This is a genomic window from Pseudoalteromonas sp. MM17-2 (assembly GCF_022347945.1).
Classification (GTDB): Bacteria; Pseudomonadota; Gammaproteobacteria; order Enterobacterales; family Alteromonadaceae; genus Pseudoalteromonas; species Pseudoalteromonas ruthenica.
Map to the genome: position 1 here is coordinate 1 of NZ_JAKRFV010000004.1, position 230,686 is coordinate 230,686.

The 230,686-nt window shown below is 46.9% G+C and carries 202 protein-coding genes, 1 tRNA gene and 2 pseudogenes (1 of these 205 cut by a window edge); 84 read left to right on the forward strand and 121 right to left on the reverse strand.

What is annotated here, in order from left to right:
* A pseudogene (locus MHM93_RS04745) lies at positions 1-519 on the reverse strand (signal recognition particle-docking protein FtsY); the annotation flags it as partial.
* Positions 520-657: 138 nt separating this feature from the next.
* Between MHM93_RS04745 and rsmD the strand changes: the two are divergent.
* Positions 658-1,260 (forward strand): 16S rRNA (guanine(966)-N(2))-methyltransferase RsmD, encoded by a 603-nt coding sequence (rsmD, locus tag MHM93_RS04750; RefSeq protein WP_239448210.1) that lies wholly within the window; start codon positions 658-660, stop codon positions 1,258-1,260.
* Positions 1,261-1,274: 14 nt separating this feature from the next.
* Here rsmD and MHM93_RS04755 read toward each other — a convergent pair whose 3' ends face one another.
* From MHM93_RS04755 to MHM93_RS04765, 3 genes are read right to left on the reverse strand one after another with little or no spacing between them, the layout of a single operon-like run.
* Positions 1,275-1,865: a YjaG family protein gene (locus tag MHM93_RS04755; protein ID WP_239448211.1), complete on the reverse strand. Its 591-nt coding sequence runs from the start codon at positions 1,863-1,865 to the stop codon at positions 1,275-1,277.
* Complete coding sequence (locus tag MHM93_RS04760; RefSeq protein ID WP_022946475.1) at positions 1,849-2,178, reverse strand: DUF2007 domain-containing protein; 330 nt, start codon at positions 2,176-2,178, stop codon at positions 1,849-1,851. The genes MHM93_RS04755 and MHM93_RS04760 overlap by 17 nt, the downstream gene beginning before the upstream one ends.
* Positions 2,178-3,614, reverse strand: a complete 1,437-nt coding sequence (locus MHM93_RS04765) for a hypothetical protein (RefSeq protein WP_022946476.1) — start codon at positions 3,612-3,614, stop codon at positions 2,178-2,180. Before MHM93_RS04765 ends, MHM93_RS04760 begins: the two co-directional genes overlap by 1 nt.
* A 203-nt stretch (positions 3,615-3,817) precedes the next feature.
* Here MHM93_RS04765 and MHM93_RS04770 point away from each other — a divergent pair, with 203 nt between their 5' ends.
* From MHM93_RS04770 to MHM93_RS04785, 4 genes are all read left to right on the forward strand, one after another.
* Positions 3,818-4,222, forward strand: coding sequence for a DUF2721 domain-containing protein (locus MHM93_RS04770; RefSeq protein WP_022946477.1), 405 nt, complete (start codon positions 3,818-3,820; stop codon positions 4,220-4,222).
* Positions 4,223-4,270: 48 nt separating this feature from the next.
* On the forward strand, positions 4,271-5,797 hold the full coding sequence (locus tag MHM93_RS04775) for a DUF3369 domain-containing protein (protein WP_239448212.1): 1,527 nt from the start codon (positions 4,271-4,273) through the stop codon (positions 5,795-5,797).
* Positions 5,798-5,938: 141 nt separating this feature from the next.
* A complete protein-coding gene (locus MHM93_RS04780) occupies positions 5,939-6,826 on the forward strand; it encodes a LysR family transcriptional regulator (RefSeq protein WP_022946479.1) in 888 nt (295 codons plus the stop codon).
* Between the two features lie 212 nt (positions 6,827-7,038).
* Positions 7,039-7,659 (forward strand): 2OG-Fe(II) oxygenase, encoded by a 621-nt coding sequence (locus tag MHM93_RS04785; RefSeq protein ID WP_045979631.1) that lies wholly within the window; start codon positions 7,039-7,041, stop codon positions 7,657-7,659.
* On the opposite strand, the gene ubiA is transcribed toward MHM93_RS04785, so the two are convergent.
* Positions 7,656-8,525 (reverse strand): 4-hydroxybenzoate octaprenyltransferase, encoded by an 870-nt coding sequence (gene ubiA, locus MHM93_RS04790; RefSeq protein WP_152440303.1) that lies wholly within the window; start codon positions 8,523-8,525, stop codon positions 7,656-7,658. The two genes, MHM93_RS04785 and ubiA, sit on opposite strands and share 4 nt — an antisense overlap.
* A complete protein-coding gene (locus MHM93_RS04795; protein ID WP_138588915.1) occupies positions 8,522-9,064 on the reverse strand; it encodes a chorismate lyase in 543 nt (180 codons plus the stop codon). Before MHM93_RS04795 ends, ubiA begins: the two co-directional genes overlap by 4 nt.
* A gap of 212 nt (positions 9,065-9,276) precedes the next feature.
* Between MHM93_RS04795 and MHM93_RS04800 the strand changes: the two genes are divergently transcribed.
* Positions 9,277-9,627: a flagellar basal body-associated protein FliL gene (locus tag MHM93_RS04800; protein ID WP_231658170.1), complete on the forward strand. Its 351-nt coding sequence runs from the start codon at positions 9,277-9,279 to the stop codon at positions 9,625-9,627.
* A gap of 24 nt (positions 9,628-9,651) precedes the next feature.
* Here the strand turns inward: MHM93_RS04800 and glpG are convergent, their stop codons facing one another.
* From glpG to MHM93_RS04830, 6 genes are all read right to left on the reverse strand, one after another.
* Positions 9,652-10,473, reverse strand: coding sequence for a rhomboid family intramembrane serine protease GlpG (gene glpG / locus MHM93_RS04805; RefSeq protein ID WP_022946484.1), 822 nt, complete (start codon positions 10,471-10,473; stop codon positions 9,652-9,654).
* Complete coding sequence (gene glpE, locus MHM93_RS04810) at positions 10,470-10,787, reverse strand: thiosulfate sulfurtransferase GlpE (protein WP_239448213.1); 318 nt, start codon at positions 10,785-10,787, stop codon at positions 10,470-10,472. Before glpE ends, glpG begins: the two co-directional genes overlap by 4 nt.
* A 56-nt stretch (positions 10,788-10,843) precedes the next feature.
* The gene (gene tdh / locus MHM93_RS04815) at positions 10,844-11,869 is read right to left on the reverse strand and encodes an L-threonine 3-dehydrogenase (protein WP_022946486.1); all 1,026 of its coding nucleotides are present in this window, start codon (positions 11,867-11,869) and stop codon (positions 10,844-10,846) included.
* A 10-nt stretch (positions 11,870-11,879) separates the two neighbouring features.
* Complete coding sequence (locus MHM93_RS04820; protein WP_022946487.1) at positions 11,880-13,076, reverse strand: glycine C-acetyltransferase; 1,197 nt, start codon at positions 13,074-13,076, stop codon at positions 11,880-11,882.
* Positions 13,077-13,249: 173 nt separating this feature from the next.
* On the reverse strand, positions 13,250-13,795 hold the full coding sequence (gene gmhB / locus MHM93_RS04825; protein WP_239448214.1) for a D-glycero-beta-D-manno-heptose 1,7-bisphosphate 7-phosphatase: 546 nt from the start codon (positions 13,793-13,795) through the stop codon (positions 13,250-13,252).
* Positions 13,792-14,823 carry a glycosyltransferase family 9 protein gene (locus MHM93_RS04830; protein WP_239448349.1) on the reverse strand — a complete coding sequence of 344 codons (1,032 nt, stop codon included), beginning with the start codon at positions 14,821-14,823 and terminating at the stop codon, positions 13,792-13,794. The genes gmhB and MHM93_RS04830 overlap by 4 nt, the downstream gene beginning before the upstream one ends.
* Before the next feature lie 148 nt (positions 14,824-14,971).
* Between MHM93_RS04830 and MHM93_RS04835 the strand changes: the two genes are divergently transcribed.
* The gene (locus tag MHM93_RS04835) at positions 14,972-15,697 is read left to right on the forward strand and encodes a 3-deoxy-D-manno-octulosonic acid kinase (RefSeq protein WP_239448215.1); all 726 of its coding nucleotides are present in this window, start codon (positions 14,972-14,974) and stop codon (positions 15,695-15,697) included.
* Here the strand turns inward: MHM93_RS04835 and MHM93_RS04840 are convergent.
* Positions 15,692-16,801, reverse strand: coding sequence for a glycosyltransferase family 1 protein (locus tag MHM93_RS04840; RefSeq protein WP_239448216.1), 1,110 nt, complete (start codon positions 16,799-16,801; stop codon positions 15,692-15,694). The genes MHM93_RS04835 and MHM93_RS04840 overlap by 6 nt on opposite strands.
* 179 nt (positions 16,802-16,980) lie before the next feature.
* On the opposite strand from MHM93_RS04840, the gene MHM93_RS04845 reads away from it, so the two are divergent.
* On the forward strand, positions 16,981-18,540 hold the full coding sequence (locus MHM93_RS04845) for a capsule assembly Wzi family protein (protein WP_239448217.1): 1,560 nt from the start codon (positions 16,981-16,983) through the stop codon (positions 18,538-18,540).
* 36 nt (positions 18,541-18,576) lie between these two features.
* On the opposite strand, the gene hldE is transcribed toward MHM93_RS04845, so the two are convergent.
* Together hldE and MHM93_RS04855 are read right to left on the reverse strand one after the other, a co-directional pair.
* The gene (gene hldE / locus MHM93_RS04850) at positions 18,577-20,022 is read right to left on the reverse strand and encodes a bifunctional D-glycero-beta-D-manno-heptose-7-phosphate kinase/D-glycero-beta-D-manno-heptose 1-phosphate adenylyltransferase HldE (protein ID WP_022946493.1); all 1,446 of its coding nucleotides are present in this window, start codon (positions 20,020-20,022) and stop codon (positions 18,577-18,579) included.
* A gap of 5 nt (positions 20,023-20,027) precedes the next feature.
* Positions 20,028-20,612, reverse strand: a complete 585-nt coding sequence (locus MHM93_RS04855; protein ID WP_239448218.1) for an SIS domain-containing protein — start codon at positions 20,610-20,612, stop codon at positions 20,028-20,030.
* A gap of 134 nt (positions 20,613-20,746) precedes the next feature.
* On the opposite strand from MHM93_RS04855, the gene waaA reads away from it, so the two are divergent.
* Together waaA and MHM93_RS04865 are read left to right on the forward strand one after the other, a co-directional pair.
* Positions 20,747-22,009 carry a lipid IV(A) 3-deoxy-D-manno-octulosonic acid transferase gene (waaA, locus tag MHM93_RS04860; RefSeq protein ID WP_239448350.1) on the forward strand — a complete coding sequence of 421 codons (1,263 nt, stop codon included), beginning with the start codon at positions 20,747-20,749 and terminating at the stop codon, positions 22,007-22,009.
* Positions 22,002-22,550, forward strand: coding sequence for a DUF1415 domain-containing protein (locus MHM93_RS04865; RefSeq protein ID WP_239448219.1), 549 nt, complete (start codon positions 22,002-22,004; stop codon positions 22,548-22,550). Before waaA ends, MHM93_RS04865 begins: the two co-directional genes overlap by 8 nt.
* On the opposite strand, the gene MHM93_RS04870 is transcribed toward MHM93_RS04865, so the two are convergent.
* The 6 genes from MHM93_RS04870 to proB (MHM93_RS04895) form a co-directional block, all read right to left on the reverse strand.
* Positions 22,531-23,301 carry a MipA/OmpV family protein gene (locus tag MHM93_RS04870; protein ID WP_239448220.1) on the reverse strand — a complete coding sequence of 257 codons (771 nt, stop codon included), beginning with the start codon at positions 23,299-23,301 and terminating at the stop codon, positions 22,531-22,533. The genes MHM93_RS04865 and MHM93_RS04870 overlap by 20 nt on opposite strands.
* 131 nt (positions 23,302-23,432) lie before the next feature.
* On the reverse strand, positions 23,433-24,131 hold the full coding sequence (locus MHM93_RS04875) for a DUF3581 family protein (RefSeq protein WP_022946498.1): 699 nt from the start codon (positions 24,129-24,131) through the stop codon (positions 23,433-23,435).
* A 140-nt stretch (positions 24,132-24,271) separates the two neighbouring features.
* On the reverse strand, positions 24,272-25,762 hold the full coding sequence (gene gltX, locus MHM93_RS04880; protein ID WP_239448221.1) for a glutamate--tRNA ligase: 1,491 nt from the start codon (positions 25,760-25,762) through the stop codon (positions 24,272-24,274).
* 116 nt (positions 25,763-25,878) lie between these two features.
* Positions 25,879-26,238, reverse strand: a complete 360-nt coding sequence (locus MHM93_RS04885) for a glutaredoxin (RefSeq protein WP_022946500.1) — start codon at positions 26,236-26,238, stop codon at positions 25,879-25,881.
* 54 nt (positions 26,239-26,292) lie between these two features.
* Positions 26,293-27,282 (reverse strand): GGDEF domain-containing protein, encoded by a 990-nt coding sequence (locus MHM93_RS04890; protein ID WP_239448222.1) that lies wholly within the window; start codon positions 27,280-27,282, stop codon positions 26,293-26,295.
* An 84-nt stretch (positions 27,283-27,366) separates the two neighbouring features.
* Positions 27,367-28,473 carry a glutamate 5-kinase gene (gene proB, locus MHM93_RS04895; RefSeq protein ID WP_239448223.1) on the reverse strand — a complete coding sequence of 369 codons (1,107 nt, stop codon included), beginning with the start codon at positions 28,471-28,473 and terminating at the stop codon, positions 27,367-27,369.
* Positions 28,474-28,595: 122 nt separating this feature from the next.
* Between proB (MHM93_RS04895) and MHM93_RS04900 the strand changes: the two genes are divergently transcribed.
* Positions 28,596-29,540 carry a DMT family transporter gene (locus tag MHM93_RS04900; protein WP_045979711.1) on the forward strand — a complete coding sequence of 315 codons (945 nt, stop codon included), beginning with the start codon at positions 28,596-28,598 and terminating at the stop codon, positions 29,538-29,540.
* On the opposite strand, the gene MHM93_RS04905 is transcribed toward MHM93_RS04900, so the two are convergent.
* The 6 genes from MHM93_RS04905 to MHM93_RS04930 all read right to left on the reverse strand — a co-directional run bounded on the left by MHM93_RS04905 (position 29,444) and on the right by MHM93_RS04930 (position 37,179).
* Positions 29,444-30,037, reverse strand: a complete 594-nt coding sequence (locus MHM93_RS04905; protein WP_239448224.1) for a class GN sortase — start codon at positions 30,035-30,037, stop codon at positions 29,444-29,446. The two genes, MHM93_RS04900 and MHM93_RS04905, sit on opposite strands and share 97 nt — an antisense overlap.
* Positions 30,030-32,105 (reverse strand): marine proteobacterial sortase target protein, encoded by a 2,076-nt coding sequence (locus MHM93_RS04910; protein ID WP_239448225.1) that lies wholly within the window; start codon positions 32,103-32,105, stop codon positions 30,030-30,032. Before MHM93_RS04910 ends, MHM93_RS04905 begins: the two co-directional genes overlap by 8 nt.
* A gap of 28 nt (positions 32,106-32,133) precedes the next feature.
* A complete protein-coding gene (pdsO, locus tag MHM93_RS04915) occupies positions 32,134-32,850 on the reverse strand; it encodes a sortase-associated OmpA-like protein PdsO (RefSeq protein WP_239448226.1) in 717 nt (238 codons plus the stop codon).
* 175 nt (positions 32,851-33,025) lie between these two features.
* Positions 33,026-33,883 carry a glutamate racemase gene (gene murI, locus MHM93_RS04920; protein ID WP_239448227.1) on the reverse strand — a complete coding sequence of 286 codons (858 nt, stop codon included), beginning with the start codon at positions 33,881-33,883 and terminating at the stop codon, positions 33,026-33,028.
* Between the two features lie 33 nt (positions 33,884-33,916).
* Complete coding sequence (locus MHM93_RS04925) at positions 33,917-34,195, reverse strand: hypothetical protein (protein WP_239448228.1); 279 nt, start codon at positions 34,193-34,195, stop codon at positions 33,917-33,919.
* Between the two features lie 107 nt (positions 34,196-34,302).
* Positions 34,303-37,179 carry a M14 family metallopeptidase gene (locus MHM93_RS04930; RefSeq protein ID WP_239448229.1) on the reverse strand — a complete coding sequence of 959 codons (2,877 nt, stop codon included), beginning with the start codon at positions 37,177-37,179 and terminating at the stop codon, positions 34,303-34,305.
* A gap of 256 nt (positions 37,180-37,435) precedes the next feature.
* Here MHM93_RS04930 and MHM93_RS04935 point away from each other — a divergent pair, with 256 nt between their 5' ends.
* On the forward strand, positions 37,436-38,989 hold the full coding sequence (locus tag MHM93_RS04935) for a BCCT family transporter (protein WP_343224153.1): 1,554 nt from the start codon (positions 37,436-37,438) through the stop codon (positions 38,987-38,989).
* Positions 38,990-39,151: 162 nt separating this feature from the next.
* Here MHM93_RS04935 and MHM93_RS04940 read toward each other — a convergent pair whose 3' ends face one another.
* From MHM93_RS04940 to MHM93_RS04960, 5 genes are read right to left on the reverse strand one after another with little or no spacing between them, the layout of a single operon-like run.
* Complete coding sequence (locus MHM93_RS04940) at positions 39,152-40,741, reverse strand: TnsD family Tn7-like transposition protein (RefSeq protein ID WP_239448230.1); 1,590 nt, start codon at positions 40,739-40,741, stop codon at positions 39,152-39,154.
* Complete coding sequence (locus MHM93_RS04945; protein WP_239448231.1) at positions 40,738-41,637, reverse strand: TniQ family protein; 900 nt, start codon at positions 41,635-41,637, stop codon at positions 40,738-40,740. The genes MHM93_RS04940 and MHM93_RS04945 overlap by 4 nt, the downstream gene beginning before the upstream one ends.
* Positions 41,634-43,121, reverse strand: a complete 1,488-nt coding sequence (locus MHM93_RS04950) for an ATP-binding protein (protein WP_239448232.1) — start codon at positions 43,119-43,121, stop codon at positions 41,634-41,636. Before MHM93_RS04950 ends, MHM93_RS04945 begins: the two co-directional genes overlap by 4 nt.
* Positions 43,108-45,339, reverse strand: coding sequence for a hypothetical protein (locus tag MHM93_RS04955; protein ID WP_239448233.1), 2,232 nt, complete (start codon positions 45,337-45,339; stop codon positions 43,108-43,110). The genes MHM93_RS04950 and MHM93_RS04955 overlap by 14 nt, the downstream gene beginning before the upstream one ends.
* On the reverse strand, positions 45,332-46,144 hold the full coding sequence (locus tag MHM93_RS04960; RefSeq protein WP_239448234.1) for a TnsA endonuclease N-terminal domain-containing protein: 813 nt from the start codon (positions 46,142-46,144) through the stop codon (positions 45,332-45,334). Before MHM93_RS04960 ends, MHM93_RS04955 begins: the two co-directional genes overlap by 8 nt.
* A gap of 197 nt (positions 46,145-46,341) precedes the next feature.
* On the opposite strand from MHM93_RS04960, the gene MHM93_RS04965 reads away from it, so the two are divergent.
* Both MHM93_RS04965 and MHM93_RS04970 read left to right on the forward strand, forming a co-directional pair.
* A complete protein-coding gene (locus MHM93_RS04965) occupies positions 46,342-46,926 on the forward strand; it encodes a restriction endonuclease subunit S (RefSeq protein ID WP_239448235.1) in 585 nt (194 codons plus the stop codon).
* The gene (locus MHM93_RS04970; RefSeq protein ID WP_239448236.1) at positions 46,923-48,272 is read left to right on the forward strand and encodes an N-6 DNA methylase; all 1,350 of its coding nucleotides are present in this window, start codon (positions 46,923-46,925) and stop codon (positions 48,270-48,272) included. Before MHM93_RS04965 ends, MHM93_RS04970 begins: the two co-directional genes overlap by 4 nt.
* 266 nt (positions 48,273-48,538) lie before the next feature.
* Here the strand turns inward: MHM93_RS04970 and MHM93_RS04975 are convergent, their stop codons facing one another.
* A complete protein-coding gene (locus MHM93_RS04975; RefSeq protein ID WP_239448237.1) occupies positions 48,539-49,195 on the reverse strand; it encodes a hypothetical protein in 657 nt (218 codons plus the stop codon).
* A 51-nt stretch (positions 49,196-49,246) separates the two neighbouring features.
* Positions 49,247-49,378: a hypothetical protein gene (locus MHM93_RS19360; RefSeq protein WP_275444119.1), complete on the reverse strand. Its 132-nt coding sequence runs from the start codon at positions 49,376-49,378 to the stop codon at positions 49,247-49,249.
* 189 nt (positions 49,379-49,567) lie between these two features.
* Between MHM93_RS19360 and MHM93_RS04980 the strand changes: the two genes are divergently transcribed.
* The 9 genes from MHM93_RS04980 (at position 49,568) to MHM93_RS05020 (ending at position 62,752) form a co-directional block, all read left to right on the forward strand.
* Complete coding sequence (locus tag MHM93_RS04980; protein ID WP_239448238.1) at positions 49,568-49,738, forward strand: helix-turn-helix domain-containing protein; 171 nt, start codon at positions 49,568-49,570, stop codon at positions 49,736-49,738.
* A gap of 9 nt (positions 49,739-49,747) precedes the next feature.
* Positions 49,748-50,668, forward strand: coding sequence for a restriction endonuclease (locus tag MHM93_RS04985; protein WP_239448239.1), 921 nt, complete (start codon positions 49,748-49,750; stop codon positions 50,666-50,668).
* Between the two features lie 70 nt (positions 50,669-50,738).
* A complete protein-coding gene (locus tag MHM93_RS04990) occupies positions 50,739-53,318 on the forward strand; it encodes a class I SAM-dependent DNA methyltransferase (protein WP_239448240.1) in 2,580 nt (859 codons plus the stop codon).
* Positions 53,308-54,582, forward strand: a complete 1,275-nt coding sequence (locus MHM93_RS04995; RefSeq protein WP_239448241.1) for a restriction endonuclease subunit S — start codon at positions 53,308-53,310, stop codon at positions 54,580-54,582. Before MHM93_RS04990 ends, MHM93_RS04995 begins: the two co-directional genes overlap by 11 nt.
* Positions 54,582-55,487 (forward strand): SIR2 family protein, encoded by a 906-nt coding sequence (locus tag MHM93_RS05000; RefSeq protein ID WP_239448242.1) that lies wholly within the window; start codon positions 54,582-54,584, stop codon positions 55,485-55,487. The genes MHM93_RS04995 and MHM93_RS05000 overlap by 1 nt, the downstream gene beginning before the upstream one ends.
* The gene (locus tag MHM93_RS05005; RefSeq protein ID WP_239448243.1) at positions 55,480-58,296 is read left to right on the forward strand and encodes a hypothetical protein; all 2,817 of its coding nucleotides are present in this window, start codon (positions 55,480-55,482) and stop codon (positions 58,294-58,296) included. Before MHM93_RS05000 ends, MHM93_RS05005 begins: the two co-directional genes overlap by 8 nt.
* Positions 58,297-58,298: 2 nt before the next feature.
* Entirely contained in the window at positions 58,299-61,607 is a 3,309-nt protein-coding gene (locus MHM93_RS05010) for an HsdR family type I site-specific deoxyribonuclease (protein WP_239448244.1), read from the forward strand.
* Positions 61,607-62,308, forward strand: coding sequence for a SprT family zinc-dependent metalloprotease (locus MHM93_RS05015; protein WP_239448245.1), 702 nt, complete (start codon positions 61,607-61,609; stop codon positions 62,306-62,308). The genes MHM93_RS05010 and MHM93_RS05015 overlap by 1 nt, the downstream gene beginning before the upstream one ends.
* Before the next feature lie 132 nt (positions 62,309-62,440).
* A complete protein-coding gene (locus MHM93_RS05020; protein WP_239448246.1) occupies positions 62,441-62,752 on the forward strand; it encodes a hypothetical protein in 312 nt (103 codons plus the stop codon).
* A gap of 175 nt (positions 62,753-62,927) precedes the next feature.
* Here the strand turns inward: MHM93_RS05020 and MHM93_RS05025 are convergent, their stop codons facing one another.
* Positions 62,928-64,112: an NAD(P)/FAD-dependent oxidoreductase gene (locus tag MHM93_RS05025; protein ID WP_239448247.1), complete on the reverse strand. Its 1,185-nt coding sequence runs from the start codon at positions 64,110-64,112 to the stop codon at positions 62,928-62,930.
* Positions 64,113-64,318: 206 nt separating this feature from the next.
* Between MHM93_RS05025 and MHM93_RS05030 the strand changes: the two genes are divergently transcribed.
* Positions 64,319-66,460: a S8 family peptidase gene (locus MHM93_RS05030; RefSeq protein ID WP_053911468.1), complete on the forward strand. Its 2,142-nt coding sequence runs from the start codon at positions 64,319-64,321 to the stop codon at positions 66,458-66,460.
* A gap of 63 nt (positions 66,461-66,523) precedes the next feature.
* Here MHM93_RS05030 and MHM93_RS05035 read toward each other — a convergent pair whose 3' ends face one another.
* The 5 genes from MHM93_RS05035 to prlC all read right to left on the reverse strand — a co-directional run bounded on the left by MHM93_RS05035 (position 66,524) and on the right by prlC (position 73,111).
* A complete protein-coding gene (locus MHM93_RS05035) occupies positions 66,524-66,997 on the reverse strand; it encodes a peroxiredoxin (RefSeq protein ID WP_239448248.1) in 474 nt (157 codons plus the stop codon).
* 25 nt (positions 66,998-67,022) lie between these two features.
* Positions 67,023-68,966, reverse strand: a complete 1,944-nt coding sequence (locus MHM93_RS05040) for a methyl-accepting chemotaxis protein (RefSeq protein WP_239448249.1) — start codon at positions 68,964-68,966, stop codon at positions 67,023-67,025.
* 100 nt (positions 68,967-69,066) lie between these two features.
* Complete coding sequence (locus tag MHM93_RS05045) at positions 69,067-69,825, reverse strand: class I SAM-dependent methyltransferase (protein ID WP_239448250.1); 759 nt, start codon at positions 69,823-69,825, stop codon at positions 69,067-69,069.
* A gap of 72 nt (positions 69,826-69,897) precedes the next feature.
* Positions 69,898-70,944 (reverse strand): response regulator, encoded by a 1,047-nt coding sequence (locus MHM93_RS05050; RefSeq protein ID WP_239448251.1) that lies wholly within the window; start codon positions 70,942-70,944, stop codon positions 69,898-69,900.
* Positions 70,945-71,071: 127 nt separating this feature from the next.
* On the reverse strand, positions 71,072-73,111 hold the full coding sequence (gene prlC, locus MHM93_RS05055; protein WP_138548501.1) for an oligopeptidase A: 2,040 nt from the start codon (positions 73,109-73,111) through the stop codon (positions 71,072-71,074).
* A 137-nt stretch (positions 73,112-73,248) separates the two neighbouring features.
* On the opposite strand from prlC, the gene gorA reads away from it, so the two are divergent.
* The 3 genes from gorA (at position 73,249) to MHM93_RS05070 (ending at position 76,356) form a co-directional block, all read left to right on the forward strand.
* Positions 73,249-74,607 carry a glutathione-disulfide reductase gene (gorA, locus tag MHM93_RS05060; protein ID WP_022944254.1) on the forward strand — a complete coding sequence of 453 codons (1,359 nt, stop codon included), beginning with the start codon at positions 73,249-73,251 and terminating at the stop codon, positions 74,605-74,607.
* A 254-nt stretch (positions 74,608-74,861) separates the two neighbouring features.
* On the forward strand, positions 74,862-75,299 hold the full coding sequence (locus tag MHM93_RS05065; RefSeq protein ID WP_022944255.1) for a thioesterase family protein: 438 nt from the start codon (positions 74,862-74,864) through the stop codon (positions 75,297-75,299).
* Positions 75,300-75,303: 4 nt separating this feature from the next.
* Entirely contained in the window at positions 75,304-76,356 is a 1,053-nt protein-coding gene (locus MHM93_RS05070) for an aldo/keto reductase (RefSeq protein ID WP_239448252.1), read from the forward strand.
* Positions 76,357-76,378: 22 nt separating this feature from the next.
* Here MHM93_RS05070 and MHM93_RS19430 read toward each other — a convergent pair whose 3' ends face one another.
* Complete coding sequence (locus MHM93_RS19430; RefSeq protein WP_239448253.1) at positions 76,379-79,468, reverse strand: ATP-binding protein; 3,090 nt, start codon at positions 79,466-79,468, stop codon at positions 76,379-76,381.
* A 172-nt stretch (positions 79,469-79,640) separates the two neighbouring features.
* On the opposite strand from MHM93_RS19430, the gene MHM93_RS05080 reads away from it, so the two are divergent.
* A complete protein-coding gene (locus MHM93_RS05080; protein WP_239448254.1) occupies positions 79,641-80,543 on the forward strand; it encodes an ABC transporter substrate-binding protein in 903 nt (300 codons plus the stop codon).
* Here MHM93_RS05080 and MHM93_RS05085 read toward each other — a convergent pair.
* The 4 genes from MHM93_RS05085 to MHM93_RS05100 form a co-directional block, all read right to left on the reverse strand.
* Positions 80,500-81,117 carry a LysE family translocator gene (locus MHM93_RS05085; RefSeq protein WP_239448255.1) on the reverse strand — a complete coding sequence of 206 codons (618 nt, stop codon included), beginning with the start codon at positions 81,115-81,117 and terminating at the stop codon, positions 80,500-80,502. The two genes, MHM93_RS05080 and MHM93_RS05085, sit on opposite strands and share 44 nt — an antisense overlap.
* Positions 81,118-81,119: 2 nt before the next feature.
* Complete coding sequence (locus MHM93_RS05090; RefSeq protein ID WP_239448256.1) at positions 81,120-83,258, reverse strand: exonuclease domain-containing protein; 2,139 nt, start codon at positions 83,256-83,258, stop codon at positions 81,120-81,122.
* A gap of 46 nt (positions 83,259-83,304) precedes the next feature.
* A complete protein-coding gene (locus tag MHM93_RS05095) occupies positions 83,305-83,910 on the reverse strand; it encodes a fumarylacetoacetate hydrolase family protein (RefSeq protein ID WP_239448257.1) in 606 nt (201 codons plus the stop codon).
* Positions 83,911-83,973: 63 nt separating this feature from the next.
* The gene (locus tag MHM93_RS05100; RefSeq protein ID WP_239448258.1) at positions 83,974-84,711 is read right to left on the reverse strand and encodes a hypothetical protein; all 738 of its coding nucleotides are present in this window, start codon (positions 84,709-84,711) and stop codon (positions 83,974-83,976) included.
* A gap of 151 nt (positions 84,712-84,862) precedes the next feature.
* Between MHM93_RS05100 and MHM93_RS05105 the strand changes: the two genes are divergently transcribed.
* Both MHM93_RS05105 and MHM93_RS05110 read left to right on the forward strand, forming a co-directional pair.
* Complete coding sequence (locus MHM93_RS05105; protein WP_239448259.1) at positions 84,863-85,996, forward strand: histidine kinase; 1,134 nt, start codon at positions 84,863-84,865, stop codon at positions 85,994-85,996.
* On the forward strand, positions 85,977-86,642 hold the full coding sequence (locus tag MHM93_RS05110; protein WP_239448260.1) for a response regulator transcription factor: 666 nt from the start codon (positions 85,977-85,979) through the stop codon (positions 86,640-86,642). Before MHM93_RS05105 ends, MHM93_RS05110 begins: the two co-directional genes overlap by 20 nt.
* On the opposite strand, the gene MHM93_RS05115 is transcribed toward MHM93_RS05110, so the two are convergent.
* A complete protein-coding gene (locus tag MHM93_RS05115) occupies positions 86,632-88,050 on the reverse strand; it encodes a diguanylate cyclase (RefSeq protein ID WP_239448261.1) in 1,419 nt (472 codons plus the stop codon). The two genes, MHM93_RS05110 and MHM93_RS05115, sit on opposite strands and share 11 nt — an antisense overlap.
* A 128-nt stretch (positions 88,051-88,178) precedes the next feature.
* On the opposite strand from MHM93_RS05115, the gene MHM93_RS05120 reads away from it, so the two are divergent.
* Entirely contained in the window at positions 88,179-88,412 is a 234-nt protein-coding gene (locus MHM93_RS05120) for a hypothetical protein (RefSeq protein WP_022944263.1), read from the forward strand.
* Between the two features lie 57 nt (positions 88,413-88,469).
* Here the strand turns inward: MHM93_RS05120 and pepB are convergent, their stop codons facing one another.
* Positions 88,470-89,765 carry an aminopeptidase PepB gene (gene pepB, locus MHM93_RS05125; protein ID WP_239448262.1) on the reverse strand — a complete coding sequence of 432 codons (1,296 nt, stop codon included), beginning with the start codon at positions 89,763-89,765 and terminating at the stop codon, positions 88,470-88,472.
* Positions 89,766-89,843: 78 nt separating this feature from the next.
* Between pepB and sfsA the strand changes: the two genes are divergently transcribed.
* Positions 89,844-90,551, forward strand: a complete 708-nt coding sequence (sfsA, locus tag MHM93_RS05130; RefSeq protein WP_239448263.1) for a DNA/RNA nuclease SfsA — start codon at positions 89,844-89,846, stop codon at positions 90,549-90,551.
* Here sfsA and MHM93_RS05135 read toward each other — a convergent pair.
* Positions 90,523-93,081 carry a penicillin acylase family protein gene (locus MHM93_RS05135; RefSeq protein WP_239448264.1) on the reverse strand — a complete coding sequence of 853 codons (2,559 nt, stop codon included), beginning with the start codon at positions 93,079-93,081 and terminating at the stop codon, positions 90,523-90,525. The two genes, sfsA and MHM93_RS05135, sit on opposite strands and share 29 nt — an antisense overlap.
* 151 nt (positions 93,082-93,232) lie before the next feature.
* Here MHM93_RS05135 and MHM93_RS05140 point away from each other — a divergent pair, with 151 nt between their 5' ends.
* The 8 genes from MHM93_RS05140 (at position 93,233) to MHM93_RS05175 (ending at position 99,743) form a co-directional block, all read left to right on the forward strand.
* Complete coding sequence (locus MHM93_RS05140) at positions 93,233-94,240, forward strand: AraC family transcriptional regulator (protein WP_239448265.1); 1,008 nt, start codon at positions 93,233-93,235, stop codon at positions 94,238-94,240.
* A 193-nt stretch (positions 94,241-94,433) separates the two neighbouring features.
* The gene (gene dksA / locus MHM93_RS05145; protein WP_022944268.1) at positions 94,434-94,877 is read left to right on the forward strand and encodes an RNA polymerase-binding protein DksA; all 444 of its coding nucleotides are present in this window, start codon (positions 94,434-94,436) and stop codon (positions 94,875-94,877) included.
* A gap of 6 nt (positions 94,878-94,883) precedes the next feature.
* Entirely contained in the window at positions 94,884-95,828 is a 945-nt protein-coding gene (gene gluQRS / locus MHM93_RS05150) for a tRNA glutamyl-Q(34) synthetase GluQRS (RefSeq protein WP_239448266.1), read from the forward strand.
* Between the two features lie 77 nt (positions 95,829-95,905).
* Complete coding sequence (gene pcnB, locus MHM93_RS05155) at positions 95,906-97,336, forward strand: polynucleotide adenylyltransferase PcnB (RefSeq protein WP_082079329.1); 1,431 nt, start codon at positions 95,906-95,908, stop codon at positions 97,334-97,336.
* Positions 97,336-97,815: a 2-amino-4-hydroxy-6-hydroxymethyldihydropteridine diphosphokinase gene (gene folK / locus MHM93_RS05160; RefSeq protein ID WP_239448267.1), complete on the forward strand. Its 480-nt coding sequence runs from the start codon at positions 97,336-97,338 to the stop codon at positions 97,813-97,815. Before pcnB ends, folK begins: the two co-directional genes overlap by 1 nt.
* Positions 97,816-97,827: 12 nt before the next feature.
* On the forward strand, positions 97,828-98,622 hold the full coding sequence (gene panB, locus MHM93_RS05165; protein ID WP_045979688.1) for a 3-methyl-2-oxobutanoate hydroxymethyltransferase: 795 nt from the start codon (positions 97,828-97,830) through the stop codon (positions 98,620-98,622).
* Positions 98,623-98,634: 12 nt separating this feature from the next.
* The gene (panC, locus tag MHM93_RS05170) at positions 98,635-99,486 is read left to right on the forward strand and encodes a pantoate--beta-alanine ligase (RefSeq protein WP_239448268.1); all 852 of its coding nucleotides are present in this window, start codon (positions 98,635-98,637) and stop codon (positions 99,484-99,486) included.
* Between the two features lie 20 nt (positions 99,487-99,506).
* On the forward strand, positions 99,507-99,743 hold the full coding sequence (locus tag MHM93_RS05175) for a hypothetical protein (protein ID WP_026111017.1): 237 nt from the start codon (positions 99,507-99,509) through the stop codon (positions 99,741-99,743).
* 27 nt (positions 99,744-99,770) lie between these two features.
* Here the strand turns inward: MHM93_RS05175 and MHM93_RS05180 are convergent, their stop codons facing one another.
* From MHM93_RS05180 to ndk, 10 genes are all read right to left on the reverse strand, one after another.
* Positions 99,771-100,154 (reverse strand): VOC family protein, encoded by a 384-nt coding sequence (locus MHM93_RS05180; RefSeq protein ID WP_239448352.1) that lies wholly within the window; start codon positions 100,152-100,154, stop codon positions 99,771-99,773.
* A gap of 92 nt (positions 100,155-100,246) precedes the next feature.
* On the reverse strand, positions 100,247-101,707 hold the full coding sequence (der, locus tag MHM93_RS05185; protein ID WP_239448269.1) for a ribosome biogenesis GTPase Der: 1,461 nt from the start codon (positions 101,705-101,707) through the stop codon (positions 100,247-100,249).
* 90 nt (positions 101,708-101,797) lie between these two features.
* A complete protein-coding gene (gene bamB, locus MHM93_RS05190; RefSeq protein WP_239448270.1) occupies positions 101,798-102,970 on the reverse strand; it encodes an outer membrane protein assembly factor BamB in 1,173 nt (390 codons plus the stop codon).
* Between the two features lie 12 nt (positions 102,971-102,982).
* Positions 102,983-103,618, reverse strand: a complete 636-nt coding sequence (locus tag MHM93_RS05195) for a tetratricopeptide repeat protein (RefSeq protein ID WP_239448271.1) — start codon at positions 103,616-103,618, stop codon at positions 102,983-102,985.
* 21 nt (positions 103,619-103,639) lie between these two features.
* Positions 103,640-104,914 (reverse strand): histidine--tRNA ligase, encoded by a 1,275-nt coding sequence (hisS, locus tag MHM93_RS05200; RefSeq protein WP_239448272.1) that lies wholly within the window; start codon positions 104,912-104,914, stop codon positions 103,640-103,642.
* Positions 104,915-105,027: 113 nt separating this feature from the next.
* Positions 105,028-106,146, reverse strand: coding sequence for a flavodoxin-dependent (E)-4-hydroxy-3-methylbut-2-enyl-diphosphate synthase (ispG, locus tag MHM93_RS05205; protein ID WP_239448273.1), 1,119 nt, complete (start codon positions 106,144-106,146; stop codon positions 105,028-105,030).
* 5 nt (positions 106,147-106,151) lie between these two features.
* Positions 106,152-107,081: a RodZ domain-containing protein gene (locus MHM93_RS05210; RefSeq protein WP_239448274.1), complete on the reverse strand. Its 930-nt coding sequence runs from the start codon at positions 107,079-107,081 to the stop codon at positions 106,152-106,154.
* Positions 107,082-107,083: 2 nt separating this feature from the next.
* Complete coding sequence (pilW, locus tag MHM93_RS05215) at positions 107,084-109,150, reverse strand: type IV pilus biogenesis/stability protein PilW (RefSeq protein WP_239448275.1); 2,067 nt, start codon at positions 109,148-109,150, stop codon at positions 107,084-107,086.
* A 91-nt stretch (positions 109,151-109,241) separates the two neighbouring features.
* On the reverse strand, positions 109,242-110,372 hold the full coding sequence (locus MHM93_RS05220; RefSeq protein WP_022943790.1) for a bifunctional tRNA (adenosine(37)-C2)-methyltransferase TrmG/ribosomal RNA large subunit methyltransferase RlmN: 1,131 nt from the start codon (positions 110,370-110,372) through the stop codon (positions 109,242-109,244).
* Between the two features lie 169 nt (positions 110,373-110,541).
* Positions 110,542-110,973 carry a nucleoside-diphosphate kinase gene (ndk, locus tag MHM93_RS05225; protein WP_053910025.1) on the reverse strand — a complete coding sequence of 144 codons (432 nt, stop codon included), beginning with the start codon at positions 110,971-110,973 and terminating at the stop codon, positions 110,542-110,544.
* Positions 110,974-111,260: 287 nt separating this feature from the next.
* On the opposite strand from ndk, the gene yegQ reads away from it, so the two are divergent.
* Positions 111,261-112,616, forward strand: coding sequence for a tRNA 5-hydroxyuridine modification protein YegQ (yegQ, locus tag MHM93_RS05230; RefSeq protein WP_045979696.1), 1,356 nt, complete (start codon positions 111,261-111,263; stop codon positions 112,614-112,616).
* On the opposite strand, the gene MHM93_RS05235 is transcribed toward yegQ, so the two are convergent.
* From MHM93_RS05235 to MHM93_RS05245, 3 genes are read right to left on the reverse strand one after another with little or no spacing between them, the layout of a single operon-like run.
* Positions 112,597-114,375, reverse strand: coding sequence for a sugar phosphorylase (locus MHM93_RS05235; protein WP_239448276.1), 1,779 nt, complete (start codon positions 114,373-114,375; stop codon positions 112,597-112,599). The genes yegQ and MHM93_RS05235 overlap by 20 nt on opposite strands.
* 1 nt (position 114,376) lies before the next feature.
* The gene (locus tag MHM93_RS05240; RefSeq protein ID WP_138509406.1) at positions 114,377-115,618 is read right to left on the reverse strand and encodes a glycosyl transferase; all 1,242 of its coding nucleotides are present in this window, start codon (positions 115,616-115,618) and stop codon (positions 114,377-114,379) included.
* Positions 115,611-117,338 carry an HAD-IIB family hydrolase gene (locus MHM93_RS05245; protein WP_239448277.1) on the reverse strand — a complete coding sequence of 576 codons (1,728 nt, stop codon included), beginning with the start codon at positions 117,336-117,338 and terminating at the stop codon, positions 115,611-115,613. The genes MHM93_RS05240 and MHM93_RS05245 overlap by 8 nt, the downstream gene beginning before the upstream one ends.
* 258 nt (positions 117,339-117,596) lie before the next feature.
* On the opposite strand from MHM93_RS05245, the gene MHM93_RS05250 reads away from it, so the two are divergent.
* Complete coding sequence (locus tag MHM93_RS05250) at positions 117,597-117,866, forward strand: YfhL family 4Fe-4S dicluster ferredoxin (protein ID WP_239385063.1); 270 nt, start codon at positions 117,597-117,599, stop codon at positions 117,864-117,866.
* Position 117,867: 1 nt separating this feature from the next.
* Here MHM93_RS05250 and MHM93_RS05255 read toward each other — a convergent pair whose 3' ends face one another.
* The 13 genes from MHM93_RS05255 to trmJ all read right to left on the reverse strand — a co-directional run bounded on the left by MHM93_RS05255 (position 117,868) and on the right by trmJ (position 129,778).
* Positions 117,868-118,110, reverse strand: a complete 243-nt coding sequence (locus MHM93_RS05255) for a hypothetical protein (RefSeq protein WP_045979701.1) — start codon at positions 118,108-118,110, stop codon at positions 117,868-117,870.
* A gap of 279 nt (positions 118,111-118,389) precedes the next feature.
* A complete protein-coding gene (locus MHM93_RS05260) occupies positions 118,390-119,766 on the reverse strand; it encodes a Gfo/Idh/MocA family oxidoreductase (RefSeq protein WP_239448278.1) in 1,377 nt (458 codons plus the stop codon).
* A gap of 129 nt (positions 119,767-119,895) precedes the next feature.
* A complete protein-coding gene (locus MHM93_RS05265) occupies positions 119,896-120,969 on the reverse strand; it encodes an aminoglycoside phosphotransferase family protein (protein WP_239448353.1) in 1,074 nt (357 codons plus the stop codon).
* A gap of 4 nt (positions 120,970-120,973) precedes the next feature.
* Positions 120,974-121,879, reverse strand: coding sequence for a sugar phosphate nucleotidyltransferase (locus MHM93_RS05270; RefSeq protein ID WP_239448279.1), 906 nt, complete (start codon positions 121,877-121,879; stop codon positions 120,974-120,976).
* Positions 121,880-121,993: 114 nt separating this feature from the next.
* Positions 121,994-123,427: an NAD-dependent succinate-semialdehyde dehydrogenase gene (locus tag MHM93_RS05275; RefSeq protein WP_239448280.1), complete on the reverse strand. Its 1,434-nt coding sequence runs from the start codon at positions 123,425-123,427 to the stop codon at positions 121,994-121,996.
* Positions 123,428-123,502: 75 nt separating this feature from the next.
* Complete coding sequence (gene fdx / locus MHM93_RS05280) at positions 123,503-123,841, reverse strand: ISC system 2Fe-2S type ferredoxin (RefSeq protein WP_022943778.1); 339 nt, start codon at positions 123,839-123,841, stop codon at positions 123,503-123,505.
* Positions 123,842-123,844: 3 nt separating this feature from the next.
* On the reverse strand, positions 123,845-125,707 hold the full coding sequence (hscA, locus tag MHM93_RS05285) for a Fe-S protein assembly chaperone HscA (RefSeq protein ID WP_239448281.1): 1,863 nt from the start codon (positions 125,705-125,707) through the stop codon (positions 123,845-123,847).
* Positions 125,708-125,737: 30 nt separating this feature from the next.
* Positions 125,738-126,262: a co-chaperone HscB gene (hscB, locus tag MHM93_RS05290; RefSeq protein WP_022943776.1), complete on the reverse strand. Its 525-nt coding sequence runs from the start codon at positions 126,260-126,262 to the stop codon at positions 125,738-125,740.
* A gap of 88 nt (positions 126,263-126,350) precedes the next feature.
* Positions 126,351-126,674 (reverse strand): iron-sulfur cluster assembly protein IscA, encoded by a 324-nt coding sequence (gene iscA, locus MHM93_RS05295; RefSeq protein WP_239448282.1) that lies wholly within the window; start codon positions 126,672-126,674, stop codon positions 126,351-126,353.
* Between the two features lie 11 nt (positions 126,675-126,685).
* Positions 126,686-127,069: a Fe-S cluster assembly scaffold IscU gene (iscU, locus tag MHM93_RS05300; RefSeq protein ID WP_022943774.1), complete on the reverse strand. Its 384-nt coding sequence runs from the start codon at positions 127,067-127,069 to the stop codon at positions 126,686-126,688.
* Between the two features lie 35 nt (positions 127,070-127,104).
* The gene (locus MHM93_RS05305; protein ID WP_045980587.1) at positions 127,105-128,322 is read right to left on the reverse strand and encodes an IscS subfamily cysteine desulfurase; all 1,218 of its coding nucleotides are present in this window, start codon (positions 128,320-128,322) and stop codon (positions 127,105-127,107) included.
* A gap of 30 nt (positions 128,323-128,352) precedes the next feature.
* A complete protein-coding gene (iscR, locus tag MHM93_RS05310; RefSeq protein ID WP_022945495.1) occupies positions 128,353-128,844 on the reverse strand; it encodes a Fe-S cluster assembly transcriptional regulator IscR in 492 nt (163 codons plus the stop codon).
* Positions 128,845-129,046: 202 nt separating this feature from the next.
* Positions 129,047-129,778 (reverse strand): tRNA (cytosine(32)/uridine(32)-2'-O)-methyltransferase TrmJ, encoded by a 732-nt coding sequence (gene trmJ / locus MHM93_RS05315; protein ID WP_022945496.1) that lies wholly within the window; start codon positions 129,776-129,778, stop codon positions 129,047-129,049.
* Between the two features lie 206 nt (positions 129,779-129,984).
* Between trmJ and suhB the strand changes: the two genes are divergently transcribed.
* On the forward strand, positions 129,985-130,788 hold the full coding sequence (gene suhB, locus MHM93_RS05320; protein ID WP_022945497.1) for an inositol-1-monophosphatase: 804 nt from the start codon (positions 129,985-129,987) through the stop codon (positions 130,786-130,788).
* A gap of 74 nt (positions 130,789-130,862) precedes the next feature.
* On the opposite strand, the gene MHM93_RS05325 is transcribed toward suhB, so the two are convergent.
* Both MHM93_RS05325 and MHM93_RS05330 read right to left on the reverse strand, forming a co-directional pair.
* Positions 130,863-132,956 carry a TonB-dependent receptor gene (locus tag MHM93_RS05325; protein ID WP_239448283.1) on the reverse strand — a complete coding sequence of 698 codons (2,094 nt, stop codon included), beginning with the start codon at positions 132,954-132,956 and terminating at the stop codon, positions 130,863-130,865.
* 82 nt (positions 132,957-133,038) lie between these two features.
* A complete protein-coding gene (locus tag MHM93_RS05330; RefSeq protein WP_343224151.1) occupies positions 133,039-133,704 on the reverse strand; it encodes a tRNA-uridine aminocarboxypropyltransferase in 666 nt (221 codons plus the stop codon).
* A 57-nt stretch (positions 133,705-133,761) separates the two neighbouring features.
* On the opposite strand from MHM93_RS05330, the gene MHM93_RS05335 reads away from it, so the two are divergent.
* The 5 genes from MHM93_RS05335 (at position 133,762) to MHM93_RS05355 (ending at position 139,181) form a co-directional block, all read left to right on the forward strand.
* Positions 133,762-134,304, forward strand: a complete 543-nt coding sequence (locus tag MHM93_RS05335; RefSeq protein WP_239448285.1) for a GNAT family N-acetyltransferase — start codon at positions 133,762-133,764, stop codon at positions 134,302-134,304.
* A gap of 108 nt (positions 134,305-134,412) precedes the next feature.
* Positions 134,413-135,708, forward strand: coding sequence for a hypothetical protein (locus tag MHM93_RS05340; protein WP_239448286.1), 1,296 nt, complete (start codon positions 134,413-134,415; stop codon positions 135,706-135,708).
* The gene (locus tag MHM93_RS05345; RefSeq protein WP_045980583.1) at positions 135,708-136,202 is read left to right on the forward strand and encodes a hypothetical protein; all 495 of its coding nucleotides are present in this window, start codon (positions 135,708-135,710) and stop codon (positions 136,200-136,202) included. The genes MHM93_RS05340 and MHM93_RS05345 overlap by 1 nt, the downstream gene beginning before the upstream one ends.
* Positions 136,203-136,210: 8 nt before the next feature.
* Positions 136,211-138,214: a GMC family oxidoreductase gene (locus MHM93_RS05350; RefSeq protein WP_239448287.1), complete on the forward strand. Its 2,004-nt coding sequence runs from the start codon at positions 136,211-136,213 to the stop codon at positions 138,212-138,214.
* Between the two features lie 4 nt (positions 138,215-138,218).
* Positions 138,219-139,181, forward strand: a complete 963-nt coding sequence (locus MHM93_RS05355; RefSeq protein ID WP_239448288.1) for a DUF2608 domain-containing protein — start codon at positions 138,219-138,221, stop codon at positions 139,179-139,181.
* Between the two features lie 95 nt (positions 139,182-139,276).
* Here MHM93_RS05355 and lpdA read toward each other — a convergent pair whose 3' ends face one another.
* From lpdA to mdh, 5 genes are all read right to left on the reverse strand, one after another.
* Positions 139,277-140,704 (reverse strand): dihydrolipoyl dehydrogenase, encoded by a 1,428-nt coding sequence (gene lpdA, locus MHM93_RS05360; RefSeq protein ID WP_045980580.1) that lies wholly within the window; start codon positions 140,702-140,704, stop codon positions 139,277-139,279.
* A gap of 155 nt (positions 140,705-140,859) precedes the next feature.
* Positions 140,860-142,767 carry a pyruvate dehydrogenase complex dihydrolipoyllysine-residue acetyltransferase gene (aceF, locus tag MHM93_RS05365; RefSeq protein ID WP_239448289.1) on the reverse strand — a complete coding sequence of 636 codons (1,908 nt, stop codon included), beginning with the start codon at positions 142,765-142,767 and terminating at the stop codon, positions 140,860-140,862.
* 11 nt (positions 142,768-142,778) lie between these two features.
* A complete protein-coding gene (gene aceE, locus MHM93_RS05370; protein ID WP_239448290.1) occupies positions 142,779-145,451 on the reverse strand; it encodes a pyruvate dehydrogenase (acetyl-transferring), homodimeric type in 2,673 nt (890 codons plus the stop codon).
* A gap of 89 nt (positions 145,452-145,540) precedes the next feature.
* Positions 145,541-146,290: a pyruvate dehydrogenase complex transcriptional repressor PdhR gene (pdhR, locus tag MHM93_RS05375; RefSeq protein WP_239448291.1), complete on the reverse strand. Its 750-nt coding sequence runs from the start codon at positions 146,288-146,290 to the stop codon at positions 145,541-145,543.
* Between the two features lie 284 nt (positions 146,291-146,574).
* The gene (gene mdh, locus MHM93_RS05380) at positions 146,575-147,510 is read right to left on the reverse strand and encodes a malate dehydrogenase (RefSeq protein ID WP_239448292.1); all 936 of its coding nucleotides are present in this window, start codon (positions 147,508-147,510) and stop codon (positions 146,575-146,577) included.
* Positions 147,511-147,739: 229 nt separating this feature from the next.
* On the opposite strand from mdh, the gene argR reads away from it, so the two are divergent.
* Positions 147,740-148,207, forward strand: a complete 468-nt coding sequence (gene argR, locus MHM93_RS05385) for a transcriptional regulator ArgR (protein ID WP_022945358.1) — start codon at positions 147,740-147,742, stop codon at positions 148,205-148,207.
* Here argR and MHM93_RS05390 read toward each other — a convergent pair.
* From MHM93_RS05390 to MHM93_RS05415, 6 genes are all read right to left on the reverse strand, one after another.
* Positions 148,167-149,105: a Dyp-type peroxidase gene (locus tag MHM93_RS05390; protein ID WP_239448293.1), complete on the reverse strand. Its 939-nt coding sequence runs from the start codon at positions 149,103-149,105 to the stop codon at positions 148,167-148,169. The two genes, argR and MHM93_RS05390, sit on opposite strands and share 41 nt — an antisense overlap.
* 92 nt (positions 149,106-149,197) lie before the next feature.
* Positions 149,198-150,232, reverse strand: a complete 1,035-nt coding sequence (locus MHM93_RS05395) for an ABC transporter ATP-binding protein (RefSeq protein ID WP_239448294.1) — start codon at positions 150,230-150,232, stop codon at positions 149,198-149,200.
* Positions 150,229-151,863, reverse strand: coding sequence for an iron ABC transporter permease (locus MHM93_RS05400; RefSeq protein WP_239448295.1), 1,635 nt, complete (start codon positions 151,861-151,863; stop codon positions 150,229-150,231). The genes MHM93_RS05395 and MHM93_RS05400 overlap by 4 nt, the downstream gene beginning before the upstream one ends.
* Positions 151,864-151,876: 13 nt before the next feature.
* On the reverse strand, positions 151,877-152,893 hold the full coding sequence (locus tag MHM93_RS05405) for a Fe(3+) ABC transporter substrate-binding protein (protein ID WP_022945354.1): 1,017 nt from the start codon (positions 152,891-152,893) through the stop codon (positions 151,877-151,879).
* Between the two features lie 1,078 nt (positions 152,894-153,971).
* Positions 153,972-154,487 (reverse strand): hypothetical protein, encoded by a 516-nt coding sequence (locus MHM93_RS05410; protein ID WP_239448296.1) that lies wholly within the window; start codon positions 154,485-154,487, stop codon positions 153,972-153,974.
* A 294-nt stretch (positions 154,488-154,781) separates the two neighbouring features.
* The gene (locus MHM93_RS05415) at positions 154,782-155,228 is read right to left on the reverse strand and encodes a Spy/CpxP family protein refolding chaperone (protein WP_239448297.1); all 447 of its coding nucleotides are present in this window, start codon (positions 155,226-155,228) and stop codon (positions 154,782-154,784) included.
* A 165-nt stretch (positions 155,229-155,393) separates the two neighbouring features.
* Between MHM93_RS05415 and MHM93_RS05420 the strand changes: the two genes are divergently transcribed.
* The 3 genes from MHM93_RS05420 to MHM93_RS05430 are packed head-to-tail and all read left to right on the forward strand — an operon-like array spanning position 155,394 to position 158,393.
* Positions 155,394-156,077 (forward strand): response regulator transcription factor, encoded by a 684-nt coding sequence (locus MHM93_RS05420; RefSeq protein ID WP_239448298.1) that lies wholly within the window; start codon positions 155,394-155,396, stop codon positions 156,075-156,077.
* Positions 156,078-157,445, forward strand: coding sequence for an ATP-binding protein (locus MHM93_RS05425; protein WP_239448299.1), 1,368 nt, complete (start codon positions 156,078-156,080; stop codon positions 157,443-157,445).
* A gap of 6 nt (positions 157,446-157,451) precedes the next feature.
* Positions 157,452-158,393 (forward strand): alpha/beta fold hydrolase, encoded by a 942-nt coding sequence (locus MHM93_RS05430; protein WP_239448300.1) that lies wholly within the window; start codon positions 157,452-157,454, stop codon positions 158,391-158,393.
* Between the two features lie 12 nt (positions 158,394-158,405).
* Here the strand turns inward: MHM93_RS05430 and panP are convergent, their stop codons facing one another.
* Both panP and tsaD read right to left on the reverse strand, forming a co-directional pair.
* On the reverse strand, positions 158,406-160,031 hold the full coding sequence (gene panP / locus MHM93_RS05435) for a pyridoxal-dependent aspartate 1-decarboxylase PanP (protein ID WP_239448301.1): 1,626 nt from the start codon (positions 160,029-160,031) through the stop codon (positions 158,406-158,408).
* A gap of 241 nt (positions 160,032-160,272) precedes the next feature.
* The gene (gene tsaD / locus MHM93_RS05440) at positions 160,273-161,289 is read right to left on the reverse strand and encodes a tRNA (adenosine(37)-N6)-threonylcarbamoyltransferase complex transferase subunit TsaD (protein WP_239448302.1); all 1,017 of its coding nucleotides are present in this window, start codon (positions 161,287-161,289) and stop codon (positions 160,273-160,275) included.
* Between the two features lie 199 nt (positions 161,290-161,488).
* Here tsaD and rpsU point away from each other — a divergent pair, with 199 nt between their 5' ends.
* From rpsU to MHM93_RS05510, 14 genes are all read left to right on the forward strand, one after another.
* Positions 161,489-161,704, forward strand: coding sequence for a 30S ribosomal protein S21 (rpsU, locus tag MHM93_RS05445; RefSeq protein WP_022945346.1), 216 nt, complete (start codon positions 161,489-161,491; stop codon positions 161,702-161,704).
* Positions 161,705-161,725: 21 nt separating this feature from the next.
* The gene (locus tag MHM93_RS05450; RefSeq protein ID WP_022945345.1) at positions 161,726-162,172 is read left to right on the forward strand and encodes a GatB/YqeY domain-containing protein; all 447 of its coding nucleotides are present in this window, start codon (positions 161,726-161,728) and stop codon (positions 162,170-162,172) included.
* A 148-nt stretch (positions 162,173-162,320) separates the two neighbouring features.
* Complete coding sequence (gene dnaG / locus MHM93_RS05455; RefSeq protein ID WP_239448303.1) at positions 162,321-164,090, forward strand: DNA primase; 1,770 nt, start codon at positions 162,321-162,323, stop codon at positions 164,088-164,090.
* A gap of 124 nt (positions 164,091-164,214) precedes the next feature.
* On the forward strand, positions 164,215-166,056 hold the full coding sequence (gene rpoD / locus MHM93_RS05460) for an RNA polymerase sigma factor RpoD (RefSeq protein ID WP_022945343.1): 1,842 nt from the start codon (positions 164,215-164,217) through the stop codon (positions 166,054-166,056).
* 62 nt (positions 166,057-166,118) lie between these two features.
* Positions 166,119-166,997: a 50S ribosomal protein L11 methyltransferase gene (gene prmA / locus MHM93_RS05465; protein WP_239448304.1), complete on the forward strand. Its 879-nt coding sequence runs from the start codon at positions 166,119-166,121 to the stop codon at positions 166,995-166,997.
* Positions 166,998-167,260: 263 nt separating this feature from the next.
* Positions 167,261-168,226, forward strand: a complete 966-nt coding sequence (gene dusB, locus MHM93_RS05470) for a tRNA dihydrouridine synthase DusB (RefSeq protein WP_045980568.1) — start codon at positions 167,261-167,263, stop codon at positions 168,224-168,226.
* Between the two features lie 26 nt (positions 168,227-168,252).
* The gene (fis, locus tag MHM93_RS05475) at positions 168,253-168,543 is read left to right on the forward strand and encodes a DNA-binding transcriptional regulator Fis (protein WP_010374122.1); all 291 of its coding nucleotides are present in this window, start codon (positions 168,253-168,255) and stop codon (positions 168,541-168,543) included.
* A gap of 211 nt (positions 168,544-168,754) precedes the next feature.
* Positions 168,755-170,341, forward strand: coding sequence for a bifunctional phosphoribosylaminoimidazolecarboxamide formyltransferase/IMP cyclohydrolase (gene purH / locus MHM93_RS05480; RefSeq protein ID WP_022945340.1), 1,587 nt, complete (start codon positions 168,755-168,757; stop codon positions 170,339-170,341).
* Between the two features lie 110 nt (positions 170,342-170,451).
* A complete protein-coding gene (locus MHM93_RS05485) occupies positions 170,452-171,273 on the forward strand; it encodes a class I SAM-dependent methyltransferase (RefSeq protein ID WP_045980566.1) in 822 nt (273 codons plus the stop codon).
* Between the two features lie 12 nt (positions 171,274-171,285).
* Positions 171,286-172,572 (forward strand): phosphoribosylamine--glycine ligase, encoded by a 1,287-nt coding sequence (gene purD / locus MHM93_RS05490; RefSeq protein WP_152440230.1) that lies wholly within the window; start codon positions 171,286-171,288, stop codon positions 172,570-172,572.
* 510 nt (positions 172,573-173,082) lie between these two features.
* The gene (locus MHM93_RS05495) at positions 173,083-173,412 is read left to right on the forward strand and encodes a hypothetical protein (RefSeq protein ID WP_239448305.1); all 330 of its coding nucleotides are present in this window, start codon (positions 173,083-173,085) and stop codon (positions 173,410-173,412) included.
* Positions 173,409-173,900, forward strand: coding sequence for a hypothetical protein (locus MHM93_RS05500; protein WP_239448306.1), 492 nt, complete (start codon positions 173,409-173,411; stop codon positions 173,898-173,900). The genes MHM93_RS05495 and MHM93_RS05500 overlap by 4 nt, the downstream gene beginning before the upstream one ends.
* A 341-nt stretch (positions 173,901-174,241) precedes the next feature.
* Positions 174,242-176,764, forward strand: a complete 2,523-nt coding sequence (locus MHM93_RS05505) for an EAL domain-containing protein (RefSeq protein ID WP_239448307.1) — start codon at positions 174,242-174,244, stop codon at positions 176,762-176,764.
* A gap of 42 nt (positions 176,765-176,806) precedes the next feature.
* Entirely contained in the window at positions 176,807-177,628 is an 822-nt protein-coding gene (locus tag MHM93_RS05510) for a DUF2797 domain-containing protein (RefSeq protein WP_022946777.1), read from the forward strand.
* On the opposite strand, the gene MHM93_RS05515 is transcribed toward MHM93_RS05510, so the two are convergent.
* Positions 177,601-180,117, reverse strand: coding sequence for an EAL domain-containing protein (locus tag MHM93_RS05515; protein ID WP_239448308.1), 2,517 nt, complete (start codon positions 180,115-180,117; stop codon positions 177,601-177,603). The genes MHM93_RS05510 and MHM93_RS05515 overlap by 28 nt on opposite strands.
* Before the next feature lie 22 nt (positions 180,118-180,139).
* Here MHM93_RS05515 and MHM93_RS05520 point away from each other — a divergent pair, with 22 nt between their 5' ends.
* Positions 180,140-180,466 carry a hypothetical protein gene (locus MHM93_RS05520; RefSeq protein WP_239448309.1) on the forward strand — a complete coding sequence of 109 codons (327 nt, stop codon included), beginning with the start codon at positions 180,140-180,142 and terminating at the stop codon, positions 180,464-180,466.
* Here the strand turns inward: MHM93_RS05520 and MHM93_RS05525 are convergent.
* From MHM93_RS05525 to MHM93_RS05545, 5 genes are all read right to left on the reverse strand, one after another.
* Entirely contained in the window at positions 180,463-181,380 is a 918-nt protein-coding gene (locus MHM93_RS05525) for a histone deacetylase family protein (protein WP_239448310.1), read from the reverse strand. The two genes, MHM93_RS05520 and MHM93_RS05525, sit on opposite strands and share 4 nt — an antisense overlap.
* A gap of 115 nt (positions 181,381-181,495) precedes the next feature.
* Positions 181,496-183,052: a serine hydrolase gene (locus MHM93_RS05530; RefSeq protein ID WP_239448311.1), complete on the reverse strand. Its 1,557-nt coding sequence runs from the start codon at positions 183,050-183,052 to the stop codon at positions 181,496-181,498.
* Entirely contained in the window at positions 183,049-183,549 is a 501-nt protein-coding gene (locus MHM93_RS05535; RefSeq protein WP_239448312.1) for a gamma-glutamylcyclotransferase family protein, read from the reverse strand. Before MHM93_RS05535 ends, MHM93_RS05530 begins: the two co-directional genes overlap by 4 nt.
* The gene (locus MHM93_RS05540) at positions 183,546-184,172 is read right to left on the reverse strand and encodes a LysE family transporter (protein WP_239448313.1); all 627 of its coding nucleotides are present in this window, start codon (positions 184,170-184,172) and stop codon (positions 183,546-183,548) included. Before MHM93_RS05540 ends, MHM93_RS05535 begins: the two co-directional genes overlap by 4 nt.
* On the reverse strand, positions 184,169-184,948 hold the full coding sequence (locus MHM93_RS05545) for a hypothetical protein (RefSeq protein ID WP_022945894.1): 780 nt from the start codon (positions 184,946-184,948) through the stop codon (positions 184,169-184,171). Before MHM93_RS05545 ends, MHM93_RS05540 begins: the two co-directional genes overlap by 4 nt.
* A 120-nt stretch (positions 184,949-185,068) precedes the next feature.
* Here MHM93_RS05545 and MHM93_RS05550 point away from each other — a divergent pair, with 120 nt between their 5' ends.
* Positions 185,069-185,656, forward strand: coding sequence for an outer membrane beta-barrel protein (locus tag MHM93_RS05550; protein ID WP_022945895.1), 588 nt, complete (start codon positions 185,069-185,071; stop codon positions 185,654-185,656).
* An 11-nt stretch (positions 185,657-185,667) separates the two neighbouring features.
* The gene (locus MHM93_RS05555; protein WP_239448314.1) at positions 185,668-185,997 is read left to right on the forward strand and encodes a 5-carboxymethyl-2-hydroxymuconate Delta-isomerase; all 330 of its coding nucleotides are present in this window, start codon (positions 185,668-185,670) and stop codon (positions 185,995-185,997) included.
* A gap of 53 nt (positions 185,998-186,050) precedes the next feature.
* On the opposite strand, the gene MHM93_RS05560 is transcribed toward MHM93_RS05555, so the two are convergent.
* On the reverse strand, positions 186,051-188,093 hold the full coding sequence (locus tag MHM93_RS05560) for a winged helix-turn-helix domain-containing protein (protein WP_343224154.1): 2,043 nt from the start codon (positions 188,091-188,093) through the stop codon (positions 186,051-186,053).
* Between the two features lie 340 nt (positions 188,094-188,433).
* On the opposite strand from MHM93_RS05560, the gene MHM93_RS05565 reads away from it, so the two are divergent.
* Positions 188,434-191,472, forward strand: coding sequence for a TonB-dependent receptor (locus MHM93_RS05565; protein WP_239448316.1), 3,039 nt, complete (start codon positions 188,434-188,436; stop codon positions 191,470-191,472).
* 61 nt (positions 191,473-191,533) lie between these two features.
* Here MHM93_RS05565 and MHM93_RS05570 read toward each other — a convergent pair whose 3' ends face one another.
* Positions 191,534-192,370 (reverse strand): amidohydrolase family protein, encoded by an 837-nt coding sequence (locus tag MHM93_RS05570; protein ID WP_239448317.1) that lies wholly within the window; start codon positions 192,368-192,370, stop codon positions 191,534-191,536.
* Positions 192,371-193,099: an SDR family NAD(P)-dependent oxidoreductase gene (locus MHM93_RS05575; protein WP_045980555.1), complete on the reverse strand. Its 729-nt coding sequence runs from the start codon at positions 193,097-193,099 to the stop codon at positions 192,371-192,373.
* Positions 193,100-193,173: 74 nt separating this feature from the next.
* Between MHM93_RS05575 and MHM93_RS05580 the strand changes: the two genes are divergently transcribed.
* A complete protein-coding gene (locus tag MHM93_RS05580) occupies positions 193,174-193,563 on the forward strand; it encodes an acyl-CoA thioesterase (protein WP_022945901.1) in 390 nt (129 codons plus the stop codon).
* Here the strand turns inward: MHM93_RS05580 and MHM93_RS05585 are convergent.
* Positions 193,560-193,964, reverse strand: coding sequence for an META domain-containing protein (locus tag MHM93_RS05585; protein WP_239408574.1), 405 nt, complete (start codon positions 193,962-193,964; stop codon positions 193,560-193,562). The genes MHM93_RS05580 and MHM93_RS05585 overlap by 4 nt on opposite strands.
* 197 nt (positions 193,965-194,161) lie before the next feature.
* On the opposite strand from MHM93_RS05585, the gene MHM93_RS05590 reads away from it, so the two are divergent.
* Entirely contained in the window at positions 194,162-195,736 is a 1,575-nt protein-coding gene (locus MHM93_RS05590; protein WP_239448318.1) for a S41 family peptidase, read from the forward strand.
* Between the two features lie 5 nt (positions 195,737-195,741).
* A complete protein-coding gene (locus MHM93_RS05595) occupies positions 195,742-196,110 on the forward strand; it encodes a hypothetical protein (RefSeq protein ID WP_045980552.1) in 369 nt (122 codons plus the stop codon).
* A 49-nt stretch (positions 196,111-196,159) separates the two neighbouring features.
* On the opposite strand, the gene MHM93_RS05600 is transcribed toward MHM93_RS05595, so the two are convergent.
* From MHM93_RS05600 to MHM93_RS05615, 4 genes are all read right to left on the reverse strand, one after another.
* Complete coding sequence (locus MHM93_RS05600) at positions 196,160-197,335, reverse strand: mandelate racemase/muconate lactonizing enzyme family protein (protein WP_239448319.1); 1,176 nt, start codon at positions 197,333-197,335, stop codon at positions 196,160-196,162.
* A 12-nt stretch (positions 197,336-197,347) separates the two neighbouring features.
* Complete coding sequence (locus MHM93_RS05605) at positions 197,348-198,115, reverse strand: class II aldolase/adducin family protein (protein WP_130148805.1); 768 nt, start codon at positions 198,113-198,115, stop codon at positions 197,348-197,350.
* A gap of 120 nt (positions 198,116-198,235) precedes the next feature.
* Positions 198,236-198,559, reverse strand: a complete 324-nt coding sequence (locus tag MHM93_RS05610) for a cytochrome c (protein ID WP_045980550.1) — start codon at positions 198,557-198,559, stop codon at positions 198,236-198,238.
* A 131-nt stretch (positions 198,560-198,690) separates the two neighbouring features.
* Positions 198,691-199,233 carry a DUF2058 domain-containing protein gene (locus MHM93_RS05615; protein WP_151173235.1) on the reverse strand — a complete coding sequence of 181 codons (543 nt, stop codon included), beginning with the start codon at positions 199,231-199,233 and terminating at the stop codon, positions 198,691-198,693.
* Positions 199,234-199,402: 169 nt separating this feature from the next.
* On the opposite strand from MHM93_RS05615, the gene MHM93_RS05620 reads away from it, so the two are divergent.
* Positions 199,403-200,545, forward strand: coding sequence for an MFS transporter (locus tag MHM93_RS05620; RefSeq protein ID WP_239448320.1), 1,143 nt, complete (start codon positions 199,403-199,405; stop codon positions 200,543-200,545).
* Here the strand turns inward: MHM93_RS05620 and MHM93_RS05625 are convergent.
* Together MHM93_RS05625 and MHM93_RS05630 are read right to left on the reverse strand one after the other, a co-directional pair.
* Positions 200,491-201,024 carry a prolyl-tRNA synthetase associated domain-containing protein gene (locus MHM93_RS05625; protein ID WP_239448321.1) on the reverse strand — a complete coding sequence of 178 codons (534 nt, stop codon included), beginning with the start codon at positions 201,022-201,024 and terminating at the stop codon, positions 200,491-200,493. The two genes, MHM93_RS05620 and MHM93_RS05625, sit on opposite strands and share 55 nt — an antisense overlap.
* Positions 201,024-201,416, reverse strand: coding sequence for a hypothetical protein (locus tag MHM93_RS05630; RefSeq protein ID WP_053910070.1), 393 nt, complete (start codon positions 201,414-201,416; stop codon positions 201,024-201,026). The genes MHM93_RS05625 and MHM93_RS05630 overlap by 1 nt, the downstream gene beginning before the upstream one ends.
* Before the next feature lie 213 nt (positions 201,417-201,629).
* On the opposite strand from MHM93_RS05630, the gene MHM93_RS05635 reads away from it, so the two are divergent.
* Positions 201,630-201,705, forward strand: a tRNA-Ala gene (locus tag MHM93_RS05635).
* A gap of 326 nt (positions 201,706-202,031) precedes the next feature.
* Here the strand turns inward: MHM93_RS05635 and MHM93_RS05640 are convergent.
* From MHM93_RS05640 to MHM93_RS05655, 4 genes are all read right to left on the reverse strand, one after another.
* Complete coding sequence (locus MHM93_RS05640; protein ID WP_239448322.1) at positions 202,032-203,942, reverse strand: acyltransferase family protein; 1,911 nt, start codon at positions 203,940-203,942, stop codon at positions 202,032-202,034.
* 231 nt (positions 203,943-204,173) lie between these two features.
* Entirely contained in the window at positions 204,174-204,770 is a 597-nt protein-coding gene (locus MHM93_RS05645; RefSeq protein WP_239448323.1) for a response regulator transcription factor, read from the reverse strand.
* A gap of 10 nt (positions 204,771-204,780) precedes the next feature.
* Complete coding sequence (locus tag MHM93_RS05650; protein WP_239448324.1) at positions 204,781-205,860, reverse strand: sensor histidine kinase; 1,080 nt, start codon at positions 205,858-205,860, stop codon at positions 204,781-204,783.
* A gap of 117 nt (positions 205,861-205,977) precedes the next feature.
* Positions 205,978-206,676, reverse strand: a complete 699-nt coding sequence (locus MHM93_RS05655; RefSeq protein WP_239448325.1) for a tetratricopeptide repeat protein — start codon at positions 206,674-206,676, stop codon at positions 205,978-205,980.
* Between the two features lie 153 nt (positions 206,677-206,829).
* Between MHM93_RS05655 and MHM93_RS05660 the strand changes: the two genes are divergently transcribed.
* The 3 genes from MHM93_RS05660 to MHM93_RS05670 all read left to right on the forward strand — a co-directional run bounded on the left by MHM93_RS05660 (position 206,830) and on the right by MHM93_RS05670 (position 209,782).
* Positions 206,830-207,693, forward strand: a complete 864-nt coding sequence (locus MHM93_RS05660) for a DMT family transporter (protein ID WP_239448326.1) — start codon at positions 206,830-206,832, stop codon at positions 207,691-207,693.
* 67 nt (positions 207,694-207,760) lie between these two features.
* Positions 207,761-208,459 carry a glycerophosphodiester phosphodiesterase family protein gene (locus MHM93_RS05665; protein WP_022946042.1) on the forward strand — a complete coding sequence of 233 codons (699 nt, stop codon included), beginning with the start codon at positions 207,761-207,763 and terminating at the stop codon, positions 208,457-208,459.
* 102 nt (positions 208,460-208,561) lie between these two features.
* A complete protein-coding gene (locus MHM93_RS05670; protein ID WP_239448327.1) occupies positions 208,562-209,782 on the forward strand; it encodes a methyl-accepting chemotaxis protein in 1,221 nt (406 codons plus the stop codon).
* A 57-nt stretch (positions 209,783-209,839) separates the two neighbouring features.
* Here MHM93_RS05670 and MHM93_RS05675 read toward each other — a convergent pair whose 3' ends face one another.
* From MHM93_RS05675 to putP, 3 genes are read right to left on the reverse strand one after another with little or no spacing between them, the layout of a single operon-like run.
* On the reverse strand, positions 209,840-211,087 hold the full coding sequence (locus tag MHM93_RS05675; protein ID WP_022946040.1) for a glutamate-5-semialdehyde dehydrogenase: 1,248 nt from the start codon (positions 211,085-211,087) through the stop codon (positions 209,840-209,842).
* Positions 211,084-212,190 (reverse strand): glutamate 5-kinase, encoded by a 1,107-nt coding sequence (proB, locus tag MHM93_RS05680; RefSeq protein WP_022946039.1) that lies wholly within the window; start codon positions 212,188-212,190, stop codon positions 211,084-211,086. Before proB (MHM93_RS05680) ends, MHM93_RS05675 begins: the two co-directional genes overlap by 4 nt.
* Positions 212,191-212,213: 23 nt before the next feature.
* On the reverse strand, positions 212,214-213,710 hold the full coding sequence (gene putP / locus MHM93_RS05685; RefSeq protein WP_045980355.1) for a sodium/proline symporter PutP: 1,497 nt from the start codon (positions 213,708-213,710) through the stop codon (positions 212,214-212,216).
* Positions 213,711-214,281: 571 nt separating this feature from the next.
* On the opposite strand from putP, the gene MHM93_RS05690 reads away from it, so the two are divergent.
* Positions 214,282-216,135 carry a sodium:proton antiporter gene (locus MHM93_RS05690; RefSeq protein ID WP_022946037.1) on the forward strand — a complete coding sequence of 618 codons (1,854 nt, stop codon included), beginning with the start codon at positions 214,282-214,284 and terminating at the stop codon, positions 216,133-216,135.
* Positions 216,136-216,176: 41 nt separating this feature from the next.
* Here MHM93_RS05690 and rpmG read toward each other — a convergent pair whose 3' ends face one another.
* The 3 genes and pseudogenes from rpmG to radC form a co-directional block, all read right to left on the reverse strand.
* A complete protein-coding gene (rpmG, locus tag MHM93_RS05695; RefSeq protein ID WP_022946036.1) occupies positions 216,177-216,332 on the reverse strand; it encodes a 50S ribosomal protein L33 in 156 nt (51 codons plus the stop codon).
* Between the two features lie 12 nt (positions 216,333-216,344).
* The gene (rpmB, locus tag MHM93_RS05700; RefSeq protein ID WP_022946035.1) at positions 216,345-216,581 is read right to left on the reverse strand and encodes a 50S ribosomal protein L28; all 237 of its coding nucleotides are present in this window, start codon (positions 216,579-216,581) and stop codon (positions 216,345-216,347) included.
* Between the two features lie 223 nt (positions 216,582-216,804).
* Positions 216,805-217,478 (reverse strand): annotated as a pseudogene (gene radC / locus MHM93_RS05705) (DNA repair protein RadC).
* A gap of 105 nt (positions 217,479-217,583) precedes the next feature.
* Here radC and coaBC point away from each other — a divergent pair.
* Together coaBC and slmA are read left to right on the forward strand one after the other, a co-directional pair.
* Positions 217,584-218,771 carry a bifunctional phosphopantothenoylcysteine decarboxylase/phosphopantothenate--cysteine ligase CoaBC gene (gene coaBC, locus MHM93_RS05710; RefSeq protein WP_239448328.1) on the forward strand — a complete coding sequence of 396 codons (1,188 nt, stop codon included), beginning with the start codon at positions 217,584-217,586 and terminating at the stop codon, positions 218,769-218,771.
* A gap of 94 nt (positions 218,772-218,865) precedes the next feature.
* A complete protein-coding gene (gene slmA, locus MHM93_RS05715; RefSeq protein WP_022946032.1) occupies positions 218,866-219,453 on the forward strand; it encodes a nucleoid occlusion factor SlmA in 588 nt (195 codons plus the stop codon).
* A 621-nt stretch (positions 219,454-220,074) separates the two neighbouring features.
* Here the strand turns inward: slmA and zapE are convergent.
* Positions 220,075-221,193: a cell division protein ZapE gene (gene zapE / locus MHM93_RS05720; RefSeq protein ID WP_239448329.1), complete on the reverse strand. Its 1,119-nt coding sequence runs from the start codon at positions 221,191-221,193 to the stop codon at positions 220,075-220,077.
* 69 nt (positions 221,194-221,262) lie between these two features.
* Between zapE and rsuA the strand changes: the two genes are divergently transcribed.
* The 3 genes from rsuA (at position 221,263) to MHM93_RS05735 (ending at position 225,178) form a co-directional block, all read left to right on the forward strand.
* On the forward strand, positions 221,263-221,964 hold the full coding sequence (rsuA, locus tag MHM93_RS05725) for a 16S rRNA pseudouridine(516) synthase RsuA (protein WP_239448330.1): 702 nt from the start codon (positions 221,263-221,265) through the stop codon (positions 221,962-221,964).
* Positions 221,965-222,091: 127 nt separating this feature from the next.
* Positions 222,092-223,723, forward strand: coding sequence for a methyl-accepting chemotaxis protein (locus MHM93_RS05730; protein ID WP_239448331.1), 1,632 nt, complete (start codon positions 222,092-222,094; stop codon positions 223,721-223,723).
* A 96-nt stretch (positions 223,724-223,819) separates the two neighbouring features.
* A complete protein-coding gene (locus MHM93_RS05735; protein ID WP_239448354.1) occupies positions 223,820-225,178 on the forward strand; it encodes an MBL fold metallo-hydrolase in 1,359 nt (452 codons plus the stop codon).
* Positions 225,179-225,884: 706 nt separating this feature from the next.
* On the opposite strand, the gene galE is transcribed toward MHM93_RS05735, so the two are convergent.
* The 5 genes in view from galE to MHM93_RS05760 are tightly spaced (at most 15 nt apart) and all read right to left on the reverse strand, a layout consistent with a single transcriptional unit that may run on beyond the window.
* Positions 225,885-226,901: a UDP-glucose 4-epimerase GalE gene (galE, locus tag MHM93_RS05740; protein WP_239448332.1), complete on the reverse strand. Its 1,017-nt coding sequence runs from the start codon at positions 226,899-226,901 to the stop codon at positions 225,885-225,887.
* 15 nt (positions 226,902-226,916) lie between these two features.
* The gene (gene galU / locus MHM93_RS05745; protein ID WP_239448333.1) at positions 226,917-227,792 is read right to left on the reverse strand and encodes a UTP--glucose-1-phosphate uridylyltransferase GalU; all 876 of its coding nucleotides are present in this window, start codon (positions 227,790-227,792) and stop codon (positions 226,917-226,919) included.
* Between the two features lie 12 nt (positions 227,793-227,804).
* The gene (locus tag MHM93_RS05750; protein ID WP_239448334.1) at positions 227,805-228,809 is read right to left on the reverse strand and encodes an NAD-dependent epimerase; all 1,005 of its coding nucleotides are present in this window, start codon (positions 228,807-228,809) and stop codon (positions 227,805-227,807) included.
* A gap of 12 nt (positions 228,810-228,821) precedes the next feature.
* On the reverse strand, positions 228,822-229,988 hold the full coding sequence (locus MHM93_RS05755; protein WP_138548568.1) for a nucleotide sugar dehydrogenase: 1,167 nt from the start codon (positions 229,986-229,988) through the stop codon (positions 228,822-228,824).
* Positions 229,989-229,991: 3 nt separating this feature from the next.
* Positions 229,992-230,686: the 3' portion of a hypothetical protein gene (locus tag MHM93_RS05760; protein ID WP_138548569.1), read on the reverse strand. It continues 586 nt past the right edge of the window; only the last 695 of its 1,281 coding nucleotides appear in the window; its start codon lies off the right edge, out of view; it ends in the stop codon at positions 229,992-229,994.

The following is a 230,686-nucleotide window of genomic DNA, read 5'->3' on the forward strand; positions in this document are numbered from 1 at the left end:
TTTAGCTAAACGTTCCTGCTCTTCACGCTCTGCCTGTTCTTTCGCTAAGCGCTCCTGCTGCTCGCGCTCGGCTTGTTCTTTCGCTAAACGTTCCTGCTGCTCGCGCTCGGCTTGTTCTTTAGCTAAACGCTCCTGCTCTTCACGCTCGGCTTGTTCTTTCGCTAAGCGCTCTTGCTCTTCACGCTCTGCCTGTTCTTTAGCTAAGCGCTCTTGCTCTTCACGTTCAGCTTGTTCTTTAGCTAAACGTTCCTGCTGTTCACGTTCTGCTTGTTCTTTAGCTAAGCGCTCCTGCTCTTCACGCTCGGCTTGTTCTTTAGCTAGGCGCTCTTGCTCTTCACGTTCAGCTTGTTCTTTAGCTAAGCGCTCCTGCTCTTCACGCTCTGCCTGTTCTTTAGCTAAGCGCTCCTGCTGTTCACGCTCAGCCTGCTCTTTTGCAAGACGTTCCTGTTCTTCTTGTTTTGCTTGCTCTTCTTTTTTACCTAATCCAAACCAGGACAGAAACTTACTTTTTTTAGCCATTGTATGAAACCATATTTCCAGTCATGGCGATGCACTCGCCTTTTAAAGCAGCTGTCGTTAGCCACAAATATTATTTATAATTGCGCGTTATATTACCATTTTCCCAGCCTGTGGAAAAAGCATATAGTGAGTAAATGCATGTCCATCAATAGAAAAGCCACAAAACCCGCGCATAAACGCACAACAAAAACAGGGCAAATACGCATTATTGGTGGTCAACATAGAGGCAGAAAGTTACCAGTACATGATATTGAAGGCCTAAGACCAACCACAGATCGCGTAAAAGAAACCGTTTTTAATTGGCTCATGATGGATATTCGTGGTGCCCAGGTATTAGACTGCTTTGCAGGTGCCGGCAGCCTAGGGTTTGAAGCCCAATCACGATTTGCCAAACAAGTGACTCTGATTGAGTTGGAGCCTAAAGCAGCACAGCAACTACGCGACAACGCAGCACTCCTTAACATGCTAAACGTGGGTGTACAACAAGGGGATGCGTTAACTCTGTTAACTCAACCAAGCAGTGCGGCTTATGATATTGCGTTTATTGACCCACCTTTTCATAAGGGACTCGCGAGTAAATGTGCCCAAGCCTTGGAAGAAAATGGTTGGCTAGCTGACGATGCTTTAGTGTATGTGGAAGTGGAGGCGAATAACGCCGACTTCACTGCTCCTGATAACTGGCAGTTGCGAAAGGAAAAACGCGCTGGGCAAGCTTGGGGACGCTTATACCAGCGCATGTGATATGTGGCGTTGGGCTAAATTTCTACACCAATGTTAGTGTGCCCATCCTCTACAGCAAGATGGCGCAAGGCTTTAACATTGTCTTTATCAATGCGATTCAAGGCCGAGACAAAGTCAATTAACTCACTTAGCACCCCAACCTCGTATTCCATTAATGGGTGTTGGTTTACATCTTTGGCTTGATAAGCTTGCTCGTCCAGCTCAAACTGATACTCAATCAATCGTGCTACTGTACCTTGAGCAATCTTGCATACGTTGACGTACTCTTGCTCATCCTTGCTTTGAATCCCATGCAAAAGCGTTAGCAGCGCGGTTGCCGCATCAATAGCTGGATATACACCAAAGACATCGAAATCAGACACTTCTGGCACATTTGGCTCAACTTTCTCGACTAACTTCTCGATACTAATCTTACTTTTTGGTAAAAGAATTTTTTCCCAACATAAAGCGAGTGCATTTTTGAGTACTGCGGGATCTCCAAATTCAAGTGCATCACTGAATAGCGAGTAGTTAGGAAGCATACGTTCCATTAAGGCTGCCGCTAACGCAGCCTTTTGCACCGTATTCAACTCACGAATACGCTGAAAGTTATTGGGCTTGTTCATGTTTTTCTTTCATGCAGGACCAACACAGATCAAAGCTTGCAGGGTTCCACTGCTGACAATGGTGGCATTGCCACTTCTGCGCGGATGTTTTCGATTGTCGATATTCTAACAAGATTTGTTGGGCGGCGGACAGTTTTATATCGTACACCCACACACCAACGCCAGCCTCAATGAAAGGGATCTCTCCCAAGGCCCCTTGCAGAGCCTCGCCGGTCAAACGACTTTCTATACCAGCATGTTGTAGGCGACCTTTAATGATATTGGCCTCGACGCCGTGCTCAGCGTCGAAGACCTTAACCCACTTGAAATCCACTACGAATCGCTTTGCAGCTGCTTCTGGGCGTAGTCAAATTTCAGTTTGTATTCCATCATTTTCTCTTGTGCTTGCTCTAGCTCATCTTTGAGTTCGATGTGCTCAGAACGTAAGCTATCAAAAGCTTGGCGAGCTTGTCGTGAATCATTATCAATACGTGAACGCAAGCTCTCATTACGCTCTCGCTCATCGCGATGGCGGTTGGTCAGCTCTTGAATTTGCTTCTTCAGCTCTTCAATTTCTTGCTCTTCTTGCTCACAACGTACTTTATGTTGCTCAAGCTCTTCAGCAAGCGATTGCTTCTGTTGATCCAGTTCTTCGGTTTGCGATTGCTTCTCAGCTAAGCCCTGCTCTAATTCCTCTAACCGCGCTTGCCACTGTTGCTGCTGCTGTTCAAATTGAGCTTGTTGCTGTTGCGCTTGTTCTTGCAGAGCTTGCTCATGCTGCTCGCTTTGCGCTTGCATTTGCTGCTTCAACTCATCAATGGTGCCCAGCTGTGCCGTAAGTTGCTCGATTTTCTGCTGCGACTGCTCAATTTGCTGAGCCATATCGCCGCTACTCGCATCTTGGCGCTCTAAACGCTCAATGAGTTGCTGATTTTCTTCCTTATGTTGAGCAACCGCAGCTTGTTCCTCGCTGAGCTGTTCACGTAGCTGCTCACCTAGTTGCTGTAAGCGCTCAACAGTAAGCTGGTGATTTTCACCTTGCTGCTCTGTTTCATTAAGCTTTTCAGACAACTCCGAGAGTTGCTGATTCTGACGGCTAACAAGCTGTTCGTAGTGAGCCAGTTGCTCTGCAACAGCTTCATTTTCTTTTTGCAGTTCAGTGAGCTGCTGTTCGAGCTGCTCGTTACCTTGCTGTTGCGAAGACACTTCTTGCAGTTTTTCTTGCCACGCCATATTGCTTTGACGTTGGCTCTCAAGCGCCTGCTTCAACGATTGGTTGTCTTGCTCCAACCGTGTTTTTTCCTCTCGCAACGCTGTTACGGCATCCAGTAACTCTTGGCGCTCACTTTGCGAATTGTAATTATCGCTCTCAAGCTCCGTTAAACGATGCTTCAATGCCGCCAGTTCATGTTGTTTTTGCTTAAGCTGAACATGCTCATCGGCATACTGCGCATTTTCCTGCTGCGCTTCTAGTAACTGACGATTCTGTTTGGCATAGCGCTCTTTAATAGCACTAAGCTCATTACGCAATTCGTCTAGCTCTGCGCTATCTCCACCACGACCCAGCTGCGCTGCAACGAGAGCAATGCTCAGCTGCTGACTTAATTGCGCGGCAAGTTGATTTACTTGTTGATCACTGGATGAAGCCGCCAAGGCTTGATTTAACTGCTCTGGCTCAACATTGAACAAATCAGCACAACGTTGTGCGAAGTCACTTGCTAATTTATCCGTTACTTCATTGTGATGGTATTCACCACTGTTGATAGCCATCTCTCCCCCTTTGCATCAACGTGCGGCACCGTATCACCGACACGAGCCCTCTACGCATACGCATATTCTTGATTAATCTTGTCTTTTGCCTTAGCTTTTGAATTGGCGAGCGGCAAATTGTTAACATTAAGCCCGTTATTTGTAAAAATGTCTAGCCCATAGTTAACATTCCCTAATTATACACATAAAAATTGGAAAAAATGATGACATTAACCACCCCTGCACTGCTTTTTCCAGCGATTTCTCTTCTCCTGTTAGCCTACACCAATCGTTTTCTCGTACTGGCACAACTGATCCGCGAACTTAATGCCCGCGAAGGCGAGCAAATCAGGCCCTTCGTGATTGAGCAAATATTAAACTTAAAGAAGCGAATTCGACTTATCCGCAGTATGCAATTTTGGGGGGTGGCGTCGTTTTTACTGTGTACCCTAGCGATGTTTGCGTTATTTGTTGAGTTTACCCCTCTAGGCACGGCCTTGTTTGGCATAAGCTTAGTGGCACTCATGGTCTCTTTGCTCACCTCTCTTTACGAAATACATATTTCCTGTGATGCGATTGCCATTGAATTAGAAAGCATAGGAAAACATTCTCACTCACCAGAGAAATAAATCTCACCTATACTCAGGTTACATTGACCTGAAATGGTGGAACCCAGTGTGAGTGAGTATCTTTTTTCCGAAGTCGATGATGCAGAAACACAAACAACAGAAACTAATTTACCGCCTTGGCGTGTACTTGTTGTTGATGACGACCAAGATATTCACCATGTCACTCGGTTAGTGCTCTCTAACTTTGAGTTCGAACATCGCTATGTAGAATTAACACACGTCTATTCAGCACAAGAAGCTATCGAATTGCTGGAGCAAGATAGCACTTTCGCTGTCGCGCTAGTCGATGTAGTTATGGAAACCAATCACGCCGGATTGATGCTTATAAAGCATATTCGCGAGCAAATTGATAACCATGATATCCGTCTTATTTTACGCACTGGGCAACCAGGAGAAGCTCCCGAAGAGTCGATTATCCGCGACTACGACATTAACGACTACAAAAATAAAACTGAGCTTACCGCTATAAAACTCAAAACGTTGGTTTATTCGGCGCTGCGCGGATATCGCGATATTCAATTAATTAACCGGCAGAAACAAGGGTTAGAACGCATCATCAACGCCTCTACGGTGTTTCTCAAGTGTGACAGCATCCACCAATTTGCGTCCGTGGTGCTCAATAACATTTCCCATATACTGGGCCTAGAAGATGCCGAGCTATACTGTGCTGCGGTGACCTACAGCAGCAACCAAGAAAATACTGAATTTAAATTGCTCGCGGCTTCAGGACACCCTCCCGAGTCAGACATTAGTAAACTGCCACACAATGTGCGCCAAGATTTTCACAATGCTCACCAGCGCAAACGTTCAATAAAAAATGGTAGTAACTATGTCGGTTACTTCCCAGGTCAAAATGGCATGGAGACCATGCTATATGTAGATCGCGGCACCCACTTGAATACTCATGAACACCAATTACTAGAGTTTTTCGCCAATAACGTGGCGCTGGCTTACAACAACTTAAAATTACGGGAAACGGTAAGAGAGTCGCAAAAAGAGCTGTCGTATATTCTCGGTGAAGCCGTGGAAAAACGCTCGAAAGAGACCGGTTCTCATGTAAAAAGGGTGGCTAATTACAGTTATCTATTGGCAACACTTTATGGCTTAAGTGATTATCAAGCTGAAGTACTTAAACTAGCATCGCCGTTACATGATATTGGCAAAATAAGTATCCCGGATCATATTTTAAATAAGCCCGGAAAGCTCAATGATCAAGAATGGGAAATAATGCAACAACATGCACAAGTGGGTTACGAAATACTCCACAGATCCAGTAACGAAATTTTACAATGTGGTGCAATAATCGCCGGCCAACACCATGAAAAATGGGATGGCTCTGGATACCCTAAAGGCCTTGCTAAAGAGGCCATTCACATTGTCGGCAGAATTACGGCTCTGGCAGACGTATTTGACGCACTAGGGAGCGAACGCTGTTATAAAAAGGCTTGGCCTATGGAGGATATAATAGACCTTATAGAACAACAAAAAGGGCATCATTTCGACCCGACTTTAGTCGAATTAATGATCAAAAATATTGATGAATTCATTGCTATAAAAAACCGCTACCCTGACTAATGATTATTATCAATTAACCCCACGATGAACTTGAAAAATTTGTTACAAAAGACATCTTTTTATTTCAGGTACAATGTACTAGTATTGAGGAGGATTAACCCCAATCCATACACCTAATAACTTACTTAAAAGGAATTAAAAGTGAGATTCGAACAACTTAAACAATTCCTCGCCCTTGGCTCTTTGCGCCATTTTCGCCAAGCGGCAGAAAAAACCAACATTAGTACCTCCGCATTAACACGAAGCATTCAAACTTTGGAAGAGGAAGTTGGTCATCAACTAGTATCACGCTCTACACGCTCAGTCATATTAACGAAGGAAGGCGAAGTTTTTTTACGTTTTTGCCAAAATACCCTAGATGAATATGCACGTACCAAACAATTACTCGACAAACTCAGTGGCAAAAGTGAAAACCGTGTTGTAATTGGCTATACCAGCTCAGCGAGCTCCATTGTGCCCATGTCTTGCGGTCAGTTTATGGCACAGCACCCTGAAGTGAAAATCGAGATGCAGCTACAAGATCAGCAAGAGCTACATTCTCGTCTGAAACGAGGCGAAATTGATATTTTTGTCAGTGAAGAAAACGCCTGCCTCGGCGGGAGCGATATCCATTTACCGGATCAGCTCGTACTCTTTGCAAGCCGCAACCACCCTTTAGCACATAAAGCCAGCGTCACCTTACATGACCTTGATGCCTACCCGCTGTTTGGTTGTTTTTCGCAAAGCCAGCATGTGCAAAGCATGATAAAAGAGGCTGCCGACGTTCTGCGCAAGGGCAATGGCCTGCGTTTAGGTAGCCTAGAAGAGGTGATAAACGCGGTGACCAACGGGCAAAGCATTGCCATTGGCGGTATTGAACATACAAATGCCATCAACAACCACGATGACCTTATATGCCTACAAGCCAGTGATGAAGCGCACTCGCGTTTAATCGTCAAAACCCAAGAGCAATTGGAGCAGCAACAGCACATTATTCAATTATTGGATGTGATTGAACAAGTTGCCAGCGCTCGGCACTTGAGTGCTTAACTCTTTGCAGCTTCAAAATAAACACCTACCTACTCGCTCAAACTTGGGCGAGTATTACTACTACTTTTTAAGTGGCAAGCCATTAAAAAATAGCAGCTAAGACTAGGCGGTCGAGGCTTATCTATCAATGTGCCCACATTTACACCAATAAACAGTAGTGCTTTGTCATTTCGAAGGTATACTAAGCCACCTTTTAATTTGAATTTCCTCATGTGAATCAAGAAGCATTATTTGCACAGATCATCGATGATGTGCATCAGCACGGTTATGCTGTGATTGAGCAAGCATTACCGAGCTCTTTAACCAGCCAGCTCCTGAATACAGCGCAACAACAATACGATGCCTTTTCACCAGCTGGAATTGGCCGCCGCCAAGAGTTTCAACATAACGAGCAAATAAGAAAAGACAAAACTTTGTGGTTTAGCGGACACTCACAAGCAGAGCAAGACTACATAGCTTTAATGGAAGCATTGCGCCTGCACATTAACCGACATTTTTTCCTTGGCCTGTTCGATTATGAATGCCACTTTGCCCACTATCAGCCTGGGGACTTCTACAAAAAGCATTACGATGCTTTTAAGGGGCGCTCGAACCGTGTATTTACTACGGTTTGCTACCTAAACACCCCTGATGAGGGAGGCGAGTTAGTGATCTATCAACCGCGCTCCAAATTAGTGGCCCGGCGCGTAGCCCCTCGCTGTGGCACACTGGTTGTGTTTGAAAGTGAACTATTTATGCATGAGGTATTGCCAGCAAAGCAGTCGCGCTTCTCTATCGCTGGCTGGTTTCGCAAGAATAATTCTGTCGCCGGCTTTGTTGACCCACCGAATTAAAGCAAGCTAACGGCAATACCAATAAAAATGGCTAGGCCGACATAGTGGTTATTCAAAAATGCATTGAAACACGCGGCTCGCTCTCGGTGGCGACACAAGTAAAGCTGTCGCACCAACAACATAGTCGCAATGCTGAGACCAAGCCAAAATGGCCAAAAAAGTTGCATATCCAAACCGATATAGGCCAACAGTGCAATAAAGGTGGCATCCAATAAAGCCACCGCCAGAAGGTCGTAACGACCAAATAAAATAGCGGTGGATTTGATACCTATTTTAACATCATCATCCCTATCCACCATCGCATACAAGGTGTCATACGCTACAGTCCACACTACATTGGCGAAAAACAGTAACCATGCATATATCGGCAGCGCTTCGATAGTGGCCATGTAAGCCATTGGAATTGCCCAGCTAAACGCAGCTCCTAACACCACTTGGGGTAAATGGGTATAACGTTTCATAAAGGGATAACACGCAGCCAAGGCAAGCGCCCCAAATGACAGTAATATCGTCTGCCAGTTAAGTAATAACACGAGCGCAAAAGCCATAACCACCAGCAAAGCGAATAAGCTCAGCGCCTCACCGGCACTCACGGTTCCTGCTGCCAGAGGGCGCTGTTGAGTACGCTGCACCGCACCATCAACATTACGATCGGCAAAGTCATTGATCACGCACCCTGCGCTACGCATAACGAACACCCCCAAGGCAAAAATTACCGCGAGGCTCACCGGCGGCCAATCTGCACCAGCAAGCCACAAAGCCCAAAAAGTAGGCCACAGCAGTAGCAAGGTGCCGATAGGCTTATCAATACGCATCAATTGCTTATAGTAAGGCCAATGCATCGCCTTAAGTGGTGCTAGTTTCATAGGTAAGGATAGGCTCCGGGTAAAAATATCTCGCACACCATTATTTGTTGGTTCGTTAAATTGAAGCAACTACGGCGTCCCCATAGCGGCCCACCAGGCAGCTTTAACGAGTGTGTAAGCTCAGCCAGACTCTGATTGTGAGCGAAATCAGCCACCTCCATACCTACTCGTTGGATTTGCGGGTCTTGGAAAATCACTTCGCCCAATGGATTATTGCCCAAATGGGCTAAATCAACCCCTTGCTGCGACTGCTGTTCAGGAAGCCAAGTTTGCGCATAGACCATAGGTTCGTTATCGCAAAACAGCAACACTTCACGCACACGCACATTCGTACTGGGGGGGTTGAAAACAGCGTGGTCGCAAAAGCGACTGGCTACCACTTTTTCGCTTAGAACTTCCACCGCAAATTGTTGGCACTGTGACTTTAAACGCTTCGTTAGCGAGCCAGACTCCAGTAGCCAATCGGCTAGTGTGTCAGTCACCTTAGCGTGCTCGATGCTTATCCACTGCGCGCGAAGAGGTATAGGGTGTGCAGGCAAAACATACTACCTTGATTCGACTATTGCTTCGATCATACCACTGCTACACTAATGGCAAAAGCTCTCACAGAGCACAGTAACCCCTTTACTAATAAATCTGGACGATAAATCGCTAAGCGCGCTAAAATATGGATAACTTGATGAAAACTAGCACACTAATTATTATGCCTCGAGCGCTCAAACTATTACTTGTCAGTGCCTTTACTCTGCTCATGTTCAGCCCCGCAAAGGCGGCGGGAGATGTTGGTTATTATGGCTTTGAGCCTGATATCGTTGCGAACTACATTAGCCAATCAAGTAAGAAGCTCGGCTATGTGCGAGTGACTGTCGATCTGATGTTAGAAGATGTTGGCAATATTTCAGTGGTTGAACATCACATGCCACTGCTGCGTGACGCCATTGTTGAAATCTTATCGCAAGAGCCAGAGGATAAAATTAAAAGTTTAACGGGCCGCGAAGAGATAAGACAGAAATGCATCGAACGGCTTAAAACCTTACTGAAGCAGGAAACCGGTAAAGATATTATTCGCGATGTACTGTTTACCAAATACCTTTATCACTAACATCACGAGTAATAAAAAAGCGGCTTAAGCCGCTTTTTTATTACTTCCAAAGGCCATCACCAGCGCTAACACGATACCACTGACTAAACCGCCTAAATGCGCCCAGTTGGCCATAGGCATAAAGAAAGTATCGGTAAAACCAAAAACTAGCCACAGTAGCAGAAAACCAATCATCGCCTTGGTCATCATCGGTTTAGTTTTCGCTAGCAAAGGATAAATCCAACAAAACCCTACCTGCGCATACACAACACCTGAGAGACCACCGAAATTAGGGCCGACCATAGTATATTGCGCCCACGCGCTGGCCAAAGAGCCAAGTAAAAACACACTCAATAAAGTGAGTTTCGATGTCTGGCGTTCGATAGCAGGCCCTAACGTCAACCACCACAGCACATTAAATATCAAATGAATTGCAGAGAAATGAACGACTGCTGGCGTTATCCAAGAGAGCGGCTGCGATGCTTTAAACTGTAACAGTGGGAATATATGGCTAAACTGGCCCAATAAAAACAGCGCATAGATAATCACACTGATAATACTGACGCTTTTAACCAATAAACTGAGCCCGTTGAAGCGTTGCCACAAATTAAGCTTATTGCCGCTGTAAACCAAGCCTGAATCGGTACGCCCGCTTTGCCATGCGGCATCACTGTATCGCGGATGATTCGGCTCTGTTTTAAACTCATTCCATAACGGCTGAACAGCATGAAAATGCTCCGGATCAACAGCAATAATCACATGCCCCTGCTGTGCAGGTTTGAGCTCGCCATGCAGCCCTTGAGTACTCAAGTAATCAATAAACCCTTGAGCAGCACGCACGTTATTGGTGCTCCCTAGTTCAATCATTTTTCAACCGATTGTGGAAATTGTTTCGCCCAGGCGTCAAAGCCGCCATCCATACTGTATACGTCATCAAACCCTTGCTCAGCTAAGTAACCAGCAGCGCCTTGCGAGCTAATACCGTGGTAACACACAACAATAATAGGTTGCTCATACTCCTTATGCAGCATGAACTCGCTGATATTACTATTACTTAAATGCTCGGAACCAGGAATATGGCCGCCTGCGAAACTGTTCGGGTCACGTATATCAGCAATAACGACATTATCGTCGTTTAGTAATTCATGTGTCTGCGACACCGAGATATGTTTAAAAGCCATGGGACTCCAAATTTACTAAACACTGAAAAGGCGGCTTAGCCGCCTTCATAGGCTACTTACTGCCAATCGAGAATAACTTTACCTGACTGCCCCGACAACATCGTGTCGAAACCTTGCTGAAAGTCATCGATATTGAATTGATGGGTGATCACAGGGGAAATATCAAGACCTGACTGAATCAAGCTGGCCATTTTGTACCAGGTTTCAAACATCTCACGGCCATAAATACCCTTGATTACCAAGCCTTTAAAAATAACTTGGTTCCAGTCTACAGCCATATCTGAAGGCGGAATACCCAGCATAGCTATCTTGCCGCCATGGTTCATGTTATCGAGCATAGAGTTAAATGCCACCGGCACCCCTGACATCTCTAAGCCAACATCAAAGCCCTCTGTCATCCCCAGCTCTGTCATCACGTCTTCGAGCTTTTCTTCACTGACGTTAACAGCCCGTGTAGCGCCCATCTTACGGGCCAAATCAAGGCGGTACTCGTTGATGTCGGTGATCACCACATTGCGTGCACCAACGTGCTTAGCTACAGCTGCAGCCATAATACCAATCGGGCCTGCGCCGGTGATCAATACATCTTCACCTACCAAGTCGAACGACAAAGCAGTGTGTACAGCGTTGCCAAACGGGTCAAAAATAGAGGCCAGCTCATCGGAGATATTATCGGGGATCTTAAAAGCATTGAACGCTGGAATAACCAAGTATTCCGCAAAGCTACCTTCACGGTTAACGCCCACACCTGTGGTATTACGACACAAATGTACACGCCCGGCGCGACAATTACGGCAATGACCACAGGTAATATGACCTTCACCAGAAACCCGGTCACCCACTTCAAAGCCACGCACTTCCTGGCCCATATCGACAACCTCACCGACGTACTCATGACCTACCACCATAGGCACTGGAATGGTATTTTGCGCCCACTCATCCCAGTTGTAGATATGCACATCGGTGCCGCAAATAGCGGTTTTACGAATTTTAATCAATAAATCGTTATGGCCCACTTCCGGTTTTGGCGCATCAGTCATCCAAATCCCGGTTTCAGCCTTTAATTTTGATAATGCTTTCATCTCTGCGCTCCTAAATTACGCCCAACTCTTTGCCGATACGAATAAAGGCATCAATGGCTTTGTCGAGTTGCGCTTTGCTGTGTGCAGCAGAGATTTGGGTACGAATACGCGCCTGCCCTTTTGGCACCACTGGGAATGAGAACCCAGTGACATAAATGCCTTCAGCCAGTAGTTTATCGGCCATTTGCCCAGCGAGCTTGGCATCTCCTAACATCACCGGAATAATGGCATGATCTTTACCAGCACAAGTGAAACCCGCCGCTTCCATTTGCTCACGGAAGTAAGCCGCATTGGACCATAAAGTATCGCGCAACTCTTTGCCATCAGCCAGCATATCCAGCACTTTTATTGACGCAGTCACAATGGATGGTGCCAGCGAGTTCGAGAATAGATAAGGACGTGAGCGTTGGCGTAGCCACTCAACGATTTCTTTCTTACCTGAGGTATAACCGCCTGATGCACCGCCTAAGGCCTTACCTAAGGTGCCAGTGATAATATCGACACGGTCTAACACGCCACAGTACTCAGGCGTACCACGACCATTTTCACCAACAAAGCCTACAGCATGAGAGTCATCGACCATAACGAGGGCATCGTACTTATCAGCTAAATCACACAGCGCTTCGAGGTTACAAATTACGCCATCCATCGAGAACACGCCGTCAGTGGCGATCAGCTTGGTTTTAGCGCCAGCTTCATCAGCGGCAATCAGTTGCTGCTCAAGGTCGGCCATATCATTATTGGCATAGCGGAAACGCTTTGCTTTACATAGACGCACACCGTCGATAATTGAGGCATGGTTTAGGGCATCGGAAATAATGGCATCTTCAGGGCCAAGAATGGTCTCAAAAAGACCCGCATTAGCGTCAAAACAAGAAGAGTAAAGAATGGTGTCTTCGGTTTGTAAAAAGTCACTAATTTTGCTTTCAAGGGTTTTGTGAATGTCTTGCGTACCACAGATAAAACGCACGGAAGCAACACCGAAACCATGATCGTTCAAGCCTTGTTGCGCTGCTTTAATAAGCTCTGGATGATTCGCTAAACCAAGGTAGTTATTGGCACAAAAGTTAATCACTTTATCGCCGCTGGCAACGTCAATTTCAGCCTGTTGCTGCGAGGTAATAATGCGCTCGCTTTTGTATAGGCCATCGGCTTTGACTTGCTCGATTTGCGCTTGCAGTTGAGTATAAAACGCAGAGGCTCTCATAGATTTCTCCAATACTTGAACGGGGGACCCATGCTACGTCAAAGACGTGGGTAGGTTCGCTTGTTAAACAAAGTTAGGGGTATTGTAAAAGGTTACACGTACAATTGCATTGTTTGTACACGCGGTTGGACCACAGCACAGCGTGGTAACCCATCCCGGATGTAAAGATTCCCTCACAGCAGTGCAGGCACATCAGCGAGCGTGTCGCAGGTGTAATCGGCATCACTTTGCGCCTTTTGGTCAAACTTTTGGCCGCTACGCACCAACACTTTAGTGCCAATGCCACAGCGCTGTGCAGCTTGGATATCGCCATGTTTGTCACCGACCATGACACAGTGTTCGGGGTCGAGGTTAAACACAGCAATGCCGCGTTGCAACATGCCCGGTTCAGGCTTGCGACAGGCACACTGCTGGCGGTAGTCGCCTATCCCCTTAGTGGGGTGATGAGGACAGTAATACACCTCATCAATGCGCACATCGTGCTGTAAAAACTGCTCTTTCATCCAGGTAGTAAGTTCAGCAAATTGTTGTTCACTGTAATAGCCACGGGCAATACCCGATTGATTCGTGACAATAATCAGTCGATAGCCACGCTGTTGAAAACTGCGACAAGCAGCAAACACGCCCGCAATAAACTCAAAATCTTCGGGCTTGTGGACATAGGCATGGTCAACATTAATAACGCCATCGCGGTCTAAAAAAACGGCTTTATTGCTCATAATCGGTGCTCGTGTACAACTTTATCAAACATCGCGGTCACAGCTTCAACACTAATGCGATGCATTAGCTCACCTTTAACCCGCGTGCCCCAAGGTAACTGCTCAGCAGGCTTACCATGCTGCTCTTTAACCGCGTCAAAATAGCTTTCCACTACGTACTGCTGCGATAGGTAGGGCCCGGTGCGCTTCGGGTTTGAGTGCGCATATAAGCCAATAACAGGTGTGCCTTGAGTCGTTGCCATATGCGCCGGACCGGTATCGGGAGCCAGTACCACAGTGGCCAAAGCCAACACGCAGGTCAGCTCTTTAAGCGAGGTTTGGCCCACCAAATTATTCACCTCAAAATCGCACTGACTGATAATATCAGCGGCTAAAGCGCGCTCCATGTCGGTCGGGCCGCCAGTGAGTGCCACCTTGAAACCTTTACTCGCCGCATACTTGGCAACAGCAGCATAACGCTCGGGTAGCCAATTACGCTCTGCTTTACTTGCCGCAGGGCTTATCACCAATAACGGATCGCCATTGTCGCCCACCAGCTCAACGGCTTTGGCTTTATCTGCCCCGCTCAAGGGCAACTGCCACTGCGGGGTAAAATCTTGCACCCCTAATTGCTCGGCAAATTGCATAAAGCCTTCGAGCACATGAGGTTCACTCTTAGCGTCGATGCGTTTATTAATGAATAAGCTGTGCAGTTCTTTTGAGCGTGCTTTATCGAAGCCGATTTTCACCTTAGCTGGAATGCAACGGCTAACCAAGCCCGCTCTAAAAGCCACTTGCATGTTCAATAACACGTCAAAGCGCAGGCCTTTGAAGCGTTGCTTTAAGGCTTTAAAAGCTGCCCTTCCCTGCTTTTTATCAAACACCACAAGCTCTACCCCCGGCAATCCTTGCAACAGCATGGCCTCAACCTTGCCAATCACCCAGGTAATCTTGGCATTAGGGTGCACTTTTTGAATAGCTTGTACGGCACTGACGGCATGACACACATCGCCAATCGCAGACAAACGAAGGATACAAATGGATTGCATAGACTCTAGTGGCACGCGGTATTTCCTAATAGCAATTAATCTTCGCAAATGGTAAAGCAACCCCAGCGCAATGCAAGCGTGAAGCGGTTTAACCTGACTCCAAAAGCAGCTACACTAGCGCCATTATTTTGTTTGCCTTGTAACACTCATGCATACTCGTCCACTTTCTTTCAAGCACACGCTATTAACGTACAAATACCCAGCGCAATCTGTGCAGGAAAATTGGTTCGAGCCGACGTTTTGGTTAAAGCAAAATAAGGTCTATGCACAAAAAAGCGGCCGAGCAACCACCTATTTTTTCGAACATCAGGATTTACGGGCAGTGCTTCGCCACTACTGGCGCGGCGGATTAATCGGTAAGGTACTGAGCGATCAGTATTTTTATACTGGTTTAGCCAACACCCGAGTATACAAAGAGTTCACCCTCACCTGCCAACTTCATGAACAAGGCCTGCCTGTAGTTGAACCCATAGCTGCCATGATTCGCCGCAACGGCTTAATTTACCGAGGCGACATTATCACCCGGGCACTACCAGGGGCGCAAAGTTTGTGTGAAAAGCTAGTTGCCGCGCCCCTAGAAGATACGCTGATAAGCCATATCGGCACCACCCTTGCGCGATTCCATCAAGCCGGGGTGTATCATGCCGATTTAAATATTAATAATATTTTGTTTGGCGCTGACAACCAGGCCCATGTTATCGATTTTGATCGTGGCGAGCTGCGCATTCCCAAGCAACAATGGCAGCAGCAGAATATCGCCCGCTTGCAACGTAGTTTCGCTAAAGAAGCCGCTCGACAGCCCACTTTTCACTGGCAAGAACACCATTGGCAACGCTTAGAGCAAGCTTACCTCGATACCCTAAACGCTCTATAACGCCAATAACTCTTGAAATTGCTTGGCAATGAAATCTTGGCTATGCAATTGCGCACGCCCCTGCAAAGCGTTTTGTATGCTTGCCCACTGCTGTTCATCATTGAGCAGTGCTACAGCTTGTGCAGTCAGCGTGTTACGGTTTAACGGCGCAGCATGCACTAACCCCTGTGCAGAGCACATTGCTAGGCGCTTAGGCTGATCTTTAGAAACGGGCGCGGCAACACAAGGGAGCTGCAAAGCAATCGCTTGTAATAAAGCATCGCCGGCACTCAGCAGACCCATTTTGGCATTAGCCAGTAAAGCAATAAACTCAGCATTACTCAAGCCACCGACAACATGCACCAAGGGTTCGCTCGATACTGGCAAAGCGTCAGGGTAATTAGCCCCAAATACGACCACCGTTGGGATATTTAAGCGCTCACTTAACTCTTGTGCAGCCTTATAAAACACGTCGGCACAGACTCCTTGCTCACTCAAGTGCCCGCCTGAGCCGGCGTTAACAACAACGTATTGACCCGCTTGAACCCCTCTATCGGCCATTGCTTGTCGCGTTGATTGAGCATCAGGGAGCGCAAAGTAAGGACCGATGTTGATTGGCTCAACTAAGTTGAAACAACGAATTTTCAGGCGTTCCAACCAACTTAGTGGTTCGATGCAAAAGTCTGGCTGCACCACCCAGTGCTTATCAATACAATCAACGCGATTGAGCTTGAGCCCTTTGGCGCGCTTTTTAGCGTGCTGAGAAATAAACACAACCTGGGCTCCCGCTGCTCGGGCACTGCGCATCTGCGATGCTCTTCCAGCACAATCAAAAATCACGACATCGGGTTTATAATCTTGGATTAACGCACACACACGCGTATTTTCTTTTGTCGGCGACTGCGCCAGTAAGGTGGTATTGAAGGGACAGGTACTGGCGTACTTGGTGTGCTGATTAAGAGCAAAATGCACATCAATAGCATCCGCGTAGCGCTGCTTTAAACTCAGGGCTAGGGTTAGAGAACGTATATATTCGCCGATACCTTCAGTGGATGAGACCGGAATGAATAGCAGCCGTTTTACACTTGTTGGTGCTATTGGGCTAATGCGCTCGGAATGTTCCATTTACTCCACATTCTGGCTTGCGTTAATCGCCTCATTATATAGGGGGTTGATGTAGTTTTCGATACCCTCACGGTCGCTGTATTGAATATTTAATAAATTATCAAAGCGTATTTCAACTGCTGCAAACTCACTATTAGCTTGGTAGACTACCCGCTCGTTTTGTATTAGGGACTAATAACGTGCGCTTCTCTACTTCTTCATTATGCACTTTTTTGTGTTTAGTTAGTTCTTCAGTTTTTGCTGAGCCTTGGGTTAAGCCCGATGATTATGGTCTTCGTGCAGATATCCAACGCCTTGCCGATGCCGGTGTAATCTCAGCCCCGGTAACCACATTTCCACTTATGTGGAATAGCTTTATCGACGAGTTGCGCGCGGCACCGGTTGCGTCATTAAGTGCTGAGCTTCAAGATGCGGCACTGCGTGTGCGTCACCGCTTTGAATCCGAAAATGGCCAACCTCACAACTTTCAAGTGCATAGCTTTAAAGCCACCGATCCCCGTGCAGTCACCAGTTTTGGGATGAGCCACTCTCAGCAAACAGAAATGCTTGCAAGTTACAGCTACTTGGGAGAGAACTTTGCGGCAAAACTAGCCGTTAATCACCGCGAAGACGGACGTAATTGTTATGTCAAAGATAAAGGCCAAGCGGATATCGTGACCAATGAGCAAGCGCTCGAGCAATGTGATGACACGACTTTGGATCACAGTTATATCGCTTATCGTTTAGGAAACTGGATATTTCGTGCCGGTGCGGTTGAACAGTTTTGGGGGCCGGGTATTGATAACAGCTTGATTATGTCCACCAACGCCAAGCCGCTACCAGCGATTAGTGTGAGCCGTGAAAAGGCCACCGCATTTGAGACGCCGTGGCTAAGTTGGATTGGTCCTTGGTCATTTACCGCACAGATGGCGCAACTTGAGTCAACACGGGTCGAGCCTGATGCGATGCTATGGAGCACCCGCGTTAATTTCCGCCCGCTACAACAACTTGAAGTCGCTTTATCGTGGTCAGCGCAATGGGCAGGTGAAGGCCAGCCAAGCTCCTTAGGAGACTTTGTTGATATGATCTTAGGTAAAACCGAATGTGCAAATGGCGCTGACAGCTGTACCTCTGAGCAGGAGACCAAACTCGGTAACCAACTTGCCGGGCTCGATGTGCGTTGGTCGGACACGCTTTTTTCTCAGCCTTATGCTTTATATGTAAGCACAATTGGCGAAGATGCGAGCAGTTACTTTAAACCGGCAGACAGAGCCTATGTCTTTGGCGCCCAAACCAGCGCATATGCATTCGCGCAAAACCTGACTTTTAACCTGGAATATATCGATACTGGCGTCAGCTGTGCCGCCGAAGCACCGGATATTGAGAACTGCTATTATGAGCACTCTATTTATCTATCCGGCTATCGTTATCAGGGACGGACTATTGGCTCGGCTTACGATAACGACACGCAATCTTGGGTATTTACTGTTTTAGGCCAACAAAGTAATGGTCATGACTGGCAAGTCAAGTTGCGCCAAATCGACTTTAACAGTGACAACAGCGATCGTTACCCCAACAACCCTGACCTTGGTCATAACATTACCAAAACACCGATTGATAGCCAGCAGCTGGAAGCTCGCTATCGCTTTTTAGCGATGAAAGGACGTTTCACTGTGGGTGGCGTTATTGCTAACAATGATACCGTTGAGGGCTCAGAAACAGACACCAGCGCATACCTAAAGTTTGAATACAACTTTTAAACCTTACTCATCAAAAAAGGAGCCGTAGCTCCTTTTTTACTGTCCTTTTTTAATTCGCTCTATCACATTGGAAGTTGAGCAACCATCGAGGAACTCCAGCACTTCAACATGGCCGCCATGGCGCAGCACATGTTCGGCCCCTGCAATTTCTTCTACTTTGTAGTCTCCGCCCTTGACTAAGATATCCGGGCTGATTTGCTCAATCAGTTTTGCTGGCGTGTCGCCCTCATGCTCTTTGCCGAAAGGGATCACCCAGTCCACAGAGTTCAGTGCACTCAATACCATGGCCCGCTCAGCTAAAGGATTGATAGGACGTTCAGGCCCTTTCAGCCGAGCAATGGAGTCATCGGTATTTAAGCCAACAACGAGCCTGTCTCCCATCGCTTTCGCTTGTGCCAAATAGCGCACATGACCGGCGTGGAGGATATCGAAGCAACCATTGGTGAATACAATTTTCTCACCATTTTGTTTCGCAAACTCAATATGCTGGATTACGGATTCAAAAGGCGTTTGGTAATGCTCGCCATTCGCACGCAGGTACTGACCTAGTTTTGCACTGAGTTCCTCAGGCGACACGGTAGCCGCACCTAGCTTACTCACAGCAATACCCGCTGCTAAATTGGCCAGCTCTACCGCATCAGAATCTGGCATTCCTGCCCCGAGCATCACCGCTAAAGTTGCGATTACGGTATCGCCAGCGCCTGTGACATCACTCACTTCTTGCACTTGTGCGGGATAGTCGTGTTTAGCGCTAGCACTAATCAGCGACATACCTTGTTCTGAGCGAGTCAGCAACATCGCGCCAATTCCCGCCTCTTTTATTAATGCCCGCGCCGTATCAGTCAATGCCTGCTCGCTGCTGGCATCGCCACCGGCGAGCTTAAACTCATTTAAATTAGGCGTGATGTAGTCGGCACCACGGTATAAACCTAACTGCGGCGACTTAGGGTCCACCAATACGGTTTTTCCCGCGTCTTTGGCCACCCGGATCATGGCCTCAATGAGCGTCAATGAGCCTTTGTTGTAATCTGAGAAAACAATGAAATCATAGTCACCCACCACACGCTCTAAACGATTCAACAATAACTGCGAATGCTCTTTAGAAAACTGTTCTTCCTGGTCTAGGCGCACCACTTGTTGGTGTCGACTAATCACCCTGAGCTTGGCTATCGTCGGCAATTCCACGGCATGGACTAACTGTGAGTCAATGTGTTCATCAGCAAGAATGCGCTCTAGAATTTGACCACTTTCATCCTCACCAATAAGCCCTAGCAGGCCTACCTGACCATCAAGGCGCGCGATATTCTTGGCAACATTGGCAGCGCCACCGGCTTTGTCTTCAAGCTGGTTCACCTTGACCACCGGTACCGGCGCTTCAGGGGAAATACGCCCGGAGTCACCATGCCAGTATCGGTCAAGCATGACATCCCCAACCACCAAGACCTTGGCATTGTGCAGCTGTTTTAACAGACCTAAATCCATGTTGCTTACTCCGCCACTAGCATATCTAGGGCTTCACACAACCAGTGGCCGATAAACATATGGGCTTCTTGGGTACGCGCTGTCTCATCATTGCTGATGATAATGGGAAGTTTAGCAATATCTTTAACGGTGCCGCCTTCACGGCCAGTCAAAGCCACGGTATAAGCACCGATGTCGTTGGCCGCTTGGAGCGCAAGATTGATGTTGGCGCTGGTTCCCGAAGTCGTCAGGCCAATCACTAAATCCTGTGGTTTACACAACGCCTGAACTTGACGCTCAAATACAGTATCAAAATGATAGTCGTTAGAGTGCGCGGTTAAAATGGAAGTATCCGTTGTCAGGGCAATGGATGCCAGTGGCCCGCGCTCTTTTTTATAGCGCACCACAAACTCTGCAGCAAGATGCTGTGCATCTGCGGCGCTGCCACCATTACCGAACCAGATCACCTTACCACCAGCAGCTAGTGCCTGATGACAGGCGCTCAACAATTGCGATACTTGCGGTTGGTATTGTTCCATGGTGTCGAATAGTGCGCGGTGGCGCGCAAGGCTATCGAGGTAAGTGTTGGCGGCGTTGTCAATATTAGCCATAAAGCGTCCTCATTCACGGGTTTATCGGCATTATTCCAAAGAGTACTGATAAATGCACGTTTTTGTCAGCCAAGCTTTGGCTTGCCCTATTGCCTGCGGTACACTTTAGTCGAATTTCACAATTAGGCTTTATCGTGTTTGCCCGTTTTCTTTATTCGCTTGTTTTAGTACTACTGATCCCCATAGCCTGGGTATACCTATATTATTTGCGTGGTCGTAAAAACCCTGGTTATCGCCAACACTTTGGCGAGCGCTTTGGCTACGCTCAGGCCACTGGCGATATTATTTTGCATTGCGCCTCAGTCGGTGAAGTGCTTGCCAGCGCACCACTGATAAAAGCCTTGCTCGGTGCCAAGTACCGCTTAATCATTACTTGCAATACCCCCACCGGGCGTGAGCAAATCACTACTTTATTCGCCGACGCCATAAACAAAGAGCGATTAAGCTGCTGCTACTTACCGTTCGATTTGCCTTGGTGTCAACGGCGCTTTATCCGTCGTACACAAGCAAAAGTACTGTCTATAATAGAAACCGAACTGTGGCCGAACTTATTAAAGCAGGCGAAACAAGCAGGTTTAGCAACCGTGATTATTAACGCGCGGCTGTCGGCGAAATCCGCCAACGGATATGCCAAAGTGGCCCCCCTCACTCGGGACATAATGCGCCATATTGATGTGCTTGCCTGCCACCATCATGATGACGCCGAGCGATTTGTTAAGCTGGGTCTAGCCCAGCATAAAGTGCATGTTACCGGCTCCATCAAGTTCGATATCACCGTCAGCGAAAAGCACCAACAACAAGCTCAGCAATTGCGTCACAAGTTCAATAAACCCTTTGTTTGGATTGCCGGCTCCACTCACCCTTGCGAGCCGGAATTACTCCTTCAAGCACACCAGGAATTACTGAAGCAGCAGCCCTCGGCTTTACTGATCATTGCCCCGCGTCATCCGGAGCAATTTGACAATGTTGCCACCGTGCTTAAACAGCAGAATTATGATTTTTGTCGTCGTAGTCACAACGACTACCAAGGGCAGAGCGTCATGCTCGCAGATACCCTAGGAGAGCTGACCATGCTGTATGGCTGCGCTGACCTCGCTTTTATCGGCGGCAGTCTTATCGCGCGCGGCGGACACAATCCATTAGAAGCTTGCGCCCACGCCATTCCAGTTTTAACTGGCCCCCATACTTTCAACTTTGCCCACGTTTACCCAGAGCTCATCAAGCAAGGCGGTGCGCAGCAAGTGCAAGCCGATAACTTAGCAGCACAACTGATTGCACTCAGCGAAGACCCTCATAAGCGCCAACAAATGGGCGCGATAGGTCTTAATGTAGTGAAGAAAAACCAAGGGGCGATAGCGAAAACATTGGCGATTATAGAGGAATACACTGATGTCTAACTGTGTTGCAGCCATGCGTGAATGGGTCAGTGCGGTCATTGTTAAATACAACTTTTGCCCGTTTGCTCGCAAAGAAGTCGAAAGCCAACGCATTCATTATCATCCCAGTGATGCCGTTAGCGTTGATGAGGCGGTGCTTGACACCCTAGAGCAGTGTCGTGTGCTTGATAACGATAGCGACATTGAAACCACCTTGGTGATTTTTGCTAAGGGTTTTAACGACTTTGATGATTTTCTCGAGCTGATAGATTTAGCCAATGCCTTATTAGTCGCACAGGGATTTGAGGGCACCTATCAATTAGCCCACTTTCATCCTCACTATGTGTTTGCTGACGCCGAGCCTGAGGATGCCGCAAATTACACTAATCGCGCGCCCTACCCGGCCTTACATATTATTCGCGAACACAGTATGGAGCAGGCACTCGCACAGTACGATGACCCTGAAAGTATTCCCGAAAACAACATTCGTTTGGCTCGGCGTAAAGGTAGCCGTTTTTGGCAGCAACTGTTGCAACACTGCACTAACGCAACCGATAAGTAAAAAAGACCATTAACTGGTGCGTATAATGTCTCGATACTAAGGGGCTGTGATAAATTTCATCGTCCCAGAATTCGCTTCGGTAAGCGGCTACTGCCTGCCATTGCGGTGCGAATTGATAACTCAGGGCAATACGTGCAAAAGGGTTGATAGCGCCTTGGGAGTGATACTGCGTGCGACCATACTGTGGGGCAGCTTGCACCTTACTTACACCATAAAAGTGTTGGGTATAATCTTCACTGAGCAACCGAACTCCGAATCTTGTGTGTACCCGGAGCTTGTCACTCAACTCCCAAGGAGACAGCGTGCAGGAAACGTTTGCCGCCAGCGAACTGGATTCATTGCTAATATCTTGGGCAAAACGGGCCGAGAAGCCATGATAGTTGAGCGCCATGGTTGCGACCAGCTCGCCACTAGGGTCGTCATAAGAGGTGAATACAGGGTCGTCAGAAAGGTCGCTTTTATATAACAAAACACTGTCGTAGCTGGGATCGCGAAAGTTAAGACCCATATCAATACCGACTTGACTATCCAACACGCGGTAGCTCACCAACCCTTGGTCAACACCAAAGCGCCAACGTCCATATTGAGCACTTACAAACGGCAGTGACTGATGTTGTGTTGCCATTCCAGCCCAAGGGGTTGTGATAATGGCTCCGCCAGCACCGAGGGTGACCTGCCATTGAGTAGACTGCTCAGCCTGGGCCTGCACGGCGACTAACAAGAACCATGCAACGTTCAATACTTTTTTCATTGTTCGTATCCTGTGATGTGATTGAAATGTCACTGTAAAGAGCAACATCCCATTCGACCTGTGCCAAATGTCACTGGATGCGAAAAAAGACAAAAAAAAGCGCCTTCAGGCGCTTTTCTATCTGTGCTTTATTACGGTTTCAATGCCGCTTTGCGTTCGTTATAGCCGCGTATCAGTTCATCCACCGTGTCCTGACAATATTCTCGAATCCCCGAGACCAGCATATGCTTTTCTCCACGACCCACGACTTCACCCTGAGCCAGTAAATCAAAGCGCAAAATAATCTTGCCGCGCTTACCTTCGTAGGTAAATACATGCTCGGCTTCGCGCAGTTCAGGAGCTGTTACTGCTAGAGTGTCCATATGAATACTCATTGATTCATAAATGATCATTGGCCGCGCAGGGTTAATCATTACACCTTGCTTTGCCATCAGTGGCACAACCACATGGGGAAAGGCCTTTCCCGAGAATTCAACATAGTTTTTAATCAGCGCATTGGTCAGGGTTTTACATTGGCTGTTTTCGCCCTCACGCTGCACGCTTAGATAGCATTTGTCGCCGTCTTTAATATCGAACTGTGCTTCTCCTTGCGGCATGCTTAGCTTTACACCCTCATCGACCATATTGGCGAAGGTGAAGTGCATTTGCTCATTAATTCCATATTTATCGAGTACCACCGAGAACAGTAAATCCCCAGGCACGCAAAATTTCTTCGCCTCGACATCATGTAACGGGTTGAAGTCATCGGCGACCGCTTTGGCAAATCGACTGCCTTGCTCACGAGAAATGCACACATGGGTACCAAAGTCTTGATAAAACTGCTCTAACATACCTGCTCTGCTTTAGTTCAAAAAAACTGCGGCAGTGTAACAAAATTTACGCATAGAGAGGTCGAATCTGTTGCAATTTATGGAAAAAAGGCACAAAAAAGCCGCAGCATAACAGGCTGCGGCTGTCTTCTCGCCAATGCTTAGTTAAAATCGCGGTAGGCTTTTTCTAGTTTCTTCGCTTGCTTCTTAGATACACCAATGTGCCCTAGCGCTACACGCAACCGTGCTCGCGACATATCAGAGCCAAGAATTTCCATCGCATCGATGACCGATGTAGATGACTTCTTACCCGTAATAGCAACAAAAATAGGCTCTAAAAAGTCTTTGATCTTCAATTCATGGAAGGTCGCCACTTTTTTCGCAATAGCAAAGATCGCTGACTTTTCCCAGGTGCGCAATGTTTCCAACTCCCAAATAAAGAACTGCAGTGCTTGGCGCACCACATCTTCTGGCGCTTTACCATCGGTTAATAGCGCAGGGTCATATTCAGGCATCCCGGCGACAAAATGCCCGGCCAAGTCGACTAAGTCAGAGAGTGTATCAATACGGGTTTTCGCCTCAGGTAATATGCGCTTTAGCGTATTAGCGTTATATTTCCAGTCGACAAAACGCGTAATCAGTTGCTCATCGCTAAACTCTTCACGCAACCAAGTGCCATTCAGCCACTTTAGTTTTTCCACATCGAATACCGGACCACCGAGAGAAACACGTTTCATATCAAAGTGTTCAATCATATCAGCGAGGGTAAACTTTTCTCGCTCATCAGGCATCGACCAACCCATACGACCCAAGTAATTTAGCACCGCCTCAGGAAGGAAGCCCATTTCCTTGTAGTAATTAATAGACGTTGGGTTTTTGCGCTTTGAAAGCTTTGACTTATCAGGGTTACGCAGCAAAGGTAAATGCCCCAATACCGGCGCTTGCCAACCAAAATCTTCATACAGTTTCAGCAGTTTGGGTGCCGAGTTAATCCACTCTTCACCACGGAAAATATGGCTAATCTGCATGTGGTGGTCGTCCACCACGTTAGCTAAGAAGTAAGTAGGGAAACCATCTTGCTTCAATAACACCTGCATATCGACATTTTCCCATGGGATTTCAATCTCACCACGCAAATAGTCATTGAAAGTAAAAGTGCCTTGCTCCGGTATTTTCATGCGGATCACATAAGGCTTACCGGCATCCAGGTTGGCTTGAATTTCTTCTTCGCTCAAAAGTAACCCACGTCCATCGTATTTAGGACGCAAGCCTTCGGCCATTTGCTGCTCACGCATTTGCTCAAGCTCTTCGGCGCTGGCAAAACAATAAAAAGCTTTGCCCTGCTCCACGAGCTGGTGCGCATACTTTTTATAAAGCTCTGAGCGCTCTGACTGACGGTATGGGCCAAACTCACCACCGACATCCGGTCCATGATCCCATTGCAGGCCTAGCCATTGTAGGCTGTCCATGATCGCCTGTTCTGATTCTGCGGTACTGCGCACTTGGTCAGTGTCTTCGATACGCAATACGAATTCACCGCCTTGCTGCTTGGCAAAACAGTAGTTAAACAGGGCAATATAGGCAGTGCCTAGGTGCGGGTCACCCGTAGGTGAAGGGGCAACACGGGTGCGAACACAGGTGTGGTCAGTCATGCTAGCTTCTCTTTCAATTAGCAACAAAAATTTGCTGCAAATGCTAGCACAAAGGGGCAAAACTTCGTAGTGGAAAACGCCGCAATTGCGGCGTTAACGATAAATAGAATGGTTGCTTAAGCGGCTAAATCATCAAGGTAGGCAACAATGTCGGATGATTCATACAACCAGCGCACCTGCTGGTCTTGCTCAATACGTAAACATGGCACTTTTACTTTACCCCCTTGCTCAGCAAGCTCTTGGCGGTAAGTGTCATTGTTTTTAGCGTCCCGCGTTTGTATTTTTAGGCCGTTACGCTTAATCGCGCGGCGTACTTTTACACAAAAAGGACAGGCGTGAAACTGATACAACGCCATATTCGCGGTTTGCGCATCTAACTGCTGCTGCGCTTCAGCAGGACGTTTTTTACTGCGCGGAGTAAAGACAAAATTAAAGAACAAAATAATACGGCCTAGCAACCAACGTACAAACTTCATAAGCACTCTCAAACAGAAAAATTCGGCGCAGAGTTTAGCACGCTCTGAAAGTGGTTAAAATAGCTCCAACATATCGTCGTCTAGATCATCGTCGCCTGCACCCTTGGTGTTATCAGGAATATTTAAGCTATGGAAATCGACCACTTGATTGCGGCCATTATTTTTCGCATTATAAAGGGCTAAGTCGGCTTTATGCACCAGCTCAGGGACCATTGAGGTATCATCAAAAGCACAAAAACCAGTGCTAATAGTCAACCTTTTCACCTGCGGGAAGGTAAAATCTGCCACAGTTGCGCGCAGTCGCTCTAACACTTGCATCGCTTGGTTTTTATTATCGCACAGCAATAGCACGGCGAACTCTTCGCCTCCATAGCGAAACACATAATCCTCACTGCGAAAGCTCTGTTTTAAAATTCGCGCTACGAGAATAATAACCTCATCACCAATCACATGGCCGTAGGTATCATTAACGCGTTTAAAGTGGTCGATATCGAACATGGCAAGATACCATTGGCGCTCAAGTTCATTGTCACGATGATCAGCAAAGCCGTCGCCATTGATGATGTCCATCACCTGTGAGTCAAAAGTTTGCCGGTTAAGCAGTTCAGTGAGTGGGTCTAATCGCGAGCGATACAGTAAATACAGCTGGTTGGCGTAAATATTAAGAATATTAGTGATCACGAAGGGTGAATCATGCGTCAGCGCGAAGTCACTGCTGCTTTGCACAAAACCTATCACTGCACCAAGATGGTAGATAGGAAAGTACACATATTGTCCTTGGCTACCACTAATGCGCATGCGCTCAGCATCAATTTTTGCCACTAACTGCTGCGCTTGTTCATCATTGAGTATTGCTGCTGAGCACCCTGAATAGCTGCATCGTATGCGGCCCTGCGAAGTAAATTGTTTATTCATGTACAGAGCAAAATTGTTATCGGCAAACACCTGACTGAGTATATCAATAAGCGCTGCATCCAACGCACGTTCACTTTGTTGCTGCGTTAGACGAATGATCCATTGATGACCACAGGAGTTACTTTGCATAGGCGCTTGTTTTGCTGCTTGATTCTCCTAAGTGTAGACGAACAAAAAGGGTTATGTGCCCAGTGCAAAATGACAGTGTGCAGGCTAAACACTGTCAGTGAAATTGGTAAAATCATCACGATGCACCAGCATAGCGCCATTACTGTAGCCCAAGGTTTCGACGATAGTTTGCTCTTTATGAGCCAGCAATTGGGCCACAGCCACACTGTCATATCTCGCCACGCCTTTGCCTAAGTTAAGCCCTTGCTCGTCACACAAAGTGATGACATCACCACGACTAAACGGCCCCCTTAATTGCGTTATACCAACCAAAAGCACACTGGCGCCACCTTTTGCTATCGCTGCTGCCGCACCGCTATCGAGCACCACCTTGGCTTTGCTCACCGGCCCTGCTAGCAACCACAGCTTGCGACTGCGCCGAGGTGCTTTTAAGCTCAATACCCGGGTGCCTGTTTGCTGCTGCAAACAATTTATGATGACATTCTGGCCATGTCCTGCACTGATCACCACATCCACGCCACCGTGACGGGCAATACTCGCAGCTTCCAGCTTAGTAGCCATCCCTCCTGTGCCCACGGTGCTGCCTGAGCCTCCTGCTAACGCCTTTACCTGATCATCAATATGGCGGATTTCCGCAATCAGCTCGGCATCGGGGTGGCTGCGCGGATCGGCGGTGAATAATCCAGGCTGATCAGTTAGCAATAACAAGGTATCAGCGCGAGCCAATATGGCTACCTTAGCAGAGAGGTTATCATTATCGCCCACTTTAATTTGTGTGGTTGCGACGGCATCGTTCTCATTGATGATGGGCACCGCTCCCTCTTGCAATATAGCTAGCAACGCATCACGAGCATTGAGGTAGCGCTCACGATTTTCTAAATCTGCTTGTGTCAGTAACATTTGCCCCACGGCAATTGAATAAAGCGCAAATAAGCTTTGCCAGGTATGCAGCAGCTGGCTTTGCCCTATCGCAGCTAACATCTGCTTTTGTGCCAAGGTCTCAGTACCAGGCTGGCGGCCCAATAATTCTCGCCCCGCTGCAATCGCCCCGCTGGTGACGATAATTATACGATGGCCTTGTTGCTTCAATTGCGCGCACTGGCGCACTAAGTCAACCATGTGCGCTTTATCTAGGCCTCGGCCATGATTGGTCAGCACGCTGGTGCCCAACTTAACGACAATAGTTTGCACTTAATTGCTTCACTTTGTGGAAATGATGACTAATTATTACCCTAGGACTAGGCGCACAAACAAGTTAAATTAATTCAAGTGTGCTAGCATCGCCGCAATTTTGCTTAACCCCACGTTTGTTTATGCCTGCAAGCTTATGTTTAATTATTGCCACCTTCTTATGGGGCAGTTCTTTTATCTCGCTAAAGTATGCCATTGGCGTGTACGACCCAGCCGTGGTTATTTTCTTGCGTATGCTCACCACGCTAGCCGTAAGCCTATGCCTGTGGCGTTTTATCACGCGTTTTGATTATCGCCAGGGTGACTGGAAGTACCTAGTGTCGATGAGTTTAGCCGAGCCTTGCCTGTACTTTCTATTCGAAGGCCACGCTATGGAGCACACTTCGGCATCACAAGCAGGGGTGATTGTGTCGTGTTTACCGCTGATTGTCGCTGTACTGGCATTTTTTATGCTCAAGGAGCGTATCAGCCGCGCCATTATTGTCGGCTTTACGCTATGTATCGGTGGCAGTATTTTGCTCACTATGCTCTCTCCAGCCTCTGAGCATGCACCCAACCCCATTGTTGGCAATACCTTGGAGCTACTGGCGATGCTCTGTGCCGCTTATTACACTGTGAGCGTAAAACATCTCGCGGCGCGCTACTCACCGCTGAGCTTAATTGCCTTGCAAGGGCTGGCAGGCTCGCTATTCTTTGCGCCATTTTTGCTTTTTGTAGAAGTGCCGCAGAACCATGACCCCATTGCCTTTGCTCATATCCTTTATTTAGGCACCTTTGTAACCCTGGGCGGCTATGGCATGTATAACTATGCCATCAGTAAAGTATCGGTGCTCACTGCCGCCGCCTACTCAAACTTGATCCCTATCTTTACCCTGCTGCTCTCTGCCATTGTGCTCAGCGAGGTACTGACCCTAGGACAATGGTTAAGCATTGCCGTGGTGTTCGCTGGGGTGATGATAAGCCAACGACATCAGGCAATTGTCGTTGACTTGGAAGAGGAAGAAATCAATGAGGCAGAAACTAACAAGCGCAAATCCGTGCCAGAGGCGGGCGAATTAAAAGGGTAGCACGTCACCAGATGTAAGCCGGGAGCACTGGCCGCTGCGGTCTGCTCCTGGTGCACCACTTGTTTTTGCTCGATGCGATAACTTAATTGACGACCATCAGCGAGCGTTAACACCAGTGTGTCACCCACCTGCACATGGCGTAAAAAAGCAAAGTGGGTATCATTATGCGCAGCAATCACGCTGCTACCATCACTGCCTAATGGGCTCGAGGCCAAAGCATGAGCGGGGCCGAACGCCAAATTTCGGCCGCTGGCTCCAGCCAACACATAGCGCTCAAGCGCTAAGTCCGGCACACTGAGCTTTGCCACTACATGGGTATCAGCGTAATACCAGGGCGCGACAGCGGCGCCTTGGCGTATCAAGCTTTGCTGCCAAGCCCGCTCAATAAGGTGCTGAGCCAACCATGCCTTGGCTTGTACATAGCCCCCTTGAGTAAAGAGCAACAACCCCAGTGCAAACACCCCATATAGGGCGTAACGCCCTCTCTGTTTACCCATGTTGACCTCGCACTTTAAGCCAAGCGGATGCAATCACCATCAGCACCATGCCCAGTAGTACATGCCACAATGACTGACCATCAGTTTGCGCAAAGCGCATAAGACGCTGCCCCTGGGCCACAGGGTTAGGTACTTGCTCATCATGCATTGCTGGGCTTTTAGCTGGCGTTTCATCAACCGCAATAAAGGCGGTGAATGGGCTTAACAGCTGATGCTTTAGCGCTAATTCCAAGACTTGCTCACGCACCGCTTGCTGTTCATTATAAAGTAACAGTGAAGCTATTTGTTGACGCGCCCAGACTCTCGCAATGGCTTCGCTACGCTCATAATTACGCGCACTCTCATGCATTGGCATACTCAGACGTAATGGACCATGTTGCGACGTGGCGTTAATGTGAATATCTTGCTGCTGACTGTCGAGCTTAATTGCAACCATTAACGGCTCGCCAAAATAAAGATCCGGTAACGGTTTTGGCCAGTAGTCTAATTCACCACTGCGCGCCCCAGCGAGATGCAAGTCTCTCAGTGCAGGGTTGGCAAGGCGTGTTATCAATGCCTGCATTTGCGCTTGCACCTCAGAGCCATCACTAATAAAGGTGTAGCTACCACGACCCACTTGCGCAGCGCGGCGCATAAAGTAGCTATTGGGCGCACTGCCGATGCCCACCGTAAATAAACGGCTATCGCCTAATCGCGCTTTGATCAAATCAAACAGCGCTTGCTCATTACTCACGCTACCGTCGGTCAAAAACACCACCTGACGAACAAACCCCGGGTGTTGCTTAGCGTCTAGCGCGTGATGCAGCGCACCGGCTATTTCAGTGCCGCCATCGGCGTCGAGGTTATAAACAAATCGCTCAGCCTCATTGCGGTTAAACTCATTAGCCGCCACGGCACTGGGTCGGAATAAACGCGCCGTAGAGTCAAAGTCGATGATATTGAAGCTGTCATTTTCATTCATGTTGTCCAGCGCATAAAACAGTGCCTGTTTTGCCGCCTGCATGGAGCTGCCATGCATTGAGCCGGAACTGTCAATCACGAAAATGAGCTCTCGCGCTAAACGCTGCTGAGCGCTAAATTCGTCGCTCGGTGGGAGCAGCATTAACAGCCCATAATCACCACTTTGCGCTGTCTGCCTAAAGAAAGCGGCACGTGCTTTGTCGCTTTGCTCCACTTTGGCGCGCAGTACAAAATCGCGGTTCATACTTTCGTCACTCACTAAAAGCTGGTAACGACCAAAGCTAGGATTGCGAATATCCGCCTTATAATGAGGGGTGCGAATGCTGTGCAGTGCGAGGCCAAAATCGATATCTACTTGCAGCTGCAATTTCGGCTGTGTATTGGTTATTGGCTGCTGACCGGTGGCTTGTTGAACAAAGCGCGGGCTCATCCAGCCTGACGCTAACTCTGCTGCCTTACTTGCAGTCGCCCCTGCAGTCGTTTCTAGTTCAGGGCTGCTAAGCGTTGCAACCTTATCAGCCCCATCAAGACGATACTGCCTTGGGTGATAACGCGGTGTGAAGGTCATCGGCAAACGCACGCTGAGCTGGGCATCGCGTAAAGACACCATTTCTTGATACTGCAAGGTAATGCGCACTTGCTCACCGGGGCCAAGATTGGCCAGTCGCGAGGTAAACATATTGGCACGTTGCTGGTTAACTAGAGCCGCACGCTTACCGGCACGTTTAGCCGCTTGATACTGACGCTCCGCCGCTTGTTTCTCAGCAATTTTACCGACAATTTTGCGCTCTCCCACGGTCATAACCATGGCGTGTACCGCACTCTCACTGGGCAACGGAAACACATACTGAGCATTGACCGCAAACGGGTGACGATTGATAAAAGTTTGCGTTACCTCAACATGGTTAATTAACCCAGTAATACGCATTTTTGCTTGGGTATTCAGTAACACTCCGGGCGCTACATGGGCGCCATGGGCATCACTTAAGCGCAGCTGCGCTTTATTGTTTGCATGACTATCATTACTGGCTAAAGCTGGCGAACATAGAAGTAGAGAAAAAAGGCCCACAGCGAGAGCTGTGAGCACTTTGCTAGGACTACTCAACATAATCGGGTCCTCGTGATGATTGGCAAACTTAGTTTTTAGCCATTTGGCTTTGCGTCGCACCACGGGCCGTTAATGTTACGCGACGATCGAAGAAGTTAGTTTCATATTCATTGCCGTTATCGACTAGTTTCTGCTCACCATAGCCTTGAGCATAGAGTTGTTCGCCACTCACGCCTTGGTCAACAAGGTAAGCCTGCACTGCATCAGCACGACGCTGCGATAAACTCAGGTTTGCGCTTTCATCGCCCTGAACATCGGCATAGCCGTTCAAGTTCAGACTCAATTCTGGCTTACGCTTAAGGATTAAAGCGAGCTGGTCGAGCTGTTCGGCGAAATGTGGCTCGATACGCGACGAACCCGAGCGAAATTGCACCGTCATTGCCAGTAAGTTATCAATGCGCGCTTGTTCTAAGCGGTTTTGTTCATTTTCTAATGCGTCGATTTGCGCCGTCAGTGAACGGTTACGGTCTAAGGTGCTACGCAGTTGTTGGTCTGTGTCTTTATATTGACTGAGCATCACTTGTTGTGATTCAACGGTGTTCTCTGCAGCTTCTTTCTCGCCGATGATGCCGCCGATAAATGCGCCTGCGAAAGCGCCAATCGGGCCACCGACTACGGCACCAAGGGTTGCGCCCGTGCCAAGTCCCCATGCAGTTTCTGAGGCCATTTCTTTTTTCTCTTTCGCCATCGCTGGTGCAGCCATTAGGGTCGAAATAAGTGCAGTTGCAAGTAGTTGTTTTTTCATCGTCTTCATCCTTCAATACTTAATTTGGTTGGTGTATTGCAAGCAACAAAGTGGTTGGTGACTGTGCTGTCTTGCTTAGGAGTTATTAAAACAAGACACAGTGGCAACAAAGGGGAGCAAAAAAGGAAAAATGAAGGGCAATTATGGCAATAAAATGGCAAGTCTGAGCGCCAGCTTAAAATGGCAGTGAAATCACCTCTGTAGAGACGTTTTGCGGCCATAAACACCGCAGCTGATGATGAAAATAGTCGGGGCAAGCGGAAGTTGCGAAGCGTGTTTTCCCCACTTCAGAGGCCGGATTGATTGCTTGGCTAGGTAAGCACCGTTGCAGTTGCAGAGCCACCGCTTGCTCGGTGGTCAGCACATCGATGTGTGGGCCATATAGCTTTCGCAAGACAGGAGCAATAAAGGCATAGTGTGTGCAACCCATCACCAAAACATCAGCTCCTTGGTCAATCAAGGGCTGCGCATAGCTGTGCAGCAGTTGCTCCACCTTTTTGCCACTCAGTTGCAATTGCTCTATGGTGCCTGCCAGCTCAGGGCAAGGTTGGAAAATAATACGCCCCGAGCCCGTGCCTTGGCGTTGACACAATTGAATGAATCGTGGCGAAGCCACGGTATTGGGTGTTGCTAACACCCCAACCACCTTGGTTTTACTCAATGATAATGCCGGTTTCACGCCGGGCTCAACACCCACAATAGGCAGCGTGAATTGTGCTCGCAAAGTATCAATGGCTGCCATCGTCGCAGTATTGCAAGCCAAAACAATCGCACTGGCCCCATGCTCGCATAAGTAAGAAGTAATACGCGAGCACCTTGATATCACTTGCTCGGGGCTTTTGTCGCCATAGGGCATAAAGCCACTGTCCGCGACATAGTGAATATCATACTGGGGCAGCAATTGTCGCACCTGTTGGGCAATGGCAAGACCACCCACGCCAGAGTCGAAAATACCGATAGAAGAGTGGATCAAAATAGCGCGCTCAGGGTTACTAAGGCGGCCAAGTGTAGAGCCTTTATGACACAAAGCCAAGCAACAAAAACCGCTTAGTCAGGTATTTAAAGGTTACAGTTGCTTGTCTATAAAGTACTCTTCGACATCATCTTTAATATCGAGGTAATCGTCATTTTCGAGGTCGAGCACGGCTAAGGCCGACACCTCAAAGTACTGCCAATCCTGAGACGGTGAAAACCGCCGCTGTAAATGCACGAAGTTTTCCGCCATTTTCAACGTTGCCATAGTCATACGCAAAGTTTCATCTTGGCAGCTACTAAAAAAGTGGTGATCATGGTGGCGTAAAATAAGCAGGCTGGTGTCTTTTGGTAAGTTCCAGGCACTGGCCAAGTAATAGGAATATACAATAATGGTTACCCAGCACTCACCATCTGGTCCTAGTTGCAGGGCACAAAAAAGCCGAGCATGGTGCTCGGCTTCGTTAAAAACATCCCAGTTTAAAGTTGAATTACCGCATCAGTGCCTAACCCTGGGCCGTAGACAATGGCATTGAGCAGTAACCGTGCGGTGCCTTTGGTGGCGCCACGGAAGTTAGGCATATTGGCAAACATAATCACTTGGCCATTGCCCTTTTTCTCGCGCGTAAGATAGGCGGCATTACTCATTCGCTGCGCCGCTTCAGGCCACAACAAACCACTCATACGCACGTACAAGTCTTGCCCTTGCGGAATGGTCGCCCAGCCAATCATGCGCTGCTCGGCCTTACTATTTTCTTGCAGCACACCGTAGCGCACTACCGCATCAACGCCTTGCTTGGCCATAAACAAAGGCACATCACCGGCCAATACCGGCAACTGCTGATTAACCCCGTAGCTGAGCCAATGTTTTTGATCTGTGCGCCCAGCGACTATCGCCCCAGAAGGCATAAATGCAGCGCTCCAATCATGCCAGCGCTCAAGCTGCTCCTTGTTCAAAGGCTTCACATCGTCGCTTTTATCCCAAGGGAAACGCAATTGTGCAGAAACCTTGTGAGCAGTAATCAAATCAGCATTGGCGATACGCTGTTGCTTGGCTTGCCACTCGCGCATCAGCGCCAGGTCATACTCATCGGCCTTATCAAAACTCTGCTTCAGCAGCGCCACTTTCGAGAAGTCTTCTGCTGTGGCTAATTGCGCAGCCGAGTTGCCATTAACGATTAAGGTGCCGCCCTGCGCGACCCATTTGTCCAAAGCGCTAATGTGGCTTTTCGATAACTCACCATACCAACGACTAGGGACAATGATGACATTGTAGCCACGAAGATCGCTGTAAGAGAGCATCTCTTGGCTTAAATGGCTATGACGAATACCAAGCTCGGTATCAAGCATATGCCACATCGAGCCAATATCACCCGGAGCAATGCCATTTTGGCTAATAAAGGCTATTTTGGGTGCTTTCAATAACTTAAAGTTTTCGCCGCCAATATCGGGTAAGTCTCCTTTACCCAAACCTTGGTCTATGGCGATGGCAGACACGCCGACTTCCTTTGCCACCTTATCCAATAAGGCGCTCAGCTCACCGCTCTCTAGGGTGTTATCATAATTATTGACCACCACTGAGCCTCGGTTGAAGCGGGTGTTGTTAAACATGCCCGGCTTAGCCAATACGCGCACTTTTACGCCCTGCTCAAGTAAGCGCGCGGCAAAGGCCACAGAAGCATCGCTGGCACCATCAACAACATAAGCTATGGCATTATCACGTGATTGCACACCGGCTTCGCTGGGGCGCTGGTACGTGGTGAGATCATCATCAAGGTGCTCAGGTACTTCCAATGCCGGCAGGCCAAACATCATCGATACATTCCACGCGGTGGTGTCATACATAATCGAGCTGCCATCACGCAGGGTCTTTTGTCGCTCCTCCAATAGCACCGCATCATTTAACTCTGCGTCAAACTCCATGATGGTTGCCAGTAACGGCGCATCATACTGGCGATTGGGGATGACAATAGCGCCCTTAGGGATAGTCGCATCAAGCACCTGCCCGAGGTGGTTTTTTGCCTTGCGCACCTTCAGCTCTTCAGTGGTTGCATAATAATCGATGCCTTGCAAATCAAGGATATCCAACAGCTTGTGCAAGCGCGCGGTATTATCCGTCGGAAGAATAACAAAGCTGCGCTCACCATATTTTCCGTCGGGGTCAATATGCCCCAAGCGATTACTGACAAAGTCACGATACATGGCCTTGCTGTGCTGTTGCAGGGTCTTAAGGTTAGCCAAAGAGCTAATATATTGATGGTCAACAGACTCTTTGTAACTACGCACATTGCCATTTTTTAAGCGCACGCCATCTTCTGCGGTACGTGCTTGTTCATATAGAATATGTACCGTTCCTTTGTACTCGGCATAGTTGGAATAACCCGGGTAGAGGTTTTCAAACCACTCGCCGGTGTAATAAGGCCAGTTTTTATCGTCAAAAGCGCTGGCGTGATCGCCGGCAAATACCTTGCTCCATTTACGCGTACTGGTGGGAATATTCACGTTCAGCGGCTCACGCGGCGGGCCCATTAAAAAGGTATCTAAGGCACCCATTTCATGGCCATCGATCATCAGTTGCGGAAACCATTCATTGATGGCTTGTATACGGCCCTTTGATTCTGGATTTACGGCAAAGTAAAAATCGCGATTGAGGTCGAAGTAATAATGGTTAGTCCGTCCAAATGGCCATGAACCGCTGTGCAGCAGTGATTGCGTGTCAAAGTTAGGCGCGGCACTGCGACTTTCTTGCAGGCGTTTAGTAAAACGGGCGCGACCATCGGGGTTCATTAATGGGTCGACCAGTATCACCAAATCGTTTAGGAGCGATTCTATCTCTGAGTCTTGTGAGGCAAGTAATTGGTAAATAAGCGCTAAAGATGCATCGGCACCAGAAGATTCATTGCCATGGATACTGTAGGCCATCCATGCCGTACCTGGAGTCGAATCAATGAGAGTATCTATTTGTGATGATGAGAGCGCGTCCGGTTCACTGAGTTTACTAATATTCGCTTTAATTTCATCAATATTGGCCAGATTCTTTGCTGAGCTAATCATTAAATAATGCAACGGACGCCCTTCATAACTGCGGGCGTATTCAACGACTTTTGCTTTATCACTTTGCTCGGCCCACTTATTTACCAGCTCAGTAATTTGCGCTGGCGTGGCGGTGCGCTGACCCACGTCAAAGCCAAGCACTTCTTTAGCCGGGGTGATATTTTCCGCATATTGCCCTTGATGTAACGCGGGATAGTCGCCACCGGGCACCGACGTGGGTTGCATTAGCACATTGGCATGGGCACTGACCGCAAACACTGCACAGCCCCATGCAGCACTTGCTAATATCCTGTTTATCTTCATAAATTTACCTTTTTATTATGGTTTTACGTCGCTTTCACTATAGCAGCTGCAATCTAAGCCGAGCATTATTTGAGCTAAATAGCATTATGCTGCGATAACCATAAAGCGAGACAGCGCAACAGCAATTGCAGCAAACATTGGCATGATGTTTCTGTGCCACGTTATAATAAGGGCTATACACCATTGGTTTTTGTTACCCACCTAAGCGTGACAAAGGGCAATGAACCTTTGCTAAACGCGTAATTGGGGAAGCACAATCAATTTAACCAGCACTAAATTCAACCGCCTCGGTGTCGACGCACCTCTATTTTTACTCAGCGCCGGATTCATCATCTGCTTTTGCCTTTTTGCCCTGTTCGACCTCAAGACCCTATCGCAGTGGGTTGATGCCAGCTTTGCTTGGTCGGCTAAGTATTTTGGCTTGTACTGGCAGTTGTTGTTATTAGCCACCTTTATCATTGCCATCGCCACTGCCCTGGTGCCCGCAGCCAAACAGCGTATTGGCAACTTAGCGGCCCCGGAGTTTTCGTTATTCCAATGGGGAGCCATGATTATGTGTACCCTGCTCGCGGGCGGTGGTGTATTTTGGGCTGCTGGAGAGCCCATGGCTCACTTCTTATCCATGCCGCCCCAATTTGACCACGTCGCGGCGGCAACCCCAGAGGCGGTGCCCTATGCTTTGGCCCAGTCATACTTGCATTGGGGCTTTCTGGCTTGGGCCATACTCGGTAGTTTAACCACCATTATGCTGATGCATTATCACTATGATAAAGGCTTGCCTTTAGCACCACGTACTTTGCTCTACCCAGTATTTAAAGAAAAAGCCCTGAGTGGGCCCATTGCCGTTATTGCTGATGCCGTGTGTATTGTGGCTGTGGTGGCCGGTACCGTGGGGCCAATCGGCTTTTTAGGCTTACAGGTAAGCTATGGCTTGAATGCGTTATTTGCCATTCCCGATACTACGCTCACCCAAGTCAGCGTGATTGGCGTGCTCACTTTTATTTTCGTGATGTCGGCCGTCTCTGGGGTTACCAAAGGCATTCAGATACTCAGTCGTTTGAACATGTTACTTGCGCTGGTGTTACTGGCATTTATATTGGTTGCGGGAGCCACCTCATTTATTTTCACGAGCTTTTTTAGCGGCCTTATCACCCATTTTAGCCACTTTTTTGATATGGCCTTGTACCGGGGCGAGGCAGGATTATTTAATGATGCCGGCTGGCTTGGTTGGTGGACAGTGTTCTTTTGGGGTTGGTTTTTAGGATACGGCCCGATGATGGCCATTTTTATCGCACGCATTAGTCGTGGCCGCTCTATTCGCGCCATTATTATCATGCTATGTATCGTGGCTCCACTTATTACCATGTTCTGGTTTACCATCGTCGGTGGCACCGGGTTAAGCCTCGAACTAGAACAAGCCGATACTATTTCCAAAGCGTTCGCTGGGTTTAACCTTCCCGCAGCATTAATTGCCATCACTCAGGCCTTGCCGCTAGGCGGGTTAGTGTCTTTACTGTTTTTAATTCTAACCCTGACCTTTGTTGCCACTACGGGGGATTCGATGACCTATGTATTATCGGTATCGACCTCACGTTCAGAGCACCCCGCCGTGCCCATTCGAGTATTTTGGGGTATAGCCATGGGCTTGATGGGCAGTATTTTAATCATCATAGGCTCTGGCGGTATCGACAAACTGCAAGCGTTTATAGTGGTCACCGCCGTGCCAGTCTCTATTATCTTACTGCCCTCGCTATGGGATGCGCCGCGCATTGTATTTGCTCGGGCAAAAAATCCGCCACCCCATACGTAAGGGCCAGTTCAAGGTTGGGGTGTAGCAGTGAGGCGTGAATGACAGTTATCATAGTTTTGACGAACGTAAACAAAGAAAAAACACCTAATGGATCGCCTAGAAATTGGTTGTAAAAAACTAAAAAAATACGATTGTAAACAGAGATTTTTAACGCTATGAATTTTAAAGGTTTTTTACACCTTGCTCAATAAGGTATTTTTTCGTTTTTGGTAGTTCATCTAGATAACGCTTCAAGTAACTTTTGTCATCAGCCAATCGACCTATCTGCGCTAATGACATACCTTTGATATTGCCAATATTTTTAATTTTGTCTAGCAGATTTATATCTTCGGAACCCCAGTCCTTTTGTGGCGGTTTAGGCTTTAAAGCGTCAGGTAATAAACTATTTAACAAAGTTTTGTCGTTGTTATATAGGCGAAAGTATGAGGCTTCTTCAGCATTGCGGATTTGCTTTCTAGTCCAGTCAGGATGATTGGTGATAACTCCTTTCAGTTTATCAAAAGCTTCCTTAACTCGAATACGCTTGAGTAATGTTCTGCGCCACTCAGACAACCCTTTAGTGTTACTAATAATTTGTTCGACAGTACCAATACTAATATCAAAGGAGTCAGCTATGAACTGACGATGTAAACCCATCATAGCTTTTCTAATGATTGATCGTCTGACCTCAAAAGGTAAGGCTAATGAGTTACTTGTATGTTCTATATTATTGGTTTCAACTATGCGCTTGATGTAACACCGACTTTTTCCAGTCAATTTACTAATTTCGTTCAAGCTATAGTGTTGATTTGCAAACTCCGTGATTTGGTTATCTATTAAGCAGCTACTTTCATGAAGTTTTAACTCCGGTTTGTGTGCTTGCATTAAACGCTCTGGTTCGCACTGTGTGAGCCACCCTGCAAATAAAATATGTTTACAAGGGTGTTGAGCAAAGTGCGTTTTATTTCGAAGTAGCGGCCCAAGGAATTCATAGCTTGCCAGTTCAGAAGGTAACCCAAGTGAAGTGCCAAAATTAATATCAGACCAATAATTTGATATTTCTTGTTGTATACCGTTAAGGCAAAGTTGCCCACTTTTGCGCTTTAAGCCTTTTTCTGTAAGGATTTGTGCATAAATCGTCTGGTAATCAACTAAGTGCGTTTTTAATAGGGTTAGTAGCTCTACCGAAAATGTTGAAAGGCGCTGCTCCATTTCATTTCCAAATCTGCAATCAGATGTTATGTGAGTTTCTGGGTACATTAGGCTTCGATCTTTGTAACCATCTCCCATCGGCACTCCAATAAGGTAACATCCATGCTTATGACAAACTTCTATACCGGGAATTTGGTGATCTATATGCCAATAAGTAAAACCGCGCTGCTCTAAATCATCATTCATACATATAGGACAATGCTTTAAGCCATAAAAGGTAGAAATTTTCGAATGGGCTAAGACTGTTTTGACAAAAAAGGAACTGTCATTCTGGCTCAACATTGTGGCTTTCAAATCAATTGCACGTTCTGGCTGGCAGAACTTTAATAGTGGAAACATGGTTTGGTTTGTTATTACGTCATCTTGGCTTAAGCCAAAGAATTCCGAGAAAAGAGTGATATTGGCGGGAACAAACGGATGTATTCGTTTTCTCTTATTGCCGTATATTTTGTAATACAGCTTGGGTAATTTAACGGCAGACAACAAGGAATATCGCACTACCGTACTATAGGGCACCTCATCTCTAGGCAGGTCGAGGTGAAAAGGTGCCCGTTTGCTCATTTTAAAGCCACCCAGTCAATTTCATTTTTCAGCCAATAAAGTATCACCAACCAGTAAACCGGATGTTTACCTTTAGCATAGGTTTTATAGCCTAATGTACTTCCTAAAACAGTCGGTGGGTGTTTATAAACCTGACTATAGAATTTAAAAAGATATTGCAAAATACTGATTGATACTTCCGTATCAAATCTCTTTTGATGCTCCATCAAAGCTTTTTTATCTGCAAGGCTTTTGGATTCAGGCAGATCAAGTATTTTATCAACTTGTAGCTTAAGCTTGTCTGCAACACTTGGATCTGAGTTAAGCATTGAAAAAATACTTAAGACGAAATCATTCCAGTCCAACATCCAATCTGAATATTTTAGCTCACTCTGATATGCGTAAGCATGTGGTAAAGTTGCAACCCCCAATACTTGCAATACTTTGCGATCTGTTATTAATGGCGTGCGATGTTTTCCACAAAGAATAACACCCGGTATCTGATGTTCTGAGTGCCAAAAACTAAATCCGAAGTTATCTCTATCTTCTTCTTGGCAAATCGGGCAATAAGACCATGAAGCAGGTACAGCTAACTTATTTGGCTCAAAACACGCTCTGAGCTGTAATTGGTTATCTTTTTTCCACGCGCTAAAATATTCCGAACCATGTGAAAATGCCCACAATGCCAGCGGAGAATGATCTGTTACGCAAAAGTTCTTATCAAAATTTTCTTTGTAAAACTCTGATACCGCCAAGAATGTCTCATTAAAGTCATAACTTTTTAGCCTCCCACGTGCTACACCGATGGAGGCGAGACTAACTTTTATTTTTTGCCTACCAGATAGAATATGGTATCTCATAAACCAGCTAAGTAAATGTTCTCCCTCTATTAAGGGGCAATGAAAAGGTAATCTCATTTCATCGCACCTTTTTGGTTAATAGACTGCTGAGTCTTTTCTTGGCTCTTTAGTGCCTTTAGTAAATTTTTGGCGTTTTTAATGATAAGTTCATCATGTTCAGTCAGAGCATATCCGCCCAAACGTTCCAATATTTTAGTAACGACTTTTGCTGACGAGTTATTTAGCTTTTTGCCTTGTACTAACGACTTTAATTCAGATATCAGTTTTACTTTTTCTTGCGAGTCAACCTTTTGGGCGGTTTTTAAAAGGTCTCGATAGGAATTCACATCTCCAGATTTAATCGACTCTATAGCGGCTTTAATTAGCTGAGATCCTTCATTAAAGGCTTTACGAAATGCTGAAATTCCCAGAGTTTCTCTACCCGTCTCTTTATGTGGCTTTTCCATAGCCATAATTTGAGCCTGAACAAACAAAAAATTGAGAACGAATAAGTTACCTTGAGTTTTGTCATGAATTTCATCAAACAATTTCTCATCTACAATTTCTGTTTTTCCATCCTTAACTTCGAATAATTTTGTAGGGGAATTCACAAATTGATATTTCCACAAACTGCGAACTAACAACTTCCAAGTGGTGCTGTTTTTTTCAAAGCGAGTTAAATACCTGTCACCTGCTGAAGTTAACCGTCTGGATGCGGTGAATGTAGCGCTTAAGAATTCAGTGCTTTCTGGGGTGCCGACCAACACTAGACCAACCCCTATATCATCCGTTAAATTACTAAAGAAATTTAATAGAATGTCATCTCCACCAGATCTCGCAACACTAAGGTTTTGAAGTTCATCAATGACAAGCAGGCCCAACTTGTAAGTTTCAATGATTGTCTTAAAGGCATCCATATAATCTTTAACTTGCCCTCCCTTGGTATCTGCTTCAAAGGTAGTTCCAAGATATTTATCAACCTCACATAAAAAACTGTCGGCTAAGCTTTTTCGAGACGCATCGTGTGGGATTTTTAGCTTAATCCAAAGTATCTGAGCTTGTTCAAAGTTTTGTCCTTTAAACTCACTATGCATAAAACCTTGCGGGAAACAGTCTAAAATGCGATTAATCATCGTAGTTTTACCAAAACCAGAATCAGCCGTAAGGGTAAAGCTTTCACCTGAAGTTCTTTTCCATCGTTTATCAATTTTCGCCTTATGCAAAGCGATATCGTAATGTCTTCTCACTTCCTTTGGTTCAAATGAACTACGATTAACATAAGCATTAAACATCATTCGCTCTAAAATCTTATAGATATCGTAAAAATGCTTTGTTGGTGTAACTAGGTCGAATACTTCACAGACTTTTTTACACCTGTCGGGTGTTGACATTTCACGGTAACTTGAATGAAATTCAGGACGATATGTCACCATCATTTGAAAATCTTTTTGATCAAGCACTGGCGGCAAAGCCAAGATAAACGGATTATTATGGTAAGATTCATCGATATCCCAATTATACGCAGCATCATAAAATGTCAGGTTGGGATTAATCTTCATCATTGAGCATCTCCTCTAATAGTGCGCTGTATTCATCATCCTCGTCCTCTATACAGTCGGTTTCATAAGTTAATGCTATTGTCGGTTCAACGTCCGCTATTGGCTGTTCTTCAATCACACTATTAAGCCTATCTGTTTCAAAAGCATCAGCACTTAAAGCGAGTACTTCAGAGGCTTCAGCTCTAGTATCAAGTTCAGGAGTCAATTCACCATTTTTAATATCTTCGGCCTTGGCAAGTTTTGAGTTATTAACAACCCCTTGTATAGCCTGTGAGGAGTTACTCACTTCCTCTGACACTTCAATATTGTGAAGTTGCTCCAAAGCAAGCCAGTGGTTTTTTGCATCTTTAATTTCGTCCAAGCTCATATTTTCGAAACCACGATGATCTGAGTGTAGCTTTCCTACTACTAGCTCCCCTTTAAATTCAATAAGAATGCGGCTCATATTTCCACGAAAGTAACGGCATTTTAAAGTTTTATGAATTTGACCTTTGAGAGTAGGTTTGTCTTGGAAGCCTGATTTACTGATCACTTCGCAGCGATAGTTGACCCCTTTGTCTTGAAGGTGAAGATGTGTCTTATGAACAGTTAAAACTCCAACCTCTAACAAATTCAGATAGATTTCTCTTTCGCTATGGTCACGCATAAAATAACCGCGATTTTCTTCTCCCCATAACCAATAGTCTCGACAAACTGATTTAACTCCTTCAAAGCGGGCCTGTTGCTCCATTGGGTAGTCCTTTTTCCAAGTTGCGTTGTTGTGTTTTATGGCAAATATAATAAGGATCTTTTTTAATTCATAAGGTGTTAAACTAGCCGTTTGTTGAGGAATATTTCGGTTTCGACCTTTTAGATTTTTGTATTTAAATCCCGGAATTTTTTCATTGCGAGCCATTGCATGGATCATATGAAATGACGATTCAACTAATCCTTTATCATCACCTTGATAAGCACGCGCATATAGCACATTAATTCCCATATGAGCGGTAACAGATTCACTTAGTTTGTTTTGAAATTCTTCGTTATCGACTAACAAAAACATTGGGCTACCTGACTCTACCCAATCATCCTCTTCGATTGTTAGACCGCACTCTTTTGCGTAAGCCACTTTATTGCGAATAGCATGAAATAGAGCAAGTCGAGCTTCTGACCATGATGCGGGACCAATACCTACGTGAATACCACAAATCGATCGAGTATAAACATCACGTATCACGTAAAGTGTTGCTACTTTGATTAGCACTCGTCTGTCATAAGGCGCAACCAACTCTATATCAATTGGGGTGCTATCTAGTTGCCACACGTGATTCGGTCCAAGCGTGTTCGGAGCTGCATCACCTTTGCGCCCAGCAAAGTTTGATTTGTGCTCTGAATGTCCTCTACGAATGGCTTGTATTTGTTTTCTCGTTAAACCAAGTACCAACGGCATCCAGTCTCTAAATTGCCACTCGCTGATAATATCGTTTGGGTCCTTATGCTTCTCGATTTTATATGTACCGTCAGGTAATAAGTATCTCTCCTCGTAATAAAAATCGTCTTTTAAATGCACGTAACATTTAGCAAGAGATAGTCGTTCTTTAGATAAATAGTATTTTTTAGCTATTCGTTTGATGAAAATTTTATCTTGTTCATCGACAGATTTGCCGTTTATCCCATGCTTTGCTGAAGCTCGTTTTCGACCAACTTTTCTCCCCCCACTTTTACTGGCACTTGAATGTCGTCCCCTCCTTGAAATCAGGGCATTCTTATTCCTACCGCCTCTAAAGAATTCATTTAAATAGCGCTGCGCATTGGTTTGTGTTGTGCAGTGTTGCTTAACTATTTTTGCAATTAGGCCCATGCCGTGAGTTGGATAAAATAATTCATCTTCCAAGGCTAATAAATCAAGAACAATGGCATATCTTCTGTCTCTTTCTACAGTTGAGGGGTATGGTTTTCCGTCTTTATCAATTAATTCCTCTTCAGGTATATTTCTAAATGCTTCCAGTTCAATCGAACCGACTTCTATATCACCATCATTAATTTGCTGATTAACTTCGTCAATTTTGTATTTAAATGGCTTTCGATCTGGGTATTTGGTCGCATTTTCACCAATTGTGATATAAGGCAAAACAAAAACATCACCTCGATTGACAAAGATTTCCACAACAACAACCGTTTCTGAGATAATTACAGAGTCACTGTCTGGGTTAGGGATAAGTAAAGAGCTGCGCTTAAACATAACACTCCACCCCTAACTGGTAAGGTGTAAGTTCAGGCAATAACGGAGTTTCAGGATCTGAAATTAAATGTTTAACCCAAAAGCCATGCTGCATCAAAGTAAAAGACTCTCGGAAGTTTATATTTAGGTACTCTGCTGCCTGCTTAATTAATTTCGAAAGCGGCTTATGCGGATATTTAGATAATTGACTAGAGAAAAAGCCTAACCATTGTGAATAAATAGCATTAAGTTTTTCATTTAATCTCGCCCCTCGTAATACTCTGATCGTGTTACGAGTTTCCTCAGTCTTAATTTCTGTATCTAATGCAAGGATATATTCATATTTTTCAGATTCTGCTATCGCTTTTTCCAAAATCAACTTTTGTTGAGTTCGATCATCTTCTAAATCATCGGCAGACTTCACACTTACAACTCGATGATTCCCAGATGTTAAAGTGCAGAAAAAATCGAAAGTGATCACTGCATCTAATGATGACCATTTATATTTGGGATGGCGGATATTTAATTTCTTGGCAAAAGACTTTGACTTATCGAGATTTGTATAAGCATATTGCTCTTTAATATCAGTAATATCTGGATCTCGCAGTAAGTCGAGAAGTTTAAAGCTCTCGTTTAAAGATAAACAGTGATAAATTCTTCCCTTGATCTTAGTACATGCAATTCGACCTCTAACCCCCATAGAACTGAAGTCTTGCGTTCTGATATAGGGAACGTAATTTCCCGTGATTAACCCCCTTTCAAATTGTTTAATGTGCTTGTCTCTTAAAGACTCGGTAACACCGATCCTTTTCTTTCCCATACTCATAAATGTATGCCTTCTAATTTTTGTAAATGTTTACTCTTTCATGGACATCTACCTGCTCTTTCACACCTCCCACTCCTGTAGTGGGCTAATGGACAAATTGAATTTTTGATCGAATATTTGAAACTGTCAATATTTTAATCCCACTTTTGTAGTGGGTTATGTTATCTTTGTCAGAATATATATAGGAATTGATATCAATGAAGCTTGGTGAAATTGCAGAAATTAGGAGCGGAAGAACCTTTAAAAATGGGGTTCCAGAGTCAGATGCTCCTACCCATTCAGTTATACAGTTACGCGATTTTGATAAAGATGAAGATCAGAGGCCGATAAAATGGGATCAGCTAAATAAAACAGATCTTTCCAATAGTAAAGTTGATAGCTCTCTAAAGGTTGATGATATTTTAATCGTTGCAAAAGGGCCTATAAAAAAAGCGATATATTTAAGCTCTGTACCTAAAAATATTGTTGCTAACCAGCATTTTTTTATTATTAGTGCCAAAGCTAACAGCACGTTATCGCAGCAATTTTTAGCGTATTATCTTAATAGTTCTGATACGCAGCGTTGGATGTTGGATAATAGTAGTGGCAGCTATCAAAGTACGCTGAGTAAAAAAACATTGTCAGAACTCCCTATTCCTAACGTTAGTGATAGTGAACAGAAACTGATTGTTGAAGCCGCAGACAGCGTTAGAACAGAAATACAACTACATCAATTATTAATAAAAGGCAGGCAGCAAGAAATGGATGCTGTATTTGTCAATCTTTGGAAAAACCTCTCATGATCAAATTAGAAGCTCTAGTTAGAGATATCGTAGAGTCATACAATCATGCAGGGTTCATTAATGATACAGAGCTAGAGCGAAAATTTTTCCTCTCATTTTTAACTATCTGTTTCATTAACCGTGTGCAAAATGGATACTACCAAGAGCAAGTAGAACTGCTATTTAATATTGTTGATAGCAATGATCTAATTGCGGTACTAGAAGTTGAATTTCACAATGAACTTCATGCCTCACTATATGCTGAAGTCGTCAATACGGCACTAGGACTATCAGACTTAACCTCATTGTTTAAGATGACAGATAAGCTAGCGTTTTTACTGGAACCTAAGGCCCTTCATAGTTTCAAGAGATACGAGTTAACCGTTATTTATGACCGTGTTTTACAACGCCTGCAATTGATGAATGCTGAAGATAGGTTGTCAAAAAGTTTTAGTTACCAAGAACCTCCGTTTGATTTTTCAGAGTTAATATCTTTATTGGCAAATATGGATAAGCCGCACCATGCATACGATCCATTTGCTACTACTGGGGAGTCCTCTGTTTCATATGTTGTTAATAATACTAATGTATCAATAACAACAGAATCAGTTTTACAAACAAGTAAATATATTCACGATAAACTTTTAATCGCAGGGGCGGAAAATATAGATGCAAAACATTCATTTGCGCTGTCACCAGTTGCCAACGTGAAACAGGAAAGTTTTGATGTAGCCTATACCTTGTTTCAGCCTACCGAAACAGAAGGTGTTAGAGAGCATGAAATTAAGGAAAGATATAAAAAGGAATTCTTAGATAAACGTGTTGATTCAAATACTATTTTTGATAAGTACCGTGAGCATGGATTTATCCAACACATCATATGGTCGCTAAAAAAAGATGGTATTGGTTTTGTCGTATTGGGAAAGGGACCACTTCATCGTCAAGCAGAAAGTAATGCACGAAATTTGCTACTAGATGGTAATTTCGTAGATGCTGTTATTCAGTTACCTCCAAAGCTAATAACCTCCAGAACAGTTCCCTTATACGTTCTAGTTCTGAGAAAAAATAGGGGGAACAATACTAAAATAAAATTTATTGATGCCAGTTCGTTTTGTGAATTTAATGGCAAATACAATAACCTCAATGACTTAAAGCGTTTAGCTGACATTTACCACTCTGGCACTTCAGAGCCGAATATGTTTACTGAAGTTGATATTAGCAATATTGATCGAAACTCAGCGCAGTTATCAGTTTCAAGATACGTATCAAGTGAGAAAGCTTCTTATGAGCAAATTGATACTGACATAATTCGGCAAGAGTTAGCTAAACAGCAAAAACTAACTGACCACTTACTGTCGAAATTATAAAACAAAAAGCCAGCGGTCAGTGGCTGACGGCTGGCTTTTTACCCACCCTATCCCTTAATTACATGTTATGTTTCGGCTGATCAGCAGTGCCTTTGGCCTAGCTTTTTTCAAAGCAATAACAATGTACTCCTAAAATTGTTTGAATAGCGCTATGGTAGCGAACTGGCTAGCCATAGGGCTTACCCAAGCGGATGCTTCAAACATTGTGGTTTCCCACATATTTTGGCTTTAAGGTGCCAAGCCCTTTCTTTGGGTTCTTTAATACCTTACCAAACGGCAGGATATTCAACAATTCCATCAATGTGAAATCCGTGGTTTAGCAGTGATTGACGCATAATGAAAGGTAACGTGTTTGCATCACTGGGGTATTCCGCTAACGTTTTTTCTGCATATTTATCAATTACAAGAAGTAGTTCTGCAAGCTCGTATTGCTCAGAGACAATTGCGCCCCAAATAGCATCTTCTACCGTTGACTCAAGCTCTTCATTGCTATGTTGAAACACTAATCGACTTTGATAAACAGCCCTGAATTTGTTGTTACCTTGGTGATGAATGGTAAGTTTATGTTGAGGGATTTTCTTTTCTAATTTATGACTAACTCTTCTCGCATCATAGAAGGCTTGGTTCAAAATAACTTTGCCTTCAACCTTGTGGAATATTTTGGTCTTGCTCTCAGAATCAATATTCCAATAAACCTTAAAGGAATTCCGTCTTAGCTTATGACCATATTGTTCTAGCAAAGGCTTAAGTTGCTGCTCTGTTCCTTGATCTATACCTTTGTACCAGTGGCTAACAATAGATTGATGGGTTCGACATGCTTTAGCAATTTCTGTTTGAGTCCATCCATCATTAATTGCCAATCTAACGAGTTGTTTCGTTTGTTTGAATTTTCGCTTTTTCTTTTTACTGTTAGTTGTTTCCATACTTACCCTTAAAAGGTGGCAGGTAATGTCAGCCTGCCACTTTATATCCCATTATTTTTTTTGGTTGGGATTCATTTGCTTACCACGATTACCCTGTACCTTATCATACGCTTGGTTAGTACCTGTAGTGCCTTTGTTACCGTTACCTTGATTTGTTTTATGGTTGTTTTGTTGATTAGACATCATGTTCTCCTGTTTATGTGATTGCCTAAATCAATCTTATGTACCCTTGGGAAAATAAAAATTGATAGTTTGATGATAAAACGTGATATCTCATGATAATTAACAGATTGGGGTAAATTGATAAGCCAATTTCTTGTTATTTCCTCAATTTTCTCATATTGTAACTAAGTTCATTATTGAGATAGTCCAATGACAGACGAAATACTTACTATTCAAGAGGTTGCTACATACCTCAAGTTGAATGAAAAAACGGCTTATCGCCTTGCAAGCGAAGGCAAACTGCCCGGATTTAAAGTGGGTGGCTCATGGCGCTTTAAGCGAGATGATTTAGAGAAGTGGATTGAAGAACAAAAACAATAAGGATATTGCGTGATACCCAATTACCAACAATTTATGCGTCCATTTTTACAAATTGCTAACGATGCAAATGGCAATGAAGTAAAGCTGCGTGATGTTATTAATCAACTAGCAGATCAATTTGACTTAACTGAAGAGGAAAGGTCTGAAACCTTGCCGAGTGGTCGTCAAAGCACTCTAGATAACCGAGTTGGTTGGGCACGTACTTATTTAACAAAAGCGGGTTTATTAGAAGTGACTCGCAGAGCACACTTTGTTATTACCCCTCGTGGTAAAGAAGCTTTATCTGAAAATGTGGATATTAATAACGAATATCTGAAAAAATTTGATGAGTTCATCGCTTTTAAACAAAAAAGCAATGATGAAGCTGGTAAAGAAGTTGAGTCTGGTTTTACGAAGCAAGAAGAGGTTTCAACACCCGATGAAATCTTGAGATCCGCATATAAAAAAGTTAATGAAGCACTTGCTCAAGAAATCCTAGAACGTACCCGTAAAGTAACCCCCGATTTTTTTGAAGACTTACTCATCGAACTACTAATCGCTATGGGGTATGGAGGTGCTGGTGAAGGTGCAGCTCATGCGCTAGGTAAATCAGGAGACAATGGTGTTGATGGTGTTATTGACCAAGATCCATTAGGTGTCGACCAAATATATATTCAAGCTAAGCGTTATGCCGAAGGCAATAACGTTGGTGCAGGTGATATCAGAGACTTTTTTGGAGCACTAAACCTTAAACGTGCGCAAAAAGGTATTTTTATCACAACCTCAGAATTCACATCATCAGCACAAGAAACAGCAAACAATCTAGGCACTCGCATCGTCTTAATTAATGGTAAAGAGCTAGCCAAACTCATGCTGCGCTACAACATTGGTAGTCGAGATGAAGATGTATTGCATATCAAAAAGTTAGATGAAGACTTTTTTGAAATTTAAATAAGCTACAAAGAATTTAAAAGAGTGGTGGTATTCCAGCACAGCTCACTTAAAGAGAATTATTGAAAACATGAAACATAAACTGACATTAACTAGATTAGAAAGCCTGCTATTTAAAGCTTGTGACATATTACGTGGCAAAATGGATGCCTCAGAATACAAAGAATACATTTTTGGTATGTTGTTCTTAAAGCGCATGTCTGATCAATTTGAAGCAGATAAAGCCGCCATCCGCGCCCGTTTAGAGAAAGAAGGAAAGTCAGACGCTGCAATTGAAAAGCTTGTTTCTCTGCCTTCTCAATTTGATTATTTTGTCCCAGAAGCAGCATCATGGTCAACGATTAAGCACGTTAAGAAAAACGTGGGAACTGAGCTAAATAAAGCACTTGCCGCTCTTGAAGATGCCAATATTAAAAAGGGTCTTGAAGATGTACTAAAGCATATTAACTTCAACAAAAAAGTTGGTAAAAAACCAATGGAAGATAAGGTGCTAATTGATTTCATTCAGCACTTTGACCAAAAAGATTTTACGTTAACCAATGAATGCTTCGAGTTTCCTGATTTACTAGGTGCAGCCTACGAATACTTAATTAAGTTCTTTGCCGATAGCGCAGGTAAAAAAGGTGGTGAATTCTATACGCCTTCTGAGGTGGTTCGCTTGTTAGTTGAATTACTCCAGCCCGGTGAGGGAATGGAAATATACGACCCCACGGTGGGTAGTGGCGGTATGCTCATCCAAAGCAAGAAGTACGTTGAAGAAACGGGTGGTGACGTAAACAAGATAGATTTATTCGGTCAAGAAGACAGCGGCACCACATGGTCTATTTGTAAAATGAATATGATTCTGCACGGTGTGGGTGGTGCAAATATTCAAAATGAAGACACTCTTGCCAAACCCCAGCATATTGACGCGAATGGCGAAATCCGCACTTATTCAAGGGTTATCGCGAACCCCCCGTTTTCGCAAAACTACAGTCGTGATGGCATGACACATCAAAGCCGATTCCACACATGGCTTCCTGAGGGTGGTAAAAAAGCTGATTTCATGTTTGTTCAACACATGCTGGCTTCCCTCAAACAAGACGGCAAGATGGCAGTGGTAATGCCACATGGTGTGTTGTTCCGTGGTGGTGAAGAGAAAACATGTCGCCAAAAGTTTATTGAAGAAGGGATCTTAGAGGCGGTTATTGGTTTACCACAAGGTTTATTCTATGGAACGGGTATCCCTGCTTGTGTCCTAGTATTTAACAAGGCTAATGCGGCTAATCGCGAACATGTTGTATTTATCAATGCGGATCGCGAATACAAAGAAGGTAAAAACCAAAACAGCCTTCGTCCAGAAGACATTGAAAAGATCACCCATGTATATGCATCACTTACATCAGATACTGATAACCAAGTTGAAAAGTACGCACGAGCAGTGCCTGTTAGTGAACTTGAACGAGAAGAATTCAATTTAAATATTAGACGTTATGTTGATAACAGCCCAGCACCAGAGCCTCATGATGTAAAAGCACATTTAAACGGTGGTGTACCTGCTGATGAAGTTAACAGCCTTGAATCTCACTGGCAAAATTATGCCAAATTAAAAGAAGCATTGTTTACTTCAGGCCACCCTAAACAAAAAGGTGGCGACTACTACTCTTTTGCTCCGGCTATTGAAAGCAAAGCCGACATTAAAACAACTATAGAAAACCATCCTCAACTTATTGCTAAGCATGATGCTTTTTATGCGCAGCTAGATAATTGGTGGAGTACGCACTTTGTTCCGCAATTCCATAAACTCGGTGATGAAAAATTAGGCTCAAAAGGTGTTTTCGCGTTAAGACGCGAAGCCCTAAACAGCATTGTTGATGCCTTATTGCCTGAAAACTTGCTATCCATTTATCAAGTGCGAGGTGCAATGGCTAATGACTTTAAACAGCATGAAGCGGATCTTAAATCTATTGCCAACTCAGGTTGGAATGCTGAACTTATTCCAGACGAAGAAATTCTTGAATCTCAATTCCCAGAGGTATTAGCAAACCTGAAAAAAGACGCTGCCAGAATTACAGAGTTGGAAGCATTGTTTGCTGCGGTAAATGAGTCTACTGAAGATGACAGTGATGAAACAGAAGGAGAGTATGAATCAGGCGCATTGCCAAAAGCTCAGGTGAAAGCACTTAAAGATGCGAAAAAAGAAAACAATGGGCAACTTCGTGATTTAAAGAAAGAGCTAAAGTTTGCCAAAAAAGAAGACTCTGCGAGTGCCCAAATTCGTAAAGAACAGCTTGAAGCGAGCATTGAAAAGCTAACCTCAGCAAATGCTGAGATAGACGCAAAGTTGGAACGACACACCACACTTGAAAAAGAGCTAAAAGAGCTAAAAGCTGGCATTAAAGAAGCAGAAAAGAAAAAAGAAGATCTTGTTGAAGCTGCACGTGAAAAAATCACGCCAGAAGAAGCTAAGGCTCTTATTGAGGCACGCTTTAAACAGCAGATGGTTGATAGTTATGCACACTACCTTCGCCAACTAAGGACACAACTAATTAAAGCGGTTGAAAACCTTCATAATAAATATGCAATAACAGCTAAGGATATTCTTGCTGAACGTGAACAGCAGACTAACTTACTCAATGAGTTTTTGGTGGAGTTAGGTTATGAAAGCTAATCAGGCTGATGGTTGGACTACTAAAACTTTATCTGATCTTGCGACCATTAACATGGGGCAATCTCCCGACTCTACAACTTATAATGAGTTAGGTATTGGTCTCCCATTTTTACAAGGATGTGGAGACTTTGGCAAGAATCACCCCGAAACGAATAGTTATTGTTCTTCTCCTTCTAAACAGTCTAAGGTTGGGAATATATTAATAAGTGTTCGAGCACCAGTAGGTGACATGAATACTTCTGACAAAGAGTATTGTATAGGTCGAGGGTTGGCTGCAATTGCAGGAACACACGTTGAAAGCTCTTACTTAAGATACTCTATAGAACAACACATAGCTTGGTTAAAACGAAGAGGACAAGGCTCTACATTTGAAGCAATCGGTTCTAGAGATCTTAATGGCTTCCCAGTTCCGATACCTAAATCCAGTGAAGTAAGGAATAAAATAACATCAATATTAACCACGGTTGATAACCTTATTGACCAGACCCAAAACCTAATCGACAAATACACAGCCGTTAAACAAGGCATGATGGCTGATTTATTCTCTCGTGGTATCGATTTGACTGGCACGCCAGAAACCAACAAAAACTATGGTCAATTGCGCCCAAACTATGAAGAAGCGCCAGACCTATATCAAGAAACAGAGTTTGGTTGGATTCCTAAAGATTGGAGTTTGCGCACAGTAGATGAAGTTGCTGATGTCACGAAACTGGCTGGTTTTGAGTTTACTCTTCACTTTAATTACGTTGAACGTGGAGAAATCATAGCTCTAAGAGCATTAAATATAAAAAACGAAAAAATAGACCTTACAAATATTCAAAGAATCTACAAAAGAGTTTCGGACAAACTCCCACGATCAAAGTTATATATAGGGGATATAGTATTTACATATATTGGAGCATACATAGGTGATGCCGTCATAATTGATGAAAATGACAAATATCATCTAGCCCCTAACATTTGCTTAATTAGGCCAAATCAAAAAAAGAGCGCATTTTTCTTATTCAAGCAACTAAGAAATGAGACTTTATACAGGCAAATGATGAGCAAAACGGTAACAACTGCCACACCTAGCTTAACTATGACGCAAATAAGAACCTTAAAATTAGTTTGGCCAGAACTAACAGAGCAAATTGCCATCGAAGCGCGTCTAAAGAGCACGGATAAGCAATTGGATAATTTAAGTATTGAATTAAAAAAGTACCAAAAAATTAAAAAGGGCCTGATGCAAGATTTGCTAACAGGAAAAGTAAAGGTAGATTAATGGCGGCTTTACGACCAGAACCTAAGTTACCAGATGAAATAATCGAGGCTGCGAAAGCGGGTAATTTGGTCTTATTTATAGGCGCAGGTATATCTAGAATGGCTGGTCACCCATCATGGGATGGCTTTGCCGATGCTGTGGTAAATCAGCTTGTTAAAAACGAAGTTATAGATCACCATGAAAAGTCATTAATTAATGCTCTCCCTGACCCAAGGAAACGTTTGTCCATTGCCAAAATTTTAGATGAGGATAATGGCGCAAAAGTTGACTACAAAAAAATATTTGAATTAGCTGAACCTTGGTGTGATGTCTATGACTTTATAAACAAATATGATTGTACCTTTGTAACTACAAACTACGATAAGCTGATTAAGCCAACAATATCTCAAGGTAAACCAGAAACCAGTTGGCGTAGCTTCAAACGTAATGATTTATTAAATGCAAAACTAGATACAAGAGGCGCGGTGATTCACCTGCATGGATGTGTAGATGACCCGTCCAGTATGATTGTAACAACAAAGGATTACTTGGAGCATTATGTCTCCGATGAAGTTCCTAAGTTCCTCACCCATCTTTTTTCTACTAAAGTCGTTTTATTTCTTGGTTATGGATTGGAAGAAACTGAAATACTTGAATATGTATTGAAGTCTAGTAACCAGAAAGAAGAACCTCAGAAGCGACTGTTTATACTACAAGGCTTCTTCAATGCAGAAGAGCCGTTATTTAACAAATTGAAAGCTTACTATGAGCAATCATTTAATGCACAACTGATCGTTTTTCCACGGGATCATGAAGATTATGCACAACAGCAAGCCATTATCAAAAAGTGGTGCGATGAACTTGAGTTTAAAGACTTAGCCCTTGCTGACAAGTTAGCTGCGTTAGAGGCAGATCTGGATGAGTAACGAATTAAGTGCGAAGCAGCGAAGTGCTTTACAGAGGGTAATAGATGACCCGGCTTTACAACCTTGGCTTTTTAAAAAAGTAGATAGCCTAATATGGTTTGATGCATTTAAAGATAGCGGCCTATTTTCACCAGAACTAAACCCTGTGCCATTTAAGACGGCTGATAACACTTTTCAAATTCCTTCATGGCCCATCACTGAATATCTTGTTTCGTCATCTCTTAAATTAAGAGAAGAAAATGATGTCGTAATGGCACGAAAATATTTAAGCCTGCTAAAAGAAGTGACTCAATACGCTATGGCAAACGAGCGTTCTAACTACAGGACATGGTGGCAATTCAGTAAGGTTCTTAGAAATATACCATTAGAGGTTATTAACCTTGACGATCTTGGCTGTGTTAGCGACTGGCTAAATGATAAATTTGACCGCTATCTTGTTAATGAAGAAATTAGTGAATGGATGTTAGAGCTGATTGATATTAATACTGAACAGTCGGTTTCATTCGCCATATTTCTGTTAGACAAGTTATTTGCAATTCACAGCGTTGAAGGAAGATATGCAGACAAAAAACATGAAGCTGTATTGGGCTTTGATGACTATCAAGCAAAAAAGTTTGTCGAAGAGAATGCTTCTGCACTTGGTGAAAAGTTAGGATTACTCGCAGTAAACTTATGTGAGCAAAAGCTCAAAGAAGTTCTCGATATTAATCGAAATGATAAATGGTCGAATGTTTGGCGTAACGCAATACCTGAGCATAAGCAAAACAGCAGACACAATGACGCTGATGATATTGTTCTAAAGCTTTTTAGAGACACTTTGTTAGGTTACGTAAAAAAAGATTCTGATAACAACGCTAGTGAAAAACTCACAGAGTTAATCAATTGTGACTACCAAACGATTAAACGTGTCGCTATTTATGTTGCTAGTGAATGTTTTGAAAAACTTGAACAGCAAGTAGTAACTTTAGTTATTCAGCCAAATCATTTTAACGATAAGTATCGCCATGAGCTTTGGCATTTTATCCACAAGAATTTTTCTTCACTGCAACCAGAGCAGCAACAATCAGTTATTGCAGCGATAGAATCATTAAATGTAACGGATGAAGAAACTGGAGTGCTATTAGACAAACCAACTGCTTACAAGCAGTCAAATTGGTTTGCTGCAATCAAAGATGAAAATGGAGTGACGAAAGCGAAGTATCAAGCTTGTGTTGATATTACAGGTGTGGAGCCAGACCATCCCGACTTTTCATGTTATATGAGCGGTGGTGCTGCGGTAGATGTATCTCCACTCTCTGTTTCTGAACTTGCTGTTATGCTTGAAGACATTGATTCGTTGATAGGTTTCTTAAACGAGTATAAAGAAGTTGGACACTTCAATGAACCGGGCATTGAGGGTTTAGTTAATACTTTTAAAGAGCTAGTTTTACTCGATAGTTGTGAAATCCTTAATAACTTGGATGCATTCATTGAGCTTAAACCACATTATCTAGACAAAATATTCTCTGCTTATTCCAAGTTATGGACAGATAAAGCACAGCGACCGTGGAACGAGCTTTGGCCTAAAATTATTAACTTTGCTGCTAAATTGTTCAATAAAGATACTTTTTGGAATTCTGTTGATAATACCGATTCAGGCCCGTTTATTGGTGACAAACACTGGGTGATCAGTTCATATTGTCGATTAGTTGAGTCAGGATGTGAAAAGGATGAACACGCTTTTAGTCTTGAGTTAACACACGATGTTAAAAATACGCTTGAACTAATTCTAAACAAAACATCTGGTGAAGATTTTAATGATGACTCTGATGCTGTATCTATCGCTATTAATAGTCCAAGGGGTCGCTGCCTAGAGGCTTACGTTAAATTAGCTCTATACCAATGCAGAAATGTTGGTAAAGATTCTGAAGAGCACAAAGAAATATGGGTTGGCTATCAGCCAACTTTCGAAAATGAACTGAATAAGCCAGATATTGCTGGTGAATATGAGTTTATTACGATTCTATTAATGTATGTGCGTAACTTTCTTTATCTTTCTAAAGACTGGACTGTGCAAAATATTGAGCAAATGTTTGGTGAAACAAACTCTCTTCAATGGCGATGCGCTTTACAAGCCTATTCATATGTAGGTTGGTTAATTCCTGAAATTCATACTCATTTTAAAGAAAAAAAATATTATCCGGCACTGCTAGATGATGAAAGCCTGTCAGATACGGTTAAAGGTCGTTATATAGAATATGCATGTATTGCATATCTTCAAAAAAGAGATCAACTGGATGATGAAAGCTTACTGGCACTTCTGTTAGTTAGACAAAAAGAAAGTGAGTTAAGCAAAGTTGTTTGGTTTTTATGGTCTATAAGAGACCAAAATGTAGAAAAGACCAAAGAGTTAGTATTTGCTTTATGGCCTGATTTAGTTGATCTAATAAATCAACAAGATTCTGATAAAAAGCCTTTGGCATCCAAGCTAGCTTTGTGGGCGGAATACATTGAAGAGCTGACAGTTGATACTAAATCTTGGTTGATGGCTGTAGCTCCTTATATTAATGACGACCACAATGGTATGTCGTTTATGCAAGAAATGGCGAGGTTGAGTGAAGGCTATGCCAGTGATGTTGCGGATATTTGGATAGAAACATTGTCAAAGCCATTTTATATGTATGAGCTTGACCCTTTAGAAACAATATTTAAGAATTTAATTTCGTTAGGTCAGGAAGGGCAGGCAATTGCAAAAGAAATTGCTGACATTTATATAAAGAACCATGACGAGCCAGTCGTAGCACTGTATCAAAGGATTATTAGAGGATAGGTATGTCTGAATATCAATTTGTAGAAAAGCCATTATTGAATCAACTGGCTGCTATGGAATGGCTGATTATAGAGCATCCGCAAAATGTTATTCCTACAAATCCTGAAATTAGCCTCCGAGATAACTTTAGAGAAATTGTAATCAAGCAGGAATTCATAAAGGCTATAAGCACGCTCAACACTATTGATGGTCAATGTTGGTTAACTGACGCTCAATTAGATGGCCTTTATGAAGACTTCACTGATTTTGGTGTAAAGAACCTGCTTGAAAACAATCAAGAGTTTATGGAGCGAATCAAAAAATGGCAGGTAGACGAGAACACCGTAACAGGTGAGCAGAACCCTACGGTTAACATTATTGATTTTGATAATTGGAAGGCCAACCGATTTGTTGCAATAAATCAGTTTCGTATTGATACCCCTGCTGGCGTTAAAGAGTGCATCATTCCTGATGTTGTATTGTTTGTTAACGGCCTTCCGCTGGTTGTTATTGAATGTAAAGATGTAAATAGCTTTACATCAGACCCAATGAATCAAGCAATAGAGCAATTAAGGCGATATGCCGATCTAAGGGAGCCTGAAGGCTCTCAACTGATTGAAGGGGAAGAAAAGCTTTTTTATACCAATCAATTAATGGTTGGCACATATGGTGACAACGCCAAGTTCGGTACAGTTACATCAACAGAAGAGTATTATTTTAATTGGAAGACAATTTACCCAGATGATACTCCTTATGTGGACCCTGCAACTGGGAAGCATCGTAAACAAGAAACCCTTGTTCAAGGTATGTTGCACCCAAGAAACCTGATAGACATTACGAATAACTTTACATTATTCATGGATGCAGGAAAGCAACGCATAAAGGTTGTTGCTCGTTATCAACAATATCGTGCTGTTAATAAGATTATTCAACGAATTAGAACTGGCGAGACAAGTGATGAACGCTCTGGTGTCGTTTGGCATACACAAGGTAGCGGCAAGTCTTTAACAATGGTCTTTTTAGTGCGCAAAATGCGAAGCACTGAAGATTTGCATGAATACAAAATTTTGATGGTCAATGACCGTAAAGATTTAGACGAACAACTTGGTAAAACCGCTTCTTTGACTGGTGAAACAGTTTATAGCATTTCAAGCAGTGATGAAGTTAGGACAGAGCTGTGTGATGATCGTTCAACACTTAATATGGTGATGGTGCATAAATTTAGAGAAACAGATAACAGCAATACGCCAGACTATTTAAATGAAGCTTTGGGTAAATCTGTTGCAGAGTATTCTTCTGAAGCTGACAAAGACAATGTTGTGAAGCTATTTGAAAGCTTTGGTGAGGTTAATTCATCAGAGAAAGTGCTTATCATGATTGATGAAGCACACAGAACACAGAAAACAGGGCAAGATAAAGCCAGTTTGTCGGACAATATGTTCGATGCATTCCCTAATGCAACACGCTTGGCTTTTACTGGTACTCCTTTAATTGCCGACCATCATAACGATCCAACTTGGAAGCGCTTTGGCAATAACCCTGATGAACCATATATTGATGAATACAAGCTTCAAGATGCTGTAGATGATGGTGCTACTCTGCAAATATTGTATGAGGGTAAAACAGCCGATTCAGCAATTTATGATAAACATGGTTTTGATACAAAGTTTGAAAACTTGTTTAAAGGCAGAACCGAAGAAGAAATAGCTGCAATACGCAAAAAGTATGGTGCAACTGGCGATATATTAGAAGCAGAAGATCGTATTGAAGAAATATCTAGCGACCTTGTTAAGCACTATATACAAAAAGTGTTGCCTAGTGGTTATAAAGCTCAAGTTGTTTGTTCTTCAAAGCAAGCGGCATTGCACTACCAAACATTTATTAGAAAAGCGCTTAATGACTGGGCCGAAGAGGAAAAGCAAAAACCTACTGAAGAACAGGATAAAGAACTACTCAAACAAGTCGAGTTTTTAGATGCTATGGTTGTCATTTCTTCTGATGGAACGAATGAAAAAGCTTCATTCGTAGCTGCTAGAAACGAGTCTCGTAAACGTAATGCGGTGGAAAACTTTAAGAAGAAATTTGATTACGACAAGCCAGATACAGGCATCGGTTTCTTAATAGTTTGTGACATGCTTCTTACAGGTTTTGATGCGCCTATTGAGCAGGTTATGTACATTGATAAAAAGCTAAAAGAACATAACTTACTGCAAACAATTGCCCGTGTTAATAGAACATATCCCGGAAAAACAGTTGGGTATGTTGTTGATTACATTGGTTTGACGGAGAATCTAAAAGAAGCTCTATCGCTGTATTCAGGCAAAGATCAAAAAGACATATTAGATACGTTTAAATCGGTCGAGTCTGAGATGCCTGTACTTCAAAGCCGTTATAGGCAGTTGATTCAACTCTTCGAAGATAAAGATATCTCACAAATAGAAAGTCTCGTTCAGCAAAAGTTATCTTCAGATATTGAAAGATACAAAGTTACTGAGTCAGTTATTCAAGCGTTAGAGGATGTTAAAACTCGCGATAGCTTTAATGTCTACCTTAAGAAATTCATGCAAAGTATGGATATTATTTTGCCAAACAAGCTGGCACATCCATACAAAATACCTATGTACCAATTTAGTCATCTACAGGCTAAAGCGAGAGAGCGGTATAAAGATGACTCTATCAATATTGCTGGTGCTGGTGAAAAAGTTCGCAAGCTAGTTAGTGAACATCTAATTAGCCTAGGTATTAACCCTAAAGTGCCACCTGTAGAGTTGTTCTCAGATAAATTCATTACCACATTAAAGGAGCATAAAGATGAGCGTGCTGCGGCAAGTGAAATGGAACATGCGATTCGTAAGCATTGTAAAGTGAATGAAGCTGATGACCCTGTTATGTATAAACGCTTCAGTGAAAAGCTGGATGATATTCTTAAGAAGTACAATGAGCAGTGGGATCAGATGCTGCTTCACTTGGAAACATTAAGAGAGGAAATTAATGAAGGTAGAGGTGATGATACATCTGCTGGAGATCCGTTTACTGATTTAATCATTGAGTTGGCATTTGATGGTTCTTGCCAGCCAAGTGAGATGGAAGCCGTTAAGAGTATTGTTGAACAAATACTAGAAATAATGGCTAATAAAATTGAAGGTTTAAACTTCTGGGATCGCCCTAATATGGTTGATGAACTTGAAGGTAAAATCCAAGAAGTATTTATTTTGAGTGACATTCCGGCACTAGAAGAATCATTTGAGCTAGCAACAACAGAGTTATTGAATCTAGCCAAAAGAAGAGAGCTAGATATTTTGTCTAACAGGAAACAACAGGATGGTAATTAGTGGCAGATACTTTAAATGTCAGTACATATAAGGATATCAGCTACCAACTCAAGAAGAGTGATAGGAAGACAACAAGTATTTATATTGAACGTGACGGTACTGTTTTAGTAATAGCGCCATCCCCGTTTGATATTGAGAAAATTGAACAGATCATCGAGTCTAAAAGAAGCTGGATTTATAAGAGCCTAGCCGAGTGGGAGGACCTTAACAGAACTCGAATACACCGAGAGTATGTTAACGGTGAAAGTTTCCTATATTTTGGCCGAAACTACCGTCTCCAACTAGTGAAAGAGCAACTTGAGCCTCTCACTTTTCATTATGGACAATTTAAGTTGTTGGATTCAGAAGTGGCTAATGCCCCTGATCACTTTAAGAACTTTTACAAAACGAAATTACAGCAGCGTTTAAATGAAAGGCTTAAACTCTACCAGCCAAAAATGAAATTGAAGCCTGCCAGTATTCGAGTTATGGAGTTACAAAACCGCTGGGGGTCATGTACTTCGAAAGGAGCAATAAACCTCCATTGGAAGTGCGCCATGTTGCCTTTAAGCGTATTAGACTACGTTATAGTTCATGAACTTGCGCATTTAGAAGACAAAAATCACTCTCCCAAATTTTGGCGCACGATAGAAAAAGTGATGCCAGATTATGATGAAGCCAAAAAGTGGCTGAAGTTTAATGGTGCAGGGATGACACTTTAGCCAATGTAATGTTAGGAAACTTTATTTATTACTTCCTGATAAAAAGTAAATATTAGTTCCATGCTTTCAATATGTTTTTAACCACAAATTTCCTAATATCAAACTTTACTGCAAATAAAGTAGGGGTGACTTATGGATACTATAGTTTGTGATTGGCAAATAGTTACAGTTAAAGAGGACAATCATAATATCGGTAAAGTTTTGTGGGGCATCTGTGTTGAAGATACATCTTTTAGATTCGGCAAAGGTGATTATATTTGCACCTCAAAATTGGTGGAAATAAAGCCAAAGAAGAACCTGATAAAAACAGTAAGCGGCAGTATCTATAAAGTTGTCGGTGAAGGCAAAAAAGCTACCGTTGAACTCTGTGATTTTGAATTACTTCGCAGTGGTTTCAGCCCAGAACAAATAGAAACATTAAAAACTACATCGCATAGGCATTAATGTTTCTATAACTATGAATCAGGTGCGTGTAAATAGTAGCCTGTCAAAGCTTAACAGCAAATATTAGTTATAAAACCACGAGTATGCTGTGCAAATATGGGTAGTAATTCTCTGTTTAATTACAGTTTTCTCTGTTTAATTCCAAAAATCTCTGTTTAGATTCGTCAAAACTATATCAACACGCCTGGCCGCAGGCCCAGCCGCAGCTCCACGCATATTGGAAATTATAGCCGCCGAGCCAGCCGGTGACGTCGGTGACTTCGCCGATAAAGAAAAGCCCTGGGCTTTGCTTTGCTTCGAAGGTTTTCGAGCTAAGTTCGTCGGTGTCCACTCCGCCTAGGGTGACTTCGGCGGTGCGATAACCTTCGGTGCCGTTGGGCTTAATCTGCCAGCGGTGAAGGTAGTTGCCTAACTCGTTTATCTGGCTGTGGCTTAACTGGTTTACATTACAATCAGCAATGGCATTCGTCTCGTGTAACATCTCCACAAATCGCTTCGGTAAGATGGTGGCCAAGGCATTTTTTAGCGACTTCTGCGGGTTATCTTGACGCTGCTGATCTAACCATTGCTCAACACTCAGATCGGGTAAAAGGTTAATAGTCACCGCTTGGCCGGCACGCCAAAACGAGCTTATTTGTAAAATAGCGGGGCCCGACAAACCGCGATGGGTAAAGAGTATATTTTCTCGAAACTGCGTGTTGCACTCACTGCTGACTTCACACTCCACACTAATCCCAGAGAGACCATCAAAGCGGTCTTTATCGTGCTGGTGCAACGTAAAAGGCACTAAGGCCGCCATAGTCGGTAACACCTTTAAGCCGAATTGTTCAGCAATTTTATAGCCTATTGGCGTCGCGCCCAGTTTCGGCATGGTTAGGCCGCCAGATGCTACGACCAGAGATTCACACGCATAGGTTTGCGTACTGGTGGTGACCACATAGCCCTGCTGCGCTTTTTCAACACTGATGACTTCACTGCGCAGCTGCACTTGAACGCCCGCCCACTGACATTCGGTCATAAGGATATCGACAATATCTTGCGCACTGTTATCGCAAAATAACTGCCCCATAGTTTTGTGGTGATATGCCAGGCCATGGCGCTCGACTAAGTCGATAAAATCATGCTGAGTGTAGCGACTGAGACAGGATTTAACGAAGTGGGAATTATTGCATAAATAGTTATGAGCACTGGCATGCTCGTTGGTAAAGTTGCAACGCCCGCCGCCGCTGATAAGAATCTTACGTCCGGGCTTTTTGCCCATGTCGACGACCACCACATTGCGCCCACGATACCCTGCTTGTGCAGCGCACATAAGCCCCGCAGCGCCAGCGCCTATAACCAGTACATCGACTTGTTGCATCACTTAAACCCACATCAACATAAAGCGGCATTATAACAGCTGAATACAACTCAGCGACAGCAACTTTACCCACTTATACGGCTTGATATAACTTTTTGTACCAGTTTTATTTCAAAATATTATTTTAACAATGTTCACAGTATCTTTACGATTGTACCCTCATTTGATCCAGATCAAATGTAAAAATTCAACAAAAGGGATACCTTATGACAACCACAAAAACCCCTCGCTCATTGAGCGTCAAGAAAACCGTTTTAGCCTTGGCAATTCCAATGGCGCTAAGCACCACTTCAGCCTTAGCAAATGATCTTCAAGAAGTTTCTGTACCAGCCCAAGCAACCATGGCGCAAACACAAGCCAAACTGCAAGGCCAATCGTCCCTAGGTACTCAATTCATCATAAAATACAAAAATGTACCTGAATTCGGTGTTAACAGCCCTGCTACAGCGGCAAATGCCAATCTTCGTGCGCAAAAGTTTGTAAACAACTTTAAGAATAAAGGCCTCGCTCGCGCTCAATACGTGCGTGAAATGGCCATGCAAGACCACCACGTTATTCGTACAGACAAAAAGTTAAGCGCCCAAGAAGCTCAGCAGTTTATGCAAAGCATGGCGTCGAGCGGTGAAATCGAATACATCGAAATTGACCAAATGCTACAACCATTTGCTACGCCGAGCGATCCACGCTATAGCGATCAGTGGCATTATTTCGAGCAAACAGCTGGTATTAACTTGCCTAGTGCATGGGATAGCGCAACAGGCGCGGGGGTCACTGTGGCCGTGCTTGATACAGGTTATCGCCCGCATGCCGATTTAGCTGCTAACCTTCTTGCTGGTTATGACATGATCTCCGACACCTTTGTTGCTAACGATGGCGGCGGTCGTGACAATGATGCACGCGATCCAGGTGATGCGATCACCGCCAACGAGTGTGGCTACACTCATGGCGCACAAGGCTCTAGCTGGCACGGTACACACGTAGCAGGAACGGTTGCAGCCGTTGCCAATAATGGTGAAGGTGTAACGGGTGTTGCTTATGACGCCAACATCGTTCCGGTTCGTGTTCTTGGTAAATGTGGTGGTTTAACGTCTGATATTGCTGATGCAATCGTATGGGCGTCTGGTGGCAGTGTATCAGGTGTGCCTGCAAACGCTAACCCCGCTGATGTTATCAACATGAGCTTAGGTGGTTCAGGCTCTTGTAGTTCAACTACGCAAAATGCGATTAACCAAGCACGCGCTAACGGCACGGCTATTGTAGTGGCAGCTGGTAACGATAACGACAACTCTGCCAACTACAACCCAGGTAACTGTAACGGCGTTATCAACGTCGCTGCGGTAGGTCGTGACGGTGGTCGTGCATACTATTCAAACTACGGCAGCAACATCGATGTTGCAGCCCCTGGTGGTGCGCAAAGCTTTGCAAACGACCCTGAAGGGATTCTTTCAACTCTAAACAGTGGTTCAACTTCACCGGGTAGCGACAACTACGCCTACTCTCAAGGCACTTCAATGGCTGCGCCGCATGTTGCCGGTGTTGCTGCCTTGATCAAAGAAGCAAAACCTGCTGCTACGCCAGATGAAATTGAAAATATTCTTAAAGCAACCACCAAGTCTTTTGGTGCAACTTGTAATAACTGCGGTACCGGTATCATCGATGCAGCAGCAGCGGTTGCCGAAGCAGGCGGCACCACGACACCACCACCAAGTGGCGATAATGAGCTTACTCCTGGCCAAGCAGAAACAGGCCTAAGTGGTGCGCAAGGTTCTGAAACCACCTTCACAATGACCGTGCCTTCAGGTGCGTCGAACGTGACCTTCACCACCAGCGGTGGCAGCGGTGACCTCGACATGTATGTGAAAGCAGGTAGCGCCCCAACAACTTCAAGCTATGACTGTCGTCCATACGAAAGTGGTAACAACGAAGTATGTAGCATTGATAACCCAGCAGCAGGCACTTACTACGTGATGCTACGTGGTTATAGCAGCTACAACAATGCCAGCCTACTAGGTGAGCTAACTACCTCAGGTGGCAGCACTGGCGAAGGTGGCGGCGGCAGCGTTACAGACATCTCTGCAAGCTCTGGCCAATGGAAACATTACACCCTAGAAGTCCCTGCAGGTATGAGCACACTAGACATTGATATGTCGGGTGGCACAGGTGATGGTGACCTTTTCGTGCGCTTTGGCTCACAACCAACAAGCAGCAGCTACGATTGCCGTCCTTATAAATCAGGAAACAATGAAAGCTGTAGTTTCAGTAACCCACAAGCAGGTACTTGGCACATTAGCATTAATGCGTACCAGACCTTCTCTGGCGTTACGCTAAACGCACAGTACAACCCGTAAACAAACCCTACGAAAACACCAAGGGCCGCAATTGCGGCCCTTTTTTATGCATTATCACGTGTTTTACAGATTCGCCAGAACCTGCTCTGCGCTTGAAACGCCAAATTGTTTATCTTGCTCAACAAATAACTGCGTCACCACCCCATCGTCAACCACCATGGCATAACGTTTCGAGCGTATGCCACCAAAACCAGCGGTGTCTTTGTCCAAGCCAATGACCTTGGTGAAACTGGCATCACCATCAGCTAGCATGGTGATCCCCTGCGCACCTTGGTGCTCACCCCAGGCTTTCATGACAAAGGCATCATTCACCGATAAACAGATGATGCTGTCTACACCTTTGCTGCTAAACTGCGCTTGATGAGCAATAAAGCCAGGAAGGTGCTTTGCCGAGCAAGTGGGGGTAAACGCGCCTGGCACAGCAAACAGTACAACCTTTTTGCCAGCAAAAAGCTGCTCTGTGCTGGGGTTGGTCATTCCTTGCTCATCAAGGAGGGAAAAAGTGGCAGAAGGGAGCGCTTGGCCTTGGGCTATCATTATTTATTTCCTCTTTTAAAGGGGGTTAAGCCGATTGATTATCAAGCCCCAGGCTAGCACGAATACTTTGCATTTGTTGCTGCAAGCTCAGATGAATATCTTTAACCCGGGTATCCGAGGCGCTAATTTGCGTTTGCATATCGTGCATGGAGCGCTCGAATTCAATCAGCATATCACGCTGGCGATGCGCATAGTCGGTTGCTTGCGCCGCCACTTGGTTAGCATGCTCTGCGCTTTGAGAGATATCTTCGGCGTTACGCTTAAGCTCTTCGGCGTTGTCTGTTTGTGCTTGCGCTTGCGTTGCCAACTCGCCAATGTGTTGTGACACGCGCTGCGAATTAGCACTTAAACTATTGAGTTGGGCGTGAATATCGCCCAAAGAAGCTTGTGTTTGCTGCGCCAGTTTACGCACCTCATCGGCCACTACAGCAAACCCTCGGCCATGCTCACCAGCACGAGCCGACTCGATAGCAGCATTAAGCGCCAGCAAATTTGTTTGCTCGGCAATGGTATTGATCACATCCAACACCTTAGAGACATCCTCAACACCAGCGAGTAACTGATTAAGACTTTGCATGCCTTGCTCAATACGTTGCTCGGTGGTCGACGAAGCCGCTAACATGGCATCGGCGAACCCTAAGCTTTGCGCCATGGTGGTCAGCGTATGCTGGGCGTTATCAGCCACTTGGCTGTTCACCTCATTGACATCATCGCCAATACGTTGCACTTCACCGAGTAAGGTTTGACTGTGCGACGCATGTGCTGAGGTTTGCTCAGCACCACTGCGAATATGCTGCAGGTTATCGCTCATGTCACTCATAAACTCATTGATCACGCGCAGCATCTCTTGGCGCTCACGCACTTCATTGCGTTGGCGCTCAATCAGCTGGTTAAAGTAATCCGCAATTTCGCCTACTTCCGTTTCGCTATTTTTACTTACTATGGGGTTAAGTTCATTGCTTTCTATGAGTGTGGCGAAGCCGTCGCGCAATTGGCGCAGTGGGTTCAGCACTTGCGAGCGCTGCAACCAATATACCGCTGCGGCCAAAATAAATAGCAAACCAATGGCAATGCCAAAGACCACTAAAAGGCGTTGCTTGAGAACATTCTGAGCCGCGCGCAGCTGCTGTTCAGCATCAATAACCACATCAACGACACTGCTTACTTCTGTACGCAGTTGCATTATGCCCTGCTGGTGAATTTGACCTTGTTCAATGGTACTTTGCAAATCGCGCGGATAACGCTTTGGCCAGCTGCGGATCTCCGCTTTGATATCGCCGGCGAGGTCTTCAGGCTCAGCACCAAAAAATAGCTCGTCTTCATCTACCTCACTCATCACCCCGAGGTTTTCGGTATTTTCAATCTCTGCCGCTAACGCATTCAGCTGTTTTACTGCTTGTTCAACCGCTACCTGTTTGTCGGCGCTATAACCTTGGTACAACGCTTGAGTTGCGAGGCTTAAGTCAAGTACGCCTTGGTAATAATCCCCCGCCAACTCAATGTACCTTGAGGCACTGCCGCGCTTATCTTGCGGTGCTTGTTGGGCATAATTAATTAACGAGGTTGCCGAGCCCGCCATTTGCCGAAGTGCGTTATCTAATAATGCGGTTTCATTTCCAGAGAGCTTACCCAAAGCGCGATAATCGCCGTCAATGCCATCGAGCAGTACTTGCAAACGGGTATTGAGCTGCTGCTGCAATTGCGCCGACAGCGAGGGTAAGTATTGATTTTGAATGGTTTCGATACGCTGTTTGGCATCTACCAGATTTTGCGCATCTCCAGTACTTAAGTAGTCTTCGATGTCACCCGATAAGCCGATGATAATGTCATTTTTAAGAGCGCCATAGTGGGTGTTTTGTTGCTCCAAAGAGACTAAGGTTTTAGATGCCCACCAAAGTACAGCAACAAGCACCAAACTGGCTGTTGAGAGCAACAGTGCTACCAAACGAGTAAAAGTAGAAACACGCATAAAAAACCCCACCAATGCAAGTGGGGATAGCATATTACTTATTTATGACAGTTGTATTAAAAAACACATATAGGGGTATTGAAGGCGCCACCGACTTGGTTTATTTCATGGCTGCATTCACATACACATCAAAGCGGTTCTTCTTGGTTTTTATTTGTGTGCTAGGCGTTTTATCTTCTAAAAACGGGGCGTAGTCAGGGCGCTTTACCACAACCCGTTTTGTCGCTAATGAAAGAGCCGGTGCTAATAACGCATCCGCGTCTTGATCATCTCCCACTAAGGTTTGAAATACGCGCATCTCCTTTTTTACCAAAGCCGACTTTTCTCGGTGCGGGAACATAGGATCAAGGTACACGACATCAACAGGCTGCTCACTACTGACAATGGGTAGTAACTGCTGCGACGCGCCATGCTCTAAACGCATACGCTCACGCATCCACGGGCCAATTTCGCTATCCATGTAGGCCCGCTCTAAGCCATCAGCAAGTAATGCAGCAACCACAGGGTGACGTTCAAATAGAGTCACTGTGCATCCAAGCGATGCCAGCACAAAAGCGTCTCTTCCTAGCCCTGCGGTGGCATCAAGAACATGGGGGATTGCGCCTTTGTTTAGCCCCACTGCTTTGGCAATCGCTTGGCCTTTGCCGCCACCGAATTTACGACGGTGCGCAGCGCCACCGCTGACGAAATCAACACGAATAGGCGCGAGTTTTGGCTCATCCCGTTTCACCAAAGATAAGCCGAGTTCATCGTACTGAAGATAAAAAGTGTCGTTGTCGTTATACTCTGCTAGTTGAAAACGTGTTGCTAAGGTATCAACATAGCCTTGTGCCTGCGGAATTCGGCAATAGATTTGCACAGCTCGCTCCAAGAAATCACCAAGGCACCCATAATAACAAAAGTTCGTTATTCGCAGGGACTAAATTCCCGCCTAAAACAGCTCAACATCCGTTTGACTGCTGCACTGTTGTTCTGAAGGGGGTTGGGCGAACTGCTCAATATAATGAATTAGCTCATTGCGAATACTTTGTAACTGCGCTCCTTGAGTGGCGACCAGGCGCAATAACTCTTGTTCACCATGAGCTTCAAGCTTGTTCATTAACTGGCTTTCAAACGCCATAAACGCTTCACCAAATAATGCTGCGCAGCGCAGTGCTTGGTCACTGTTTTCCATATCCTGTAACTTCGCGTTCGTGGCCTCTAATAAATGTGGGAATAAATCTTTATAGCGCCCATACAACGCACTGTCATCAATGGGCATATTTTTTATTAATAATGACACTTTGGGGTAATTGATAATGGTGTTGTCGTCAAAATCAACGAAGCGCTCGCCGTGGCGCTGTTGCAACAGTAGCTCCTGCTCTAGTGGACACTCTGCGCCATGGTTAGCAAAGAACTGATGCTCATCCTCGTGCCAAAACACCACCACAACGTCGAGCCGCATTGGCTCAAAAAAGGCCAAAAAGTTGCGCGATAAGCTCGCTAAGTCATGAGTAGCAAACGACTGACTGACAAAGCGCATAACACGTCCCATATCTCCCGAGTCGGTCATGGCCATTTCAGCGGTACTTTGAGCGCGATTAACTTCGTGTTCTAACTCCTTAGAGCGCTGTTTGTATTGGTACAAGACATCAATACGCGCTGCCAGCTCGTCACTGGCAAAAGGTTTAATGATGTAGTCATCAGCACCGGCATTATAACCGCGAATACGTTCTTCTAAATCTGCACGACCAGATAAAAAGAGTATCGGAATGCCTTGCGTAAGCTCATTATTCTTAAGTTCTTTACATACCGCATAACCATCCATTTTGGGCATTTCAACATCAAGCAAAATGATATCAGGCTGGTGCTTTTGCGCTTGACGTATGCCTTGTTCGCCGTTTTTTGCGTGGATCACCTGAGCAACCCCAGACAACGCCTCTTCCACTAAATGGTGAATCACTTTGTCATCGTCGATGGTCAGCACTATTTTCGCCATTGGCCACTCGCATACCTAGAAAAGTTACTATTAGCATAGTATGAGTGACTGATTTTGCGAGAGAAAGTGAGAGTTTTATAGGGCAGGAAAAGCAAACAGCGCCCGCAGGCGCTGTCAGTTGTATGGCTTAGGCCGCGATGCCACTGTGCCTAAGCAATGCGTCAACGGTTGGCGCACGGCCACGAAAACGCTCAAACAGCACCGCTGGCTCTTCAGAGCCGCCTTTTTCCAAGATATTGGTTAAAAAGGCACGGCCGGTATCGCTATTAAAAATGCCCTCTTCTTCAAATTTAGAAAAGGCATCGGCCGAGAGCACTTCTGCCCACTTATAAGAATAATAACCCGCGCTGTAACCGCCGGCAAAAATATGCGCAAAACCATGCTGGAAGCGGTTGAAACTCGGCGGCTGAATAACGGCTACCTGCTGGCGCACCTTATCGAGTATGATTTGAATTTCACTGCCCGCAGTGGGGTTGTAATCGGCATGAATATGAAAATCAAATAACGAAAACTCGAGCTGGCGAACCATCTGCATAGCGGATTGGTAGTTCTTTGCCGCAAGCAATTTTGATAGCAGCTCTTGCGGTAAGGGCTCGCCACTTTCATAGTGGCCAGAGATAAAAGCAAGTGCTTCTTTCTCATAGCACCAGTTTTCTAAGAATTGACTTGGTAATTCCACCGCATCCCAAGCCACGCCGTTTATACCGGCAACGGCAGCGGCATCCACTTGAGTCAACATATGGTGCAGACCATGGCCAAATTCATGGAACAAGGTAACCACCTCATCGTGGGTAAACAGTGCCGGCTTATCTCCTATTGGGCGATTAAAGTTACACACTAAATAGGCGACCGGGGTTTGCAATTGCCCGCCCAAGCGTACTTTTCGGCCCATGCAGTCGTCCATCCAAGCGCCACCGCGCTTGTGCTCACGGGCATACAAATCGAGGTAAAAACGCCCGCGCAGCGTGTTATTGCCATCATAAATGGCGAAGAAACGCACATCGTCATGATATGTATCGATATCTTGCTGCTCTTCAACACGCACACCAAACAGTTGCTCAACTGTTTTAAATAAACCACTGAGGACTTTATCTTCAGGGAAGTACGGGCGTAATTGCTCGTCGCTGATGGCGTACTTTTCTTGCTTTAGCTTTTCACTGTAGTAGGCATAGTCCCACGCTTCGAGCTGATCAATATCGTGCTTTTCTTTGGCATAGGCACACAGCTCCTCTAGCTCTTTTTGCGCTTGTGGTCTCGACTTTTCCGCTAAATCATTCAAAAAGCCAAATACTTGCTCAGTGGAGTCTGCCATTTTAGTGGCCAACGACATTTGCGCATAGTTTTCAAAACCCAGTAACTGCGCTAATTCATGGCGCAGTGCCAATTCCTCATCCATGATAGCGCTGTTGTCGTATTCACCGGCATTAGGGCCCTGATCGGACGCACGAGTAACGAACGCGGTGTAGGCTTCTTGGCGAAGTTCACGGTTATCGGCGTGGGTCATAATTGGCAGGTAAGAAGGAATATCTAACGTAAACAACCACCCCTCCAACTCTTTGCTCTGCGCTGTTTGCGCCGCCAAAGCCTTTGCTGATTCAGGTAAGCCTGCGAGTTGCTGCTCATCGGTAATATGCTTTTGCCATGCCAGTGTGGCATCCATCACATTATTACCAAACTTAGCGGCAAGCTCACTTAAGCGGCTGGATATTTCGCCATAACGCTTTTTATCACTGGCATTCAACGCAATGCCAGAGAGCTTAAAGTCTCGTAAGGCATTATCAATAACTTTTTGCTGTGCCCTTGACAGCTGCGCGTATTCATCGCTTTGCGCTAAAGCGGTGTAAGCATCAAACAACCCTTGGTGCTGACCCACATAGGTGCTGTATTCACTTAATTTAGGTAATACTTGGTCATACACCTCACGCAGAGCTTGAGAGTTTACCACCGAGTGCATATGCGACACGGGCGAGAACAGTCGGCTTAGCTTGTCGTCCGCTTCCTCCAGCGGCATCACTAACCCTTGCCAAGTAAAGTCTTTGCCAGCAAGCACTTGCTCAATGGTTTTCTTGCACTGCTCAATACCGTGCTCCACTGCTGGCACCACATGCTCGGGTTTGATCTTTGAAAATGGCGGTAAGCCCTCGAGGCCAATCAACGGGTTGGTCATAGTAATCTCTCATTATCATTTAATACCTACATTCTTGGGGCGATGATGGAAAATGCAAGTGCAGATCCAGCGCCTTATTTCTGCTAAGGTATGGCAATATAGTGATGACAACATCAGTTCATAGGAATAAAGAAATTATGGCTCAACATTTTGATTATATTTGTATTGGCGGTGGTAGTGGCGGCATTGGCTCGGCAAATAGAGCGGCCATGCGTGGTGCTAACGTCGCGCTAATTGAAGCGACTCACTTAGGTGGCACTTGTGTGAATGTCGGATGCGTGCCTAAAAAAGCGATGTGGCATGGTGCCCAAGTTGCAGAAGCAATTAAGCTATACGCCCCAGATTATGGTTTTGATGTTGAACTAAAGAGTTTCAGTTGGAGTAAGCTGGTAGAAAGCCGTGAGGCCTATATTGGCCGTATTCACCAAGGCTACAACAAGTACTTAGCCAGCAACGGTGTCACTGTGATTAATGGTTTCGCTAAGTTTGTTGATAGCAATACCGTAGAGGTGAATGGCGAGCACTACAGTGCCGATCATATCCTTATTGCCGTGGGCGGACGCCCTATTATTCCAAATATTCCTGGTGCCGAGTATGGCATTGATTCGAACGGCTTCTTTGAACTCACCGAGCAGCCTAAACGCGTTGCGGTTGTGGGTGCTGGTTACATTGCCGTAGAAATTGCCGGTGTACTTCATGCCCTAGGCACAGAAACGCACCTATTTGTGCGCCGTCATGCGCCGCTGCGCAATTTCGACAACATGCTGGTAGAGACGTTAGTGGAGGTCATGAAAAAAGAAGGGCCAACCCTACATACCGAATGCTCGCCTAAAGAAGTAGTGAAAGAAAGTGATGGCAGCCTCACTATCCACTTTGAAAATGGCCACAGCCAAAATGTCGATGAAGTAATTTGGGCTATTGGCCGTACGCCTACCACCGATGCTATTAACGTTGCTGCTGCCGGTGTAGAGGTGAACGAAAGTGGTTATGTGAAGGTCGATGAGTACCAAAATACCACCGCCAAAAACGTTTATGCCGTTGGCGACATTATCGAAAACGGCATTGAACTCACACCGGTTGCAGTTAAAGCGGGCCGTTTACTCTCTGAGCGCCTTTTCAACCCAGAAATGCCCAATGCGAAAATGGATTATGATCTAGTTCCGACCGTGGTATTTAGCCACCCGCCTATCGGTACGATTGGTCTCACCGAGCAAGAGGCCATCAACCAATATGGCGAAGAAAATATCAAAGTGTACAGCTCTACATTTGCAGCAATGTATACCGCCGTCACCCAACACCGCCAACCATGCGCAATGAAATTAGTATGCGCTGGCAGTGACGAAAAAGTGGTCGGCTTACATGGTATTGGCTTCACCGTTGATGAGATGATCCAAGGTTTTGCGGTAGCTATGAAAATGGGCGCGACCAAAGCCGACTTTGATGCCGTGGTTGCCATTCACCCCACCGGCTCTGAAGAGTTTGTTACTATGCGCTAACACGCAGAGTTATTAGTAACCTCTGGCAGGCTGCTCAAAGTAGCCTGCTGCCCTGTTTATTACCCTTAACTAAGTTCAATCGCTCCTGCAATATATAGCGACCAACCTCTCACCCTTGAGTAGCAAAAGTACTTATTAAGCTTATCAAACTACTCAAACCTCTGTTCTATTACTACGAATAAAACACTTGTCGCTTGTTGTTTGTTTGCACAAACTACCGTGCTAGTCTGAGTAAAAACTCTAAGGATTTACTCATGCCAGATAAACAACAGTTTTTAGAACGCTTTCCGCACGCCTGTGAAATTAAAGTGGCCTGGGGTGATATGGATGCGCTACAACACGTCAATAACAGTATGTATTTTAAGTATTTTGAAATAGCGCGTATTGATTTCTTTGCGCAAGCGGGGCTGTTTGATCGCCTCGAGGCAGAGAAGATAGGCCCCGTACTGGCTGACAACTATTGTAAATACAAGCGCCCGGTTACCTTCCCCGATACCTTACTCATTGGAGTCAGTGTTAGCGAGATTGCCGAAGCAGGGTTTATGACTCACTACACGGTGTTTTCTTGTGCCCAGCAAGCCATTGTTACCGAGGGTCAAGCTCGAGTGGTGATGTTCGATTTCAAGACATCGCAAAAAGCACCATTGAGTGATACCTTACGTACATTCCTGCATGCGAATGAAAAAGGATAACTCAATGCACTATACAAAACTTGGTCACAGTGGTTTAAACGTATCGCGGGTGTGCCTAGGGAGTATGACGTGGGGTAGGCAAAACACTCAGCAAGATGCCGATGAGCAACTCAACTACGCACTGGCTCAAGGCGTTAACTTTATTGATACTGCAGAGATGTATGCAGTTCCCCCGACGCCGGAAACCTATGGTAAAACCGAGGCCATTATTGGTGATTGGCTAAGCCGCCATAGCGACAAGCGCAAGGATGTGGTTATTGCCACCAAAGTGGCTGGGAATGGCCTAGCTTGGGTCCGCGACGGTGGTGATATCACCAAAGAGTCAGTCATCAGTGCCGTTGATGGTTCGTTGCAACGTTTACAGAGCGACCATATCGATCTGTATCAAATTCATTGGCCTAACCGCACCTCGCCACATTTTGGTAAACAGTGGCCAGGCATGGTGGATTTGCAGCAAATAGATAAAAGTGCGCAGCGGGCGCAAATGCACACTATTTTAGACGGTTTAGATGCGTGTGTTCGTGCCGGTAAAATTCGCCACTGCGGGCTTTCAAATGAAACGCCTTGGGGCTTAAATCAGTACCTTGATCTAGCGAAGCAGTATTCGCTTCCGGCCATGGTATCGATGCAAAATGAGTTCAGTTTAGTGCATGCCAAAGATTGGCCTTATCTGCTTGAGCAGTGTCACCATGAGGACATCGCTTATTTGCCTTGGTCACCTTTAGCGGGCGGCATGCTCAGTGGTAAATACTTAGGTGGAGCCCGGCCACAAGGCTCGCGTTGGACCATTGCCCAGCGTAACGGCTTGTTCCGAGACACTCACCTTGCGCAAGAAGCCGTTGCTAAATATCAGGCTATCGCGAAAGAGCACAATATGACGGCGGCACAACTAGCCCTGGCGTGGTGCAACCAAGTGCAAGGGGTTACCTCCACTATCATTGGTGCAACCACAGTGGCGCAACTTGAGGAAAACATTGCTGCATTTGATATTCAGCTTGAGGACGAAGCACTGGCGCAAATCGACTCAGTATTAAAAGCCTATCCCGCTCCCTTTTAATGTGGAAGTAGCCTGTAACGGGCTACTTTTCTGATTTCACATCTATTTGCGTGCGCTTTTTCACATTAGCGACGCTAAGCCAATAGTAGACTTTTTCTAACAATTGGTCGGCATCAACGGGCTTGGTGATATAATCACTCATTCCCGCTTGCAAACAGCGCTCGCGATCCCCTGCCATGGCGTTGGCAGTCATCGCGACAATCGCTATGCCGGTGTAATGCTCACCCGCATCCCCTCGGCGAATCGCTAAACTGGCACTGTAGCCATCCATCACCGGCATTTGGCAATCCATTAAAATGACGTCAAAGTGCGGGTCAGCATTGAGAATATCCAACGCTTGTTTGCCATCCCCACAACTGACTAGGGTAATGGGTAAATCCTTAAAGACACCAGTCACAACCACTTGGTTAATAGCGTTATCGTCTACCACTAGCACTTTTGCACCTGAAACCGAATGAAAGTCGAGTGCGGTGACCGGTGGGCTATCACACAGTGGCTGCTCCGCTCCTTCGGCTGAAAACAAAATATGGGCCAACACCACAGCAGAAATGGGTGGTGAGAGGCACTCAACATTGTCATATTGCTCAGCAAATGCGCTATTCATTTGATACTGACTACAATTGACGATGACTTTAAGTTTTTCACTGTGCTGGGCATGTAATAAGGTATGTAAATGCGCTTGCACCTCTCGGCCTTGTTTCGTAGCGTCGACAAACAATAACAACTGATGAAAATCACCAGAAGCCGCGAGTTGGTCAACATCATGCCAGTCTGCGTCGATTACTTCAGCGCCCCACTGGCGCAAATGATTCGTGAGCACCTGTTTACGTATGGCCACTTCATCGATGATAACTGCGCAAGACCCAGCCAAAGGCTCAGCCATTACTGCACGGTTTTCAGCACTGCGTAACATGATATGGCCGATAAAGCGCGATCCTTTGCCAAGCTCACTCTCAACACGGATCTCGCCCCCCATCAGCTGCACAAGTTGTTTAGTGATAGCTAACCCTAATCCAGTGCCGCCATATTTGCGGGTAATGCTATTATCCGCCTGCGTAAACGAGTTAAAGAGATCTTTTAGCTTACTTGGCTCAATACCCACACCTGAATCTTCTACAACAAAATCAATACGGTACTGACCTTCTTGTAGCCGACTTTGCACCTTGATTAACACATGGCCATTGTCGGTAAATTTAATGGCGTTACCAAGCAGGTTGGTAAAAATTTGTCGAATACGGGTGACGTCTCCCAAAAACGTAGGTTGAGTCAAGCCACTGCTATCTAATAACAGCAGCAGCCCCTTCTCTTTTGGGCGAATGGAATTGGATTGTAGTAACTCACTGAGCACCACCTCTAAATTGACACTTTGTACTTCAAGCTCCATCTTTCCTGCTTCGATTTTAGAGATATCAAGCACACTGTTAATCAGCCCAGTTAGATTCGTAGCACTGGCCTGCGCTAATTGCAGATAATGATTTTGTTGCTCGCTCAACGGCTCTTTTTTGATCAGGTTGAGCATGCCAAATACGCCATTCATGGGGGTGCGCAGCTCGTGGCTCATATTGGCTACAAATAGACTTTTGGCTTCGTTGGCTTGCTCCGCTTCCCTGCGCGTCGCTTCAAGTTGCTCTGTGCGTTCGGCTACCTTAGCCTCGAGAGAGGCATTCATACTCTGCAATTGTCGACGTAAATTAAACTCAGTAGTATGATCATAAAGCAGCAATGCTGCCACCGCAGAAGAGGTTGGCAGCTTCTGCTCGTACACAGGTAGCACGCTAACATTGACTTGTCGTTCTTCACCATCAGCCTTACTGATACCCAATTCCATATCAAGGTGTTCACGCTTATCGATAGCGGCTTGAATTTGCTTGCATTGTCGCTCTTCGAAGCCCAACAATGTAGCAAAGTGCTGATTTTCCGAACCATTTACAGAGTTAAACAGCTGCTCAGCCGCCGGGTTAGCACTGCACACAGCCCCTTTGCTATTTAACAGCAGCACAGGCATTGCGGTGCGTTGAAAAATGGTGTGATATTCACGAATCGTGCGCGACAAGGTCAGCTGACGAATAACAAAATGGTGGTACGTTAGGGCACTGAGTAGCAAAATAACATAGAGAATAATGAGTACCCCCAGCCACACCTGCCAGCGCCTATCTATCGCCATGGCGAGACTTTCTTTACTGAGGTAAAGTGCAAGGCTCAGGGCGATAGGTGTTTGTGGACTGCCAACGGTTATCGACTGCTGTTGCGCATAAACGTGTTGAGCAGAAAGCTTATCTAAGTACACCGGCATTCCCAACTCTTGTTTATTGGTGCGAACAAATTGCTGCTGCGCGGGCACGAAGGTAGCATTGAATTCATTGGCAAATAGCCAGCGTGTATCAGGATGAGCAAAGAACTGCTGTTGAGCGCCGATACCAATTAACTCTAAGCCTTGAGCAAGCCCCTGTGCTATCGAATTAATCAATACATTAGCGTCATAGTTGACGACTAATATGGCCCGGGGTTGGCCCTGCTCGTCATGAATCAGTTGCGTGATGCGATAAGTCGGCTGGTAAGGCTCCTGCACGCGTCCAAACTCGTGATTCAGGTTGATATCAGAGACATAGGTTTGCTGGCTTTGCAGCTGCATACTATGGGATATATAGTCTCTGCCCCCTTTAGCTTGTAATTGGGACTGTGGTGTACGTACTATTTCGTCGTCGACGAGCTCCACCCTGACCAATTCGGAATAATTTTTATCAGCCAAAATATAGCGAATTTGCAGCACATCTCCGTGCTCTTGAATGTAGGAGCGAAATATAGTCGCGAGGCGGTCACGCCATTGACTTAGCGATGTTTTATCTTGTTCATCAAAGCCTTGGTTATCAAGGGCGCGGATAATGCCACGATTAGGAGGAGTATTAGCAAGAAATCGAACTTGGCTGCGCCCGTATTCGAAATGCTGCTGTACGTCGTCAACTCGCATCGCTAGCTGGCTATTGATTGTTTGTTTGGCGTTACTTGCTTCGCTGCTTTGGACCAACACGTATGCGTAATAACCGACCCCCGCAAACAGGGTAGTGAGAACGGCCAGCATGACTATTAACCCATAGCGCTCAAACCATGTCACTGTCATCGTCCCTTTAGTGATTATGCCTCATGGACACCCGTCTTTTTAGTCTAGATGAGTTCCCGCACTTCACAACATGGATCTCCCGCTTAGAGAAACTGGCGAGACTCATGTGAATTTCTATACTCACCTAGAGCACACTTTAAATACCGTTACTGCACAGGGAGAGACTATGCTTAGGCCACGACAATTACTTGTTGGCACTTTGGTTTTATGTACAGCTTGGAGTACCAAGGCACAAACGGTAGAGAAAATCATTTGGCTGCAAAGCAAGACTCCGCCCTTCCATTTACCTCGTACTACAAAGTATCCCTTTGCAGGGCTATGTGATGAGTTGCTTAACCAGCTCATCACCAATATGCCAGGTATTGAACATGAAAAGCTGCTATTGCCGCAAAAGCGTATTCACCGCTATATGAATGAAGGCGAAAAGGTTTGCTTCCCGTGTATGATCCACCGAAATAAAGATACACATACTGCAAAGCTGAGTATCCCCACAGCGGTGTATCCTCCCTTTACACTTATCACTACGGTAGGCAAGCGCGATCAACTCACACAAGTCCATGGTCAGCCTATTAATTTGGCGAGTTTGTTTGCCGATGACTCTTTTACTTACGGCCAAGTGGCTGCGCGACGTTTTAGTGGCGAGCTGCAAACGTTGCTACAACAAACGGCTCACTCCCGCCCTGCGGTATTGAGTTATCGCGCCGATGGCGAAAGCGGTGCAATTGCCGAAATGCTACAACATGACATCATCGACTACACCCTTGATTACCCGTATATGGCTCGCTATTTTGCTAAGAAATACGGCAATATCCGCGCCTTAGAAACCAACCTCACACAAGACTTAGTCAGAGGCGCAGTAGGCTGCTCCGCGAGCGCTGCAGACGGCTTCGCTGAGCAAGCTATTTCGGCCATCAACAAAACGCTCAAACAAGACGTTTTGGAAAATACCAATTACGTGCTGTCTCAGCGTTTTTGGTTAGCCCCCTATTTCACTGACTTTGATGCAGTTTATAAAACTCACGTGCTCAAAGCCACTGACGAGCAACCACCATCAACGCAAGACCCATAAAGGCAACACTGAGTAAGCGATTGATCAACACTTGATTGCGCTCCAATACAGGTAAAAATCGACCATGGCTGCACAACAGTGCCACTAGCACATACCAACTAGCATCAATGACGGTAGGCGTTGCCACCATAACAGCGCCTTGCACGGTATTGACTTGCTCTGCGGGGATGAATTGAGAAAATAACGCGATAAAGAAAATAGCTAATTTAGGATTTAAAAAAGCGATAGCAAAGCCATCTGTGGCGGCTTTTTTATAGCTCCCTTGGGTTGCCTCAATGGTCAGCTTTCCCGCGCTACTGCGCCAACTGTTAATAGCGAGGTATACGAGATAAGCCGCCCCTCCATAAATGAGCGCGGTGTACAACATTGGCCACTGATGAATAAGTGCGCCCAACCCTAACACCGCTATTAAGGCATACACACCCACACCAAAACCATGGCTCAATGCGGTGATAATACCCGCCGTGCGGCCACTGGCTAGACAATGCTTCAGCACTACAGCCAAGCTGGGCCCGGGAGACATCGCCCCCATTAAGCATATTCCTACCAGCGCTAACCACATTGATAATTCCATTGTTATTCTTGCCTTTGTTGTTGTATTAAATTAAAAATTGCCACCGTTGCTTCTGCGTCACTCATGGCGCGGTGATGCCGCGACAATACAATATCTAAATCGGCACTTAAACGTGCTAAAGAGTATGATGCATGTCCGGGCAAGTAACTGCGCCCCAAGCGCACCGTACATAGCTTTGCCATACTTAAGTGGCGCTCAGTACGGGCGAACTCTGCTTTTAAAAAGCCATAATCAAAGTTAACGTTATGGGCGACAAAAATACAGCCTTGCATAAATTGCCACAGCGAGTCTGCTAGCTCTGCGAATATAGGGGCATCGGCCACCATCACATTATCTATGCCGGTAAGCTCGGTAATTGCTCGCGGTATGTGACGCTGTGGGTTAACTAACGAATGCCAACGTGCGACTTCCTTACCAGCCACTACCTTGATAGCGGCGACTTCGGTGATCCGATGGCTTTGATGGCGCCCACCGGTGGTTTCTATATCAACAATCACATAAGGCTGTTCACTGTTCACCTGCCAGCATACGGTTTGCACACTGACATCAAACCCGGCACGCTGCAATTGTTTTAACGCCACCAGCTGATTGCGGCGCAAGCTATCACCCGGCGCTTTTATTTCTTCAAAACGCACTTTGCCAGATGTGATAACCATCAAATCTGGATAACCGTCCTTGGCGCTGCGGAAGTCTTTCGCCATGGTTTCCAGCTGCGTATAAACCGCACTTAGGGGGGCATGATTGATGAGAGCGACCAATGGCGCTAATACTTCTTCGTGCCATCGAATAAATGCGTTAGGCTGATGGTAGTAGCGACTGGCCGCCGCGCTGATGTGAGTGATTAACGCCCCTTTACTGCTATGCTCTGCGAACAGTTCGCGTATTTGCGGCTGATAATAGTGATAAAACTGGCCGTCACGTAAGCTTGCAGGAAAAACATCAAACTCACTCCCCCTGCCAGCCTGCTCGCCATCAAACAGTAAGTGCCAAAAACAGAGCGCAAATAAGTGTTGCCACAACTGATTTTCGCTATGTAGCGCTTGTTCGCCGCGTTGGGTATATAAATCGATCACACCCTGCTCCACTTGATGGCGATACGCCTCATCTATAGCCAACGGTTCTTTCTCAGCCAGCAGGTCGCTCAGTACGCTGGTGCGTTTGCCTTGATATTTTAAAGCGTAAAAATCCTCGGCGAATACAAATACCTCATCGCTAGGCGGATCGTCAATCAATGCGCATAAACGCTGCTCAACCCATTGCCTGTGCCCTTTTTTAAAGCGCTGACGCAACAGCAACTCAATGGCGCGATTATCTTCACTGTGTGCTAGCACTGATAATGCTAAATCTTGATGCGGCGCTTCCGCGAGTAAGGCTTTACCTAAACGATAGAGATACTCATGCGAGTAGCGCTCTGCCAGCGCACCTATAGCGCTTGGTAGCTGCGTTACTTGCTCGCCATGCTGCACCAGCTGCTGCTCGTTCAACTCGCTAACCTGGGCTCTTAATTGCGCATAAGTGAACGCACTTTTAGCCTCTTCTAAGGTGTCAAAGCGCGGGATTACCTTGCCTTGTTGGGTGCGCATGATCCCTAAATCACGCAACGAAAAATGACCCAGTCCAGCTTGTAGGCGACCAAAAAAGATAAAACATAAATAAGCTAAAACCGGGTTATAGGCATGGACTACATAACTAAGAAATACATGGCTGTGGCAAGCTTTGGCAAAGCTCACGTGAGTTTGGCAATAGTCCAACCATTGCTCTTTACGCTTAGACAACGCCACCCCGGGTAGCCCCAGTTCACGACAAAGTGCGACTAGCTCGGCTTTGGTTAATGCCGCCAACCATTGTGCAAACTCCCTCTCGTGTACATGACGCAACCAACCTCGACGCTTGAGCAAGGCGAGCGCCAGTGGCGCTTGCTCTATCTCGTCATAATGCAAGCTGCTTTGTTCAAGAAAATCAGACTTGCGATTAAAGCCGCGCACCAACACACACTGGGCATTTTTTGGCAAGGCTAAAAAGTCATCAATAAAGCGTTGTTCATGGGCATCGCATAAATGCCAGCCTTGGTGCTGGAAAAAATGCAGCAACTCCAAGAAGTGATCATGATAATAGGTTGGGGGTAAAGACTTGTTGTACATAAACTCGGTAATTCCGATTTGGTGACACAAGCCTAATACTGTTTATTTATACAGTCAAGTTATCTCTTGCGCGCCAGCTCTGGCCCAATACCACCTCTTGGGAGAGCAGTAGCTGCGCCGTAAACTCAGCCTCTGCGTGTACTTCACCAACGCCTTTAGGGGTGCCAGTCATCAGCCAATCGCCCGGCTGCAGAGCCATAAATGTGGCCAGTTCTTGCACCGCCATAAGAGGTGGATACATCATATGCTTTACTTCACCATGTTGTACTTGCTTGCCATCAATAAGTAAACGCACACCCAATTGCGAAATCTGTGCTTCGCTAATATCAATGAAGTCGCTCATCACCACGGCACCATCAAAGGCTTTAGCTCGCTCCCAAGGCAGTCCTGCTTGCTTGAGTTGGCTTTGCAGCATGCGCTTAGTTAAATCAAGCCCCACCGCTGCTTGAGTGAGGCCTTGCTCGGTCATACGCAAGCAGATCTCAGCTTCGTAATGCAACCTATCGCCTTGATGCTGAGCATAAAGGTGCTGGCTAAGACTACTGCTAGGCTTATTAAATACCACCATCTGCTCTGGAATAGCATTGCCTAACTCGTGAATATGCTCAACATAATTACGGCCAATACATACAATTTTTCCCGGTAAGCTCATGGGCGTTTTCTCTTTTTTCTTTATTTGCGGCTCAGTGTAACTGCCTTTGTAAAGTGCGCCAAGCTAGACACCATAGCGTCGACGATAGTGCTGTGCGGCGTACATCAAGCCCGCGCTACCTACCAGGGTGGGTAGCAGCCAACCAATTAACTGGGCATCACTTCCTAATACCGCATTGAATAGACGGCGTCCGCCAAAGGCACCAAAAGCGGTATACACACCAATACCGGAGCCTATCATGGCGCTCAGGTGCTCAATAACCCAGCTACGAGGCCGCAGAGAGGGTCGGTAAATATAATGCGCCATAGTGACTGCGATAACCATGGCTAACACCGAAAACGCCAGCAATAAAACTTGTTGCTGTTGCCACCCTAGGTAAAAGGTATAACACGCACATACAGCCAGTGCTGCAATAAGCCCAAGGTGAGCTGGCGTGCGTAATAAGGAACGCTGCTCCTTGGCCACCAACACTCGCCGGCCATGATAAACCGACACCCACACCAACATTGATAACATGCTTAAAAACCATGCCATACGATGGTTAACCTGTAGATAGCGGCGTAACTCTTCTGCCGTGCTCAGGGTATCGATATTACGCGCGCCCAACGGGTCTAATAGCACTAATGCACAGCAAAAAAGGCCACTGCCTGCAATTGCGTACATCACATACGCATAGGCCTTACCACTTTGATTGTGCAGCCGGGAGCCTTTGGCCGCGCACACTGGCAGCCAAAATAACACTAAAGCAATGCATCCTAATACAATATGTATATAAAGCGCCCCTTGATGTAACCAATACATAACTCTTCTCACTGTGTTGCCAATTAACAGTGTTAGAGTACAAACGCCGTGCTGACGCGGTAAGTCACATTCGTCATTTTGGCGCGTGACATCTGTCACAACATGCGTTGCACTGCTGGTGTTAGATGCGTGCTGTGGATATAGTTAAGGAATGAAAAAATACTTTCGTTATCAGTTATCTTGGTTAGTGGTCGTGCTCGTAACTTGGGCCGTTATCGCGATACCGCGCATCATGTTCAACGCTGAGCATGGATTTACTGCATTAGCCACCATAGAAGTGGTGATACACACACTCATGTTGCTTTGCTTACTACTGGTCATAAACGAGCAAGAGCAAAGTTACGGCTACCCGCTGCGCTATGTACTGCTCGTTGTTATTGGTGCGGGCATTATCGGCCTGCAACTGCTCACCAGCGCAACACTGATTCTCATTTACATGGTGATGTTTAGCGCCATTTTGGTTTATTACTTACCGCTGCGTTACTGTTACCTCAGCATTGCTATCAACGCGGTACTCTTTTTACTTCTACAGCGATTTTATTGGCACCACCCATGGCCTGTTTTGAATACGCTTTCTACCAGCGCCTTTTGCTTATTCGCGTTAGTGGTGAGTCAACGCACAATGGCTGAACAGCAAGCCAAAGAAGCACTGCAAATCAGTAATGCCTCCTTGCAAACCACTCAAGCCTTATTAATCCAAGCTGGAGCAAGTGAAGAGCGCTTACACCTTGCGCGTGAACTGCATGATGATGTAGGCCATCAATTAACGAGCCTTATAATGCAACTCGATATTGCTCGGCGTACCGCCTCGGATACGCTTAAACCACAACTTGAACACTGTTATCAGCATGCTCGGCAAACGCTTGCTAGTGTGCGCTCTGTGGTCAGTGATAAACGCAACCACAGCCCGATTGATTTACAGTCTACCTTAATGCAGTTAGCTGAAAACACGCCACGCATTGCGGTGGTTGTACACTACCAAGCTCACCCACTGCTGGCACAACTTAATTATGCCCAATGTGTGCTGCGCTGTGCTCAAGAGGGAATTAGCAATGCTTTAAAGCATTCGCTTGCTACGGAGCTACATATACATTTATATAACCATAACCCACTGCGGTTGACGATCAGTGACAATGGTGGTCACTTACATAATCCAGTGCCTGGCAATGGCCTGTTGGGGTTAAAGGAGCGCGTGGAGACCTTGGGCGGCACGTTTACGTTCACACCTAATAGTAAAGGCATGGTGCTAAATGCGGAGTTTCCCTATGCAAACAACAGCCATTAAAGTTCACCTAGTTGACGACCAACACTTAGTTCGTGCAGGGTTGGCGAGTTTGCTGGCGCTTGATAAGCGCATCCAGGTCAGTGGTGAGTCTGTGGACGGCCAAGCCTTTTTAGAGTGTTATCAACAGGGAAACGTGGATGCGGATGTAATTCTACTGGATGTACGCATGCCACGATTAGACGGCATAGGCGTGCTACAGGCACTTTCGAAGTACCACGCGCCGCCCTGCCTTATCCTAACCACCTTCAACGACAGCGACATTTTGTTTCGGGCTATTGAGCACAACGCCAAAGGGTTCATGCTCAAGGATGCATCACTGGAAGAGTTAGTTGCAGGGATCACAGCACTCTCGCAAGGCGGTAGCGTATTACAACAAGCATTAAAAGAGGCGGTGATGGCTAAGCAGCGCAGTGTAGTAACGCCACAAGTAAAGGGCTTAACAGCGCGCGAACAGCAAATTCTAGAGCTTATTTGTGCAGGCTATGCCAATAAAGAAATCGCCGCTAAATTACACAAAGCACCAGGCACTATTCGCAACGCGGTATCGACGATATTAACTAAACTTGAAGTGCGCGATCGCACCCAAGCCACCATTAAAGCCATCGAATTAGGCCTGTACTGCGCTGCGAATACACCTAGTGATTAATACACACTTGATTACGACCCTGCTGCTTTGCCTTGTAGAGGCTTCCATCCGCACGACTGAGCGCAGAACCGATATTTTCACCTTGATTAACGTGAGTAACGCCGATGCTACACGTCACGCGAAGTTCGGGGTAGTCATCAAAAGTAAGTTCACTAATGGCGATGCGAATTCGCTCGACAATGCCACAGCCTTGCTCAAGGTGGGCACTGAGTAACAATACAAACTCTTCGCCACCAAAACGAGCGGCTAAGTCATGCTCACGTAATTGCTTGGTGAGGCAATAGGCCACGCATTCCAACACTTCATCACCAGCCTGATGACCAAAGCGGTCATTCACCTTCTTAAATAAATCTAAATCGACGACCGCAATGCTGCTACTTTTTCCCCTTAGCCCACCGCAGCGTAAGCTGTGTTCAGCGGCATCCATAAAGGCATTTCGCTGCATTAATTGGGTCAAGTCGTCAAACCGAGCTTGGTGCTGCCAATAGTGTTTCGAATCAGTCTCATTGAGTAATTGCGACTGCAATAGCCGCCCGCCTATAGTCAACATAGAAAGGGTCACAATAAACGATTGCAGCATAAACAATGACTGCATGGGGGTATCTTGAATAAAAGGGCCAAAGTCATGACCAAAAAGCACCACTAGCGCCGCTACAACGGCTAACAATACCGAATAAACAAAGACACTGGCGCAGACAAAGATCATCACCAGTACGCAAGGCAAAACAGCGAAAATAAAGCCACCGAGCCAAAGTTTGGCTGTGAGCATCGCCGCCAAAGCCAGTACAATCGCCGCACATGCCAGTGCCGATTGACGCAGTGGCCATTGCTGTTGCTTCACAGAAGCATCAAAAAATGCGTAGACCAGCAAAGCACCTAAAATGTCGGAAAACAGCAATTGCAGCACATACTGAGCAAAGAGTTCGCTACCAATATACCCACCTAAAATAAGGTTGGCTGTTAGCATCACCACAGACAACGCGATAGGTAGCAGATAAACTCGCACAACCAAGGTGACCAAGTCTTGAAAGCGGCTTAAGCCACTTTGTAAATGGCGTTTAACAAGCCCCGCCATCACCCAAGGCGCAAGTGTATCAATCAAAGCCGCGATACTGGTATGCACTACCCCATGGACCATGTCCGCCACCTGCATACCAGGATAATTAGCAGCGAAACTTGCAATAAAAACCACAATGGCCGATGCCTTGCCCAATCGCAAATACATCACTAGCGCTACACCAACACTGAGCCAAATCAAGGTGATATTAGCAGGCTGGGTTGCCATAAAGGTCATACCGAACTGCGCTAAAGCGTAGTACAACAGGCCGCCAATCAATAGCTTAGGAAACGTATTGAGATGAGGTAAGCGCGCGCTTGCATGAGATTGTGCTTTTACTGTCGGTGTCACAGCGAACCTGTCTAATGATTATTTATTATTTTGGGACGAAATATACCTTGTATGAGGTAGATCAATCCAATAAAAATTTACATTTGCTTAAATAATAGTCGTGAAATGTGACTAAAAGTGATTACCCCATGCAAAAAGCCACCCAACTCACCCTATTAAAATGCATCATAGTATTGGGACTGTTGCTCATTTTGAGTGGTCATAGCCTGCTTGTCGTGGATGGATTCCGCCAGTATTTTGGTATGTACAGCTATATGCTTGGCGCTATGTGTATTGCTATTGGGCTTATTCTCTCGCTCCCCACCAAAATATATCTAACTATTTTATTAATGCGCCATGAGGGCCACGATTCCAAGCTTTAGGTTAATTTTGGGCATAAAAAAAGCGGCACTAGGCCGCTTTCTGTCGAATTGTTAAAGTTACGACTTTTCTTGTAGCGTACGTGCAACCGTGCGCATACCTTGTGTCGTTGCCCCAGCTGCCCACATGCCCGTAGCGGATGTTTGGAACGCTGCGGCTAAATCGATATGCACCCAGCCTTGGCCTTCATCACGAACAAAGCGAGACAGGAATCCAGCGGCGTTTGAGGCGCCGCCAAAACCACCACCTTTTTGTGGACGACTATTAGCAGTGTCGGCATAAGGTGATGGACAGTTGTGCTGGTGGAACTTCTCCAATGGCAACGGCCATGCACCTTCAAATTCTTCTTTAGCGAAGCCTTCAACATCGCGCACCATGTCTTTGTCTAGGCCAAATAGAGCGTTATATTCCTGACCCACAGCCACTAACGCTGCGCCCGTTAAGGTGGCTGCATTAACAATGGTTTTTGCCCCAGACTCACTGGCGGCCATCAAACCATCAGCTAGCACTAGGCGGCCTTCGGCGTCGGTGTTCACAATTTCCACTGTGGTGCCGTTTTTATAGGTCAGGATGTCACCAAGTTTATATGCGTGCCCTGAAATCAGGTTCTCGGCACAACAAAGGTATAATTTAACTCGCTTGTCTAAACCACGACTAATTGCCAGGGCCAAGCCTGCGGTGACAGTTGCTGCACCGCCCATATCGCACTTCATGCCCAGCATCCCTTCGCTCGGCTTGATTGAATAACCGCCAGAATCAAAGGTGATCCCTTTACCAACAAGTGCAGAAGCCACTGCAGCGGCATCATCACCTGTGGGGTTAAAATCAAGCTCTAGTAGCACCGGTGGGCGCTCACTACCGCGACCGACTTCGTAAATACCAATCCACTGCTGCTCTTTTAGTGCTTCGCCTTTGATAATTTGATAGCTGACATGCTCAGGCGCCAGCGACTGAATAAACTCACCCGCCTTTTCCGCCAGGCTCTCTGGGTAAATTTCTTCTGCCGTGCCGTTGATCATCTGGCGCATCCAAGTCGCCGCTTGCTTAAGCGCTTGCAGCTCCTTAATGTCGCTTTGGTCGTTATCAACAAAGCTCACCCCATCGAGTACTTTAGGGCTAACAAAGCCTTGGTAGAATGCCCACTGACTTTCAGTGCACCAAGTATCGCCGCTTAACTGCACCGCTTTTACGCCTTGATTAGCTATGGCGCGGCCCGCCTTTTGTACGTTTTTAAGGGTTTCATCTTCACTTAAGTGCACCGTGGCACCTTGTTCATTGAAAGACACTGATGCATATTCGCCCCAATGACTAGGCGCAGCTTGTTCACTTAGGTGTACTAAAAATTGTTGACTCATGTGGGTCCTCTTGGACTGTGATTACAATTACTAGCAGTTTACACTAGGGCTATGCAGTTCTAAAGCGAAGTGAGATTAATGTTATTTCCTGCCCCATTACAAAGCGCCACCCTGCTAAAGCGCTATAAACGTTTCTTAGTGGATTTGCGCGACGAAGATGGTAATGAGTTTACCGTGCACTGTGCTAACACCGGTAAAATGACCGGCTGTGCCGAGCCTGGCGTGCACGCCTACTACTCCACCAGCGACAACGCCAAACGCAAATACCCGCATAGTTTGGAGCTCAGTAGTAACGCCCAAGGGGATTTAATTTGTGTTAATACCGCCGTAGCGAATAAAGTCGCTATCGAGGCCATCAACAACGATGTGATCGAAGAACTGCAAGGCTATGAACAGCTACACAGTGAAGTAAAATACGGTGCAGAAAATAGCCGTATCGACATACTGTTGCGCGATGCCGACAAGGCAGATTGCTATATCGAAGTAAAATCGGTGACCTTACTTGAGCACTCAGGACAGGGTTATTTCCCCGATGCGCAAACGCTACGTGGGCAGAAACACCTGCGCGAGTTAACCGCCATGCGCCAACAAGGAAAGCGGGCGGTGTTACTGTTTGCTGTGCTACACAGCGGCATCAACCAAGTCAGCGCCGCCGCCCATATTGATCCGATTTACGCCGACCTCCTGCGCCAAGCGCAGCAAGCCGGCGTTGAAGTGTTAGCCTATAAAGCCCGTATCAGTGCCGAAGAGGTCACTCTCACTCAGCGCTTGGCTTTTCAAGACTAATACTCATCTCGGCAATCAAGTTGTTGCTAATGTCGCCCTCAGAAAAATACAGCGGGCGCAAAGCGGCTTGTTGCGAGTAATAACGGCTTTGGTCGTCGAAGTGCGGTGAGTCTGAGTGTGCGCTCTGAGACATGGTCAGCAATCCTTTGGCAACCGGGCCATTCTCGGTAAAGTTCATCACAAACATCCAGCTTGAGCCATAGTTGACGGGGTAACCAGATGCACTGAGATTGGAAGCCAGTGGTGCGCCGCTAAGCGCATCACTGAGCGCGGGGTAGCTAACATAAGGGATCACCGTCGAATCGGAAAGCCCACGGCGGTCAAAGCGAAATACATTAAAGCCGCCTTCGACATGCATAGGGCCAGCCCAGGGGAGTTTTTCTCCTGAGGCCATGCCCCCGGCCAGTGTTTTTTCAACGAACTGCAACTCACCCAAGGTCGCATCCAGGGCAAAACCATTGTCGGTCACATTTAATACTGCATGCGCCAGAGTTCGCAATGCTGAGCCATCGGGGCGCAACGTGTTCGGAGTATTTGCAGCATCGATGCTGGAGAAGTTATCAAACAAGTGCACTGCTGGGTCAAATAAGTGCGCAAACTCACGGATCAGCGCAGCGCCTTTGGTCTGCAAGGTCATCTTGCCGTCAAACTGAGCCAACAGCGCGCAGGCATCACTTAAGTCAACCGCCCGACCATCAAGGTTAATAGGCTCGCTGCCCTGGGCCTGGCATTGGTTTACAAGCTCCGGAAAGACTAAGTCATAAAGGTAAATATCATTGCCAATTAACGCTTGCTCGAGCTCAGCTAATGAGAACTTGCCGTCTTCGCCACCGCCTTCACGCAATAGCTTTAGTCCCATGCGCGTGCGCAGTGATTGCGGGTATTGCACGTCACCATATTGCGCGGCAAATCCTGACAGCGGTTGCTCGGGGTTGGTAAGCCAATAACTGTCATTGGAATTTTGCACATAATCGCTGCGCTCTAACTTCGGTGCCTCAGCATAAGGCACGACACCATCAGCGGCAAATAATGAGGTATCGCCAGGGACTAAATCGAACCCTGTTTGCTCACGTAATGCCACTAATTGTGGCTCTAATCGCAGCGCCAAGTTAGCGGTTTCCCCTACTTTTAGAACGGTGGAGTCATCAATAAAAAAGGCATTGCCGTGCTTGTCCGCTGCCATGGTATTGTTAAAGGATACGCCATCAAACTCGGCAAATGCTGCTTTCATGTCGTCCAAGCTACTGGCGGCATTCATACGCGACCAAAAGCCCACCACATCCATATTAAATTCGTTGGCATCTTTAATGGTAAATGCATGACTGTCACTCCACCCTAATCCTTGCGCGGCTGGGGTCTCGATCATCAAGCCTTGATGTGAGTAATAGTAGTCTTTCGTCAAGGTAATACTCTGCCCTGGTGCAATGGCAACATCGATATTGATGGTTTTGCTGTTAATGGCCATAGGCTCACCATCTAAGGTATAACTTAGGCGGTCATTGTCACTGAGCGCTAACTGGTAAATAATGAAATGCCGAGCCTTGGAGAAGGTATGAGTCCAAGCGACATGCTCATTAAAGCCGATATTGACCACACCCGGCATGCCCTGCAAGCTGCCGCCCATGACATTGAGTGATTCAGGAATGGTCAAATGCGATTGCCAGAACCTGAGGTTACCGCGATGCGGAAAATGTGGGTTCGCTAACAAGCCACCCATGCCATTTTCCATTTTATCTTTACCTAACCCCCAGCCGTTCGAGCCCAAGTGCTCATACTTCTTTTCTAGCTTTAAGGTTTTCGTACGGGCATTCAAATTGGCAGCAAAACTCTGCGCCACCGCCCCGCTTTGGGCCATAACAGGTAGGTATTCATCGCCCTCACCAGGGTTGGCATAAAAGGCTAAATCAAGAAAGTTGGCAGAGCTTGCTAATTGCACTGTGGCCATAGAGTAGGCCAGCATATCTTCCGGGGTGAGCGTGATCACCCAAGGTTGTGAGGCGCACTCTGGGGCGAGATTATCAGCCCCGGTGTCACTGACATACTTATTAAACCCAGCAACAAAGCCTTGATAATGGGCGCGACTTTGCGCATCGAGCTGGTCGTAATTTTCTGCAGCATAGTCATTAACGCCCAAGGCCTTATAGCCAAAGTCTGAAATCAAATGAGCGGAGTCGCCGCTGCCAGGGACTTCATCTGGGCCAAAGTAACGACTACGGTGGCCTCGCACTTTGACGATTTGGTCCATCAACACACAGGCGTTGTCTTTGGCATAGGCGTAGCCACTACCAAATGCCAAGCTCTCAACATTGTCTGCTTTAATATGGGGAACGCCGTAAGTGGTCCAACGTATATCAGCGTTTAACGTACCATCGTCATCAAATAGCACCAGAGGTTTAGGTTCAGGGTCCGGTTGTACTGGGTCCGGGGTTTCGACCACAGGCGAGGTATTGTCATCGGAGTCAGAGCCGCAACCATTTAAGGTGAGTGCGCTGATGACGGCAAGGCACAGCGGCGTAAACGATGTTTTCATAGGGTGTCCTTCTCTATTGTTATTCTACTTGCTCTGCTTCACCTTGCCCTAAGCTCAGGTGTAAATCTTGACCTATAACGCCAAAAATTGACTTTACGCGCCAATTAGCGCAGCGTGGATAAAGAACAATAAAATAATAACAAATAGCACTATGAGTCCCTCTTTTGTCAGCCATCAAGTACTGCGCTCTTTGGTTTTATTTTTAGAAACAAAGGGGCTGAAACGAGCCGACGCCTTGCACCAGCTGCGCTGCGATGAGCAGGCACTACACCAGCCCAGTGAAAGCTTTCACCTTGGCCATTACCACCGTCTAATGCTTTGGGCGCATCAGCAACTCAATTGCGCACATATCGGCTTATACTTTGGCGTGCAGTTGGACCTTGAGCGCTGGGGCGTGCTTGGTCACCTTGCTGCCGTGAGCCCTAATTTACACCGGGTCATTGACTACGGACGTCGGTTTCATCCCTTGGTGCGCCACACCCAAAGCCTTACCTTTCATCAGCGAGCGCAAACGCTAACTTTGGATTTAGGGCCCACGCAGTCGCACTGTTACTACGTAATTGATGAGCTTTTTGCTAGCTGGCTAAGCTTTGCTCGCATGTATGTCTTGAAAGCTGAGCAGCTGACGCCAGTTGCCGTGCACCTAATGCGCTCGCCACCTAATAACACCAAGGAACAGCGTATTTACGAAAACGTGTTTAAATGTCCAGTGTATTTCAATAGCAGCACTAACAGCATGACCATCGCAAGGGTATTGCTTGGCCAACCTCTCAAGCAGCCCGATACCACCCTAGAGCAGCTGTTACTGCATCAAGCTCAGCAACAACTGGATGCGCGCTTTGATTTACGCGAAAAAGTAAAACAGCAACTGGTAGCGCATTTGCCACAGCGGCTCAATGTAGAGCAAGCGGCGCAACTGTGCGCTGTGCCAACACGCACATTGCAGCGTCATCTGGCGCAGCAGCAAACAAGCTTTTCGCTATTATTGGATGAAGCCCGTGCACGTCTGGCTTTACAGCTCTTTGAATCCGGCTACAAAGCCATTGATATTGCAACAAAACTTGGTTTTTCTGAGCAAAGTGCGTTGCAACGAGCTTTCAAGCGTTGGTATGGCAAATCACCAAAACGTTATCTTATTACAAAAAACAACTTGAAATAGTGGCCAAGGACACCATATAAAGCTGAATTAAGAAAAGAATAAACGCCACACTTTATCGTTCCTTTTTACCAGTCATGATGGATTCAGTCGCCATCGGGTTAAGAAAAAAGTGTTTGCTAAGGGGGTGGTATTCTGCTATTTATAGCCGCCGGTTATTTCCGGGGACTGTATATTAAGGATTTAGGAGAGTGTTATGCCAGAGCAGCGTAAACTAGGGTTAATCGCTCAGGCGGGGTTAGAACCGTATCAAGAACAGCCAGGCGAAGAGTATATGAATGAGCAGCAACGTGCTCACTTTCGCAAAATTCTGGAATCATGGCGTAACGAACTGAGAAATGAAGTTGACCGCACCAAGACCCATATGGCGGATGAAGCGGCTAACTTTCCAGACCCAGTCGATCGTGCCGCGCAAGAGGAAGAGTTCTCTTTGGAACTTCGCACTCGTGACCGCGAACGTAAGCTAATTAAAAAGATTGAAAAAACCCTCACACTTATCGATGAAGACGAGTTTGGTTATTGCGAATCTTGTGGTATTGAAATCGGTATTCGCCGCTTAGAAGCGCGACCAACTGCAGATTTGTGTGTGGACTGTAAATCACTCGCTGAGATTAAAGAGAAGCAAGCCGGTCGCGGTTAATCAACCATGACAACTACGGGTTTGGGCACGAGCACACCTGCCGCGCGCCACTACGTTGGCCGTTTTGCCCCTTCCCCATCCGGTCCCCTGCATTTCGGCTCTCTGGTAGCTGCCTTAGGTAGCTACCTAGATGCCCGCTGTCATCATGGCCGCTGGCTCGTTCGCATTGAAGATATTGACACTCCACGCGTCAAAGCTGGCGCTGATACCGACATTCTAAAAACCCTCGAAGCCTATGCTCTGCATTGGCATGGTGACGTCGTTTACCAAAGCCAACGTTTAGAGCGCTATCAAGCAATCACCGATGAACTTTATGACCGAGGTTTAGTTTACCGCTGTCAATGCACCCGCAAACAAATTAAAGCCATGGGCGGCATCTACGACAATCGCTGCCGCAACTTGACGGTGAGCGGTGATGAATATGCCCTCAGATTAGTTCAAAACCACATTATCGAGCGCTTTGAAGACCGCCTTCAAGGCGAGGTAAAAGTGTTGCCGCAACAAGCACGCGAAGACTACATTATTAAGCGCCGGGACGGCTTATTCGCATATCAACTGGTCGTGGTCATCGATGATATTGACCAAGGCATTACTGATGTGGTCCGTGGTGCCGACTTACTCATCCCCAGCGCACGGCAAATCGGCTTATTTACTGAATTAGGGGCCACTCCACCAAGCTATATGCACCTGCCGTTAGCTGTGGCTAGCCCAGGCTTTAAGCTGTCGAAGCAAAATTACGCGCCAGCTATCGAGCGCGCACACCCTCAACCAGCTCTATTGGACGCATTACGCTTTTTAGGTTTTCAACCTGACCCTGAACTGCTCCACGAGCGCGCTGCAACCATTGTTGATTGGGCTGTTAGCCAATACCCTAAAATACAGCTGCGTCAGGCCCTAGAAGTGCAAGTAAGTGAAAATGAAGCAGGCAACACCGAATTAACCACCCTATAAAGCCGTGATTTTTTGCTCCCTCGCTTAATTTTTCCGCCGCGCTGGTATATTATAAGCCACTTCTAAAATCGCCATAAATGCAGCCTAGGAGAGCGATTATCATTTCCAAATTGTTTCATTTTTGCCGACAAGCACTGTCCGCAAAAGAGCACATTGACGCCCACTCAGCAACCGTAGGGACGCTCGACGAGCCGGTGATTATCCCCCGCAGCGAGCACGGGATTTCGCGCAGCCAGTTTAGCCCCAACGCGTTAAAAGTATTATACCGACTCAAGGACGGCGGTTTTGAAGCCTATCTGGTCGGTGGTTGTGTGCGCGATTTGCTACTGGGTCTGCAACCAAAAGACTTTGATGTCGTTACCAATGCAACGCCAGAGCAGGTTAAGAAGCTGTTTCGTAACTGTCGTCTAATTGGTCGTCGCTTTCGTCTCGCGCATATCGTATTTGGCCGCGAGATCATTGAAGTGGCGACCATGCGTGGTCACCACGAGGCGCAAGACTCAAAAAATAACGTCAGTCAGTCATCTGAGCATGGTCAACTGCTGCGCGACAACGTCTACGGTACTATCGACGAAGATGCCGAGCGCCGTGATTTCACTATCAATGCGCTGTACTACTCAATTAAAGATTTCTGCATTTATGATTACGCTAATGGCGTCGCAGCCATTAAAGGCCGCCGCATAGAGCTTATTGGCGATCCAGAGACACGCTACCGCGAAGACCCTGTGCGGATGTTGCGTGCCATTCGCTTTGCCACCAAATTAGACATGAGCATTAGCAGTGCTACGGCAAAACCCATTACTGAATTGGCTGACTTACTTGCGCATATCCCGCCGGCTCGTTTGTTTGAAGAGTGTTTGAAGTTGTTTTTGGGCGGCAAAGCCGAAGCTAATTTCCATGCTTTGCGCCAATATGGGTTATTTAAGTATTTATTTCCCGCATTAGACAAGCTGCTTGATGCCAACCCAGGTGGTCAAGAAGAGCGTTTTATAGCGCAGATGTTTGCCAATACCGATGTGCGCATTAACGGCGACAAGAAAGTCACCCCGGCGTTTATTTTTGCCGCACTGCTGTGGTTCCCGCTGTTAGAGCGTTGTCAGTTGTTGATGCAACGCGATCAATTGCCACATTTTGAAGCCTTGGCTGCGGCCATGAACCAAATTTTATCGGAAAACGCCCAACATGTGGCAGTGCCAAAGCGCTTCACGCTAGGAGCACGAGACATTTGGCATATTCAACACCGCTTTGATAAACGCGGTGGCCAACGTGCCTATCGCCTGAGCCAGCAACCACGCTTTAAAGCCGCTTACGACTTTATGTTGTTACTGGTAGATAGCGGTCAAGAGGACCTAAAAGAGCTGGCTGATTGGTGGAGTGCCTACCTTAATGCCGATGTGAATGGTCAAAAGATGATGGTCAAAGCCCTAGGAGGCAATAACCGCCCTCGTCGGCGTCGTCGTAGCGGCGGCTCACGCAACCGCAACAAACCTAAGGGTGAGTCACAATAATGACTCAGGTGTACTTAGGATTAGGTGCAAACCAAGGCGACCCTATCGCCCAATTACACCATGCCATTACTGAACTCAAGGCTCTGCCGGGCACCACAGCACACCGCTGCTCGGCGCTGTACGCCAGTAAACCTATGGGACCGCAAGATCAGCCCGACTATGTCAATGCGGTGCTCGCAATGCAATGCACCTTAGGCGCACACCAACTGCTCGATGCCACTCAAGCGATTGAACAACGACTCGGTCGAGTGCGCAAGGCCGAGCGCTGGGGGCCACGTACTTTAGATATCGATATCCTCTTATTTGGCGAGCAATGCATTGATGATGCCCGCCTCACAGTGCCACATTACGGTATGAAAGAGCGTGAATTTGTGCTCTACCCACTTTATGAGCTAGCTCCTGATTTACAACTACCAGATGGCAGCTCGCTGCAACGCCTCGTGGCCAATACCCCACGCAATGGCTTAGAACAACTCTAATAAGGACAGCATATGGCGAAGATCTCAGTTTCTACTCTGGCAAAGAAAAAACAAGCAGGTGAAAAAATAACCTCGCTTACAGCCTATGATGCCAGTTTTGCCAAACTTTTTGCCGACAATGGCGTTGATGCCGTATTGGTCGGTGACTCCCTCGGCATGGTGCTGCAAGGCAGTGATGATACACTCGCAGTCAGCATAGAGGATATTGCATATCACACGCGTTGCGTTCGCGCTGGCAGCCGCGATTTGTTTGTCATCGCTGATATGCCATTTATGACTTACAACACTGTTGCTGCAAGCTGCGAGAATGCTGCCAAGCTGATGCGTGCCGGTGCCAACATGGTTAAGGTGGAAGGCGGCGAGTGGCTGCATGACAGTATCAGAGCTCTCACTCAGCAAGGCGTACCGGTCTGTGGACATTTGGGGCTAACGCCGCAATCGGTCCATGTGTTTGGCGGCTTTAAAATTCAAGGCCGTGACCAAGCGCAAGCGCAGAAAATGATTGCCGATGCGCAGGCGTTAGAGCAAGCTGGAGCGCAGCTTTTGGTACTTGAATGCATACCTAGCGCCTTAGCCAAAGCCATCACCGATGCGGTTAGTATTCCCACTATAGGCATTGGCGCAGGCAACCAGACCGATGGACAAATTCTGGTTATGCATGATTTAGTCGGTATTTCCGCAGGGTATATTCCCAAATTCTCGAAAAACTTTCTTGCCGAAACCGGTAACATGCCTGCGGCGGTGCAGAAGTTTTGTGAAGATGTAAAAAGTGGTGCCTTTCCTGGCCCTGATCATGAATTCAATTAGACGAAGATAGCTATGCAGACTACCAGCGAAATTCGCTCACTACGCAGCCAAATTAAGTCTTGGCGCCAAGCGGGGCTGAGCATCGCCTTTGTTCCAACTATGGGCAACTTACATGAGGGGCACTACTCACTTGTTGATAAAGCGAAAACGTTAGCAGATAAGGTGGTCGTCAGTATTTTTGTTAATCCCATGCAATTTGGTGCCAATGAGGATTTAGATGCGTACCCGCGTACCTTAAAAGCTGATCAGCAGGGATTAAGTGAGCGCGGTGCCGATTACTTATTTACTCCCACGGTACAAACCATCTACCCCAATGGCTTAGAAAGTCAAAGCTATGTTGACGTCCCTGGCGTGTCATTGGGTTATTGCGGCGGTGCCCGCCCAGGACACTTTCGCGGTGTTGCCACTGTGGTCACTAAGCTGTTCAATTTAGTACAGCCTGACTTCGCCTGTTTTGGCGAGAAGGACTTTCAACAGCTACAAGTTATAAAAACCATGGTGCGCGACCTGTCCATGCCTATAGAGGTCATCGGTGTGCCAACCCAACGAGATGTGAATGGTTTAGCACTAAGCTCTCGGAATAACTATCTTAATGAAGCGCAAAAGCAGCAAGCGAGCACCTTGTTCACTACCTTGCAGTGGGTCAAAGAACAAATACAGGCCGGTAATAACGACTTTGCCGACTTGGAGCATCAAGCTATCGCCCGCATAGAACAGAAAGGACTGCGTATTGATTACTTTAATGTGGCTGAGCGCAATCGACTGACAGCAGCGACAGCCAAAGACTCTGAGCTGGTGTTATTAGTGGCCGCCTATTTGGATAAAGTGAGACTTATCGATAATTTAACGCTAGACTGCAGCTAAGTAACAGAAAAATAAAAGGGATGAATACCATGAAAGCGATTTTCGCGTTAGCTTTAGTCGCCGCTCTAAGTGGCTGTCAGAATAGTGTAGAAAACCCTGAGCTTAACCAGTGTGCGCAGCAAAATTTTCAGTGTGAAACCAACTGTAGCAACAGTACCGTTGAAGAGAGTATGACCAACACCGTGTGCGTGGCCCAGTGCCAAGAAATCTACAACCGCTGTAAAGAGCAAGCCGAAAAGCTCGGCGAAATTCAATAACCAAACAAGCCGCCTAGAGCGGCTTTTTTATGGCTTATTGCTGAGCACAACTAAAGTCCCCTCCAAGGTGCGCACATAGGCGTAGGTGAGCCCTTGATGAGTTGCCGGAGGCGACAGTGGTTCAGCCCCAGCGGCCACCGCTTTAGCAAAGCTCTGGGCAACATTATCGCAGCATAGACTCAACTCAAAGCCCAGTGCCGGTTGCTTTGGCTGGGTACGGATATATTCTTGGCGAAAGCGTGATTGCGCAAATGGATGGCTAGCAAAGGCGATTTTGGCGACCCCGCAGGCTAGTTCGCCGTAAGTGCCTTGCTCGTCAATGTAGTGTGTCGATAAACCAAAAGCTTGGTAATAAAAATCCAGCACTTCTTCGACATTATCAACGAAGATAGTCGTCCCTACGCACTTCATAGCCACTCGTTTTATTTCTGAACAATAGCTTAAGAATAGCGCTAAGGGCGTATAAAATAAACAAAAACGGCGCTCTAATTGCGCCGCTTTCATTACTTACCTTTAGACTCTTGGCTGATTTTTTTCAGCTTCCGTCGCTGTGATAAGGTCATTTTATTACTGCGTCCTGCATAAGGGTTATCCCCTTCACGGAATTCAATTTTGATCGGCGTCCCCATGATGTCTAGGGCTTTGCGATAATAGTTCATTAAGTAACGCTTATAGCTATCCGGCAACTCATGCACTTGGTTACCATGAATAACGATACGCGGTGGGTTATAGCCACCGGCGTGCGCATACTTTAACTTCACTCGACGACCACGCACCAAAGGTGGTTGGTGATCCGCCTGTGCCATATCCATGATCCGCCGTAACATTGCCGTGCTAATTCGTTTAGTGGCGCTATCAAAGGCTTCTTCCACCGACTCAAATAAATGCCCTACTCCAGTGCCGTGCAGCGCTGAGATAAAGTGAATACGCGCAAAGTCGACAAAGCCAAGACGGCGGTCTAACTCAGACTTAATACGGTCTTTGACATCGGTATCCAGTCCGTCCCATTTATTTACCGCCAATACCAAGGAGCGTCCGGCATTGAGGGCAAAACCAAGCAAGCTTAGGTCTTGATCGGAAATGCCCGTGCGCGCATCAATCACCAACAGCACGACGTTCGCATCTTCTATGGCCTTGAGCGTTTTAATCACCGAAAACTTCTCAACCACATCACTGACTTTCTTGCGCTTTCGAACACCGGCAGTGTCTATCAACACATACTCGCGCTCATTGCGGGTCATAGGAATATAAATGGAGTCTCGTGTGGTACCTGGCATATCATAAACAATCACCCGCTCTTCACCAAGGATACGGTTAGTAAGTGTTGACTTACCAACATTAGGGCGACCAATAATAGCCAACTTTATGGCTTGATTCTCCAGCTCTTGCTGAGCTTCGTCGCTCAGCTCACCGTCGTGATCAAACGCAGCAAAGGCTTCTTCCTCAGTGTCAGCCTCTAATGCGCTGAGCTCCTCGATAACCGGGTGCAATGCTGTATTAAGTAGCCCAGCTATACCACGACCGTGGGCAGCTGCAATCTGGTATACCTCTCCGAGGGCTAACTGATAAAACTCCGCACAGTTAGAATCAGCATCGATGCCGTCGGTTTTATTTGCTACCAAGAACACCTTTTTTTCCTGCTTACGCAGGTGGTGGGCAATGGCCTGATCAGCCACCGTCATGCCAGCTCGAGCATCGACTAAAAACAGCACCACATCGGCTTCATCAATCGCCAACAGCGATTGCTCCGCCATTTCTGTTTCTATGCCCTCTTCAGAGCCATCGATACCACCGGTGTCGACCACAATAAAGTCATAGCCATCATAGCTCGCCTGACCATATTTACGATCACGAGTGAGCCCGGGAAAATCAGCAACGAGCGCATCTCGAGTGCGAGTTAAGCGGTTAAACAATGTCGACTTACCAACATTAGGTCGCCCCACTAAGGCGATCACAGGAAGCATAATATACCTCTTAAACAACAAAAAAGCTCCGCCATGACCAATTGGCCTGAAGGCGAAGCCTATTTTAGGGCAAAGCCCAATTAATCTAACTTACGGCGCTTTAACGGCGCTTACTTCGCCATCGCGCGTGACAATGATCAAGCGATCATCAGCAACCACAGGTTCAACGTAAAACCCTGAGCCATCAAACTCGTGACGAGCGACTAACTCACCGCTGTTGCGGTCTAGCCAGTGCAAGTTACCTTCTTGGTCACCCACAGCGAGGTAATCACCTAGTACCGCAGGGCCAGTGATATACCAGCCACGCAGTGCTGGCTGTGACCAGCGTTCGATCCCCGAACTCTTATCTAAAGCATAGATAACACCATCAGAATCGACCACATAAATCGTAGTACCAACAATACTGAATTCGCGGTAGCTGCTGTATTCACGCTTCCAGACCACGTTACCAGAGCGAATATCAACAGCAGCCAAGTTGCCGTTATAAGCTAAGGTGTACACCATAGAGCCGCTTACTTTAGGTTCAGTGTCAACGTCGACTAAACGCTCGAACTCAGAAGCACCTTTAGGCTGGGCAATATCTGCCTGCCACGCAGCAAATCCACTGTCGGAAATAAGCACAGATAACTTACCCGTCTCTTCACCCACTAAGACTCCGCCATTCGCGACAGTGGGAGCACTTAGGCCACGCAAAGTCAACGGCGGCACTTCTTGCTCATAGCGCCAGCGCTCTTCCCCGCTATCAGGGTGTAACGCCAGTAACTTACCCGAGCCTAAGTTAACGTAAATCAGGCCATCTCCAGCGGCGGGCTTTGATAGCGCTTCACCGGGAACACTTTTACGCCAAATGACCTCACCAGTTTCTCGGTCAAGAGCAACCACTTGGCCATGCTCCGAGCCGATAAATAGCTTGCCATAGGCTTGCAAGATACCACCTGAGAGTTTGGCGCTGTCTGTGCTTTCCCATGGCCAAAACGAGGCGTCTGCGCGCACATCGTTCTCCCACAAGACGTCGCCATCAGTTAATGACAATGCTTGTACTTCACCAAAACGCGAGGCAACAAAGACGCGGTCTTTATAAACAGCGGGCTGTAAACGAGAAAAATAATGCTCTACACCATCTCCCACAGTTTCTTGCCACAATACTTGCGTTTCAAACTGGTTGGCAATCTCTGGTAACACCAACTCATCTTCATCACTGGAAGAGCAACCGGTGAGCGACGCCATACACAGTGCTAAGCCTGCCAGGGTTAACTTTTTCATACTACCCACTCCTTAAGCTGCTGGAGTCTGCTCGGCTAAATCGTCTAACTTCACTTGTAGTAAAGGGTTACTCTCTAAACCGCCATTGTCTGCTGCCGCTTGGTACGACGCCCGCGCTTGTGCTTTATCGCCTTGAGCTAGATAAATATCACCCTTAAGCTCGGCAACATTGGCCTTATAGCTTTCAGGTAACTGCGTATCAAGCGTTGCGAGTGCCGCATCATAGTCTTTCTGAGCTAGTTGAATACGCGCTAAGCGCGTGGTAGCAATCGCTTGCAATTCTGCTTTGCCAGCATTTTTTTGTGCCCACGTTAGCTTCTCAGCAGCCAGAGTTAAGTCGTCATTATCAACCGCTTCTTTCGCTGCAACGAAAGCCGCCAGCACGGCATAGCTTGAGCCATTGTACTGCTCGATAAAGGCATCGCTTTTAGCAACTACATCACTGTCTTGTGACCCAGCACCTTCAATCACCTTGTTAAAGGCATCAGATGCTTGCTCGGCGCTGCTTAACTGGTTTTGGTTATAGGCTTTCCAGCCATATAAACCACCTAGACCGATAACAATACCTAGTCCTAGCGTAATACCGTTTTCTTTGAAAAAGCGTTTAATCGCTTCTGCTTGTTGTTCTTCTGTTGAATAAATTTCCATTATTACCTCGTAGACTCAGGTCTAAATCATCTCAGCCAATAGCTGGGTAATTTCATTCAAGGAGTGGGTTGCTTGTGGTTTTTCTTGACGCAGGTATTTCACTGTCACCACTCCCTGCTCAAGTTCGTCTTCACCGAGGATCAGCGCCACTTCAGCACCGCTCTTATCGGCTCGTTTTAATTGTTTTTTAAAGTTACCGCCACCGGCGTGTACTAGCACTCGTAAACCTGGCACTTGCGCACGTAACTGGGCAGCAATAACGGGGGCTTGAATACTGGCTTTGTCACCCATTGCTGCAACGTATATATCGGCGTCACGGCGAATGTCGCCGACGCTCTCTAATGCTTGCAACAACAACACCAAACGTTCCATACCCATGGCAAAGCCAACAGCAGGCGTCGCTTTACCACCAAGTTGCTCAACTAAGCCATCGTAACGACCGCCCGCACAAACTGTGCCTTGGGCCCCCAAACTATCGGTCACCCACTCAAACACAGTGCGGTTGTAGTAATCAAGACCACGCACGAGTTTTTCGTTAACCTGATATTCGATACCCGCTGCGTCTAAACGTTCACATAAATCTGCAAAATGTGCTTTAGATTCATCATCTAAGTGCTCAGATAACTTAGGTGCGTCGGCCAGAACGGCTTGTACATCAGGGTTTTTACTATCAAGCACTCGCAGTGGGTTGGAGTGCATGCGGCGCTTTGAATCTTCATCGAGCTTGTCTTCGTGCTGCGCTAGGTAAGCAATAAGTGCGTCACGATATTGTGCACGCGCTTCATTGGAGCCTAACGAATTAAGCTCGAGGCGTACATGCTCGCTAATACCAAATTGTTGCCAAAGCTGCGCAGTAAGCATGATCACTTCGGCATCAATATCAGCACTGGCAATACCAAACACTTCCAAACCGAACTGATGAAATTGGCGATAACGACCTTTTTGAGGGCGCTCATGGCGGAACATAGGCCCCATATACCACAGGCGCTGTTCTTGATTATACAGTAAACCATTTTGGTTCCCGGCACGCACACACACCGCTGTGCCCTCAGGACGTAAGGTGAGGCTATCACCGTTACGATCGGCAAAGGTATACATTTCCTTTTCTACGATATCAGTCACTTCGCCAATAGAGCGCTTGAAAAGATCGGTTGATTCAACGATCGGGAAGCGGATTTCTTGATAACCGAAAGAGGCCACACACTGGCGCAAGGTATCTTCCACTTTCTGCCAAACTTGTGTATCACCCGGTAGGATGTCATTCATCCCACGGACTGCTTGAATTTGTTTTGCCACTGATAATCCCAAAAATTCTGTTTAGGCGCTCAAGCGCCGATGTCAAAGCGTCGATAAATTAAACGCGCCATTATAGCCTTTTGCGCCGCTACCACCAAGTAGCAGAGCAAGGCTTAATCAACTAATTTAACGTCAATTAGCGTTTGTTGTTCTTGTTTAGCGAGGTAATCGCGCACTTGCTCTTCAAGTTGATCGACAATGTTATCGTTATCGATACGCAGCTTTTGTCGCTGACCGTTGATATACAAGCCTGATCGGCGATTTGCCCCGGCTAAGCCAATATCACTCACCAAGGCTTCACCCGGGCCATTGACTACGCAGCCGATCACAGAAACGGTCATCGGCTTGACCACGTCTTCGAGGCGCTCTTCAAGCTGGTTCATGGTGGAGACCACATCAAACTCTTGACGCGAACAGCTTGGGCAGGCAATAAAGTTAATACCGCGCGAACGTATGCGCAACGATTTAAGGATATCAAAGCCGACTTTAATTTCTTGCACAGGATCGGCCGCCAACGACACCCGTAAAGTATCACCAATCCCCTCGGCTAGGAGCATGCCTAAACCGACTGCTGACTTCACCGAGCCAGAACGAAAACCACCTGCTTCGGTGATCCCTAAATGCAACGGCTGATCAATTTCTTGTGCTAACAATCGGTATGCGCCGACAGCCAAAAATACATCTGAGGCTTTGACGGACACTTTAAACTGGTCGAAGTTGAGACGCTGTAAAATTTCCACATGACGCATCGCCGATTCAAGCAGAGCTTCAGGCGTTGGCTCGCCGTACTTTTCTTGTAAATCACGCTCTAGTGAGCCGCCATTAACGCCGATACGAATCGGAATATTACGTTCACCAGCGGCATCGACGACTGCTCGAATTCGCTCTTCATTACCGATATTCCCGGGGTTGATACGTAGGCAATCAGCGCCGTACTCAGCCACTTTAAGCGCGATACGATAGTCAAAGTGGATATCCGTAACTAGCGGAATATCCACTTGCTCTTTAATGCTTTTAAACGCCTCTGCCGCCGCCATAGTGGGCACTGAGACACGCACCAAGTCTGCGCCTGCTTGCTTAATAGCTTGAATTTGCTTGACTGTGGCATCGACGTCCATGGTGTCGGTATTGGTCATGGACTGCACCGCAATTGGCGCGCCGTCGCCAATAGGCACATCACCTACATAAATACGCGTCGATTTGCGGCGTTTGATCGGTGACTCTGAAAACATACTACTTACTCTGTTAACGGTAATGAAAATTTAGCGAGGCGGTTTTTCGGAAACTGTGAAATATCAACCGCTTCACCATTTAATTCGATATCAACAACATCGTGTTTGCCAAGCGTGACAGCAAAAGGCGCTTTGCCAATGAGTTCAAGCTCTTGTCCTGCATTTTTTATATCGTAAACTAGGCGCTTACCATCAGCATCTTCTACCGCCACCCAGCACTCACCGCTAAAACGCATATATACACGCTGCTGACCACTTTTTAAGGGCTCGCTTTGCACTGCAGTATTTGCTGTAGGTGCTGCATCAGCAGTCTCTTCACGCTCTTCTGTCGCAGTGTTAGAGATTGGCTCTTGCGCGCTCAGCGTCGTAGCTGATTGCTGTGCTTCGGGAGCAGGTGTTTGTTGACTTTGTTCTTGGATTTCGCCACCTGGTTGCACTGGCTGTTGCTTAGCGCTTTCAGGCCCTTCACTGGATATTGGGCTCGAGCTCACAGTGCTGGACTCTGGGGTAGACAAACTCAGCGGGTCATCACTATTTTGCCACCACCAAATAGCGGAAGAGCCCAAGATGATAGCTAGGATAATATAGCTTACCAGCATCAAGCGGTTGTCATGGGCTTCTTTTTCAGTTCTTCGCGAAAAGCTTTGCATGGCCGCGATTTGTTCACTGTCATCTTGTGGGTCATAACCCTCAAGCAATTCTTTATGATCTAGGCCTACCACTTTGCAGTAAGCCTTCACATAGCCTTTAACAAAGATCGGCGGGCCGAGCTTTTCGAGGCGGTCATGCTCTAAATCATCAAGCTTTTGCACTGTCAGGTTCAGCCTTTTCGCCATTTGTTCTTGGCTTAACCTGTGTTGCTCCCTCGCTTGTACTAAATATTTCCCTATTTCTAATGGAGCACTTTCCTCTGTTATTTCACTATTTTCGCTCATATTTAATAGTTTTGAGGATCAACTAAATACAGTTTCTCGCCGGGTACTAGGCGAGCGCCCTCATCTAGCTGATTCCATTCCATTAGTCGTTGCAGAAGAATGTTATACTGGGTGGAGATACTAAACAGCGTATCTCCTTCTTGCACAGTATGATAAATGTTCGGCTCTTTTAAGTAAATTTTACTACCACTGAGCACGTGATCTGCGCTCTTAAGGTTATTCCATTCACGCAATGTGCTTAAGCGAATATTATAGCGTGCAGAAACACTGAATAAGGTCTCCCCTTTTTTCATTACGTGATAGGGCAGCGCCAGTGGGTCATCACTATCGACCTGTGCGCCTTGAGCGATAAACTCGCTGACTCCTTCACTGAGCTCAGTATTACTTTGCTGTACCACCACATCTTCACTTGCTAAGGCCTGTGTATCGGACGCTTGCATACTATCTACAGGCGTGGTGTCATCGCTCTCACTTTGTGCAGGGACATCACTCACCTGTGCCATTGCTTGTTCATCGGAGGATAAAGATGACGGCTCGGCGCCGTCATTGCTTTCGGCCACTACGTCAGATGCACTGTCAGCCCCTTCGCTTTGGGTCGCTACTTCATCAGCATTTTGTTGCTCAGCAACCGTGTCGACTTCATCGGTGACGGCTGTGGTTGCAGGCTCATCTTGTACAGCGGAGTCATGCTCTGGCAAATCGGCCGGTGACGTTGATTGTTCATCAATTTCGGCGCTTGCTTGCAGCGCTTCAGCAGGCTGTTGCGGTGCACTCTGCTCGCCATCGCTATTATCGTCACTCGGCTGTGCTGCAGGTTGTGCAGCTGACGGCTCTGGATTCGGGGTCGTTGTATCGTCACTGGTATCGGTGGTCGTGACCACCGCAATGTCCTGAGAGTCTGCATTAACCTGCTCGGTAGCACTTTGTTCGGTTTGAGTCGCTTCAGTATCTGAGGTTTGTGCTTTAACAACTTCTGCGGCTGTATCCACCTCAGTATTTGCTGCTTCTACCTTGTCATTTGTGGTTGCTGCATCGTCATTTGCAACTAGTTCGCTATTTTCATGAGCACTGTCGACCATTTCTTGAGTCTGCTCGGCACTGCTGGTTGCAGCCTGTTGCTGCGCTGGTGAAGTGACGACGACCGGCGCTTTAGTAGGCGTTGTCGAAGTGCTCGACTTTTTCTTCATCACCTTGATTTTTGGCTTGGCAACGATGCGGTCATCTTGCATCACCCCTTGCAACTCAGAAAGTTGGTGTTTGCGATACTGCTCTCGCAACTGTTCAAACTCACTGGCGCTATAGCGCTGCTCGCGGACAATACGCGCTTCAATCGAGGACGGGTACGTCAGCTCAATGGTTTCTGCTAATTTACGCGCATCTTCCACATGACCCATACGATCTTGAATCAGATAACCAAGTAACAATGACCGCGATGAAACTCGTCCAGTACGCTCATAACGCTGGAGCACCTGCTGTGCTTTATAAAAATCGCTTTTAGCATAGTGCACTGCGGCTAAATTAATGAGGCTGGATGCACGTAAAGAACTGTGATTCAACGCTTCTTCAAGGTAGGACTCAGCGGCATCAAATTTATCAAATTCGAGTGCGCACAAAGCTAAGTTTTCGTAGCTTTCCGCAACCCGTAAATAGCTTGGAATTTCAATGGCTGACATAAACTTGTCAACCGCGCCTTCATAATCGCCAATATCACATAAAAACACCCCATAATTATTCAAGGTGTTTGGATCATTCGGCTCGAGCTCAATCGCACGTTCGTAAGCATCTTGGGCACGCTGATGCTCACCGACTCGTTGATAGTAGTAAGCCATCGAGTAATGTACTTCAGGAAGCTCTGGTGCAAACTTAGCTGCGCGTTCGAGGTTATATTTAGCTTGTGTGCTGTTGCCCTGCGAGAGATAGTTGAGGGCTAATGAGATGCGCGTACGCGCGGCGTCGACATTATTTATTCGTTTTTCTACTACAGGCCGGTCGCTGCCCACATAGGTGCTTTCGGTTACACACCCGCCTAAGGCGAGTAAACTGACACTGGTCACTAAAAGCTTGCGCATGGCGTCGCCTCGTTAATTCCGTTATTGCACCTATATTACCGAAAAGCCCTTTTGTTTCATCTATTTTTTAACAAAAGGGCGATATTTTCTGTTATTGAGCCACATTTATAGCGATAGCGCTCTTTTCTCGCTCTTTTCTCTTGGCCAAACGTTTGGTTCTATCAACCACATCACCCACCAGCTGTCCACATGCGGCGTCGATATCATCGCCTCGGGTACGACGCACGATGGTGGTAATACCGGCCCCTTGCAGTACCTTCGAGAAGCGGTCGATGCGACTGTTGCTTGAGCGCCCGTAATCATTGCCAGGGAAAGGGTTAAAAGGAATCAAGTTAACCTTCGATGGCGTGCCTTTAAGTACTTTCACTAATTCATGGGCATGATCGGTGCTGTCATTGACTTCTTGCAGCATCACATACTCAATGGTGATGTCTTTATTCGCTTTTGAACCGTCAATATAACGGCGACACGCCGCTAAGAACTCTTCAATAGGGTACTTTTTATTAATCGGCACTAGCTCATCACGCAATTCGTTATTCGGAGCGTGTAAGGAGATTGCTAAGGCCACGTCTATTTGCTCTTTTAACAAATCAAGCGCTGGAACCACACCTGAAGTACTCAATGTAACGCGACGCTTCGATAAACCAAACGCCCAATCATCCATCATCAATTCCATCGCCGGAACCACGTTTTTCAAATTCAGCAGTGGCTCTCCCATGCCCATCATCACCACATTGGTGATAGGACGGCGGGTGCTGTCACCGTGCAGACCGATATCACGGGCTACACGCCATACCTGACCGATGATTTCAGAAACCTTGAGGTTACGGTTAAAGCCCTGTTGTGCGGTCGAGCAGAAAGTACATTCCAATGCACAACCCACTTGCGACGATACGCACAAGGTGGCGCGATCTTTTTCCGGGATCCAAACGGTTTCTACCTCTTGGCCACCATCGAGTAGCAAGGCATATTTGATAGTGCCATCGCTGGATGGCTGCTTTACCGAAATTTCCGGGGCGCGAATCTCACACTCAGCACTCAGTCGCGCTTTGAGTTTTTTATTGAGATTGGTCATGTCGTCGAAATTGTCGATGCCAAAATGGTAAATCCACTTCATCACCTGATCGGCGCGGAACGGCTTTTCACCAATGGATGCGAAATACTCGCGCATTCCTTGGCGATTAAAATCGAGTAAATTGATTTTTTTCTCAGTCGTGGCCATGAACAAACCTCTATCAGGTGACGGATAAAACGAAGGTGGCAAATTGTACACAATTTAACCATTATAGCAATTCCTTAGCACACTGGCTGCAGTGCCAATAAACTAAGGAATTACAAGGACAAGAAAAGGGCCCGAAAGCCCTTCCCGCGACTGTTGTCGTAGCTCGAAATTAACGAGTACGAGGACAGATTTCTTCTTCAGCGAAGAAGTAAGCGATTTCGCGAGCCGCAGACTCTGGCGCGTCAGAACCGTGTACTGCGTTTTCGTCGATGCTGTCTGCGTAGTCAGCACGTAGTGTGCCAGCAGCCGCTTCCGCAGGGTTAGTCGCACCCATGATTTCGCGGTTTTTACGGATTGCATCTTCACCTTCAAGAACTTGCACCATTACTGGGCCAGAAGTCATGAAAGAAACAAGGGCACCGAAGAAAGGACGCTCTTTGTGTTCAGCGTAGAAGCCTTCAGCTTGCTCTTGTGATAGGTGAACCATTTTTGATGCAACGATCTTAAGACCTGCAGTTTCGAAACGGTTGTAGATTGCACCGATGTGGTTTTTAGCTACCGCATCAGGCTTAACGATAGAGAAAGTGCGCTCTAAAGCCATGTTTTGCTCCAAATAACGTTAAATTTTAAGTGTTAAACTTTACCGGGCGCGAATTATACGCGCTTTAGCGTGAAAATCCTACTACATTGTTACGCCCGTGAGCTTAGTGAATAAACAAGTCAGGGCGATGACAACCCCGTTTCGGTGATGATGTGCTCTACCGCCCTACTGTGCTTAGTGCGCTGACGCAATAGCAAAAGCTGATCCATATCAAACCATCCTAGCGCCCTCACCGCTACACTGCCGAGCTATTTTTTCACTGACCTGGACTCAGTTAAGGAATCATTATGTCTGTATTTTCACCAGAGCTGCTCAGCCCTGCGGGTAGTTTAAAAAATATGCGCTACGCCTTTGCCTATGGCGCGGATGCCGTCTATGCGGGACAGCCTCGCTATAGTTTGCGAGTTCGAAACAACGAGTTTAACCTCGCTAACCTCGAGCTTGGTATAAATGAGGCCCACCAACAAAATAAAAAACTTTATGTGGTTTCTAATATTGCGCCGCACAACGCCAAAATAAAAACCTATTTGCGCGATATAGAGCCGGTTATCGCCATGAAGCCCGATGCCCTGATCATGTCTGACCCGGGGCTTATTATGTTGGTGAGAGAAAAATGGCCTGATATGCCCATTCACTTGAGTGTTCAAGCCAACGCCGTGAATTATGCCAGCGTGCTGTTTTGGGCCAAACAGGGGGTTGAGCGGGTGATTCTATCGCGTGAGTTGTCACTGCAAGAGATTGCAGAGATCCGCGAACTGTGTCCTAACACCGAATTAGAAGTGTTTGTCCATGGCGCGTTATGCATGGCGTATTCCGGGCGCTGCTTACTCAGTGGCTACATCAACAAACGCGACCCCAACCAAGGTACTTGCACGAATGCCTGTCGCTGGAGCTACGATGTCCAACCGGCCACCGAAACGCCGACCGGTGATGTGGTGCATAAGGTGGACCCAACACTTGGGTTGGGTGCGCCTACCAATGAGGTATTTATGCTTGAAGAGCAAGGCCGCCCGGGGGAGTATATGCCAGCATTTGAGGATGAACACGGCACCTACATCATGAACTCCAAAGACCTACGCGCCGTGCAGTATGTGGATGCGCTGACGCGTATGGGCGTTCATAGTCTAAAAATAGAGGGCCGTACTAAGTCGTTCTATTACGTTGCACGCACGGCTCAGGTGTACCGCCAAGCCATTGATGACGCCGTCGCTGGCAAGCCATTCGACGCCAACTTACTGCGCAGTCTCGAGCATCTCGCTCACCGAGGCTATACCGAGGGCTTTTTAAAACGCCATGCGCACCAAGAGTATCAAAATTATGACTATGGCCACTCTATTTCTGATTCACAGCAGTTCGTTGGTGAGGTGCTTGGTCGAACCGCAAATGGCTTAGCAGAAATAGACGTTAAAAATAAATTTTGTACCGGCCACTCACTGGAGTTAATGACGCCTAAAGGCAACGTGCATTTTAACTTACAACACATGGAAAACACCAAGGGCGAGCGCATTAGCGATGCAAAAGGCTCTGGCCATCAAGTGCGTATTCCCATCCCCGAAGATATCAACCTTGAACACGCCATTTTGATGCGTAATTTAGAAAGTGGTCAAGATACACGCAACCCGTTTAAGTCGTCGTGTTCGTAAGCCATATAGCTTGATAAGGGCGCATGCTCAGGCATGTGCTCATGTCTTTATAGACAATGTCACTGAGCAAATCGCACCACGGCTGGGTGTTCACCAAGTTTAAATCTTCCAGTGACAAGGTTTGTGGATGATTGCTAATGTTAAACAGACAAAAAATACTTTGTTGGCGGTCGGCGCTTTGTCGCCAAAAGCCGAAAATTTCTTGGCCAAGGTGCAAAGTAAACTGCGTTGCATTGGGGTGAAAGGCTTTTTGCTTCCCGCGTATCTTAAGCAAATTCAACATACCACGATGCACCTTTTGGTGATGGCTATGTGGGTCGGCCAATTTGGCCTCTAAGTCATGCCAGTGCCAACGATGGCGATTAATGGCACGATTATGCTGGGTATTATTAAAACGCTCATAGTCGTTTTCGGTCCCCGTGAGCGAGTGAATATACACACCGGGAATTCCCTCCAGTGCCAACATAATGGCATGAGCACATAGAAATCGCGCCACAGCAAAGTTATCTGGCCCCTGCTGCGCTCCCTGTAAGGCATCAAACAACGCGATGTTGATTTCATAAGGCGCTAACGTACCGTCATTTTGTGTGCGCCAACTCACCTTGGCACCAAAGCGCTGCATACAGGCCACCAGAGCATTAATTTGCACGGTATCTAACAGGCCCTCTGCTGGGCGCAGGCCAATGCCGTCATGGGAGGCTATAAAGTTAAAATAGGCCGTACCATCTTGGGCGGGGGGCATGCGCATCATCCACTTTTTCAGTGCTGTGCAGTCACCGGTAGTCAAGGTGTGTAATAACAAAGGAGGTAAAGAGAAGTTATAAATGCAATGCGCTTCATTGGCATTACCAAAATAGGAGAGGTTTTGCTCATTGGGAATATTGGTTTCAGTAATGATGATGGCCTGTGGCTGCACATGTTCTATCAAAGTGCGAAGCAGACGCACCACTTCATGTGTTTGCGGCAAGTTAATGCAGGAAGTTCCGGGGACTTTCCATAAGAAGGCCACCGCATCGAGGCGAAATATACGCACCCCGTTGTCGAGATAAAAGCGGATAATCGCCACAAACTCTCGCAACACCTGCGGGTTAGCAAAATCAAAGTCCACTTGATCATGACTAAAAGTGCACCACACATGTTGCTCACCCGCTGCAGTGCGCACCTTGTTGAGTAGCTCAGATGTGCGTGGACGCACCACGTCGTCTAGATTGTCACTGACATTGGCCGTTTTAAAGTAGCCCTTTCCGGGGGCAACGTTAGCAATAAAGTTACTAAACCACAGGCTCTTACTGGAACAATGATTGATCACTAAATCGGCCATCAGCCGGTAATCTTTGCTGATATCGTTAATATGCTGCCAACTGCCAAGGGCCTCATTGACTTGCACGTAATTCATCACCGCAAACCCCTCGTCTGACGAGTAAGGGTAAAATGGCAAAATATGCACCGAGTTAATGGCGCCTTCGGTGTAGGTATCGAGAAATTGTTTCAGTGTATACAAAGGCGGTTCAGTGGGCAGCGTATGGGGTTCATGAGCCTGAGTTTTATTCACCGAGTCGCCATAACAAATCAACACCGCATCCCGTTCATCCCAGCGACTTTTATGGGGTGTGGGCTGGCGAACCACATCACCTTTAAGCATCAGTTCAAGCAATTGTGCCGCGAGCTCCTGACATTGCGCATCATCAAGAATACCGGCGTAAATGATCGCTAAATGGTGGGTGACACGTTGCTCAAACTGACGCTGGCGAGAAGTCATACTACCCCGCCTTGCGTATGTGTGCGCTGAACTGCTGATTATCTAGCTCAACCGCTTCACGTAAACGGGCAAACACATCAGGCATCGCCGACACCACGCGGTTCCAGCTGGGTACGAAAGGCGCTTCCATCGGATGCTCTAAAAAATGTTGCCCGGCGTGCATAATATTTTGCGCGAACATTTCCACCGCCTTTTCTTCTTGGTGAATATCAAGGCTTAAACCATTCATAAGCGCATCATTATGATAGGTTTCGACAAAATCCAAGGCAATGCGGTAGTAAGTTGCTTTCAGTGAGCGAATGGTTTCGGTGGTAAAGGTTTCCCCTTGGGTGGCAAGCTTGCGAAATAGCGCTTTGGTAATATCCACCGACATTTTTGATAGTCCAGCGTTTCTATCTTCCAAGGAAAGATCTTGGTGTTTGTGGTCATAGGTTTGGGCAATATCGACTTGACATAAACGGTTATGAGCGTAGTTGCGGTACATCTCCGACAGCACGCCAATCTCTAAACCCCAATCACTGGGGATACGAATATCATTGAGCACATCGCGGCGAAACGAAAATTCCCCCGCTAAGGGGTAGCGAAATGAGTCCATATACTCGAGGTAATCGGTGCTACCTAATACCGTTTTGAATGAGCGCAGCAACGGCGTCACCAATAAACGCGAAACTCGGCCATTGATTTTTCCTGCCGCAGTACGGGCATAAAAGCCCTTACAGAACTCATAGTTAAAGCGTGGGTGGGCCACAGGATAGATAAGCCGAGCCAGCAGTGCACGGTCATAGGTGAGAATGTCGCAATCATGCAAAGCGATAGATTCAACTTTTGATGCAGCAAGGGTATAGCCCATGCAATACCACACATTACGCCCCTTCCCTAACTCCTTAGGGGCCACACCAAGGGCCTGTAGCTCACTATCCAAGGCACGTAAACGCGGGCCATCATTCCATAGTACCCGGTGTTTTTGCGGCAATTTGTCGAAGAATGTCAGCGCATGACGGTACTGTTGCTCGTCCGCTCGGTCCAGGCCTATGATGATTTCATCGAGATAAGGTACTTGCTGCAGGTGATTCACTATGTTTCCCAACGCGGGGCCTTCGAGTTCGGAAAAAAGCGATGGCAGAATAAGACCCATGGGCCGTTCTTGGGCAAATTGCACCAACTCCCCTTCAAGTTCAGCGACCGAACGCTGAGAAATATTGTGGAGTGTTGTGACAATGCCATTTTGATGAAAATCAGCCATGGTTACGCACCTCATCTGCTGCTAGTTGCTCTTTGATCAGCGCTAAACTACTGAGCGTTTCCTGCCAACCTCGCGGCCCGGCATGAACACTGAATAACGCGCTGCGTTTTTTTAAAATCGGGGCTGTGTTTTCGCTGTTCGCAATAACTATCGCAGTGTCTGCCGCCTCTAGCATTGCCACATCATTATGGCTGTCGCCCAGGGCGATGCTGTGCAATGGGCAACTATATTGCGATGCCAGCATTTGCATCACATAGTGCAGCGCTTTGCCCTTGTTCACTCCCAGACTCAGGTGCACAAAGCGCCCACCGCGCAACACTTCACATCCTAATTTCTGCGCCGCCAGCGTGAATTGGTGTAACACCTCGTCACTACCTTGCCAGTAAAGCGGATCGCTGTAATGGCGTGTTTGCGCTTGTGTTAATGCCTCGCCAGTGAGGCCAGTTAAGGCACTTAAGCGCTTAGACGATAGTTGACTAAAAGAACGAAAGCTGTCACCGAATTGTTCTGCCAAAGCAGAAATGCACTGTTGTAAGGTCACTAAAGGCGGGGCAAAGGGCATAATCCAGTAGTTATCGCACTGCTGAGCAGCTTTAGGTGGTGTAATAAAGTGCCCTTTGGGCACGTACAGAGCGGCGCCATTTTCGCAAATAAAAGGCAAGTCTAGGTGTAAAGCCTGGCACAGCGCATGGATTTCCGCCGCTGTTTTGCTGGAGTTAACGATCACTGGCACCTGCGCCTGACTCAAAGCATTGAGTAAGGGCTTCGCCTCATCACACTGATAGCTGTGATGATCTAATAAAGTGCCATCCAAATCGGTAAAGACCACCGGAAATGCCGACCCTTGAGTGGCGAGTTTGTTATCGCATTGGTAAATGTGTCGTGTGTTATCAAGGTGATAAACTACATCACAGTGCGCGGGTAAGTGAGCTAAACAATGGCGGGTTAAGCGCTCAAAATAGCTAATAAAGGATTTTACTCCTTGCTCGTCGAGAGTGTGCTCACTGGCTCCATGGCGGGCAATAAGCTGCTGCTCTTGCTGCCAACGCCACGCTTGCACAGCATCAAAGCTGGGCGCTTTCAACATGATGCGAATATCAGCGGCGTTGAAAACCGCTTGATACTCATTGGCCAAACGGGAATTCACACAACGCCGCCAGCGGCCATCTGGATCTTGGTTCTGCTCTAGACCATTAACCGCGACGTTAAGCTCACACGGGCTTTGTGGCTGCGCACCAACACACCAGCCTTCAAGAATAAACACATCGATGGGGCGCTCAAAATAAGGCCAATTCACTAACGGCTCGCGGTCATCGGTGGCTTTATTGAATCGCGGCACTCGGATACCACGAGCTCCGTCTTGAATTCGTGCGATCACTTTATTGAGCAGTGCAATATCATGGGTGCCCGGCACACCTCGGGTGGCAAAGAGCGGGTGCACTGACTGCGCTAACTGTTCACGTACCGCTCTTGGGAAGTAGAAATCATCTATAGAGCACGCGCAGGTATGCAAAGCAAAGCGCTGTTGTAATGCTTGCGCCAAGAACGCTGCTAAGGTGCTTTTACCCGACCCTTGCGCACCATTTATGGTGATAAACAACGCCTGTCCAGGTTGCTTACTATTTGCTAATTGCTGCGCCAGCGGCATGAAGTGGTGCTGAATTTGCAATTTATAACTCGACTGCAACTGTTGCGCTGATATAAATTTTTCAATATCCATGCCGTGCTCACACAAGGTTCGATTGTAACTATGAAGGTAATTTGCAGGACTTAGGCCAAATTGTAAAAGGCGGCCTTTTCATAAGGTTAGTAAATAAGCGAAGAGTAAGCGCACCAAAAAAGTGCAAAAAGGAGGAATTATGCGCTGCTATCGCACTTTGTTTTAGATCAAGCAAAGTAGTAAAACGATAACTAAAAGGCTGTCCTTGAACCGCGTTTTTTGTACTATCGCGTCCGCGCTGAAACAAGGGGAGTCGTGATGGCTTTATTAATCAACGATAAGTGTATTAACTGCGATATGTGTGAGCCCGAGTGCCCTAATGGCGCTATTTTTATGGGCGAAGAAATCTATCAAATCGAGGCGAGTAAATGCACTGAATGTGTTGGTCACTATGATCAACCAACCTGCGTGCAAGTATGCCCTATTGATTGCATAAAACCAGACCCTGCACACAAAGAGAGTGTGGAGCAGCTTGCCGATAAGTATGTACGCTTAACCGAACAATCTGCCCACTACGGCAACACATAAATTACGACCGAGGCGCAGATGTATTGCTTTTCTCTGCGGTATTCACATCATCATCAAGTGCTTGCTCTAGCAAATTAGAGACACTCGCTCGCAGTGCTTCACGTTGCGCTTGTACAAAGTTTTCAAGTGCTTGCTCAGCCGCTTGTTTAACGGCTAATTCCACCTCTTCGGCTAGACTGGCCGCTTGAGTAGAAAAGCTCAATGTCATTACAGTAGTGATAAGTGCGATACGTGCGAATTTCATAGTTGTATTCCTTTTTCAGTTTAATTAAAGCATCTATTGATGCGCTTACTGTAGGAATATCAAGGTCCGTGCCAAAAATTTAAATACATAATTATCAATAACTTATATATTTAACACGCGTTTTATTCGCAGCAAAGCTGTCCGTCTGTGGACACATATGCGTCCGCAATCGGACACTTTCGTTGTATCAGCTTGCTTATCACCGCAACCAAAAACAGCCATTGCTCGATAGACTCAGCCCAACAGGCTCAGTATCAAGCTATCGAATTTAAAGAGGGGTTAAGCGCCCACAATCCCCAATGGTGTGGCGCTTTTCCAGGCACCACGAGTAAAGTCAGGAATACTCAAGGACTCACTGCGACTAGCCACCGACTGCGTAGACAAGGGAGAGATCACTGACCAAGCGGCGCCATCGTATACATCTTGATCCAATGGCTCACCATTGCGCAGACAGTAGATCATGCGCCAAAACATCAAGAAATCCATACCACCATGGCCACCATTATGCTCTGCTTGTGCACCCATTTTTTGCCATAAGGGATGATCGTATTTGTCATACCATGGCTGCATGTCGTATTCCCACTCATGGAAGCTTTTGTCGCCTCCTTGCTCCAGCGCGATGCGATTAGGGAAGCCGGCAAACACGCCGTTGGTTCCTTGGATAAGATTATGACGACTATAAGGGCGAGGAGTGGTGGTATCGTGCTGAACCATAATACTGCGCCCTTTAACGGTTTTTATCAGCGTGGTATTCATATCGCCAGCTATGAATTCCATTTGATTACGCGAGTGTTCGGGGGGAAATTCGCGCTGTGCATACGCAGCACGTCCTAATGCTGGGGAACTCATGGAGGTGAGGTAATCGAAACGATCGCCACGATTGATATTCATGTATTGCGACACCGGACCTAAACCATGTGTTGGATACAAGTTACCATTACGTTTGGTGTGCCATGCTGTACGCCAAGAGCCGGTCTTATGGGTGATCTCTTTCATTTGCCAACGCAGCTCATGAATGTACGCAGCTTCACCATGGAGTAACTCACCAAATACGCCCTGGCGCACCATATTTAACACCATAAGCTCATCGCGACCGTAATTGACGTTTTCCATCATCATACAGTTCATTTGCGTGCGCTCAGCGGTATCCACCAGCTCCCACATTTCTTCTACAGTCAACGCCAGTGGCACTTCAACAAACGCGTGCTTGCCGCTTGTCATGGTATCGATAGCCATCGGCGCATGCCATTGCCAGGGCGTGGAAATAATAACAATATCAATGTCATCACGTGCGAGCATATCGCGATAAGCATAGTCACTATCGCCGTAGGCAGTGGGCTTGGGTTGACCGTTATTAACAACGAACTCAACGCTGCGCTCCAGCACTTCTTGGTGGGTATCGCAGATAGCTTTGATTTCGGTGCCTGCAATGGCACTCATGCGCTTTACATGGCCGTAGCCTCGTTGACCAACGCCGATAAAGCCGACCCGAACAACCTCCATTTTAGGTGCCACCAAACCGATCACTGAGCTGCCTTGGCGTGCAGGCGTCACTGCTTGTTGTGAACTGGCACAGCCAGCCAAAGAGGCGGTTGCCGCCCCAGCGGCACCCGCGCCTGCGGCCTTAATGAAATCGCGTCGATTAAACTGCTTCATAATCTATTCCTTGGTAAATGCGTCACTAGCACGCTATCGCAAAGCGATTGGCTAGGCAAAAGGAACAGGATGAATAACGCGCTGGTTGGAGCTGTCGCCAGGTGAAGTAATCCGGCGACGGCCTGTAAGCTAAGCGTGATCGATCAGTGGTTTTAGTGTGTCAGTGTTATTGATGAGATCGCGGTACAAGGCAAACTGGTTGTTTGCTCTGTCCAAATTATGCTCGGGGTACTTAGTGGCAAAGTACTTATCGCCATTAATATAATCAGTTAAAAAGCGTACACCAATCATAAATGGCATCACTTGCGCACCGAGCCAAAAACTGCGCTTTTCCTGTACCGTGATCAGCCCTTTTAATGGCTCAATATAACCCTCAACAATAGCGGCAAATATATCTTTACGCACTCGCACGTTACTAAGCTCGGTACTGTCTTCGGGTTCAGGCGAGCAAAAGGTACGGACCATATCACCGAAATCAAATAACCAATAACCTGGCATACAGGTATCAAGGTCAATGACCGCCTTGGCCTGATCGGTTTTGTTGCTAAAGAGCATGTTATTTATCTTGGTGTCGTTATGACATGGGCGCACTGGAACACAGGTCACAAGTTCTGCCAATTGGTGCACAAGATGAGTTTGCTGTTGGCAAAAGGCTAATTGCTCACTCACCTTGGCTACACGCCCTTGGCTATCCGCTTGCACCGCTTGCTCGAGCATGTCCAAGCGCATTGCTAAGTTATGAAAGTCCTGAATCACCGGATAAAGCTGCTCGGCGTCGAAATCCTCAAGCGCTGCGGCAAATTGACCGAACGCATTCGCCGCGACCTTCGCTTGGCTTGGTGAGCGCACCACTTCCTCGCTGTAACTACCACCGATAAACTCCAATGCACGCCATTTCTCACCGTTGATATCGAGTAGGTAGCGCTGATCTGTAGTGGCTACATGTTTAATAATATCAAGCTGGTATTGTTGTTTATGATGCTTTTTAAGTAAGTGCTGTTCGATTTTACGGGCATTCGCGACCAGCTTATCAGGCTTAGGAAACACATCGGTATTGAGGCGCTGTACCACGACCGCGCCGTGAGCATGTTTCAATAACATGGTGGTATTAATGTGACCATTGCCAATGGGATTTAAACTAAGCTGGGTCGGCTCAAAGCCGAACTGGTGCGCCAATAATTGCGCATGAGAGTCTGTATTCATAGGTTCAATCTTGAGTGCCGCTTCGCTCATTGCTTAATCCCTTGAGCTGTTTTATTTTTTTTGCGATTACAGCGAGTTCATCTTTATAAGTCATGCCGAGCCAGGGCTGTGTGGCAGGGTAAACATCAACGGTCGCCAAATGATGGTCAATGCAATATTGTATTTGATCGGGAAGATAATACTCTTTTTTGACACCGTTGTCAGTGCGCGCCAAAAAGCGCTCGAAATTATCCGCTAACACATAAAATAATGCTCGCCCTACACCCCAAAAGGTCATTGACGCGAGCGTTCCTGAATCAATTTGTAACCTTTCATCCTTATCATTATAGCCGACAAGCTCGTCATCAACGTTTTGAATATTAAGCACTTCATCAACACGTTGAAGTTGATTATGGCTGTTAAGCTGACAGATCCCCCGATTCACGCCGCCCTGCTCACTACAGGTACTCGCCACCGGGTAAGCAACACAGGCCCAGTGCTCACTGTGCTCAAAGTGTGCCACCATTTGCTGATAGGCGTGCTTACCATAATAGTCATCGGCGGTGATCACGATGGCTTTATCCCTCACCTTGTCTCTCGCACATAGCAAAGCATGGCCAGTCCCCCAAGGCTTGTTGCGCTCATGTACTAAGTGAGCATAAGCCGCTGGTACATCACTGATATGTTGCTCGACCAAGTCAACACTCATGTCCTTTGGTAATTGCGGTAATATATGCTCGCACAGCGTCGCCCGCACTTGTTGATTTATGACCAATACCACATGGCGCACTCCCGCCTGATAAGCGTCTTCAATACTCAATTGCATTATGGTCTTTTGCAAACCCGGCAATACCGCCACCTGCTTGGCGCCACCAAAACGACTACCTAAGCCGCCAGCAAGAATAACTAAACTTAGCGTTGCTGCACTCATATTCGTCCAATTACTACGACAAAAGGTAGAGTGTACAGATAACTGAGGGAGTTGAGCAAATAGTTGGGAGGGAATCCAGATGAGACGCGTTTGCACGCGCCCCCACTTAAGCTGTTAATCAAGGTTGAGACACAAATACTTCTCTTCGAGGTACTCTTCTAACCCTTGGTGTCCCCCTTCACGGCCAAGGCCAGACTGTTTCACCCCGCCAAAGGGTGCCACTGGATTAGAAATGAGTCCTTCATTGATACCTACCATGCCATATTCAAGCGTCTCTGCGACCCGGTGTATCTGGGCTACATCTTGACTGTAAAAATACGCAGCTAAGCCATAGGGAGTGTCATTGGCCTGCTGCAGTGCCTGTTGCTCATCTTTAAAAGTGGCAACCGTGAGCACTGGGCCAAAAATTTCCTCACGACTGATACGCATCTCACTGGTCACATTACTCAATAACACTGGCGCCACAAAATTTCCTTCAAGGCTTTGGCGCTCGCCCACTAAGGTCGCGCCTTCTTGCAGTGCCGAGTCGATAAGCTCATTCACGTTAGTTTTGGCTTGTGGGTAAATAAGCGGGCCTATATCAACGCCCTCTTCGGTGCCTGGCCCCACCTTTAATTTGGCCACTCGCTGCTGTAACTTGGCAAGTAACTTGTCGGCAATGCGCTCGTCAGCTAAAACCCGGTTAACGCACACGCAGGTCTGCCCAGCATTGCGAAACTTACTGGCAATGATACCATCAGCCGCCTTATCTAAGTCGGCACTGGCGAACACCAGTAAAGGTGCGTTGCCCCCCAGCTCCATAGAAGTGCGCTTAATGGTACTCGCGCATTGTTTTAGCAGCTGGCTGCCGACCTGGGTTGAGCCAGTAAAGGTGAATTTACGTACCACTTCACTGGTGGTGAGTTGCTCTCCTACCGCTTTAGCATCATCACTAAGCAGAACATTAAAGGCGCCCTGGGTGAAACCCGCTTGGTGCGCCAAGTGAGCCAGAGCTAAGGCACACAATGGTGTGTGTTCTGAGGGCTTAAGCACAAAGCTACAGCCCGCCGCATAAGCAGGTGCAACCTTACGAGTGATCATGGCAATGGGAAAGTTCCACGGGGTAATGCCAGCAACTACACCAACGCCTTGCTTAATGACACTAATACGATGCTCAGGCTTGCTAGCTGGAATAATTTCACCGTAGCTACGTTTGGCTTGTTCAGCAAACCATTTTACAAACCCGGCACCATACGCAACCTCACCTTGCGATTCGGCTAACGGCTTACCCTGCTCCAGCGTCATCAGCTCAGCAAGGCTGTGTTGATGCTTCATAATCAACTCATACCAACGGTAGAGTACTTCGCTGCGCTGCTCAGCAGTGGTTGTTTTGAGATCTTTAAAAGCACGTTGTGCACTCGTTATTGCCTGCTTTACCTGAGAAGGGCTCACCCTTGAGGCACGCACTATCTCGCTCCCATCGGCGGGGTTAGTTACGGCAAACTCCCCCTCTCCTTTTAGCCATTGCCCATCAATAAATGAGTGTTGAAATATCCAAGCTGAATCCATAACGCACCTCCAAAACAAAAAAGCCGCTGAAGATAAATTACAGCGGCTTTTTGCATAAATTAAGTTCGAACCAAATTAATGCTCTTCATTAACGATGTTGAGGTTGTATTTGGGAATTTCAACCACTAAGTCTTCGTCATGAATTTTGGCTTGACACCCAAGGCGTGATTCGGCCTCAAGTCCCCAGGCTTTATCAAGCATGTCATCTTCAAGCTCATCACTTTCTTCTAAAGAATCAAACCCTTCGCGGATCACCACGTGACAGGTAGTGCAGGCACAAGATTTTTCGCAAGCATGGGGAATACTGATGCCATTTTTCAGTGCCACATCAAGGACTGTTTCGCCCTCTTTTGCCTCTAAAGCCGCGCCATCGGGGCACAATTCATCATGGGGTAAAAAGATAATTTGTGGCATTGCTTATACCTCGTCTACTGACTGGCCCGTAAGAGCCTTTTTAATGGATGCATCCATACGACGCGCAGCAAACTCGCTGCTGGCCGCATCAACTTTCTCAATTGCTTGTTTAATTTGCTGTGGCTCATCGGCCTGACTGCTAACTTCCGTGAGCTCCGCCATGGCTGCTCGCAGCGCATTCAACTCTTGCTCATCAAGCAAGTGACTGTCGGTTGCCAATGAAGCTTCTAGTGCCTCAACAACCCGAAGCGCCTCTACTTGCTGCTCTTTAAGCATACGCGCTTGCATGTCCTCTTTAGCGTTGCTCATTGACGATGTAAGCATCTCGGCAACCTGATCATCAGATAGACCATAAGAAGGTTTTACCTGAATCTCTGCTTGCACACCGGTGGATTTTTCCATCGCCGTCACACTGAGTAAGCCATCAGCATCAACATTAAAGGTAACCCGAATATGCGCTGCACCGGCGGCCATTGGCGGGATCCCTTTTAAGCTAAATTTCGCCAGAGAACGACAATCGTCAACCAACTCTCGCTCGCCCTGCAAAACATGCAACGACATGGCTGTTTGCCCATCTTTAAAAGTGGTGAACTCTTGCGCCCGTGCAACCGGAATTGTGGTATTGCGGGGAATGATTTTCTCCACCAAGCCACCCATGGTTTCTAATCCTAAAGACAGCGGCAACACATCAAGCAATAACATATCAGAGTCAGGCTTATTACCGACTAAAATATCGGCTTGAATCGCAGCGCCGACGGCAACAACACGATCTGGGTCAATGCTGGTTAATGGCTGTTTGGCAAAAAACTCGGCCACTTGCTCACGTACTATTGGCATTCGAGTCGAGCCACCGACCATCACCACTTCGAGCACTTCTTCGTTGCTGATCTGGGCATCTTTTAACGCCCGGCGACAGCTGCGTAAGGTTTTCTTAACCAGCGGCTGTGCCAGCTCGGCAAACTGTTCACGGGTCACGGTAACGGTGTAAGATTGACCATCAAATTCCAATACCACATTCACTTTGCCATAGCTTGTCAGTGCTTCCTTACAGGCTTTGGCTTTATTGATAAATAACCGTAAGGTATTGGCCGTTAATTGCGTAACGCCGGTTTGCTGCTTAAAGTAATCCACTAGCAAAGAATCAAAGTCATCGCCGCCCAGAGCGGAGTCGCCACCGGTTGCCAGCACTTCAAACACGCCTTTGTTTAAGCGCAAAATAGAGATATCGAAGGTACCGCCACCGAGATCATAAACGGCAATCACCCCTTCTTGGCCCGAATCTAAACCGTATGCCACCGCCGCTGCGGTTGGTTCATTCAGTAAGCGCAACACTTTTAGCCCTGCTAATTGGGCCGCATCTTTGGTGCTTTGGCGCTGGGCATCATCAAAATAGGCAGGCACGGTGATCACCGCCCCGGTGATATCCTCACCGCCGAAGCTTTGCTCGGCGCGGTTTCGTAATGCCTTGAGAATCTCACTGGAAGCTTGTACAGGGCTGATATCGCCTTGACGAGTGTGAATATGCAGGCTGTTATTGGTATCAGTGAACTGATACGGCAGCTGGCCGTAACTGGCTTCGATTTCCGCTTGGGTTTTACCTAAAAAGCGCTTAACCGAGATCAGCGTATTATGAGGGTCATCTGCAGCGTGCTGCTGCGCGTCAGTGCCGACGACCACGTCTTGCTCTAAATAACGCACAACAGAGGGTAAAATAGCCTCACCTTGCTCATTAGCTAAGGTTTTTGCCTCACCGCTTTGCACCGTGGCAACAAGCGAGTTGGTGGTGCCTAAATCAATTCCCACAGCGAGTTTGTGTTCATGTGGTGCCGCGCTTTGCCCCGGCTCAGCGATTTGCAATAATGCCATGTAATCTAAAAAACCTTTTCGTTTAATGCGCTAATCAAATAACTCATCTTCAATGCGTTCTAGTTCGTCTCGTAACTTGTAGACAAACTTCAGTTTGCGCACGTCATCTGCAGCCTTGTGCCATTGTGCTGAATCGTCGCTCGCTAACAGCGTCGCGAGTTCATTGCTGTATTGCTTATCTAAGGCAGCAATGTGCTTTTCAAACTCAGCGATGGCCGCATCCGGATCGCTGGCTGATTGCAATTCTTCAAGCTCTTCACGGAGCTCCATTTGCTGCATTAAGAATTCAGGGTCTTGCAGCGTCTGTTGTTCACCGCGTAGGTCCACCCCAAGCTCAGCCAGCATATACTCTGCGCGCTTTACTGGGTGCTTAAGCGTTTGCAACGCATCATTGATTTCCGCTGTTTTTTGCACGGCGACGAGTTTATCTCGCTCACTGCCACCACTGTGTCTGTCTGGGTGAGCAGCACGTTGCAATTCTAAATAGCGCTCATTAATTAAGGTTAAATCAACCGTAAAGCTGACTGGAATAGAAAATAGTTCAAAATAACGCATTGGTTAAACCCTATAATGAAAAGCCCTACATTGGGTAGGGCTTAAAAACGTGCGATGCACACCGCTTCGGCGTACTCACTGCTGGTTATTAAACAGTGAAGCTCTCGCCGCAGCCACATTCACCACTTTGGTTCGGGTTATTAAACTTAAACCCTTCATTCAACCCTTCTTTGGTGAAGTCCAATTCAGTGCCATCAATATACACCAGGCTTTTTGCATCAATGATCAGGGTTACGCCCTTGTCCTCGAAGGTTTCATCTCCTTCGCTGAGCTCGTCGACAAACTCTAGCACATAGGCAAGCCCCGAACAGCCGGTGGTTTTGATCCCCACGCGCAAACCTATGCCCTTGCCACGGTTTGCGAGGAAGGATTTAACTCGGTCTGCTGCTGAGTCTGTTAAGGTGATTGCCATACACTGCCGCCTTATTTGTCTTGCTTGCTCTTGTAATCTTTGATTGCTGCTTGGATTGCATCTTCCGCTAGGATTGAACAGTGAATTTTCACTGGTGGTAACTCTAGCTCTGCACTGATGTCGGTATTTTTGATAGTTGCCGCTTCATCTAAAGTTTTGCCTTTCACCCATTCGGTGACCAGCGATGATGATGCGATTGCACTACCACAGCCATAGGTTTTGAACTTAGCGTCTTCGATGACACCTGTATCAGATACCTTGATTTGCAGCTTCATAACGTCGCCACACGCAGGTGCGCCGACCATACCGGTTGCAACGCTGGGATCGTTTTTGTCTAGAACGCCCACGTTACGTGGGTTTTCAACATGATCAATTACTTTATCACTGTATGCCATAACTTTTACCTCGCTACCTTGTCATTCGCCAAGGCTTAATGATGTGCCCATTCAACCGATTCTAAATCAATCCCTTCTTGGTGCATCTCCCACAACGGAGACATTTCACGCAAGCGGCCAATGGACTCTTTAATAAGTTTTACGGTGTAATCGATTTCCTCTTCAGTGGTGAAACGACCAATACTGAAGCGAATCGAGCTGTGTGCTAGCTCATCGTTACGACCTAGTGCACGCAGCACGTAAGACGGCTCCAAGCTTGCTGATGTACAGGCTGAGCCAGAAGATACGGCAATGTCTTTCACTGCCATTAACAGCGACTCACCCTCAACAAAGTTGAAGCTAATGTTGGTAATACCAGGAACCGATTGCTCCGGTGCACCATTAAAATACACTTCGTCCATGTCGTTCATAATGCCGTCAATTAAACGCTGACGTAGGGCACTGATGTGTGCATGGTCTTTATCAAAATCCTGTTTGGCATAGCGGAATGCCGCGCCCATGCCAACGATTTGATGCGTTGCCAGCGTGCCCGAGCGCATACCACGCTCATGACCACCACCGTGCATTTGTGCTTCTAAACGCGCACGTGGCTTACGGCGTACATATAACGCACCAATGCCTTTAGGGCCATATACTTTGTGGCCAGAAAATGACATGAAGTCGACTTTCAATTCTTGTAAGTCAATTTTCACCTTACCGGCGCTTTGAGCGGCATCGACATGGAACATAATTTTACGTTCGCGACACATCTCACCGATGGTGGCGATGTCTTGAATGACACCAAGTTCGTTATTTACGTGCATCACGCTCACCAAAATGGTGTCGTCACGCATTGCTGCTTCTAGCTTTTTCAAATCAAGTAGGCCGTTTTCTTCAACGTCCATATACGTCACTTCAAAGCCCTGACGCTCAAGCTCACGACAGGTATCGATCACCGCTTTGTGCTCGGTACGCACGGTAATCACGTGCTTACCTTTTTTCTTATAAAAGTTAGCGGCGCCTTTAATAGCTAAGTTATTCGATTCAGTCGCACCTGAAGTAAATACAATTTCACGGGCATCGGCGTTGATTAAATCGGCAATGTCGTGACGCGCCTGATCGACCGCTTCTTCCGCTTGCCAACCGAAGCGGTGTGAACGCGATGCGGGGTTACCAAAATTACCTTCCATTGTCAGGCATTGCATCATTTCTTCGGCAACGCGCGGGTCCACCGGCGTTGTTGCTGCATAATCTAAATAAATCGGTAACTTCATTACTTTCTCCGCTTACGGCAACCTAGTTGCTTACAGTTGACAGCTGACTTGAATATTTTCTAACTTGCTAATGGCATCATTAAGCTGTTTATCTTGGCGATCGGCCACTTCTTTAATGTCGGACTTGCTGACCAACTCAGATAAACTAATACCATGTAAAAACTCTTCTATGCGCTGACTTAAGTCAGACCACAAAGTGTGGGTCAAACAGCGCATGCCGCTTTGACACCCACCATCAGCGCCATGACAACGAGTGGCGTCCACCGACTCATTAACCGCACTGATAACATCGCCGACCGAAATAGCACCGGCTTCTTTACCTAGTAAATAACCGCCGCCTGGACCACGCACTGAGGTCACTAACCCTTGCTTACGTAGGCGAGCGAATAATTGTTCAAGATAAGATAATGAGATTTCCTGCCGCTGTGAAATATCGGCAAGGGGAACGGGCCCTGCATCGGTGTGCAGCGCAACATCGAGCATCGCGGTAACCGCATATCTGCCTTTGGATGTTAACTTCATATCGCCCCCATACTCTTCAAGAGTGTGAATTTTAATTACCTGAGTATTAGAGTCAAGTATTTACTGGAAGTACTTGAGTAAAATACTCGGGTATTGACTGCCATTGTAATTACCTGAGTAAAATAGTCAAGTATTAACCTGCAGTGTATAGAGGGATCATGAGCGCCCCTTCATAGTGGCGCTCTAGTGACGTTTCTGAGTATCAGTCTTGGTTGTTTTGCTGTTTATCTACTGAAGTCAGCATACCGCGCAGAATATTGAGCTCTTGTTGCTCTGGGCGGGCACGGTTAAACAAACGTTTTAGTTTTGTCATCACCTGACCAGGGTGCTGTTTGATGATAAATCCGGTGTTGCTAAAGGTACTTTGCAAGTGTTCATAGAAGCGCTGCATTTGTTCGTTGGTGGGGTACTCGTTGTCGTCTTGTTCGACCGCTTGCTCTTGAGTATCTAAAAACTGCATGCGCGTCTCATAACACAGAGTTTGTACCGCCATGGCTAGGTTCAATGAGCTGTAATCTGGGTTCGCCGGAATACACACATGGAAATTACATAGCTGTAGCTCCTCATTGGTTAGGCCGCTGTTTTCACGACCAAAAACCAATGCCACAGGGCTGCTCTCGCCCTCTTTAACAAGCTTTTCACCGCATTGACGAGGGTCTACCATCGGCCAGCTCAAAGTGCGAGAACGGGCGCTAGTGCCTATGGCCAATACACAGCCTTCAAGTGCTTGCTCTAGCGTATCGACCACTTGAGCCTGCCCTAAAACATCCGTAGCTCCAGCTGCGAGTGCGCTGGCATGACTATCAATTTCACAGGCCGGGTCAACAAGATAAAGGTTACTGAAACCCATGGTTTTCATTGCTCGAGCCGCCGAGCCAATATTACCTGAATGCGAGGTGTTAACCAAAACGATGCGAATGTTCTCAAGTGCCATAGTACGGTGTTTATTCTTTAGTAAATTACGATACGCCGTAGTTTATCATAACCCTAGGTAGAGAGCCGCTGAAAAATTTTTCTAAGCAAAACAGTACTGCACAAAAAACAACCAGGTTATTTTTGCTCACGTATTTACTTTAGTTGAAAAACCGCTAGAATACGCCGGCTCGAAATATTGTTCTTTTACAACCCAAAGGTAATGCTATGCATCCGATGTTAAACATTGCGATTCGCGCTGCGCGAAACGCAAGCAAGGTGATTTTGCGCGCCTGTGAAGATTTATCAAAAGTAGAAGCCAGCCAAAAAGGCAGCAACGACTTTGTAACCAGCGTTGATAAAGAGGCGGAAGCCGTTATTCGCGAAACCATCTTAAAATCTTACCCTAACCACAGTATTATAGGGGAAGAGTTAGGCCAACATAATGGCACTGATGCTGACTACCTTTGGGTGATCGATCCCCTCGATGGCACCACTAACTTCATTAAAGATATCCCGCACTTCTGCGTCTCTATTGCCTTAAAGGTAAAAGGCCGTATCGAACAGGCCGTTGTTTATGATCCTATCCGTGGTGAGCTTTTCACTGCAAGTCGAGGTCAAGGCGCGCAACTTAACAGCAAGCGTATTCGTGTTAGTAACGCTAAAGAGCTTTCTGGCACAGTGCTAGCCACAGGCTTCCCATTTAAGCAAAAGCATCACATGGATGCATACATGGAAGCGTTTAAATCGCTATTTGTATACACTGCCGATATTCGTCGCGCGGGCTCTGCCGCGTTAGATATGGCGTATGTGGCGGCAGGCCGTGTTGATGGCTTCTTTGAGATTGGTTTGAAGCCTTGGGATACCGCTGCAGGTCAACTATTGGTAAAAGAAGCCGGTGGTTTGGTCATGGATTTTGCTGGCGGGGCTAACCACGAGAAAAGCGGTAATGTGATCTGTGGTTCACCAAAACTCGCGAAAGCTATTGTAAAAGAAATTCGCCCGGTATTAACGGAGTCATTACTGAAGTAATGTCGTGACCGGCGCTTGAACTATCAAGCGTAATAGAAAAAACGCGAGCCTAAGCTCGCGTTTTTTATTACTCTCTAAAAACCATAGTTAAAGCTGACGCCGGCAACTCTTGGCTCGGCATATTGCACATAAGTTTGCGCGATGTAACCATTCACTGGGTTATTGCCGAATTTAAAGCCGCGATTGTAGTAGTCTTTATTTAGGGCATTGCGCACCCAGAAGTTCACTCCCCAATATTCAGCTTGGTAGCCAACACTGGCATTAACAAGGTTGTAGCTCGGCGACTTTGAATTATGGCTATTTGAGTAATAGTATTCGTCTTTGCCTTCTACCCCTAAATTCACGAATAGCGCGTCGGTGATGTCAAAACGGGCATTCAATGCATACTGATAATGGGGCGCTTGCGCTTGATCGCGGTCACTTTGATCAACACCCTCAGCGGTAACAAAACCATCGATTTCACTGTCCAGTGCACCGACACTGCCCGTTAAGGTTAAACGCTTAGAAACAGCATACTCGCCTTCAATTTCAAGGCCGTAGTTTTCGCCGCTGTTGCCGTTATCAAAGTAGCCTGCGAACTGCTGGTCTTCGGTTTTCCAGGCTTTAAGCTGGATATTATCGCGATACATGTAAAACGCGGTGATGCGTAAATTAAGGCGCTTATCGGCTGAGCTGCCCTTCACGCCGAACTCAGCATTCCACAAGTACTCTGGGTCGAAAGTGCGATGGTTTAAGAAAAAGTCAGCATCTTGGCTTAACCCTTCGTCATTGGCCTTGGCGATGGCTTCGGCATTGATACCACCGGCTTTGTAGCCTCGGCTGATACTGGTATAAATCATCGTTCTCGGCACTACTTGATATTCAAGCGCCACTTTTGCACCGACCATGGTGTCGTCCACGTTCTCGACGACCGCAGCTGAGTCACTGTATTGGCCCTCATTGCGCTCTACGCGAAGGCCCGTGACCAATCGCGTTTTGTCGCTGATAGGCGTTTCTATTTGCCCATATAAGGCAATATTTTCACTGTCATAGGTCGATGTGAAATCACCGGCATTCCAGGTGTACTGACGCAATAAGTCAACATCGCGAGATTGGTAATATAGCCCAGAGACCCAATTCCCCGCTTTGCCGCTAAGTTGTAGCTCTGCGGTGTAATCTTGACGGTCACGTTGATAACTATCAGTGGAGCTGTAAGCGTAAGGATGCAAGCCCTCTAAGCACAACGCTGGCTGCTCGGGGTCATTACACACCCAATCTTCATCGTAACTATATAAAAGGTCAGCGTCTAAACCGGTTAAGTTAAATTGCACATCGGCAAAGTTAAAGCCGCTGTAGATGTTGCTCAGCCCCACAGCAACACTCTCTTGAGTATCTTTACCTGGCTCATCGGCCACACTGATACGGGAATTATCTAAGGTGAACGCATCATAGCCGTTATCAATATCCATATAATGAGCAACGAGCTCCGTACGCCAATGCTCAGTAATTTGCGAGTGCAGCTTTATGCGGGCGACTTGTTCATCAATATTTTGACTGTTGCTATCAAGGTACTGGTTATCAACATAGCCGTCTGACTTATTTTGATAGAAGCTCGCGCGCACACTGCTTTTTTCACCAAATCCGGTGCCTGCAGCAATACCGGCATCCCACGCATTGTAGTTACCCGCACCGAGCTTCACCTTAACACTGGACTCCAAGGTTGGCTCAGCGCTTTCCATATGGATCATCCCCGCGAGCGCATCGGCGCCAAAGCGCGTGCCTTGTGGGCCTCGGTAAATCTCTACTTGGTCAACATCAAACAGCATTGCAGCGCCGCCGAGACCGGAGTAATTAATACCATCAATCACCACTCCGACCGATGGATTAACAGGGTCAACAAACTGCGAACGCAAGCCGATACCACGAATTTGCACAAACTTACCGCGCGACGCGCCGGCAGTAAAATTCACATTGGCAGCTTGGTTAAGTAGCTCATCTAAATACTTGGCTTCGCGGGAGGCAATATCAGCCTCAGAGAACAAGCTTGCGCTAGCGCTAAGCTCTTGGATTGATTCGCTTTTAAAGTCACCCGTTACAATGATCTTTTCAATATCACTTTCATCAGCGTGTGCACTGAGACTCAAACTTTGAGCCACGGCACAGGCCAGCAAACATAGACGTGCATTCATGCGCAGCTTGGCATCCCTAGTGGATTAAAAAAGGAACACCGAGTCTAGCAAAATCAGGCCATTAAATGAATATCTGTGGGGGCTAAAGCTTAGAACGTTTACCTTTAAGATAAGCGTTGCGAAAGTCAATAAAATGCTCGGCGAGCTTGGTTGCTGCTTGGTGCTGTTCAGCTAACTCTAACACCATAATAGCCACTTCAGCAGTCCCTAGCTGATGCTCATGTGGGGCAATACGTAAGCGATAGTCCGACACCTGCTCAGGGGCAATAGATAACACCGGAAAATCATCTAAATAAGGAGATTTACGCATCATTTTTTTCGCCTCACGCCAAGTGCCATCAAGGAAAATAAACAAAGGCGTTTTGCCCTCAATACGCTGCACTTCAGTACAGACTCGTTGTGGTTCAACGCCTTGCTCCGGGAACACCACCCAAGGCTGGTAACGACTATCTTCTAATAGCGCTAATAAGGCAGGGTCTGGATCGGTTCTATCCCAGCGAAAAGCAAAGTTCTGCGGCACGATATCGGCTATGAGCCGGCCGGTATTGGAGGGCTTAAAACTCTCGTTGTGATACATCAGCAAGCACACGGCCACATCACAAGGCACCGTTTCAACCCCGGCACAAATACATAATGACTGCGCTAACAAGCAATGTTCACAACGGCTGAGCTTACTGCCTCGGGCTTTGTATTCGCGTTTAGCATCAGCAATTTGCTGCGCACGAAGTTTTAATACAGAATTAGTCACCACATACCTCAGGTCGACGATAGCCGCTTATTGTAAGCGAATTAAGGATGCAAGAACATGGTTAACCTAACCAATAGCGCGCGACTACGCTTTCGCCTTATGGATTTTAGCGACGCCGAGCTATTGTACGAACTAGACCAAGACCCCAAGGTGATGCGCTACATTAATGGCGGAACGCCCACCTCCAGAGCAAGCATCAACGAAGTGTTTGTACCTCGCCTTCGCGCCTACCTTAATCCTGCAAAGGGCTGGGGCATTTGGCAAGTCAACCGTATCGCAGATGATGCCTATCTCGGCTGGATACTCGTGCGCCCTTTTGATTTTTTCAGTGACGCACCCAAATGGCACGATATTGAGCTCGGTTGGCGCTTTAAACAGTCAGCATGGGGCCAAGGCTACGCCACTGAAGCGGCTCATGCGGTGCTCCATGGTCTTGCTGAACAGCAACCAGAAATACGTTACTTCAGCGCCATTGCGATGGCCGAAAATATCGGTTCCATCGCCGTCATGAAGCGCCTAGGCATGCGCTTTCAGCGCCAGTATGTACACCATGATCCACTGGGGGACTGGCCCGTTGTCCATTATCAATTAGCGGTGTAACCCACTGTAATGTGAAGTCCCAGCGTTTGAATCTACATTGGTTAGTACACCTAACAGGCACTAAGTGCGTGTTAACCGTCATTACCCTATTGATTCAAGGAGCTGAATATGAGGCTACCCCTCATTGCTGTTGCCACTGTTGGCGCACTCAGTACGTTTGCTAACGGCCATGCGCAAACAACACCCACACAACAGTTAACCCCCCATTTACCCAAAGACATCAGCGTCACCGAGCCGGTCACGTTGCAATCGTTACAGCATGACTTTGATGTATTCTCTTGGCAGTCCTTTATTGCTCTGAATTGGCCTGCAAACGCGGACGGTCTGCCGGATACCAGCAAAACCATAGGCCAACAAGGCAACGCTGTGGTATGGCAGCACTATAAGGAGAGTCGCGATATATTTTTAGCTAACGGCGCCAAACCGCCCAGCTGGAAAGAGCACAACCCGCCGCCAACCCAGTGCGATGCACCTAATAATGCCTTAGTGCTGTCGCAAGTGGGTAAAACTCCGAATGTGCTTGATGAAAGCGGTGAGCCGTTTCAAACCGGGCCACTGATAGATCAAAATGGCCAGTACACGCGCTTTGAAATTCTCACCAATAAAAAGATGTTCGATTACATCGTTGATAACGAACTCTATAACCAGCAAGGGCAACATAAATTCAAAGGCGACGCTGACTTCCCGTCTACCGATAACAGTAAGGATAAAGACGGCGCAATTATGATAAAGGCCGCTTGGAAAGTGATGGGCCCAGGCGATGATCGCAGCCGTTTTTATACCGTAGATGCTTATGTGTATAACAATCCCGACGAAAACCAGGGAGTTCAGGCTGCGTGCCAATTACAGCGAGTTGGTTTAGTTGGCTTTCATATCGCCACAAAAGTAGAAGGCAATCCACAATGGATTTGGTCTACCTTCGAGCATATTAATAATGCGCCCACGCAAGGCCAGCCGGCAACTAAGCAGAGCTACAACTACTACCGGCCCAACTGCGATGATTGCACTGCGGTGAATACTCCGCCGCCACGCCCTTGGGACCCAAGCACACCCCATACGCAACCCTCGCAAGTTGAACGCGTAATTGCAATTGACGAGGCAACCAACAAGCTGAACCAGAGTTATCATGCCCAACTTAAGCACGCCTTTGCCAAAAGCGTTTGGGTGAACTATGAGCTAGTGAGCACTCAGTGGCCCACAAACGCTAAAAGTAAAACGGATCCAACCGGCGTCCCTGCCCCCAGCTTTCTTGCCAATACCACCTTGGAGACTTACATACAAGGCGAGGTTAAACAAACGTCACCAAGCTGTATTGGCTGTCACAACAATGCCGCCATGACCAATGGCCGCTTTGCTGATTTCACCTACCTACTACAACGTGCACAAGCCAAAGGAGAAAAGTAATGAGTAAAATGGATAATTTCATCGGCTTGAGTGCCGTTTTAACAGGCTTTGCCGAGAGCAAACTCGCGCCGCAAATCGACCCTATTGATATCAAATCAGAGTACCTGCCGCTGTGGCAAGAAAAGGTTGATGAGCAAAGTAACGGCTTAAGCAGCAAAATTCTCGCCACTTACAGCGACCTAAAAAGCGTTCAACCGCCCTTGTCAGATCAAAAAATTGGTGAGGCCATGCTCAGCGAGCGCAACGGCGCTGACTTCACCATGGCCTGCCGGCAACTGATTTACCTTTGGTATATGGGGGCCTGGCCCAGTGTCCCAAAGGACAATAGTCGTACCGACTTCACCATAGTGTCAAGTAAAGCTTACTCTGCAGGGCTAGTGTGGCAGGTCATGCAAGCCCACCCTATGGGCGATTCGAATGAACGTTACGGCTATTGGGCGGAGAAACCCAGCGCCACATTAAGTGACTTTACCGGCCACAGCAGCGAGCAATAAGGAGTAACATGATGAATAGCAAAACCGAATATGATGTGGTGATTGTCGGCGCAGGAATCGCAGGTGCCATTGTTGCCTACGAGCTTGGCAAAGCAGGTAAAAAAGTACTTATTTTAGAGGCTGGGCCTGCAGTGCCGGCTGATCGCTCCAAATATATGGATACTTTTTTTAAAGCTGCCGCGAAAACACCCGAAAGCCCGTATCCACCGGCAACACAGAATGCAGTGGCAAATAGCCCAAACAACCCTCTTGGCTTACCCGATCCCAGTACCGAAAACACACCAAGATACACGGTATTACAAGTGGATGCTTGGCGTAAACCGACACAATGTTACTTTGATTATCCACCGCAAGATGCCAATGTCAGCGGCACGAGTTTAAATGCTAAGTTTGCTTTTGCCAGCTCCTACGAACGCATCGGTGGCGGTACCACATGGCATTGGTTAGGTACCTGCTTGCGCTTGCTACCACAAGATTTTGAGCTTAAAACCTTGTATGGCCAAGGAGTTGATTGGCCCGGTGGTGAGCAGTTTTATCAGGACTTAGTGCCGTTTTATGAAAAAGCGGACCAAGAGATAAACGTCGCTGGCGATAAACAGCGGATGCAGCGCCTGTATGAACAGTTTGGCGTCGACCCAAGCGGCACCTACGGTAATGATTATGACTTCCCCATGCCGGGGATCGTCCCTGCCCTACAAGACAGAGTCTACGAGCATGCCACCTTGGGCATGAAGTATGAGGGCAATGAAGTCTATGTATCGCCAACGCCACAGGGACGAAACTCTCGCCCCGGTGAGCGCCGCCAATGCGCCGGCAACACCAACTGCATACCCATTTGCCCTATTCAGGCTAAATATGATGCCACCGTGACCTTGGCTCGAGCACTGCAAACCGGGAATGTTGAGATCCGCTATCAACATGTAGCAAGCAATATCCAGCTCGATAGCACGACCCAACAGGTATGCGCCATTGATTACATCAGCTATACCCATGCTAACGGCATTGCTACAGGTCAGGGTTCGGTCACTGGCAAACGCTTTGTGCTTGCCGCGCACGCTATTGAAACTCCGAAACTACTGCTTATGTCGAATAAAAACCCTGGCTTCGAAAACGGGGTTGCTAACAGCAGCGATCAGGTGGGCCGCAACCTCATGGACCACATTATGTATTTAGGCTGGGGACTAGCGGAGAAGCCTATTTACCCGTATCGCGGTCCACTTTCCACAGGTGGCATTGAATCGCTGCGCGATGGAGACTTTCGTAAACAGCGCTCAGCTTATCGCATCGAGATTGGTAACGAGGGCTGGCAATGGGCTGCTAATGATCCCGGCACGACGCTCGCTGATTTCATATTTGGGCAGAACAATAGTCAGTTGAACGGCTACTCGGTGAATCAACAAGGACAAGAGCTACGCTTAGATGATAACTTACCAGCGAATAGTAAGTTGTTCGGTCAACAACTGGTGCATACCTTGAATCAGGCTTACACTCGCCAACTGCGTTTAGGTTACCTAATTGAGCAACTCCCCGATGCCAATAACCGAGTCGAGCTATCTTCGACGCTGAAGGACAACCTTGGCTTGCCAAGACCCAAGGTCACCTACCGCTTGGCATCCGATTACGAGCGTAAGGCGTTTGTTTCGGCGAAACAAATTACCACAGAGCTGTTCACCCAATTAGGCGCCACCGAATATACTCAAGACCCCGGCGAGCCCAACCTCAGTAATGCCGAGGATGCCTCGGCGACAAAATTCCAATACCAGGATGACAGTGGCACCTTACATAATTTTAAGTTTTATGGCGCAGGGCATATCGTTGGCACCTATCGCATGGGTGATGACCCAGCGACCTCGGTGCTTAACCACCGCCAACAATCATGGGACCATGCTAACCTGTATATGGTGGGAAGCGGTGTGTTTCCAACCATTGGTACTGGTAACCCCACATTGACGATCGCCGCCTTGGCATTTCAAGGTGCTGGCCACATACTCGACGATTTAGCAGGAGCTTAATGCCATGCGCTTTTTATCTTTGACTTACTATGCCTTACTTACAGGCATCGCCACCATGACTTTGAGCACCTATGTGTATGCTGAGTCAGCAAAAAGCATTTTAACCACCGATTCGTTTGCTACGCTAGAGCAGCAAGTAATGCAGTGGGGGGAGCCAAAAAACACTCTGGTAGTGATGGATAACGACGATACGCTGACGATGATCGCCTGCGCTGATGACCAATCCCCGAGTGAATGCCAGTATCTCGGTGGGGCCGCTTGGTATGCGTGGCAAAGTGAGTTAGTCGCTGCGCAATCAGGTCCGCGTGTCGCCGACACAAGTCTGGAGCTTATTGAAGCCTCTGACCTATTATTTGCGCTTAACACCATGGTTTACACTCGAGATAACGTCCCCGCCACTTTGGCACGGTTAAGCAGTCAAAGGGTGAGGCTAATGGTTGAGACGGCACGCGGTAATCAAACGATTTCTGCTACAGAAGACCAGTTTACCGACTTAACACTACCAGGTGGCGGCGATTTATTGAGCTTTTTTGCCACCCATGCGCCCAAGTTTGCAGGACTTGCTAGTAAAGCCAGCCCCTACTCATCGTGTGATAGTGACAGCCAGCGTCGCATTTCTTATCGCCAAGGAGTGATGTATTTGGCAGGCCAAGATAAAGGCAAAAATCTACTGTGCTTTGTGAACCAGTACAACGACACGCTATCACCCGATAAGCAAATTCGTAATATCGCCTTTATTGATGACACACTGGAGAATGTCGAAAGTATAAACCTCGCATTTGCAACTCAAGCGCAGTTCAACGTTGCCGCCTACCACTACACGGCGCTGGCGGCGCATAAAGCGGCACTGACCCAAGGGCCAATGGCGAAAAAGCACCAAGCAAAAGCCACCGAACGCTGGTGTGGGGTAATAAAAACCATGACCAAGGAGCTGATAAAACCAAGCTACACCCGCGAGTGCCGCTAATGTATAGGTAGTGATGGTAGCAACCGCGCTCTGGTCATATGCAAACATAAAAAAACCCGGCACTAAGCCGGGTTTTTAAATTCAGTTGAAGAAGCTTACTTCTTCTTTTTCGCAGCCTTTTTGTTCGGTAGGTCAGTGATTGACCCTTCGAAAATTTCAGCCGCGAGACCGATTGACTCATTGAGCGTTGGGTGCGCGTGGATGGTTAAAGCGATGTCTTCAGCATCGGCGCCCATTTCCACACCTAGACCAATCTCACCCAGCATTTCGCCAGCGTTGATACCGATCATTGCACCACCGATAAGACGATCTGTGTCTTTATCGAAGATAAGTTTAGTTTGACCTTCGGTGCGTGATGAAGCAATCGCACGACCTGAAGCAGCCCATGGGAATACCGCTGTTTCAATATTCAGCCCCTGCTCTTTTGCTTCTTTCTCAGTGACACCAACCCATGCAATTTCAGGGTCTGTGTAGGCAATTGAAGGAATGCACTTAGGATCAAAATAGTGCTTCTTGCCAGAAATCACTTCAGCGGCAACATGGCCTTCATGAACGGCTTTGTGAGCAAGCATAGGCTGGCCAACGATGTCACCAATGGCATAGATATGCTCAACATTAGTCTTCATTTGCTTATCGGTGTTGATAAAGCCGCGCTCATCAACGTTAACACCGGCTTTGTCGGCATCAACCAACTTACCATTTGGTGTACGACCAACAGCAACTAATACTTTGTCGTAACGCACAGGCTCCGCCGGCGCATTTTTGCCTTCAAAAGTAACGTATAGACCGTCGTCTTTCGCTTCAACACCGGTTACCTTAGTCGATAGCATAACGTTGAACTTGTCTTTAACGTACTTTTGGTAAATCTTGATAACGTCTTTGTCCGCAGCCGGAACTAGCTGATCAGCAAATTCAACAACGTCGATTTGTGAGCCAAGAGCGCGGTATACAGTGCCCATTTCAAGACCGATAATACCACCACCTAGTACCAATAGTTTTTCTGGTACGTCTTTAAGCTCAAGCGCACCAGTCGAGTCAATAACACGCTCATCTTCTGGAATGAAAGGTAGGTTCACCGGCTGTGAACCAGCCGCGATAATAGCATTATCAAAAGTGATGGTGGTTTTGCCGTCATCGCCTTCTACGTCAATGGTGTTGCTGCCAGTGAATTTACCGTAGCCGCTCACGACTTTCACTTTACGCATTTTTGCCATGCCGTCTAGGCCGCCAGTTAGCTGACCAATAACAGAGTCCTTCCAATCGCGGATCTTGTCTAGGTCAATTTCAGGCTTGCCAAAAGAAACACCATGTGACGCCATTTCGCTCGCGTCATCAATCACTTTAGCAACGTGTAGAAGTGCTTTTGAAGGGATACAACCGACATTCAAGCACACACCACCTAGGGTCGCGCGTGACTCAACGAGGGTCACTTCCAAACCTAAATCCGCAGCACGGAATGCCGCAGAGTAACCACCAGGACCACCGCCTAGTACAACGACTTGTGTTTTGATTTCGTTGCTCATGCTATTACCTTATTTTGTCCGAACGGGAAGCAATGACACGGTTTGCTGTCAGCATGCCATCGCTCACAAAAATTGTGCAAAGATTGTATCATTGCAATTTAAAAAAATCCCAGTAAAAACCGATTGCTGGGATTAAAGTTCATTATCTGTATGGCTTACATTACCAAGTGGCGAATATCGCTTAGGTAATTAGCCAGAGTCACAGTAAAGCGTGCTGCCAGCGCACCGTCAATAACACGGTGGTCGTAAGAGCAGCTTAACGGCACCATTAAGCGCGGCTCAAACTCTTTACCATTCCACTTCGGTTTGAAGTCTGACTTAGAGACACCCAAAATAGCCACCTCAGGCGCATTGACGATAGGCGTAAACGCAGTGCCGCCGATGCCACCGAGGCTAGAGATGGTGAAGCAACCGCCCTGCATATCGGCCGAGGTTAGCTTACCATCGCGGGCCTTTTTGGAGATATCCATAAGCTCGCGTGATAACTCCATAATGCCTTTTTTGTTGACATCACGAACCACAGGAACAACAAGACCATTAGGGGTATCAACCGCAATGCCGATGTGTACATACTTTTTCAGAATCAAGCTCTCGCCGTCTTCTGAAAGTGACGAGTTAAAGGTTGGGAACTCTTCCAACGCTTTGGCCGCCGCTTTCATCACAAACACCAATGGGGTGATTTTAACGCCCAGCTTTTTCTTCTCAGCCAGCGCGTTTTGCTCTTTACGGAATGCCTCTAAGCTGGTGATATCGGCTTCATCGTATTGGGTTACATGAGGAATATGTACCCAGTTACGGTGTAAGTTAGCACCAGACAGCTTTTGAATACGCGACAGCTTCTTCTCTTCGACTTCACCAAACTTGCTGAAGTCGACTTTTGGCCATGGGATCAAGTCGACACCTGCACCGCTACCGCCTTTACCTGCGCTACCGGATTCAACTTGCTTCACTAAGTCTTTAACATAGTTTTGCACGTCTTCTTTTAATACCCGGTTTTTACGGCCTGTGCCTTTGACTTTCGCCAGGTTAATACCAAACTCACGGGCCAAACGGCGCACTACCGGTGAAGCATGGGCATAATCAGCATTTTCAACGAAGTCTTCACGCTTCGCCGGCGCTGGGCCACTGGCCTTTTGCTCTTGCAGTTGCGCGTCGCTTGCCGATGTTGATTGTTGCTTAGCCGGAGCCTGTTGCTGTGCAGGGGCACTGCCTTGCACCTCAAAGGTAAAGATTAAGCTGCCCGTTTTCACGGTATCGCCCACGGCAACTTTCACTTCTTTTACTTTGCCGGCAAAAGGAGCAGGCACTTCCATAGAAGCTTTATCGCCTTCAACGTTAAGAATCGACTGCTCTTCATCAACGGTGTCGCCGGCACTGACCATCACTTCGGTCACTTCCACTTCGTCGCCGCCAATATCCGGCACCGTCACTTCTTTAACTTCAACACTGCCGCTGTCTTTGTCTGCTTTCGCTTCTTGCTTGTCGCTATCGCTCGAGCTTGGACTCTCGGCACTGCCACCGCCTGCGGTTTCAAAGATAAATACCAGCGACCCTGTCTTTACGGTGTCGCCGACATTGATTTTGATTTCTTTAACTTTACCGGCTTGTGGCGCAGGCACTTCCATAGAAGCTTTATCGCCTTCAACGTTAAGAATTGATTGTTCTTCTTCAACGCTATCACCAACACTGACCATAATTTCGGTGACTTCAACTTCGTCATCACCAATATCAGGCACAGTAATTTCCACCTCGGCGCCGGCTTCATTGCTAGCACCGCTGTTGTCATCACCGCTGTCTGCCGCCTCGCTTTGCTCGGCATCGGCATTGCCTTGCTCACCTTCGAAAATCATAATCAAAGTGCCGGTAGAGACGGTATCGCCCTCTTTCACTTTGATCTCTTTTACTACGCCCGCTTCGCTGGCAGGTACTTCCATAGAGGCTTTATCGCCTTCTACGGTAATCAAAGATTGCTCAACTTCAACCTTGTCGCCTACCGAGACAAGCACTTCGGTGACTTCAACTTCATCGCCACCAATATCAGGTACGTTAATTTCAATGCTCATTTGCAAACCCCTTAAGCGTGCAGCGGGTTAATCTTGTCGGCATCAATGTCGAACTTCTTGATTGCTTCTGCAATCACAGATTTTTCTACATCGCCACGTTTCGCTAATTCTGTTAGTGCAGCAACCACCACGTAACCTGCATTCACCTCGAAGTGACGGCGCAGATTCTCGCGGCTGTCGGAGCGGCCATAGCCATCGGTACCCAGTACGCGATATGACTCAGCCGGGATGAAAGCACGAATTTGTTCGGCGTAGTTCTTCATGTAGTCGGTAGCCGCAATCGCAGGCTCTTCACCTAATACAGTTTGCAGATACGGCACTTTCGCCTCTGCCTCTGCCTCTGGGTGCAGCATGTTATAGCGGTCGGCTTCTTGACCATCACGGGTGATCTCATTAAACGAGGTTACCGAGAATATATCTGAGCTAACGCCGTAGTCATCACTTAGAATTTGCGCTGCTTTGCGCACTTCGTTCATGATCGTACCCGAGCTTAATAGCTGCACTTTGCCCTTGTTACCTTCGTAGCTTTCAAGCTTATAAATACCCTTACGGATCCCTTCTTCCGCACCTTCCGGCATGGCTGGCTGATGATAGTTTTCGTTCATCAACGTCAGGTAGTAGTAGATATTTTCTTGGTCTTCACCATACATACGGCGAATACCATCTTGAACGATAACCGCCACTTCATAGCCGAAGGTTGGGTCATAAGAAATACAGTTCGGCACGGTGTTCGCAAGAATATGGCTGTGGCCATCTTCGTGCTGCAACCCTTCACCGTTAAGCGTTGTTCGCCCTGCAGTGGCACCGAGCAAGAAACCACGCGCTTGTTGGTCACCGGCCATCCACGCCATATCACCCACACGTTGGAAACCAAACATCGAGTAGTAGATGTAGAACGGGATCATCGGTAGGTCGTTAGTGCTGTATGAGGTCGCTGCAGCAACCCATGAGGACATCGCACCGAGCTCGTTAATACCTTCTTGCAACACCTGACCTTTTTGGTCTTCTTTATAGTAAGCAACGATATCACGATCTTCTGGACTGTAATTTTGGCCCCGTGGATTATAAATACCAATTTGACGGAACAAGCCTTCCATACCGAAAGTACGTGCCTCATCGGCAATAATTGGCACAATGTTTTTGCCAATGCCTTTGTCTTTTAGCAATACATTAAGAGTACGCACAAATGCCATGGTGGTGGAAATATCACGCTTTTGCTCTTCAAGTAATTGCTTGAACGCATCCATCTGCGGCAACTGCAACTGTTCGCTGAAATTAGGCAAACGCGTTGGCGTGTAACCATGCAGCTCTTTACGACGGGCGTGCATATACTCGTACTCTTTTGAGCCTTCTTCTAAGGTCAGGTACGGTAAGTCTTTAAGCTCATCCTCAGAAACAAGATCTTCTAACCCTAGGCGCTTACGTAAGTGAGCCACGTGGGTCATGTCCATTTTCTTCACTTGGTGAGCAATGTTTTTACCTTCGGCGGCATCGCCCATACCATAACCTTTAACGGTTTTCGCTAAGATCACCGTAGGACGGCCCTTGGTATCTTGCGCCGATTTAAAGGCTGCGAATAGCTTCGATGGCTCGTGACCACCGCGCTTTAAGGCAAAGATTTCGTCGTCGGTCATATCGGCAACAAGAGCTGCTGTTTCTGGGTAACGACCGAAGAAGTGCTCGCGCACATAAGCACCGTCTTTTGACTTATAGGTTTGGTAATCGCCGTCAACCGTTTCGTTCATCAGCTGTAGCAATTTACCTGTGGTGTCTTTGGCTAGTAATTTATCCCAGCCACTGCCCCACACGACTTTGATTACGTTCCAACCAGCTCCTTTGAACAGGCCTTCAAGCTCTTGGATAATCTTGCCATTACCCATAACTGGGCCATCAAGGCGCTGCAGGTTACAGTTAATTAGGTAGCATAAGTTGTCTAAGCCTTCACGAGCGGCAAAGGAAATAGCGCCCCGTGATTCTGGTTCATCCATTTCACCATCGCCTAGGAAGGCATAAACGCGTTGGTTGCTGGTGTCTTTCAGGCCACGACCTTCAAGATACTTGAGGAAGCGAGCTTGATAGATTGAAGCGATAGGACCTAGACCCATAGACACGGTTGGGAACTGCCAAAACTCAGGCATCAACTTAGGGTGTGGGTATGAAGGTAACCCTTTTCCATCTACTTCTTGGCGGAAGTTATCAAGCTGCTCTGCGCTCAGGCGCCCTTCGACGAAGGCACGTGCATAAATACCCGGTGAAATGTGACCTTGGTAGTACACCAAATCACCACCGTCTTGCTCATTTGGCGCGCGGAAGAAGTGGTTGAAGCAAACTTCATAAAATGCCGCTGATGATTGGAAAGACGCCATGTGTCCACCCAAGTCAAGATCCTTTTTCGAGGCACGCAGAACAATCATAATCGCATTCCAGCGAATGATAGAGCGGATACGACGCTCAACGTTCACATCACCTGGGTACGCTGGCTCTTGGTCAGCGGGGATGGTATTGACGTAGTTTGTGGTAGTGCCAGTTGGCATATCTACGCCATCAAGACGTGCTTGCTCTAGCACTTGTTCAAGGATGTATTGAGCTCGCTCAACGCCCTCTTCACGCACAACCGACTCAAGGGCTTGTAGCCATTCCTGGGTTTCGAGTGCGTCTACGTCAACGTTATTGACTTCAGACATATGGAGTTTTCCTTATGTTTAAAATACGAATTTAAAATGCCAAAAAGCCCCAGCTTAAGCGCGATGCTCAACTGAGGCTTACAGCGAATTTATTGTGCTCTGGTACGTCGCAAAGAGCGCTCAATACGCGAATGCTCTCTCGTTGCTTCCAGTAAGGCCTCTTCGATAAAGGCTAAGTGCGCATTACTGGCCAAGCGCGCCTCTTCAGGGCGGCCTTCAATGACGGCGTCCATCAACACTTTGCGGTGCTGCGCTAATTGCTGCGACACGGCGGTTTTCTTCATCAATACCTGCAAGTTTTGCAGTACGTTTTGCTCTAGTAAAGCTTGCATGCCACGCACTAAGTGCAGTAACACCACGTTATGAGACGCTTCAGCGATACAAAAGTGAAAAGCGTTAATAGCTTTCGCTTTGGCACTCAGGTCATCACTTACTTGCGCTATTTTTTCAAAGCTATGCTTTACCTTTACAAAGTCATTTTGAGTCCCGCGCAAGGCCGCATAATAGGCGGCGATACCTTCAAGGGCGTGGCGAAACTCCAGTAAATCAAACTGCGACTCTGGGTGCTTACTGATCAACTCAAACAGTGGATCACTTAAGCCCTCTTCCAATTGGTTCTTTACAAAGGTGCCACCACCTTGGCGGCGCGTAACCAACCCTTTGGCTTCGAGTTTTTGAATTGCCTCACGCAGCGATGGGCGTGATACTTCAAACTGCTTAGCCAGCTCACGCTCAGGCGGAAGCTTTTCCCCTGGCGCCAGCGATCCCTCAAGAATCATATTCTCAAGCTGGGCCAAGATCACGTCCGATAATTTCGCTGCTTTTACTTTCAATGACATCGTTGATTTATGCTTTGGGGTAAATTGGTCATACCAAAAAGTGCGGTTAAGGTATCAAATTCACCGCAAGCTGTCAAAATTGACCCAGTTCACATCAATTTTTATTCAGCCAATTATGGTGGATATGCGCGCAAATTAAAGTAATTTACGCTTAGCGACAAATGGTCAGACCAGTTGAGAGAGGGGGGGGGGGGGCACAAAAAAGCCCCTATAGCAGAACTATAGGGGCTTTTAGCATGATATCGCTATTAGCCAATATCATGAAGTAACGGCCATGGTGGCTATTACTTATTCATGAAGTCGATGCCTTCTTGAATATCTTTATTCAAGGTGCCTAGCATGTCTTCTTTGGCTTGTTGTTCAAAGGCGCTTAGTTCACCGTAAGAAAGCAACTCTTCGACACCATTTTTACCAAGACGTACCGGCTGAGCGAAGAACTGTGCGTCTTCACTATTGCCTTCAACGTAGGCGTATTCAACAACATCTTCACCTTGCATGCCTTTGACTAGTGACAAGCAGAAGCGCGCTGCAGCTGCGCCCATAGAAAGTGTAGCGCTACCGCCACCCGCTTTTGCTTCAACAACTTCGGTACCGGCGTTTTGGATACGCTTAGTTAGCGCCGCAACTTCCTCATCAGAGAAGCTCGCACCTTCTACTTGAGACAGTAGAGGTAGAATAGTAGTCCCTGAGTGACCACCAATTACTGGCACTTTCACGTCGTTCACGTTCAGGCCTTTTAGCTCAGCAATGAAAGTTTCTGCACGGATAACATCAAGTGTGGTTACACCAAATACGCGTGCAGGGTCATAAGTGCCCGCTTTTTTGAATACTTCAGCCACAATTGGCACTGTGCCATTGACCGGGTTAGTGATAACACCGACCATGGCTTTCGGGCAGTTTTTAACAATGCCTTCGGCTAGCGTCTGGACAATGCTGGCGTTTACATTAAACAAATCAGCGCGATCCATGCCCGGCTTACGCGGCATACCCGCTGGGATTAAAACAATGTCACAACCGTTTAGTGCTGCGTCTAAGTCTTCTTTACCGAAGCCCTTTACATCAACCGCAGTTGGGATGTGTGATAGGTCAACTGCAACACCAGGAACCACAGGAGCTACGTCGTATAGAGCAAGCTCAGAACCAGCAGGAAGGCTATTTTTTAGTAGCAAAGAGAGCGCTTGACCGATACCACCGGCAGCACCTAAAACGGCAACTTTCATTTTAATTCTCCGTAAAATAACGAGATTGGGTTATCAAGATTTGGGTCATCTGACCTTTTGGTGGCCTTAAAGATAATGAAAAGCGCAGATAAAGACAAATTTATCCGCGTTATTTTGACGATAATCTCGACCATAGTCGTAAACTTCACTGTAAACCTCCGTGCCTTGGATGAAATAACCCCGGTTCTTGGGTAGAATGATAAGACTTTAAGCTACAAAGACCATTATTATGCACGCGCAAGAAAAACAAGAAGCCTTGGTAAAAGCCTTTAAAGCCCTCCTAAAAGAAGAAAATTTCGGCTCACAAGGAGAGATTGTTGATGCCTTAAAAGAACAAGGCTTCGATAACATCAGCCAAAGCAAAGTTTCGCGCATGCTCAGCAAGTTTGGTGCGGTGCGTACACGCAACGCCAAACAAGAAATGGTCTATTGCTTACCCGCAGAATTAGCCGTTCCCACAGCGAAGTCGCCACTGCGCCAATTAGTGCTGGATATTGTTCACAATGAGATGATGATCATCATCACCACCAGCCCGGGTGCAGCACAATTAATCGCGCGCTTGCTCGATTCTCTCGGTAAGGCCGATGGCGTGCTGGGAACCATTGCCGGAGATGACACCATCTTTATTGCTCCCGCCAAAGTCTCAGAAATTGATATTACTCTGGAGCGGGTGCGTAAGCTGTTTGAGAACGTGTAGCTAAGGACTTTAAAAAATCCACCGAGGGGGCAAAAAACGCTGAGCCCATGTCGGCTTGGGTAAAGTCCAGCCAAGCATCATAATGATGATGATCCCCTAACTGACTTTTCAGCATTTGCGTAAACGCGTCGCCACTGGCGGCGCAGGTCACCGACAGCAAGCCTTGCTTGGTCATGGTGCCAAAAGGCATGCCCTGGTGCAGTAACAGCGGTTCGCCTTTTTCATCTTTCAACTCTGAGCGCGCCGCGTGACTGTTGGCATTAATCGGCATTAGTAACTCGGCATCCAGACGAGTACGGCCAATCACCAACTCTTGTTCTTCAATACTGAGCGCTTGCCAGGCATTAAGGTTGTGGGTAAAGCGCTGGGCGTGCACATAACTGCCTTTTACAAAATCATTGCCGGGGTCATTAATGAGCGCCGTGAGATTTTTTTGCCGTCCATGAGGCGTATCTGGAGCGTAAAGAAAGCCATTAAAATCACGCCCGTCTAAAAAGCGATAACAGGTGATCTCCTCAACAAGCTCCACATCACTGCCTAACAGTTTCAATACTCGCTGGCCAAATAGATGATTGACATCTTCGCGGTCCGAGCGAATTTGTATAAACAAATCAAACGGCTGTGCTAGCACGTGGTGGTCACGGTTGGGGATACTCGGAAAGCTCGCTAATTCTGCAGGCATGGCATCGGGATGAAAATGCGGCCAGTACTGCGCACCTATGGCGACAAAGCTGGAAACCATAGCCTCAGAGAAGCGATCATCGTATTCGCTTTGCAGGTCCACTAACTGTGCGAGCTTACTTTTAACTGCGTGATCATGGCCATCAAGGACATTGAGAAACAAGTGCAAGCCGTGCAAATTGGCCTGCGCGCACACACCGGATTGCGCTCTGGGCATTAAGTTACCATTCCTTTCGTTGTTATTGTTAGCAGCGCCTATTACGAGCGCTAAGCCGCCCGCGCGGCTACATATAGGCTATGAATTCGCGCTTAATCAGCGAAGAAATTCACAGAGTGTGGGGTAATTGTAAGCGATAGCTTCTGTCTCGGCAAAAACTCTTGTTCAGCTTTAGCAGGAATTTCAACTTCTTGAGCAAACACGCTGACGCGATAAACGTATTCTGTGCCGACAAAACGCTGTGATAGTAACGTCACTTCACCGTGTTCATCACCAATCAACTGCATATCGTGGGGACGAACATACACTTGCCCCTTCCCCGATGGTGGCAAAGGCTGTAAAGAGCGCACAACACCAAAGGGCGTTTGCACATGCTCGGCATCAACGATAGTGGCATCAATATACACACCCGTGCCTAAGAACTCTGCCACGACTTTAGAGTTAGGGTGCTGGAATAATTGTTTCGCCGTACCTTGCTGCGCTATTTGTCCGTTGTGCATGACCGCTAATGTGTCGGCAAAGGCAAATGCTTCTTCTTTGGAGTGAGTCACAAAAATAGCAGAGACGCGCTGGTCTTTAATAATGCGGCGAATGTCAGCGATTAGTTGAAAACGCACCTGATGGTCAATATTCGAAAACGGCTCATCAAGCAGTAATAGGCTAGGTTTGTATGCCAGCGCTCTCGCTATGGCAACACGTTGCTGTTGGCCGCCTGAAAGCTGGTGTGGATAACGCCCTCCACACTCATCTAGATGCACCAGTGCGAGCATTTCCGCGACCCGCTGCTGTTTGTTTGCTTTGCTCATGCCCTTTAAACCAAAGGCTATGTTTTGCGCCACGGTTAAGTGTGGAAACAGCGCGTAATCCTGAAACATCATGCCCATGTTGCGGTGCTGTGGGCTCACGCAATGCTGGTCACTACACAGTACCTCTTTCCCTAAGCGGATCACCCCTCGGTGCGGGCGTATAAGCCCAGCAATGGCTTTTAGTGTGGTTGTTTTGCCGCAACCGCTGGCGCCTAGCAAACATAAAATCTCATCGTCTGCTAAGGTCAGGCTTAAATTGTTGACCACCGCCCGCTCAGCGTATTCGAAACTGATGTTGTCTAATTCTAGTTGCGCTGTCATGACCGAGAATGCTCCATTGAGCGGTTAATAAAATACAAGGGCAGTAGCCCCACTAATACAATAAATAATGCCGACACTGAAGCCAGCTCTAATTGCTCATCGCTAACATACTGAAACACATGGGTCGCCAATGTTTCAAAGTTAAATGGCCGCAACAGTAATGCTGCTGGCAACTCTTTCATACACTCGATAAACACTAATAAGGCAGCGGTTAAGATACCGCGTTTAAGAATGGGAATATGCACGCCAAGTAAGGTTTGTCGCTCATTGCGGCCCATGGAGTGGCTGGCCATATCCAAGCTCGGGCTAATGCGGCTAAAGCTTGATTCTATGGCGCCATGGGCAATGGCGTAAAATCGCACCAAGTAACCAAACACGATGGCAAATATAGTACCGCTTAAGAATAACCCTGGTTGATAGTCATATTGGGCGAGCCAATCATTAATGCCGACTTCTAAACTAGTCAGTGGTAACAGCACCGCAATGGCTAAAACGGTGCCAGGTAAGGCGTATCCAGTGCTGGCTAAGCGCCCAGGCCACAGTGTATATCGTGCTGTACTCAAGCGCTGGTTGTACACCACAAGAATACTCAGGCTAATGGCGAGGATGCTGACCATAGTGGCAATTTTTAGGCTTTGCCAAGCATAGAGGAAAAACTCATCATTCCACGCTTGGTCAAAATAATTAAACGCGTAGCTAACCAGCACCGCCGTCGGAATAGCGAAAGCAAGCGCCAAAATAACTAAGGCAAAGCCTGTGGCTGCCAACGCTTTAGCTCCTTTGAGAGTATAAAGAGGCTCACCGCTTAGCTGGGTTTGGCGCTCAAATACGGCGCGGTTGCGGCGCGAATAACGCTCAATAATGATAGCCAAAAACAAAATGAGCAGCATGATCCCTGAGATTTTCGCAGCGGCGGTTAATGAATAATACCCAAACCAAGTATCGTACACCGCTGTCGTTAGGGTGCTTACAGCAAAGTAATTGACGGTGGCAAAATCCGCCATCGCCTCCATGCTAATTAAGGTTATAGCGGCGACAATCGCCCCTCGAGCTAAAGGAAGACTGACTTTAAAAAAGCCTGCAACTGGGCCGTGTCCCATAATATGGGCGGCTTGAACCAGCTTATGAGACTGCTCCTTCAGCGCGGTTTTAAAAATTAAGAATAAGTAGGGGTACAGCACTAACGCAATCATCACGATTGCGCCACCGAGCGTGCGAATATCAAAAAACCAGTAATCATCCGGCGATTGCCAGCCAAACCACTGCCGTAACTGAATTTGCACCGGACCAGCATAATCCAGTAAGTCGGTATAAACATAGGCAATAAGATAGGTAGGCATGGCTAAGGGCAGCATCAAAGCCCATTCAAAGTGTTTTCGCCCCGGAAAGTCGCAACAGGCGACCAGCCACCCTAAAGGCAACGCAATCAAGCAACTCAGTAGCGCTACACCGAGGATCAACACTAAGGTATTACGGGTATAATCCCATAGCACCGTATCCCAGAGGTGGTTAAACACGTTGGGATCACTTTGCAAGGACTCAAAAATAAGGAAAGCTAACGGCAACGACAGGCCTAAGCCTGTCGTCCACGCAATAAGCTGCCACGATGACAGCGAGAATTTAAAGCGCATCAATACCCAGTAATTAAAGGTCGAATTTTACCTCATCGAGCAGCTTCAACGCCGTTTGACGATGTTTACTGATTTCCGATAAAGGCAGAGAGTCCTCTTTAAAGTCACCCCAAGAAGCAACTAACTCAGACAATGGCACACCCTTTTTCACCGGGTACTCCATATTCACAGAGGCATACATATTTTGCGCTGTATTGTCGGTCATAAACTCGATCAGTTTCAAGGCGTTATCCTTGTTTTTAGCATACTTTGTTAAGGCAACGCCGGAGACATTAACGTGTGCTCCTCGGTCTTGTTGGTTAGGAAAGTTAATATAAACGGCATCAGCCCAAGTACGTTGTTGCTCGTCTTGCATCATTTTTCCAAAGTAATAGCTGTTACCGATGGCCACATCGCACAACCCTTCTTTTACGGCCTTAACCTGCGCTCGATCATTGCCCTGCGGTTTACGGGCAAGGTTCTGCTTTAACGCGGTTAACCACTGCTTGGTTTGCGCTTCGCCATGATGGGCAATCATAGATGCGACCAACGCCAAGTTATAAGGGTGCTTGCCTGAGCGCATGCACACCTTACCTGCAAATTGCTCGCTCCCCAGGTCTTCATAGCGCACGCTGCTTAACTGACCCACACGTTCTTTTGACGAGTAGACATTGCGCACCCGTTTGGTTAATGCCACCCATTGCCCATTGGGGTCGCGAAAGCTAGCAGGAATATTGTCGGCCACCGCGTCGCTATTAATGCTTTGCGTTAGCTCCATATCGTCTAGTTGCATTAAGGCACTAAAATTAGAGGTAAGTACTAAATCAGCGCGAGTATGCTTGCCTTCACGCTTTAAGCGCTCAATAAGCCCTTTTTTCGCAAACACCACGTTGGTCTCTATTCCCGTTTGTGCTGTAAACTTCTCTAGTATGGGCTCAATAAGAAAAGGCTGACGAAACGAGTAAATATTGACGCTGTCTTGCGCTAAGGTGGGAGCGGCTGTTAACGTAGTGAGTAACGATGCCAAGCCCAAAGCCAATGCTTTTTTCATAAAGCCTCCAATAGATAAAAATAATTCTCAAGCGCATCATATCTTTTGCACCGCAAAAGTACAGCACCATCACCACAACATAAACACCAGCTGAACAACTTCCATCTTTGCCCGAATTGCTGTGAGATATATCTCACATAGCATCAGGTTATTGCGTCATTTGCGATAAAGAACAGCACGCAAAAATACACAAGACACTGATAATTAATAAATTTTTAATTATTTCGTTTATTTTACTAAATCAGTTTTTGTTACCACTACCTGACCTGTACCTAATTCATCCTTATACTGTCTCCATCGCTTGTAAGGGCATATGGGCGATAAAGTTAAGGAAAGCCAACCTCAAAGGACGGACCGGAAGTTCAAGGACAGGCGCAGGACGCGTAACGCAACGGACACGCAGACAGGACGGTAGGATTTGGCAAGATGCCATAGAAGGACAGGTGCAGGACGCATAACACAAGGGAATTGTTATTCTAAGGATAGTCAAGGGAAAACGGCAAGATGCCAATATGGACAGATGCAGGATGCATAACGCAAAGGAGTTGCTACTTTAAGGACAGCAAAGGAAAAATAGGCAGGATGCCGAGCACACCGGACGTGATACTCAAGGTTGAGTATAGGACAGGCGAGTGAACGCAACTCACAAAGGAAATGTGAATAAGGACAGCGAAGGATTTGTCAGTGATAGCTCCACTGAGGATTATGTGCAGGATGTACATATCACAGGAAGTACAGGATGAGCTAAACAATCATAGCAGTCATAATGCGAACCACATGCGACTGACTTGGATGTGTATCACAGGTTTATACAGGAAGTGGACAAGGATGAACCTACAAAGCGATTTGTAGCGCTCACTACGGTGAGTTAAGGAACATTGGACTTGCTCCAATCCCGGCAGGAGGCTGGAAATTATTCCGTCAGCGCGGCCCTCAACGGCCGCGTATTTTTTTGCCTATCACACACGCCTAGTGGTGATACTCAGATACCACGAAACACACCGCAATACTCAGATAGACAACTGTAACTGTGCCGTGCACTGAAGCACCGTATTCCACTACTTTCACACACCAATCGTTATTGTAAAAAAGCCTGCTTAGAGTTTACCTCACACTGCTCTACAGGGCGGGCTTGAAGCGAGCGACTCACCACCCAACAGTCGTCATAAATTGAACAGTAACACAGCTCGATTTCGAGGCTTTTATCTATCTTTAAGATATTCTCTACAGCCTCCCCTTTGTATACCAAGGGCTTTAATGTTTCGCCTGCAGGAAGCGTGGTTGAACTTATATGGGATTGATAAATGGAGTTGAACTCAGGTAAATCCGACCACCGCTGCAAATACCGCTTACCGATACTGACTTTTACATACTTAATAATGGCCGGGCCCGTGCCTCTATTCGCCACGCCATAACTAAAGCGATCCTTTCCTTGGCTTCTAAAAACCTCTACTTTTGGCCACACAGAGGCTTTTGCGTAGGCGCGATCTATGTACGCAGAATAAATAGAGATAAACGCCGTAATTAAGCCAATAAAAAGCGCGGTCAGCGCAATGAGCATTTCTGGATTTTTATACCACTTCTGTTTTTCCAACAACTTAGTCCTTTAATACGCGAAGCCTCTGTATTGTGTTCGCTCCGTAAACTTGGACCCTACCCTAATACAGCATCGATAATGGTTATTTCAGTGGCTCAGGGGAGGGAAAAAACCACGCTATACCTGATCAACTTTAAGCATTTACACTTTAGTAAGCTATCGAGTCGTAGCTCAACGTTATTATTGATAGCAAAATTTGCTATCGCTTACTAGCACTTAAGCGCAAGTCACTGAAAATGTCCGCACAAAAAAACGACCCAATGGGCCGTTTACGTGCACTGACATAAAATTTTAATGACCACGCTTATGATGGCCGCGCGACTGACGCTTTTCCTTGAGTTCCTGCAACTTTTGTTGCTGCTGCTCGGTGAGTAAGTTCCATATTTGATGCTGGGTGTGTAACCGTGCAATCTTACGTTCAAGCTGTTTAGCTTGCTGCTCTTGGATTAACGCTCGCGCAGCCTGCTCATCGAAGCTCGCATTGGTGTGCGTTAAGGCATTTAGCTGCTGTTTCATGCCACCACGCTGGCCTCGCTGCGGCTGCAGTTGCTTTTGCGCATCTAAAATAGCGTCGATTTGGCTCTGTTGCTGCTCGCTAAGCTGTAAATAATTAGCCATACGTTTGTTAAACATACCACGCTCACCATGGTTGTGGTGACCGCCTTGACCAGCAAACACGGCGCTGGATGCCAAAGCTAAAGAAAGCAACGTTGCGCTCATACTCTTACCTAGTTTCATTGTGGACTCCTTGTTTGTCCTGATTGAAAACAATTCACAGTGCCTAGCATAGCGCCGTCAACGCAAAGCACTGTCAGGGCGGTGTAAAGGTTATGTAAAGGATTCACACTGCTGGCATGGGATAAGGTAGTATAGCGTTGTCGCTGTATACGTACTGGGAATGACATGCATATTTTACTAACCGACGATGATACTGAACTGGCGCAAATGCTCAGCGAATACCTACAGAGCCAGCATTTCCAAGTGACCTGTGCGCATGATGGAAAAACAGGCTTGGAGCTTGCCGAAACTGGCAATTTTGATCTGTTATTACTGGATGTCATGCTGCCAGAGTTAGATGGCTTCGAGGTCTTAAAAAGGCTCAGAGCTCAATCGCTGATGCCAGTCATCATGCTGACCGCCAAAGGCGATGATTTTGATCGTATTTTTGGCCTAGAGCTCGGTGCCGATGACTATATCCCCAAGCCTTTCAACCACCGAGAGCTGCTCGCCCGCGTCAAGGCCATTACTCGACGCATCGAGCATATCAATGCCACTAAGCCTCATCAGGACTTACAGTTTGCCGGTCTGGATATGTGTATGCATAGCCGCAGCGTCAGCGCCAACACTCAGCCTTTAGCACTCACCGGCACTGAGTTTGCTATTTTGCACTTATTACTACAACAACCGGGCACCGTGATCAGTAAAGAGCAAATAAGTGAACAGGTATTGGGCCGCCGCTTAGCGCCATACGACCGCTCTATTGACATGCATGTCAGTAACTTGCGCAAGAAAATAGCCGAACACATTGAAGCCGAGCGTATTCGCACGCTACGCGGTGCCGGTTACGTCTTGGTGGGAGATGCGTAAATGCGGCCACTGTTTAGCAAACTTTATGTGAAAATATTCTTGTGGTTTTGGCTCACCCTAGCCGCGACCTTCGCGTTGCTTGCCGGGCTAAGCTCGATGAGCTTCAGTGAACTATCTTATGAACCTTTACGCGGTGGCGATGCGCACTACTTAAAGCGCTTAGGGCATGCCATTGAGCGCAGTGCTAATAAACACGATATCAGCGCTGAGCAGCTCATCAACCATGGCCGCTTTGCCAAAAGAAAACAGCTTTATCTGTATTCTGTTGACCAAGATAAAGCGCTACAGAACTTCACCCCGCCCCACGACATTGGCCTCAATGAGCTTAATTTTCGCCAGAGCATGGCACCACAAATGATTTTCCATGAGCACTTTCAAGCATTAGGCCCTTTGCTGATCACCCTACCGGACGGGCAATATCAGCTCTATGAGCTGCGCCCCGGGCGCAAGCTACCTTGGTTATTGCGGCTCAAACTCATGCCTACTTGGCTTAAGGTAGTTGTGGCTTTGGGTGCCTCTTTGTTGTTGAGTTTGCTGTTTACCCGCACCTTGATCACACCGGTCAATGCGCTGCGAAGCGCCGCGAAAGACATCGCCGCAGGTAATTTACAAAGTCGTGCGCCGAGTAACGTGCGCCATGATGAGCTTGGCGTTCTCACCGACGAGTTCAATGCCATGGCGGCGCGTCTAGAAACCCTTGTGAATAGTCAACGTTCGTTGTTGGGTGATATTTCTCATGAGCTACGTTCGCCATTAACGCGACTCTCGCTCGCCTGTGCATTAGCCCAAGACAGTGCCGATAGCGCAACCTTATTACAACTGCAGCGCATAGAAAAAGAAGCCAAGCAGCTTGATACTCTTATTGCCCGTATTTTGATGCTCTCACGGCTAGAAAATCGTCAACAAAGTATTGTGCGCCAGCGCATCAGTGTGCGTGAGTTACTGGCTCCAGTGTTTGCCGACGCCAAGTTCGAGGCCGACTCTGAGCATAAGCAGCTCTCTCTTGCTGAGCTCAGTGATAGCCATTTCCTCAACATTGACCCCCAAGTGGTAGCCAGTGCCTGCGATAACTTACTGCGTAACGCAATCAAATATGCCAATCAGCATATTGAAGTGAGCTTGCAGTGGGTAGACACGATAATGCTACTGTCTATTAGCGACGATGGTCCTGGCGTTGCTGAGCATGAGCTTGCTCATCTCAAGGAACCCTTTTACCGCGTTGGTTCTGCGCGCAGCCGCGATAGTGGCGGTACCGGTTTAGGCTTAGCGATTGCCAACAAGGCTATAGCGGCCCACAATGGGGAACTTGTATTGCAAAATAACCCTCAAGGTGGTTTAGTAGCGACCATAAAACTCCCTACGACCTGATACTGAATGTTCTACTCCAGCGAAGCACTACTGCATAAAAATGATGACGCCATCGCGCAATTTTGGCAGCAAGATATGCATAAGGGCTTTGTGGACACACGCCAAGGTCAGTTATTTTACGCCTATCATTTACCCTACCAAGCTGACTTTGCGTTAGTGATCAGCTCAGGGCGCATTGAAGCGGCACAGAAATACCAAGAGCTGCTGTGGGAGTTTGCGCGTAATAACATCGCCGTGTTTATTGTTGACCATCAAGGTCAAGGGCGCTCTTATCGCCATCTTGAAGATAGCCACAAAGGGTATGTAGGGCACTTTGATGATTACAGCCAAGACCTTGCGCAATTCGTAAACGAGGTGGTTGAACGTCACTGGCAAGGGAAAAAAATACTCCTTGGCCACTCCATGGGGGGAGCAATCGCCTTAGACTATCTTTGTCACCACCGCCATTCGTTCAGCGGCGCCTTTTTAAGCGCCCCGATGCTGCAACTAGATACCGGTAATATCAAAGCTTGGCAAGCACGCTTATGGGCATGGCTAATGACTTTAGTCGGTCAAGGCGGGCGTTATGTCCCTGGACACGGCCCTTATCGTAATATCCCCTTTGCAGAAAATGAACTGACTCACAGTGAAGCCCGTTATACGCGTTTTCGCCAGTTATATCAGCAGCACAGCGATATGCAATTAGGGGGGGTGACTTACGCCTGGCTTAACGCCGCTTTTGCCGCTATCAAGAAGCTACGGACCTGCCAATGTCCTGTGCCGTTATTTGTCGCTGCAGCACAATGCGATACCGTGGTTGACCCAAGTCCTTATAACGACTTTATTCATGGTCAACGCCAAGCTGTATTAAAAACCTACCAAGGGGCTAAGCATGAGCTTTTGTGTGAGCATGATACGGTGCGTAAGCCACTCATTCGCGACTTACTCACCTTCTGTCAGGGCTTGTAGTTTAAGGCTGGGTTAAAGGTACTTAGACAAGTACTTTTTGTACATCGGATCTGAGGCGGCTAATTCGCGCTGCTCTGAAAGAATGTCCTTAAGTATCGCTTTCGATGTGAGTGGGTTCGCCAATACCACACGAAATACCACCGTAGGCTGATAGCCGTAGGCAGCCGGAGTCAACCGGGTACGCGATACAAATGAACGCCCCGCCTCACGCTGGCGCTTTTGCATGCTAGCAGTAAAACGATTCAATGCGGCATAAATATCCAGCTTGGTTTGCTCATCCGCCTGCTGCAACCGTGCCTTTATTTTCTCTGGCACATAACGGTAGGTTAATAAGCACAGTTCAGGCTCGGAGATCAGTTCAAAATCCGCTTCCGATTTAATTAAATCAGCGAAAAAGCGCGCTTTCTCTAAGCTTTTATCGATCAGCATCTCATAGCCTTTACGACCGATAATACGTAAGCAGGCATGCACCAACATCGCCATTCCCGGGCGGCTACCCTCTAAAGTATGACTGCCTAAATCTTTTGAACCTTTACGCAGAATATATTCAGCGTGGTGCTCTATGGCGTCGGTCGCGCTGGGGTCTTTAAATAACACGATTCCCGCGCCCATAGGCACATACATTTGTTTGTGCGCATCAATGGTGATGGAGTCTGCACGCTCAATGCCACTGAGCAGATGACGGTGATTATTCGATAACAAGGTGGCTCCACCCCAAGCCGCATCGACATGGAAGTGACAGCCCAGCTCCTCGGCCAGATCAGCCATGTCATTCAACGGGTCGATATTGCCGGTTTCGGTGGTCCCAGCGACTCCCACCAAGGCCATCACTTTAATACCTTGGGCTTCGAGGGCACGCGCTTCTTTGCGCATCGCTGCAACATCGACTTTATTATCTTCATCGGTAGGAATCGCGATAAAGTTATCGCGGCCAATACCGAGCACATCGGCGGCCTTACCAAGGGAATAATGGCCTCGCTTGGAAACCAATACCGCCAAACCTTTGTAACCGTAGTGGAACATCGCCGACACCAATCCTTGGGCGCCAATGCCTTTAAAATCACCTTCAGCCTTGAGCAAGCAGTTGCGCGCTATCCACAAGGCAGTAATGTTCGCCACCGTGCCCCCGGAGCAAAACGCACCGAGCGAGGTTTTGGCGCTGTGCATCCACTTGTCGTAGAACTTTTGCTCGCGACCATACGCCATATGATGCAGCATGCCGACCACTTGGCGCTCTAATGGAGTAAAGGCTTTGGAGGTTTCGATCTTTACCAGGTTTTGGTTAAGACCCACCATGAGTTTGGACAGTGGCAGCACAAAATGAGGTAACGCCGAGGTCATATGACCAATAAAGCTCGGGGCAGCGGTATGCACGGAATGCGCTACCAGCTTTTCCATGATGTCCTGAGCATGGGCACTGACAAACATCGGCTCTTCGGGAACCTGAGCTGATTCGAAGTCGCGCTCGATTTCATGCAGCGGTTTTTCAACCGCAGCAATGTTCTCATTTAAAAAGCCAGCTAGATTACTAGAAATCTCGGCTTCTATTTTACTGAGCGTTGAGTCCGGTGCCTCTGGCACCGTAAAGACGCGCATCAAGCTCTGCTCTGATGCGACGGCAAAACGCTTATCACTCATGACATACCTAAATGCATTGGCTTTAAGGCGGTGACGGGTTGCTTAAAGCAGTTCAATTTAATTGCGCTCACTTTATAGCAATCACCTTAGAAAGTCTTGCAGCTTTGGTCAAATTTAAGAAAGTTAGGTGAATTTTTTACGACATTACCAGCATAAGCGGCACTTATACTGGTACAAAAGAATGAATTAACAATGCCTCATCTAAGGCTGCGCGCATGGATTGAACATGCACACACGACCCTTAAGCAATGCTCGGTAAACTATCTATTGGCCAGCGCGGCATAACTTGCGTGCTCACATCGCCAGTTTGCCCTGCTTTTAGACGCTGCATTCCGGCGTAGGCGATCATCGCACCATTATCTGTACAAAAAGCTGGGCGCGGGTAGTACACCTCACCTTGCATGCCTTGCATTACCTTCGCCAACTGTTCACGTAAATAAGTATTGGCACTGACTCCACCGGCGATCACTAAACGTTTTATACCGGTTTGCTTAAGTGCTCGCTTACACTTAATCGCCAAGGTATCGATCACCGCTGTTTGAAAAGCATGGGCAATATCAGCCTTCGTTTGTGAGTCGCCCCCTTCATTACGAATGGTATTCGCCGCAGAGGTCTTCAACCCGCTAAAGCTAAAATCCAAGCCAGGTCTGTCGGTCATGGGTCGGGGGAACTTAAAGCGCCCCGGCGTGCCTTGCTCTGCCAACTTCGCCAATAAAGGTCCGCCAGGATAATCTAACCCAAGTAACTTTGCGGTTTTATCAAAAGCTTCACCGGCAGCATCATCCACCGACTCACCAAGTACTTGGTATTCACCGATATTGCTAACCTTCACCAACAGCGTGTGCCCTCCGGATACCAACAGAGCCACAAAAGGAAACTCAGGGACTCGCTCTTCCAACATCGGTGCCAGCAAATGCCCTTCCATATGGTGAACCGCCACAGTGGGGAGCTGCCACCCATAGGCTAAAGAGCGTGCAATGGATGAGCCTACTAATAAAGCCCCGACGAGGCCTGGGCCTGCGGTATAGGCCACACCATCTAAATCCTCAGGGCCACACTTTGCTTCGGCAAACGCAGCTTCAATTAAAGGCAATGTTTTACGCACATGATCGCGCGATGCTAATTCAGGCACCACGCCGCCATAATCGGCATGCATTTTCACTTGGCTATATAATTGATGCGCAAGCAAGCCTTGTTCATCGTCATAAATAGCAATCCCGGTCTCGTCACAGGAAGATTCTATTCCCAAAATGCGCAATGTGAGTCTCCTACATGGGCTTAGATGGCATGGATAAGGCCGCATATTCTACTTGGTTGCTGCAATTTTACCAGTATTGTGATATTTATTCTTTACACACGGGGGTAAGTCGGATTACAATGCCGCACCATTTTTGAACCACTTGATCATAATTTGATCAGATGAGTGAAGCTCATTTAGTTAGGTAGGTGAATTTTTAATGCCAGTAGTTAAAGTAAGAGAAAACGAGCCGTTTGACGTAGCTCTACGCCGCTTCAAGCGTTCATGTGAAAAAGCAGGTATCCTTTCAGAAGTTCGTCGTCGCGAGCACTATGAAAAGCCAACCGCTGCGCGTAAGCGTAAAAAAGCGGCTGCTGTTAAGCGTCACATGAAAAAGCTTTCTCGCGAAAACGCACGTCGCGTTCGTTTATACTAATCGCTTTTCGGTCTTGATGTCATGAGTCTTTTAGTTACCTTAAAAGATGCACAAAAAGACGCGATGCGTGCCAAGGACAAAATGCGCCTTGGTGCTGTGCGTTCAGTATTAGCAGCCATTAAACAGCGTGAGATCGACGAGCGCATTACCTTAGACGAAGCCGCGATTACCTCGGTTATCGTTAAGCTCGTTAAGCAACGCCGTGATTCTTATACTCAGTATAAAGACGCCGGTCGTGACGATCTCGCTGATGTTGAAGCTGCCGAAATTGCGGTTTTAGAAGAGTTTCTTCCGAAACCACTGAACGAGGATGAAATCAATCAACTGATTGATAACGCCATCGCCGACACCGGTGCCCAAGGCATGCAAGACATGGGTAAAGTGATGGGCGTAATTAAGAGTCAAGCTGAAGGCCGTGCCGATATGGGCAAATTATCAGGCCTTATTAAACAGCGACTCAGCGCCTAGATTGCGAAAGCAAATTCAAGCAAACCGAGCCTCGTGCTCGGTTTCTTCGTTTGTGCAAGATAGAAAAATAAAGTCACTGTGACAGCTCCATTTCTTCGTGGCGATTGATATACTACTGAGATTCTCTATTCCCAATTAGGTGTTAGCAATGGCAGGCAAGATCCCACGGCAATTTATTGATGATCTTTTAGCTCGCACCGATATTGTAGAGTTAATAGACGCGCGCGTTAATCTTAAAAAAGCAGGCAAAGACTACCAAGCCTGTTGCCCTTTCCATAACGAAAAAACACCCTCGTTTACCGTCTCTCAAGACAAACAGTTTTATCACTGCTTTGGTTGTGGCGCCAATGGCAACGCCATTAGCTTTGTCATGGAATACGATAAACTCGACTTTGTTGATGCTATCGAAGAGCTCGCCAGTTTATTGCACCTCGAAGTGCCAAGAGAGCAAGGCCATAATAATTCCGAACGCCCTCCTGTCAGTCAAGAACAAAAGCGCTCAGACTATGAATTGATGGAACAAGCAGCACGGTATTATCAGCAGCAGTTGCGCCATCATGCTAACTCACAGTTGGTGATTGATTATCTTAAAGGGCGAGGCCTCAGCGGCCAAACGGTTAAAGACTATCAAATTGGCTATGCCCCGAGTGAATGGGAAGCCTTGTGCCAGACTCTAGGAAAAAACCCCAAGCAAAAGCAGCAGTTAATCGAACTTAAACTGGCCACCCAAAAAGACAATGGCCGCACCTTTGATTTCTTCCGTGACCGACTGATGTTCCCTATTCGCGACCGTCGCGGTCGGGTCATTGCTTTTGGCGGACGTATCATGGGCAGCGATGACAACGGCCCTAAATACCTAAACTCACCTGAGACCCGGGTATTCCACAAAGGTTTTGAGCTGTACGGTTTTTATGAGGCTAAGCAAGCGCACAAAAAGCTTGAGCAGTTACTCATTGTTGAAGGTTATATGGATGTGGTGGCCTTGGCTGAGCATGATATTAAATATGCCGTTGCCGCCTTGGGCACTGCGACCACCGCCGAACACATGCAGTTACTGCTGCGGGCCACCGACAAAGTTATTTGTTGTTATGATGGCGACCGCGCAGGTCGCGACGCGGCTTGGCGCGCGCTTGAAAATGCCCTTCCCTATTTAAAAGACGGCAAGGCACTGAAATTCGTGTTTTTACCGGACGGTGAAGATCCCGACTCATTGGTACAGCAAGAGGGCAAAACGGCCTTTGAACAACGCTTGGGTGACGCCAAAGATTTTATCGAGGTGTTTTTTGCTCGTTTGAGCGAACATATAGATCTTACTCAGGATGCAGGCAAAGCCAAGTTACTAAGTGAAGCCTTACCACTGATTGAAAAAATTCCCAGTGAGTTTTACCAAGAAAGCCTATTAGAACGTTTAGCACGGTTTATTGGTCGCACTCGGGAACAACTCAACGCCAAGCTCAAAACCCCAAAACAACAAAAACGGGTTGAGAGCCAATTTAAAATGACGCCCATGCGCACCGCCATCGCGCTTATGGTGCAACACCCGCAATTGGCACCTACAGTTGAGTACATGCCAGAGCTTGCCAGTTTAGGTTTACCGGGTTTGGAGTTGTTTTTAGCCATTCAAAAGCAATGTTTAGACAACCCACAAATTACCACCGCGCAGTTGTTAGAAAGTTACCGTGAACGCCCTGAATACGGCGCGCTTACTAAGCTTGCGGCGTGGCCACACCAAATAAACGACGAGGTTTTGGAACCTCATTTCCAACAAACAGTCAAATTCATTGAAGATCAGTGTTTAAATCATCGCCTCGAGACCTTATTAATAAAGGACAAGACGCAAGGTTTAAGCTTTGAAGAACGACGTGAATACGCGCTACTAACGCAAGCACTAAAAGGCAGTGAAGTGCTCGAAAGCTAGCCAGAAAAAACTCGGTCTGTTATAATACGCAATTCACTGCGTCAAACCGGCTTGGGGCTCCCAGCTTAGGTTCTTAAGCTGACGCCTGTTGTATCAACTTATCAGGGTGGAAGAGCAAATCTCTATGGATCCAACTCCTCAGTCACAACTAAAACTTCTGATTCAGAAAGGTAAAGAGCAAGGTTATCTTACATTCGCGGAAGTGAACGATCACCTTCCACAAGACATCATTGACTCGGATCAGGTCGAAGACATTATCAGCATGATTAATGACATGGGTATTAAGGTCAGCGAGTCTGCGCCTGATGCCGATGAATTAATGATGGCTGAAACGACCACGGATGAGGACGCAGCAGAGGCTGCGGCTGCAGCCCTGGCAACGGTAGAAAAAGAGATCGGTCGTACTACGGACCCTGTGCGCATGTATATGCGTGAAATGGGGACGGTTGAGCTACTTACTCGTGAGGGCGAAATTGATATCGCCAAGCGTATTGAGGAAGGTATCAACCAAGTACAGATTTCTGTTGCTGAATATCCAGAGGCTATCTCGCACCTACTTGAACAGTGGGACATGTTCGAAGCCGAAGAAATTCGCTTGAGCGACATCATCACTGGCTTTTTCGATCCCAACGAGGACGAAACACAAATCTCTGCCACACACATTGGTTCTGAATTGAGCGAAGAAGAGCTCGATGACGAAGACGATGATGCTGACAGCGATGACGATGATGAAGAAGAAACCGATAACGGCCCAGATCCGGAAGAAGCGCGCGAGCACTTTGAAAAACTTCGTGCCTTGTACACTGGCGCACGCGAGATTTTCGAGCAAAAAGGCCGTTCGCATCCCGATGCTAAAGCCGCGATTATCGAGATCGGCGAGCTATTTCGTACCTTCAAACTAGTACCGAAGCAATTTGATCGCATGGTTAACAACATGCGTGCAATGATGGATAAAGTGCGTGTGCAAGAACGCATCATCATGAAGCAAGCGGTACAAGTTGCTAAAATGCCAAAGAAAACGTTTGTTAAGCATTTTGCTAATAACGAAACAGATGCCTCTTGGCTTGATGCCGAAATCGCCAAAGGCGAGAGCTACTCAGCGAAATTAAGCGAGCTTAAACCGGAAATTGAACGTTGCATCAATAAGCTAAAACAGATTGAGCAAAGCACCGGTTTATCCATTGAGCGTATCAAAGACATCAACCGTCGTATGAGTATCGGTGAAGCGAAAGCTCGCCGTGCGAAAAAAGAGATGGTTGAAGCAAACTTACGTCTGGTTATTTCAATTGCCAAGAAATACACCAACCGAGGTCTGCAGTTCTTGGATCTGATCCAAGAAGGTAACATCGGCTTGATGAAAGCAGTAGATAAATTTGAATATCGCCGTGGTTATAAGTTCTCAACTTATGCAACTTGGTGGATCCGTCAGGCAATCACTCGCTCGATTGCTGACCAAGCGCGTACTATTCGTATTCCGGTACATATGATTGAGACCATTAATAAGCTCAATCGTATCTCGCGTCAGATGCTTCAGGAAATGGGCCGCGAGCCAAACCCTGAAGAACTGGCTGAGCGCATGCTAATGCCTGAAGATAAGATTCGTAAGGTATTAAAAATCGCTAAAGAGCCGATTTCAATGGAGACGCCTATTGGTGACGATGAAGATTCGCACTTAGGTGATTTCATTGAGGATACCACCATTGATTCGCCAATCGATTCAGCGACCATGGAAAGCCTTAAAGGCGCGACTCACGAAGTACTGGCAGGCCTGACAGCCCGCGAAGCAAAAGTACTACGTATGCGTTTTGGTATCGACATGAATACCGACCACACCCTAGAGGAAGTGGGTAAGCAGTTTGACGTTACTCGAGAGCGTATCCGTCAAATCGAAGCGAAGGCACTGCGTAAGTTACGCCATCCATCGCGCTCTGACCTGCTGAAGAGTTTCTTAGACGCCAGCAAATAAGCCGCGTCTTACACACTACATCAAGGCCGCTTTTTAGCGGCCTTTTTTAACGAGGATTTACAATGGCTTGGATCCAAATCCGCATTCGTGCCACCGAGTCAACGGCTGATGCCATTAGTGATCACCTTATGGACATCGGTTGTCCATCGGTGACCTTCATGGACACTAAAGACACGCCTATTTTTGAACCCCAGCCCGGGGAAGTAAAATACTGGGCAGAAACCACTGTGATTGGCCTGTTTGAGGCCAACCACGATATGCAAGCCGTAGTTGACTACCTAAAAGTACAACCTGAGCTGAAAGAGCAATTTCATTATAAAATTGAGCAACTTGAAGACAAAGACTGGGAACGAGAGTGGATGAAAAACTTCCACCCTATCCGCTTTGGCGAGCGTTTGTGGATTTGCCCAAGCTGGCTTGATGTGCCAGACCCCAGTGCGGTTAATGTTATGCTCGACCCGGGTCTGGCCTTTGGCACCGGCACCCATGCCACTACCGCGCTGTGCTTAAAGTGGTTAGAAGGCCTCGATTTAAGCGGCAAAACCGTGGTCGATTTTGGCTGTGGTTCCGGTATTTTGGGTATTGCGGCCATCAAGTTAGGTGCTGCCCGCGTTATCGGTATTGATATCGACCAGCAAGCCCTCGATGCCAGTCAAGATAACGCCGCACGTAATGGTATTGCTGAACAGCTAGAGGTGTATTTGCCACAGAACCAACCTCACCTTGAAGCTGATGTGGTGGTTGCTAATATTCTTGCCCAGCCATTACGTGAGCTTAATGAAGTGATTCTCAGCTTGCTAAAGTCCGGCGGTGACATTGCGCTATCTGGAGTGCTGGCTGAGCAAGCGCAATCGGTAGCCAGTCATTATGACCAGCAAGTAAACCTCGCCCCTATCGAGCAGGAAGGGGATTGGGTGCGCATCAGTGGGGTTAAAAAGTAACCACAGCTGACACTATTTGCGCAGCGGACAATTGTCCCTGCGCGACTTTTTTACACTTTTTACGCATCATCAACACCCCGCAGAGTAAGCTTTCACGGGCCTGTGTTCATAAAACAAACAAAAAAATCACTCCCTCAGCTCGTTACCAAATGTCAATACGAAAAGTTTAAAAAAAAAGCACTTTTGTTCAATTTATAGCCTTTGATTTTGCCGCAAAAAACCGTAAACTTAGCGCCCCTTGAAACGAGGTGAATTGAGTCGCTGTGCAAATTGGTCCGTACCAGTTAGAAAACAACTTAATGGTCGCCCCCATGGCTGGGATAACCGACCGCCCTTTTCGACAACTCTGTCGTCGCTTAGGTGCAGGCCTCGCGGTCTCCGAGATGTTGTCTTCCAACCCAAAGGTTTGGCGTACAGCTAAATCCATGGGCCGTATGGATCACAGCGGTGAGTCAGGTATTCGTTCCGTGCAAATTGCCGGTGCCGACCCTGAACTTATGGCGCAAGCCGCACAATTTAACGTTTCCAATGGCGCGCAGATCATAGATATCAATATGGGCTGCCCGGCAAAAAAAGTGAATAAAAAGCTTGCAGGCTCTGCGTTGCTGCAATATCCAGAGTTGGTCGAAGCCATCGTTAAAGCGGTGGTTAATGCGGTGGATGTGCCCGTCACATTGAAAATCCGCACTGGCTGGGATGTGGATAATCGCAACGGCGTCGAGATTGCAGCTATCGCTGAGCACAATGGTATTCAGTCACTTGCTGTCCATGGACGCACTCGTGCGTGCATGTATAAAGGCAATGCTGAATACGACACGATTAGAGCCGTGAAACGCTCAGTGTCAATTCCTGTGGTGGCCAATGGTGATATTACATCGCCACATAAGGCACAACAGGTTTTAGAGTATACGGGCGCAGATGCCATCATGGTTGGCCGAGCCGCCCAAGGTCGCCCCTGGATTTTTCGGGAAATCGATCATTATTTAAAAACCGGAACGCTGCTAGCGCCGCCTGAATTAGGCGAAGTACGCAGCATATTGATGGAGCATTTAACTAATCTGCATCAATTTTACGGTGAGCCCATGGGGGCGCGGATTGCTCGCAAGCATGTTGGATGGTATTTGCACGCTCATGACGAAAACGGTCAGTTTAGGCGAGTATTCAATGCGCTAGAAACACCTCAACAGCAGGTGGAAGCGCTTAATGAGTACTTTGAAACTTATTGCTAATCCAGAAAGAAAGAGACAATACAACGATGTTTGAACAAAATGTGACTTCTCCTTTTATTACTAACGCTCACGTTCAGTCACAAGAGAAACCACAGCCTCTTCGCGACGCTGTTAAAAAAGCTGTTCACCACTACTTAAAGCAGCTTAACGGTCAGGACGTACAAGATGTATACGAGCTTGTTCTTTCTGAACTAGAAGCACCGCTTCTAGAAGAAGTAATGACTTACACACGTGGCAACCAAACGCGTGCGGCCATCTTGCTAGGTATCAACCGTGGTACTTTACGCAAGAAGCTGAAAAAGTACGGCATGAACTAATGAATACGCAGCGCTAAGCTGCACCTAAAAGCACCTTCGGGTGCTTTTTTATTTTCGTCCATACGCGAAAATGACCAGCGCTACACCTGGTCTGGTGTTATACAAAAGCACCATCATTGTTTAAAATAAGGGATTCTAAGCAAGTCCCCTTGCCTAACCCCAAGGCGTAAGCCTAGGCAAGCTTTCACTCATTGAGGTAATCAAAACAACCATGGATACACATCGTCCAATTCGTCGCGCACTTATCAGTGTGTCTGACAAAACGGGTATCGTTGAATTCGCTCGCGAATTAGCCGCTCAAGGCGTTGACATTCTTTCTACCGGTGGCACCTGCAAACTGCTTGCTGACAACGGCATTAAGGTCACTGAAGTATCTGACCACACCGGTCATCCAGAAATTATGGACGGTCGCGTAAAAACCCTACACCCGAAAATCCACGGCGGCATATTAGCGCGTCGCGGCCAAGATGAAGGGGTGATGAGCGACAACAACATCGATGCCATCGATATGGTTGTAGTGAACCTATATCCTTTTGCACAAACCGTTGCCAAAGCGGATTGTAGCCTTGAAGACGCCGTTGAGAATATCGATATCGGCGGCCCAACTATGGTGCGCGCGGCAGCGAAAAATCACAAAGACGTGACCATCGTAGTAAATGCGGGTGATTACACACGCGTAATTGACGAAATGAAAGCCAACCAAGGTTCAACCACCCACGCCACACGTTTTGATTTAGCTATCGCGGCTTTTGAGCACACTGCTCAGTACGATGGCATGATCGCCAACTACTTCGGTAAGATGGTGCCAGATTACACCGAGGAAGCGGCGGCTGAGACTAAATTTCCGCGCACTTTCAACATGCAATTCACCAAGAAGCAGGACATGCGCTATGGTGAAAACTCGCACCAAGATGCGGCGTTTTACGTTGAAAATGACCTCAGCGAAGCCTCTGTGGCCACCGCTAAGCAGCTACAAGGCAAGGCGCTATCATACAACAACATTGCTGATACCGACGCAGCCCTTGAGTGCGTAAAAGAATTCGATGCGCCAGCGTGTGTGATCGTGAAACACGCCAACCCATGTGGCGTATCGGTCGGTGAAAACATCCTTAGCGCCTATGACCGCGCCTTTAAAACCGACCCAACTTCCGCTTTCGGCGGCATTATTGCTTTTAACCGTGAACTTGATGGTGATACCGCAGAAGCCATCGTCGCGCGCCAGTTTGTGGAAGTGATTATTGCGCCTAGTATCAGCGAAGAAGCAGCGCAAATCGTTTCGGCAAAACAAAATGTACGCCTACTAGAGTGTGGCCAGTGGCAAGATAAAACAACCGCTGTGGATATTAAGCGCGTTAATGGCGGTGTTTTAGTGCAAGACCGCGATCAAGGCATGGTCGCCAAAGAAGAGCTAAAAGTCGTGTCTAAGCGCCAACCTACCGAGCAAGAGCTAAACGATTTAATGTTCTGCTGGAAGGTGGCTAAGTTTGTTAAATCGAACGCCATCGTATACGCCAAAGACGGCATGACCATTGGTGTGGGCGCTGGACAAATGAGCCGCGTTTATTCAGCGAAAATCGCCGGTATTAAGGCTGCTGACGAAAACCTCGTGGTTGAGGGCTCGGTCATGGCCTCGGATGCCTTCTTCCCGTTCCGTGATGGCATCGACGCCGCAGCAGCGGCTGGTATCACTGCCGTGATTCAGCCCGGTGGCTCAATGCGCGATGAAGAAGTGATCGCCGCTGCAGACGAAGCAGGCATGGCCATGGTATTCACCGGCATGCGCCACTTCCGCCACTAAAACCGCTAATCACGCCAGTGCATAATTTGTACTGGCGTGTTTTCGTAGACTATTCAAATCAATCTGTTATGTTGGCACTAAATACCAAAAAAAACAGCAAGGATTAGATTATGAAACTAGGCTTGAAAACCGCGCTCAGCGCTGCTTTAGCTGTCTCTTTAAGTGCTTGTGCTGCAACCAGTGGCACCGAAGCACTCACCGATGCCGCGCAAAACGATTTGCGTAGCGAGCAAGCAAAAAGTCGCGACCAATATCGCCACCCGGTGGAAACCTTGGCGTTTTTTGGCTTCGAACCGTCGATGACCGTAGTTGAGATCTGGCCTGGTGGCGGCTGGTACAGCGATATTATCGCCCCTGCGATGAAAGGTGAAGGCACCTTTTACGCCGCCCACTTCCCTGCTGATAGCGATGTTGAGTATTACCAACGCTCACTGACCCGTTTCCAAGATAAACTTGCCAGCGACAGTGCCTACAGCGACGTTAAACTCAGTGAGTTTGCGCCTGGCACACATCATAGCATCGCTCCTGAAGGAAGCGCCGACATGGTGCTGACGTTCAGAAACCTGCACAACTGGTATATGCAAAAAGACGAACAAGGCGTTAAAGATGCCTTTAAAGCCTTTTATGCAGCCTTAAAGCCCGGTGGCGTACTCGGTGTGGTTGATCACCGCTTACCCGAAAGCCGCGATGCAGGTAAAGCGAAACGCTCTGGCTATGTTAAAGAAAGTTGGGTGATTGAGCTGGCTAAACAGGCCGGATTTGAACTCGCTGCGAAAAGTGAAATCAATGCAAACCCGAATGATTTTGCCGACCACCCTCGTGGCGTGTGGACATTGCCACCGCGTTTAGCGCTAGGCGATGAAGATCGCGCTAAATATGAGGCGATTGGTGAAAGCGATCGGATGACGCTGAAATTCATCAAACCGCAATAGGATTTTTACGCCATGAATGTACTTGTCATTGGCAGTGGCGGCCGCGAACACGCACTTGCGTTTAAGGCCGCTCAATCAAGCAAAGTAGAAAAAGTATTTGTCGCGCCAGGTAATGCTGGCACTGCCCTGGAGCCAAAACTAGAAAACGTCGCCATTGGTGTCGAAGACATCGATGCGCTTATCGCTTTCGTCAAAGAAAACCAGGTTGAACTAACCATTGTCGGTCCTGAAGCACCGCTTGTGATTGGTGTGGTCGATGCCTTTCGCGAGCAAGGCTTGGCTATTTTCGGACCGACACAAGGTGCAGCCCAACTGGAAGGCTCTAAGTCTTTCACTAAAGACTTTTTAGCACGCCACAATATCCCAACGGCGTTCTACAAGACCTTTGAGCAAATCGAGCCCGCGCTTGCTTACATCAAAGAGCAAGGCGCTCCCATCGTGGTCAAAGCCGATGGCTTGGCCGCAGGTAAAGGCGTTATTGTGGCGATGACCGAAGCCGAAGCTGAGGCTGCTGTACGCGATATGCTCGCAGGCAATGCCTTTGGTGAAGCAGGTAGCCGCGTGGTTATCGAGGAGTTCTTAGAAGGCGAGGAAGCCTCGTTTATCGTTATGGTTGACGGTAAAAACGTACTACCTTTTGCCACCAGCCAAGACCATAAGCGTGCCTATGATGGTGATAAAGGCCCGAACACCGGTGGTATGGGAGCCTACTCTCCGGCCCCCGTGGTCAGTGAAGAAATTCACAACCGCATTATGGATGAAGTGATCAACCCAACCGTAGCAGGTATGGCAGCAGAGGGGCATCCTTATACTGGCTTTTTGTATGCAGGGCTGATGATTGCCGCCGATGGCACGCCTAAGGTCATTGAATACAACTGCCGCTTTGGCGACCCAGAAACGCAACCGATTATGTTGCGTCTGCAATCAGACCTAGTGTCGTTGATTGAAGCTGCGAATCGTCAAGAACTGGATCGCACAGAAATTAACTTCGACCCACGCGCCGCCGTTGGCGTGGTGCTGGCAGCGAAAGGGTATCCAGGATCTTACCCTAAAGGTGATGCTATCTCCGGTCTAAAGGTAAATTACCCACAGGGCGAAAAAGTCTTCCATGCAGGCACCAAGCAGCAAGGTGAAGACATCGTCACTGCCGGGGGCCGGGTGCTGTGTGCGACAGCGCTAGGCGATACCGTAACAGCGGCGCAACAACGTGCGTATGATTTGGTGAAAGAAATTAACTGGGACGGTGTTGAATACCGCACCGATATCGCTCACCACGCCATTCGTCGCGAGCGTACTTAACCCCCACGAGAACCTTCGTTCCGAGAACATTCGTTCCGAGAACCTTCGTTCAAAACAGGGTTAAGAGCTAATAACCGTACATATCAAGCGAGGCTAAATGCCTCGCTTTTTTATGACACTTTTTCTAGCTTGATTTAATCTTATGTAGGAGGCTTTTAGGCCACATCGAAACTTTGAGAATTACATTTAAGCTAACAAGAACACCTAACGGTTTGCTGCGCCAGTACATCCGGAAAGGCGCCTATTTACGGACGCTAACAGATAGGAAAATTAGCGAGATTAAACGATCATTAAACGCCAGACCTAAAAAGTGCCTAGGTTATAAACAGCCTATCGTTGTGTTCAATGAATTACGCTATGCGGCCTAATTTAGCGAGTGGTGCAACTCGGAGTTGAGTTCGTGCTTACATTTACTGTCTAAATCTTAAAGGAATAAGGTACAGTTTTTTTTCGACAAATTTTGTGCTATTTTGCACTTAAAACAGAAACAAAAAGGGAATTTAATATGATATGTCCGGACTTAGTGAATTAGAGTTTTCTGACCGTGGGAAATTGGCAGTAAAAGAAATAAGAAGAATAAAAGAAATAAATCAATGGCTCAGCTCCACCATTGTTGTTGGTACCTTTGCAAACATTTTCGCTGGCAACGGCATAATAAAGAGCCACTATAACCTTACTCAAACAGATTTTAATTCTTTTAATAAGGCTTTAAGAGATTCTCCAAGCATTGCTAAGCGAACGATAAAGACTATATCGGGCCTACAAGCAATTAGAGCTAAAACAAGCAAAGAAAGACAGTTTTGGAAGGCTGTATACAATGGGTGCGTGGCTGCAAAATGAACTATTTAATTTGTGCTTTTTCTTTATTGTTATCACTTTGCTCCTATGCAAATACGACTGAGCAAACCCTTGAAGACTATCTTACTGTCCAATACCATAACTCGATTAAAGCGTACGAGCTTAAGCTTGAAGAGTGCCAAAAAACAGAAGAAGTTATCACCCCTAATGACGTCGAGCATATTTCGAAAGATTGGAACGTGATCAGTGCTGCTTTATCTTATCATTATGCAAAATTTCAGGATTTATGCACGCATCATGAATTACAACACTTCACTGTACTTTCTGCAAAACTGCAGGCTTTAGAAAGTAGCGATAAGTCAGTGCTTGATAAGTATAATCAGTTAATTATGGCAATACCTTTAACTTATGAACGAACTAAAGCTGATTATTTTGTTTTGCCTGAAAACTTACGCAAGCAGTTTTCAAGTATAGAAAAACTGAACAGACCATTTGATCTGATGGGAACAATGGAAAATTTTGATTTATGATATAAAGCAGCCTCTACAGGCTGAGGGCTTTTCTAAATTCAATTCAGAGGGCTGCGACTGAGCGGCCTTTTTTATTTCAATACAAAAGCGGTTTTTCGCTTACATCACCAATACTATCTCTCTAATAGTTACCATAAACTCCTAACGTAAACTTAAGACCTTAGACGCATAAAGCGTTCACTGGGTGAGGCAAAACTCATTCTTAGTTGATATAAAGTCATAAACCTTTTTCATGGGTTGATATCAAATCGCTAGTAGCAAAAGTAACTGGGCGTTAATCCGTCCATTTTTCTGTGCTTTGCTACACTTTGACCATCTAAACTAGAAGAAAGTATTGCATTTTGTTGCCACGGCTGGATTTATTTAACGTACTTGCTGCTTGTTTGCTAGCCACTCTAGTGCTTATCGCCGGTGTGTTAGCCGCCAATATTACTCAGTCTTCACCCCACAGCCTGGGCGATGAACCAGGGTTAACAGTTGAGCCAAGTTATATAGTGCTCCCGCAAGCGGTCACATTTTCTGCGCTTCATGAAAAGCATTTTGATGACTTCACTGCAGGGTCATGGCAACAGGTTCCTTGGCAATTTGGTACACAGCAATATTGGCTACGTTTAACGATTACCAATAAACAAACTGAGCCAAGCTCGCTTGTTGCCCGCTTTGATAACCCCATGGTCGACAATTTGCTCGTGTATCACCTTGATGAAGCAGGCCAAGTGCAACATAGCGTGCAATTGGGCGACCACCGCCGCGATTTAAGCCAGCTTGAATACGCCCTGCCTCACTATGCATTTACTTTGCAGGGGCAACAACAACGTACCCTAGTTATTGGTATACACACCACAGGCATAAGCAAAACCCCAGTTAACCTTTACTCCGAACAGACCTTTTTTGAGCTTAGTCGCAGTACTTTCTCGTTGTGGAGCGTATATGTTGGCGTGTTATTAATGACCGCGCTGTATAACTTGATTTTATACTTCAGCATTCGCGATCGCGTGTATTTGCTCTATGTGGGCTATATTCTTGCGGTGATGACCTTGCTCGGCATCGTGCTCGGCTATGGCTTTTATTTATGGCCCACGTCATGGCAGCAATGGTTTCACCACCAAGTCATTTTATTTAACTACGCCATCGCCATTACCACGCTGGGGTTTTGCGTTATGTTTTTGCGTTATCACAAAGACCGAGGCAAGCCGTATCGCGTGGCGATAGGTTATTTGCAGCTTTTGCTGTTGTTGTGCGCGCTCAGCCTGTTTTTACCGGAATTTTATAGCGCACCGATATTTTTTATGACCATGCCGGGGCTGTACATCATTTGCTTCTGGCTAATTTTCAAAAAGCTCATCAGTGGTTTTCGGTGGGCTAAATATTACGTGCTTTCGTGGTTTCCGTTGTTATGTGCCGCCGCCATCCAGCCGTTAGAATTGACCGGTGTTATTGAATACAGCTATCTAACCCGTCATGCTTTTTTATTCGGCAGCTTAATTGAAATTACCCTGATGGCCTTGGCACTGGCCGATAGAGTACGCTATCAACGTAAGAAATCACTGTATTACGCCATTCACAATAGCCACAGTGGCTTACTAACCTACACCACCTTGATGCGCCGGATTGCGCAACTACAAAATCAACGTCGCAGTTTCACACTGTGTATCGTGCATATGGCGAACTTTCAAAACCTACAGAAGACCATTGGCATCGAAAGTAGCTCGCAACTGCTCAAAAGTATTGCAGCAGCGCTCAGTGAACATGCTAAGGCGCTTCGCTGTTATCGCATTCACTCAAGCAGCAAAGAAACCGTGGCTGAGCTTAACAACGGCTGCTTAGCAGTGCTCAGCGCAGAGCCTGCGGCAACACTCGAGCGTCAGCGACTGCCAAACTTGCTTAGCCAGTTACAGGCCGAGTTGAGTGTGGCCGATTTACGCCTTAAGCCTAGTTACATTCTTGCTACTGTCGCTGCTGAGCAAAGCTCACAGCCTTTTAAACAGCTAATAGAGCAAGCTTGCCAGTGCGTACAAAAAGCCCCTGCTGGCCGGCATCGTATATTCTCAGTGGATGACAACAGCGATGTCAGCCAGTTACAACGCGCCACTGCACTGCAGCAAGCCATGCACAACAATGAATTGTGTCTTTATTACCAGCCGCAGCTTAACCTGCAAACTCTGCAAGTATGCGGCGCTGAAGCGCTGCTGCGCTGGCCCCAACAACAAAGCCGTGATTTTACCGTTGAAGATATTATTCATTTGGCAGAGCAAACGGGGTTGATCAATCAGCTGACCCTGTGGATTCTTAATTGCGCCTGCAGAGATATCGCTGCGCAAGGAGTGCTGTGGCAAGGGCAGCGTATATCTGTCAACCTCAGTGCCCGAGACATTCATATTGCAGATTTTACCCACAAGCTTGCTGATATCCTTAATGAGCATGGGGTGGCCCCGACACAGCTGAAACTGGAACTGACAGAGTCAGCCCTTGTTGATGATCCAGAAGCGCTTAAAGCCCTTATTGCTAGGCTTGCTGAGTTGGGGGTCCACGTCGTGTTAGACGACTATGGTACTGGCTACTCATCGCTCGAGTATCTCGTTAAATACGCCTTCGCGGAGCTTAAAATTGATAAATACTTTGTTATGTCATTGGCGCATTCTCAACACCACCAAGCGATTGTAAACACGACTATTATGATGGCCCATAACCTTGGTTTAAAGGTCACTGCTGAGGGCGTTGAAACGCAAGAAATCGCTCACTTGCTACGCCATTATGGTGCGGATACGGCACAAGGCTATTTGTATGCTAAACCCATGAATATTGCCGATTACAACGCATGGCTGCAGCAGCACAAGCAATGCAGCAACGACAGTCTAGCCTAGGTTTGCTACCATACGCGCTGACTTTTAACATTGGGGCGTTAAATGCTAGGCACACTAAATAAAATGAAAGCCGCGCTAAGTGATAGCGACGGCGTACATTACCAGCTACCCGTCGGTGACGAACTGCTGTCATTGAATGAGCTAATGGGTCAGCCCATTACCTTAACTCACACCGGCAATATCTTTTGTAAAAACTGCGGCAAAAAAACCAAGAAGAGTTACTCACAAGGTCACTGCTTCGTATGTATGCGCAAGCTCGCTAGCTGTGACATGTGTATTATGAAGCCGGAAACCTGCCACTATGACCAAGGCACCTGCCGCGAGCCACAGTGGGGTGAAGAAAACTGTATGATCCCGCACTATGTCTACTTGGCTAACACCTCAGGGCTTAAAGTGGGCATTACTCGCCATACACAAATCCCCACTCGCTGGATAGATCAAGGCGCGACCGCTGCGCTGCCTATTTTTAAGGTGCAAACCCGCCTACAGTCTGGCTTAGTCGAGGTTGCTCTCGCTGATTTTATTGCCGATAAAACTAATTGGCGCAATATGCTTAAAGGCACGAGCGTGGATGTTGACTTAAAAGCAGCGCGCGATGAGTTAGTGCCACAAATACAGCACAAATTAGATGAGCTGGCTGAGCTCTTTGGAGCCACCGCTGTGGAACTGCTCGATGAAGAGGTGGTAGAAATTAACTACCCAGTACAAGATTATCCGAGCAAAGTCAGTTCCTTTAATTTTGATAAGAACCCTCAGGTCAGTGGTGTACTACAAGGAATTAAAGGCCAGTACTTAATTTTAGATACGGGTGTAATTAATATTCGCAAATTTGGTGCTTACGAAGTAGAAGTAGCGCACGGATAAACATAGCGGTTATTAAAGTCTGTGATACTGCAAGGTTCGCCAAGTAAAAAACCTTGCACGTAATCACAGGCTAAGCCTTGTAAAAACTGGTGTTGGCAAGGCTTCTCCACCCCTTCGGCAACCACCAACAAGTTCAGACTAGAGGCCATGGCAATAATGGCGCTGACAATTTCGCTATTGCCGTATTCATCCGGCACTTTAGCAATAAAGCTAGAATCAACCTTCAGCTTATCAATCGGTAACTTCGTCAAATAACTAAGCGCCGAATAGCCGGTGCCAAAGTCATCCAAAGCCACTTTTACTCCTAGTAATTTGAGCGCTAACAATACTTCCCGTGCTTGGCTAAATGAGCTAATGAAGCTGCTTTCGGTAATTTCAATTTCCAGTTGCTCGGCACTCACTCCATGCTCATTGATAGCCGCAGTCACGGTATCGACTAAATCATGGTGACATAAGTGCGCCGCTGACAAGTTAATTGATAAAGTGCCACTAAAATGTGTGTGCTGTTGCCACTGGGCAAGCAGCGCGCAGCTTCGAGTGATCACCCATTTATCAATATCAATGATCAATCCCAGCTCCTCAGCCAAAGGAATGAACTGCCCCGGTGCCACCATGCCCAGTTGCGGGTCTTGCCATCGCAGTAAAGCCTCAGCGCCACACAACTGCGTTGTTTGGCAATCGACAATAGGCTGTAAAAACAATTCAAACTCATCATTGACCAACGCCTGTTTAATTCGACTACTCATGGTTAAGCGCTCCAAAGAGCGGGCATTCATAGTCGCTTTAAACAGCTGATAAGAGTTTCTACCTAAGTCTTTAGAGCGGTACATCGCAACATCAGCATGCTTTAGCAAGGTTTCCATGCTCTCACCATCATCAGGGTAAATAGCAATACCTATTGATGTAGTAATGGTGATGGCTTGGCCTGCCAACGAAAAGGAGGGCTTAAATTGAGCCAACACTTTCTCTGCACAGGCGATCACCTCATCGATATCCGCCACCTCGTTAAGCAGTAAGGTAAACTCATCGCCCCCCAAACGTGCTAGGGTATCGCCACTGCGCACACAGCGTTGTAATCGCTTCGCCACTTGCTTTAGCAGCTCATCGCCAACACTGTGACCAAGGCTGTCATTGACGCCTTTAAAGTGGTCTAAGTCGATAAACATAATGGCTAAGCGCTGATGTTGCCGCTGACCGTGCGCGAGAGCGACACTGAGCCGGTCTTTGAACAAGCGCCGATTCGGCAGCCCAGTCAGGTCATCAAAGTAAGCAAGCTTAGTGATTTTGCGCTCCGATGCTTTGCGCTCAGTTATATCGGTAAAGATCCCCGCATAGACTAAATCGCTGTCTTGCTTATCTTTAATCTCAATGATGGTGAGCCACTCAACATAGGTGTCACCGTCTTTACGGCGATTACAAATCTCGCCTTGCCATACCCCCTGGCGCGATAAACTCTGCCACATCGCCTGGTAAAAACTGTGGTCATGAGTGCCAGAGCTCAATAATCGCGGGGTCTTGCCTAGTACTTCTTCAGCACTGTAACCAGTTAGTCGAGTAAAAGCAGGGTTAACTTGTAAAATCGTTCCCTGAGCATCGGTGATCATGATGCCATCTAGGGAAGCGGCAATAATTTTATTCGCTAAATACAAATCTTTTTGCGAGGCCTGCAACGCACAATCGCGCTCAGCCAATACTGCTTCCAATTCACTTAAATAAGCAGACTCAATTTCGGTATTGATATGCTTGAGGGTGAGCACCCCCTTTACTTGCTGCGACTCTTTGCTCGCTGTGACAAGCAAATGACGAATACCATGTTGATGCAATAACCGATAAGCATGCAGCAAGGTATCTTCACAACTCACAGTGACCAGTTCTTTACTGGCAAAGGGCCAACAGCATTGCCCCTGTGCCGCGAGCATCATTTCCAGCACATCCGTGGCGGTAATAATACCCACGTGTTGTTGCTGCTCCACCAGCACCGCATGGGTATTCGATTTCGCCATGTGTTGGGCGACAACACGAGCATTGTCGCTGCCTTGCACTTTGGGCACACGGTGATCAAAATGATCGCCAATCAATTTTAGATTAAGGTAATGATCCAACCCCTGATTGCCGACAATATCAGCCAATGACAACAGCCCTAAAGGGGTCTCGTCGTCAGCAACCACAATTAAGTGACGAATCGCCAAGTTTGCACATTTATTGGCGGCGTCATTTAGCGCACTATCATCACTAATCGTATGCACTGGGGTCGACATTAAGGTACGAATGGGTTGGCGCAAAACATCACCATTGTGCGCTTGCGCACGAACACAATCCGACTCGGTCCAAATCCCGATCACCTTATTTTTCTCACGAATGGCAATAGCACTGACATTGTGGCTGCGCATGAGCTTGATAACAGCAATGGCTGGCTGGTGAGGCATACAAAAGTGCAACGCCGATAGCTTGGCGTCTTTTACTTTGTAGTCCCGAGTGCTCAGTTGCATAGCCATTCCTAGAGGTTGTAACATGGCTATACTAGACAATCACTGCATTGCACAATTTGACATAAAACAAAAAATGACCAACTTTCACTTTCCCGTACTGACCGTTGAAGCCGCTCATCTGACCCGTTGTGATAGCGCCAGCGAACTGGCACACCTTTGCAACAGTGCTCAGGTGCTGTTTATTGTTGATGCTCACCAGCAGTATTTTGATGTGTCCGGGCGGCGCATTGAGCGCCAGTGGCCGATGTTACAGCAGGCGTTAAAAGCTTACCTGATTGGCGAAGGCGAATGTTGTGTTAGCAAGCTAAGACTTGGTGATGAAAGCCAAGTGTGGAAGTTCGTCGATTAACCCAGCTGGCCTCGTAGATAATGCTCAACGCTGCGAGATAAAGCAGAGAGGTGATAACCTCCTTCTAAAAAAGACACCACCCCTTTCACGTCATGACTTTGTGCAAACTCACTAATGCATTGACTAAACCAGCCGTAGTCTTGCTCGACAAATTTCAGCGCCGACATATCATCTTCTAAATGCGCATCAAAGCCCGCAGAGACGAAGATAAGCTGGGGTTTAAATTCTTGCAGCCTAGGCAGCCACTGCTGCGCAACCACGTCGCGCAATGCTTGGCCATCACTGGCAGGCGGCAGCGGTGATTGCACTAGGTTATCGCGCGCGATGAGTTCGGGATCTGGGTATAAAGGGCGTTGGAACAGCGAGCACAACAACACCGAATCGTCGTCGCTAAAAATACTCTGGGTACCATCACCATGGTGAACATCAATATCCAATACCGCGATACGTTCAATACCCAGTGACTGCGCATAGCGTACAGCGATTGCCAGATTATTGAAAATACAAAACCCGGCGCTGCGATCTTCACTGGCATGATGCCCCGGTGGTCGCACCGCACAAAAACCAGCATCGATATGTCCGGCGAGAATTTCGTCTACCGCCGTGAGTCCAGCGCCGACGGCTCGCTCAATAGCATGAAGGGTTTGTGGACACAGACGCGTATCGCCATCTAAATCGGCGTAGCCAATATCAGGTATGCGCTGCTCGACCTCATGCACTAAGCGCTCACTATGAACACGCAGATAATCTTGACGTTGCGCCCCACGTGCTTGCAGCTGCCGCACTTCTAAATCCAGGCTGCTAGCAAGTAAACGATCAGAGATAACATCAAGGCGCTCCGGTGACTCAGGATGTTCACTGCCCATTTCGTGACGGCGACATGCGGGGTGAGTAATAACAGCGATTCGAGACATAAGCGGTTTAGGCAATTACATGGAGCCTATATAGTAAACAAGCTCGCATCAATGCGCTTTTCTCCTTTAGTCTTATAATGAACAAGGCACCCTTAGGTGCCTTATTATCACGGTTTTACTGCTCTGTGGCTCGTAAATCTAAATTACGGAAGTCGAAGCTAAAGTCTGTCACCTGTGGTGCCACCGCACGCATAGAGGCTGACTTTAGCGTATTATCGCTACCCATGGTAAATTCGATAAAAGCATCGGCTTCAAGCAATGGCTCGTCCCACTTAACGATGAAGGTGTTGCCACTGTGATGCTTGAGCTGCCCTTTTAAGCGTTTAGTATGGGTAAAATCGATACGCAACTGGCCGCCTACTTCTTCGATAATCACATCGCCGTACCAAGCATCGTGCAAAGTGCCGGTATAATAATGATTAGGCAATGCCTGTTGGTAATCTTCCACCATGGCTGGTTTAGCTGAAGCATAGGCTTTTTCCTTGCGGCTAAAGTGCTGTTCAGCGTAAATTTCGACCCAGTCTTTATCTTCTAGCTCCAGCGCTTGCTCAAAAATTTCCTCGGTCACCGCTGATAAAGCCGAAAACGCCTGCTGGTTTGATAACACCACAACACCGAGCTTTTCTTCAGGGATCAAAGAAACCTGAGAGACCATGCCAAGAATGCCGCCACCATGGCCAACACGCTTGTAACCGTGATAGTCAACAATCGACCACCCTAAACCATAGCCACTGAATTGACGGCGCGAGTCGGCAAAAGCTTTTTTCGACACGGCGCGGTTAATATGCGGTAACCACATCTCACGTTGCTGCTTTTCACTGAAAAGTTGCTCGCCATTAGCCATTGTGCCGCCATTGAGCTGAGTATTTAACCACGAGCTCATCTCTTCAACATTGGAAGCTATTGCGCCGGCACCACGAAAGTCTTCAAGGTAATTGACGAAAAACGGGTGCAGCTTGCCATCTAAAGGAATGTGCCCGGTAGCATAGTTAGTATTGTCTGGTGCAATACGCGAGAACCCGGCGCGTGAGCGGGTCATCTCAAGCGGTGAGAGAATCTTCTGTTCAATATAATCTTGCCAACTCATACCACTGACTCGTGCCACCACTTCACCGGCGGTAACAAACATTAAGTTGTTGTAGGCATATTGACTACGAAAGCTCGACTTTGGTTTTAAATGCTTTAGCCCGGCGAGAATATCCGCCACCGATTTATTAGTGTCTGGCCAAATCATTAAGTCGCCCTGCCCGAGCCCCAATCCGCTACGGTGACTCAACAGGTCGCGAATAGTCATATGCGCCGATGCATACGGATCGTGCAAACGAAACTCCGGCAGATGTGTTTGCACCTTATCATCCCAGTCCAACTTGCCTTCATCTACCAGCATTGCGAGCGCCGCACTGGTAAAAGCTTTGGTATTGGAGGCAATGCCAAACAAGGTCTCGCTAGTCACTGGCTCTTGGCTTTGAATATGGCGCACACCAAAACCCTGGGCATACACCATTTCGCCATCTTCGACGACGGCCACAGCCATACCCGGCACATCAAATCGGGCCATAGAGTGCTCAATAGCGGCGGTTATTTTATCTTTATCAAGTGCTGCCGAGGCCGAATTAGGTAGGTGCAGAGCGGCGAATAGCGCACTCGAAGCTAACAATGTTTTCAGTTTCATTTTTGTTCCTTGTTATACATCTGTGTTTCCCGTAAATGCCGTTCGCGATTTAAATCCTCTACGCTGGCCCTGGTTTTAATAGCGTTCACATAATGCTCCGGTAGCTGAGCTTCACGGGCGCCGTAATACACATGCTGAACATACCAATCAAACGGCAGCGCAACTTTATCTAAGGTATTGGCAATGTAACAAAACACCTGCACTTGCTCATCGCTGTCGATAAGAGTGACCGTGCGAGTTTCAATGTCATAACGCGGCCCTTCGATATCGTGCAAAATACCTTGTTCGTGCTCACTTAATTGCCACACAACCCCATACACGGATTCATCGTCACTGGGATGAATCGTACATTTTCCAGAACCATCCAGACTGAGCATATCAAAATCAAGACGGTGGCCTTTGAGTTCTGCTACGCCAATGCGCTCAGCCCCTGGCAGGCGAGCGCGAATACGGTGAAGTGACATATTTGAGCCAAAGGCAAAATAAAACTGTGTCATAAAAGCACCACTTGTGTCGCTAATAGTAGAAGTACTACGCCGATGGCACGGTCAAACCAAAACCCCTTAGCAAGGAAGAATGTGCGCACCCGTGCCCGTGTCAGCATAATGGATAAAAAAGAAAACCACGCCCAAGTCGCCAGTGCCATATAGAGCCCGTAGCCAAGTTGCACCCATTTAGGCGTATCGATTGAGATCACTAGGGTAAATAACGATAAAAAAAACACCGTTGCCTTGGGGTTTAACGCATTGGTTAAAAAACCACGGCGAAAGGCCACTATAAATGACTCTGCAGGCTGCGTGGTAGTAGGGTGAACTTGCTCAACTTGCCCCGGTTTCGCATGACGTAAAGCCTGAATACCCATGTATGCCAAATAAGCGGCTGCCATGTATTTAAGCAAATTAAATAAATCAGGAGCCTGCGAGATAAGTAATGCCACACCTACGAGGCAGTAAATAATGTGTACGAGAATACCCGCGCCCACCCCAGCGCTGGTAATAAGTGCATTATCGCGACCAAAACGTACACTTTGACGCAGTACTACGGCAAAGTCAGGACCGGGACTGGCAACGGCAAAGAAGTGGGCACTGGCAATCGCTAAAAATTCCGGCCAATAGCTCATACTTGCTCCTTGCTCAGCAAGGATAGCAACATCGGGTTCGGACTATGATTGGCCAGTGTGCTGATAATCTTATGCGCTTTTTTATAATAACTGCGCAAGTGTCCTTTCAAGTGTGCGGTGCCTTGCTTTTCCCCTTTGATAAAACAAAATAACGCCAGTAAAAACACATGTTGCTGCTCAGAAAGCTCACTGGCGCGATTAGCGTAGGGGTTGTAACACTTGCCACAGCCGCCACGGAACTGATAGACGGTGTTGCTAAGCATCACGCCAAAACCAAAGAAGCTGGCCACTACCTCAGTAGCGGCACCTATCATGGCTTCGCCACCGGGTGGCAATACCCCACGCTGATAAATCATAATGCGTGCAAATGCTTGGGCATAACTGGCGATTAAGTCTTGAGGTTGATTAATTTGCTGCGGGTTATAAGACACAAAGATCGCATGACTATGCTCAACACAGTGCGCTTGCTCGCCTCGTAAAGCCCCACTGAAACGCATCAGCGGAAATTGCTGCTCTGGCATCTGCCCCGGACCGAGTAATTGAATAGGCCAATTTTGCAAGCCACTGTGCGCTTTGACTTGGGCAAATACTTGCGCCGCCATTTGCTCTGTACTGCTACTTTGCCCCTGGAAAAATTCATTACTGGGCTGCACTAAGCGACTGTGATTGCGAAAGTAATCCGCATCAAAATGTTCGAAGGCCCATAAAAAGGCATCAAGCAGCCACTGCTGTTCGCTCTCGGTCAGTAACGGCGAGGGTTTTAACCAACTTAACATGTAATTTTTTATTGCAACTTATGTCGTTAACTGCAAGCATATCAACTTGGGTAAAAAATGATAGCCATCAGCGATATGGCTCAGCTATCGATGTCACACTAACGCTCAAGGAGAGCCCTTATGATCACTCGCTCATTGTTGTTAGCCACGACCCTATTTAGCAGCGTTGCTGCCGCCGATGTAGCCGTGACCCTTTATGGTGGTCAATCATTTAGTCAAAGCTTAGAAACCAAAGAAGGCGCCGATATCGACCTTGAAGATGCCAATCACTTTGCGTTTAGTATCGATAGAACCATTACCGATGCCCGCTATGGCTTTTATTACTCAGCCAACAAGAGCGATATTCAAGGGAATAATGAGCGCCAAGTAAATATTCAACACTATATGTTTCAAAGTGCCGTAGAATATCCCCTAGCGAGCTCGACAACGGGTTACTTTGGGGCTCAAATTGGCGCCGCGAATGTCGACCCCGAATGGTTAAGCAGCGATACCTACTTTGCCACCGGGTTATTCACTGGCGCTGGCTATCATGTCACCGACAACGCTCAGCTTATGTTCGAGGTGCGCTGGTTAGCGACCATTATTAATAATGACAGCGACTTTAATTGCACCATTAGCAATGATCCAAATGATCAATGCCTCTGGCATTTTGATGGAGATGTGCTAAACCAATTCAATACCAGCTTGGCATTTAGTATGCGATTTTAACGAGTTCAGCCATGCCACACATTGTTGTAGAACACTCAGAAGATTTGCCTGTACTCCCCCAGGTACTGGTAGAAAAAGTACACCAAGCCACCTTTTCCAGTGGCCTTTTTGAATTAGATGCGATTAAGACGCGGGCCATCGCCTATCGCCATTATCAACTTGGCGAAAACAAAGAAGGCTTCATTCACATCTGTGCTTACATTATGGCGGGACGCTCGCCCATACAGAAACAGCAACTCAGCAATCACTTATTAGAGTGTCTACGCACCTATTGTCGCGAATCAGATTGTCTCAGCGTCGATGTACGTGATCTAGAGCCAGATATATACTGTAAAGGGTAATACGGACCAAGACAGGTGAGGCGAGTATTCGATTCTCGCCTCACCTTTGGCCGTTAGCGATATACCATAATGTCAATTTGCGGGTCTTTATAGGCACTGTACAGCAGCCAATTCTTGTGCGGCACAAAGCTCATTCCCAAATTACGAGAGAAGCCGCGCTCTTGCACCCTGATCACATCGGTCACCTCATTCGTGGCCATATCGTAGCGACTAATACGATAATCGGCGCGATTAACTTTAAAGAAGTACACCTTTTCATTGTGATAATGCCATCCGTAGGCGCCCGACAAGAGCACCTCCTCGGTCAGCGGTGCCGAAGTGCCATCGCTTAAGTTAAGTAAGTACAATCGCTTACCTTGAGGTTTGGCATATATCAAGGTCTGCTCATCCATCGCCATTGCATAAGCGCCGCCATCTTGAGTCAGCACCTGCACGCTCAGGGTGTTCAAATCAATGCTATAAAGTTGCTTCTGGTCAGAAACATAAAGGTGATGGTTGTCTAGAGACCACGTAGGACGCCCAAAATAATTAAGCGACACCTCTAGCTGCTGAGCGCGGCCACTGTGCATATCATAGATATACAAATGATTACTGTGTTCACTGAAGGCATTAAAGGCAATATAGCGGCCATCATGAGACCAGCTCGGGTCCTCTGCGGTCATCTGCAAATGCGTGAGTTGGCGGCGATTGCTGCCGTCGACCTCGGCACTCCATAGCTCATCAAAGCCTGACTCATTGGAGACAAACACTATTTTTTTGGCTTGTTCGCTGTATGCGGGATAGCGCACACTGTGCTCACCTAGCAGCAAGGGGAAAGGAGTTGAGGCCACATCGGCGTCTAGACTCAACCTCACAATCGATTTAGGAATGCGCCAACGGTGGTAATATAAGGCACCATCTGGCCCATAATGCGGATAGCTAAAGCCAGGTAAATCGAGGGCTTGTAATTGTCCACTGGGCAAATGCAAGTGATAACCTTGACGACGCCCTTGTTCAATAACAGAAAAAGTAAGCCGAGATAGCAAAGGATGCCATGCCACACCACGCACATCGAGAAAGCCTGATGTGAGTTGCTGTTGCTCGCCGCTGGTGGTGTTGATCAAGACTAACTCTTCATGGCCTGAGTCATAGTTGCGGCTAACCACCACCTGCGAGGCATCCGGCGATAAAGCTAATGCTTCATCACGAAACTGGCAAGGCTCATGGATGCAGCTCAAAGGCCGCTTGCTACCGGTGCGCAAATCACGCAAATAAGCAATGTTAGTAGTACCATCGGCACTCAAGCCGATATACGCTAATGTGTGACCATCTTTCGAGATAGCAACATCAGCACTGCCTTTACTTAAACACTGATCTAGTATCTGCACCTTGTTATTAAGCAAAGAATGTTGCACCACTTGGCAGCCGATATCCTTGCCCTTACGGTAGTAAAATAATGAATGCATATCAGCGCTAAATACCCCACGACTTTCACGATACGGGCTTTGCGTAATTGCCTGTGCACTTTGCTCCGGTGCTAATAAGCTTTGTTTGTAAAGGTTGGTGGGTTGGCCAAGACGGCGCCACGAGTACAACAGCCATTGACCATCGGGCGATACACTGGGGAAGAGTTCACGCCCTAACTCATCGGTGATTTTAGTACTACTCGCCTGCGCTATTTTAGCTGCCGGTTGCGGCCACCAGAAAAAAATCATCGCAGACAGAGCCATAACACCTAAGAAAATCAAAGCTAACGGGCGTTTAAGCGACTTTGTCTGTGTTTGCTTTGGCTCTTGTGCCTGCGGCGAAATACACAAGCGATAACCCGTTTTGCGCAATGTTTCAATGTATTCATGCTGCGCATCGCATTGTTTAAAGGCACTACGCAGATGCCAGATAGCATTAGTGAGTGCTTTTTTGCCTACATAGGCGTTGCCTTGCCAAATATGCGTAATTAACTCGTCACGACTGACAGGCTCAGGATAGCGCTCGGCTAGATAGCATAATAATTCCATGAATTTGGGCTGCAACGCATGACTATTCTGCCCACATGTAATAATGCAACGGCTTACATCTATATGACACGCACCTATTAAAAATTCCTTGCCAAACTGCACTAATTCTATACAACCCAAAAAGCCAACCTATCCACTTTTGCAGTCTACAGTGATTCACTTTAGTTAACCAAGCCGTTTGCGATAAAGGGTCGAGAAACAAAATTAACCATATGATTTTTAAGGAATAGATATTTAATAGATATAAAAAAGGTTGATAAAAGAGGCTCCCTTGTTTGCTAGTTGTCAGCAATCAAATTACAACGGTTACATGTAATTAACCACTGTCATATTACACATAATTAAAGACCCATCGCTGCCGCGCAGGCAAACTGATTTCCCCCCAGTTATTGGTTTAAGACGCTGCGGCAGCGCCTCGAATATAATAATAAAGGGAACAATCGTGTCTTACTCCAAAACCCCACTTAAAAAGTGTCTAGTCGCGGCAGCAATTAGCGCCTGTTTTAGCAGCTATGCAGTGGCTAACGAGCAACAAGTAGCGCGACAAAATAACGCTACGCCCGCCACCGTTGAACAGCCAGAAGAAGTTGAAAAAATCATCGTCACTGGGTCACGACTACGTCGTACCAATTTTGACACGCCTTCACCCATTGTCAGCGTCGGTAAAGACGAACTAAACGACACTGGGCTTGGCTCATTATCTGAGATATTAGTCGATCAAATACCCGCGATCAGTGAATCATTCAGTAACACTAACAGCCAATCTAGTGTACAAAATACCGGGTTATCCACCATAAACCTGCGAGACTTAGGCACTGACCGCACCTTAACCCTGATCGATGGCCGTCGCGTCGTCTCCAACAGCTACAGCGGCAACTATATCAGCCTTGGCACCATTCCTTCTGGTATGGTGCAACGTGTTGAAGTCATTTCCGGTGGTGCTTCAGCCGTTTACGGCTCTGATGCCATAGCCGGGGTGGTTAACATCATCACCCAAACAGATAAAGTCGGCAGCGAAATTAAAGTGCGCGGCGGCACCACGCATGAAGGCGGTGGCGACGAGTTTACCCTGGATGCCGAGCATGGCTTTACCTTTGCTAATAGCCAAGGCTACGGCTTTTTTAGCGCCACATGGGATCGTCAATTTGGCATTAATTGGGAGGACCGTGACCGAGCAGCTATTGAGGCCAGTTATGATTACCTCGCCAGTAAAATGTGTAATGCCATGAACACCATCGATGGTGACCAATGTATGCGCGACATCACTCAAGCCGATTGGCGAGAGCGCAGCGATGGTACCTATGGCGGGGTATTCGAAGAAGGATTAGATGCCGCTGACGGAGGCTACTACTACACCGCTGATGGCTTACAAAGTGGCTGGAATGAAGAGCGCGATGGTATCAACTATGAGATGTTCGATAAGATTAAAGTCCCCAATGATCGCTTCGCCGCCGCCCTTAAACTTGATTACGATTTGAATGACAGTGTTCGCGGCTATGCGCAAGTGCAATACAGCAAAACCGGTTCCCGCAATGTGAAATCGCCAGAGGACGAATACGAAGGCGCTGATGCACTCATTCTCGACCCATTAACGGGCGCTGCAGGCGAAATTAGCCCAGGGTATATTGAGCTTGATAACCCCTTCTTGCCCGATGAAATTCGCGATAATGCGAAAGGCCGTATCAACTGGGATCGCCGCTTTGCCGAAGTCGGCCCAGTGACCACAGATAACAGCCGAGAAACGATTCGTAGCTGGGCAGGCTTAAAAGGCACGGCCTTTAATGATGAGTGGAACTGGGATGTTTCGGTAGGCTATGGCACCTTTGAGCAAAAACAAAAGCGCCTTAATGAGCTAAATACCGTGCGTGTACGCCAAGCCCTCGCCTCTGAGCGTCTGGCTGATGGCACGGTGCAATGTAAAGATGCCGATGCACGAGCCGAGGGCTGTGTACCGCTGAATATTTTCGGTATTGGTTCGATTACACCAGAGATGGCGGATTGGATCCGGGCCACTCCCGTGATCACCACAGATATTACTCAGCTAAACGTGCAAGGCTATATGACGGGCGATCTATTCGAGATGCCAGCTGGCCCAGTGGCGACTGCTTTTGGCTTTGAGTACCGCCGCGATACCCAAGATGTGATCACCAATAAAGAGCAGCGATATGGCGGCGTAACTTTTAACGTTGTGCCGACCTTCTCAGGTGATATGGATATTTATGAAGCCTTTGCCGAGGCCTCCATCCCCTTAATTAAAGATGCAACTTTAGCAAAATCTCTGGATTTAGAAACCTCGCTACGCATTGCCAACTATAGCCCAGAAGGCATAGATACCATGGCGAGTTACCGCGCAGGGTTTAGCTGGGTGCCAGCCTCAGGTTATATGGTTCGTGCCAACTACTCTCGAGCACAGCGAGCCCCGAACATTACTGAGCTAATGTCGCCACCACGCGGTGACTTTGATAGCTTCAGCGATATTTGTGATGGCGTAACAGCAACCTCCACAGAGCTTGGTCATGATGCCTGTCGCCAAGAAGCGGGAATTGCCCAAGCGATTGCAAACGAAGGCGTGTTTGAAGATGAAAACAGCGGCTACTCACCTAACACTGGTAACGAACTGCTCAAAGAAGAAACCGCCGACACCTACACGTTAGGGTTAACCATTCAGCCGGATTTCGCTCCTAATTTAGGCATGTCGTTCGATTATTATGATATTCAAATCAGTGACTCCATCGAACAAATTGGCAATGAAGATATTCTCCAAGAGTGTTATGCCTCAGCCTCGGTGCCCTTTGGAGAGAATAATAGCTTTTGTGGCGACATTACCCGTGACAGTGATGGTCAAATCACACAAATTTTGCAGCGTGTATTTAACCTCAGCGAAACTCGTACTCGGGGCTATGACATTGCCATCAACTACCGTTACGACTTGCCCGAGTACGGTAGTCTGCGCTTAAAGCTCGATTGGAACCACGTCACCGAGTACAGCATTACCTATGAAGGTAACGACGGCACCGTGGTCAATCGCTACGATGGTGAGCTAGATTCTGGCATTTTCACCGACAAAGCCCGCGCTTCACTTACTTGGTCTTATGAAGACTTACGAGTACGTTGGACCACCAAGTATAAAAGCGACATTGTTGATAGCCATGACCGCGTTGAAGACATGCGCGAACTCTTTGCCGAGAATGCCGCAAGTTGTGCCGCCGGCGATGATAGCTGTGTCGAAAATCCAGAGCAGCCAAAATATCTATATTACCCCTCTTATATCACCCATGATATCTCGCTTTCTTATAACCTCGCATTGCAAGGGGATCAGGACGTGCGCCTATTTGCTGGGGTAAATAATATTTTTGACGACCAAGGCCCGTTTATTCCTTACACAGGCGATAATGTCGAGCATGGCGTCGGCAACTTTGATAGTGAATATGGCGGTGGTGTTGGCCGGTTTGTCTATCTTGGAGCCCAATACAGCTTCTAAACGAGTAGGCTCATCCCCTACCTTGTTGACTAAAGCCTCTCAATGAGAGGCTTTTTTATGGCTAGTGATAAAGCTGCCAAGCATTATCGTGCATAAGTTTGTGCTTTTGCGGCAACACCATATCGGCGTACCCCTGCCACACCTGATGATAACTTTGCTGCATTAAACACAGGGGAAAGTTACTGGCGAGCATCACCCGTTCAGCGCCCAGCGCGTTAATACAACACCTAATAACCTGCTGCTGCCACTGCACTGACTTATGCGGATACAACATTTCCCAGCCACTGCATTTGATCAAGATGTTGTCACAGCGACGCAATAACGCTAGGTTGTCTTGCCATAATGACCACCCATCCACACTCACCAAGCCACAATGATTAATGACTATGTTGATAGTCGGCACAGCAGTGGCCAACTCAATAAGACGTTTACATAATTGGTTATCAGCAAGTGTAAATTGCGCCTCAAAAATAAGCCCTTGCTCTGCTAACAGCGCGGCGTTGTCGATGCAATGGGGGTTAAGTAATCGCGCTCCATCTGCGCCTTCGGTGATATCACGAATACCACGCAATAGGGGATGTTTTAACTTAGCTAATGCCTCAGCAAAAGCAGCAGGGGCCAGGTCAATCACGGCATGACTAATGGCGGCCCCAGTAAATCCCGTGGCAGCCAACCACTGTAGCTCTCGAGCGGGTTCAGCATTGTCAAAACCGGCTTCAATATGCACCGCGCCGCAGTGTTGCAACGGCTCCTTAAGGTGCAAATCCTGTTGCTTAAAATTGCGCGTAATAGCCTGTTTTTGCGGCCAAAATGGCGGTCCTTTGCGCCTTAACCAGTGATAATCACCTCGGCTAAGGTCAAACAAGTGCACATGAGGGTCAAACAGGCGCTGCGACATTTACTGGGCCGTGTAACCACCGTCGATCACCTGCAGTGATCCGGTGATAAACCCAGCTTCATCGCTGGCTAAAAATGCCACTAGGCTCGCCACTTCATGGGCTTGCCCGAGTCGCCCCAACGGCTGCATCGCTGACTCCTGCGCCACCACTTCTTCTTTGTTAGCGCCACTGCGCTGGCAGTAGTTGTCGATGGCATTGTGGAACAACGGCGTTTCTATGGTACCTGGACACACCGCATTGGCCCGAATGCCAAACTCGGCGTAATCCAGTGCGGTGGTTTTCGCCATCGAAGCCAATGCAGATTTCGATAGGCTGTAGGCGAAGGAGTTGCGCTTACCCACCAGTGCTTGGTCAGAAGAAATATAAACAATCGCCCCTTTATTAGCGCTGCGCATACTGGGCAGCACGGCTTGGGTCGCCGCATAAGCACCTTTTATGTTGAGCGCGATAACTTCATCCAGCAGCGCTTCATCGGTCTGCTCTATGGTGGCGCTGCGATGAATTCCCGCATTGCATACCAACACATCAACCCCTTGCTCACGCTCGCATATCTCTGCAATGATCGCTTTTACACTAGGCACATCGCGCATATCACAATGGCGATACTCGCCTTGCTCCGACGTGACAATATCCAAGTTATAGACGCGATACCCTTGCGCTAATAACTTTTCGACAATGGCCAGACCAATTCCTTTACTACCACCGGTTACAATAGCGATTTCACTCATATTCATTTACGCCTTGATGTACTGTAATCCCCATACTAGCATCAGCGCCAAATAAAAATATAGGAATTGAGATTATGACCTTTCGTATTGATATGAAAGTACGCGATTACGAATGTGATATTCAAGGAATTGTTAACAACAGTGTTTATTTCAACTACTTAGAGCATGCTCGTCACGAGTTTTTACTCGCTCAAGGGGTTGATTTTGCTGCGCTTGCGAGAGATAAAATCAACTTGGTGGTGCTGCGTAGCGAGCTGGATTACAAGGCATCGCTTATGCCAGGGGATCATTTCTACGTTACCGTAGAGGTTGTGCGCGAAAGCCGCTTAAAATTTGCTTTTGTGCAAAATGTTTATCGCAGTGCTGATGACAAAGTGGCCCTACAGGCCAAAGTAATAGGGACGGCGGTGAATGCCAAAGGGCGCCCTTTTGTTGCCAAAGAACTGGAAACGCTTATCGCTTAAGGTGTGGTGCGCTTGAAGGTGAGCACATGCTCGCCGCTCAGCGTCATTTGACGCTCGCCAAGGCGCACAATCGGCGCTGACTTCAACGTCGCCAATAGTGCTTGCTCTGTGCCTGTCAATGCGGCGTTACATTGTTTATAGGTCATTCCCAGATTAGTGACTTCTAAGCGTTGCTCGCGAATATTGCTGGCGGCAAAGAAGTCATTGCAACCGGAAAAGCCATTTAGCTGCAAAGCATCAATAAAGCTGAGTGAGGCTTGATGATGGCGCACATCTTCACCATCAACGGACATAAGCTGCCAGTCATGGTACTTCGCTGCATCCGCTAGCTGCTCGTCGGTTGATGCACAACCGCTCAACGCTAAAACCATAGCCATCGCAAAGACTTGTTTTGCTCTCACCTATTACACCTTACGCTTATTCTTAGCCACGTCCGTAGTGGGTATTAACTATCGCGCTAATGCTAATGCAAAGCAACGTATAATGCACTGCTTTAACTAAAAGAAAGCGATATAAATCATAAGAGTTAACTTTCTTTTTACAGTCTTACACGCTTTGATATAAAGTTACTTACAGGCTAACACTAAGGCGAAATTCCATGATCATTAAACATTCTTTTCGAACGGCTTTATGTACCGCTATCATAGCTACCTTAAATGGCTGTGGGGGTGGCAGTGACGATACTACATCTCCAGGCCCTAGCCCCGATACAGGTTGGGTCGCCGGTGTTTTTGCTGACTCCGAACAATTTAAAGGCCAATGCGCTGCGCTAGACCAAAAGTACTGGCTGCGCTCATGGAGTAATGAAACTTACCTCTGGTACGATGAAATTGAAGACCGCGATCCCGCGTCCATCACCGATGTCATTGACTACTTCAATGTACTGAAAACGAATGACGTCACCGCGTCCGGTGCGCCCAAAGATAACTTTCACTTTAGCCTGCCCACCGATGAATGGGAACAACAACAGCAAAGTGGCAGTGTGTTAGGCTATGGTTTTAACTTTCGCGTTGTCAAGGCAACTCCTCCGCGCGAGGTCGTGGTGACCTACAGCGAGCCAAATACTGATGCGAGCACCCAAGGCATTGAGCGAGGTTGGCAAATCGCCGCTGTAAATGGCGTGGATGTTGTCAATAGCGACAATGTCGACGCCATTAACGCCGCTTTGTTCCCCACGCAAACAGGAGTTGAAACACAGTTTACCTTCACCCTGCGCGGCTCCAACCAGCAACAGCGTATTACCTTAGACTCGGCGCAATTCACCCAAGACCCAGTAATGAAGGTGAGCACACTCAGTACCGGCACTGGCAATGTTGGTTATATGCAGTTTAATGATCACAATGCACCTGCCGAGCGTCAGTTAGTTGATGCCGTTAATCAACTCGCCAGCGCCAATATTTCTGACTTGGTGGTTGATATGCGCTACAACGGTGGTGGCTTTCTCGCCATGGCGGCTCAGTTCGGGTATATGATTGCAGGTAGCAATAACACCAACGGGGTGATATTCGAGCAAACTATTTTTAATGATAAAAACCCAGACACAAACCCGGTAACTGGCGATCCCTTAACGCCCTTTCCTTTTATTGACGAATACATTGGCTTCGACCCCGACTCCGGCATCAGTGCGGGCACAGCCTTGCCAAGTCTTAATTTGAACCGTGTATTTGTGCTCACCACCGGCAATACGTGCTCCGCCAGCGAAGCGTTAATTAATGGCTTACGGGGTATTCCCGATAGCCGTAACTTTGAGGTGGTGCTCATTGGCGATGGCACCTGTGGCAAGCCTTATGGCTTTTACCCTACCGATAATTGCGATACCACCTTTTTCACCATTCAATTTACTGGCGTCAATGACAAAGGATTTGGCGAATATGCCGATGGCTTTGCGCCGCAGAATATTACTAATACCGAGCGCGCGCCAGTGCTTGTACAAGGCTGCGCTGTAGCCGATGACTTTAATCATTTACTCGGCGATCGTAATGAGGCCTTGCTCAGTGCTGCTCTTAGCTATCGCGCAACCGGTAACTGCCCTGCAGCGAGCACTTTAACTGGCTTAAAAGGGTATGCTGTTAGCAATGCAGCGGCCAACTCAGGAGCAGCCGCCATCGGCGACAACCGCACGCACAGCAAGTTGCAAAACAACCGGATAATGACGCCAGTGAGAAAGGACTAACGACGATGACCCTTAAAAAAATCACCACCCTGCTAGCGTCAATGCTGTTTATTACCAGTACCGGCTGCAATAGCACCAGCGACTCACAGCTCAAGCAAACCCTACTGGTCAATGCCGCAGACGAGCAAGTCGCTGAGATTATCAGTCGCATCCTTGACGCTGATAAGGTGCGCCTCAGTGGCGGCGTATTCACCCAGCAAAGCTCATTGGTACTGAGCCATCCCAATGTGGTCGATAGCCAAGGCAACCCTATTATGGGCAAACAAATCACCATGCCCGATCGCTTTATGCTCATGCGCGATGAAGACCAGTGTTATATCCACCACCTAAATAGCGACACCCTAGTCGCGGCACCACAGCTGCAATGCCAGTAAAAACAAAAAGGGCCAGCGCATAGGCTGGCCCTTTTTGTATCCAGTGAAGCTATTTCACTTCAACTCTTGATGAGCGCATCACTACTTCATCATTAAGCTCAATGCCAATGCCTGGCGCTTCACTGACCTTAAACTTGCCATTCACTGGCTGCGGGTCTTGAATACACAGCTCGCGGTTCCACTTTTTAATGGCATAGGTGTGGTGCTCGTGAATTAAAAAGTTCGGAATCGCACTTTCTAGATGCAAGGACGCCGCCGTAGCCACTGGCCCGCCACACACATGCGCTTGAATACGCACATCGAAGATATCGGCATAGTCACAGACTTTTTTAGTCTCGGTAAAGCCACCGCACAAACCAATATCCGGTTGCAGTACGTCAATACTTTGATCTTCAAGGTAAGGGCGTACACCCCAGCGGTTATATAAACGCTCACCACCGGCGATGGGCACGGCGACTTTGTCTGCCACTTTTGCATGCAAAGAATGGTTTAGGTAATTCACTGGCTCTTCGTAGTACATACAATCAAATTCTTCAGCGATTTCACCAATCTGAATTGCCGATGTGGCTCCGGGCAGGCTATGACATTCAAAAATAATATCCACCTCGTCCCCCACCGCTTCACGAATGGCCTGCATCCGCGCGCGGTACAGTTTCATCTCGCCACGGTCGATGATCTTAGTGCGATCGTAGTAAGTGTTCCCCTGTTTATCATATTGAATTGGGTCCACTTTCACAGCATCGTAGCCTTGCGCCATCGCCTTAAGTGCCGCTTCCGCATACTCTTGCGGCTGCACTAGGGCCTTAAATTCGCTGTCCCAGTCAAACTGTAACTGCGACGCATAAGTACGCAGTTCATCATTCACCTTGCCGCCCAATAATTGGTATACAGGTAAGCCCAAAGCTTTACCCTTGATATCCCAAAGCGCAGTATCTATCGCACTCATGGCGGCATAGACCACCGGCCCGCCACCGAGCCCCCAAAAGCTCTCACGCAGCATCCGCGACCATAACAGTTCCGTTTGGAATGGGTCATGACCGATTAAAAATGCATCTGCCATTTCTTTGATCATCGCTGCTGCAGCGCTGTGCCCCAAGTCATAAGCCAAGCCTGCTTCACCTACACCACTGATCCCCTCATCGGTGTGAATACGCACAAATACGGGTGTCCAAGCTGGGCGCTCTGGGCAGTGAATATCAAATATTTCTACACGATTTACTTTCATGGCTTATCCTTGTTATTCAGCAAAGCTAGGGTCAAGACGGTATGCTTTACGAAGCATAGCTGGCCACGCTTTTTGCCCGCCGGTGCTGCCGCTGTGGACCACATTCGCTTGATTATAAATATTATCGATAATAGCCTGAGGCACAGGCGTAGGTGGCTGATTCATACTTTGCATGGCTACTTGAATTTCACACGCCCGCTGCAAGTCATAGAAACGCATAAAGGCATCGCCCACCGTTGGCCCGACGGTTAACCCGCCGTGGTTCACTAACAACATATGGTTAGTAGTGCCTAAGTCTTGTTGTAAGCGCTGCTTTTCCTCGTCATTCACTGCCAACCCTTCGTATTCGTGGTACGACAATGATGGCAATGAGAACATAGAGTGCTGGCTGTAAGGCTGCAAGCCACCCTTAACACTGGCTACAGCGATGGTTTCTTTGGTATGCAAGTGGATTACACAGTGGGCATCATCGCGCACCTCGTGAATGGCGCTATGAATAGTAAAGCCCGCTGGGTTTATTTGATGGGGCGTGTCGTCAAGAATATCGCCTTGCAGATTCACCTTCACTAAATTAGAGGCAGTCACCTCATCGAAACTCAGGCCAAATGCATTCACCAAGTACTCATCAGTGCCGGGAATACGCGCCGACATATGGGTGTAAATTAAATCGCCCCAACGCATATGCTCAACTAAGCGATAACACGCCGCCAAATCAACGCGCAAACGCCACTCCTGATCACTGACCTTATCGCGTACGCTTAACGGGGGTAATGTCGGGATCACACTCATGAGTTACTCCACTTAAAATAGATGTATAGAAGTCTAAACGCTTCTAGGGTGTCATTCAATAAAAAAAGCCACCGCAGGCAAACCTACGATGGCTTTTTTAAAATAATGACCTTATTTTACGTTGGCAAGGTATTCGGCAATGGCTTCAAACTCCGCATCACTGATGTTCATTACCATGGCTTTCATCGCCGCCGACATGCCATTGTTGCGCTTGCCAGACTTAATATCTTTCATTTGCGCGACCATATACTCTTTGTTCTGCCCTGCTAGTTTAGGATACAAAGGCATGATCGGTGCTTTACCATCGGCACCGTGGCAAGTGTGGCAGTTTTTCTCGGTGTAAAGCGCTTTGCCATCGGCAGCATGAACATTCATAGTTAATGCCGATAATGCTAAGGCACCAGTTCCCACAAGGACTTTTGTTAGTTTTTTCATAGTAGTTACTCTTATGTTGACGGTAGATAAAATGTTAACAATGAGTGTAGACCCATGTTCTTAAACCTAGCAACTAAGAATTAACCTACACTGAGCGCCACCGACGACTGTACTCGTGCCGTCGCCTTTGACTACCAGATTAGATCATCAGGTACTTCGTAGTCTGCGTACGGATCGTCCTCGTCTTTTTGGTCGTCCTCATTTTCCACATGGAAAACAATATATTTTTCATCGACCTCGGCTATTTTACGGGCTGGCTCATCTTGCAGCACATAAAACTGGCCTTCTAATACGCAAATAGCTAAGCGCCCTTTTGCCAGCGCCTGCTGGGTTTGTGCATTAACATCGATTTCTTTAATTTTATTGTCGTAGGTGAAGTTGAAAGTAAGCTCACCGCGAATCTCATCTTGATTGTGATGTTCAAGAATTTGTTTTACCCGTGCAACCTGCTCTCGCTCTTTAAGCTCCTTTTGGCGCTGCTCATTCAGCTGATTAGCTTTTTCTTGCTGCGCTTGTTTGGTTTGCTCAATGTGCTTTTGCAAATCACTTTGGTCGCTAGTGGCGCCTTTTTTCTTCTTTTTCTTTTGTGCTTTACGCTTTTCCGACTTGGCCAGTTTAGCTTTGTGCTCGTTGGTTAGCCCGGCTTTAAGAAGCTGATCTTGTAATGACCCCATAACTATCACTTGTAAAATACGAACTGAATAAGGTTATTTTACTCATCATTTTCGGAAATGACAGTAACAGAAGTGATTGCGAGAAACTTTGACTGAGCGCAAGCCAAGGTTTGCCTCTGAACTTATGATACACTGACGCTGCAGCTACTCATTTAATGTACTTGGGTTTATGTCTTATTGGTTGTTACTGACCTGCTCGGTCTTTACTTTTTTTATTCTTTACGCCGTACAACCCCTTTTGGCGCTGTTCGCACAGCATTATCAAGTATCTCCCGCCACTGCTGGCTCGCTCATGACCCTGACCATGGCCCCTTTGGCCATTGCTCCTTTACTTTATGGTGTCATGCTCAATCGCCGCAACTTATACCGGGTGCTCCAAGTAGTGATGGTCACGCTCGCCTTAACCAACGCCTTGGTACCACTCACCGAGCAATTTTGGCAGTTGCAAGCGCTGCGATTAATTCAAGGTTTGGCACTGCCCGCCGCACTCACCGCGATGACAGCCAGTATTGCGATACGCTACCAAGGCGCTGAAGTGAGCAAAAAAATGAGTGGTTATATTGGCAGTACCATTGCTGGTGGCTTTTTAGGTCGCGCCTTAGCAGCTGGATTCGCTGAGTACCTCAGCTGGCAAAGCTTTTTTTGGCTTAATTCACTGTTATTGTTGGCACTCGCTGCATGCATTCGCGCCCATCGGGCGCCCATACGCCAAGCCCATACACCACTGCGGGGTAACCTTAGCGCACTGTTAAATACGCGCATACTTACGCTTTACGCCAGTGTTTTTTGTATGTTTTTCTGTTTTGCAGCGCTGTTGAATTATTTGCCCTTTATTTTGCGCAGTACCTACGCCATGACCAATACCAAAAATATTGGTTTAGTTTATAGCGGTTACCTATTAGGAGCGTTAACGACCTTTGTTACTCCCTATTTGCAAAAACGCTGTGCGAATATTTTCAGTTTATTGGCCACGGTATTTTTAGGCTACAGCGCCACCATTGCGCTGATGTTTTGGCATAGTTTGCCGGTTTTCCTCGTTGCCTTTACCTGTTTTTGTGCATCGATGTTTATTATTCATGCCACCGCTGCTCCGCTAGTAAACCGCCTCAGCAGCGCCAGCGCCAGCCTCACTAATGGAGTGTATGTGTCTTTTTACTACAGCGGCGGCGCATTGGGCTCGTTTGTTCCTGGGTTGTTGTATCAAGCCTACGGTGAGCGTGCTTTTTTAGGGTGTTTACTACTTGTGTGTCTATGTGGCTACTTACTCATCGCCGTGCCACAACGTTTGGGGACCGACAAAACCTGCATTTGATGCTGCCAATGCCTGAACAGACGCAGTAAGTCCTGCTTGGCCACCAGCCAAGTATAACGATTGTCAAAAGGATGGCAGTGATAAAGCGTACCAGGTGGAGTGTTCTGCCAAATGGCCTCATCTAGCCATAATTCGACCTGATTTCCAGGGTCATTCATCAATGCCAGCATTGATACACACCCGGGGTGTACGCCTAAATAACGCTGTAACCGCTCATTCGATGCAAAGCCAAGACGCGATACTTGCTGCGCTTTAGAAAGCGCTTTGAGATCCACCTGCGCGTCATGGGCGGTGATCAGTAAAAAATGCCGGCGGCCATAGTTGTCTCGTAAAAATAGATTTTTTAGCCTCACTCCGGGGCGCTCTAAGGCAATGTTGTCGGCCGCTTGTGCCGTAGCTAAGGGCGGGTGAGAGAGCTTCTCACAAGTGATATCCAAAGCCGTAAAAAGCGCCTCCAGCGCTGCAATAGCACGACTCATTACAGGCACTCACCGCGCAACTGCACACTTAAATCGCGCCATAGCACTTGTGTTATTTCATAGTCACCGGGGCAATACTGGCGCTCATCGAGCTCTTTTTTTAGGGCTGCGGCACCTTGATCTTCAAGCTGCAGCTTCAGCACCCGCGATTCTTCGAAGTACTCTTTTTCAGCATAACGTTCAAACTCACGGCGAGTGATGGGTTCATCCGGGTCGAGCATTTCTCTGCGGCTGGCTTTGACGGTAATAACATAGGCAAATATTTTCTGCCCTTGCTCTGTGGTTTTGCCGTAAAACTGCTGTGACTGCACCTCATATTCGGGTTCATCATAAGATGATGAACAGGCCGTTAAAGCACAATAAAACAAGGCCACCGTGATTAATTTATACATGATAAAGACATTCTTATTATTAACTTTCCCTACTGTATCAAAGCCCCCGCGCTTTGGGGAGCGTATTGTCACGAAGCGACAGCCCGCACCTTAGTGCGTGCTTCAGATAAAGATAATGTTTAGGTCTGCGTGATTTTTTTTGATGCGGTACTTGACCTTGAAAGTAAAATTAATAAAATACCAAACGTCTTAACGGACAAGCCACTTTTTAGTGGGGCTATAGCTCAGCTGGGAGAGCGCCTGCCTTGCACGCAGGAGGTCAGCAGTTCGATCCTGCTTAGCTCCACCATTTCCTCTTTGTTTTATTATTTTCTTAGTCTGGCATCCAAGCCCATCCCCCGGCTCGGTATCCTTACCTCGCGTTCAAAACTAAAAAAGCAGTGCTTTTTTCGAGCGTTTTTCACCCTGCTTAGCTCCACCATTTACTTTCTTTTTATTACTTTTATAGTCTGGCATCCAAGCCCATCCCCAGGATCGGTATCCTTACCTCGCGTTCAAAACTAAAAAAGCCACCCATTAAAGATGGATGGCTTGGAAAGCGACTCATTTCTGAATGCATATAAATATCAGTAAAGCCCCAGACAAAAACCTAGCGTTATTGAATCGAAAAACGCTCTAAAGTACGCCATCAGCTAAGAATTTTCCGTAAGCTGCATACGCTCTAGATGTAAGATGGGCATTATCCCAAATGAGAGGCTCTCGCTTTTCATCAAACAAGTTACAAGTTTCCTTCCGATAATCACAGAAGAAGTGCTTCTTATCTATCCACTTGATAGTTCCTTGCTGCTTCACTGCACTTTTAAGCTTGTCACTAATACGCACACGATCCCATCGTTGATACTTATATGTGATTTTTGGTAGTTTCTGAAGATCCATATCAGAGCGCCAAGCTTTTATAGATAAAGATGCTAAGTCAGTAAAAAGAATTGAACCTACCAAAGTAACTTCCTTTTGATAAGAGCTCTCAATATATCGCGCCAAATCAAACCCTGCTTGGTATGTACTTTCCTGCCACTTAGCTGTGATAACTACATTTGTAGCTTGTTTTAGCAGTTCACCTGCAATTACATCCTTATTCTTACATTTTATGCCAGGTTCACCTTCCATATCTGCCGCAATGAAGTCAGCCATACACTCGTCGTCTAAATAGATGTAGCGAACTTGCCAGTGACTAGCGATGGTTGACATCGACATATACGCATCATTACCAAAAGAATCTCCTAGTAGTAGAATTTTAGAACATCCGTCCTCACAGTCGAATGGCTGATCGCTAGGAAAATAACGCTCTCTAAGCTTCAAGATACGAGCACGCTCTGATTCGACATCAACGAGCATTTCCATACCAGCACTTTCTAGCTTATTTACATAGAAACTTCTGAAGCCATTTGTTTTATGAATCAGTAGACCCACGGAGCTAAACAATAATAAGCATACCGACGAAGTGGCGATTAGCCTAAAAGGCTTAATATTGCGATACTTTCTTATTGGCTTTTCCACATACAAATATGAAGCAATTGATAGCAAAAAAACAGGAAGGATAAGCATTAACTTATAGTAAATTTTCTCATCAACCAGATTGTCGAAATATATATCAATTGAGGAGAAAAGAGGGTTATGAAATAAGTATAACCCGTAACTTATTAACCCTATTTTAACAAGAACAGTATTACTAAGAATTTTTTTACAGAAATATGTATGACCACTAATAGTAATGAGAATTGCTGACGCGAGCACTGGAACTAGCGTAAAAAGGCTAGGATGTAGAGTTTTTTTATCAAAGAAAAAGAAACTGGCAATTATTATTACTAGACAAGCTATCGCTATAATCTCTAAGTTCTTGCTATTACGTTTACTATCAAGGTATTTAGAAAATGCATTACAAGACATAAAAAACGCGCAAATTGAACCGGCGATCAATTCCCAGGCTCTCGTATGTATTGAGTAAAATGTTAGGTTAGGTGATGTGATCGCGCCTGAGTGTGCGAAATAAAGACTGAATGCAGCAATTAGAAAAAAGGAAGTAATAATCATACGCCTTGACTTGGATAGCATGATCATCAGTAAGGGGAAAATTAGATAAAACTGCTCTTCAACTGCTAAGCTCCATGTATGCAATAGCGGAGCATTATTGTTGAATTGGTTGAAGTAGTCCGTTTCTAAATAAAAGAAATAGTTAGATAGGAAAAAGCTAACTGCAACAATACTTTGTCCCACATCCTTTATTTGCGACGGTATTAAAAAGAAAAAAGCTAGTGGAAGGGTAATTAATATCGTAATAAAAAGAGGAGGAAGAATTCTCTTCGCTCGTCTTTCATAGAAGCTATATAAGGAGAAGCTGCCATCATCCAACTCTCTCATTATTATTGAAGTAATTAAGAAACCACTAATAACAAAAAAAACATCAACACCAATGAAGCCCCCACTAATAGCGGAAACCCCAGCATGATATATAATTACGGACATGACGGAAATAGCCCTCAGGCCATCTATTTCAGGTCTATACTTCAAAACTTCACTTCTATTCAAGAAAATACCAACTGGGAAAGGTAACGTTTTAGAAGTTAATTTTCAACCTAGTTAAAAAGCTGTTAATATTTAAAAAACAACAATTAACAAAATAAATAATTAACAACTTAAAAACATAAAAACATAAAAACAACATCAAAAGCCATCACTCTGAAAGAGCAGATGATGATTATCGACTAGTGAAAAGCACTTTAAAGAAATGGGGAAAACAAGTGGTATATACAATTTTTATCACAACCACCCTTTTTGCCTGGCGATACGCGCTGCATCACTGCGATTGGAGGCATTTAACTTACTAATGGCTTCACTGAGATAATTACGTACCGTGCCTTCGCTTAAATAGAGCCGCGCGGCGATATCACTGGTTTTTAGCCCTTCTTCGGTGAGCTTAAGTGCGGCACTCTCTTTACGACTTAGGGGGTTATTATCCTCCAGCGCTAACAATGCCAACTCTGGGTCGATAACCTTTTGCCCTTGATGGACTTTCTTTAATGCATCGATTAGATAATCACTGGACGCTTCTTTGAGAATAAATCCGCGTACACCCGCATCCAGTGCGCGGCGAATATAACCAGATTTAGAAAATGTTGTCATAATCACGATTTGTATACCTTCATGGGTGACTTGCTCGGCCAGCTCCAAGCCACTCATATTGGGCATTTCGATATCGCTGAGTAGTAAATCAGCCCGTACTTCAGTCAATAATGTGAGCGCTGAATGGCCGTCACTGGCTTCACCAACCACTTCAATAAAAGGGTCTAAATTTAGTAAAGCAACAATGGCATTACGCACTAGCGCTTGGTCTTCTATAACAACAACGCGTATCATCGCCGCCCCCTTATTTTAAAAATGTGCATGTTAAACGTACGCCTTGCTCAGTGTTGATATCGAGTTCACCACCTAACTGCTCACAGCGTGTTTGAATGCCCTTAAGTCCATTGCCAAAAGAGACGTTCGCCTCTTTGCCATTATCAAACATACTCACTTGCCAATAGCTATCAGTCTCTTTGAACTCAACCCCAAAGTGAGTCGCCTTGCTATGGCGTATCACATTGGTTGCCGCTTCTTTGCAGATAAAGCACAGTGCACTCTCAATTGTGCTCGGCAAGCGTGGCACCGGCCCAACATGGCATTGAATGTTCTGGCTTTGCAAATTTTTAGTAATGGTCTCTAACACGCCACCCAGGCCCATTTGCTTCATCCCCGCCACCGCCTGGCGCACTTCACTGAGTAAGTCCCGAGCCAACTGACTTACCTCGTTTATCTCGACGCGGGCTCGCTCACTTTCTTTGGCATCAAGCATTTTTTGCGCGAGCTCTGATTTTAAGGCAATACTTGATAGCGAATGCCCGAGTAAGTCATGGAGGTCACGAGCGATACGCTCACGCTCAGCCACCGCGCCAATATGCTCAATTTGTTGCTCGCTGCGCGCTTTAGCTCGTGCATGCTGACGCTCGCGGCGCTCAAAGACACCAAAAAAGAAAATACCAATACTGACTACCACCGCCGGAAGCAAGTAATAACCGAGCTGCACCGGGGCAAAAACCACACCACTTAGGGTCGCGCCCAGTAAAATAATCACTAACGCAGCTTTGCCTTGCCAACCAATAAAGTGAAAACCACATAAAAACGCGATAAAACCAAATAATGCCTGGCTTCCAGGGGTGATAGCCGTTGCTGCAATACACAGCACCAGCATAGCAATCACACAGGCAACCAGCTTGCTCCCTTTAACCCGAAGAGCGAAGCCATATAGCCCGACAAAAACAATGTAAGCGACGATGGCTAACGCGATCTGTGCCGACGAAAAATAATCGCTCGCCATGATCAAAGGTAAAAAGTAAAAACTTGAGAAAATCAGTGGCATCCAGTTCCAAAAAGGCTTCTGGTTTTGTGCGATAGTGTAGGAGTAAAGCATATAACGGTTTTCCTGTGGCCTTTAACTCATAGTGCGACCATGACGCTGTATGAGCTAGTAAATAACAAGCGGCGGTGGTTATCAATACCACCGCGCTGATGGGCTTGTGCTTATAATTTACTGATTTTTAGCGATGAGCATTTTCGCCCAGCCATAATCAGGGTTCACTTGCAGCGCCTGCTGCCAGTCGGCTAAAGCTTTCTCGCCATGGCCAAGCTCTTTTTGTGTTAGCCCACGCCATGTGTAGGTCTCTGCCTCTCCCCACCCATAGCGAGTGTCCTGTTGCTGAGAGAACAATAACACTGCTTTATTAAAATCACGCAAGGCCTGTTGTTTTGAACCGCCAAACATGGACGGGGTGTTATAAGCACTAACACCTTTTATAAGGTGTACACGCGGACTATTAGGTGCAAGACGCTCTGCTTGGGACAATAAATTACCAGCTTTAGGCCCGTAGTACGCCCCTTTGAGAGGGTTAAAGGTGATTTTGAAGCCATACACTTGGGCTAGCAAAGCTTTGGCCTCACCTAATTCGGTATCTGACAAAGGCTCAGCTAGAAGTTGTTCTAAGCTCTGCTGCGCCATCTCCAGGCTTTGCTGCGCCGCCTGCTGTTGTGCTTGCAAGTACTGACTCATACTCAATCGGTAATAGGCCAAGCCTTGCTCATAACCCTGAGCTGATTGACTATGTAAGCGTAGCTCTTGTATATCTAGAGTGGCTGCTGCTTGCTCAATGTGTTGCACATCGGTTGAGCTGGCAAAGGTCGAGGTGGTCACGGCGCTGGTAAGTGCCAAAGCGATAATGGTTATTTTCATGATGTCTCTCCTGTTGTTTGGACATCTTTATCATTGCTTATTTACCATCCGCTGCGCAGTCACCTTTGTCATCAATAGCAGATGACATTTGTCAGCACCTGCTTTGTTATATAGCTCATGGTATGCTGGCAAAAAAACAGCCTTTGACGCGCTATGAGCTCTCACAAACAAAGCTTATTCTTTTTGCATACAGCGGTTCTACTGTTTGGTGGCACCGCCTTATTCGCCAAGTTAATTCACCTGCCAGCGTTAGATATCACCGTATATCGCACCGCAATCGCAGCCCTTGCCTTAGTTATCATGCTCGGTGCAATGCGCCAGCCCATCGCCCTAAGAAGCACCAAAGACTACCTTATTGCACTGGCACTTGGTGCCATCGTTGGCGTGCACTGGGTAACCTATTTTGCTGGAATGCAGCTAGCGGGGATCACCATCGGCATTATCGCGTTTTTTAGTTATCCGGTTCTAACCGTTATGATTGAACCGCTTTTTCATCGCGCTTTGCCCAAGCTTAAGGACATGATCAGTGCCATTGCCGTCAGTGTCGGAATTTACTTACTCATACCAGAAGCAACACTGGGAAATGATGTCACTTTGGGCATAGCGACCGGAGTGTTTTCTGCATTATGCTTTGCCCTTCGTAATATTTTGCAGCGCCAGTACTTCAACCACTATGGCGGCCCGCAAACCATGTTTTATCAAACCTTGGTCGCCAGTATAATGCTGTGTGCCTTTGTTGAGGTTCCCCCCATGGCCGTTACACAGCGTGATATTGCTCTGCTGTTTTTGGTCGCCATAGTATTTACAGCCACTCCCCATGCATTGTTTGCCGCCTCATTGCGCCAACTCAGTGCAACAACGGCTGGGCTTATCTCTTGCTTACAACCCCTCTATGCCACCATTTTGGCCTTTATTTTATTGCGAGAGCGCCCAGACATCGCCACGCTGATAGGCGGTATGCTGGTTGTCAGTGCTGCATTCTTTGAGACTTGGTCAGTATCTCGACAATCGCGATAGATGCCCTTGATAAATTGGTTGCCATCAACAAAGATAGCAATGACCCTGCTAGACGGACTGATAAGAAATGAAAGTATTTGCTCATCGCGGTGCCAGCGGTAACTACCCGGAAAATACGCAAATCGCCATAGAAAGTGCCCTTTCTGTGGGCGTCGATGGTATAGAAGTCGACCTACAAAGCTGCCTTGATGACTATGTCATCATTCATGATACCTGGCTTGATAGAACCACCTCAGGTCAAGGCAAGGTCAATAAAACCCCTTTAGCAGAAATTCAACGTTATGATGCCGGCCAAGGGCAGCGCGTGCCGGGGCTGCAAGACATGATCGACTGGATAGGGAATAAGACCCTACTGAACCTAGAACTTAAACACACATTCTCACTCGATAAGCTCGTTGCTACCCTTGAGCACAATGTACAACAGGGTTTATTACAGCGAGAGCAGCTTATTGTCTCTTCTTTTGATCACCATCAACTCGTATGGTTGAAGCAACATCTACCTTGGGTGAAAATTGGAGCGCTGACTTCCTCTATCCCGCTCAACTATGCTGAGTTTGCTCAACGCTTGCATGCGTATAGCTTGCACTTAGACAAAAACTTCGTAAACCACGAGTTTGTCGCCGATGCGAAACAGCGCGGGCTCGAGGTCTATGCTTATACTGTAGATAAGAAAGAAGATATTCTTGATATGCGAGCACTGGGAGTGGATGGTATTTTCACCAATTACCCGTGCAATACTAAGATGATTTTAGCGAATGATGCCTAGCTAGGCGCTTACTTCATCGCTAAACACTTGAAAATCTTTTGCTTTATACAATACTGAGCATGTATACATTGACGTCTACTCAGGCAAACGGAGCCCTCATCAATGAGTTGGTTTATGCGCATGTACAATTATATTGAAGAAACATTTTTTTATACGCTAACTCGTAAAATTGTTGGCAACCTTAGCTTTTTGTTTGCTTTACAGTTACTTACTTTAGTTTGGCTGTACCGCGAACTGAGCGCCCAAGAACAAGGTTTGGCGCTGTTTGCGGTGATCTCGCTATTAGTCGTCGGTGGTTTTATTTTTACGGTGTTCTATATGCGCCATTTAATCGTGCGCCCTGTGCAAGCGATGCGCGATACGTTAGAGCAAGTCAATCAACAGGATGCCAACTTAAACGCGCGATTACCCCAATTCACGTATGATGAATTTCGTGACTTATCAGAGCAATATAATAAGTTCGTACACCATTTAAGCGCCCTTTTAAACACTACCTATGAAGGTGCAGCCCAAGCTGCTGATAGCAATCAGCAGGTCAATTTATCCATGCAAAACACAGCTGAATTGGGAGCTCGACAATTACAATTTAGTAGTGAGATTGCAGCGAGCACCACGCAAGTCACGCATAGCCTAGAGCAAATCGTCGCCAATACTGATGCGGTGTTCAGCGACAACAGTGAGAACCTCACCTTTGTACGCTCTTCATCTGAAGAGCTTAGCCAATTAGTATCGCAAATTCATAAGATCACGCAGCTATTAGGGCGATTTGCCGACACTGTTGCAGGCTTGAAAGAAAACTCAGAGAACATTCGCAGTATTTTGCAAATGGTCGAAGGGTTTGCCGATCAAACTAACCTGCTCGCCCTTAATGCGGCCATTGAAGCTGCTCGCGCCGGTGAAGCAGGCAGAGGTTTTGCTGTCGTTGCTGATGAGGTACGTTCACTGTCACTTAAAGTCAGTGATGCGACCCAGCAAATTAGCGACTTTATTAATAAGATGGGCACTTTGGTAAGCGATACTAACCAAGAATCAGAGCAACTTATTGAGCACTCTTCAAGCGCTGAACAAGCAATCGGTAACACGGCTTCAGGCTTTAGTGAACTAGTGCAAGACTTTGAGAAAAACCAACAACAATTGCAGGATATTGTCGCAGCAGTGCATGAACTGGAGCAAACCCAGGCCAATACTCAGCAATCGGTGGAGCAAATTAAAACCTTAGGTGAAGACGCGAAAGCGCAAATAGACCAAGCCGCAGAGCAATGCGCGCGCTCAGAGCACCTAACCCGCACCACTCAAAGCGAGCTAGAGCGCTTCGTAAAATAACCTTTAGAGCACAAAAAAGCCCAGCACTAAGCTGGGCTTTGTAAACCTTAGTCGTGATTAGCTACGAATTTGTCCTTCACCATTCACTAAGTATTTTTCTGTGGTCAGTGACTCTAGGCCCATAGGCCCGTAAGCGTGCAACTTAGTCGTTGCGATGCCGATTTCAGCGCCTAGACCTAGCTGCGAACCATCAGAGAAGCGTGAAGAGGCATTTACCATCACCACCGACGCATCAACACTGCGCTGGAACAAGTTGGCGGTTTGCTCGTCTTTGGTACAAATAACTTCAGTGTGGAAGCTACCAAAGCGGTCAATATGCGCCACTGCTGCATCAAAGTCAGCAACGATACGTACCGCGATTTCAAGATCAAGGTACTCTTCACCAAATTCATCATCGCCAATGACATTCGCATTGCTGAAGAATTTCGCTGCTTGAGCATCAGCATTAACACGTACACCTTTTGCTTCAAGCTCTTTTGCCGCACGAGCTAAAAATGCCTCTGCCACCTCTTGGTGCACAACCAAGCCCTCTAGCGCGTTACATACACCGGTACGTTGAGTCTTACCGTTCAGCAACAGGTTCATCGCCACATCAAGGTCTGCATCTTTATCAACATACAGGTGACACACTCCTTTAAAGTGCTGAATAACCGGTACGGTACTGTTTTCAGTCACAAAATTAATCAGTCCTTCGCCACCGCGAGGGATAATCAAGTCAATGGTGTCACGCTGCTGCATAAGATCCATCAACAGGCCACGGTCTGGGTCTGGGATCACCGAGATAAGCGCCGTTGGCAAGTTGTGTTTCTCAAGCACACTGTGCAGTACACTGGCAATGGCTTTACTTGAGGCTAGCGCCTCTTTACCACCACGCAAAATAACCGCATTACCTGATTTGAAGCACAGTGCGCCAGCATCCGCTGTTACGTTTGGACGGGCTTCATAAATCATGCAGATCACCCCAAGAGGCACTCGCATTTTATTGATTTTGATACCATTGGGGCGCTCACCCAATGAACGCAACTGACCTACTGGGTCATCGAGATCGGCAATGGTTTCAATGCCCACGGCCATATCTTCAATACGCTCATCGGTCAGCGTCAAACGGTCGACCATGGCTGCAGCTAAGTTGTTGTCTCGCGCATTGGCAAGATCTGATTCGTTTTCCGCCTTAATATGCTCTTTGTTGGCACGCAGTGCCTCAGCCATTTCTTTAAGTACGTTGTTTTTACTCTCTGTATCAAGCAGAGCAAGCACCTTAGCGGCTTTTGCTGCTTGAGCTGAAATATCCTTAACTAAACTCATGATTTCTCCAATACTGCAATGTCTTCGTCTGAAATAATCGGGCCGATGGAATCTTGTGCTTCATCGCTAAACTCACTGGTTTCATTCTCGGCAATAAAGTTCAGCAAACAGCTACTGTAGTTTGCTCGTGCCTTAGCCAGCTTAGTGCCGTCGTCGCTGCGCACCAAAATAGTGTCGCCAACGGAGAACTCGCCCCGAACCTCGATAATGCCTTGCGGGTTAATCTGCTCGGCGTTTTCATCTAATGGCTCGCTGAAGTCACCTTCAACAATCACCTCACCCTGCTCACTGGCGGTATGTGTACGCCAATGGACTGCCTCTTGCATTGGTTTTTCATACGGCAAGAAGATAGTGCCCGGGTTTTTACCTTCTAACAACAAGTTAAAGGTCTGCTCTTTAAAGCCATTTAGAATAAATGTAGTAATACCATGGGAAGTGGCTTTTTCTGCCGCCTCGATTTTGGTTTTCATGCCGCCGGTGCCTACCGCACTGGTAGCACACCCAGCCATGGCGTAAATAGATTCATCAATTTCACTGATCTCAGGTAACAGCACAGCGTCGGTATGCAAGTTAGGATTCTTGTCATAAAGGCCGTCCACATCTGAGAAAATCATTAATGCGTCAGCATCAGCGGCCGCTGCTACCATAGCTGATAAATTGTCGTTATCACCTACTTTCAAATCATCAGTGGTCACCGTGTCATTTTCGTTGATGACAGGAAGAACACCGTGATCAAGCAAGGTAAAAATGGTGTCGCGTACACTGGTGTAACGCTCACGGTCACGTAAATCACCGTGCGTTAGCAGAATCTGTGCTGATGGGAAATCAAAAAAGCGATCCCATGTTGCCATCATCTCCATTTGCCCAGCGGCTGCCATTGCTTTTTTAAGTGCTACAGAGCGCGGCTTATCCTCTGGGAATAAGTGTGAGCCCGCAGCCACAGAGCCTGATGACACCAAAATAACTTCAATACCTTGGGCGCGGCAACGAACAATAAACTGAGCTATGGTGAGTAAATAGCGTGAACTACAGCCATTTTGCTCGGGTGCAATTAAGGCACTGCCTACTTTGAGTACGATGCGTTGCCATTTAAAATTTTGCATTGCGATTACTTTCCTTACTAGCTTTAGCTAAGTTGCTCAAGTTTTTGCTCAGTTGCATGAAAAGTTTCTTTCACCTCGGCTGAAGGTGCCTGAGAAAGCTTACTCACCACAACGATTGCAAGTGAACTTGCGATAAATCCGGGAACAATTTCGTAAATAACACTGCTTAGCGTGCCCCCGTCACTAAGCACTGGTGCAAATATCCAGAATAAAACAGTTGCTGCGCCGACAACGATTCCAGCGAGCGCGCCTTGATGGGTTATTTTCGACCAACACAGGCTAAATAATACTAATGGGCCAAATGCGGCACCGAAACCAGCCCAGGCATTACTGACCAATGACAAAATGCTATTAGATTTGTCCAGTGCCAGTAAGGTAGCAACGAGTGCCACGGCGAAAACCCCTATCCGGCCGATTTTTACTAAGGTTTTTTGCTCTACCTCAGTTTTTGAAAAAGCACGGTATACGTCCTCGGTCAGCGAGCTTGATGACACCAACAGCTGTGATGAGATGGTGCTCATGATCGCCGCCAAAATCGCGGCGAGTAAAAAGCCGCTAATCAGAGGGTGGAACAAAATTTCCGAGAAAATAACGAAAATTGTCTCTGGGTCAGCCACTTGCAAACCAAATTTGTTGGCATAAGCAACCCCAACTAAGCCTGTTCCTAGCGAACCTAAAATGGTGACTGTCATCCAGCTCATACCAATATTACGTGCCGTTTTAATATCTTTTACCGAACGAATCGCCATAAAGCGCACAATAATATGAGGCTGGCCAAAATAACCTAATCCCCAAGCCAAGCTTGATACTATGCCCAGCAAGGTGATGCTCTGCCAAGATTCACTAAAACTTGGAATCGATTGCTGCGCAAAATTAAGCATATCGGCACTGCCATTGAACTGCATGTAAGCCACAATCGGCACGAGTATTAACGCCACAAACATAATGCAGCCCTGTACAAAGTCGGTCATGCTCACAGCCAAAAAGCCACCTAATAAAGTGTAGGCCACAACCACCGAAACGGTAATAATTAAGCCAAGGTGGTAGCTTAAACCGAATGCCGATTCAAACAGCTTCCCACCTGCAACTAACCCTGCCGAGGTATAGAGCGTAAAGAACAAGATGATCACTGCCGCTGAAATCACGCGAATCGGCCCTTTGCTCATGTTAAAACGCTTATCGAAGAAGTCCGGTAGCGTCAGTGCATCATCGGCCATTTCTGTGTACACCCGCAGGCGTGGTGCAACTAATAAATAATTGGCCAGTGCACCTAAAACCAAACCCAAGGCAATCCATACGGTGTCGAAACCAGTTAAGAACATGGCGCCTGGCAAACCCATTAGCATCCAACCACTCATATCCGATGCTCCTGCAGACAAGGCAGTCACATGAGGGCTCACTTGACGGCCACCGAGAATGTAGCCAGAAATATCACTTGTGGAATTGCGATAAGCGAACAAGCCGATGCCAAGCATGGCTAAAAAATACAATGCGAGAGAGAGATATGTATAAAAATGCATTCCTTATCCTGTTTGGCCACCCTAGGTGGACTTTGTTTTGGGCAATAAAAAGCGTCGCGAAATAACAACTGGGGCGACGCTAAATTTTGCTTACGGCTTTACCTACCCAACGCTAACAAGCACAGGCATCAAGCTGTTCCAAAACCAATTAAAAGGAAAGCACTAACAGTTGTGGTTTACGCTGTGATAACAGCGGTTGCATACGACGAGGCAGGCTAAAAACCACAATTAATTAGCACTCTAATAATTTGTCTACGAACGTTATTATGCGGATTTAGATATAAAAATCAAGGTCAAAACTTAGCCATAGCCAGTATTCATGCTATTTATAGCGCATTGAAATAGCCCCTAAGCGCGTAAAAATGCACTCTAGCGATGAATACATAAAATTTTGACCTATTATGAATTTTTAGTGATCTAAGGCTCTTTTTTACTTAAAGAGTAATCAGCTTCGCTGTATCACACGTTAAAAGGTGGGTAGTTATGCGTGTTTGACTGATGTAGCAAAACGTTGTCATCACGCTCTGCTTATCTCATACTGAGTTTTCATGGACAGATAATAAGGGTCTTTATGTCAGCAATTTATATTGCAGGAATTGCTTTATGTAGTGTTATTGCACAATGGCTCGCTTGGGCCTTCCGTGTTCCCGCTATTTTATTTCTTTTACTCACTGGCTTATTACTTGGGCCAACCACCTCGTTACTCGAGCCCGACGAACTCCTTGGCGACTTACTGTTTCCAGTGGTGTCCTTATCGGTGGCGATTATTCTTTTTGAAGGCGCGCTCACGCTCCACTTTAGGGAGCTAAAGGGCATTGGTAAGGTGGTACGCAACCTGTGCTCCATAGGCATGCTCATAACCTGCCTAGTCGTCAGCTTAAGTGCTTATTGGTTGCTTGAGCTCGATTGGCGTGTCGCTGCAGTGCTAGGCGCAGTATTGGTCGTTACCGGGCCCACGGTTATCGCGCCTCTACTTAACGCCATGCGCCCCACTCAAGACATTGACCGAGTGCTACGCTGGGAAGGCATTGTGATTGACCCCATCGGTGCGCTCTTCGCTGTGTTAGTGTTCGAGGCGGTGATGTTAGTGGGGCAAAGCGATGTGTTTAGTCACACCTTAGGGGCATTGGTCACCACGCTGAGTGTGGGCTTTTCGCTCGGTGCTGCCGCAGGATGGTTAACAACGCAATTGATTCGTCGCGAGTGGCTTCCTTATGAGCTGCATAAATTTGGTATTCTTGCGCTAGTGCTTATCAGCTTTACCGTCTCGAACCATCTCAGTCACGAGTCTGGGCTGCTAGCGGTGACAGTATTTGGTATTTGGCTTGCGAACCAAGACGACTTGGAAATTGATTCGGTGCTTGAATTTAAAGAAGACCTGTCGATGATTCTTATCTCTAGCTTGTTTATTTTGCTGGCAGCACGCCTCAAGCTTGAAGATTTACTGGCTCTGGATGCACAAGTCTTTATCTTTTTAGCCATTGTACTGTTTGTCGCTCGACCACTGAATATTTTAATTTCTACTTATGGCAGTGACTTGCCCGTCAAATCACGGCTGATACTGGCATGGATTGCGCCTCGCGGTATTGTTGCCGCCGCTGTCGGCTCGGTGTTTGCGCTCAGTATGGCCGATGCCGGTATTGTGGATGCCAATAAAATGGTGCCCTTAATCTTCACGGTGATAATTGTCACTGTGGTTTTAAATAGCCTCACCGCCATCCCATTAGCCAAAATGCTCGGGGTCCGCCAACCTGCTCCCTCGACCTTACTCATCATTGGCGCGAACCACGTTGCCAGAGCTATAGCCTGTGGCCTAAAAGAGCAAGATATCGATGTACACCTCTCCGATCCGGCATGGGAAAACTGTAAAATGGCCCGTATGGATGGTTTGCCCTGCTATTATGGTAACCCGCAATCGGAACATGCCGAGCGGTATCTGCCACTAACAAGCATCAGTAAGGTGTTGGCACTGTCACCTAACCGCCATCACAACGCATTAGGGGTGCAATACTTTAGCCACCTATTTAGCGAAAACCGAGTGTTCTCACTCAAATCATCACAAAACCACGCGAAAGCCAATAAAGACAGTGCTACTTTCCTCTCTCGACAAATTCTATTTGGCGAGAATGGTTCCTATGCCAAGCTCAGTAGCCTGATAGCCAAAGGCGGTAAGGTCAGTGCGACTCGATTAAGTGATGAATTTGACTGGCAACAATATCAAGAAGTAAATAGCGAAGCGATTCCGCTGTTTATTATTGGTAACGAAAAAGTAGTGCGTATTATTACCGCGCAAATGGAGAATCCACCAGCCAGTGGTGAGAAGGTTGTTGCTCTGCAGCCACCAAAAATGTCGATGGTGAAAGATGCACAGCAAAACCCACCGACCAAGAATCCGCAATTACAGCCAACAAAAAACCCGACATAAAGTCGGGTTTTCAAATTTGGAAGCGTACGCTTAAAATCAGATTACTTGATTTTTGCTTCTTTGAAAATCACGTGCTTACGAGCTTTAGGATCGTATTTTTTGATTTCCATTTTTTCAGGCATGTTACGCTTGTTTTTGTCGGTAGTGTAGAAAAAACCAGTACCGGCAGTTGAAACTAGACGAATCTTATCGCGCATGACTCAGGCTCCTTAAACTTTTTCGCCGCGAGCACGGATATCAGTCAGTACCGCGTCGATGCCTTTTTTGTCGATGATACGCATACCTTTAGTAGTAGTGCGTAGTGATACAAAGCGTTTTTCGCTTTCAACCCAAAAACGGTGAGTTTGTAGGTTAGGTAGGAAACGACGCTTAGTCGCGTTGCGCGCGTGTGAGCGGTGGTTACCTACCACTGGGCGCTTACCTGTAACTTGACAGACTTTAGACATGTCTATTTATCTCCAATAACTTCGCTCGAGCTTAATTTTCCCTTACGGCCTTTTTGTATACTGCCCCGGGATAAATCGAAGGGCGCTCTTTATACAGCATAGACAGGCAAAGATCAAGAAACCTGATCTCAGAATCAGCTCATATGTAAATTTGATAGCGGCTAATTATAAAGATCAACGCAGCAAAGGGAAAGCAAAAACTGCATTTAAATTGCACAAATAGCTACAGTAGGCCACGCTCGGCAAAAGAGACTGCGTGGCAACCGCCTATCACTAAATGATCGAGCACACGAATATCCACTAAACCAAGAGCTTGAATTAGTTTGCGGGTAATGACTTCATCGGCCTGGCTCGGCTCGGCGATACCGCTGGGATGATTATGCGCAAAAATAACGGCAGCGGCATTATGCTTGAGTGCTGCTTTGACCACTTCTCTGGGGTATACCGACGCCGCATCTATGGTGCCTTGAAACAGCGTTTCTGTGCTTATTAAACGGTGTTGGGCATCAACAAACAACACTAAAAAGACTTCCCGTTGCAGCCCTTTTAATTCTAACTTGAGATAATCTGCACCGCTTGTGGTGAGTCAAAGCTGAGCTCTCGTTCCAAACTTGTTTGTAAATATCGCCGCGCCAACTCAATTGCCGCCTGCAATTGCGTATACTTCGCAGTGCCCATACCTTTAAAACGGCAGAAATGGTCGTGCTCAGCAGCTAACAAAGTATGCAGCCCTTGGCTTTGACTGAGTATCTGCTGGGCTAAGTCAATAGCATTGCAACCGGCAATGCCCGTTCTAAAAAAGATAGCGAGTAACTCGGCATCACTCAGCGCCCCGGCACCCTGAGTAAGTAATTTCTCCCTAGGCCGTTGTTGGGCTGGCAAGTCAGTGAGTCGCATGGGCATTCCTTCGCTTTTGCGCTTATGAACCTTCCTCAACTATAGTGCAATAGCGGCACATCTGGTATCTTCTAAGCAGTCACACAAGCGATATTGTCTATTGTTATGCAAAATAAAAAGGTGGTCCTTGGGATCAGTGGCGGCATCGCCGCATACAAATGTGCAGAGCTAACCCGACGGCTGAAAGAGCGCGGTTGTGAGGTCAAAGTGGTTATGACCGACAGCGCTAAGCATTTTATCACCCCGCTCACGATGCAAGCAGTATCAGGAGAAATTGTTTCTGATTCACTGCTCGATCCTCAGGCCGAAGCGGCAATGGGCCATATTGAGTTTGCCAAATGGGCCAACTTGATTCTCGTCGCCCCTGCTACAGCCAATATCATTGCCAAAATGGCGGCCGGTATTGCCGATGACCTACTCACAACCTTATTGCTGGCCACCCCAGCTAAAGTTGCTATCGCTCCCGCTATGAACCAGCAAATGTATGCTCATGCGGCAACGCAAGCAAACTTAGCCACCTTAGCACAGCGAGACATTGCCATTTGGGGCCCAGGTGCGGGCGAACAAGCCTGTGGCGACGTAGGAGCCGGGCGTATGCTAGAGCCCAACGAGCTTGTTGAGTTAGTGTGCACTCCTACAGTACAGCCATTATTAGCGGGGAAAACCCTCACCATCACCGCCGGCCCTACCCGTGAAGCGCTCGACCCTGTGCGTTATATCTCTAATCACAGCTCAGGCAAAATGGGCTATGCCTTAGCCGCTGCAGGCGTGGCAATGGGAGCGACAGTGAATCTTATTTCCGGCCCGGTTAATTTACCAACGCCTGTGGGAGTCACGCGCATTGATGTGCAAAGCGCACAACAAATGCACCAACAAGCACTTGCTTTGGCGCCAAGCTCCGATATTTTCATTGGCTGCGCTGCCGTGGCCGATTATCGTGCTGCTGATATCGCCGAGCAGAAAATGAAAAAGCAAGGCGATGAACTCACCCTCACACTAGTGAAAAACCCGGATATTATTGCTGATGTTGCTGCGCTGAGTGAGAATAGGCCGTTTACTGTTGGTTTTGCTGCGGAAACACAAGATGTCGCCACCTATGCACAGGGTAAATTAAAGAATAAAAAACTAGATATGATTTGCGCTAATGATGTGTCGGTACAAGGGCAAGGGTTTAACAGCGATAATAATGCCCTGACCTTATTTAGTCATGACAGCACACAAAGCATTGCGCTTATGAAAAAAGATAAGTTAGCACTTACTGTCATCGAAGCAATTGCTACAAAGTTAGTGTAAAGGTCGCAAAAGACTGGAAAGGGACCTCACAAAGCATTAATATGGCGTTCATAATAAAGGTCAGTGACCACCAAAGTTGTTAAAAAGGAACGCCATGGCTGCCTCACGTCGCACTAACCGTAAAGAGCAGATTTTACAATCACTCGCGCAAATGCTGGAAACTAGTCCCGGTCAGCGTATCACTACCGCCAAATTGGCCGCCGAAGTAGGCGTTTCAGAAGCAGCTCTCTATCGCCACTTTCCTAGCAAAGCGCGTATGTTCGAGGGATTAATTGAGTTTATTGAAGACACCTTGCTGTCTCGCATTAACTTAATCTTAGAGAACGAGAAAGAAACGCAAAGCCGTGTCTACAACATTTTGATGCTACTGTTAGCGTTTGCAGAAAAGAACCCTGGGATTACTCGAATTCTCACTGGTGATGCACTGCAAGGCGAAAACGAACGATTACGTGAACGCATTCAGAGTCTATTTGAAAAGCTAGAAACCCAGTTCAAACAGGTTTTACGTGAACGTAAATTGCGTGAGGGTAAGGCCTTTGCAAGTGATGAGGGAACCTTAGCGAACCTTTTCCTAGCGTTTGTTGAAGGGAAAATGAATCAGTTTGTACGCTCTAATTTCACGATTAAACCCAGTGGCCAATTTGATAAGCAGTGGCAAGAGCTACAGAAAATTTGGTTGTAGGTCAGGCTTTAGCCTGACAACCGAAATCGACCTAACATCTGCGCAAGGCTAAAGCCTTGCCTACAAAAACTAAACCACACACCCGTTGTAGGTCGGGCTTTAGCCTGGCAATCGAAATCGACCTCAAACCCGCGCAAGGCTAAAGGCCTTGCCTACAACAAACTGCACATCCGTTGTAGGTCGGGCTTTAGCCTGACAATGTAAACCGGCCTCACACCTGCGCAAGGCTAAAGCCTTGCCTACAACAACCAACTACACACCCGTTGTGGGTCGGGTTTTAGCCTGACAACCGAAATCGACTTCACACCTGCGCAAGGCTAAAGCCTTGCCTACAAAAACTAAACCACACACCCGTTGTAGGTCGGGCTTTAGCCTGGCAATCGAAATCGACTTCACACCCGCGCAAGGCTAAAGGCCTTGCCTACAACAACCAACTACAGACCCGTTGTGGGTCAGGCTTTAGCCTGACAATGGAAACCGGCCTCACACCCGCGCAAGGCTAAAAGCCTTGCCTACAACAACCAACTACACACCCGTTGTAGGTCGGGCTTTAGCCTGGCAATGGAAACCGGCCTCACACCTGAGCAAAGCTAAAGCCTTGCCTACCTCTGCCCTACAACATTAGTGGCTTGGTAAAGACCAACGTTGCATTTCAATTAAGCGCGACTGGGTTCGTGCAAACTCAAAAGCTAAACGCTCTCCTTGATAAAGCGACTCTAGCTCCACCTCCGCAGTGATAATTAGCAACTTATGGTTATCATAAAACTCATCAACCAAAGCAATAAAGCGCCGCGCTTCATCGTCATACTGAGCCTGGCGCTGTGGGGCCTGGTCGCGGATGTAACCATCTTCTGTGCCTTGGGCTACATGTGCGCTGTGCATAGCGACTCCCATAGCCGGGACTTTGTCCACATAAAGCACCTGCAGTTGCTGGGCCAGCTCCATATAATCTGCACTGGCGCGACCATCGCCACACAAGGCAAAGAAATCAATCATGGCCGCATCGCTGGCATAAGCCATAAAATGCATGCTTCGTCGGTTTATCTCTCGTATGCAAGGCTTAATAGAACAGCGTTGTTGCTGCTTAAACAGCCCACTCAACACCTCTGGGCCATAGGCGAGGTAGTAACGAAAGCCAGCAAACCCTTGCAGCCGATAATCTTGCTCACCGCTGACATCACAGACATGGCAATGTGCCTCAATTAAGGCGATAGTAGGTTCAAAGCGCGCTCGCTGTAACCCATTGCGATACAATTGCTGCGGATGGCAATTACTGGTTGCTACCAAGACCATACCTTGGGCAAACAAAGCCTCGAATAGCCTAGCCATAATCATGGCGTCACCGATATCGCTTACGAAGAACTCATCAAAACACAGCACATCGGTACTTCTGGCATACTCTTTTGCCAACTGACGCATTGGATTCTTCACCCCCTGCAACTGCCCCAAGCGTTGATGTACAAAAGTCACAAAGTGATGAAAGTGTAAGCGTTGCTTTTTATCACTATTAAGATGTTGGAAGAATAAGTCCATCAGCATTGATTTGCCCCGCCCTACGGGGCCATATAAATATACCCCTGTCGTGACTTTAGGACGACGCCAAAAGCGCTGAGACGATGAGCGCTGCTCAAGTTCCTGCGCTAAACGGGCAAGCTCCTCGGCCGCCCGTTGTTGCGCGTCATCAACGGCAAGTATTTGCGCATCAATTTGCTGTTGGTACTGTGAGAGGATTTTATTCACGGTGGCTGTTTTCGCTGAGACGCATAAGCTATACTCGCGCCATTGTAGCGAAATTAAAGCCCCGACCCAATGAAGTTTCCTTGCCGTTTAGATAAGTTCATTAGCCACGTTACCCAGTTACCACGTACCAAAACCAAGGCCGTGATCAAAGCCAAGCGGGTATGTGTGGGTGGTGAGATGACCACACAGCAAAACACCGCTATTGATGAGAACACCGTGGTTACGCTAGACGGTGAACAGTTGCATTATTTGGGCAAGCGCTACTTTATGCTTAATAAGCCCGAAGGCTATGTATGTGCTAATAGTGACGATTTACATGCTACGGTGCTCGATTTAATGGATGAGCCCAACTTGCAGGAATTGCATGTTGCTGGGCGTTTGGATATAGATACCACTGGCCTAGTGCTGCTGAGTAACGATGGTCAGTGGACACATCAAATAACTAGCCCAAAGAAGCAAAAATACAAAACCTATGTGGTGGAGTTAGGGCAACCTATTACCGAACACGCGGTGCATGAACTTGAACAAGGGGTGCAGCTACATGGCGAACGTGAACTCACTCGCCCAGCCAAAGTTGAGGTATTCGCCCCCTATCAAATTCGCTTGCATATTGTTGAGGGTAAATATCATCAGGTGAAGCGTATGCTAGCCGCCGTTGGCAATGAGGTGGTCGCACTGCACCGAGAGGCCATAGCCGGTGTGACTCTTGATGATGCGCTTGCCCCAGGGGAATACCGAGCCTTAAGCGAAGATGAAATAAACCTTTGTTGAGCATACCTACCAAACATACACTCAAAAAAAATTCAACAGAAAAAAGTCTGTTTTTGCGGCTTTTGCCTTAAAAAGCCGCTGAAAAAGTGATAAGTGTAACAAACCGCTTATCGACTTGGAGCTTGCTGTGTTCGCAACGTTCTCTTTACGAAGCAAAATTATTGCTTTTGCTGTCACCCTATTTATTGCCCTTATTGCCGTCGCTTTGCTAGGTTTGCAAGCCTTGCGTCATGCCAGTGAAAACGACAATATTGCCCGTATTAATCAACTGATGAAAAGCACCGTCAATGTGGTTGAGGAGCTCGAAACCTTAGCGGCTCAGGGTGAGCTTAGTGACGCGCAAGCACAAGCTTACGCCAGCACCATATTACAAAGTAATACTTACCATGACTCTGAGTATGTGTATGTAGTCAGCAGCGATCTCAACTTTGTTGCCGCACCGCATGATCCGCAATTGCACGGTACCAGCTTTAATGACTTCAAAGATGCCCAAGGCAACAGCATTGGCGCCATGGTGGAGCGCTTAGTTGGTAGCAAAACGGGTGAGATCATCACCTATCACTGGACTTCTGAACGCGATGGTGAAGTCGTTGATTTAACCTCAGTTGTACAAAAAACGCCTCGTTGGGGTTGGTATATTGGTACCGGCATCAGCTACAAAGAAGTCGATCAGCGTTACTGGAGCACCGCCAGCTGGTTACTCGGTTTATCGCTTATCATCGCGGTATTACTCACACTCGCCTTAGCTAAGTTTGGTTTAGCACTGACCAATGCCTTAGGCGCTGAATTAAGCTCAGTGAGAGATATCGTAACGCAAGTATCACGCGGGCGTTTGAACAATACTATCGCCCATCAAGAACACAACAAAGATAGCATTATCGGTAGCATGGCCTACATGCAACAAGGATTGCAGGGAGTGGTAACAGGCATAAAAGAAGTCGCAGACACCTTACAGCAGCAAAGCGTAGACTCCGATAAACGCTCGGTTGAGCTGGAGCGCTTAATGCAATCGTTACAGCAAGATACGGCCATTGTGGCCTCAGCGATTACTCAGCTTACGGCCTCAGCGCAAAGTGTGGTCGACCTTGCCGAGCAATCAGCTTACGCCGTTGGCGAAGCAGAGCAGCAAGGCCAAGCAGCGAACGCGTTGACAGAGGAGGCTGTTGACACCATTTCCCTTTTAGAGAAACAAATTGACAGCGCTGGTAATAATATTCAGCTACTCGATGACGAAGTCAATAATATCGCCAATGTGCTCGGGGTTATTCAAGGTATTGCCGAACAAACAAACCTACTGGCGCTGAATGCGGCCATTGAAGCTGCTCGCGCGGGCGAGCAAGGCCGAGGTTTTGCAGTGGTCGCGGATGAAGTGAGGCAACTCGCGCAGCGCACCCAAAGTAGCACCGAAGAAATCCACAGCATGATCACTAATCTACAAAGTGCCACCAGCGAGGCTAAACAGTCGGTACAAATGAGCATTGAGACCAGTGAACAAACCGTGAGTAAATCGCAACGAGTGCGCACCGAGTTAGTGCATATCGCCCAGTCGTTGAGTACCCTAGCCGGTATGAGCCAAGAAATAGCCAGTGCCGCGAGAGAGCAGCTCGGGGCAGGTGAAGATACTGCAAATCGCGTGGTGGTGATCTCTGATACCGCCACGAACACAGCGCAGGTATCAAAACAGGCGCATGTGGCCAGCGAAAGCATGCGTACACTCACTGAGCAACTAGAGCAACAAACGCAAAAATTTGAAACCTAAAACCTTGCACCTTGAAGGGCTGATGTTCTCGGCACTTAAGTGCTACAGTGAAGGCATAAGCAGCGAATAAAAGCGATATGATCAGCAATGGATGAGGTGCAAATACTCCATCATGGCGCGGTAAACGGTGTTACTGGCTCTTGCCATGAACTTCAGGTGAGTAAGGCTCAGTCGGTGCTGGTAGATTGTGGGTTGTTTCAGGGTGCCGAGGCCAAGCCAAGTTTGGCCATCGACTTTGATATAAGTGCCGTGACTGCGGTTATCATCACGCACTGTCATATTGATCATGTCGGCCGCCTTCCTTATTTACTTGCAGCGGGATTCACAGGCCCTATTTATGCTTCACAGGCGACATCGGCATTACTGCCTTTGGTCATTGAAGATGCGCTCAAACTTGGTGTCACTCAAGAGCAAGAGTTAGTGGCCACCTGTATTCGTTTGCTTAAACGCCAATTGGTGAGCGTTGATTTTAAGCACTGGTATGATTTACCCAACACCGATTGTCGCTTTCGACTGCAACGCGCGGGCCATACTCTTGGTTCAGCCTATGTGGAAATTGATTTGCCGCATAACGAGACCCGCCATCGCGTGGTGTTCTCGGGCGATCTTGGAGCCCCTTACACTCCGTTACTACCGGCGCCGAAAGCCCCCTACAAGGCCGATACTTTGGTTATTGAGTCCACCTATGGCGATAGCCTCCATCATGACCGAAAACAACGTACACAGCAACTTAAAGCCGTGATTGAACGCGCGGTGTCAGATAACGGCGTGGTGCTTATTCCAGCCTTTAGCATTGGCCGCACACAGGAATTACTATACGAGCTTGAGCAGATTATACACAGCGCCAAAAAGCACTCTTTCTGGCAAGATATCGAAGTGATTATTGACTCTCCCATGGCAGCCAATTTCACCCGAGAGTATCGGCGCTTTAAGTCATTATGGGATAAAGAAGCCAAAGCAAGAGTGGCTAAAGGTCGCCACCCTCTCGATTTCGATAATATAGTGACAATAGATACTCACCAACAGCATGTGCAGCTACTACAATATCTTAAGCAAAGACAAAAGCCCGCAATTGTCATTGCTGCTAGCGGCATGTGCAGTGGCGGGCGTATCGTTAACTACCTCGTTGCGTTTTTACCAGAGCCCACGACCGATGTCATTTTTGTTGGCTACCAAGGTGCAGGCACGCCAGGGCGAGCTATTCAAAAATATGGCCCGCAAGGTGGCTATGTTGAGCTAAATGACCAACACATTGATATCAATGCACATATCCACACCATCAGTGGTTACAGTGCACACGCCGATCAGGCTGGGCTGATACGCTTTGTTACCGGCATGCGTAAAAAACCTCAGCATATTAAAATTGTTCATGGCGATAATGAGGCCAAACAAGCGCTGGCAGAACAGCTCAGAAGTAAGCTTGCGCAGCAAACCAAGGTAGAAATAGCCACCTAATGCCTGCGCAAGGCTGAAGCCTTGCCTACAAAAACCAACCTACAGCGGTTGTAGGTCGGCTTTAGCCTGACTACCTAGCTACACCTAAGACCTGAGCAAGGCTGAAGCCTTGCCTACAACAATCAAACTATACATCTGTTGTAGGTCAGGCTTTAGCCTGACTGTCTAGCTACACCTAATACCTGTGCAAGGCTGAAGCCTTGCCTACAAAAAACCATACACCCGTTGTAGGTCGGGCTTTAGCCTGACTGTCTAGTTACACCTGATACCTATGCAAGGCTAAGCCTTGCCTACAACAACCAAGCTACACAGCCGTTGTGGGTCAGGCTTTAGCCTGACTGTCGGGATACACCTGATACCTGTGCAAGGCTGAAGCCTTGCCTACAATAATCAAACCACACACCGGTTGAAGGTTGGGCTTTAGCCTGACTACCTAGCTACACCTAAGACCTGTGCAAGGCTAAAAGCCTTGCCTACAACAGCCAAACCACACACCAGTTGTGGTTCAGGCTTTAGCCTGACTGTCTGGATACAGATACCTGCGCAAGGCTAAAAGCCTTGCCTACAACAACCTAATCACACACCCGTTGTAGGTCAGACAATCCAGATAAACCTAATACCTGCGCAAGGCTGAAGCCTTGCCTACAAAAAATCACACACCGGTTGTGGGTGTCGATAAAAAAGGAGCTAAACGCTCCTTCTTTAATTAATCTTGATACCCATCCGGGTTTTTGCTTTGCCAGCGCCACGTATCTTGCATCATCTGCTCGATACCTCTCTGTGCATGCCAGCCAAGCTCATCAGCGGCTTTTTGAGCGCTGGCGTAACAGGCAGCAATATCACCATCGCGCCGTGGTGCAATTTCGTATGGCACAGCTTTATCGGCGGCTTGCTCAAACGCTTTGACCATTTCCAGAACCGAGTAGCCATTACCTGTACCCAAGTTATAGATGTGCACACCGCTATGCAGGCTAAGCCAATCCAATGCTTTTAGGTGGCCAATAGCAAGATCAACGACATGGATATAATCACGCACCCCGGTGCCATCTTTGGTGTTGTAGTCGTCACCAAAAACTGCCAGTTGCTTGAGCTTACCTACCGCCACTTGAGAAATATAAGGCAGCAAATTGTTTGGAATACCATTGGGGTCTTCACCTATTTGCCCGCTATGGTGCGCACCCACCGGATTAAAATAACGTAAAATAGCGAAACGCCAACGCTCATCCGATTGCGCCACATCCTGCATGATTTGTTCAACCATTAACTTTGACGTGCCGTATGGGTTGGTCGTCCCTCCCACTGGTGCCGATTCCTTAATGGGCAGAGTCTCAGGGTCACCATAAACGGTCGCCGATGAGCTGAATACTAAAGAAAACACACCAGCATCGCGCATGGCTGAAATTAACGTCAATGAACCTTGTACGTTATTTTGGTAATACAGCGTAGGCTTAGCAACAGATTCACCCACAGCTTTCAAGCCCGCGAAGTGCACAACGCTATCAATATCATGGTTCTTAAATACGCTATCAAGTGCACCTTTATCACACACATCACCTTTCACAAAGGTGACAGGCTTGTCGGCGAGCGCTTCAACGCGACGTAGCGACTCTCTGGAGGCGTTACTCAGGTTATCAAAAACCACCACCTCACTTCCTTGATTTAACAGTTCCAACACGGTGTGAGAACCAATGTAGCCGGCACCACCTGTCACTAAAATTGCCATTTTAACTCCTTCGCTTTAAATACTCTTGAGGTGTTCCGAGAAGTCCGCACCTAACTCAGGGTGTTGCTGGGCATAGCGTACAAACGCCTTTAAATATCCTAACTTGTCGCCACAGTCATGAGAAATGCCACTCATGCGAAATGCCTCGACCGCCTCTTGAGCTATCAGCATATCAATGGCATCGGTCAATTGTATTTCACCACCGGCACCAATAGGTGTCTTTCTTAGCAATGGCCAAATATTGTGAGACAGTACATAGCGACCTACAACTGCGAGATTAGACGGTGCGTCTTCGACTTTAGGCTTTTCTACCATAGACTTGATGACTGCACTCTGACCAGGTTCAATTTGCTCGCCATTAATATCAGCAATACCGTACTTACTAACGTCTTGTTGCGCTACAGCCTCAAGCATAATTTGACTGGTTTGCGTATCCTTAAAACGGGCAATCATTGCCGCCAAGTTTTCACTGGTTTGGTCGGCACTGTATTCGTCTAAGATGACATCCGGAAGAATAACAGTAAAAGGCGCATCACCTACGACTGGCTCAGCACACATAATGGCATGGCCTAAGCCTTTTGCTTCACCTTGACGTACGTGCATAACAGTTACATCTTCGGGGCAAATTGAGCGCACTTCATCCAAGAGTTGGCGCTTAACACGCTTTTCGAGCGTCGCTTCTAGCTCAAAGCTGGTGTCAAAATGGTTTTCGATGGCGTTTTTTGATGAATGCGTAACTAAGACTATTTCTTTAATTCCTGCACGCACACATTCATTGACGATATATTGAATAAGCGGCTTGTCTACCAACGGCAACATTTCTTTTGGAATGGCTTTCGTTGCCGGTAACATACGGGTGCCCAAACCTGCTACGGGGATGACGGCTTTCATATGAATCCTTCTTTATACTTTGTAGTAATCTTTAAACCACGCCACCAACTCTGCGACGCCTTCGGCTACAGAAACTTTTGGTTTATAACCTGTGGCCGTAAACAAGTCGGCTGTATCTGCATAAGTTCGATATACATCACCAGGTTGCATACCTCGGAAGTTTTTCTTTGCTTCCAACCCAAGCTCTGACTCAATCGCTTTAACAAAGTCCATTAAGTTTATCGGTTGGCCATGGCCAATGTTATATACCGCGTAAGGAGCTGAACTAGAAGCCGGAGAGCCACTTTCAACGGTCCAACTATCATTACTTTGAGGGATAACATCGGCAATACGTACGACTCCCTCTACAATATCATCTATGTGAGTAAAATCACGCCACATATCGCCATGGTTATTAATATCTATGGTATCTCCGGCAAGTATTTTCTTAGTGAAAATGTGAGGAGCCATATCTGGGCGCCCCCAAGAACCATACACGGTAAAGAAACGCAGGCCTGTCGTTGGTATTTGATATAAATGAGAATAGCTATGCGCCATTAATTCATTCGATTTCTTGGTCGCTGCGTATAAGGATACAGGGTGATCAACAGAGTCCGAAGTACTAAACGGTACTTTTTGATTCAAGCCATATACCGAGCTAGAGGAAGCATAGATAAGGTGTCCTACTTTAGTCTCTCTACACCCTTCTAAAATATTTAAATGGCCCACCAAGTTAGAGTCAGCATAAGCATGGGGATTTTCAATAGAGTAGCGCACACCCGCTTGGGCGGCTAAGTGAATCACTCGATCAAAACGGTGCTGTTGAAACAGCGCGAGTGTTGTATCCCGCTCACTTATATCCAGCTCTATAAACTCAAAAGCAGCATGGTTAATACGTTCTAAGCGGGCATTTTTCAAGGAGACATCATAATAATCGTTAAGGTTGTCGATACCGACGACATTGTGTCCTTGAGCTGTAAGGCTCTCTACCACTGCACTACCTATAAAACCAGCAGCGCCAGTCACTAAATACTTCATTACTCTTTCCTCTTAATCAGAACCAAACAGGTCCCGAGTGTAAATTTTTTCCTCTACGTCCCTGATTTCGTCAACTACTCTATTAGCAACAATAACGTCACTTTGAGCCTTAAATGCTGCAAGACTTTCATAGACCTTTGAACCGAAAAACTCTTGCTCAGTTAATACCGGTTCATAAACAATCACCTCGACTCCTTTAGCTTTTAAACGCTTCATAATTCCTTGGATAGATGACGCCCTAAAGTTGTCAGACCCCGACTTCATTATTAATCGATAAATGCCTATAACACTAGGCTTACGGCTTAGTATTGCATCAGCTATAAAGTCTTTCCTGGTTGTGTTAGCGTCAACAATCGCACGAATGAGGTTGTTTGGCACATCTTTATAGTTGGCCAATAATTGCTTAGTATCTTTAGGTAAACAGTAACCACCATAGCCAAAAGAAGGGTTATTATAGTGATCCCCAATTCTTGGGTCCAAGCCAACCCCTTCTATTATTTGTCGGCTATCCAAGCCGTGCGCTTCTGCGTATGAGTCTAGCTCATTGAAATAAGCGACTCGCATAGCTAAATAAGTATTTGAGAATAACTTAACCGCTTCTGCTTCTGTTGCATCAGTAAATAAAGTTGGAATATCTTTCTTTTCGGCACCTTGCGCCAGTAAGTCGGCAAACTCTTTGGCTCTTTGGCTGCGTTCACCAACAATAATTCTCGAAGGATGCAAATTATCGTAAAGGGCCTTACCCTCACGAAGAAACTCTGGCGAAAACATTAAATTAGGACAGTTGAACTGCTCAATAATTCTACTAGTATAACCAACAGGTACAGTTGACTTAATCACCATCACAGCACTTGGATTAATCAATTGAACTTCGCGGATAACAGTCTCAACTGTTTCTGTATTAAAGTAATTTGTCTGCGGATCATAGTCTGTAGGCGTTGCGATAATGACATACTGCGCATCAGCAAAAGCTTGGTTTTTATCGCTCGTTGCGGTCAGCTTAAGTTCACGCTGCTGCAGAAACTCGCTGACATGCGCATCCTCAATAGGTGATTTTCTTTCATTAAGCATCGCGACTTTATGCTCATCCACATCAAAAGCAATAACGTCGTTGTGCTGAGCGAGTAAAACGGCATTTGAGATACCTACGTACCCTGCCCCTACTACTGTAATTTTCATTTTCTATATCTCTACTTTTTGATATGGAAGATTCTGTTTTTGGGTTCGACCAGTGGACTTAATATGATTTTGGAAACAACCAAATACCAGTCCTGTTAACGTCCAAAAGAAATAGGCATCTTTGTGTCCATCTAATGGCGAGCTAGCTAAAGAATAAATTGAACCACCAATAGCCATCGCTAGATAACCGAATAGAACTGTTCTATCACTGCTGGAGAACTGGCTCAAATGCTGGTGTGCACGAACGACAAATCTGACAGCACAAAACACTAAAGAGGTGAGCAACGTTAAATAAAGTAATAACCCCACCACCCCATAATTGTATAAGTAGTAACCGTAACCATTTTCAATGACTATTGGCTGGATGGGATACCCTAAAAGCAAATTTTGCTCAAGCGTGTGTGATATGAAAGCCAATTGGTTTAGCCTCGCCTGAGTAGATGCATCACTTCCTTGACCTGTGATTCCATTGATGAAGCGATAAATATTACCAAACTCTTCGAGGTTATAAATTACATAAGTCACCAAGACCGCGAAAAGTATAGTCAAAAAGAACACTACACCATTTACTTTGTTTCTGATGCCGTACTTGTAAGCAAATGGGACTGCTACCAGAAAATTAATCGCGTATGCGAGATACGAAGCTTTCGATTGGCCAGCTAATACCACGAGAGAGGTTAAGCAAAGCAAAAGGTACG

Bases quoted from the DNA above. Each gene is read 5' to 3' on its own strand.
- MHM93_RS05235 (WP_239448276.1), bottom strand. From the start codon at position 114,375: ATGACTTCTCGCCAGCGTCAGTTTGAGCAACGTGTCACCCACCATTTA.
- MHM93_RS05650 (WP_239448324.1), bottom strand. From the start codon at position 205,860: ATGCTTTACTCCTACACTATCGCACAAAACCAGAAGCCTTTTTGGAAC.
- MHM93_RS05665 (WP_022946042.1), top strand. From the start codon at position 207,761: ATGAAAGTATTTGCTCATCGCGGTGCCAGCGGTAACTACCCGGAAAAT.
- panP (WP_239448301.1), bottom strand. From the start codon at position 160,031: ATGAGTGATAAGCGTTTTGCCGTCGCATCAGAGCAGAGCTTGATGCGC.
- MHM93_RS05195 (WP_239448271.1), bottom strand. From the start codon at position 103,618: ATGGAAATTTATTCAACAGAAGAACAACAAGCAGAAGCGATTAAACGC.
- pdsO (WP_239448226.1), bottom strand. From the start codon at position 32,850: ATGAAAAAACAACTACTTGCAACTGCACTTATTTCGACCCTAATGGCT.
- MHM93_RS04820 (WP_022946487.1), bottom strand. From the start codon at position 13,076: ATGAGAGCCTCTGCGTTTTATACTCAACTGCAAGCGCAAATCGAGCAA.
- MHM93_RS04770 (WP_022946477.1), top strand. From the start codon at position 3,818: ATGACATTAACCACCCCTGCACTGCTTTTTCCAGCGATTTCTCTTCTC.
- prmA (WP_239448304.1), top strand. From the start codon at position 166,119: ATGGCTTGGATCCAAATCCGCATTCGTGCCACCGAGTCAACGGCTGAT.
- MHM93_RS05245 (WP_239448277.1), bottom strand. From the start codon at position 117,338: ATGGATATTGAAAAATTTATATCAGCGCAACAGTTGCAGTCGAGTTAT.
- MHM93_RS05025 (WP_239448247.1), bottom strand. From the start codon at position 64,112: ATGCAACAAGTCGATGTACTGGTTATAGGCGCTGGCGCTGCGGGGCTT.
- MHM93_RS05545 (WP_022945894.1), bottom strand. From the start codon at position 184,948: ATGTTAAGTTGGTTAAAACCCTCGCCGTTACTGACCGAGAGCGAACAG.
- argR (WP_022945358.1), top strand. From the start codon at position 147,740: ATGCACGCGCAAGAAAAACAAGAAGCCTTGGTAAAAGCCTTTAAAGCC.
- coaBC (WP_239448328.1), top strand. From the start codon at position 217,584: ATGCAAAATAAAAAGGTGGTCCTTGGGATCAGTGGCGGCATCGCCGCA.
- MHM93_RS05070 (WP_239448252.1), top strand. From the start codon at position 75,304: ATGCACTATACAAAACTTGGTCACAGTGGTTTAAACGTATCGCGGGTG.
- MHM93_RS04885 (WP_022946500.1), bottom strand. From the start codon at position 26,238: ATGAAGTTTGTACGTTGGTTGCTAGGCCGTATTATTTTGTTCTTTAAT.
- MHM93_RS04910 (WP_239448225.1), bottom strand. From the start codon at position 32,105: ATGTTGAGTAGTCCTAGCAAAGTGCTCACAGCTCTCGCTGTGGGCCTT.
- MHM93_RS05535 (WP_239448312.1), bottom strand. From the start codon at position 183,549: ATGACACAGTTTTATTTTGCCTTTGGCTCAAATATGTCACTTCACCGT.
- panB (WP_045979688.1), top strand. From the start codon at position 97,828: ATGGCGAAGATCTCAGTTTCTACTCTGGCAAAGAAAAAACAAGCAGGT.
- aceF (WP_239448289.1), bottom strand. From the start codon at position 142,767: ATGAGCATTGAAATTAACGTACCTGATATTGGTGGCGATGAAGTTGAA.
- MHM93_RS04755 (WP_239448211.1), bottom strand. From the start codon at position 1,865: ATGAACAAGCCCAATAACTTTCAGCGTATTCGTGAGTTGAATACGGTG.
- lpdA (WP_045980580.1), bottom strand. From the start codon at position 140,704: ATGAGCAACGAAATCAAAACACAAGTCGTTGTACTAGGCGGTGGTCCT.
- MHM93_RS05090 (WP_239448256.1), bottom strand. From the start codon at position 83,258: ATGTACAACAAGTCTTTACCCCCAACCTATTATCATGATCACTTCTTG.
- dnaG (WP_239448303.1), top strand. From the start codon at position 162,321: ATGGCAGGCAAGATCCCACGGCAATTTATTGATGATCTTTTAGCTCGC.
- MHM93_RS05255 (WP_045979701.1), bottom strand. From the start codon at position 118,110: ATGAAATTCGCACGTATCGCACTTATCACTACTGTAATGACATTGAGC.
- sfsA (WP_239448263.1), top strand. From the start codon at position 89,844: ATGTTATTTCCTGCCCCATTACAAAGCGCCACCCTGCTAAAGCGCTAT.
- mdh (WP_239448292.1), bottom strand. From the start codon at position 147,510: ATGAAAGTTGCCGTTTTAGGTGCTGCCGGTGGTATCGGTCAAGCGCTC.
- MHM93_RS05400 (WP_239448295.1), bottom strand. From the start codon at position 151,863: ATGCGCTTTAAATTCTCGCTGTCATCGTGGCAGCTTATTGCGTGGACG.
- MHM93_RS04995 (WP_239448241.1), top strand. From the start codon at position 53,308: ATGAAAGCTAATCAGGCTGATGGTTGGACTACTAAAACTTTATCTGAT.
- MHM93_RS05645 (WP_239448323.1), bottom strand. From the start codon at position 204,770: ATGATACGCGTTGTTGTTATAGAAGACCAAGCGCTAGTGCGTAATGCC.
- MHM93_RS05405 (WP_022945354.1), bottom strand. From the start codon at position 152,893: ATGAAAAAAGCATTGGCTTTGGGCTTGGCATCGTTACTCACTACGTTA.
- MHM93_RS05430 (WP_239448300.1), top strand. From the start codon at position 157,452: ATGTTCTACTCCAGCGAAGCACTACTGCATAAAAATGATGACGCCATC.
- MHM93_RS05105 (WP_239448259.1), top strand. From the start codon at position 84,863: ATGAAAAAATACTTTCGTTATCAGTTATCTTGGTTAGTGGTCGTGCTC.
- glpE (WP_239448213.1), bottom strand. From the start codon at position 10,787: ATGGCTTTTAAACATATCTCGGTGTCGCAGACACATGAATTACTAAAC.
- MHM93_RS05220 (WP_022943790.1), bottom strand. From the start codon at position 110,372: ATGGCCACGACTGAGAAAAAAATCAATTTACTCGATTTTAATCGCCAA.
- purD (WP_152440230.1), top strand. From the start codon at position 171,286: ATGAATGTACTTGTCATTGGCAGTGGCGGCCGCGAACACGCACTTGCG.
- MHM93_RS05600 (WP_239448319.1), bottom strand. From the start codon at position 197,335: ATGAAAGTAAATCGTGTAGAAATATTTGATATTCACTGCCCAGAGCGC.
- rpoD (WP_022945343.1), top strand. From the start codon at position 164,215: ATGGATCCAACTCCTCAGTCACAACTAAAACTTCTGATTCAGAAAGGT.
- pepB (WP_239448262.1), bottom strand. From the start codon at position 89,765: ATGAGTCAACAATTTTTAGTACACCTAAGTGAACAAGCTGCGCCTAGT.
- MHM93_RS04800 (WP_231658170.1), top strand. From the start codon at position 9,277: ATGTTCAGCCCCGCAAAGGCGGCGGGAGATGTTGGTTATTATGGCTTT.
- MHM93_RS05755 (WP_138548568.1), bottom strand. From the start codon at position 229,988: ATGAAAATTACAGTAGTAGGGGCAGGGTACGTAGGTATCTCAAATGCC.
- der (WP_239448269.1), bottom strand. From the start codon at position 101,707: ATGCTTCCTGTGATCGCCTTAGTGGGGCGACCTAATGTTGGTAAGTCG.
- bamB (WP_239448270.1), bottom strand. From the start codon at position 102,970: ATGAAAAAGTTAACCCTGGCAGGCTTAGCACTGTGTATGGCGTCGCTC.
- MHM93_RS05275 (WP_239448280.1), bottom strand. From the start codon at position 123,427: ATGGATTCAGCTTGGATATTTCAACACTCATTTATTGATGGGCAATGG.
- MHM93_RS05500 (WP_239448306.1), top strand. From the start codon at position 173,409: ATGAACTATTTAATTTGTGCTTTTTCTTTATTGTTATCACTTTGCTCC.
- MHM93_RS04835 (WP_239448215.1), top strand. From the start codon at position 14,972: ATGCATACTCGTCCACTTTCTTTCAAGCACACGCTATTAACGTACAAA.
- MHM93_RS05580 (WP_022945901.1), top strand. From the start codon at position 193,174: ATGACCTTTCGTATTGATATGAAAGTACGCGATTACGAATGTGATATT.
- trmJ (WP_022945496.1), bottom strand. From the start codon at position 129,778: ATGGCACTTGAGAACATTCGCATCGTTTTGGTTAACACCTCGCATTCA.
- MHM93_RS04855 (WP_239448218.1), bottom strand. From the start codon at position 20,612: ATGGCTAATATTGACAACGCCGCCAACACTTACCTCGATAGCCTTGCG.
- putP (WP_045980355.1), bottom strand. From the start codon at position 213,710: ATGCATTTTTATACATATCTCTCTCTCGCATTGTATTTTTTAGCCATG.
- suhB (WP_022945497.1), top strand. From the start codon at position 129,985: ATGCATCCGATGTTAAACATTGCGATTCGCGCTGCGCGAAACGCAAGC.
- MHM93_RS05210 (WP_239448274.1), bottom strand. From the start codon at position 107,081: ATGAGCGAAAATAGTGAAATAACAGAGGAAAGTGCTCCATTAGAAATA.
- MHM93_RS05610 (WP_045980550.1), bottom strand. From the start codon at position 198,559: ATGAAAAAACTAACAAAAGTCCTTGTGGGAACTGGTGCCTTAGCATTA.
- MHM93_RS05450 (WP_022945345.1), top strand. From the start codon at position 161,726: ATGAGTCTTTTAGTTACCTTAAAAGATGCACAAAAAGACGCGATGCGT.
- MHM93_RS04865 (WP_239448219.1), top strand. From the start codon at position 22,002: ATGTCTAACTGTGTTGCAGCCATGCGTGAATGGGTCAGTGCGGTCATT.
- pcnB (WP_082079329.1), top strand. From the start codon at position 95,906: ATGCAGCCTAGGAGAGCGATTATCATTTCCAAATTGTTTCATTTTTGC.
- hldE (WP_022946493.1), bottom strand. From the start codon at position 20,022: ATGGATTTAGGTCTGTTAAAACAGCTGCACAATGCCAAGGTCTTGGTG.
- MHM93_RS05340 (WP_239448286.1), top strand. From the start codon at position 134,413: ATGAGGCTACCCCTCATTGCTGTTGCCACTGTTGGCGCACTCAGTACG.
- MHM93_RS05270 (WP_239448279.1), bottom strand. From the start codon at position 121,879: ATGAGTGCAGCAACGCTAAGTTTAGTTATTCTTGCTGGCGGCTTAGGT.
- slmA (WP_022946032.1), top strand. From the start codon at position 218,866: ATGGCTGCCTCACGTCGCACTAACCGTAAAGAGCAGATTTTACAATCA.
- MHM93_RS05390 (WP_239448293.1), bottom strand. From the start codon at position 149,105: ATGCCCAGAGCGCAATCCGGTGTGTGCGCGCAGGCCAATTTGCACGGC.
- MHM93_RS05175 (WP_026111017.1), top strand. From the start codon at position 99,507: ATGAATACCATGAAAGCGATTTTCGCGTTAGCTTTAGTCGCCGCTCTA.
- MHM93_RS05355 (WP_239448288.1), top strand. From the start codon at position 138,219: ATGCGCTTTTTATCTTTGACTTACTATGCCTTACTTACAGGCATCGCC.
- MHM93_RS05625 (WP_239448321.1), bottom strand. From the start codon at position 201,024: ATGAGTCGTGCTATTGCAGCGCTGGAGGCGCTTTTTACGGCTTTGGAT.
- MHM93_RS04840 (WP_239448216.1), bottom strand. From the start codon at position 16,801: ATGGAACATTCCGAGCGCATTAGCCCAATAGCACCAACAAGTGTAAAA.
- hscB (WP_022943776.1), bottom strand. From the start codon at position 126,262: ATGCGTTATTTTGAACTATTTTCTATTCCAGTCAGCTTTACGGTTGAT.
- MHM93_RS05690 (WP_022946037.1), top strand. From the start codon at position 214,282: ATGTCAGCAATTTATATTGCAGGAATTGCTTTATGTAGTGTTATTGCA.
- rsmD (WP_239448210.1), top strand. From the start codon at position 658: ATGTCCATCAATAGAAAAGCCACAAAACCCGCGCATAAACGCACAACA.
- MHM93_RS05675 (WP_022946040.1), bottom strand. From the start codon at position 211,087: ATGAGTTTAGTTAAGGATATTTCAGCTCAAGCAGCAAAAGCCGCTAAG.
- MHM93_RS05750 (WP_239448334.1), bottom strand. From the start codon at position 228,809: ATGAAGTATTTAGTGACTGGCGCTGCTGGTTTTATAGGTAGTGCAGTG.
- MHM93_RS05065 (WP_022944255.1), top strand. From the start codon at position 74,862: ATGCCAGATAAACAACAGTTTTTAGAACGCTTTCCGCACGCCTGTGAA.
- MHM93_RS04965 (WP_239448235.1), top strand. From the start codon at position 46,342: ATGAAGCTTGGTGAAATTGCAGAAATTAGGAGCGGAAGAACCTTTAAA.
- MHM93_RS05350 (WP_239448287.1), top strand. From the start codon at position 136,211: ATGATGAATAGCAAAACCGAATATGATGTGGTGATTGTCGGCGCAGGA.
- MHM93_RS05080 (WP_239448254.1), top strand. From the start codon at position 79,641: ATGCTTAGGCCACGACAATTACTTGTTGGCACTTTGGTTTTATGTACA.
- pilW (WP_239448275.1), bottom strand. From the start codon at position 109,150: ATGCGCAAGCTTTTAGTGACCAGTGTCAGTTTACTCGCCTTAGGCGGG.
- fdx (WP_022943778.1), bottom strand. From the start codon at position 123,841: ATGCCACAAATTATCTTTTTACCCCATGATGAATTGTGCCCCGATGGC.
- MHM93_RS05135 (WP_239448264.1), bottom strand. From the start codon at position 93,081: ATGAAAACATCGTTTACGCCGCTGTGCCTTGCCGTCATCAGCGCACTC.
- MHM93_RS04875 (WP_022946498.1), bottom strand. From the start codon at position 24,131: ATGTTAGAGCAGTTTTATCAAGACTTTGGTACCCATGTGTGCATTTCT.
- iscR (WP_022945495.1), bottom strand. From the start codon at position 128,844: ATGAAGTTAACATCCAAAGGCAGATATGCGGTTACCGCGATGCTCGAT.
- tdh (WP_022946486.1), bottom strand. From the start codon at position 11,869: ATGAAAGCATTATCAAAATTAAAGGCTGAAACCGGGATTTGGATGACT.
- dksA (WP_022944268.1), top strand. From the start codon at position 94,434: ATGCCAGAGCAGCGTAAACTAGGGTTAATCGCTCAGGCGGGGTTAGAA.
- MHM93_RS05040 (WP_239448249.1), bottom strand. From the start codon at position 68,966: ATGCGTGTTTCTACTTTTACTCGTTTGGTAGCACTGTTGCTCTCAACA.
- MHM93_RS04830 (WP_239448349.1), bottom strand. From the start codon at position 14,823: ATGCAATCCATTTGTATCCTTCGTTTGTCTGCGATTGGCGATGTGTGT.
- MHM93_RS05345 (WP_045980583.1), top strand. From the start codon at position 135,708: ATGAGTAAAATGGATAATTTCATCGGCTTGAGTGCCGTTTTAACAGGC.
- MHM93_RS05540 (WP_239448313.1), bottom strand. From the start codon at position 184,172: ATGAGCTATTGGCCGGAATTTTTAGCGATTGCCAGTGCCCACTTCTTT.
- MHM93_RS04930 (WP_239448229.1), bottom strand. From the start codon at position 37,179: ATGAAGATAAACAGGATATTAGCAAGTGCTGCATGGGGCTGTGCAGTG.
- MHM93_RS05050 (WP_239448251.1), bottom strand. From the start codon at position 70,944: ATGGCGAAAATAGTGCTGACCATCGACGATGACAAAGTGATTCACCAT.
- MHM93_RS05615 (WP_151173235.1), bottom strand. From the start codon at position 199,233: ATGGGGTCATTACAAGATCAGCTTCTTAAAGCCGGGCTAACCAACGAG.
- MHM93_RS05020 (WP_239448246.1), top strand. From the start codon at position 62,441: ATGGATACTATAGTTTGTGATTGGCAAATAGTTACAGTTAAAGAGGAC.
- ndk (WP_053910025.1), bottom strand. From the start codon at position 110,973: ATGGCTTTAGAGCGCACTTTCTCTATCGTTAAGCCTGATGCGGTAGCT.
- MHM93_RS04960 (WP_239448234.1), bottom strand. From the start codon at position 46,144: ATGAGTATGGGAAAGAAAAGGATCGGTGTTACCGAGTCTTTAAGAGAC.
- MHM93_RS05250 (WP_239385063.1), top strand. From the start codon at position 117,597: ATGGCTTTATTAATCAACGATAAGTGTATTAACTGCGATATGTGTGAG.
- MHM93_RS05240 (WP_138509406.1), bottom strand. From the start codon at position 115,618: ATGGCTGATTTTCATCAAAATGGCATTGTCACAACACTCCACAATATT.
- MHM93_RS05110 (WP_239448260.1), top strand. From the start codon at position 85,977: ATGCAAACAACAGCCATTAAAGTTCACCTAGTTGACGACCAACACTTA.
- MHM93_RS05510 (WP_022946777.1), top strand. From the start codon at position 176,807: ATGCTAGGCACACTAAATAAAATGAAAGCCGCGCTAAGTGATAGCGAC.
- rsuA (WP_239448330.1), top strand. From the start codon at position 221,263: ATGAAGTTTCCTTGCCGTTTAGATAAGTTCATTAGCCACGTTACCCAG.
- hscA (WP_239448281.1), bottom strand. From the start codon at position 125,707: ATGGCATTATTGCAAATCGCTGAGCCGGGGCAAAGCGCGGCACCACAT.
- MHM93_RS05670 (WP_239448327.1), top strand. From the start codon at position 208,562: ATGAGTTGGTTTATGCGCATGTACAATTATATTGAAGAAACATTTTTT.
- MHM93_RS05010 (WP_239448244.1), top strand. From the start codon at position 58,299: ATGTCTGAATATCAATTTGTAGAAAAGCCATTATTGAATCAACTGGCT.
- gluQRS (WP_239448266.1), top strand. From the start codon at position 94,884: ATGACAACTACGGGTTTGGGCACGAGCACACCTGCCGCGCGCCACTAC.
- MHM93_RS05555 (WP_239448314.1), top strand. From the start codon at position 185,668: ATGCCACACATTGTTGTAGAACACTCAGAAGATTTGCCTGTACTCCCC.
- gorA (WP_022944254.1), top strand. From the start codon at position 73,249: ATGGCTCAACATTTTGATTATATTTGTATTGGCGGTGGTAGTGGCGGC.
- MHM93_RS05180 (WP_239448352.1), bottom strand. From the start codon at position 100,154: ATGAAGTGCGTAGGGACGACTATCTTCGTTGATAATGTCGAAGAAGTG.
- MHM93_RS05305 (WP_045980587.1), bottom strand. From the start codon at position 128,322: ATGAAGTTACCGATTTATTTAGATTATGCAGCAACAACGCCGGTGGAC.
- folK (WP_239448267.1), top strand. From the start codon at position 97,336: ATGACTCAGGTGTACTTAGGATTAGGTGCAAACCAAGGCGACCCTATC.
- MHM93_RS04950 (WP_239448232.1), bottom strand. From the start codon at position 43,121: ATGATGAAGATTAATCCCAACCTGACATTTTATGATGCTGCGTATAAT.
- MHM93_RS05590 (WP_239448318.1), top strand. From the start codon at position 194,162: ATGATCATTAAACATTCTTTTCGAACGGCTTTATGTACCGCTATCATA.
- MHM93_RS04990 (WP_239448240.1), top strand. From the start codon at position 50,739: ATGAAACATAAACTGACATTAACTAGATTAGAAAGCCTGCTATTTAAA.
- MHM93_RS05395 (WP_239448294.1), bottom strand. From the start codon at position 150,232: ATGACAGCGCAACTAGAATTAGACAACATCAGTTTCGAATACGCTGAG.
- rpsU (WP_022945346.1), top strand. From the start codon at position 161,489: ATGCCAGTAGTTAAAGTAAGAGAAAACGAGCCGTTTGACGTAGCTCTA.
- MHM93_RS04900 (WP_045979711.1), top strand. From the start codon at position 28,596: ATGCCTGCAAGCTTATGTTTAATTATTGCCACCTTCTTATGGGGCAGT.
- MHM93_RS05000 (WP_239448242.1), top strand. From the start codon at position 54,582: ATGGCGGCTTTACGACCAGAACCTAAGTTACCAGATGAAATAATCGAG.
- MHM93_RS04975 (WP_239448237.1), bottom strand. From the start codon at position 49,195: ATGGAAACAACTAACAGTAAAAAGAAAAAGCGAAAATTCAAACAAACG.
- glpG (WP_022946484.1), bottom strand. From the start codon at position 10,473: ATGATTGAACTAGGGAGCACCAATAACGTGCGTGCTGCTCAAGGGTTT.
- MHM93_RS05005 (WP_239448243.1), top strand. From the start codon at position 55,480: ATGAGTAACGAATTAAGTGCGAAGCAGCGAAGTGCTTTACAGAGGGTA.
- MHM93_RS05630 (WP_053910070.1), bottom strand. From the start codon at position 201,416: ATGTATAAATTAATCACGGTGGCCTTGTTTTATTGTGCTTTAACGGCC.
- MHM93_RS05325 (WP_239448283.1), bottom strand. From the start codon at position 132,956: ATGAATGCACGTCTATGTTTGCTGGCCTGTGCCGTGGCTCAAAGTTTG.
- proB (WP_022946039.1), bottom strand. From the start codon at position 212,190: ATGCAAAATTTTAAATGGCAACGCATCGTACTCAAAGTAGGCAGTGCC.
- MHM93_RS05140 (WP_239448265.1), top strand. From the start codon at position 93,233: ATGAGTCCCTCTTTTGTCAGCCATCAAGTACTGCGCTCTTTGGTTTTA.
- MHM93_RS05620 (WP_239448320.1), top strand. From the start codon at position 199,403: ATGTCTTATTGGTTGTTACTGACCTGCTCGGTCTTTACTTTTTTTATT.
- MHM93_RS04955 (WP_239448233.1), bottom strand. From the start codon at position 45,339: ATGTTTAAGCGCAGCTCTTTACTTATCCCTAACCCAGACAGTGACTCT.
- MHM93_RS05515 (WP_239448308.1), bottom strand. From the start codon at position 180,117: ATGCAACTGAGCACTCGGGACTACAAAGTAAAAGACGCCAAGCTATCG.
- MHM93_RS05520 (WP_239448309.1), top strand. From the start codon at position 180,140: ATGGCTATACTAGACAATCACTGCATTGCACAATTTGACATAAAACAA.
- MHM93_RS05495 (WP_239448305.1), top strand. From the start codon at position 173,083: ATGTCCGGACTTAGTGAATTAGAGTTTTCTGACCGTGGGAAATTGGCA.
- MHM93_RS05035 (WP_239448248.1), bottom strand. From the start codon at position 66,997: ATGATAGCCCAAGGCCAAGCGCTCCCTTCTGCCACTTTTTCCCTCCTT.
- MHM93_RS05660 (WP_239448326.1), top strand. From the start codon at position 206,830: ATGAGCTCTCACAAACAAAGCTTATTCTTTTTGCATACAGCGGTTCTA.
- galE (WP_239448332.1), bottom strand. From the start codon at position 226,901: ATGGCAATTTTAGTGACAGGTGGTGCCGGCTACATTGGTTCTCACACC.
- panC (WP_239448268.1), top strand. From the start codon at position 98,635: ATGCAGACTACCAGCGAAATTCGCTCACTACGCAGCCAAATTAAGTCT.
- fis (WP_010374122.1), top strand. From the start codon at position 168,253: ATGTTTGAACAAAATGTGACTTCTCCTTTTATTACTAACGCTCACGTT.
- MHM93_RS05100 (WP_239448258.1), bottom strand. From the start codon at position 84,711: ATGTATTGGTTACATCAAGGGGCGCTTTATATACATATTGTATTAGGA.
- MHM93_RS04970 (WP_239448236.1), top strand. From the start codon at position 46,923: ATGATCAAATTAGAAGCTCTAGTTAGAGATATCGTAGAGTCATACAAT.
- MHM93_RS05420 (WP_239448298.1), top strand. From the start codon at position 155,394: ATGCATATTTTACTAACCGACGATGATACTGAACTGGCGCAAATGCTC.
- MHM93_RS04890 (WP_239448222.1), bottom strand. From the start codon at position 27,282: ATGCAAAGTAACTCCTGTGGTCATCAATGGATCATTCGTCTAACGCAG.
- rpmB (WP_022946035.1), bottom strand. From the start codon at position 216,581: ATGTCTAAAGTCTGTCAAGTTACAGGTAAGCGCCCAGTGGTAGGTAAC.
- MHM93_RS05265 (WP_239448353.1), bottom strand. From the start codon at position 120,969: ATGAATACAGACTCTCATGCGCAATTATTGGCGCACCAGTTCGGCTTT.
- MHM93_RS04905 (WP_239448224.1), bottom strand. From the start codon at position 30,037: ATGGGTAAACAGAGAGGGCGTTACGCCCTATATGGGGTGTTTGCACTG.
- gltX (WP_239448221.1), bottom strand. From the start codon at position 25,762: ATGACTGACCACACCTGTGTTCGCACCCGTGTTGCCCCTTCACCTACG.
- MHM93_RS05260 (WP_239448278.1), bottom strand. From the start codon at position 119,766: ATGAAGCAGTTTAATCGACGCGATTTCATTAAGGCCGCAGGCGCGGGT.
- MHM93_RS05085 (WP_239448255.1), bottom strand. From the start codon at position 81,117: ATGGAATTATCAATGTGGTTAGCGCTGGTAGGAATATGCTTAATGGGG.
- MHM93_RS05575 (WP_045980555.1), bottom strand. From the start codon at position 193,099: ATGAGTGAAATCGCTATTGTAACCGGTGGTAGTAAAGGAATTGGTCTG.
- MHM93_RS05570 (WP_239448317.1), bottom strand. From the start codon at position 192,370: ATGTCGCAGCGCCTGTTTGACCCTCATGTGCACTTGTTTGACCTTAGC.
- iscA (WP_239448282.1), bottom strand. From the start codon at position 126,674: ATGGCAATCACCTTAACAGACTCAGCAGCAGACCGAGTTAAATCCTTC.
- MHM93_RS05530 (WP_239448311.1), bottom strand. From the start codon at position 183,052: ATGAAACTGAAAACATTGTTAGCTTCGAGTGCGCTATTCGCCGCTCTG.
- iscU (WP_022943774.1), bottom strand. From the start codon at position 127,069: ATGGCATACAGTGATAAAGTAATTGATCATGTTGAAAACCCACGTAAC.
- MHM93_RS05550 (WP_022945895.1), top strand. From the start codon at position 185,069: ATGATCACTCGCTCATTGTTGTTAGCCACGACCCTATTTAGCAGCGTT.
- MHM93_RS05415 (WP_239448297.1), bottom strand. From the start codon at position 155,228: ATGAAACTAGGTAAGAGTATGAGCGCAACGTTGCTTTCTTTAGCTTTG.
- MHM93_RS04980 (WP_239448238.1), top strand. From the start codon at position 49,568: ATGACAGACGAAATACTTACTATTCAAGAGGTTGCTACATACCTCAAG.
- yegQ (WP_045979696.1), top strand. From the start codon at position 111,261: ATGTCTGTATTTTCACCAGAGCTGCTCAGCCCTGCGGGTAGTTTAAAA.
- MHM93_RS05030 (WP_053911468.1), top strand. From the start codon at position 64,319: ATGACAACCACAAAAACCCCTCGCTCATTGAGCGTCAAGAAAACCGTT.
- MHM93_RS05655 (WP_239448325.1), bottom strand. From the start codon at position 206,676: ATGAAAATAACCATTATCGCTTTGGCACTTACCAGCGCCGTGACCACC.
- MHM93_RS05095 (WP_239448257.1), bottom strand. From the start codon at position 83,910: ATGAGCTTACCGGGAAAAATTGTATGTATTGGCCGTAATTATGTTGAG.
- pdhR (WP_239448291.1), bottom strand. From the start codon at position 146,290: ATGTCATTGAAAGTAAAAGCAGCGAAATTATCGGACGTGATCTTGGCC.
- aceE (WP_239448290.1), bottom strand. From the start codon at position 145,451: ATGTCTGAAGTCAATAACGTTGACGTAGACGCACTCGAAACCCAGGAA.
- MHM93_RS05485 (WP_045980566.1), top strand. From the start codon at position 170,452: ATGAAACTAGGCTTGAAAACCGCGCTCAGCGCTGCTTTAGCTGTCTCT.
- rpmG (WP_022946036.1), bottom strand. From the start codon at position 216,332: ATGCGCGATAAGATTCGTCTAGTTTCAACTGCCGGTACTGGTTTTTTC.
- MHM93_RS04940 (WP_239448230.1), bottom strand. From the start codon at position 40,741: ATGAGCAAACGGGCACCTTTTCACCTCGACCTGCCTAGAGATGAGGTG.
- prlC (WP_138548501.1), bottom strand. From the start codon at position 73,111: ATGACCAACCCGTTGATTGGCCTCGAGGGCTTACCGCCATTTTCAAAG.
- galU (WP_239448333.1), bottom strand. From the start codon at position 227,792: ATGAAAGCCGTCATCCCCGTAGCAGGTTTGGGCACCCGTATGTTACCG.
- MHM93_RS19360 (WP_275444119.1), bottom strand. From the start codon at position 49,378: ATGTCTAATCAACAAAACAACCATAAAACAAATCAAGGTAACGGTAAC.
- purH (WP_022945340.1), top strand. From the start codon at position 168,755: ATGGATACACATCGTCCAATTCGTCGCGCACTTATCAGTGTGTCTGAC.
- MHM93_RS05595 (WP_045980552.1), top strand. From the start codon at position 195,742: ATGACCCTTAAAAAAATCACCACCCTGCTAGCGTCAATGCTGTTTATT.
- gmhB (WP_239448214.1), bottom strand. From the start codon at position 13,795: ATGAGCAATAAAGCCGTTTTTTTAGACCGCGATGGCGTTATTAATGTT.
- MHM93_RS05525 (WP_239448310.1), bottom strand. From the start codon at position 181,380: ATGTCTCGAATCGCTGTTATTACTCACCCCGCATGTCGCCGTCACGAA.
- ispG (WP_239448273.1), bottom strand. From the start codon at position 106,146: ATGTTTTCAGAGTCACCGATCAAACGCCGCAAATCGACGCGTATTTAT.
- MHM93_RS04765 (WP_022946476.1), bottom strand. From the start codon at position 3,614: ATGGCTATCAACAGTGGTGAATACCATCACAATGAAGTAACGGATAAA.
- MHM93_RS04870 (WP_239448220.1), bottom strand. From the start codon at position 23,301: ATGAAAAAAGTATTGAACGTTGCATGGTTCTTGTTAGTCGCCGTGCAG.
- MHM93_RS05425 (WP_239448299.1), top strand. From the start codon at position 156,078: ATGCGGCCACTGTTTAGCAAACTTTATGTGAAAATATTCTTGTGGTTT.
- ubiA (WP_152440303.1), bottom strand. From the start codon at position 8,525: ATGAAACTAGCACCACTTAAGGCGATGCATTGGCCTTACTATAAGCAA.
- MHM93_RS05335 (WP_239448285.1), top strand. From the start codon at position 133,762: ATGGTTAACCTAACCAATAGCGCGCGACTACGCTTTCGCCTTATGGAT.
- MHM93_RS05120 (WP_022944263.1), top strand. From the start codon at position 88,179: ATGCAAAAAGCCACCCAACTCACCCTATTAAAATGCATCATAGTATTG.
- MHM93_RS04945 (WP_239448231.1), bottom strand. From the start codon at position 41,637: ATGAGATTACCTTTTCATTGCCCCTTAATAGAGGGAGAACATTTACTT.